This window comes from Paenibacillus sp. ACRRY, assembly GCF_022346995.1.
GTDB lineage: Bacteria > Bacillota > Bacilli > Paenibacillales > Paenibacillaceae > Paenibacillus.
The window spans coordinates 230,686-461,371 of record NZ_JAKRNM010000001.1; the positions used below are offsets into that span (position 1 = coordinate 230,686).

General features: G+C 45.7%; 193 protein-coding genes (2 of these 193 running past the window's edge). 137 read left to right on the forward strand and 56 right to left on the reverse strand.

Annotated features, from left to right (window positions below):
* Positions 1-218: the end of a DUF5605 domain-containing protein gene (locus tag MH144_RS01090; protein ID WP_239296701.1), read on the forward strand. Its footprint begins 1,261 nt before the window's first position; 218 of the gene's 1,479 nt are visible here — the last part of the coding sequence; its start codon lies beyond the left edge, outside the window; the stop codon is at positions 216-218.
* Between the two features lie 174 nt (positions 219-392).
* Here the strand turns inward: MH144_RS01090 and MH144_RS01095 are convergent, their stop codons facing one another.
* On the reverse strand, positions 393-2,417 hold the full coding sequence (locus MH144_RS01095) for an ATP-dependent DNA helicase (protein ID WP_481857307.1): 2,025 nt from the start codon (positions 2,415-2,417) through the stop codon (positions 393-395).
* A gap of 183 nt (positions 2,418-2,600) precedes the next feature.
* Here MH144_RS01095 and MH144_RS01100 point away from each other — a divergent pair, with 183 nt between their 5' ends.
* Positions 2,601-4,853, forward strand: a complete 2,253-nt coding sequence (locus MH144_RS01100) for a glycoside hydrolase family 3 N-terminal domain-containing protein (RefSeq protein ID WP_239296714.1) — start codon at positions 2,601-2,603, stop codon at positions 4,851-4,853.
* A gap of 140 nt (positions 4,854-4,993) precedes the next feature.
* On the opposite strand, the gene MH144_RS01105 is transcribed toward MH144_RS01100, so the two are convergent.
* Both MH144_RS01105 and MH144_RS01110 read right to left on the reverse strand, forming a co-directional pair.
* Positions 4,994-5,203 carry a hypothetical protein gene (locus MH144_RS01105; RefSeq protein WP_239296716.1) on the reverse strand — a complete coding sequence of 70 codons (210 nt, stop codon included), beginning with the start codon at positions 5,201-5,203 and terminating at the stop codon, positions 4,994-4,996.
* Complete coding sequence (locus tag MH144_RS01110) at positions 5,200-5,403, reverse strand: helix-turn-helix transcriptional regulator (protein WP_239296725.1); 204 nt, start codon at positions 5,401-5,403, stop codon at positions 5,200-5,202. Before MH144_RS01110 ends, MH144_RS01105 begins: the two co-directional genes overlap by 4 nt.
* Positions 5,404-5,852: 449 nt before the next feature.
* Here MH144_RS01110 and codB point away from each other — a divergent pair, with 449 nt between their 5' ends.
* Entirely contained in the window at positions 5,853-7,130 is a 1,278-nt protein-coding gene (gene codB, locus MH144_RS01115) for a cytosine permease (RefSeq protein WP_239296727.1), read from the forward strand.
* The gene (locus MH144_RS01120; RefSeq protein WP_239296729.1) at positions 7,099-8,367 is read left to right on the forward strand and encodes a cytosine deaminase; all 1,269 of its coding nucleotides are present in this window, start codon (positions 7,099-7,101) and stop codon (positions 8,365-8,367) included. Before codB ends, MH144_RS01120 begins: the two co-directional genes overlap by 32 nt.
* A 179-nt stretch (positions 8,368-8,546) precedes the next feature.
* On the opposite strand, the gene pdxR is transcribed toward MH144_RS01120, so the two are convergent.
* The gene (gene pdxR, locus MH144_RS01125; protein WP_239296731.1) at positions 8,547-10,019 is read right to left on the reverse strand and encodes a MocR-like pyridoxine biosynthesis transcription factor PdxR; all 1,473 of its coding nucleotides are present in this window, start codon (positions 10,017-10,019) and stop codon (positions 8,547-8,549) included.
* A gap of 215 nt (positions 10,020-10,234) precedes the next feature.
* On the opposite strand from pdxR, the gene pdxS reads away from it, so the two are divergent.
* Positions 10,235-11,119 carry a pyridoxal 5'-phosphate synthase lyase subunit PdxS gene (gene pdxS, locus MH144_RS01130; RefSeq protein WP_212676968.1) on the forward strand — a complete coding sequence of 295 codons (885 nt, stop codon included), beginning with the start codon at positions 10,235-10,237 and terminating at the stop codon, positions 11,117-11,119.
* Between the two features lie 173 nt (positions 11,120-11,292).
* Here the strand turns inward: pdxS and MH144_RS01135 are convergent, their stop codons facing one another.
* Both MH144_RS01135 and MH144_RS01140 read right to left on the reverse strand, forming a co-directional pair.
* Positions 11,293-13,017, reverse strand: coding sequence for a helix-turn-helix domain-containing protein (locus MH144_RS01135; protein ID WP_239296733.1), 1,725 nt, complete (start codon positions 13,015-13,017; stop codon positions 11,293-11,295).
* Positions 13,018-13,197: 180 nt separating this feature from the next.
* A complete protein-coding gene (locus MH144_RS01140) occupies positions 13,198-14,148 on the reverse strand; it encodes an ABC transporter substrate-binding protein (RefSeq protein ID WP_239296744.1) in 951 nt (316 codons plus the stop codon).
* Positions 14,149-14,393: 245 nt separating this feature from the next.
* On the opposite strand from MH144_RS01140, the gene MH144_RS01145 reads away from it, so the two are divergent.
* From MH144_RS01145 to MH144_RS01155, 3 genes are all read left to right on the forward strand, one after another.
* Complete coding sequence (locus tag MH144_RS01145; protein WP_343225988.1) at positions 14,394-16,910, forward strand: GH39 family glycosyl hydrolase; 2,517 nt, start codon at positions 14,394-14,396, stop codon at positions 16,908-16,910.
* A gap of 201 nt (positions 16,911-17,111) precedes the next feature.
* Positions 17,112-18,344 (forward strand): PTS sugar transporter subunit IIC, encoded by a 1,233-nt coding sequence (locus MH144_RS01150; RefSeq protein ID WP_239296753.1) that lies wholly within the window; start codon positions 17,112-17,114, stop codon positions 18,342-18,344.
* 18 nt (positions 18,345-18,362) lie between these two features.
* Entirely contained in the window at positions 18,363-20,633 is a 2,271-nt protein-coding gene (locus tag MH144_RS01155; protein ID WP_239296764.1) for a beta-glucosidase, read from the forward strand.
* Between the two features lie 98 nt (positions 20,634-20,731).
* On the opposite strand, the gene MH144_RS01160 is transcribed toward MH144_RS01155, so the two are convergent.
* A complete protein-coding gene (locus MH144_RS01160) occupies positions 20,732-21,673 on the reverse strand; it encodes a DMT family transporter (RefSeq protein ID WP_239296766.1) in 942 nt (313 codons plus the stop codon).
* A gap of 268 nt (positions 21,674-21,941) precedes the next feature.
* On the opposite strand from MH144_RS01160, the gene MH144_RS01165 reads away from it, so the two are divergent.
* A complete protein-coding gene (locus tag MH144_RS01165) occupies positions 21,942-22,430 on the forward strand; it encodes an NUDIX hydrolase (protein ID WP_239296768.1) in 489 nt (162 codons plus the stop codon).
* A 568-nt stretch (positions 22,431-22,998) separates the two neighbouring features.
* Here the strand turns inward: MH144_RS01165 and MH144_RS01170 are convergent.
* A complete protein-coding gene (locus MH144_RS01170) occupies positions 22,999-23,544 on the reverse strand; it encodes a TetR/AcrR family transcriptional regulator (protein ID WP_239296770.1) in 546 nt (181 codons plus the stop codon).
* Between the two features lie 206 nt (positions 23,545-23,750).
* Between MH144_RS01170 and MH144_RS01175 the strand changes: the two genes are divergently transcribed.
* From MH144_RS01175 to MH144_RS01185, 3 genes are all read left to right on the forward strand, one after another.
* Positions 23,751-24,521 (forward strand): carboxymuconolactone decarboxylase family protein, encoded by a 771-nt coding sequence (locus MH144_RS01175; protein ID WP_239296772.1) that lies wholly within the window; start codon positions 23,751-23,753, stop codon positions 24,519-24,521.
* A gap of 23 nt (positions 24,522-24,544) precedes the next feature.
* Complete coding sequence (locus MH144_RS01180; RefSeq protein ID WP_239296774.1) at positions 24,545-24,958, forward strand: cupin domain-containing protein; 414 nt, start codon at positions 24,545-24,547, stop codon at positions 24,956-24,958.
* A 174-nt stretch (positions 24,959-25,132) separates the two neighbouring features.
* Entirely contained in the window at positions 25,133-25,672 is a 540-nt protein-coding gene (locus MH144_RS01185; protein ID WP_239296776.1) for a GNAT family N-acetyltransferase, read from the forward strand.
* 135 nt (positions 25,673-25,807) lie between these two features.
* Here the strand turns inward: MH144_RS01185 and MH144_RS01190 are convergent, their stop codons facing one another.
* Positions 25,808-26,593: a helix-turn-helix transcriptional regulator gene (locus tag MH144_RS01190; protein WP_239296778.1), complete on the reverse strand. Its 786-nt coding sequence runs from the start codon at positions 26,591-26,593 to the stop codon at positions 25,808-25,810.
* 87 nt (positions 26,594-26,680) lie between these two features.
* Here MH144_RS01190 and MH144_RS01195 point away from each other — a divergent pair, with 87 nt between their 5' ends.
* From MH144_RS01195 to MH144_RS01205, 3 genes are all read left to right on the forward strand, one after another.
* Entirely contained in the window at positions 26,681-27,853 is a 1,173-nt protein-coding gene (locus tag MH144_RS01195) for a DUF2264 domain-containing protein (protein ID WP_275439929.1), read from the forward strand.
* 31 nt (positions 27,854-27,884) lie between these two features.
* Positions 27,885-29,000 (forward strand): glycoside hydrolase family 88 protein, encoded by a 1,116-nt coding sequence (locus tag MH144_RS01200; protein ID WP_239296790.1) that lies wholly within the window; start codon positions 27,885-27,887, stop codon positions 28,998-29,000.
* Between the two features lie 273 nt (positions 29,001-29,273).
* Positions 29,274-30,302, forward strand: coding sequence for an ABC transporter substrate-binding protein (locus MH144_RS01205; RefSeq protein WP_239296799.1), 1,029 nt, complete (start codon positions 29,274-29,276; stop codon positions 30,300-30,302).
* 99 nt (positions 30,303-30,401) lie between these two features.
* On the opposite strand, the gene MH144_RS01210 is transcribed toward MH144_RS01205, so the two are convergent.
* On the reverse strand, positions 30,402-31,085 hold the full coding sequence (locus MH144_RS01210; protein ID WP_239296801.1) for a hypothetical protein: 684 nt from the start codon (positions 31,083-31,085) through the stop codon (positions 30,402-30,404).
* Positions 31,086-31,202: 117 nt separating this feature from the next.
* Here MH144_RS01210 and MH144_RS01215 point away from each other — a divergent pair, with 117 nt between their 5' ends.
* The 5 genes from MH144_RS01215 to MH144_RS01235 all read left to right on the forward strand — a co-directional run bounded on the left by MH144_RS01215 (position 31,203) and on the right by MH144_RS01235 (position 36,632).
* On the forward strand, positions 31,203-31,943 hold the full coding sequence (locus MH144_RS01215; protein ID WP_239296810.1) for a LytR/AlgR family response regulator transcription factor: 741 nt from the start codon (positions 31,203-31,205) through the stop codon (positions 31,941-31,943).
* A 1-nt stretch (position 31,944) separates the two neighbouring features.
* Positions 31,945-33,243: a sensor histidine kinase gene (locus tag MH144_RS01220; protein WP_239296812.1), complete on the forward strand. Its 1,299-nt coding sequence runs from the start codon at positions 31,945-31,947 to the stop codon at positions 33,241-33,243.
* 113 nt (positions 33,244-33,356) lie between these two features.
* A complete protein-coding gene (locus MH144_RS01225; RefSeq protein WP_239296814.1) occupies positions 33,357-35,408 on the forward strand; it encodes a serine hydrolase domain-containing protein in 2,052 nt (683 codons plus the stop codon).
* Between the two features lie 185 nt (positions 35,409-35,593).
* Entirely contained in the window at positions 35,594-36,349 is a 756-nt protein-coding gene (locus MH144_RS01230; RefSeq protein WP_239296816.1) for a class I SAM-dependent methyltransferase, read from the forward strand.
* Between the two features lie 58 nt (positions 36,350-36,407).
* Positions 36,408-36,632 (forward strand): hypothetical protein, encoded by a 225-nt coding sequence (locus MH144_RS01235; protein ID WP_239296818.1) that lies wholly within the window; start codon positions 36,408-36,410, stop codon positions 36,630-36,632.
* Between the two features lie 168 nt (positions 36,633-36,800).
* Here the strand turns inward: MH144_RS01235 and MH144_RS01240 are convergent, their stop codons facing one another.
* The gene (locus MH144_RS01240) at positions 36,801-38,429 is read right to left on the reverse strand and encodes a PucR family transcriptional regulator (protein ID WP_239296829.1); all 1,629 of its coding nucleotides are present in this window, start codon (positions 38,427-38,429) and stop codon (positions 36,801-36,803) included.
* A gap of 204 nt (positions 38,430-38,633) precedes the next feature.
* Between MH144_RS01240 and MH144_RS01245 the strand changes: the two genes are divergently transcribed.
* The 7 genes from MH144_RS01245 (at position 38,634) to MH144_RS01275 (ending at position 46,618) form a co-directional block, all read left to right on the forward strand.
* Positions 38,634-39,845 carry an amidohydrolase family protein gene (locus MH144_RS01245; RefSeq protein ID WP_239296831.1) on the forward strand — a complete coding sequence of 404 codons (1,212 nt, stop codon included), beginning with the start codon at positions 38,634-38,636 and terminating at the stop codon, positions 39,843-39,845.
* A 70-nt stretch (positions 39,846-39,915) separates the two neighbouring features.
* Positions 39,916-41,136: an amidohydrolase family protein gene (locus MH144_RS01250; RefSeq protein WP_239296833.1), complete on the forward strand. Its 1,221-nt coding sequence runs from the start codon at positions 39,916-39,918 to the stop codon at positions 41,134-41,136.
* 332 nt (positions 41,137-41,468) lie between these two features.
* Positions 41,469-42,401 carry an ABC transporter permease gene (locus tag MH144_RS01255; RefSeq protein ID WP_239299205.1) on the forward strand — a complete coding sequence of 311 codons (933 nt, stop codon included), beginning with the start codon at positions 41,469-41,471 and terminating at the stop codon, positions 42,399-42,401.
* Between the two features lie 9 nt (positions 42,402-42,410).
* The gene (locus MH144_RS01260; protein ID WP_481857308.1) at positions 42,411-43,301 is read left to right on the forward strand and encodes a carbohydrate ABC transporter permease; all 891 of its coding nucleotides are present in this window, start codon (positions 42,411-42,413) and stop codon (positions 43,299-43,301) included.
* A 56-nt stretch (positions 43,302-43,357) separates the two neighbouring features.
* Complete coding sequence (locus MH144_RS01265) at positions 43,358-44,842, forward strand: ABC transporter substrate-binding protein (RefSeq protein ID WP_239296835.1); 1,485 nt, start codon at positions 43,358-43,360, stop codon at positions 44,840-44,842.
* Between the two features lie 16 nt (positions 44,843-44,858).
* Complete coding sequence (locus MH144_RS01270; RefSeq protein WP_239296845.1) at positions 44,859-45,818, forward strand: amidohydrolase family protein; 960 nt, start codon at positions 44,859-44,861, stop codon at positions 45,816-45,818.
* A 608-nt stretch (positions 45,819-46,426) separates the two neighbouring features.
* Positions 46,427-46,618, forward strand: coding sequence for a hypothetical protein (locus tag MH144_RS01275; protein WP_239296847.1), 192 nt, complete (start codon positions 46,427-46,429; stop codon positions 46,616-46,618).
* Between the two features lie 62 nt (positions 46,619-46,680).
* On the opposite strand, the gene MH144_RS01280 is transcribed toward MH144_RS01275, so the two are convergent.
* A complete protein-coding gene (locus tag MH144_RS01280; RefSeq protein ID WP_239296849.1) occupies positions 46,681-47,532 on the reverse strand; it encodes a helix-turn-helix transcriptional regulator in 852 nt (283 codons plus the stop codon).
* 173 nt (positions 47,533-47,705) lie between these two features.
* Here MH144_RS01280 and MH144_RS01285 point away from each other — a divergent pair, with 173 nt between their 5' ends.
* From MH144_RS01285 to MH144_RS01295, 3 genes are all read left to right on the forward strand, one after another.
* Entirely contained in the window at positions 47,706-49,112 is a 1,407-nt protein-coding gene (locus MH144_RS01285; protein WP_239296851.1) for a family 4 glycosyl hydrolase, read from the forward strand.
* Between the two features lie 196 nt (positions 49,113-49,308).
* On the forward strand, positions 49,309-50,610 hold the full coding sequence (locus MH144_RS01290) for an MFS transporter (protein ID WP_239296853.1): 1,302 nt from the start codon (positions 49,309-49,311) through the stop codon (positions 50,608-50,610).
* 188 nt (positions 50,611-50,798) lie between these two features.
* Positions 50,799-51,722: a bifunctional helix-turn-helix transcriptional regulator/GNAT family N-acetyltransferase gene (locus MH144_RS01295; RefSeq protein ID WP_239296855.1), complete on the forward strand. Its 924-nt coding sequence runs from the start codon at positions 50,799-50,801 to the stop codon at positions 51,720-51,722.
* Between the two features lie 372 nt (positions 51,723-52,094).
* On the opposite strand, the gene MH144_RS01300 is transcribed toward MH144_RS01295, so the two are convergent.
* From MH144_RS01300 to MH144_RS01315, 4 genes are all read right to left on the reverse strand, one after another.
* On the reverse strand, positions 52,095-53,213 hold the full coding sequence (locus MH144_RS01300; protein ID WP_239296857.1) for a sensor histidine kinase: 1,119 nt from the start codon (positions 53,211-53,213) through the stop codon (positions 52,095-52,097).
* Complete coding sequence (locus tag MH144_RS01305) at positions 53,206-53,886, reverse strand: response regulator transcription factor (protein WP_239296859.1); 681 nt, start codon at positions 53,884-53,886, stop codon at positions 53,206-53,208. Before MH144_RS01305 ends, MH144_RS01300 begins: the two co-directional genes overlap by 8 nt.
* Before the next feature lie 85 nt (positions 53,887-53,971).
* Entirely contained in the window at positions 53,972-54,538 is a 567-nt protein-coding gene (locus MH144_RS01310) for a class I SAM-dependent methyltransferase (RefSeq protein ID WP_239296861.1), read from the reverse strand.
* A 55-nt stretch (positions 54,539-54,593) separates the two neighbouring features.
* Complete coding sequence (locus tag MH144_RS01315; RefSeq protein WP_239296863.1) at positions 54,594-55,097, reverse strand: DedA family protein; 504 nt, start codon at positions 55,095-55,097, stop codon at positions 54,594-54,596.
* A 374-nt stretch (positions 55,098-55,471) separates the two neighbouring features.
* Between MH144_RS01315 and MH144_RS01320 the strand changes: the two genes are divergently transcribed.
* The 10 genes from MH144_RS01320 (at position 55,472) to atzF (ending at position 66,031) form a co-directional block, all read left to right on the forward strand.
* The gene (locus MH144_RS01320; RefSeq protein ID WP_239296865.1) at positions 55,472-56,674 is read left to right on the forward strand and encodes a glycoside hydrolase family 5 protein; all 1,203 of its coding nucleotides are present in this window, start codon (positions 55,472-55,474) and stop codon (positions 56,672-56,674) included.
* 217 nt (positions 56,675-56,891) lie between these two features.
* Positions 56,892-57,431: a GNAT family N-acetyltransferase gene (locus MH144_RS01325; protein ID WP_239296867.1), complete on the forward strand. Its 540-nt coding sequence runs from the start codon at positions 56,892-56,894 to the stop codon at positions 57,429-57,431.
* A gap of 315 nt (positions 57,432-57,746) precedes the next feature.
* Positions 57,747-58,430 (forward strand): biuret amidohydrolase, encoded by a 684-nt coding sequence (gene biuH, locus MH144_RS01330; protein WP_239296869.1) that lies wholly within the window; start codon positions 57,747-57,749, stop codon positions 58,428-58,430.
* Positions 58,431-58,480: 50 nt separating this feature from the next.
* Positions 58,481-59,488, forward strand: a complete 1,008-nt coding sequence (locus MH144_RS01335; RefSeq protein ID WP_239296881.1) for an ABC transporter substrate-binding protein — start codon at positions 58,481-58,483, stop codon at positions 59,486-59,488.
* A gap of 11 nt (positions 59,489-59,499) precedes the next feature.
* Positions 59,500-60,324 carry an ABC transporter ATP-binding protein gene (locus MH144_RS01340; RefSeq protein WP_239296882.1) on the forward strand — a complete coding sequence of 275 codons (825 nt, stop codon included), beginning with the start codon at positions 59,500-59,502 and terminating at the stop codon, positions 60,322-60,324.
* On the forward strand, positions 60,321-61,073 hold the full coding sequence (locus MH144_RS01345; protein ID WP_239296884.1) for an ABC transporter permease: 753 nt from the start codon (positions 60,321-60,323) through the stop codon (positions 61,071-61,073). The genes MH144_RS01340 and MH144_RS01345 overlap by 4 nt, the downstream gene beginning before the upstream one ends.
* Positions 61,070-62,143, forward strand: a complete 1,074-nt coding sequence (gene atzD / locus MH144_RS01350) for a cyanuric acid amidohydrolase (RefSeq protein WP_239296893.1) — start codon at positions 61,070-61,072, stop codon at positions 62,141-62,143. Before MH144_RS01345 ends, atzD begins: the two co-directional genes overlap by 4 nt.
* A gap of 43 nt (positions 62,144-62,186) precedes the next feature.
* The gene (locus tag MH144_RS01355; RefSeq protein ID WP_239296895.1) at positions 62,187-62,621 is read left to right on the forward strand and encodes a cupin domain-containing protein; all 435 of its coding nucleotides are present in this window, start codon (positions 62,187-62,189) and stop codon (positions 62,619-62,621) included.
* Positions 62,622-62,637: 16 nt separating this feature from the next.
* Positions 62,638-64,245 (forward strand): PucR family transcriptional regulator, encoded by a 1,608-nt coding sequence (locus tag MH144_RS01360; protein WP_239296905.1) that lies wholly within the window; start codon positions 62,638-62,640, stop codon positions 64,243-64,245.
* Between the two features lie 31 nt (positions 64,246-64,276).
* Positions 64,277-66,031 (forward strand): allophanate hydrolase, encoded by a 1,755-nt coding sequence (gene atzF, locus MH144_RS01365; RefSeq protein ID WP_239296915.1) that lies wholly within the window; start codon positions 64,277-64,279, stop codon positions 66,029-66,031.
* A gap of 307 nt (positions 66,032-66,338) precedes the next feature.
* Here the strand turns inward: atzF and MH144_RS01370 are convergent, their stop codons facing one another.
* Entirely contained in the window at positions 66,339-67,493 is a 1,155-nt protein-coding gene (locus MH144_RS01370; protein ID WP_239296917.1) for a glycosyltransferase family 61 protein, read from the reverse strand.
* Positions 67,494-67,921: 428 nt separating this feature from the next.
* On the opposite strand from MH144_RS01370, the gene MH144_RS01375 reads away from it, so the two are divergent.
* The 13 genes from MH144_RS01375 to MH144_RS01435 all read left to right on the forward strand — a co-directional run bounded on the left by MH144_RS01375 (position 67,922) and on the right by MH144_RS01435 (position 87,551).
* Positions 67,922-69,448: a response regulator transcription factor gene (locus tag MH144_RS01375; RefSeq protein ID WP_239296919.1), complete on the forward strand. Its 1,527-nt coding sequence runs from the start codon at positions 67,922-67,924 to the stop codon at positions 69,446-69,448.
* A 47-nt stretch (positions 69,449-69,495) separates the two neighbouring features.
* On the forward strand, positions 69,496-71,319 hold the full coding sequence (locus MH144_RS01380) for a sensor histidine kinase (protein WP_239296921.1): 1,824 nt from the start codon (positions 69,496-69,498) through the stop codon (positions 71,317-71,319).
* Positions 71,309-72,850: a response regulator transcription factor gene (locus MH144_RS01385; protein WP_239296932.1), complete on the forward strand. Its 1,542-nt coding sequence runs from the start codon at positions 71,309-71,311 to the stop codon at positions 72,848-72,850. The genes MH144_RS01380 and MH144_RS01385 overlap by 11 nt, the downstream gene beginning before the upstream one ends.
* A 177-nt stretch (positions 72,851-73,027) precedes the next feature.
* Positions 73,028-74,704, forward strand: a complete 1,677-nt coding sequence (locus MH144_RS01390; RefSeq protein ID WP_239296941.1) for an ABC transporter substrate-binding protein — start codon at positions 73,028-73,030, stop codon at positions 74,702-74,704.
* Between the two features lie 128 nt (positions 74,705-74,832).
* Positions 74,833-75,798 (forward strand): ABC transporter permease, encoded by a 966-nt coding sequence (locus tag MH144_RS01395; RefSeq protein WP_095286681.1) that lies wholly within the window; start codon positions 74,833-74,835, stop codon positions 75,796-75,798.
* Positions 75,799-75,910: 112 nt separating this feature from the next.
* On the forward strand, positions 75,911-76,750 hold the full coding sequence (locus MH144_RS01400; RefSeq protein WP_227779547.1) for a carbohydrate ABC transporter permease: 840 nt from the start codon (positions 75,911-75,913) through the stop codon (positions 76,748-76,750).
* Positions 76,751-78,307: a glycoside hydrolase family 43 protein gene (locus tag MH144_RS01405; protein ID WP_239296943.1), complete on the forward strand. Its 1,557-nt coding sequence runs from the start codon at positions 76,751-76,753 to the stop codon at positions 78,305-78,307.
* A 60-nt stretch (positions 78,308-78,367) separates the two neighbouring features.
* On the forward strand, positions 78,368-79,402 hold the full coding sequence (locus tag MH144_RS01410) for an endo-1,4-beta-xylanase (RefSeq protein ID WP_275439930.1): 1,035 nt from the start codon (positions 78,368-78,370) through the stop codon (positions 79,400-79,402).
* A 70-nt stretch (positions 79,403-79,472) separates the two neighbouring features.
* Complete coding sequence (locus tag MH144_RS01415) at positions 79,473-80,459, forward strand: glycoside hydrolase family 43 protein (RefSeq protein ID WP_239296945.1); 987 nt, start codon at positions 79,473-79,475, stop codon at positions 80,457-80,459.
* Positions 80,460-80,759: 300 nt separating this feature from the next.
* A complete protein-coding gene (locus tag MH144_RS01420) occupies positions 80,760-82,295 on the forward strand; it encodes a glycoside hydrolase family 43 protein (protein WP_239296947.1) in 1,536 nt (511 codons plus the stop codon).
* 143 nt (positions 82,296-82,438) lie between these two features.
* Positions 82,439-84,139 carry an extracellular solute-binding protein gene (locus tag MH144_RS01425; protein WP_239296949.1) on the forward strand — a complete coding sequence of 567 codons (1,701 nt, stop codon included), beginning with the start codon at positions 82,439-82,441 and terminating at the stop codon, positions 84,137-84,139.
* 34 nt (positions 84,140-84,173) lie between these two features.
* Positions 84,174-85,925 (forward strand): sensor histidine kinase, encoded by a 1,752-nt coding sequence (locus MH144_RS01430; protein ID WP_481857331.1) that lies wholly within the window; start codon positions 84,174-84,176, stop codon positions 85,923-85,925.
* 3 nt (positions 85,926-85,928) lie between these two features.
* A complete protein-coding gene (locus MH144_RS01435) occupies positions 85,929-87,551 on the forward strand; it encodes a response regulator (RefSeq protein ID WP_239296953.1) in 1,623 nt (540 codons plus the stop codon).
* 194 nt (positions 87,552-87,745) lie between these two features.
* Here MH144_RS01435 and MH144_RS01440 read toward each other — a convergent pair whose 3' ends face one another.
* Positions 87,746-88,507 carry a response regulator gene (locus MH144_RS01440; protein ID WP_239299209.1) on the reverse strand — a complete coding sequence of 254 codons (762 nt, stop codon included), beginning with the start codon at positions 88,505-88,507 and terminating at the stop codon, positions 87,746-87,748.
* Between the two features lie 283 nt (positions 88,508-88,790).
* Here MH144_RS01440 and MH144_RS01445 point away from each other — a divergent pair, with 283 nt between their 5' ends.
* From MH144_RS01445 to MH144_RS01490, 10 genes are all read left to right on the forward strand, one after another.
* On the forward strand, positions 88,791-90,146 hold the full coding sequence (locus tag MH144_RS01445) for an extracellular solute-binding protein (protein ID WP_239296954.1): 1,356 nt from the start codon (positions 88,791-88,793) through the stop codon (positions 90,144-90,146).
* Positions 90,147-90,253: 107 nt separating this feature from the next.
* The gene (locus MH144_RS01450) at positions 90,254-93,151 is read left to right on the forward strand and encodes an extracellular solute-binding protein (protein ID WP_239296955.1); all 2,898 of its coding nucleotides are present in this window, start codon (positions 90,254-90,256) and stop codon (positions 93,149-93,151) included.
* Between the two features lie 19 nt (positions 93,152-93,170).
* Positions 93,171-94,127: a carbohydrate ABC transporter permease gene (locus tag MH144_RS01455; protein ID WP_239296956.1), complete on the forward strand. Its 957-nt coding sequence runs from the start codon at positions 93,171-93,173 to the stop codon at positions 94,125-94,127.
* Between the two features lie 2 nt (positions 94,128-94,129).
* The gene (locus tag MH144_RS01460; RefSeq protein ID WP_239296957.1) at positions 94,130-95,005 is read left to right on the forward strand and encodes a carbohydrate ABC transporter permease; all 876 of its coding nucleotides are present in this window, start codon (positions 94,130-94,132) and stop codon (positions 95,003-95,005) included.
* Between the two features lie 15 nt (positions 95,006-95,020).
* Positions 95,021-96,484, forward strand: coding sequence for a hypothetical protein (locus MH144_RS01465; RefSeq protein ID WP_239296958.1), 1,464 nt, complete (start codon positions 95,021-95,023; stop codon positions 96,482-96,484).
* Complete coding sequence (locus tag MH144_RS01470) at positions 96,468-97,103, forward strand: Yip1 family protein (RefSeq protein WP_239296959.1); 636 nt, start codon at positions 96,468-96,470, stop codon at positions 97,101-97,103. The genes MH144_RS01465 and MH144_RS01470 overlap by 17 nt, the downstream gene beginning before the upstream one ends.
* Positions 97,104-97,119: 16 nt before the next feature.
* Positions 97,120-99,702, forward strand: coding sequence for a DUF5696 domain-containing protein (locus MH144_RS01475; RefSeq protein WP_239296961.1), 2,583 nt, complete (start codon positions 97,120-97,122; stop codon positions 99,700-99,702).
* 53 nt (positions 99,703-99,755) lie between these two features.
* Complete coding sequence (locus tag MH144_RS01480; protein WP_239296962.1) at positions 99,756-100,601, forward strand: carbohydrate ABC transporter permease; 846 nt, start codon at positions 99,756-99,758, stop codon at positions 100,599-100,601.
* A gap of 17 nt (positions 100,602-100,618) precedes the next feature.
* The gene (locus MH144_RS01485) at positions 100,619-101,563 is read left to right on the forward strand and encodes a carbohydrate ABC transporter permease (protein ID WP_239296964.1); all 945 of its coding nucleotides are present in this window, start codon (positions 100,619-100,621) and stop codon (positions 101,561-101,563) included.
* A 209-nt stretch (positions 101,564-101,772) separates the two neighbouring features.
* Complete coding sequence (locus MH144_RS01490; RefSeq protein ID WP_239299211.1) at positions 101,773-103,470, forward strand: RICIN domain-containing protein; 1,698 nt, start codon at positions 101,773-101,775, stop codon at positions 103,468-103,470.
* A 129-nt stretch (positions 103,471-103,599) separates the two neighbouring features.
* On the opposite strand, the gene MH144_RS01495 is transcribed toward MH144_RS01490, so the two are convergent.
* Positions 103,600-104,742 carry a family 8 glycosyl hydrolase gene (locus MH144_RS01495; protein ID WP_239296973.1) on the reverse strand — a complete coding sequence of 381 codons (1,143 nt, stop codon included), beginning with the start codon at positions 104,740-104,742 and terminating at the stop codon, positions 103,600-103,602.
* A gap of 283 nt (positions 104,743-105,025) precedes the next feature.
* Between MH144_RS01495 and MH144_RS01500 the strand changes: the two genes are divergently transcribed.
* The 4 genes from MH144_RS01500 to MH144_RS01515 all read left to right on the forward strand — a co-directional run bounded on the left by MH144_RS01500 (position 105,026) and on the right by MH144_RS01515 (position 108,831).
* Positions 105,026-106,318 (forward strand): SGNH/GDSL hydrolase family protein, encoded by a 1,293-nt coding sequence (locus MH144_RS01500; RefSeq protein WP_239296975.1) that lies wholly within the window; start codon positions 105,026-105,028, stop codon positions 106,316-106,318.
* 60 nt (positions 106,319-106,378) lie between these two features.
* Positions 106,379-107,146, forward strand: a complete 768-nt coding sequence (locus tag MH144_RS01505) for an alpha/beta hydrolase (RefSeq protein WP_239296977.1) — start codon at positions 106,379-106,381, stop codon at positions 107,144-107,146.
* An 86-nt stretch (positions 107,147-107,232) separates the two neighbouring features.
* Positions 107,233-107,868, forward strand: coding sequence for a glycoside hydrolase family 11 protein (locus tag MH144_RS01510; protein ID WP_239296979.1), 636 nt, complete (start codon positions 107,233-107,235; stop codon positions 107,866-107,868).
* 123 nt (positions 107,869-107,991) lie between these two features.
* Positions 107,992-108,831: a formylglycine-generating enzyme family protein gene (locus MH144_RS01515; RefSeq protein ID WP_239296981.1), complete on the forward strand. Its 840-nt coding sequence runs from the start codon at positions 107,992-107,994 to the stop codon at positions 108,829-108,831.
* A 50-nt stretch (positions 108,832-108,881) separates the two neighbouring features.
* Here MH144_RS01515 and MH144_RS01520 read toward each other — a convergent pair whose 3' ends face one another.
* Positions 108,882-109,769: a LysR family transcriptional regulator gene (locus MH144_RS01520; RefSeq protein ID WP_239296983.1), complete on the reverse strand. Its 888-nt coding sequence runs from the start codon at positions 109,767-109,769 to the stop codon at positions 108,882-108,884.
* Between the two features lie 132 nt (positions 109,770-109,901).
* Between MH144_RS01520 and MH144_RS01525 the strand changes: the two genes are divergently transcribed.
* From MH144_RS01525 to MH144_RS01535, 3 genes are all read left to right on the forward strand, one after another.
* Positions 109,902-110,648: an acetoacetate decarboxylase gene (locus tag MH144_RS01525; RefSeq protein WP_239296985.1), complete on the forward strand. Its 747-nt coding sequence runs from the start codon at positions 109,902-109,904 to the stop codon at positions 110,646-110,648.
* A 14-nt stretch (positions 110,649-110,662) separates the two neighbouring features.
* The gene (locus tag MH144_RS01530; RefSeq protein ID WP_239296987.1) at positions 110,663-111,694 is read left to right on the forward strand and encodes a ketopantoate reductase family protein; all 1,032 of its coding nucleotides are present in this window, start codon (positions 110,663-110,665) and stop codon (positions 111,692-111,694) included.
* 226 nt (positions 111,695-111,920) lie between these two features.
* Positions 111,921-118,007, forward strand: coding sequence for an S-layer homology domain-containing protein (locus MH144_RS01535; protein WP_239296997.1), 6,087 nt, complete (start codon positions 111,921-111,923; stop codon positions 118,005-118,007).
* 97 nt (positions 118,008-118,104) lie between these two features.
* Here MH144_RS01535 and MH144_RS01540 read toward each other — a convergent pair whose 3' ends face one another.
* Both MH144_RS01540 and MH144_RS01545 read right to left on the reverse strand, forming a co-directional pair.
* Entirely contained in the window at positions 118,105-118,629 is a 525-nt protein-coding gene (locus tag MH144_RS01540; RefSeq protein ID WP_239296999.1) for a GNAT family N-acetyltransferase, read from the reverse strand.
* A 68-nt stretch (positions 118,630-118,697) separates the two neighbouring features.
* Positions 118,698-119,126 (reverse strand): MarR family winged helix-turn-helix transcriptional regulator, encoded by a 429-nt coding sequence (locus MH144_RS01545; protein ID WP_239297010.1) that lies wholly within the window; start codon positions 119,124-119,126, stop codon positions 118,698-118,700.
* Between the two features lie 233 nt (positions 119,127-119,359).
* Here MH144_RS01545 and MH144_RS01550 point away from each other — a divergent pair, with 233 nt between their 5' ends.
* Both MH144_RS01550 and MH144_RS01555 read left to right on the forward strand, forming a co-directional pair.
* The gene (locus MH144_RS01550) at positions 119,360-121,405 is read left to right on the forward strand and encodes a serine hydrolase domain-containing protein (RefSeq protein ID WP_239299213.1); all 2,046 of its coding nucleotides are present in this window, start codon (positions 119,360-119,362) and stop codon (positions 121,403-121,405) included.
* A 234-nt stretch (positions 121,406-121,639) separates the two neighbouring features.
* Positions 121,640-121,828 (forward strand): hypothetical protein, encoded by a 189-nt coding sequence (locus MH144_RS01555; RefSeq protein ID WP_239297019.1) that lies wholly within the window; start codon positions 121,640-121,642, stop codon positions 121,826-121,828.
* A gap of 122 nt (positions 121,829-121,950) precedes the next feature.
* Here MH144_RS01555 and MH144_RS01560 read toward each other — a convergent pair whose 3' ends face one another.
* Positions 121,951-123,309: an alkaline phosphatase gene (locus MH144_RS01560; protein ID WP_481857309.1), complete on the reverse strand. Its 1,359-nt coding sequence runs from the start codon at positions 123,307-123,309 to the stop codon at positions 121,951-121,953.
* 179 nt (positions 123,310-123,488) lie between these two features.
* Complete coding sequence (locus MH144_RS01565; RefSeq protein WP_239297029.1) at positions 123,489-124,121, reverse strand: LysE family transporter; 633 nt, start codon at positions 124,119-124,121, stop codon at positions 123,489-123,491.
* A gap of 302 nt (positions 124,122-124,423) precedes the next feature.
* Between MH144_RS01565 and MH144_RS01570 the strand changes: the two genes are divergently transcribed.
* A complete protein-coding gene (locus tag MH144_RS01570; protein WP_239297031.1) occupies positions 124,424-126,748 on the forward strand; it encodes a glycoside hydrolase family 95 protein in 2,325 nt (774 codons plus the stop codon).
* 142 nt (positions 126,749-126,890) lie between these two features.
* Positions 126,891-127,289: a YkvA family protein gene (locus MH144_RS01575; protein ID WP_239297034.1), complete on the forward strand. Its 399-nt coding sequence runs from the start codon at positions 126,891-126,893 to the stop codon at positions 127,287-127,289.
* A gap of 169 nt (positions 127,290-127,458) precedes the next feature.
* On the opposite strand, the gene MH144_RS01580 is transcribed toward MH144_RS01575, so the two are convergent.
* A complete protein-coding gene (locus MH144_RS01580) occupies positions 127,459-127,836 on the reverse strand; it encodes a MerR family transcriptional regulator (RefSeq protein ID WP_239297036.1) in 378 nt (125 codons plus the stop codon).
* A 135-nt stretch (positions 127,837-127,971) separates the two neighbouring features.
* Here MH144_RS01580 and MH144_RS01585 point away from each other — a divergent pair, with 135 nt between their 5' ends.
* The 4 genes from MH144_RS01585 (at position 127,972) to MH144_RS01600 (ending at position 132,580) form a co-directional block, all read left to right on the forward strand.
* Positions 127,972-128,943, forward strand: a complete 972-nt coding sequence (locus tag MH144_RS01585; protein WP_239297038.1) for an aldo/keto reductase family protein — start codon at positions 127,972-127,974, stop codon at positions 128,941-128,943.
* A 291-nt stretch (positions 128,944-129,234) separates the two neighbouring features.
* Complete coding sequence (locus MH144_RS01590) at positions 129,235-130,443, forward strand: MFS transporter (protein ID WP_239297040.1); 1,209 nt, start codon at positions 129,235-129,237, stop codon at positions 130,441-130,443.
* Between the two features lie 87 nt (positions 130,444-130,530).
* A complete protein-coding gene (locus MH144_RS01595) occupies positions 130,531-131,064 on the forward strand; it encodes a hypothetical protein (RefSeq protein ID WP_239297043.1) in 534 nt (177 codons plus the stop codon).
* A gap of 100 nt (positions 131,065-131,164) precedes the next feature.
* Positions 131,165-132,580 carry a DKNYY domain-containing protein gene (locus tag MH144_RS01600; RefSeq protein ID WP_239297046.1) on the forward strand — a complete coding sequence of 472 codons (1,416 nt, stop codon included), beginning with the start codon at positions 131,165-131,167 and terminating at the stop codon, positions 132,578-132,580.
* A 78-nt stretch (positions 132,581-132,658) separates the two neighbouring features.
* On the opposite strand, the gene MH144_RS01605 is transcribed toward MH144_RS01600, so the two are convergent.
* Positions 132,659-133,114: a hypothetical protein gene (locus tag MH144_RS01605; protein WP_239297056.1), complete on the reverse strand. Its 456-nt coding sequence runs from the start codon at positions 133,112-133,114 to the stop codon at positions 132,659-132,661.
* 579 nt (positions 133,115-133,693) lie between these two features.
* Here MH144_RS01605 and map point away from each other — a divergent pair.
* A complete protein-coding gene (gene map / locus MH144_RS01610; protein ID WP_239299217.1) occupies positions 133,694-134,434 on the forward strand; it encodes a type I methionyl aminopeptidase in 741 nt (246 codons plus the stop codon).
* Positions 134,435-134,577: 143 nt separating this feature from the next.
* On the opposite strand, the gene MH144_RS01615 is transcribed toward map, so the two are convergent.
* A complete protein-coding gene (locus MH144_RS01615) occupies positions 134,578-135,795 on the reverse strand; it encodes an NAD(P)/FAD-dependent oxidoreductase (protein WP_239297060.1) in 1,218 nt (405 codons plus the stop codon).
* A gap of 395 nt (positions 135,796-136,190) precedes the next feature.
* Here MH144_RS01615 and MH144_RS01620 point away from each other — a divergent pair, with 395 nt between their 5' ends.
* The 5 genes from MH144_RS01620 to MH144_RS01640 all read left to right on the forward strand — a co-directional run bounded on the left by MH144_RS01620 (position 136,191) and on the right by MH144_RS01640 (position 140,193).
* The gene (locus MH144_RS01620) at positions 136,191-137,054 is read left to right on the forward strand and encodes a putative RNA methyltransferase (RefSeq protein WP_343226041.1); all 864 of its coding nucleotides are present in this window, start codon (positions 136,191-136,193) and stop codon (positions 137,052-137,054) included.
* Between the two features lie 193 nt (positions 137,055-137,247).
* Positions 137,248-137,847: a hypothetical protein gene (locus MH144_RS01625; RefSeq protein ID WP_239297073.1), complete on the forward strand. Its 600-nt coding sequence runs from the start codon at positions 137,248-137,250 to the stop codon at positions 137,845-137,847.
* Positions 137,848-137,917: 70 nt separating this feature from the next.
* Positions 137,918-138,379, forward strand: coding sequence for a GNAT family N-acetyltransferase (locus MH144_RS01630; protein ID WP_239297075.1), 462 nt, complete (start codon positions 137,918-137,920; stop codon positions 138,377-138,379).
* A gap of 243 nt (positions 138,380-138,622) precedes the next feature.
* Positions 138,623-139,570 (forward strand): helix-turn-helix transcriptional regulator, encoded by a 948-nt coding sequence (locus MH144_RS01635; RefSeq protein ID WP_239297077.1) that lies wholly within the window; start codon positions 138,623-138,625, stop codon positions 139,568-139,570.
* Between the two features lie 68 nt (positions 139,571-139,638).
* Positions 139,639-140,193, forward strand: coding sequence for a DinB family protein (locus tag MH144_RS01640; protein ID WP_239297079.1), 555 nt, complete (start codon positions 139,639-139,641; stop codon positions 140,191-140,193).
* A 15-nt stretch (positions 140,194-140,208) separates the two neighbouring features.
* Here MH144_RS01640 and MH144_RS01645 read toward each other — a convergent pair whose 3' ends face one another.
* The gene (locus tag MH144_RS01645; RefSeq protein WP_239297081.1) at positions 140,209-141,054 is read right to left on the reverse strand and encodes an AraC family transcriptional regulator; all 846 of its coding nucleotides are present in this window, start codon (positions 141,052-141,054) and stop codon (positions 140,209-140,211) included.
* Between the two features lie 141 nt (positions 141,055-141,195).
* Between MH144_RS01645 and MH144_RS01650 the strand changes: the two genes are divergently transcribed.
* The 24 genes from MH144_RS01650 (at position 141,196) to MH144_RS01765 (ending at position 167,224) form a co-directional block, all read left to right on the forward strand.
* A complete protein-coding gene (locus MH144_RS01650) occupies positions 141,196-143,139 on the forward strand; it encodes a glycoside hydrolase family 127 protein (RefSeq protein WP_239297090.1) in 1,944 nt (647 codons plus the stop codon).
* Positions 143,140-143,309: 170 nt separating this feature from the next.
* Positions 143,310-145,070 carry a sensor histidine kinase gene (locus tag MH144_RS01655; RefSeq protein WP_239297101.1) on the forward strand — a complete coding sequence of 587 codons (1,761 nt, stop codon included), beginning with the start codon at positions 143,310-143,312 and terminating at the stop codon, positions 145,068-145,070.
* Positions 145,067-146,203 (forward strand): response regulator transcription factor, encoded by a 1,137-nt coding sequence (locus MH144_RS01660; RefSeq protein ID WP_239297112.1) that lies wholly within the window; start codon positions 145,067-145,069, stop codon positions 146,201-146,203. Before MH144_RS01655 ends, MH144_RS01660 begins: the two co-directional genes overlap by 4 nt.
* A 162-nt stretch (positions 146,204-146,365) precedes the next feature.
* A complete protein-coding gene (locus MH144_RS01665) occupies positions 146,366-147,775 on the forward strand; it encodes an extracellular solute-binding protein (protein ID WP_239297123.1) in 1,410 nt (469 codons plus the stop codon).
* Between the two features lie 120 nt (positions 147,776-147,895).
* A complete protein-coding gene (locus tag MH144_RS01670) occupies positions 147,896-148,057 on the forward strand; it encodes a hypothetical protein (protein ID WP_239297125.1) in 162 nt (53 codons plus the stop codon).
* Positions 148,058-148,141: 84 nt separating this feature from the next.
* Positions 148,142-149,032 (forward strand): ABC transporter permease, encoded by an 891-nt coding sequence (locus MH144_RS01675; RefSeq protein WP_239297127.1) that lies wholly within the window; start codon positions 148,142-148,144, stop codon positions 149,030-149,032.
* A 22-nt stretch (positions 149,033-149,054) separates the two neighbouring features.
* Positions 149,055-149,939 (forward strand): carbohydrate ABC transporter permease, encoded by an 885-nt coding sequence (locus tag MH144_RS01680; protein WP_095286647.1) that lies wholly within the window; start codon positions 149,055-149,057, stop codon positions 149,937-149,939.
* Between the two features lie 262 nt (positions 149,940-150,201).
* Positions 150,202-150,741, forward strand: a complete 540-nt coding sequence (locus MH144_RS01685; protein WP_239297129.1) for a glycerol-3-phosphate responsive antiterminator — start codon at positions 150,202-150,204, stop codon at positions 150,739-150,741.
* 140 nt (positions 150,742-150,881) lie between these two features.
* Entirely contained in the window at positions 150,882-151,595 is a 714-nt protein-coding gene (locus tag MH144_RS01690; RefSeq protein WP_239297140.1) for a glycerophosphodiester phosphodiesterase, read from the forward strand.
* Positions 151,596-152,447, forward strand: coding sequence for an HAD-IIA family hydrolase (locus MH144_RS01695; protein WP_239297142.1), 852 nt, complete (start codon positions 151,596-151,598; stop codon positions 152,445-152,447).
* 37 nt (positions 152,448-152,484) lie between these two features.
* Positions 152,485-153,321 (forward strand): metallophosphoesterase family protein, encoded by an 837-nt coding sequence (locus MH144_RS01700; protein WP_239297153.1) that lies wholly within the window; start codon positions 152,485-152,487, stop codon positions 153,319-153,321.
* A 20-nt stretch (positions 153,322-153,341) separates the two neighbouring features.
* On the forward strand, positions 153,342-154,430 hold the full coding sequence (locus MH144_RS01705; RefSeq protein ID WP_239297155.1) for an ABC transporter ATP-binding protein: 1,089 nt from the start codon (positions 153,342-153,344) through the stop codon (positions 154,428-154,430).
* On the forward strand, positions 154,427-155,299 hold the full coding sequence (locus tag MH144_RS01710; protein ID WP_239297167.1) for a carbohydrate ABC transporter permease: 873 nt from the start codon (positions 154,427-154,429) through the stop codon (positions 155,297-155,299). Before MH144_RS01705 ends, MH144_RS01710 begins: the two co-directional genes overlap by 4 nt.
* Before the next feature lie 19 nt (positions 155,300-155,318).
* Positions 155,319-156,143 carry a carbohydrate ABC transporter permease gene (locus MH144_RS01715; RefSeq protein WP_239297170.1) on the forward strand — a complete coding sequence of 275 codons (825 nt, stop codon included), beginning with the start codon at positions 155,319-155,321 and terminating at the stop codon, positions 156,141-156,143.
* 31 nt (positions 156,144-156,174) lie between these two features.
* Positions 156,175-157,488 carry an ABC transporter substrate-binding protein gene (locus MH144_RS01720; RefSeq protein WP_239297172.1) on the forward strand — a complete coding sequence of 438 codons (1,314 nt, stop codon included), beginning with the start codon at positions 156,175-156,177 and terminating at the stop codon, positions 157,486-157,488.
* A gap of 288 nt (positions 157,489-157,776) precedes the next feature.
* Positions 157,777-158,760: an alpha/beta fold hydrolase gene (locus MH144_RS01725; RefSeq protein ID WP_239297174.1), complete on the forward strand. Its 984-nt coding sequence runs from the start codon at positions 157,777-157,779 to the stop codon at positions 158,758-158,760.
* A 382-nt stretch (positions 158,761-159,142) separates the two neighbouring features.
* The gene (locus MH144_RS01730) at positions 159,143-160,441 is read left to right on the forward strand and encodes an NCS2 family permease (RefSeq protein ID WP_221806291.1); all 1,299 of its coding nucleotides are present in this window, start codon (positions 159,143-159,145) and stop codon (positions 160,439-160,441) included.
* Positions 160,442-160,677: 236 nt separating this feature from the next.
* Entirely contained in the window at positions 160,678-162,105 is a 1,428-nt protein-coding gene (locus MH144_RS01735) for a VanZ family protein (protein WP_239297177.1), read from the forward strand.
* A 174-nt stretch (positions 162,106-162,279) separates the two neighbouring features.
* Positions 162,280-162,579 carry a DUF2089 family protein gene (locus MH144_RS01740; RefSeq protein WP_239297179.1) on the forward strand — a complete coding sequence of 100 codons (300 nt, stop codon included), beginning with the start codon at positions 162,280-162,282 and terminating at the stop codon, positions 162,577-162,579.
* On the forward strand, positions 162,579-162,863 hold the full coding sequence (locus MH144_RS01745) for a hypothetical protein (protein WP_239299219.1): 285 nt from the start codon (positions 162,579-162,581) through the stop codon (positions 162,861-162,863). The genes MH144_RS01740 and MH144_RS01745 overlap by 1 nt, the downstream gene beginning before the upstream one ends.
* A gap of 250 nt (positions 162,864-163,113) precedes the next feature.
* The gene (locus tag MH144_RS01750) at positions 163,114-164,001 is read left to right on the forward strand and encodes a cation diffusion facilitator family transporter (protein WP_343225992.1); all 888 of its coding nucleotides are present in this window, start codon (positions 163,114-163,116) and stop codon (positions 163,999-164,001) included.
* A gap of 160 nt (positions 164,002-164,161) precedes the next feature.
* The gene (locus tag MH144_RS01755) at positions 164,162-164,767 is read left to right on the forward strand and encodes an acetylglutamate kinase (RefSeq protein ID WP_239297193.1); all 606 of its coding nucleotides are present in this window, start codon (positions 164,162-164,164) and stop codon (positions 164,765-164,767) included.
* A gap of 303 nt (positions 164,768-165,070) precedes the next feature.
* Positions 165,071-165,943, forward strand: a complete 873-nt coding sequence (locus MH144_RS01760) for a protein kinase family protein (protein ID WP_239297195.1) — start codon at positions 165,071-165,073, stop codon at positions 165,941-165,943.
* Between the two features lie 294 nt (positions 165,944-166,237).
* Positions 166,238-167,224 carry an alpha/beta fold hydrolase gene (locus tag MH144_RS01765; RefSeq protein ID WP_239297198.1) on the forward strand — a complete coding sequence of 329 codons (987 nt, stop codon included), beginning with the start codon at positions 166,238-166,240 and terminating at the stop codon, positions 167,222-167,224.
* Between the two features lie 109 nt (positions 167,225-167,333).
* Here MH144_RS01765 and MH144_RS01770 read toward each other — a convergent pair whose 3' ends face one another.
* From MH144_RS01770 to MH144_RS01795, 6 genes are all read right to left on the reverse strand, one after another.
* Positions 167,334-168,317 carry a FecCD family ABC transporter permease gene (locus MH144_RS01770; protein ID WP_239297201.1) on the reverse strand — a complete coding sequence of 328 codons (984 nt, stop codon included), beginning with the start codon at positions 168,315-168,317 and terminating at the stop codon, positions 167,334-167,336.
* Positions 168,314-169,348, reverse strand: coding sequence for a FecCD family ABC transporter permease (locus tag MH144_RS01775; protein ID WP_481857310.1), 1,035 nt, complete (start codon positions 169,346-169,348; stop codon positions 168,314-168,316). Before MH144_RS01775 ends, MH144_RS01770 begins: the two co-directional genes overlap by 4 nt.
* Positions 169,349-169,353: 5 nt before the next feature.
* Entirely contained in the window at positions 169,354-170,334 is a 981-nt protein-coding gene (locus MH144_RS01780; protein ID WP_239297217.1) for an ABC transporter substrate-binding protein, read from the reverse strand.
* 118 nt (positions 170,335-170,452) lie between these two features.
* Complete coding sequence (locus MH144_RS01785; protein ID WP_239297220.1) at positions 170,453-171,259, reverse strand: helix-turn-helix domain-containing protein; 807 nt, start codon at positions 171,257-171,259, stop codon at positions 170,453-170,455.
* Positions 171,260-171,457: 198 nt separating this feature from the next.
* A complete protein-coding gene (locus MH144_RS01790) occupies positions 171,458-172,417 on the reverse strand; it encodes an SDR family NAD(P)-dependent oxidoreductase (protein WP_239297231.1) in 960 nt (319 codons plus the stop codon).
* Between the two features lie 67 nt (positions 172,418-172,484).
* Positions 172,485-172,868, reverse strand: coding sequence for a MerR family transcriptional regulator (locus MH144_RS01795; RefSeq protein WP_343225993.1), 384 nt, complete (start codon positions 172,866-172,868; stop codon positions 172,485-172,487).
* Between the two features lie 335 nt (positions 172,869-173,203).
* On the opposite strand from MH144_RS01795, the gene MH144_RS30680 reads away from it, so the two are divergent.
* A complete protein-coding gene (locus MH144_RS30680) occupies positions 173,204-174,562 on the forward strand; it encodes a collagen-like triple helix repeat-containing protein (protein WP_275439933.1) in 1,359 nt (452 codons plus the stop codon).
* A gap of 155 nt (positions 174,563-174,717) precedes the next feature.
* Here MH144_RS30680 and MH144_RS01805 read toward each other — a convergent pair whose 3' ends face one another.
* Positions 174,718-175,620 (reverse strand): dihydrodipicolinate synthase family protein, encoded by a 903-nt coding sequence (locus tag MH144_RS01805; RefSeq protein ID WP_239297236.1) that lies wholly within the window; start codon positions 175,618-175,620, stop codon positions 174,718-174,720.
* Positions 175,621-175,911: 291 nt separating this feature from the next.
* Here MH144_RS01805 and MH144_RS01810 point away from each other — a divergent pair, with 291 nt between their 5' ends.
* Together MH144_RS01810 and MH144_RS01815 are read left to right on the forward strand one after the other, a co-directional pair.
* On the forward strand, positions 175,912-177,534 hold the full coding sequence (locus MH144_RS01810; RefSeq protein WP_239297238.1) for a helix-turn-helix domain-containing protein: 1,623 nt from the start codon (positions 175,912-175,914) through the stop codon (positions 177,532-177,534).
* Between the two features lie 73 nt (positions 177,535-177,607).
* On the forward strand, positions 177,608-179,305 hold the full coding sequence (locus MH144_RS01815; RefSeq protein ID WP_239297240.1) for a cache domain-containing sensor histidine kinase: 1,698 nt from the start codon (positions 177,608-177,610) through the stop codon (positions 179,303-179,305).
* 39 nt (positions 179,306-179,344) lie between these two features.
* On the opposite strand, the gene MH144_RS01820 is transcribed toward MH144_RS01815, so the two are convergent.
* The 3 genes from MH144_RS01820 to MH144_RS01830 form a co-directional block, all read right to left on the reverse strand.
* Positions 179,345-180,235, reverse strand: a complete 891-nt coding sequence (locus MH144_RS01820; protein WP_239297242.1) for a carbohydrate ABC transporter permease — start codon at positions 180,233-180,235, stop codon at positions 179,345-179,347.
* Between the two features lie 14 nt (positions 180,236-180,249).
* Entirely contained in the window at positions 180,250-181,140 is an 891-nt protein-coding gene (locus MH144_RS01825; RefSeq protein WP_183519366.1) for an ABC transporter permease, read from the reverse strand.
* Positions 181,141-181,233: 93 nt separating this feature from the next.
* On the reverse strand, positions 181,234-182,838 hold the full coding sequence (locus MH144_RS01830) for a type 2 periplasmic-binding domain-containing protein (RefSeq protein WP_239297252.1): 1,605 nt from the start codon (positions 182,836-182,838) through the stop codon (positions 181,234-181,236).
* 240 nt (positions 182,839-183,078) lie between these two features.
* Here MH144_RS01830 and MH144_RS01835 point away from each other — a divergent pair, with 240 nt between their 5' ends.
* Positions 183,079-183,333, forward strand: a complete 255-nt coding sequence (locus MH144_RS01835) for a hypothetical protein (protein ID WP_239297254.1) — start codon at positions 183,079-183,081, stop codon at positions 183,331-183,333.
* A gap of 85 nt (positions 183,334-183,418) precedes the next feature.
* Here MH144_RS01835 and MH144_RS01840 read toward each other — a convergent pair whose 3' ends face one another.
* On the reverse strand, positions 183,419-184,381 hold the full coding sequence (locus MH144_RS01840) for an AraC family transcriptional regulator (RefSeq protein ID WP_239297256.1): 963 nt from the start codon (positions 184,379-184,381) through the stop codon (positions 183,419-183,421).
* A 237-nt stretch (positions 184,382-184,618) separates the two neighbouring features.
* On the opposite strand from MH144_RS01840, the gene MH144_RS01845 reads away from it, so the two are divergent.
* A complete protein-coding gene (locus tag MH144_RS01845) occupies positions 184,619-185,206 on the forward strand; it encodes a sugar O-acetyltransferase (protein ID WP_481857332.1) in 588 nt (195 codons plus the stop codon).
* Positions 185,207-185,303: 97 nt separating this feature from the next.
* Here MH144_RS01845 and MH144_RS01850 read toward each other — a convergent pair whose 3' ends face one another.
* Positions 185,304-186,212: an arginase family protein gene (locus tag MH144_RS01850; protein WP_239297260.1), complete on the reverse strand. Its 909-nt coding sequence runs from the start codon at positions 186,210-186,212 to the stop codon at positions 185,304-185,306.
* Positions 186,213-186,293: 81 nt separating this feature from the next.
* A complete protein-coding gene (locus tag MH144_RS01855; RefSeq protein ID WP_239297262.1) occupies positions 186,294-187,265 on the reverse strand; it encodes an NAD(P)H-dependent flavin oxidoreductase in 972 nt (323 codons plus the stop codon).
* 149 nt (positions 187,266-187,414) lie between these two features.
* Between MH144_RS01855 and MH144_RS01860 the strand changes: the two genes are divergently transcribed.
* The 5 genes from MH144_RS01860 to MH144_RS01880 all read left to right on the forward strand — a co-directional run bounded on the left by MH144_RS01860 (position 187,415) and on the right by MH144_RS01880 (position 193,105).
* Positions 187,415-188,278: a MerR family transcriptional regulator gene (locus tag MH144_RS01860; RefSeq protein WP_239297264.1), complete on the forward strand. Its 864-nt coding sequence runs from the start codon at positions 187,415-187,417 to the stop codon at positions 188,276-188,278.
* A 611-nt stretch (positions 188,279-188,889) separates the two neighbouring features.
* The gene (locus tag MH144_RS01865) at positions 188,890-190,119 is read left to right on the forward strand and encodes a multidrug effflux MFS transporter (protein ID WP_239297266.1); all 1,230 of its coding nucleotides are present in this window, start codon (positions 188,890-188,892) and stop codon (positions 190,117-190,119) included.
* Between the two features lie 376 nt (positions 190,120-190,495).
* On the forward strand, positions 190,496-191,407 hold the full coding sequence (locus tag MH144_RS01870) for a helix-turn-helix domain-containing protein (RefSeq protein ID WP_239297268.1): 912 nt from the start codon (positions 190,496-190,498) through the stop codon (positions 191,405-191,407).
* An 87-nt stretch (positions 191,408-191,494) separates the two neighbouring features.
* Complete coding sequence (locus MH144_RS01875) at positions 191,495-192,040, forward strand: NAD(P)H-dependent oxidoreductase (protein ID WP_239297271.1); 546 nt, start codon at positions 191,495-191,497, stop codon at positions 192,038-192,040.
* Between the two features lie 63 nt (positions 192,041-192,103).
* A complete protein-coding gene (locus MH144_RS01880) occupies positions 192,104-193,105 on the forward strand; it encodes a quinone oxidoreductase family protein (RefSeq protein WP_239297274.1) in 1,002 nt (333 codons plus the stop codon).
* A gap of 296 nt (positions 193,106-193,401) precedes the next feature.
* Here MH144_RS01880 and MH144_RS01885 read toward each other — a convergent pair whose 3' ends face one another.
* A complete protein-coding gene (locus tag MH144_RS01885) occupies positions 193,402-194,022 on the reverse strand; it encodes a TetR/AcrR family transcriptional regulator (RefSeq protein ID WP_239297276.1) in 621 nt (206 codons plus the stop codon).
* A gap of 123 nt (positions 194,023-194,145) precedes the next feature.
* On the opposite strand from MH144_RS01885, the gene MH144_RS01890 reads away from it, so the two are divergent.
* Together MH144_RS01890 and MH144_RS01895 are read left to right on the forward strand one after the other, a co-directional pair.
* Entirely contained in the window at positions 194,146-194,916 is a 771-nt protein-coding gene (locus tag MH144_RS01890; protein WP_481857333.1) for an alpha/beta hydrolase, read from the forward strand.
* Between the two features lie 110 nt (positions 194,917-195,026).
* A complete protein-coding gene (locus MH144_RS01895; RefSeq protein WP_239297280.1) occupies positions 195,027-195,263 on the forward strand; it encodes a hypothetical protein in 237 nt (78 codons plus the stop codon).
* A 146-nt stretch (positions 195,264-195,409) separates the two neighbouring features.
* Here MH144_RS01895 and MH144_RS01900 read toward each other — a convergent pair whose 3' ends face one another.
* The 4 genes from MH144_RS01900 to garR all read right to left on the reverse strand — a co-directional run bounded on the left by MH144_RS01900 (position 195,410) and on the right by garR (position 200,726).
* Positions 195,410-196,771, reverse strand: a complete 1,362-nt coding sequence (locus MH144_RS01900; RefSeq protein WP_239297282.1) for a hypothetical protein — start codon at positions 196,769-196,771, stop codon at positions 195,410-195,412.
* A gap of 175 nt (positions 196,772-196,946) precedes the next feature.
* Positions 196,947-198,266 carry a gluconate:H+ symporter gene (locus tag MH144_RS01905; protein ID WP_239297284.1) on the reverse strand — a complete coding sequence of 440 codons (1,320 nt, stop codon included), beginning with the start codon at positions 198,264-198,266 and terminating at the stop codon, positions 196,947-196,949.
* 128 nt (positions 198,267-198,394) lie between these two features.
* On the reverse strand, positions 198,395-199,831 hold the full coding sequence (locus MH144_RS01910) for a four-carbon acid sugar kinase family protein (protein WP_239297286.1): 1,437 nt from the start codon (positions 199,829-199,831) through the stop codon (positions 198,395-198,397).
* Positions 199,818-200,726 (reverse strand): 2-hydroxy-3-oxopropionate reductase, encoded by a 909-nt coding sequence (gene garR / locus MH144_RS01915; RefSeq protein ID WP_239297287.1) that lies wholly within the window; start codon positions 200,724-200,726, stop codon positions 199,818-199,820. Before garR ends, MH144_RS01910 begins: the two co-directional genes overlap by 14 nt.
* A 288-nt stretch (positions 200,727-201,014) precedes the next feature.
* Here garR and MH144_RS01920 point away from each other — a divergent pair, with 288 nt between their 5' ends.
* On the forward strand, positions 201,015-201,668 hold the full coding sequence (locus tag MH144_RS01920) for a GntR family transcriptional regulator (protein ID WP_239297289.1): 654 nt from the start codon (positions 201,015-201,017) through the stop codon (positions 201,666-201,668).
* A 57-nt stretch (positions 201,669-201,725) separates the two neighbouring features.
* Here the strand turns inward: MH144_RS01920 and MH144_RS01925 are convergent, their stop codons facing one another.
* Positions 201,726-202,145, reverse strand: a complete 420-nt coding sequence (locus MH144_RS01925; protein ID WP_239297291.1) for a VOC family protein — start codon at positions 202,143-202,145, stop codon at positions 201,726-201,728.
* 746 nt (positions 202,146-202,891) lie between these two features.
* Between MH144_RS01925 and rarD the strand changes: the two genes are divergently transcribed.
* Positions 202,892-203,770 (forward strand): EamA family transporter RarD, encoded by an 879-nt coding sequence (gene rarD / locus MH144_RS01930; RefSeq protein WP_239297301.1) that lies wholly within the window; start codon positions 202,892-202,894, stop codon positions 203,768-203,770.
* A gap of 161 nt (positions 203,771-203,931) precedes the next feature.
* On the opposite strand, the gene MH144_RS01935 is transcribed toward rarD, so the two are convergent.
* Positions 203,932-204,477, reverse strand: a complete 546-nt coding sequence (locus MH144_RS01935) for a TetR/AcrR family transcriptional regulator (protein ID WP_239297303.1) — start codon at positions 204,475-204,477, stop codon at positions 203,932-203,934.
* A 220-nt stretch (positions 204,478-204,697) separates the two neighbouring features.
* On the opposite strand from MH144_RS01935, the gene MH144_RS01940 reads away from it, so the two are divergent.
* The 3 genes from MH144_RS01940 (at position 204,698) to MH144_RS01950 (ending at position 208,561) form a co-directional block, all read left to right on the forward strand.
* The gene (locus tag MH144_RS01940; protein WP_275439934.1) at positions 204,698-205,861 is read left to right on the forward strand and encodes an MFS transporter; all 1,164 of its coding nucleotides are present in this window, start codon (positions 204,698-204,700) and stop codon (positions 205,859-205,861) included.
* Positions 205,862-205,928: 67 nt separating this feature from the next.
* Positions 205,929-206,798, forward strand: coding sequence for an aldo/keto reductase (locus MH144_RS01945; RefSeq protein ID WP_239297307.1), 870 nt, complete (start codon positions 205,929-205,931; stop codon positions 206,796-206,798).
* A 584-nt stretch (positions 206,799-207,382) separates the two neighbouring features.
* Positions 207,383-208,561: an MFS transporter gene (locus MH144_RS01950; protein WP_239297310.1), complete on the forward strand. Its 1,179-nt coding sequence runs from the start codon at positions 207,383-207,385 to the stop codon at positions 208,559-208,561.
* A 51-nt stretch (positions 208,562-208,612) separates the two neighbouring features.
* Here the strand turns inward: MH144_RS01950 and MH144_RS01955 are convergent, their stop codons facing one another.
* The gene (locus tag MH144_RS01955) at positions 208,613-209,521 is read right to left on the reverse strand and encodes a LysR family transcriptional regulator (RefSeq protein WP_239297312.1); all 909 of its coding nucleotides are present in this window, start codon (positions 209,519-209,521) and stop codon (positions 208,613-208,615) included.
* 212 nt (positions 209,522-209,733) lie between these two features.
* Between MH144_RS01955 and MH144_RS01960 the strand changes: the two genes are divergently transcribed.
* From MH144_RS01960 to MH144_RS02010, 11 genes are all read left to right on the forward strand, one after another.
* Positions 209,734-210,486, forward strand: a complete 753-nt coding sequence (locus MH144_RS01960) for an FCD domain-containing protein (protein WP_239297324.1) — start codon at positions 209,734-209,736, stop codon at positions 210,484-210,486.
* Between the two features lie 15 nt (positions 210,487-210,501).
* Positions 210,502-212,547, forward strand: a complete 2,046-nt coding sequence (locus tag MH144_RS01965) for a hydantoinase/oxoprolinase family protein (protein WP_239297326.1) — start codon at positions 210,502-210,504, stop codon at positions 212,545-212,547.
* Positions 212,544-214,532, forward strand: coding sequence for a hydantoinase B/oxoprolinase family protein (locus MH144_RS01970; RefSeq protein WP_239297328.1), 1,989 nt, complete (start codon positions 212,544-212,546; stop codon positions 214,530-214,532). The genes MH144_RS01965 and MH144_RS01970 overlap by 4 nt, the downstream gene beginning before the upstream one ends.
* Before the next feature lie 59 nt (positions 214,533-214,591).
* Complete coding sequence (locus MH144_RS01975; RefSeq protein ID WP_239297330.1) at positions 214,592-215,728, forward strand: ABC transporter substrate-binding protein; 1,137 nt, start codon at positions 214,592-214,594, stop codon at positions 215,726-215,728.
* 59 nt (positions 215,729-215,787) lie between these two features.
* Positions 215,788-216,906, forward strand: a complete 1,119-nt coding sequence (locus tag MH144_RS01980) for an ABC transporter ATP-binding protein (RefSeq protein WP_239297332.1) — start codon at positions 215,788-215,790, stop codon at positions 216,904-216,906.
* The gene (locus tag MH144_RS01985; protein ID WP_239297334.1) at positions 216,903-217,820 is read left to right on the forward strand and encodes an ABC transporter permease; all 918 of its coding nucleotides are present in this window, start codon (positions 216,903-216,905) and stop codon (positions 217,818-217,820) included. The genes MH144_RS01980 and MH144_RS01985 overlap by 4 nt, the downstream gene beginning before the upstream one ends.
* A complete protein-coding gene (locus MH144_RS01990) occupies positions 217,813-218,634 on the forward strand; it encodes an ABC transporter permease (protein ID WP_239297336.1) in 822 nt (273 codons plus the stop codon). The genes MH144_RS01985 and MH144_RS01990 overlap by 8 nt, the downstream gene beginning before the upstream one ends.
* Before the next feature lie 18 nt (positions 218,635-218,652).
* Positions 218,653-219,867: a M24 family metallopeptidase gene (locus MH144_RS01995; protein WP_239297338.1), complete on the forward strand. Its 1,215-nt coding sequence runs from the start codon at positions 218,653-218,655 to the stop codon at positions 219,865-219,867.
* 78 nt (positions 219,868-219,945) lie between these two features.
* Entirely contained in the window at positions 219,946-221,148 is a 1,203-nt protein-coding gene (locus tag MH144_RS02000; RefSeq protein WP_239297348.1) for an MFS transporter, read from the forward strand.
* A 386-nt stretch (positions 221,149-221,534) separates the two neighbouring features.
* The gene (locus MH144_RS02005) at positions 221,535-222,326 is read left to right on the forward strand and encodes an SDR family NAD(P)-dependent oxidoreductase (protein ID WP_239297360.1); all 792 of its coding nucleotides are present in this window, start codon (positions 221,535-221,537) and stop codon (positions 222,324-222,326) included.
* Positions 222,327-222,703: 377 nt separating this feature from the next.
* Positions 222,704-223,108, forward strand: coding sequence for a VOC family protein (locus MH144_RS02010; protein ID WP_239297370.1), 405 nt, complete (start codon positions 222,704-222,706; stop codon positions 223,106-223,108).
* Between the two features lie 90 nt (positions 223,109-223,198).
* Here the strand turns inward: MH144_RS02010 and MH144_RS02015 are convergent, their stop codons facing one another.
* The 7 genes from MH144_RS02015 to MH144_RS02045 all read right to left on the reverse strand — a co-directional run bounded on the left by MH144_RS02015 (position 223,199) and on the right by MH144_RS02045 (position 230,121).
* On the reverse strand, positions 223,199-224,518 hold the full coding sequence (locus MH144_RS02015) for an SLC5/6 family protein (protein WP_239297372.1): 1,320 nt from the start codon (positions 224,516-224,518) through the stop codon (positions 223,199-223,201).
* Positions 224,493-225,218, reverse strand: coding sequence for a helix-turn-helix transcriptional regulator (locus tag MH144_RS02020; RefSeq protein ID WP_239297374.1), 726 nt, complete (start codon positions 225,216-225,218; stop codon positions 224,493-224,495). Before MH144_RS02020 ends, MH144_RS02015 begins: the two co-directional genes overlap by 26 nt.
* Positions 225,219-225,232: 14 nt before the next feature.
* Positions 225,233-226,030, reverse strand: a complete 798-nt coding sequence (locus MH144_RS02025) for a sensor histidine kinase (protein ID WP_239297384.1) — start codon at positions 226,028-226,030, stop codon at positions 225,233-225,235.
* Between the two features lie 176 nt (positions 226,031-226,206).
* Positions 226,207-227,229 (reverse strand): ABC transporter ATP-binding protein, encoded by a 1,023-nt coding sequence (locus tag MH144_RS02030; protein ID WP_239297386.1) that lies wholly within the window; start codon positions 227,227-227,229, stop codon positions 226,207-226,209.
* On the reverse strand, positions 227,226-228,272 hold the full coding sequence (locus MH144_RS02035) for an ABC transporter ATP-binding protein (RefSeq protein WP_239297397.1): 1,047 nt from the start codon (positions 228,270-228,272) through the stop codon (positions 227,226-227,228). The genes MH144_RS02030 and MH144_RS02035 overlap by 4 nt, the downstream gene beginning before the upstream one ends.
* Positions 228,273-228,284: 12 nt before the next feature.
* Entirely contained in the window at positions 228,285-229,205 is a 921-nt protein-coding gene (gene nikB / locus MH144_RS02040; RefSeq protein ID WP_239297399.1) for a nickel ABC transporter permease, read from the reverse strand.
* Positions 229,206-229,236: 31 nt separating this feature from the next.
* The gene (locus MH144_RS02045; protein ID WP_481857311.1) at positions 229,237-230,121 is read right to left on the reverse strand and encodes an ABC transporter permease; all 885 of its coding nucleotides are present in this window, start codon (positions 230,119-230,121) and stop codon (positions 229,237-229,239) included.
* 212 nt (positions 230,122-230,333) lie between these two features.
* Here MH144_RS02045 and MH144_RS02050 point away from each other — a divergent pair, with 212 nt between their 5' ends.
* A protein-coding gene (locus MH144_RS02050) for an amidohydrolase (RefSeq protein ID WP_239299224.1) crosses the window boundary here: on the forward strand, positions 230,334-230,686 show its 5' end (the start). Its footprint extends 934 nt past the window's final position; 353 of the gene's 1,287 nt are visible here — the first part of the coding sequence; it begins with the start codon at positions 230,334-230,336; its stop codon lies beyond the right edge, outside the window.

A 230,686-nucleotide genomic window follows, 5' to 3' on the forward strand; every position in this document is an offset into this window, starting at 1 on the left:
GTGTGGAAGGCGAATACTACCTGCACTATTATGGACAGCACCAGCCAGGATACCGTGAAGTGGAGCTTCCGGAAGACCGTGAATTTGAGGCTGAATGGATCGACACGCAGGGGATGTTTATCACCAGACTGCCGGAAACATTTCGGGGCATGAGCCGAATTCCTTTGCCAAGCCGACCTTATTTTGCGCTGCGCATACGTGCAACGGAACAGAGATAGTGATTATTTGAGAAGTGATTGCCAAGGTACATTCCCTTGTTGGATTGTAAACTGAAAAAGCTGATACGGGTGACAAGGCCGTATCAGCTTTATTCAAGTCGAACGCTCGCAAATTCCGATTCTCTAATGTGTGTCCTCCACCAATCGTTTCACAGTCCTATCCAATTTTCCACCTTACCGTTGGATGCCCTTTTCGTGGACAAATTTTTTCAGTACCGAAAAATCCTCTGTCACCTTCTTAAAAGGCAATGTTTCCAGCACTTGATCCCGGTAATTCTTCCTGGCTGCGGAACTGAGACGGGAGTCAAGGATGCTGAGCACCCCAAGGTCTGTTTCACTGCGAATCAATCGTCCCGTTCCTTGCCGTAAACGAAGAAGCATGTCCGGTACAAACACGTCCATGAACGAATTTTCCGATACACTAGCCTTATACTCATAGATGGGGTCGGATGGAACAGGGAAGGGCAGCCGAAAAACAATGACTTGTGACAGGTCAGGGCCCTCGATATTCACACCTTCCCAGAAAACGCCTGTGCTAAGCAACACACCTTTACTTGCCCGGAATTCAGCAATCACCTCATCTTGGGAAGATCCCTCCTTCTGAACATGTACCGCCCATCGATGCTTGCTCACATCCGAGATCAACTTCTTATGAATATACTTCATGTCTTCCTTGGCAGAAAAAAGGACCAGTGTTCTTCCTTGAGTAAGATTACAGAGCTGAATCATTTCGTGGTAGGCGGCTTCAAGATACAGCTCGCGCTGATCATAATGATAGGTTGGAATCTTGTTCGAGATGTACATCATGGCATGGTTGGTGTAATCAAATGGAGAAGGTTTGCGGTCCATATAATCTCCCCTGTAACCAAGCGATTGTGTTAAATAGGAATATTGTTCTTCCAGCGTTTCTCCGCCTTGACACATCGTTGCGGACGTGAGTATCACCGAAGTTTTGCCGTTAAACAACGTGTGTTTCAGAAACTGGCTTATATCTTTGGGACAGATGCTGATTGTGGTCGCACGAAGTGTCCTGCTTGCCCAACTAAGATGATTTTCGTCTGTGTTAGCCAGAACATCCATGAGAGATATTAGCCCGTTCACAGCTTCATAAACTTCGTCAATCTCCCGCTCGTTGCGGGAGGTCAGAACCGATAAGCGGAGACTAAAGTCCTTCAAATGTTGGGAGACTTGGCGAAATGGAATGCCTTGAATCTCAGAAATTTTGATACGGTCGCTATCCTGTTTGGCCTCTCGGAGCAGATCTGCGTCAATTTGTTTGAAAATATGCTGAGTATATCTTTTCATGAATTTGGATTGGGAAAGAAGACTCTTATCCATAGACTGCTTCATGAGCAATTGCACCGTGTCGTCCAGCGTACGGTAGATGCCTCTTAACGTGAACTCGAGCGTTCTTGCGTCCCTAACTTTGGCCTCCAAATTATGGGCTTCATCAATGATGATTAGAGCCGGACGTTCTGTAATGATGCCCCTTGTTCCTTCTTTTTTCTTCATCAGATCCCGGATGAGCAGATCCTGATTCACAATAATAAAATCAATCTCGCTTGGCCTTGCATTAATTTTGGCTCTCATTTCGTAAAACAAGCATCCATTTTTATGATGACAACGTTCGAATTGGCAATCATTTACGGACACGTTAGACCATTCGGCATCACTAATACCACCTTGGATGTCCGCTCTTTCATCAATTTCATAATTGATTACTCGCTGGGCAAGGGTGGACAATGGGGAACTGGGGTCGTCTGGTTTGAACAACTCTGCAGCCCTTTTTCGGCAAGCATACTGCCCCATGCCTTTCCCTACGACGGAGCGAACTGTAGTGAAGCCGAGCCGGCTACCGATGACGCGAAGATCCTTATGTATCTGTTCCGAAAGCTGAATGGAGGATGTGGCGATAATAATGGGCTGATGTGAAACTTGATTAATGAGCAGACTGGGAATGAGATATCCAAATGACTTGCCGATACCCACACCGGCTTCAATCATGGCATTGCGCCCGTTAACATAGGCATCCGTGATATCCAGAGACATATCCTGCTGCCCAATCCGCTCGCGAAGACCCATTCGGGGAAAACGGTCATACACCCGAAAGATGCCATCAACGAGCGAGCGTTCGAGGTCCTTTTTCGGTTTGCGTTTCTGTGATTTGGAGAGTTCATTTAACCAGTTCAAGACAATCACCTCACTTCCTAATGTAAAATCTTCCGCTTCGGCTATTTTTAGTGAAACCCTAATTATCTTAGATGCGTCATTTACAGTCAAGTGTACATAAGCGATGATCAAGTCCATGGCTATAAAACGCAACTAAACGTATATCAATAGCGTCTATTTATCTTACATAGAACAGCAACAGGAGTGAAACAAATGCAGCGAAAAATGATAGGCATATTCGGCGCCGTTCTCGGCTCCATGCTCATATGGGCGGGAAATGCAGCCGCGGAAGAGCGTTTTAGCGACCTACAGTATTCGAAGTGGGCAGAAGACGGTATTGAATATATGGCGAAGCGGGGAACTGTCGCAGGGTACGGAGATGGGAAATTTAAACCCGCAGGGCTTGTCACAAGAGCACAGGCTGTTACCTTTCTGGTGCGTGAGCTATATCCGGAACAGCTTGAGAAACCCGCTGAAGGTACAACCTACTCTGATGTTCCAAAGACACATGCCTTTAATAAAGAAATTGCGATAGCTTCTAAAAATGGACTTGCCAGCGGATTCCCGGATGGTTCCTTCCGTCCGGATGCACCGCTTAGCCGCGCTGAAACTGCAGCTTTCTTAACGCGCGCATATTCTCTATCCGAAGGCAAGCAAACCGTCAATTGGTCCGATACAGAAAACCATTGGGCAGCAGCGCCGATTCTCGTCATGAGCTCCAATGGTTTGGTCGGCGGATATTCTGATGGCACCTACCGTCCGAATCAAACGGTCACGCGAGCAGAATATGCCGTATTTATGTCACGATTGATTCAGTTCGAACGCCAGGCAGCGATACAATCACAGGATTGGGACAAGTTGATATCTTATATGACCGTGAGTGAGCAGGTCGGTCAGATGCTTATGCCTGACATTCGGCAGTGGAACGGGAAAGTGACAACGACAGTCAATGAAGGATTGAAAAGCAGCATCCATAATCAGGATCTGGGTGGCTTAATCCTTTTTGATAAAAATATTGTGGACACTCGGCAGATCACAACATTCACGCACAATCTGCAAATGGAAGCAGGGGATATTCCGATGTTTCTTGGCATTGACCAGGAGGGAGGCGTGATTAAGCGAATCCCTGGTGGGACCAATTTGCCCGGTCAAATGGCTCTAGGCGCAACTGGAGATTCAGCCCTGGCCGAAGCGGCCGGACAGCTGACGGGCGAAGAACTGAAAGCACTGGGGCTGAATATCAACTTTGCGCCAGTACTCGATATTAACAGTAATCCAGACAACCCGATCATCGGTATGCGATCATTCAGTTCAGATGCAGATCTGGTCACCAGACTTGGTCTCGCAACGATAACAGGGCTGCGTCAATCGGGCGTCATTGCGGCAGTTAAACATTTTCCAGGACACGGAGACACGACGGTGGACTCCCATCTCGGATTGCCGGTACTGACGCATAACCGCGAGCGGCTCGATTCGGTGGAGCTGAAACCTTTTCAGGCTGCAATCGAGAACGGGGTGGAGATGATCATGACTGCACACATTGCTTTTCCTGCCATAGACAACGAACAGGTCACTTCGCTGAAAGACGGACAACGCGTGCCTGTTCCTGCCACGTTATCCAAAAAGGTATTGAATGGTCTGCTTCGGGAAGAGCTGGGGTATGAGGGGCTCATCATTTCAGATGCGTTCACCATGGATGGGATAGCGGAACATTTTGGTGAAGATAAAGCGGTAGAACGGGCTGTGAACGCAGGTGTGGATATCATCCTAATGCCGCAGGATTCTGCGGCTGCTCATCAAACACTCGTGAATGCGGTGAAGAACGGAACGATTCCGATCGATACCATTCATGCGTCCGTTGAGCGCATTTTGGAGCTAAAAGCGAAATATGGCTTGTTTGAACGCAGTGAAAGCCTTTCGTATAAGTTAGCTGAGCTTAACAAAGTGATCGGTTCACAGGGACATCGCGAGGTGGAGCGGAAAATCGCAGAGCGAGCAGTCACCCTGTTGGCCAGCCGTGACGGTAAACGCCCGGATTCATTGCAACAAGGAGATCGGGTCGTAATTGTTGCAGCGGAGGAAGAGACGGCTAAGCAGCTTGAGAGACAGTTGAAGCTCGATTCAAATAACCTGTCGTTACAGACGGAAATTGCCATACTTGGACAAACACAAACCAAAGAGACGGTTGCCAAAGCCGATTATGTCATCCTGGCTTCCTACCAGTTCCGTAACGTGGCCAGTCAGTTTGGATGGACTGCTTATCAAACCCTAATTAATGAGATGAACACTCGAAATCAACGCTACACGCTATTGTCGCTCGGCAATCCTTATGAAACGATATATCTGAAGAACATTCGCTCAGGACTTGCTGTTTATGGCAAACAGGAACCCAATACAGAAGCCGGAATCAATGTACTGCTTGGTCATCAAGAAGCTACCGGCAAGTTGCCTGTGAAAACGAATTAAAACAAGGGAAGCAGGCATTCTACCATTAGATAGGTTATACAGAATATGAAATCCAAATAAGCCGCGCTTAGTGCGGCTTATTTTTTCGTTATTGCTTTTTATATGGCTTAGAGGGTCTAAATTAAGTCTAGAAGGGACTGCTATTGCGTTTTTCTTTTGTAGTACACCCTAGACCAGAGGAATACCGCATTGCCTGCCAAAAGGATTGAAAATTCCCAGCCTGTTTTACCTGTAGCCATCCAATTCACTAGAGACAAAACCAGCAAAGCTAGGGTGAAAAATATGTACGCATTCTTGGCGGATTTCTCAGTTTGGACCTGTTCCATTTCATCCGCTTTTCGCAACTTCATACTGAATCCTCCTCAAAGATGAATAATTGATCAACGACGGTTTCAAGGTGAACTGCTAATCGAAAGGCCAAAGATAACGTGGGATCATACTTATCGTTTTCTATTGCATTGATGGTTTGTCTTGTTACGCCACATTTTTTCGCAAGCTCATCTTGCGAGATTCTCATTTTTTTGCGGAGATCCCTAATATTATTCTTCAAGAATTTTCGTCACCCAACCTTAGGAATGTAAAATACTATTTACATATTTATCTTAATTAATATTTAATTATATGTCAAAAACTTTTTACATTCTATTTGCTTGAATTATAATTATTACGGCTGAAAGAAGGCTGGGGATGCGCAGTTTAAGTCCGAAAGCATGTCTCTAATACACTGTTTGGATAATAATTACATTGACATCTGTGGCGTTTTCCAAAATAATAGAACGTAATTGAATACTGGTACCTTTAATTCAGTCCAGAGAGGCTGGCAAGGGCAGCGGATTTTTATAATCACGCGTGAAACAGGGCATATTCCGTTCAGGGATGCTCTGCGTCTTCGCGCGGGTTATGATGCAAAAAAGAGGCTACTTGTCAGTTTACGACCTGACGAGTAGCCTCTTTTTTCTGCTTTTTGGTATCAGGACACTTTAAGTTGGGGGTATTCTGATGAGCAAACAAGATCAAGAATTTTCATGGCAGGCAGTGCCAAAAACGCAGAGAAACCATTTTTGGAAGACGTTGTCCGTTATGCTGGGGTTCACATTTTTCTCAGCAAGCATGCTGGCAGGAGGAACGCTTGGTGTCAGCTTAACGTTTATGGAGTTCATTGGCATCGTGCTTGCAGGTAATTTGGTCCTTGGGATTTATACCGGAGCACTCGCACATATCGCGGCGAAGACAGGTTTGTCCACACACTTGCTGGCCAAATATGCATTTGGTGAGAAAGGATCGTATCTGCCTTCGTTCCTGCTTGGCTTCACACAGGTTGGATGGTTCGGTGTCGGCGTAGCCATGTTCGCGATTCCGGTCGCCAAAGCGATGGATTGGAATGTGTACCTATTAATCATCGTGTTTGGTCTCGCCATGACGGCGTCTGCCATCTTCGGTATGAAGTCACTTGTCATTTTGGGTTATATCGCGGTTCCGGCCATTGCCATTCTCGGGAGTTACTCCATGTTCGAAGGTGCAGACACGCTGGGTGGCCTGCAAGGATTGTTTGATTACACGCCGGCACAGTCGCTTACTGCAGCAGCTGCACTAACCATTTGTATCGGATCATTTATCAGCGGTGGTACGTTAACGCCAGACTTTGCCCGGTTCTCCCGTACTTCACGCCAGGCAGTTACCGCAACAGTTATTGCATTCTTCCTGGGTAACTCGCTCATGTTCCTGTTCGGTGCAGTAGGCGCCATGGCCTATAACCTGGCAGATATTTCGGAAGTTATGTTCCTGCAAGGTTTGATCATTCCTGCGATCATCGTTCTGGGATTGAATATCTGGACAACGAATGACAATGCTCTATATGCTTCGGGACTTGGTTTTGCCAACATCACTAAAATTTCGAAGAAATTCTTCGTCATCATTAACGGCATCGTGGGTACCATCTTTGCAATGTGGATGTACAACAACTTCGTAGGTTTTCTGAACGTACTCGGTGCTGCCGTACCGTCCATCGGGGCCATTATCATTGCAGATTACTTCTTCGTGAAGCGCAGAAATTATAAACCGTTTGCCGAGATGACTTTCAAAACGGTAAACTGGATAGCGATGGCTGCTTGGGCCATCGGTGTGGCTTTCGCTCAGCTGGCACCTGGAGTAACACCGCTGAATGCACTTCTTGGTACAGCAGTAGCCTACATCGTACTTATGCTGATCGTATCTGCGAAAGAATCCAAAGAAAAGGGGAAAATAAATGATTATACAGAACGCGAAATTGCGGGGTAAAGAAGGGCTATGGAATATCGTCGTAAAAGACGGGAAGTTTGAACAAATCACGCAGGAGCCAGCTGCTACCGCCAACGAGGAAGTATTCGACGTGGGCGGTTCGCTTGTACTGCCACCGTTCATTGAGCCTCATATTCATTTGGATACAACGTTAACGGCAGGTGAGCCGGAATGGAATTTGAGCGGTACGCTGTTCGAAGGCATTCAGCGTTGGTCCGAACGCAAAGCATTCCTGACGCATGAAGACGTTAAAACACGTTCCAAAACGGCGCTGAAATGGCAAATGGCGCAGGGCATCCAGCATGTGCGGACACATGTTGACGTTACTGATCCAAGCCTGACGGCCGTTAAAGCGATGCTTGAAGTAAAAGAAGAAATGGCCCCTTACATTGACATCCAGCTTGTTGCTTTCCCTCAGGAAGGTATTCATTCCTATCCAAACGGTGTGGAACTGATTGAAGAATCGCTGAAAATGGGCGTTGACGTCGTCGGAGGCATTCCGCACTTCGAATTCACGCGAGAATACGGCGTCGATTCAATGAAGGTTGCATTCGACCTGGCTGAGAAATATGACCGTCTAATCGACATTCACTGCGATGAAATCGATGATGAGCAATCCCGTTTCGTGGAAGTTGTTGCCAAGGAAGCCTACGAACGTGGGCTGGGTTCCCGTACGACAGCGAGTCATACGACGGCAATGGGCTCCTACAATGACGCCTATACGTACAAGCTGTTCAGATTGCTGAAAATGGCTGACCTGAACTTCGTCTCCAACCCGCTGGTTAACATCCACCTGCAGGGACGCTTCGACACGTATCCGAAAAGAAGAGGACTGACTCGTGTCAAAGAGCTGCAGGAAGCAGGTCTGAACGTGTGCTTTGGTCACGATGACATCTTCGATCCATGGTATCCGCTCGGTACAGGTAACATGCTTCAGGTCCTGCATATGGGTATCCATGCTTCCCAGCTGCTTGGTTACGATCAGATCGTGAATTCTATCGACCTGATTACCAAAAACAGTGCAAGAACGCTCCACATCGAGGATGTGTACGGCATTGAAGAAGGCAAGCCGGCCAACTTCATCGTTCTGGAAGCGGAGAATGAATATGAAGCCATCCGCAAACAAGCCGGTGTGCTCTACTCGTTCAGAGGCGGCCGCAAAATCGCGGAAACGAAACCACGGGACACATCGATCATTCTTGAAGGCGGTTTGGAGAAGGTAACATTTAATAAATAAGCAATGAGAAGCAATGAAATAGGAGTATCATACATTAACAATGCCTAGGCATTAAACAAAAAAATCCCCTCGGGGTGACAGGATCAATCAGAGATCACACATGCCTGTGAGTTCTTCCTGCCACACATGAGGGGATTTTTTTTACTGTTATTAAAGAGACAAATTGCCTCATGATGGAGCTAATGCGCTAGAGCTTTTTGTAATCTCGCTACGCCTTCCTGTATTTGGGCATCCGACAAATGGGCAAAAGATAAATAAATACCAACTTTCATGCCATCCGATGTTGAACTGCTGACTTCCGAGTAGTGGACCCCTTCCGATCTGGCGGATGCCCGAAAGGCTTCATAAGCTGAGGCTTTACCCCGCCACCACCCGAATACGTGCAGACCCGCTTCATTTTCCACCCAATCAAACCATGTAGAGAGCTGCTGATTCAACAGCTTGAGTAACATATGGAACTTGCGGCTGTACAGACGATTCATCCTGCGCAGATGGCGCTCATACTGACCGCTTGTCATAAATGCTGCGAGCGCCCGCTGTTCGATGAGATTGACAGGTCTTGGCTCATACAATGCCTGGGCCTTTCTAAAGGTGTCTGCCAAGGTGGGAGGGAGGACCACATAGCCCAGCCGGACTTCAAAAGGCAATGTTTTGGTAAAGCTTCCAAGGTAAATGACGCGCCCTTCTTTATCGAGTGTTTTCAGAGGTTCAACATGCATTCCTCGATATCGGAACTCACTGTCGTAATCATCCTCGATAATCATGGCATCCCGGCGATGTGCCCAGTCCAGCAGGGTTTGTCTGCGTTCGAGACTAAGCATTTCACCGGTTGGAAATTGCCTCGATGGGGTGACAAACAACATACGTGCATCCCAGTTTTGGGGAACCAGTCCCTGACCATCGAGATTGGCTTCAATCAACTTGGCGCCCGCAGCCAGAATCGCTTGAGAAATTCCGACATAACAAGGGCTTTCCGTCACGACATGATCGCCAGGGTCTGCGAGCAACTGAGTGAGCAGGGCTATAGCCTGCATTGAACCTGCCGTTACGGCGATATGATCCGCATCTACATGAATCCCCCGCATTCTCCGCAGATAGGCAGCAATGGCTTCTCTTAATTTCGGGTCTCCTGTTGAACTAACAGAGGCAGAAGTATGGATAACGTGCTCCTCACGATGCCGTATTTCTGCATACAATCGATTATTCCATTCATCGTAAGGGAACTTGGATAGATCCGGCTGATATTTGCTGAAGTCGATAACTTCACGGCTCTCTTTGTTGTGGTCACGGCTTTGTGTCGTTCGTTGAACGGACTGCTGCTCAAGCTGCTGAATACGGTTTCCCCAAGCTGACAAGTGATGAGTACAGGATTTTACTGGGTACTCCTCATTGCTTAAATCTGCTTGATAAGCGACAAAGGTACCTCTTCCGTGCTCTGACTGAAGGTAACCTTGAGCAGTTAACGTATCATAGACCTGGTTCACGGTTCCTCGGGAAATGTGATATGACGCAGCTAATTCCCTTGTGGATGGTAACTTTTCGCCGTAAACAAGATTACCTTCATGAATAGCATCACGCACCGCATGATAGAGAGCCTTCATCTTGGTATATTGTCGGTTTATATAGGAACTGTAGGCTAGATGAAATTGCATAGATCCTCCAATGGTTAGGTAAAGTGGTTCAATACATTCGAAGTGGTACAATAAAATCCGGTGATATTGGATCTTTTTATGTATCCATTCTCATTTTATACTAATTCATAGTTTGAGGGGAAACAATAGTGGCATCGAAAAATAGATCATTTACATTTGCTGAAATAAGATGTCCTTTTTGAAAAACAATCAAAAGTTAAACTGGGAGGATTACAATCATGCAAACAGGTACAGATCGTGTTAAAAGAGGAATGGCTGAAATGCAAAAAGGTGGGGTCATCATGGACGTCATGAATGCAGAACAGGCTAAAATTGCGGAAGCAGCTGGGGCCACAGCTGTAATGGCTCTTGAGCGGGTACCTTCTGATATTCGCGCAGCCGGTGGTGTAGCTCGCATGGCAGATCCAACGATCGTTGAAGAGGTTATGAAAGTGGTATCCATCCCGGTGATGGCCAAAGCACGTATCGGTCATTACATCGAAGCCAAAGTGCTTGAATCCCTGGGCGTGGATTATCTCGATGAGAGTGAAGTACTGACGCCTGCTGACGAAGTATTCCATATTGATAAACATGAATTCACTGTACCATTTGTATGTGGAGCCAAAGATTTGGGAGAGGCTCTTCGCCGCATTGGTGAAGGCGCATCGATGATTCGTACCAAAGGGGAGCCGGGAACAGGCAATATTGTTGAAGCTGTTCGTCATATGCGTCTGATTAACAGCCAAATCCGCAAAGCCCAAAACATGTCCAAGGACGAGTTGTATGCTGAAGCGAAAAACCTGGGTGTATCTTATGAGCTTCTGCTCGAAGTACACGAGAATGGCAAACTTCCAGTCGTTAACTTTGCTGCAGGCGGTGTAGCCACTCCGGCGGATGCTGCACTTATGATGCATTTGGGCGCAGACGGTGTATTTGTTGGATCCGGTATCTTCAAATCAGATAGCCCTGAGAAGTTCGCTCGTGCCATTGTCGAAGCGACAACGCATTACACGGATTACAAACTGATTGCCGAAGTGTCCAAAAACCTGGGTGCACCGATGAAAGGGATTGAGATTTCCAAACTGTCTGCGGATGAGCGTATGTCCGATCGCGGTTGGTAAGAAATAAGGGACTTCAATATGAAGTAGGTAGTCTAAATAGTTAGAAATAAAGCCGATCAATGGAGTAAAATTGATCGGCTTTTTTGTTATTCTTATGAGAATAATGCAGGGCCACGCTCGTAAACTCGATTGAATTCGGCAGCAGGTGGAAGTAGACTACCCGACGGACATTCTTACATTAGTTTTGCTGCCAGTTCCGCCTTGGCAAAAATAGAAGGAAGAACCTTCAAAAGTCTCTCGCGGGTAATGGGATCGTCATAATTCCAACCGCTTTCTACCACATGGACTTTGCCTGGTGTCAGGGTTGTGAGCACTGAAAGCAGCGGATGGGGGGAAGCTAATCGCAGCTCCTGTTGGGATACCAGCACGAAGTTACGTTCCCCGGTGTAGTGGCTAATTTCGTTTGGCTTAATTTGAATCCAAGGTTTGCCATCCTCGATCAGCTGATGGACTTGCACAGAGGGACGAAAGCCGAGGGACTCATATAAGGTAGCCGCAAAGCCAGTCCGCCCCATCACATACACCTTCTGCCCCAACCTGAGATAGACGGTTGCATGTTCTCCCACGATATATTGACCTGCCAGATGCCGTCTTACTCGCCTTACACCGTTCTCGTAGCGCTCAATCCATTGCTCAGCTGCTTTGCCGCGATTGAACAGGTCGGCAATGTAACGAAGACCCTCATAGGTACTGTAGTTGGTGTCACGGTAGACAATCGTGGGAGCAATGGCATCCAAATGAGGCAGATGCTGCTCGCAATAATTACCCAGCAGCATTAGATCCGGATTCAGCTGCGATACTTGATCTGGTACTGCCTGCAGTCCAATATCGATAATACGATGAAGTTTGTTTTTATACATGACTTGTGACTTCATGGTCGCGATACCCGCCCCGACAGGGCTGATCCCAATGGCAAGCAACTCGCCGAGGGTATTCGTACCAGTAGCGACGATACGCGTTGCTTCTTCGGGAAGATGCACCTGTCTACCTAGCGCATCGGTTATGGTTCGCTGTCTTTTACGGAGTTGTTTATTGGCATACTCTCGCGGCGGACAGCCTGTAAGCTGCTGAAAACGGCGACTGAAATAATATTCATCCTTGTAGCCGACTTGCCGGGATATTTCCCGTAATGGCTCCGTTGAACTCGCCAGCAGCAGCTTGGCTTGATTAACCCGCAGCTCTGCAAGGTAATCCGTAGGCTTTTTGCCTGCAATAGCCTTAAACAACTTACTATATTTCCAACGTACCATCCCGGCCATCTCAGCCAAAAGCTCTACCGTTAAATCCTCGTTGTAGTGCTGTGTCATGTAGCTTATGGTACGCTCGACGGATTGTTCATCGCTTACTGAAGCAGGGGGCGCTTGCTCCAACTGAGCCATCATCCCGAGCACCAATTGCAGTCTTGCCTGTAGAATTGAGAGCGCTGTGCCGGGTTTGGTGCTGCTTTTCCTGTGCCGGCTACCTTGTTCATGCTCTTGGTTATGTCCTTGCAGCGGGCGTGATGCTGCCCATTCCTCACTTGCCAGTGCGAGTTTTAATGTGGAAACAGGCAGGTTGTAAGAGCATCCTGGAATAAGAGGCGGGCAAGCAACAGGATGCAAGGCCAACTCCTTTACTTCAAAAGTCAGAAAGGTAAACCGAAAGACCTTCGCTTGCTCGCGAGTCGTTTCTAAACTGTAGGATTGCTGCGGCGGGAGCATAATACAGCCGCCTTGGCGCAAATCTTGGGCAATACCATTTGTGTGCAGGCGAACACCTCGATCGAGGGAAATGAGTAGCGTACAGCAATCGGCGTCGCCCATCTCAGTTGGTGTACATCGTTTTTCGGTTTTCGGAGGGAGGGAAAGGTCAAGAAGAGTAAATTGCTTCAGCTGTATGTATAGGGAAGTCATTTGCATGCTAATGTTCTCCAATCTAATGATAATAATTCTCAGGTGGTAACAGTTTAACATATTTTTCACCTCACTGACCCTAGAATTAGGATCAGGTATTATATGTGTTGCAGGTCGATGCAATTAGAAAAACCCCCAGCCACAGGCTGGGGGATTAACTGCTTACTGCTTATCATGACAATGATTTTATTGACGGTTCATCCACTTTGGCAGCTCATCAAGCAGCTGCTCCAGCGCTAAGAGGTTATCGGTATTCCATTCAGCGGAGGCAGTATACACACGTCCTTGCTGAACGGCAGGCAACGATTTCCATAATGTGCTTTGCAGCAGCCGATCTGACTCTGTTTGGCTCTCTTCATTATCAAGAACAAGCACGAAGAGATGGTCGCCTGCATACTCCGGCAGTAATTCTTCCGATAATTCAATAAACGTTTGGTTGTTGTCGACTATATTTTCTTGAATGGCTGGCGGAATTGCGAATCCGTGTTCACCGTACAGGATTACCCCTAGGGAGCGATTGCCCATGACATAGAGCTGTTTGCCCAACTGCAGGAAGATGGTGGCCGTCTCGCCATCTGCCAACTGCAACTTGTCCCACATCGCTTCCGCTTGAGTATCAAATGCGGTAATCCACTTTTCCGCCTCGTCCTGTTTGCCGAATATTTTGCCAAGTTCATGCACACGTTCCTTGAACGGTAGCGCTGAATTAAAAGGAATCGTAGGTGCTATCTTGGTAAAAGCTGTGTTCCGATCGGCATCTTGCGTGTAACCATTCAATATCAAGTCAGGCTGGAGGGCGGTGATCGCCTCCAAATCGCCTGGATTGCCGACATCCTCAATACCGTCCAACTTCCCTTCCATATAGCTTCCATCGGCATGAATGAGATTTGCCCCGACGACGGGAATGTCCATTGCGAGCAGATCGCCAAGCGCACTACCCAGATAAATGACCCGCTGCGGCTGAGCCGGAATTTCGGTTTGTTCGCGTGTTTGGGTGGAATAGCTTACGGTTGACGCACTGGCCTCTGCAGACTCCTGAGAAGAATTGCTTTCCGCACGACTGCACGCCGCGAGTAAGGATAGAAGAAGGAAGCTTGCTCCCCATATCATTAGTTGTTTCCTGAATACGTTGTTCATTTCTGTTGTCCCCTGCTTTCTATGTGTGTTAATGATAATGATTATCAATTACATTGTAATTATAGGCATCTTCCATAGGACGGACAATGTAAAAATCGCATCAAATTTGTTTGGACAAATGTTATGGAAGATTTTTATACAGACAAACGAACAAAGCTGGCCGTTCTTGATGTAACGGATATTACAAGGACCTGCTTGTTGATATCTTCAAAATGCTGTGTCTATAATAAGCGGTATGAAGGAAGGTGCAGACCATTCGCTATCTATATGAGTTTATTCAACATCACGACGATCTGCCTATGAAACTCTTCGTGAACTCAGTGAAACATATCGATTTCCATTGGCATAAGGAAGTGGAAGTGGTCTATGTTCTCCATGGCTCTATCAACATGTATCTGGACCAGCAGCAGTATACACTGCAAGAAGATGATTTGATTGTGGTAAACAGCATGTCCGTGCACAAGATTGAACGAACCAATCAGGACAACGTGTTACTAACATTGCAGTTTGGTCCGGAGTTGATGAACAATAATGCGTTTATCTCCTGTAACTCTGCCCAGACCGTGGAGCAGGACGTTCCCCGGCTGTATAGCATTAAACAACATCTTGCACAGATGGTATGGGAGATCAACAAAAAAACGCCAGGGTATCAAAATTTCACCATGGGCAGACTACAGATGTTATGCGGCTACCTGCAAAGGTACTTTTCCAGTGGAACAAATCCGACGTTGGAAGAAGGCAGCAAGGATTATGATTATAAAAGGCTGAACAGGGTCCTCACATATATTGATATTCACTACAATGAGAAGATTACGCTTCAGGATATGGCACATTCCGAGCATTTAAGCTTGCATTATTTTTCCCACTTTTTTACTGATAAGATCGGGATACCTTTCCAAAAATATCTGACCCTTATACGCTTGGAGAAAGCCCAGGCCCAACTGGCAGCAAATGATAAAAAAATATCCGAAATCGCTCTGGATTGCGGGTTCGCCAACATCAAGCTGTTTAACAAATACTTCAAGGAAAAGTATGGTTGCACGCCCGGTTCCTACCGTGAAGCTTCGCGTACACCGGAGCCTCATCAGTTGAACGTGAACCGTAAGCCCAAAACGTATGAGGAATCTTCAAGCGGGGATTATTACGAGATGGAAACGCTGAACGCGATTGGCTCACTGTATCGATATCTGGATGCCAAGGGCGACGCGGAACAGGAGACGCTCCCAATATCTTCTGTGAATCATCTGTCAGACCAAACTTATATTGAAGTTATTGCGGATCAGACATCGTTCGTCTACGAAAAGCACTGGAATATCACCATGACGGCAGGGAGAGCCATCGAAGGTTTGCGTGAAGATTGGCGGAAGCAGCTGTCCGCATTAAAAGGAAAAGTACCTTTTCAATATATTCGATTTCACGGCATATTTAATGATGAGATGATGGTGTACAGCGAAACGGAGCAAGGCATTCCTGTCTATAACTGGTCTTATGTGGACAAGTTGTATGATTTCTTGCTGGATCAGGGAGTTCGGCCATTCGTGGAATTAAGCTTTATGCCGAGCCAGCTGGCGAGATCCAAAGAAACGTTGTTTTGGTGGAGGGGGAACATTAGTCCGCCATCTGACCCTGCCAAGTGGCAGGCACTTGTTCGCGAGTTCATCAGGCACTGTTTGAATCGTTATGGGACGGAAGAAGTGAAGAAGTGGTATTTCGAAGTATGGAACGAGCCTGATCTGGCTGGCGTTTGTTGGGCAGGAAGCAAGGAAGAATATTTTGCTTTTTACGAATTGACCGTCCACGCCATCAAAACTGTATTGCCCGATCTGAGAGTGGGAGGCCCAGCGATGGGTTATGGATCTCTTTGGAACGATACGTGGGCTGAGGAGTTTCTGTCATACTGCAGCAAGCGTGAAGTTGCTCTCGACTTTTTCTCGTTCCATATCTATTCGGAGTATCCCAAGCGGAAAGTTGAAGAGGATCGCTTGACTCAAATCATGCCGCCTTCGTTTTATAAGGAAAGTATCGATCTTTTACGACAAAAAATGAAGGCGTCTTCGTACGGGCCTATTGAACTCCATGTCACCGAGTGGAACTTTTCGCTGTATGACCGTAACTTGCTGCACGATACCATGTTCATGGCTCCGTTTGTCATTTATCACACCATGAATACACTCGGTGATGTGAAAGCCATGGCTTTTTGGTCTTTTACCGATGTGTTCGAAGAAAGCATCGTTCCAACTTCTCCTTTCTATGGAGGCTTTGGCCTGATCAATCGCGATGGTCTGAAGAAACCTAGCTATTATGCATTTGAGCTTATGCAGAAGCTGGGTGATGAGCTGCTAATCAAGGGAGACGGTTATGTCGGAACGCGAAAAAGTGACGGGAGCATGCAATTTCTGTTCTATCATTATGTGCATGTAGATCAGCTATTTGCGAGTGGAGATTGGTCTGAATTATCCTGTTCAACCCGATATGACGTATTTGAGGAGAAAGGCAGCAAAGCTTTTGAACTCACGCTTAACAAGCTCCCTGGGCCTTATAAATGCACCAGTTATCAACTCGATCGGGATCATGGATCCGTATTTGATGAGTGGATACGCATGGGATCGCCATACGCCTTAACGGAAGAAGAGATCTCTTATCTGGAAGGTAGGAGCGGTCCTGTTATGGAGACAGAGATGATTAGGGATGAATGTTGGCGCAGAGAGGTTTTGCTCCCGCCACATGGCGTGACGCTGCTCATTTTGAATAGACAATATTAGAAACAGTATCTTTAAGGCATCCTTTCGGCAATGGAGGGATGTTTTTTGTTGTTTATTTCTTGTACAGGCAGGCAAGCTAGAACGTAGGACTAGAAATGGACAAAAAACGAACCATCAAGTCGCAAGTTCCAACAAGAAAGCGTTCACACGAATCGATATACTATGGTTGTGGCAGCTAAGAGGAAGACAGGGGGAGTTTGGATGAAGCGTTTCATGAAATGGATGACAGATTCGTTTGCGCCAAGATTGGAGGCGTTTACGAATAATATTTGGGTTTCTTCGATTCAGGAAGCCATCATGGTCGCCATTCCGATGATATTCATCGGTTCGATTATTACATTGATTTCAATTTTGCAGGACTTTATTCCGGGTATGCCGGACCTGACACCGATCACGACATTCAGTTTCGGTTTGCTTGGGTTGTTTATTGCTTTCTTGACGCCTTATGTGGTGATGGAAAAAAAGGAGCGACACAAAATCAAGCTGCTGGCGGGAATGACAGGAGTATCCCTGTTCGCTATGCTGCTTAACCCGACAATAAACGAAGATGGTACCATTCAGTTCATCCTTGAACGATTTGGACCATCGGGCATGATCACAGCACTTTTGGTGGGTGTATTCGTTGCTCTTGTGATGATCATGTGCAACAAATTTTCGTTCTTCAAAAAGGGGTCTTCACTTCCCGAATTCATTATGGACTGGTTCGACTTTCTCGTACCGATCGCCCTGGTATTAACAACAGGATGGGTTCTCGTATATCAGCTTCATTTTGATATTTTTGGTCTGATTGTGAACGTATTCGAGCCGATCAATGCTGTAGGACAAAGTTTAACTGGATTTTTATTATTTAATTTTATCGGCGTAGTGCTCTATTCCTTCGGCGTGAGCCCATGGGTTATGACACCGATCTGGTACGCGATCTGGATACCTGCAATTGAACAGAATGCTTCTCTCATTGCAGCGGGACAAGATCCGGTCAATATCAACACATTTGAAACCTTCTTCTCCGGATGGCTTGGTATTGGAGGGATGGGAGCGACATTGCCGTTAGTAGTTTGGTTCCTGATGGCTCGATCCAAAAAGCTGAAATCTGTCGGTAAAGCGACCATCATTCCGTCCTTGTTCAACATCAATGAACCTGTGGTGTACGGAGCGCCGATTGCCTTTAATCCGCTGCTCATGGTGCCCATGTGGATCAATGCGCTCATTACGCCGGTGATTGTATACTTCGCTCTCGACTGGGGTTGGGTGCGGATTCCAAGCCAGATCTTCCAGCTATGGTACACGCCGATTGGCCTGTCCACCTATATTATGTCTGGGTTTAACGGTCTTATTTTGCTGGCTGTGGTTCTGCTCATTGTATTTGTTGTATGGTTCCCGTTTTTCAAACTGTATGATGCACAGGAACTGAAGAAAGAACAGGAACAAAATTAAATAAAAAGGGTGATTACCATGAATAAATCGATTAATGAATTGCTGTCGGCAATGAGGCTTGCCGAGAAAGCTTCGCTCTGCGCGGGATTAAATATGTGGATGACAAAGGGAATCGAACGATTGAACATTCCGCCAGTTCATATGTATGATGGCACAAACGGCATCCGTAAAACGAATAGTGATGAAGAAATGGGCATTACAACGGAAAATGTACCTGCAACCTGTTACCCTACAGGCTCAGCCATCGGTTCTTCGTGGAACACGGAATTGCTGCATGAGGTCGGTGTGGCTCTAGGACGGGAATCGAAAGCCATGGATGTGGAGTTGCTGCTTGGACCGGGTGTCAATATGAAAAGAACACCGCTTGGCGGTAGAAATTTCGAATACTATTCGGAAGACCCGTACTTGACGGGTGAGCTTGGTGCGGCGTTTATTAATGGGATCCAAAGCGAAGGTGTGGGTGCTTCTGTCAAACACTTTGCGGGAAACAACCAGGAGTTTGAGAAGATGGTGACCAGTTCGGAAATCGACGAGCGGACACTGCGCGAAATTTACCTGAGCGCCTTTGAACGAATTATTAAGAAATCCGATCCTTGGACGGTCATGTGTTCTTATAACTTATTGAATGGAACGTACACGAGTGAAAACGAACATTTGCTGCATGACATTTTGAGAGAAGAATGGGGTTATGAAGGCGTTGTATTATCCGACTGGACAGCTGTCAATGATCGTATACGCGGACTGAAGGCTGGACTTGATCTGGAGATGCCAGGTCCTGCTCATTACAATGCCAAAGCCATTGTTGAGGCGATTCAGAACGGAAGCCTTTCCGAGGAACAATTGGATCGAAGCGTGGGTCGCATTTTGAAGCTGGTGGAACGGGTAACGGGCAACAAAGGCGAGGGGCCTTCTGAAGATGCGGATTACCATGCACTTGCTCGTAAAGCGGCAGCAGAAAGTATTGTACTTCTAAAAAATGAGAACGCGATTCTTCCGCTGCAGCCGGAATCATTGGGGTCCATTGCCGTAATTGGGAGGTTTGCCAAGAAGCCTCGAATTCAGGGGGCAGGCAGTGCGAAGGTAACGCCGACAAGAGTCGATATTCCGTGGGATGAGATCAAGAATCTGGCCGGCGAGAATATTACTATGGGATATTCAGAAGGATACCCGGAGGATGGCTCCATTCAGGATAAGTTAATTCAGGAGAGCGTCACATTAGCCAAGAATTCCGATGTTGCTGTACTGTTTGTTGGTCAACCGGAATATGCCGAATCAGAGATGCATGATCTGCAAGGCATTGACCTTCCCGAACATCAAGTGAAATTGATCATGGCCGTAGCCGCGGTTCAACCCAAGTGCATTGTCGTAACTAGCAGCGGCACCGCACTCGCGATGCGCCCTTGGGTACAGCATGTACCTGGTGTGATTCACTCGTGGTTGTCGGGTCAAGGCATGGGTAAAGTGGTTGCAGATGTATTATTCGGAAACACGAATCCATCGGGCAAGCTGTCCGAGACCTTCCCAGTGAAGCTATCGGACAACCCTTCCCATATGCGGATTCGCGGTGAGAACGGCAAGCTGTATTATCGTGAAGGTCTTTTTGTGGGGTATCGGTACTATGACCGGAAAGAACTGGCCCCTCAATTCCCGTTTGGGCACGGATTGTCCTATACATCGTTCTCGTACACGGATCTGAAAGTAGCTCAGACGAATGATGGTGTGACTGTTTCTTTCCAGTTGAAAAATACAGGTAAGCGTAAAGGGAAAGAAGTCGTTCAATTGTACGTACACGATGAAGAGTGCACATGGACCCGTCCGGAGAAAGAGCTAAAAGCCTTTGTCAAAATCGAACTGGAGCCCGGTGAGAAACGCAAAATTACCTTTGATCTGGAAGAGAGAGATTTTTCGTACTATAACACCAAGTATAACCGCTGGGTAGCAGAGACCGGATACTTCCAGATTTCGCTTGGCAGCTCGTCCAAAGACATCCGAATCACGGAACGTCTGCATTGTGATTTTGGAAAGGAAGAGATTACGTTTCACAAATTCAGCCTTCTCAGCGAATGGATGAGTGATCCGGCAGCGAAAACGGAATTGGGGAAATGCCTGAATGAAATGAACGAACATGTTACAGATAAGGTATATCTTAACGAGGAATTTGTGGGATTCTGGGAAGACTTCCCTATGATCAAAGTATTCCAAATGTTCGGTCAACAATGGATGAATGAGCGTTCGCCTGATGAGGTTATTCATGAACTTATTGCCAGGGTTAACCAAGCACGAAAATAATAGATAAGCTAAAGAAAAACCAAGTTCGATCCCGTATAGAGGAGATGAACTTGGTTTTTCTATTGTTCCGGGACATATCGTTTCCAAGCAGCCGAATGCTATGCAGAGCTTGCTCGATTCACGATGTAAATGCCGATCGACACGAACAGGAGGGCAATCAGATTTTTCAGTTCCATAATGCTTTCACCCAAAAATAGAGCAGATAGTAATGCGCCAAACACGGGGATAAGGAAGTTGAAAACAGAGACTTTTCCTACTTTGTTGTATTTAAGAAGCATATTCCATAGACAAAATGCCGCGGATGACAGCAGTACCAAATAGACTAAGTTACTGGTGGATTCCACGGTGAAATGTGTAACCCGTCCGCCCAGCAGCAGACCCAGCAGAGCAAGCGTCAATCCGCCGACAAACAGGCTGAAACCCGTGACGACCAATACATCAATGGAAGAGGTTAAATGCTTCGCATAGATGGCAGTAATGGAGAATATAAAAGCAGCCACAATGACGAAACCTTCACCTGTAAAGGAAAAGGAAAATGAAAGTAAATCAGTATTGAAATTCACAATAATGACTCCGATAAATCCAAGCACGCAGCCAATTACTTTTTTATTGCTTAGCTTATCATTTTGATACAGGAAATGGGCTAATACTACACTGAAAAAGGTAGCTGTTGCGTTCATGATGGAGCCTTTAACACCGGTCGTATTCGATACACCTATATAAAAAAACATATACTGCAGGCCTGTTTGCATGATTCCCAGCATGGAGAGACTGGTCCATTGCCGTCCAGATAGAGCAAACTTCCGTTTTCCAATCAAACGGTACAGGATCAGAAGCAGCAAGCCTGCAAGAATAAATCGATACCCTGCAAATACAAACTTGGAAGCAATATCTTCAGGCATGATGTTAAAAGCGATATACCCTAGTTTAATAGAGGGGAAAGCACTTCCCCATAACAAGCAGCATAGGCTTGCGACTAGGGTTACAACTAGTGGATCTGTAAATCGGTGTGGTTTCTTCATTCCTTGACTCTCATTCACGTGTAATCTTCTCCTCAACATGTAGTGCGTATGTTATGTAACAAATACATTCTAGACCATATCACATTTCCCGCGGCTTGTATCATAAAGTTGAATGGAGCAGTTGTTTTATGCCAAGAAAAATCATCAATACCCATCCAATACAGGTGTAGAACTGAATCATTAGGAGCGTTGGTGAGGCTGCGAATATGCAGCCTTTTTTTTAAGCAGGAAGCTGTATGAATGATGTGGAATATATATACAGATTCACTGTAGAGGAGGTGGTTAGATGGTCTTTCCAACGCATATTGTATCGGCAGGCGGAATTGTAGAAGACGGACACGGAAATATCCTGTTAGTAAAGGCTCATGACGATGGCTTGGTGTACCCAGGCGGGATTACTGAAGTAGGAGAAAACCTGATTGATGGCGTGATACGTGAAATCAAAGAGGAAAGTGGAATAGACGCCAGTGTTAGTCATTTAATTAGTGTTGTCTCCAATACAGCAGTACATAAGTGGTATGACGGTGTGACGGATGTTCCGACAAAGGTCATGTTTGATTTTGTATGCAAATTAGAAGGTGGGGGATTAGCCGCATCTGAGGAAACGAGCGAATGCAGGTGGGTTCCTAAGGAACAGGTGCTGGATTATATTACACTACCTGCAATCCGCATGCGTTATGAAGCGTATCTGAACTTTCAAGGTTCAGTGAATTACGTGGAGTATGTCACTGCGACAACATCGGAGTGTAATACCAAGCTTCATAGACATGTTTAGCTGTAAGAGTGCTTGTAATTTAATAAGTTATATACAGATGCTTAGACGTCGGTTGGTTGAACAGCTGTTAAATTGATCACAGGAGAGCAGTCGATTCGTTGGATCGACTGCTCTTATTCATACGGACGGAGACCAATCTGACATTTTGATCATTAATTATAGATATGCTGTTTCACAAAATTCAAAAAATCGCTTTGCATCGAGCCAAGCGTAAGGATCTTTCTGGTAATCATGAATCTACACCGCTGGCCATGAACGTGGAATGACCATGTTGCAGACAATAAGTTTCCAGAATGAAATTTTTGATCTTGTAATTCTGCTGTTTGGTATTCAACTTTATGTACGACTTTAGTCGAAAAAAAATTGAGAAAAAGGATCATTAATTTATCTTCATTTATGAGCAATATAGCCCGGCTTGTCTTCGCTGACAAGCTCTGCGGAGTGGAATAACATATGTACATGTTAGGTTCTCTATGAGATTGAGTTAGCCGATCCAACAATTTTTTAGTAATAAAGATCATGGTTCAAATACCCCTTCTGTTGTGATATCTCATTCTGCAATCCGTTCCTAGAAATTCCGATCCAACAAAACGCCTACCTGTTCTGCAATGACCTGAGTAGGCTCAGATATTCCATTGGTAAGCCACGCTTCAACGATTTCGACAATTGCCGCTCCAAAGAAATTAAGAATAATCTCCTTGCTTAATCCCTGATTAATTCCTTCGCTTACATTCACTTCTCCTTCTAATTCTTCAATAACAAATGCCAGGAAATGATGACGAAATACAGAGGCTCCTTTGCTTGATAACATGGTTGAAAAGAAGGGGAGATGATGTTCAAAGTATTCAAACCAGAGGAGATTTCCCTCAGCAAAACTTAATTCAGATGCTGCTTCACATAGTTTACGTAGTTCATGGATATGTTCTTGAATGACTTTGTCGAGCAGATCAAATTTATCCATGTAATGATCATAGATCGTTCTTCGACCAACATTTGCCCGATTGGAAATGTCCTGGATCGTAATTTGATCCAGACTTTTCTCAGACATCAGTTGCGTGAACGCATTCTTAATGGCTTCTTGAGATTTCTGTACTCTTCGATCCAATTTGGACATGGGATTACCACCTTTCTGACTGTATTCACACATTATTTTAATTTTGTGCGGTAGCGCACGAATGAAGACGGTTTGTTTATTGAAGCTGCATCACTTTCCCTTTATATTATACACATGTGCGGTAACGCATCAATATGTATTATCTCAATTATTTATGTTTCCTTCACTGAAATAATAGAAGAGAAGCTTACAGGGAGGTGAAGCACTTGGATCGAATTGAAAAGAGCAAGGAAAAATACCAACAACTGTTTGGTGAAGGCGTTCCTTCTTCTTATGCAACAGATCCTGAATTTCAGGATATTTTAGGTCGTTTTATCTTTGGAGAAGTGTTCTATCAAGGTGCTCTGACGGACATTCAGCGGGAACTGCTGACCTTGGTAATCCTTACCGTCAACCAGACGTTACCTCAGCTCAGGGCTCATGTAAGTGCGGCATTGAATGTTGGAGTGACTCCGGTAGAAATTAAAGAGGCCGTTTACCAGTGTGCTCCATACATCGGTTTTCCCAAAACATTAAATGCCATTAACGAAGTGAATGAGGTTTTCATTTCCCGTAATATTGCATTGCCTATTGATAATCATAGCCAGGTCTCAGAACATAATCGTTTGGAGAAAGGACTTGCTGTACAGATTGAGATTTTTGGTGAAGTTATTGAAAAAATGAGAGCAAGTGCACCTTCGAATCAGAAGTACATTCAGGAATACCTTTCGGCTTTTTGCTTCGGGGATTTCTACACTCGTGACGGACTTGATTTGAAAATCCGAGAATTGTTAACACTGGCTATGGTTAGTGCATTGGGAGGAGCCGAAGGTCAAGTTAAGGCACACGTACAGGGAAATATAAATGTGGGAAATGACAAGGAAGCATTGATTGCAGCGATCACACATTGTCTTCCTTATATGGGTTTTCCAAGGACACTAAATGCACTTGCTTGCATCAATGAAGTGATTCCGGAAAATGAAGAGAAATTATTATAATCAGCAGATTGGAGAAGTCAGATATGACAAAACATGAAGAGGTAAAGAACGGCGTTATCTTTCCGGTAGGAGAGAAGAATGAAGCATATGCACAATATTTTGTGGGGCAAAGCTATCTTCAAGCTCTGGTTGCAGATCCGAAAGTGAATGTTGGTGTAGGGAACGTGACCTTTGAGCCGGGATGCCGAAACAACTGGCACATTCACCGTGACGGATTTCAGATATTATTAGTCACCGGTGGGGAAGGGTGGTATCAGGAGGAAGGCAAACCTGCCCAATTCCTGAAAGCCGGCGATGTTATTGTTACGCATGATGGTGTAAAACACTGGCATGGTGCCGCAAAAGACAGCTGGTTTGAACACATTGCGATCACTGCAGGTACACCTGAGTGGCTTGAACCTGTCACGGATGAAGTTTACAACAATGCGACGAAGTGAACGACCAGATTCTCATGAACTAAAGTGTAGAGTGAACGACAGAGACACCCGTAAGGGTGTTTTTTTGTTGCTTTTATAGAAATCTATTGCGTTAATATAAAAGGGTTTTAGCGAACCCGTATAGAAGGCAATGCATAAAGGTTTAAAACAATATCTTCGTTTAGGAGGAGTCATTTGAGAATAGATCAGGTATTTGAATTTGAAATTGGTGCGGAGCTAACTGAGAAAATACAAGCGTTATTAATCAAAAGCTTTCCTGAAGTTTATCCTGTGGATCGAATTTACTTCAAGCAAGTACCTCAGTTTAGATTTTTGGCTTTTAACGATGAGAATGATCTCGTAGGGCAAGTGGGTCTTGATTACAGGGTGATGAATCTAAATGGTAAACGCATTAGAGTCCTTGGTGTGATTGATCTATGCGTCTCACAAAATGAGCGCTCTCAAGGACTGGGGTCCAAGCTGCTTAAGGAAGTTGATGCATTCTCCAACGGTAGGAATATTGACTTTCATCTTCTGTTTGCAGATAACATGGCTCTGTATTTTAAGAATGGATATAAACGAGTTGAAAATCGGGTAAAGTGGTTGAAGATTAATAATGAATTACAAATGACGAATGGAATAGGTCACGAGCCGATAAGCGAAATCATGATCAAGGAAGTAAGTGAGATGAGTTGGGATGAAGGTGATCTGGACTTGCTAGGCTATCTTTACTAGATTTGCGCTCCAAAATAGAAATCGCATCATTTAACAGATATAGTTAAGTAATGCAACCGTTCATTCGTTAATTGAATAACGGTTTTTTGTAATTTTATAGAACGAGAACGGACTTAAAGTGCAAACGAACATAACTCAATTGGGCTCGATTCTGAATCTGTATTTCCGGGGCGAAACACCAACAAATTTCTTGAACTGCCTCATAAAGTGGGTGTCATTCTCATATCCACATGCGTACGCAATCTGATTAACGGAGAGCTCACTGTGGTCCAAAAGATATTTGGCATGTTCAAGCCGGGCATGAATCATATCCGTCATCACGGAACAACCGAATAGCTCCTTATAGATGTGTTGAAAGTACGATTTGCTCATATTTAATCGTAAAGCTCGCTCTGTCACGGATATGTTCTGCTGGGGAGAACGATAGATATCGTTGCGCAGCTCTGTAAATTGGACGTAATATCGGCTGAGTTGGTGGGGAGCGGTTCTTTCCCGCAAGTCGCTCAATTTCATGAAGAAAGACCGAAGGTCGCAATCGATAATACTCTCACGCAGCTTTCCATCCAGTCTGTAACACTTCTGAAGTTCCGCGATGCTTCTGGAAATCAACAAGGGATCTGTAGCTTCAATAAGCGTGTCCACAGGAAATTGAATACGTAGGAGAAATTCGTGGAATTCGCTGCCGTTACAGTGGAACCAATCATTAATAAATGGACTCTCCAGCTCACGGTAATAATGGGCCGTTTGAGGTTGAAACAAAATGAAGGTATTCTTCTCAACCGTGCTTATGTTGTCATACATTCTCACTTCTGCTCTGCTATTAAAAAACACAAAGGTGTAGTTTCCTGAACCATTTGGTCGGTTTCTCACAATCCCTTCATGGTGAATGGTGCGATAACCGCAAGAAAGTAACGTAAGCATGCCTTATCCTCCTAAGCACAATAGGTCAGTTTTTGATGATTATAGTTTATTGTTCAAGTGTGCACAACCATCTATAATTTTCTAAAAATGTTTATTTTGAAGGAGGAAGACGAAGTGTCGGTTGACAGAAAGTATTGGGTGGATACATTGGTTCGTATAGCACATCCTGTACTCTACGCCTTATCGGAAAGCAGACTTGTTCGCGATATGCCTGTCGAATCAAAGGGGGGAGATCGAGCAGAATACGCCTATCTAGAAGCTTTGGGCCGCACACTGGCCGGGATTGCACCATGGCTTGAACACGGCCCTCGTTCAGGTGAGGAAGGGGAGGTTCGAGCCAGGATGGCAGACCTGGCCAGGCGTTCAATTGGAGTGGCGACAGATCCAGCTTCACCCGATTTTATGAATTTCACGCAAGGCGGCCAGCCTGTTGTCGACGCAGCCTTTCTTGCGAATGCGGTGCTTCGGGCTCCACGTGAGCTGTATGAACTGCTGGACGAGAAAGCGAAAGATAATCTGAAGTCAGCCCTTCTCGCCACACGAATTATACGCCCCGTATTCAGCAACTGGCTGTTGTTTAGTGCAATCATTGAAGCGGCCCTTGCCCGAATGGGCGTAGAAACTTGGGATCGTATGCGAGTGGATTATGCGGTAAGGCAGCATGACCAATGGTACTTGGGTGATGGTGCCTATGGTGACGGGCCTGATTTTCATTGGGATTACTATAACAGCTTTGTGATTCAACCCATGCTCGTGGATACATTGGACGCGTTAGGAGATCAATTCGAGGATTGGAAAGTGATTAGGGTCAAGGTGCTAGACAGAGCAACTCGCTATGCAGCCATCCTGGAACGCTTGATTTCACCGGAAGGCACCTTCCCGCCCATTGGACGATCGCTTGCCTATCGTTTCGGAGCATTTCAGCATTTATCCCTCATGGCGCTAAGAGAGGAACTGCCGGTAGAAGTGGAACCAGCTCAAGTTCGCTGCGCACTTACTACGGTAATCAAGCGGCAGATTCAGATGCCGGGGACGTTTGACGATGCCGGATGGCTGCGAATTGGATTCGCCGGAAGCCAGCCGGAAGTAGGAGAAGTTTATATATCGACGGGCAGCCTGTATCTCTGTACGACTGTATTTCTTGCGTTAGGACTCTCACCTGATTCTGATTTCTGGCAGGGAGAGGCCGAGTGGACTTCGCGAAAGGCATGGTCCGGAGGAGAGGTCAATTTGGATAAAGCCTACCATGATCAACACTAGAAGTGCACATTTGAAGAGGAGGGAATGAGAAATGATGATTCAACCGGATTGGGTGCAGGAGGCATGGGATCAAACGAAGGCAAAAGTGAAACGGATTTCTCGTCGAATCGGGGATGGCTTCCCTCACGCAAGTGTAAATGGAGAATATCAGTTAGAACAACCATCTTGGTGGACCGCGGGCTTCTGGCCTGGCATACTGTGGCTTGTCTATCGGGACACCAAAGATAACGATCTTAAGGAAGCGGCAGAATCCTGCGAACGCCAGCTTGATGCATTGTTAACGGATTCCGAGATGGTTGATCATGATATCGGTTTCATGTGGACATTAACAAGCGGTGCCAGATATAAGCTTCTAGGTTCAGAGGATTCCAAAAAGAGAGCTCTACTTGCCGCTAATCTCCTGGCTGCCCGCTTTAATATCCAAGGGAATTATATTCGTGCATGGAATGGGGAGCATATGGCTGGCTGGGCCATCATAGACTGCTTGATGAATTTACCACTGCTATACTGGGCATCCAGTGTAACGGGAGATCCCCGGTACAAACACATCGCAGTCAAGCATGCGGATACGGTGCTGCAGCAATTTTATCGTCCGGACGGCTCTGTTGCCCACATTATCGTGTTTGACCCGGAAACCGGGGAGAAGCTTGAAGTAAAGGGAGGCCAGGGATATTCTCCAGAGTCTGCTTGGTCCCGTGGTACGGCATGGGCGATCTATGGCATGAGTCTAAGTTATCATTATACAGGTAACCAGCATTATCTGGATGCAGCCAAACGGACGGCCCATTTTTTCTTGGCCAATTTACCGGAAGACCAGGTTCCAACTTGGGATTTTCGTACACCTCAAGGAAAATCCTCAGTTCGTGACTCGTCGGCAGGAGCCTGTGCTGCTTGTGGACTGCTGCTTTTAGCTGATCAGGTTGATGGGCTTGAAGCAGAGATGTATCTCAAAAGCGGAGAGAAAATTCTACATTCCTTGTATATGAATTATGGTGCTTGGGACTCCGAAGCAGAAGAAGGCCTTATTTTGCATGGAACGAGCCACTTCCCTGAGCAGAAAAATGTCGATGTTCCACTGATTTACGGCGATTATTACTTTGTAGAAGGGATATCGATTTTGAAGGGGGTTAAGGAACGCTTTTGGTAATCCTGTTGGATCGGTTGTTAATGCGGTTTGATAGTATTCATGGAGAGGCAAGAATAGAATCACATGTGAGAGTCGCTATATTAGCGGCTTTTTTTGTTTCCTATAGAATTGATATTGATTATTGTTCTCATTTACACACTCCGACATTTACTGTATACTGACAATAGTTATTTTACATAATGCTCAAAAAGACAGACGAGAATGGAAAAGGGAGAGGTTATTTACATGTTGGTGTCCGTAAAAAAAGGAATGTTTCTTTGTTTGATTACTGCAATGATTTTGGTGTTAGCTGCGTGCTCAAGTGGTGGCAGTGATAATGCCAATGACAGCTCACAGCAAGCTGCGGAGAGCAGCGTGTCGAATGAAGCAGCAGATGGGGAGAAAACCGATGCAGATACTTCTTCTGCAGCTGAAACAACTTACCCGGTAACCGTATCGAATTATACAACAGAGAACGGTACTTGGGTCGCGAAGGAACAAACATTTGATAAGGCACCTGAGCGTGTTGTTGCCAATACCCAAGGTGCAGCCGAGCTGATGATTCGCCTTGGTTTGACGGACAAGCTCGTGGGTGTAGCTGCTTTGTTTGGTAGTGTACCTGAGGATATTGCTGATGAGTTTAAGAAAATTCCTGTCCTGGCCGAAGGATATGTGGGTAAGGAAGTAACCATTGGCGCTTCGCCTGACCTGATTATGGGACGTGGTGGATTGTTTGAGGATGCCGACTGGGGTGTGGGTACAGTCAACGGCTTGAATGATATGGGTATCAAAACGTTTGTGCAGAGCACAAGTGTTACTGACGCTTCGTTGGATAGTCTGTATCAGGATATCACCGAGCTAGGCGAGATCTTTAACGTACAAGCTAACGCGGCGGCCTATATTGAGGAGCTTAAAGTACGCGAGGAAGCATTGAAGGCTCGTGCTAGCGCTGAAACGATCAACTATGCGTCCTTCTCTGATAATGGTGATGGAACCATTGCGATATATAACGGAAATGGAGATACGTTTATTGAAAGTGCAATGTCATTAATCAACGTACATAATATGTTGATCAATGAAACAGGCACACTCAGCCTGGAGAAGCTCATTGAGATCAATCCCGATGTGATGATCATTTCCAAATATGCTGGCGGTATTGATCCACAAGAAACGATTGACAAGTTGCTTGCCAACAAGCAGGTGCAAAGTATTAACGCAGTGAAAAACAAGAAAATCTATGTTATTGATTTCAACAATTTTTGGGGTTACGGTGATTCCATCTTCACAGGTGTTGAGAACCTTGCTGATGATATGGGGCTGTAATATAACCGAAGTTGTATAATTCATACTATATATTCACATTCAAGAAGGAGCCAACTCTAAGAGTGGGCTCCTTTTCTCATTATGAGTACGATTTGTTTTCTAATTCTTTAATGTATTTGCTATATCAATTAAGGTTTGGTAACTGTATAACGGTTCAAGATTGTTATTTTTTCCTGAAATAAGAGAGTAGGTTAGACCCTCGTTTCTCCAATAGATGGCACTCACATGTTCGTTTCCTTGGTCCCATGTTTGCGAACCGTTAGTTAATTTCAATCCTTTCTTCCCAGTCGGAGGTGTATCAATCTGTGAGTTTGTAATCATTATGATGAGATTCATTCCTTCATCGCTATTTGCATACGTGATTTCAATTGCATCAAATTCTTCATTGGTATCTAATATCCTTGCTGATTGATGAGTAACATGGAAAGGAACTGACGGTTGTTTGATTTCAAACGGAATCTTAGTTTCCGCTTCTTCAACTGAAATATTAACCGGGGACTTCAGATCTGAAGTATTAATTGGTTGATTACTTTCCGAGTTTTGTAAGCAGCCAGACAAGAACAGAGGAATCATACATAGGAACATTAACCGCATTACAGCCTTCATTTGAACCACCTCGATATCTGAGTAGTTACTTCTATTACGTACTACTAGCTGGGATGGTGCATAATCTAGCCTATTTATTCCATTTAAAGAACGTTTCTCGAAGTTGATCAATGACACGGATAGCAAGCAATAGTGGTTCGATAAATCAGGAATTTTACCCGATCCAACCTTCTCCATGCAGTTTAGGGTTTGAAACATGCGTTTTATCCCATTTCCCCCTGAAAATTATGATAAAATATTATATTTGAGAGTGAAACTCAGAATTGTCGTCAAATGAAGGGCGGATGTTCAAACATGTTTAATGTTGCCATTTGTGATGATGAGGAGAAACAAAGAGAGCTCGTGAAAGCGATGCTGATCTCCTTATCTCTGAAAACGAATATTGATTTCCAAGTTACCTTATTTGCATCCGGTGAAGAGTTGATTTCTCATTACAAAACGGTTGGGGATACCTTTCATATTCTTATTATGGATGTGGAGATGCACGGGATGAACGGCATACAGGCGGCCAAAGAGATCAGAACGATGAAGTTTCTGGATGTGCAAATCATGTTTCTGACCAGCTATCCCGAGTATATGGTAGAGAGCTTCGATGTGGTTACTTTTCAATATCTGATCAAACCGATCCAGGCGCATATCTTCGAGGAGAAAATGATTAAACTATGTCAGTACTTGAGATCCATGGACAAAAAGTTTGTATTAATTAAATCAGCTTATGAAGAGTTGCTGTTGAAATACGATGATATTCTCTGGATTGAAGTGATGAAAAGTCTAACAATCAAAAACAAACTGAATTTTGTGACCAACGAAAGCACGCATGAAAGTAAAGGCATTATTTCGAATTATGCGGATGCTTTGAAGGATCATGGCTTCTTGCAAATTCATCGCTCGATTATCATTAACCTGATGCATGTCCAGAAGTTTAGCGGCTCCCAGGTCGTCATGTTAAATGGTGCTGAATTGCCCATCGGCCGTTCCAAAGTCAAGGAAGTCAAGGATGCTTATACCAAATATATGATTATGAGGGTTCAATAATATGGATACTTATGTGATCTTGTCTATCATTGTGGTTCCGTTACTTATGGCGTTTCAGGTGAATTTTTATTTCGATTCTGTGCTGGGCAAATCCAAACAAAAGCCTCGAAGAGCCATTTACTTTGTCTTGTTTATCGTCCTTGGTTATTTCTATTTGGCCTCTTCGTTTCCTCCTGTCGTTTCGTCTTTTATTGCATTATTGTTTATCTTCAGTCTGGCGCAATCCTATGAGGTGGAGTTGAAAATAAAACTTGTCTTTACGATTCTGTATGCAGTACTGCTGACCACCGTGAATTACATTGCTGTATATGTTATTAGTGCACTCGACTCCAGGGATTACAGTATATGGGATCATTTCAACGGGGAAGATCATTGGGTGTTTGCTAAGGTAATGCTCCTTGGTTGCAGCATCATGTTTATAGTCGTTCAGGTAGTGCGTTTGATTGCCAAACGCAGAAGTTTCAGAGTGCATTATCGATATTATTTCTTGTTTCTTATTGTACCGACCATTACTTTATATCAAATTAATGTAGCCTCAACCTATAGTGAAAAAAACATTTATTATGTCGTTTCCGTGTTAGGATCGCTGTTACTAAATGTGTTCATTGTCTATGTATTCGATAATATGGTTGAAAAGGTTCAACTCGCGCATGAGAACACCCAGTTACAGCGCCAAATGGATTATCAGGATGCCAACTACGAGAAAACAGTGCACAGTTTCAAAAATATTAAAAGCATCATCCATGATATCAACCAGCAGTTTTTGTACATTGATGAATGTATCAAGCAAAATAAACTTGATGCAGCAGGTGATCATATTAAACTTACCTTGAATAAGATTGAAGGCGTGTACAAGCGGGTAAACTCCGGCAATCTCGTGATCGATGCACTTGTCACGAATACCATTGCCATGGGACAGGCAAACGGGATCAAAATCGACACCCGAATCGGACTGCACTCACAGCATGTACACATTGATCGATATGATCTGTGCGTCGTGCTTGGCAATATGCTGGATAATGCCGTAGAGGCTTCCAAGAAAGTCAGACAAGCGGAAGACCGATATATCCTGATCGCAATTCACTCCACGGCATCAGCACTTGCTATCCAAATTACGAATCATGTGGAGAAACCATTAACTCATTTGAAGAGTGAGAAGCCAAATCCGGATTATCACGGGATCGGTCTTACAAATATATCCAGAATGTGTGAGAAGTACGGTGGACATATGCGTATTGAGAACCATCATCGAACATTTAATAACATGGTTGTCCTTCCATTTCATACTAACAATCTCTGAACATACTGTTCAGGGATTGTTTTTTTCCATTCAGGGTTCATTACCGTTTGATGGGCATCTTCCCGTATATGATGAAGTTATCATACAAACAGCAATTGAGGAAGGAAGTTACGATGAAAAAACTAATCAGTATGTTATGCACGGCAGTGCTTGTGGTCACTCCCGTAAAGAGTGTTATGGCAGAGGAAAATAAGAGCTCGACGATTGAGGTTCAGGCAAACAAAATTGCCACAGAGTTGGTGGGGAACTACGGTGTCACAAGTCTCCAATATGCCATTAGGTCTAAAAGCAAGGTCATTTTGTCAGACAGCGTTGGACTTCAGGACAAGGCATCACAGATACCAGTGGACAAAGAGAGCATGTTCGGTATTGGTTCGGTGAGCAAGATGGTTGTCACGGCTGCTACCATGATGCTCGTCGATTCCGGGAAAGTAGATTTGGATAAGCCTCTTACTACCTATATTCAGGACTTTGAGATGGCGGATGCAAGGTATACTCAAATTACACCGCGAATGCTGATGAATCATTCATCAGGACTCTACGGCACACACTATGGGAACAGTATGTTGTTTGACGATAATGATACACGCAATCATGATGAACTTCTGCTCAAACTGAAGTCTGAAAAACTGAAATCTAAGCCTGGTGCTTATTCCGTCTATTGCAACGATGGCTTTCAATTGCTTGAGATCCTAGTTGAACGAGTGAGTGGGTTAAGCTACAGCGATTATGTTGCCAAGTTTATCAGTTATCCGCTGCAGCTGGAAGCAACCAAGACACCACTGGATTCATTCGATCGAGAACGATTATCTGAGACATACTGGCCTACGATGGAAATGAAAATGCCAGTTGAAAATGCCAATATTCTCGGCACAGGTGGAATATACTCTACTGCAGAAGAATTAACCCAATTCGCTGAGGTGTTAATGGGGAACAAGCCGGATATTCTGTCCAAATCCGCTGCAGAATCCATGCAAAATCATGAATATCGTAATGGAATCTGGGTGTCTGAAGAGAGAAATACCTTCAACTATGGTCTTGGATGGGATTCTGTAGCGCTTGCACCGTTCAGTGATTATGGCATTACTGCTCTTACCAAAGGTGGAGACACCATGATGTATCACGCATCGTTAATCACAATACCTGAACACGATATTTCAATGGCGGTTCTATCTTCAGGTGGGTCTTCCATCTACAATCAATTGTTTGCCAGTAAAGTCCTGCTTGAAGTATTGAAGGATCAAAATATCATAGATGAGATCCATCCGGATCAGATATTCACATCCCCCGTTAAAGCGACAATGCCAACGGAGTTGACGGCATATTCTGGTCTGTATGGTACGGTAGGCGCAACGTTGAAAATAGACATTCAAAACGGCGAATTCAAACTGCCTGCCTTGCAGGGAGGACTTATCCCGGAGCAGAACTATGTGTACACAGGTGAAGGACAATTTACAAGCCCCGACGGAAGCGTGAAGATCAGTTTTGAGAAAGAAAATAAAGACAAGATATATGTTAAAGTTATGGCGAATATTGCGTTGCCTGGTTTAGGCCAAATGGTGATGAACACCTATGATTATCAGAAATTGGAGCATAATGCTCTGGATTCAGCAACGAAAGAGAAGTGGGAGGCTCGCAACGGATCGAAATATTACGCACTGGATGAAAAAATAACGTCGATCTTTTATCTGCTTCCTTCAATGCTGATCAAGAATCTGACCGTTGATACAGAGAACGGTTACGCCAATGGCACGTTAGTTGTTGATCCGAACCACGCTGTAAACGTCGCGCAGATTCCTGTGACCAACGGAAGAGACGCATTCGATCTGGAACTCTATACCAGGAATAATGCTGAGATTTTGATTCAGAATGGACAGGAGTATATTGCGGAAGATGCCATTACACCGATCTTTGGCGGTAGAACAGGGAAGACTACCATTCCGGCGAGCGGTCAAGCCCGCTGGTATGCTATCGACTCTCGTTCTGCGAACAAATCGTTGACTGTGGATTCGCCGAATGGCGGAGGTTACGCTGTATATAATGAGCAGGGCGAAGTGGTACACTTTTCTGTAGCAACCCCTCAACAATCCATTGTGCTTCCGAAAGAAGGATTTATCGTCTTCGGTGGTGAAGCCGGCGATGTCTTCAAGATCCATTTAAAGTAAAACACAGAATGCATCGAACAAGTTCAATTGCAATAACAGATCACGAGCACAAGTTGCTGGGGGTCTGTTATTTTTTTATGGGACGAATACTGGAATAAACAGGAAGGGTTTCTGAGATAAAGAGAGAAAGTAGTGAAATGGTGTTTTGTTTTGGATAGTCTAAATCAAAGGAGACCTGATGACAGATGGAAAACGAAGAACGGTTTTCAAACCGGGTTGATTCCTATACGAACTACCGCCCGAGTTATCCGAAAGAGGCAATTGATTATCTATACAACTCCGTTGGTTTGCATTCGAACAGTAAGATCGCAGATATCGGTGCAGGTACAGGGATCTTCTCGAAATTACTTCTGGAACGTGGAAGCTATGTTATAGCCGTCGAGCCAAATCAGGCCATGCGCACAGCCGCAGGGCAGATTCTAGAAAATGAACGGAACTTGCAGACAATATCAGGCTCTGCAGAATCTACGGGATTACCTGATCAGTCGGTAGATTTTATTGTGTGCGCACAGGCGTTTCATTGGTTTGACCGCTTGGCAGCGCAGACCGAGTTTAGGCGGATTTTACAGCCCGGAGGTAAAGTCGTATTAGTCTGGAATTCCCGTCTTACCACCGGTAACTCGTTTCGTACTGAATACGATCAGCTGCTGCATGCGTACGGAACCGATTATGAGAAAGTAAACCATAAGAACATTTCTGAGTCTGTACTCCATTCCTTTTTCAGGGAAGGCACGATGCAGAAAGCGAACTTTCAAATGAGTCAGGAGTTGGACTTCGAGGGGTTGAAAGGCAGATTGCAATCGTCTTCCTACAGTCCTGAGCCCGGGCATCCCAATTATACTCCGATGATGACTGAGCTTCAGAATATATTTGATCGAAATAAACGGGAGGGTACTGTTCTTTTTGATTATGAAACGGAGATATTTTGGGGAGAAGTGTGATCAGGCGTTTATGTTCACAAAAACTGAGACAATAATGAATTAGAGGTGTAGTTAGTCCATGATGAGAAAAATGACATTACAATTCTTTCTTATGCTTGGAGCGGTTCTTATCATCATTGCGGCAATTCCTCTGGTTTTTAACGATCCATATCATGAGGGGCCTTATTCTGGTCCTTCAAATGTGTGGGAGCTTGTTCAAATGTTTGCTCGTGACTCATGGGCATCGCTGCTAGCAATCGGCCTTCTTCTTTCGATAGCTTCTGGTTTCGGGCTCCGGCGATGAATGTATGTATTGTCATGTAAATGGTAGCACTCGTTGAAAAAAAATAATCTGCAGCCGCCCACTGAGATCCTGAGAGCGGCTGCTTTTTTAGTGAGATACCAGGCAGAATAGCGAGATGCGTCGCATAGGATGTTTGACGAAATAAGGACTTCATGACCATATAGTCTATTAATCTTTTTGTAGCAATAAAGGTTCGATCGCTAGCGCTATACGAATTCGTAGACTTTCTGCGGGATCTTTGAGTCTTACCTCCAGGAGTCTTTCGCACTTTTCCAATCTGTACACCACGGTATTCCGATGCACAAAAAGCTGTTTGGATGTTTCGACAAGCTGGCATTGTGTTTCGTAAAAAGCACTCAAGGTACGAAGCAGCTCTTTTCTTTCGGATTCGTCTGCAATTTGCAATAATCCATCCAGAGTTGATTCGTAAAATTGTTTTAGTTCATCGTGAGGAAGCATATGGAATAAATATCCGATATCCTTGGCTTGGTAGGATTGGACAAATTGTTTGCGTTTGAATCGGTAGCCGAATTGCAAGGCATTGACTGCTTCTGTATAAGAATGGCGAACGCCGAGCACATTCGTTGCAGGTTTTCCGATGCCAACTGACATGCTCATTCCATTCTCATGGTGCAGATGTTTGAGCATTTGAATGAGATGCTCGGTGAGCTTCGCCTCGTCCCAGCCTGACTCCGGGATGGATAGCAGAAGGCAGTAGGTATCATGTTTGGTAAACATGGTGAAGGGGTGTTCTAACGCACCAAAATGACGTTTAATGTGCTCGTATTGCTCCTCTTGTTCGGTCAAGTTGTCTCCCTTAAGAGCCACCGCCCCCTCGTCATTACGAATAGCCAGCACGACACAAGAATAACCCTTTCTTAGCCCGTATCTCTTGCCGCGGTTCAGCGCCTCCTGCTCGAAAGTGATATATCCCTCGATCAAATCGGAAAAAAACTCGTTTTTATGCCTACGGGAACGCTCCTTGACTGCTTGGGATTTGGTCAGCTCCATTCCAATCACGTTGGAGGCTTGTTCAAGCGTTAAACCATAAAGACTGGTCCCTTGATCCGGCGAATGAAAAGATAACAAATAGCCTTCGTGGCGGTAAGTTTTAACCGGATATATTAACATGCAGCAGCGATCCCGAAGGGATGAGTCGATTAAACACAACGATGTTGGACTAGAGGTATCGGATAAGTCTTGAAGTGCAGGAACAGCAGCAGCAGTGAGCTCAGTAATGTTTGCATTCTGATTGGTGGCAGCAATGGTTTTCCATTTGTTATTTAGCAGGATGACTGGGGATGAAAGCAGTTTGGACAAGGAATGGACAATACCGGAAATTCCTTTACCTCGCATGATCATTTCGGAGAATTTTTTGTGAATGCTAAGTGCATATTGGAGTTCGTCGCTCTTATTGTTCAGAATAACACTGGTCGATCGTTGCAAAATTTCACCGAGGGATAGGCATACATCAGAAATTTCGATGATAGGAAATTCGATCTGATCGGCTTCACGTAATATTTCATCAGGGATCGGAAGTTCAAAGCGCTTGGTCTTGATGGCCAAACCCGAGCAGCGAAGCCGCTGCATGTCCCTAATCAGGTGAATGAAAACCTCCGGTTGCTGTTTCATAAAATAGCCGTTGGTCAGCAAGAGCTCGTTTGGCCTCAAATACCGTATGATATCAGGACAGTCCATAATGTTAACGGTTTGAACCTCGCGCGTAAGACCCTTGTGCCCAGTAATCACTCTGGCATCATCGTAAATGCCGTTATTGAGCAAATCTATCAGCAGCACATCGACCCATCCCTTTCTGGAACAAGTTAAACTATTGTTAAGTAATATAACATTATGATCCTTGTGAGTAAATATCTTTGGTTTGTTCGTCCAATAATCCAAATTATTTTTATCTTTATCATCCAATGACTTCCCCCAGCAGAGTGGAATATGCTTGAATTGTTTTTAACATGTAACAAAAGCGTACATGATTGGAGGGCTGTCATGGTTGATTTGCTTATTACCGATACCGTGTTATCCAAGGATGGAAGGCGAATGGATGTGGGGGTATCCTCAGGTAAAATTGCATTTATCTCACCATCCGGTGAAGGGATATCCGAAGCTATGAATGTCGTTCAAGCCAAAGGAGGTTTGTTGCTGCCCGGCTTGGTCGAGCCGCATATTCACCTGGAAAAAGCCTATTTACTGGATGTCATGGATCGGGATGCAGATTCTCTCCAAGACGCAATTCAGATAACGGCTAAACTGAAAAGTTCTTTTACAGACGAGGACATGAACGAGCGGTCGCTTGCTGCCATTCGTCAAGCCGTGAGCAATGGTGTTACCCATATGCGCTGCCATGCCGAAGTTGATCCGATTCTTGGGCTCAGGGCCATGGAGTCGGCTCTCCATCTGAAACAATCTTTAAGAGATCAACTGGATCTGCAGGTGGTTGCCTTTCCGCAAGAAGGCGTATTCAGAAGTCCTGGGACGGAAGAGTTAATGGAGGAAGCGCTGCGTATGGGGGCTGATGTCATCGGAGGAATCACTTATCAGGATGAATGCCTGGAAGAGCACTTGGATTTTACATTTGGTCTGGCTGAAAAATACGGGAAACCGCTGGATTTTCATACGGATTTTTCGGACAATCCCCATGATCGTGCTGTTGCGGAAATAGCCAGAAGGACACTCACCACAGGAATGCAGGGGCAGGTATCTGCAGGACATGTAACCTCGCTTGGTTCTATGCCTGAGCATGAAACCATGGATATCGCGGAACTTCTGCATCGAGCCAGGATTAGCGTCATTACGCTACCGATGACTGACCTGTTTTTAAATGGTCGGGGAGATGCGGAAGGGCCGCGAAGAGGCTTGGCGCCGGTGAAATTGTTACAGGAATGCAGTGTGAATGTAGCAATTGGCGTCAATAATGTCCGCAACGCGTTTACACCGTTTGGCAAAGCGGATCCGTTAGAGGTCGCCTGGCTTCTGGCAGTAACTTCGTACATGGGTGGGGAAAGGGATGCCCTTGCGTTGATCAATATGCTGACATATAACGCTGCACAGGCTTTGGGTATTAAGAATTATGGAATGAAGGTAGGCGCTCCGGCAGATATGGTATTGTTCCGGGAACGATCAGAAAGGGATGTGCTGCTCGGTAAGCCGGAAACGCGTACGGTTTGGAAATCGGGAGTGCAGGTTGGGAGTACGAAATAGAAAGAATAGTACAACTGCGGAATCAGGTGTTATTTACACAATTCGATCACAATGTGAAGGGGACGAATCTATGGAGAGAAAGTTAACCATCATTAAAAATGTCAAATGGGCGGATGAGCTGTTCGATCTAACGATCGATCGAACGACGGGAACGATCATCAGCATTGTAACAGCCGCAACCCATGCGGAGTTTGCATCTGGAGGTACCAACCATAACGCGGCAAATGTCTTTGAAGCGGATGGTCTGCATTACGTTCCGCCGATGGCAGATATGCATATCCACCTGGACAAACATTTCCTTGGCGAGCCGTGGAAGACACTGCAGCCCTTTGTCACCCTGCCTGGCCAGTTGAAATTCGAGAAACGCATGCTGGGAGAACTTCCGACTGGAGCAGGAGAACGCGCTAAACGGTTGCTCGATTTAATGCTGTCCCAAGGTACGGCCAAGATACGGACACATGTTGACGTCGATCCGCAAATCGGCCTCTCGCATCTGGAGGAGATATTGGAAGTTCGAGATTTATATCGAGGCCGCATGGATATGGAGATCGTTGCATTTCCTCAACAAGGACTACTTCGATCCGAGTCTGTAGCCGTCATGCGGCAAGCGCTTCGCGCTGGAGCCGACTATGTAGGTGGTGTGGATCCGGCCGGGCTGGACCGCCGAGTGGACGCCAGCCTGGAAGCGATGTTTGAGCTAGGGGCAGAATTTGCTGCGGGAATCGACTTACATCTGCATGACCCGGATCACCTCGGGACATACACGATCGATCGTTTTGCTGACTTAACGGAACAAGCAGGCATGTCCGGCCGCACTTCAGTGAGCCACGCCTATTGTTTGGGTCAAGTTAGTGAAGCAGAGGTTCGTTCATTGGCGGAAAAGCTGTGTGCGACCGGCGTATCCATCATGACAAGTGCACCTATCGATAGGCCTATGCCGCCCATTAAGCTATTGCTGGAAGCGGGAGTAGCTGTACATGTCGGTTCAGATAATATTCTGGATTCCTGGAGTCCATTCGGCAATGGCGATATGCTCTCACGTGGGTCGCGACTAGCTGAAGCATCCGGTTGGGTAGAAGACCACTGGTTGCTTGAGACATACAAGCTTATTTCCAATGCGCCGTTAACTCCAAAAGTGGGTGATCGCGGTAATTTCTCATTAGTAAATGCCCTGAATGCGATGCATGCGCTGGCAGCGGCACCTCCAAGAGAAGCGGTATTCTCGGGAGGTGTACTTGTTGGAGGCCGTGCGTTCCCGACCAGCAGGCACATGGCAGAGATCCATTCATAACTATTTTTTGCTAGGAGTAAAAAGCAGTGCGTCCTTTGTCGATGCGTTGCTTTTTTTTGTTTGCGGGAGTAGAGCGTATAAAAAATTAGATATTTTGTGTGGTCACGTAACTATTGTTGACACGTATGCCGGGGTGTAGATTTTCTTTTGGTGTATCAGTCCAAGATGCGTTGAATTTTTTATACGATTACACCAATGACTAGGGGGTCTCAACAGCGTATTATTCTTGTAAGAAGAAAATAACGTTAGATAAACTTACACGAATAAGAAAAGGAGGGATGTATTTGATTTACGACACCAAGCATCGTTACGTAGAAAAGCGGGAGAAAGGCATGCGTCGTAGTGCCTTTGCATATCGCATCCAAAACATAAAAAGGCATTGGTTGCTATTGGTCATGGTCTTACCAGGTATCATCTATCTGTTCATCAACAACTACTTGCCGATGTTTGGCATAATCATTGCGTTTAAAAATGTCAATTTCGCAAAGGGGATATGGGGAAGCGACTGGGTAGGTTTTGACAACTTCGCTTACCTGTTCCAAACGCAGGATGCCTGGGTGATTACCCGAAACACATTATTGTACAATGGTGCGTTTATCGTGCTTGGAACGATACTCTCCGTAGCCGTCGCGGTATTACTAAATGAAGTAAGAAAAAGATTCGTCTCTCGCTTGTATCAGAGCATTATTTTACTCCCTTACCTCATCTCAATGGTTATTGTCGCTTACTTGGTACTAGCCTTGCTAAACGAGGAGAATGGGTTCATCAACCATTACGTGCTTCCTTGGCTGGGAATCGATTCGGTGTCGTGGTATGCAGACGCAGGGAAATGGCCTTACATATTAAGTGTCGTGTACCTGTGGAAAAATGTTGGTTATACCTGCATCGTCTATCTGGCCTCCATCGTAGGCATCAGCCAGGAATACTACGAATCGGCTACGCTGGACGGAGCTTCCAAGTGGAGGCAAGTTTGGAGCATCACCCTTCCTCTGATTAAACCCACAATGGTCATTCTGGTTCTGCTTTCGGTTGGACGCATTTTCAATTCCGATTTTGGTCTGTTCTATCAGGTCCCGTTGAATTCAGGTGCACTGCAAACCACTACGGATGTCATTGACATTTATGTTTACCGTGGATTGATGACTTTCGGGGACTTTGGAATGTCATCCGCAGCAGGGCTATACCAGTCCATCGTCGGTTTTCTGTTAGTCTTGACGACCAATGCGTTTGTTCGCCGAAAAGACAAGGATCTGGCTCTGTTTTAGTAAAAGGGGGTGGCCAACTTGTATTCAAATCGAATGTATCAAATAACGGTTCACTTCGTGCTCATCGCGATGGCAATTGCTGCAGCATTTCCGTTTCTGCTCCTCATATCCGCTTCGCTTACCGATGAACAAGCCATCATTAGAAATGGATATAGCTTGATTCCAGATCAATTCAGTTTCGACGCTTATGTGTACTTGTTCGATCAGTATTCATTGATTCTGCGCTCGTACGGAATTACCACGTTCATCACAATAGTGGGAACCATTCTTGGCCTTCTGATTACAACCCTCATCGCTTATCCATTATCGAGAAATGTGCTTCCGTTTCGTTCGTTCCTGTCCTTTTTTGTATTTTTCACCCTGCTTTTCAATGGCGGGCTCGTGCCCATGTACTTGGTGTATGCGGACCTCTTCCATTTGAAAGACACTATCTGGTCCTTGATCATCCCGAATTTGCTGACTAATGGCTTCTACATTTTATTGATGCGCAGTTTCTTCTCCACGTCAATTCCCGGTGAAGTTGTGGAGTCGGCTTATGTGGATGGTGCCAATGAATGGGTCATTTATTGCAAAATTGTTCTCCCGCTAGCGCTCCCCAGTCTGGCTACGATAGGTCTGATGCTCATGATTTCGTACTGGAACGATTGGTTCAACGGTCTGATTTTCATCAATGACGGAAGCTTATACAGTATTCAGAACCTGCTTAACCGCATGTTGTCCGATGTGCAGTATTTGCAACAGAACAGTTTGTCCGGCCAGACGGCTGTCGCTTCATCCGTACCTCTTGCAAGCGTGAGAATGGCTATCGCCGTCATCGGTGTATTACCGCTTATCGCAGCATATCCGTTTTTTCAGAAGTTCTTCGTTAAAGGGTTGACCATTGGTGCTGTAAAAGGCTAACAGAGCTCGGCATCCAATAGGTTGTTCCAATAGCAAACATGGGGGAGTGAAGAAAGATGTTTACAAAAAGAAGGTTTGTAGGTTTCATGCTGGTGACATCCTTGTTTGGTGTTTTAGTAACAGCATGCGGAAGCTCGGGCGGCGAGGAAGAATCTGTTCGCGGAAATGAAGCAGAGAAAGGCTTGTATGAAGTGGTCATGACGTATCCGGCTTTTGGGGATGTGACGGATGTCAAGGAAGTTCAGGATGCCATCAGTGAAATTACAGCTGAAAAAGTAGGCGCAACGGTGAAGCTCCTGCCGGTAAATGGCTCCAATTATGCGAATCAAATGAACTTGATGCTGGCTGGCAGCGACAAACTGGATCTGGTGTATACCAGTGTTTGGTTCGGTCTGGAGTCCCAGATCAGCAGGGGGCAGCTGCTGCCTATGGACGAACATCTGAACGAATTCGGCCAAAAAATTCTGGAGGCCATTCCGGGGGAAGCGGCGGAAGCCGGAAGAATGAATAGTGAAACCTATGGTGTTCCAAGCATCAAAGCCTGGGCATTATCTCCAAGTTTTGTGATGAGCAAGGAACTGGCGGATAAGCAGGGTATCGACCTTGCGTCCGTAAAGACTTGGAGTGATATCTCAGATGTATTGCAACGTATCAAGGAAGAAGAGCCGGGAGTCACACCAATCGTCAGTTATACTTCGCAGGAAACTCCCGGACAAGCCATGCTGAATTTCGATCCATTGGGAACAGCGCCTGGCGTACTGGATTTCAGTGGAACAGACTACACGGTGCAAAATCTCTTTGCCACGACACGCTTCTCAACGATGGCCGATCTGATGCGAGAGTGGTACGAGAAAGGTTATTTCAGCAAGGATGTTGCAACATCCCAGGAAACGGGATCCAACCTGATTAAGGCGGGCAAAGCCTTCTCCTATATCCGGAATATCAATGAGTGTTACTCGGAATCGCTGGCGGCAGGGACAGAGCTTGCATGTGTACCCCTGGAGGCTTCCTATATGACGCGAAATAGCGTAGCTTCCAACATGATGTCTTTGGCGAGGAACAGTGAGCAGCCGGATAAGGCAATTCAGGTTTTGGAACTGTTCTACTCGGACGAAGCGGTCATTAATCTGTTCACGAATGGAATCGAGGGCAAGCACTATGTTAAACAAAGCGATGGCCTCATTGCCAAGCCGGACGGTGTCAGTTCGTCAGGATATGATTCCAATCAATACGCGGTTGGTAACAATTTCCTGTCCTATATCTGGGAAGGTAATGACCCCGATATGTGGGAGGTGTTAAAGAGTGAAAATGAAAGTGCCGTAAAGTCAAGAGCAATGGGATTCAGCTTCGATATCAATCCCGTCAAAACGCAAATTACATCGGTAACCAATGTCCAGAATCAGTATGACGCTGGATTTCAGACAGGCACGTTTGACCCAGCAGAACTGCCGGCTTATATCGAGAAATTAAAGAGTGCAGGCGTAGACAAGATATTAACAGAAAAGCAAAACCAGCTAAACCAATGGCTTGAAAACAAATAAAAGGAGCTGATCCTATATGTTTAATCCCGTTATTGATGTGCATCATCATATCATTTCTAGAGAAATGCAAAGGAAACAGAAGGAGCTGGGCATAGAGATTCCAAGTTTTATGCCGAAGTGGACACCGGAGATTGGACTTGAGAAAATGGGCATAGCCGACATTTCCTTTTCGTTTCTTTCGGCCCCGTCAGATCTGACATTCATTGACCAGCCATCGGCCAATACACTGGCACGGAAAATGAATGAAGAGCTTGCCTCATATGCACAGCAGTATCCTGAGAAGTATGGTGCATTCGCAACGCTTCCGCTCCCGGATGCTGGAGCTGCCCTGGAAGAGACCGTGTATGCGCTTGATGTTCTTGGACTGGATGGAGTTGCAATGCTCACTAGTTATCAAGGGAAATATTTAAGCCATCCGGATTACGCCGAATTGTTAAGCGAGTTGGATCGACGTAGTGCGGTTGTGTTTCTTCATCCCATTCTCATTCCACAGAAAATTGCCGGACTTAGCCCTGCGCTGCTAGAGGGAACCTTTGATACGACTCGTGCTGTCACTACGATGGCAGTCCATCGCATTTTCGACCAATACCCTTCCATTACGTTTATTCTTCCTCATACAGGGGGCATGGTTCCGTACATCAAATGGAGAATTGCACTTGCAGCCATAGGGCAGGATTCCATTCAAGTAGAAGCGACACCAGAACAATTCCAGGCTGAAATGGACAAACTGGACCATCTCTATTATGATTCTACGCTGAACCTTGGCACGATCCAGAAGTTAATTGGGCCTGATCGAATTCTGTTCGGTGCGGACATTCCTTGGCCAGCAGACAGCGTGCTTCGCATGCAGCGTGAGTCGGTACTCCATGAAGCCATGCAGATTAGCGAAGATAACATGAAGGCAATTGCTTACGGCAACGCATTTCGTCTCTTTCCCCGCATAAGTAAGTTTTATGAAAAAGTGACAATGAACTAACTTCAGGACGACTCAATACTGTACGAATGAAGGGTAGAGGGATACATTTGTAGGAAATTAAAAGAGCAGCTTGCCAATGGGCAAACTGATCTTTTTTCAATAGCTAAAAGGGATTACATCCAGAAAATTGAATAAATTTCCAGATGGTATATGAAATGATAAAATAAAATTAAGTTTAATTTGAAAAAGGTAACCTAAATCAAAAGTCCAGAGAGCGTGCGTATCTTCTTGAATGCGAATGTGACATTAAGAACGAAGCGGAGCAGGGCACTCAAAAGTATAATGTGCATATGATATAGGTTGGGTGGTTACACAAACGGAAACGAAAGAAAACTGGTTGATTTCAAAATATAGTAATAAGGTGCTGAGAAAAGAATTATTTGGAGGATGAATTGGCTTATGTTACAGAAAAGCAGCTTCGTTTATATTTCATTCACCTTAATCTTAGTTGTTTTAGTTGTCATTTTATCTCTAGACAAGTCAAAAAAATGGTATGGAAATGATGAGGAGACCATCAAATAAGTTGTGGCTTCGAAAAGCGTCCAAATCAATCTTTTGCTTCGTTTCTCATTCGAGATTCGAGTAAGGAAGCTATGATAAATCAGTTTATGATCGTAACAAATCAATATAATGAGATTGCTAGAATGCAATTGTACATCAATGAACAAGGGATTCAGCAGGAGTTGGACGTCAATCAGAAGTCTGTTAATTGGATTGATTTGCCTGAATCAAAGAGTGAAACCTACGAATTTAAATATAAATACTATGATAAGCATGGTGAGTTAATTGAAGATCATTAGTATCAAGACTAACGTAAATTCCAAGATACTGCAGCATTTGGCTCATTTTGAGAGAAAGCTAATCATTCGAACTTGGATGGAGGCACGTTATAGTATTTTTTGAAAGCTTTTGAGAACGTAAACGGATCGGGATAGCCCAGGAAGCCGGCGATTTGTTGGATCGTATACTTTTTTTCGTAGAGATAATCCCTTGCGCGATTCATTTTGATCTGGGAAATGTACTGACCGGGGGTGATCCCAACGGTTTTCTTAAAATAAGAAATGAAATACTTCTCGGAGATCCCTGTCATCGCTGCGAGATCGTTCATTCGGATGGGACGGTGCAGGTTCGCATCCACATATTGAAATACATCTTGTAATACTTCCAGGCTACCTTCGGTTTTTCTAGGTTTCTTACCGTTCAGGAATTGACCCACATAGGCACCCTGACCGTGAAGCTCGAGAATCTTTGCAATTACGGCGAGAAGAGAGGCCTTTAAGTAGAGTTGGTTCCCTGACGTGCCGTTCTCCTGTTTTAATCGACGAAATGCCCTGGTGAACAGCAAGGTTTCCTCCTGAATCAGGTTACCCGGCACAATTCCCGGAAGTTGAAACCCGGCCAGAATTCGCTGCTGTTCCCCGATGCCAAAGTTAAAATGGATGTAAATGAATCGGCAACCGTCCTCGGGCGTCGAAGCAATATAGGGCATATCCGGATAAAAGAATATGGCATCTCCTGGGACTGCCGTATATTCGAACCCATCGATCATCATCCTGACGGAGCCCTCTTGAATGAACCAAAGGTCGTAATCTGGATGGGATTTATGTTCTGTCCAGTCTTGATCGTGAGTTTGTTCTAGATAGGAGCTCATCCGGAGATGAATATATTCCGAAAGTTCGCTGAGGATGCTCATATTCAATCTGTTCTCACTCATTCGATTTCCTCATCCACCTTTACCACATGACATCTTTAAATTTAACTCATTATATCAAAGGTTTTGAAGGTTGTTAAATATCGTACGATATGACATGTATTGAAAACTATTGCACATTCCGATTATTAGCCACTCTTCTATAATGAACTTATATCACATGAGGAGGGTTATTCATGAACACTACGAACATGCCGCAGCCGAAGGTTGTCGTTATCGGAGCAGGGAGTCTATTCTTTGGTCGCCAGTCCATATGGCAGATGGTTCATTCCCCATACTTGAACCAGGGCACGCTGGCTCTGGTGGATACGGACGATGACAGGTTGGCAAAAATGGTGAAACTTGCGGAGATGATTGCTCGGGAGAACAACGTATCTTTGAAGATTGAGGGCTCGACAGACCGCAGACAGGTGCTTCCGGGGGCTGACTTCGTTGTACTGAGCTTCGCTGAGCAATCGGTAAAATATCGGGGGATTGATTGCGAGGTATCTTTGAAATATGGCATCCGTATGTGCTCAGGAGATACCATCGGTCCAGGAGGGATTTTCCGTGCGATGCGGGAATTGCCGGTCATTATGGAATGTGCCAAAGATATAGAAGAGCTGTGTCCCGATGCTTGGGTGATTAACTATATCAATCCGTCTACCGTCCATGGTATTGCATTACACCGTTATGCACCGAAGCTGAAATCGTTTGCGCTTTGTGACAGTCATCATATGCCTCATAAGAAGGCTTATTATGCTGTACGAGCAGGCATCATCGGCGATAGAAATGAGTTTACCGAGGAAATCGATCGGAAGTTTGACTTCCGTATTGCCGGAGTCAATCATTTTACATGGCTCCTAAAGGCGGAGTTCGAAGGCAAGGATGTTATGCCTACGATTGCAGAGGCTATGCGGAAATCAGCTGGTGAGGAGAACAATGGTGGCGATCAAGGTGCCAAAGCTCTCCATAACGACGCCATTACGTATGAATTGTACGATATTTTTGGATATATCCCTACTTGTACTGCACATACGAAGGAGTATGTACGTTATTGGCAAGGTCATGGTAAATCGCCGGATCGTATCCCGCCGTTATCGATCTGGGAGACAGAGGATCGTTATCTGCGTCACGACGAGATGTGGAACCAGGTGGACGGCTTCCTTTCGGGGGACATTCCCATTGCCGATTACATGAGCTCCTTCGGCCCGGATCATGCAACAGACATTATTGAAAATATGGTGGGCAATTTGGGGAAACGCTTCTTCGTGAACACGCTCAACAATGGGGCAGTGACTAATATGAATCCTGATTCGTTCCTGGAGCTGTTATGTGACGTAAGCATGGAGGGGGCGAAGCCGGTTCATGTTGGTGAGATGCCGAGAGGAATTCGGGGAATGCAGGAGCTTGTACTGGATACGCATGAGCTTACGGCAGAAGCCGTTGTGGAGCAGAGCTACGAGAAGCTTAGAAGAGCGATGTTGACGGATCCTCTTGTCAGTTCCATCAGTGATGCGGACAAGATCATCAAAGAACTTCTGGAATTGGAACGTGAGATGATCCCAGGTGTCTGGCATACAGATGGATTGATCAAAATCTGATTTTGGGATAAGTTAAGGGACATTAAGTTTATTAATGATAGGATGACTCGAACTGCCGAAGAAGTCGCTGATGTAGCGGCTTTTTTGGTGTGGTCTGCTTCCAGGTATATCAAAATCCCAATGTTATGGGATTGTAGACTCATCATACTCTTTTATAATGAAATGAGCAGATGAACGAAAAGAGGTGTGTAATGATATGTCTTCCAATAAGGGCAGGGCTCAGGAAAAGACTGAGCGCCATGACGTGGTCATTCAGGGGTACATAGAATCACGTGAGAAGCAGCGTCAGCTGCAGAAAAAGACATTGGGTATTGTCATCGCATCCCAAATATTTGGCGGTGCAGGTCTGGCTGCCGGCATCACCGTAGGAGCACTGCTTGCACAGGACATGCTGGGAACGGATCAATATGCCGGAATTCCAACCGCACTGTTTACGTTAGGTTCTGCCGCAGCCGCACTGCTTGTTGGACGCCTATCGCAACAAAAGGGCCGCAGAATTGGTTTGGCCGCAGGATTTCTGGCAGGAGGGCTGGGAGCGATTGGCGTCGTACTTGCTGCTATTTTTGACAACCTTCCGCTTCTCTTCTTGTCATTATTGGTCTATGGGGGAGGTACGGCCACGAACATGCAGACTCGATATGCTGGTACCGATTTGGCATTACCAACAGAGCGGGCAAAAGCGATAAGCATGGCTATGGTTTTCACTACATTTGGTGCGGTTGCCGGTCCCAATCTGGTTAACGTAACAGGGCAATTTGCTGAGTCCTTAGGTGCTCCGGTATTGTCTGGTCCATTCATGCTTGCAGCGTTAGCGTACATTGTAGCGGGGGTAATATTGCTTATTTTTCTGCGTCCCGATCCATTCATGGTAGCCAAGGGCATCGCAGAAAAAGAGAATCACAACCGGGCAGAACAATCGGAGCATATCATTTCCAGTGTTCATAAGCGAGGTATCATGATTGGCGCAACAGTCATGATTCTTACTCAGATTGTCATGGTTGCCATAATGACGATGACTCCGGTTCATATGCAGCATCACGGACATGGAATAGGTGCTGTGGGAATGGTGATAGGTATTCATGTTGCTGCGATGTATCTGCCTTCCTTAATTACCGGGATTCTTGTTGATCGGTTTGGACGTACAATGATGTCCTACGCGTCTGGTGTGACGTTGCTAATCGCAGGTTTGCTGGCTGCATTTGCACCGGCTGACTCAATGGTTTTTCTTATTTTAGCCTTAGCTTTACTTGGACTGGGATGGAATTTTGGTCTAATCAGTGGAACTGCAGCCATTGTTGATGCAACTCCTCCTCAGCTTCGTGCAAAAACCCAAGGGAAAGTGGATGTTCTAATCGCTCTGGCAGGGGCAACAGGGGGCGCGATGTCAGGCATGGTTACAGCGCAAACAAGCTATTCCACACTTTCATTACTGGGAGGAGTCTTGTCCTTGCTTCTTATTCCTGTGATCATTTGGTCACGTACCAAACCAAAACATTAATCAAACAAATGTAGTTACAAGAAACCGAGTTGTGTCCTCATAAGGACAGCAATTCGGTTTTTTCTTTATATTGGAGGGCTATTACCATTTGCTTGACTAAGTCAAATAAAATGGGGTAAAGTGTATATAGTTGACTTAGTCAAGTAAACAAACCCGATAAATTATGTTTTGTATGTCAGGAGGATACCATGAAATCACCAACATCAATCATTCCAATCATTCGCCGATTTAACCGATACTACACCAAGGTGCTGGGTTTGCTGGATAAGCACCTGCTCGATAGCGAGTTCTCACTATCGGAGGTCCGGGTCCTTTATGAAATTGGTCAATCCGAAGAATGCAAGGCAAGCATGCTCATTGAGCAGCTAGGACTCGATCCGGGCTATCTGAGCCGAATGTTAAAACGGTTTGAAAAAATGGGATTAACCTATCGTGTGCAGTCCAAGGAGGATGGAAGATCGTCCTTGCTGTATTTGTCAGAGCTTGGTGAAGAAACGTTGGTCCACTTAAACGAATTATCCGATGATCAGATACGCAATATGATTGTTGATTTGCCTGAACAGAGTCAGTTAAGCATTGCCGAAAGCATGAACACGATTCAGAACAAGTTATCCGGTAATCCGGAAGAACAGACCATAGAAATCAGGTCTGAATTGAGACCGGGGGACGTTGGAGCATTAATCCATCTTCACGGTTGGGTATACGCCAAGGAGTGCGGTTATAATCATATATTTGAAGGATATGTCTGCAAGACATTCTATGATTTACTCCAGACGTACGATCCGGATAAGGACCGGTTCTGGATATCGGAATGCGACAATGAAATCGTTGGTAGTATCGCGGTTATTGAGCATCCAGGACAAAGGGCCCAGATTAGGTGGTTTATTCTACATCCGGAATACAGAGGTATGGGTATTGGCAAGAAACTCATTCATGAAGCTATGGCTTATTGTAAAGAGAAGGGATACTCCAATGTATTTCTGGAAACGACGGAAGACCAAAAAACAGCTATAGCCATGTATACCAAGCAAGGTTTTGTCAAAACCAAAGAACAAGAGAACGATGCCTGGGGAGTACGCCACATCGAACAAACCTATGAACTTGAGCTTTAAGAGGGAAATAGCCGCTAATTTTAGCGGCTTTTCTCGTTTCAAGAGAACAGTGCATAAGTCATGGAAGCATTTGAATCTAAATGAGCAGCGTAGATATTTTTCAGGCCTCGTTATCTTTCTTGTGGCATGTGTACACGTAGACAGGAGGAAAATTGCAGAGGACAAACTGGATATTCTCAATAATAAACTCTTCAGCCAGCAGTTGCTTCATATGAAGTGAGTACTGATAGAAGACCAACATGCCTCCTGGCCGGAGAGCTTGTGTAATTTGAGCAAGGATGTGTTCTCTCATTGTCTTGGAAAAGTTAAAAAATGGTAATCCGTAAATAATGCAATCCAACTGTTGAATTTGCTCCTGATTCATTTTCTTCACTAGGAAAGAGGCATTGGAGTGGAATAAGGCAACCTTAGTCGAAACTTAAATATATTATCCTCATGCTGAAGGGTGAGGGTGCCATGATGCAGCTCCGCAATATTTCTCGCAATCGAAAGGCCGAGCCCGGATCCTGATTGAATGCCTTCGCTGCTCCTTGAATAATCGACTTTGTAAAACCGGTCAAACAGCTTGTCCATCTGTTCTGCCGTTAGGGGGGTTCCTTTATTTTCGACTTCAATTGTAATATGTTCAGAGTGTGTGGCCATTCGGATATGAATCGTACCCGGCTTCAAGGAATACTTCAGGGCATTCATTAACAGATTATCGATGGCGCGAGCCATCTTATCACTGTCGATATAGGTCATCATTGGTGAATCACCGATGTCTTTCTCGATGTGGATGCCATGTTCCATAGCGAGAGGTTCAAATTCGAATAACATCTGGTCTAAAAGTTGAAACAAATCAATTTTACGCAGGTCCAATTGGGTATCGACGGAGGTAAGACGGGTATATTCAAATAGATCATCCAGCAGTTTTTTTAAGTGCGTCGCTTTGTTATAGGTGTTTTCTACGAATCGTGTATACTCAGCCTCGTCTTGAAAGGAATTGGTTCGCAGAAGCTCAATATAACCAATGATGCTTGTAAGAGGCGTGCGCAGATCATGGGAAATGCCTGTGATTAAGTCCATTTTGGATTTTTCCAATTCGCGTTCCTTCATGATCTGTTGTTGCAGCTGCTCCGTCATGAGATTAATGTTGGTAGCGACCCGTCCCAATTCGTCTTGACGATTAACGGCTACCCGGTAATCCAGGTGACCTTCCGATATGAATTGAAGACCTTGCTCCAAGGAGATCAGATCTCTGACTATTTTTTGTGTGGCTATTAAAAAAGTGAATGTGAAGATCAATATAAAAATAGGTGTAATGACATAAGGGAAAAAGTTAAGAAGCCAGTGCCATTCTAATCCATCACTGATTTTGGAAACCGTCATAATAAGGATATTATTCACGCACACGGAACCAACAATTGAAATAACAAAACTGATCACCAATCGATTAAGAATGTGGAACTGTATCTTTTTCGTTTGCTTGGATAGCGGCTGTCTCTTAATCAACTTTGTAACCTACTCCCCATACCGTTTTAATATACTGAGGTTCTCTTGGGTTCACTTCCAGCTTCTCACGAAGATTGCGGATGTGGACCATCACGGTATTATCCGAATACCCGTAAGGTTCTTTCCACACGGTTTCGTAGATTTTCTCAGAGCTAAACACCTGTCCGGGGTGGCTGGCAAGCAGCTCAAGTATTGCAAACTCCAGCGGCGTGAGTGGAATATCATTCTCTTTCAACTTCACGGAATGTTTACTTTTATCAATGACAAGGTCTTTAACTAGGATTAGAGAATTATATTCAGCTTTCCCAATCAGGGTTTGGCGCCGCAGCTGAGCCCTGACACGAGCGAGTAATTCCAATGGATTAAACGGTTTGACCATATAGTCGTCAGCCCCGGTAGTCAGGCCTGTGATTTTATCAATGTCCTCTTCTTTAGCTGACAGCATGATGATCGGAGTGTTGGATACTTCGCGAATTTTAAGACAGGCTTGAATTCCGTCCAAGACGGGCATCATAACATCCAGAATGACGAGTTGAACCGATGTTGTTTTTATAATATGAAGTGCTTCCAGACCATCGGCTGCTTCGATGACGTGATATCCTTCGTTACGTAAATAGACATGAATGACATCACGGATATCGGGTTCATCATCGACAATGAGTACGGTGTTCATAAATCTAGCTCCTTTTTAGACCAGTCTATAAAATAAATATAATGAACTTGTGACATCTACCAGTGTAATCCATCGTCCAGAATGTTTAAATTGTTTCCTTTTTGCGACAGACATAAACAAACGCAGGAGGGATATTCAGTGGCACTACATCGATGTTCTCAATGACAAAATATTTGAAAAGTGTCTTCTTCATTTGAAGCGAATATTGAAAGGCGATGAATAAACCTCCAGGTTTGAGAGCCTGGTAGATTTGGTCTACCAACGTGTTTCGAAGCTCAGGTTCAAAGTTGAAAAACGGCAATCCGCTAAAGATACAATCGAGCTGCTGAATGCCCTCTTGCTTCATCGCAGCTACTAAGTGAGCGGCATTCGGATAGAAAGAGAACGTTGGGAATGCATTTTGCAGGTTGGTTCTCATGATCTGATTCGACTCAAACACGATTACCTTGGTAGAATCCTGCGCCTGTTTTTCAATATAACGGGTGATGGCCCCTGTTCCTGCTCCGAGCTCGGCGATGGCCTTGAATTCAAGCCAAGGTGCATGACTAACCATGTTGCTCGCCAGAAAACGAGAGCTTGGTATGACACTGCCTACATGTTTGGGGTTCTTTACAAAGCTTTTCAAAAACAAAATCGTTTCATTGGAATTCATTAAATTAAGTTCCTCCATGGGTTTTATATCGAATTTTTGTAACTACAAGACGGACTTAAAAGTGTAATAGCTGAAGCGCAGACAGAATGGGATCTCCAAAGTAGGTGCCTGCAGCAAAATACGTTAAGGTCCAAAGTAGAGCACTGGAATAGGATATAATTGCAAATCTTCTGAAATGTACTCCGCTCAGCCCGATCACCAGAGGAAGAACATATCGTACGACTGGAATAAACAAACCAATAGACATCGCCCAGTGGCCTCGTTGGTTCAGTATTCGTTCGGCTTTGATAAAATGTTTGTTATGTTGAAACCTGCATAATTTCCTCGTCCCGTATAATTTACCTGCAATATAGGCGACGGTGATGGCCGTTATAAGTCCGGATAAAATACAGAAGTAAGTGATCCCAGCATCAATTGCACCCGTGTGGCTCAGGATGGCCCCACTGATAATCGTGATCTCATTCGGAATCGGAATTCCAAACGGGCCCAGGGAGAAGGCAAAATAAAAAATCAGATAACCATACTGGTGAAGCAGCTCTAAGATTGTATTACTGACCATGGTTTTACCTCCTCGCTTGTCGATAGCAAAATCATAATGAAATAAACTAAGGAATTAATGAGTATATTTCTAAAGAAAATCTAAAGATTGTTTAAGCAAGTCAACAACATATCTCCATTCAACCTAAAAAAAGCCTTGCGAAAGATTGGCAAGACTTGATTGGTTAGATTGGCGAATAGATTGTTTTTGTCGAAAATTCCGTAGAGAATATTGTTCTTTATTTTCCATATTTGTGTTATTCTGTTGATGATAGGCGACTATTTCATTTGTCTGATCGATATAGAAGGGAGGGGCATATTTTCGATTCATTCAATTGGTATAAAGAGAGTAACGGCACTGCTTGTAATAAAATGTGAATAAGCGGAGGTTTGGTTATGCTCAAACAAATGAAGAGATATGGTGTTTGCAGTTTAGCACTTGTATTGTTTGCGGCTGCGGCATTGACCGGGTGGAGTACGAAAGCATCGGCAGATGATTTCAGATCATTGAACGCTTCACAGATTGTATCGGAGATGGGAGCAGGGTGGAATCTGGGGAACCAGCTTGAAGCAACCGTGAATGGCGTCCCCAGTGAGACGGCTTGGGGCAATCCTGTCGTTACTCCAGAGTTGATTAAAAAGGTAAAGGCAGCAGGCTTCAAGACAATTCGCATTCCTGTATCCTATTTCAATCATATTGGAAGCGCTCCCAATTACACGATTAACGCTGCGTGGTTGAATCGAGTCCAAACCGTCGTTGATTATGCTTACAATGAGGGTTTATATGTCGTCATTAACATTCATGGAGATGGGTATAATTCTATTCCAGGCGGATGGCTTCTTGTGAATGGCAGTAATCAGGCTGCTATTAAGGAGAAATACCAAAAGGTGTGGCAGCAGATTGCTACCAAGTTCAGCAATTATAATGAACGTCTTATTTTTGAATCAATGAACGAAGTGTTCGACGGAAATTATGGCAATCCAAATGCTGCTTACTATGCTAATTTGAACGCCTATAATCAAATCTTTGTAGACACCGTCCGGAAGACCGGAGGCAACAACAACGCCAGGTGGTTACTGATTCCTGGCTGGAACACGAATATCGACTACACGGTGGGTAATTACGGTTTTGCTCTTCCGACAGATAATTTCAGATCTTCAGCAATTCCGAGCTCTCAGAAGAGAATCATGATCTCTGCACACTACTACTCTCCATGGGATTTTGCTGGTGAGGAGAACGGAAATATCACGCAGTGGGGTGCAGCGGCAACAAATCCTTCGAAGAAATCGACCTGGGGTCAGGAAGACTATCTGAATGCACAGTTCAAATCGATGTACGATAAGTTTGTAACGCAGGGCTATCCAGTTGTCATTGGAGAATTTGGCTCCATTGATAAAACGGCGTATGACTCAACCAATAACGTTTATCGTCAAGCTTATGCCAAAGCGGTAACGGCAACTGCCAAGAAGTACGGGGCCGTGCCGGTGTATTGGGACAATGGACATAACGGTCAGCATGGTTTCGCTTTGTTTAACCGCTCAAACAACACAGTAACCCAGCAAGGCATCATTAATGCCATCATGCAAGGTATGCAGTAATCAAATTATCCGTTAAGTTGTACAAAACGGCATGTCTTCTCACAAGAAGGGACATGCCGTTTGTTTTGTGCTATTCGTTCAAAATCGTTCAAACACCAATACCATTTTGCCAATGAATTTTACATAAGCCACATACAGAATTCATTAAATTCCACAATACCTTTTATATACTTAATTTGCTTATATAGCGAACTAAAAGGACTAGGTGGTAGACAGGATGTTAAAAAAACGCGATTTGCATGAATGCCACGCACTGTACAGCTTATTGACGGACCCCTCAGTGTCACCTTATGTTCGTTACCAATGTCAGTCGCCTGAGGAGTATTTATTCCTGACCAAACAGCTGATGGACGAGGAAGAACAGAAAATCACCATTTCTCGAACGATTCTTAACGAAACAGGGCTGCCCATCGGAACCATTGATCTGTATCATATCGTAAATCATACAGGATTTCTGGCCACATGGATTGGAGCGCCTTACTTCGGTAACGGATACAGTCAACGGGCGAAATCTGTCTTCTTGAGTGAACTTTTCCTCGAACATGCCATAGAAACGGTGTTTTTGAAGATTCGCAAACAAAATATCCGGTCGAGCAAAGCTGCACAAAAACTGCCCTATGTAAAACTGGCCAATCATTCGCATTATGAATTATATGGATCCATCAATGCCAGGGAGCAGATCTATGATCTGTATCGCGTGGAACGGATCGACTTTATCGAATACAGTATCATCCTGAACCAGGGAGTGGCTACATAGCTGCACAGAAAACCTTATGAATTCTAAATAAGTAAAATCATCATATCCATTCATATCAACCAAAGTCGCTGAATCAGCGGCTTTTTTGTGTTTTTATTTAAGCTAAGCGATAAAGGCTATGTGATAATTTATAACACAACATTTGAATGATTGTGAAAAACAACAAAAAATAATGAAGCTTTTTTATGGAAAACTACAAAGACATCCCTGATCGATCGTAATATAATATGACACAAGAAGAAAACGAGTTAGGTTATATAACACAATATTTGATTAACACATGAATTTCTGTTCGTTCTGAAAAGGAGAATACCTATGCAAATTACAGCAGCACCGTACAGTTGGCCTTACGACGGGAATATCGATCCCAGTAAAACTGCTTTAGTCATTATCGATATGCAAATCGACTTTTGCGGCAAGGGCGGTTATGTGGAACAGATGGGGTATGACTTGTCCTTGACGGCCAAACCCATTGAGCCTATTCGAAAACTCCTGCATCGGGTCAGGCAGATAGAACAGTTTCATGTCATCCACACGAGAGAGGGACATAAACCGGATCTATCCGATCTGCCTGCAAACAAACGTTGGCGCAGCAAACAGATTGGGGCAGAGATAGGCTCCTCCGGACCAGCAGGACGCATTTTGGTTCGAGGTGAACCGGGATGGCAGATTATAGAGGAGCTTGCTCCGATCGAAGGTGAATCGATCATTGATAAGCCCGGCAAAGGCAGTTTTTATGCCACAGACCTGGATCTGATCCTGAAGAATAAAGGAATAACTCATTTGATATTGACGGGAATTACAACGGATGTGTGTGTGCATACAACGATGCGTGAAGCCAACGACAGAGGATATGAATGTCTGATCCTGGATGACTGCACGGGAGCGACCGATCCTGACAATCATCACGCCGCGCTCCAGATGGTCAAAATGCAGGGAGGCGTGTTCGGCAGCGTCAGCAACTCCAGCGAGGTATTAAAAGCGCTAGCTGTTTTTTAATCAATCACTGCCACAGCAATAGAAAAAGCAACAACATGGGAGGAAATCATATGTGGAGATGGTCCAGAAAGTCACTGCTTATCGTAATGTCGGTTTGTTTGCTTGCACTAACAGCTTGCGGGTCGAACGATATGCCTAGCTCAGCTTCAGGAAATGGAGAATCCGGAGAACTGAAAAAAGTGGTTCTGCGTCTAAAATGGGTTCATCAAGCACAGTTTGCCGGCTTCTATACCGCTGTAGAGAAGGGGTTTTATAAGGAAGCGGGTTTGGATGTTGAGATCAGACCAGGCGGCGCGGATTTTCCTTCCGTACAGATGATAGCATCAGGTGCGGAGCAATTCGGCGTGACGGGCGCAGATCAAATACTGATGGCCAGGGAGAAAGGGGTTCCCGTGAAGGCATTGTCCGCCATTTACAGAAAAACGCCATTTGTGTTGTTTAGTCTCAAGGATTCAGGGATCACGAAAATGGAGGATCTGGTCGGCCAGAAGATCGGTGTGAAGCTTGGAGGGAATGAAGAGCTGACTTACCGAGCAATGGTGAAAAATGCGGGCATAGACGGAACCAAGGTGGAAGAAATGCCTGCAAAATATGACCTCAGTCCATTGCTCAGCGGACAGGTGAAGGCATGGCCCGGTTATGTAATTAATGAGGTCCTCGCCGTACAGGAACAGGGGAATGAAGTCAATATTATTGAGCCAGGCGATTATGATATTAACTTTTATGCGGATACGTTGTTTACGACAGAGGACATCATCGAGCGTGATCCCGAAATGGTGAAAAGCTTCGTCCAGGCTTCCATGAAGGGCTGGAGCTACGCTATTGAGAACCCTGAAGAGGCTGCCGAATTTGGCTTGAAATACGGGGATAAATTGACCCTTGATCACGAGGTCAGCATGATGAATGCAAGCATTTCTTTGCTGGAGCCGGAGAAGCTCCCACTCGGGAAGATGGAGTCCGAGGCATGGGACGTGCTGCAGAAGAACCTGATTGATTTGGAATTCTTGAAGGAAGAGCAAAAGCTAGAAGACGTATTTTCAAACGAATTTATCGAATAGGGTGTGATTTTATGCTAACAACGACCAGTGGTCTGGAGAAAGAAGCTTCGAGGCTCCACGTACAACAGACAACCATTTCTTCCAAAAGTGACATCGCGGTTACGTTGAAAAATTGCTCCTTATCCTTTGGTGACGTCAACGTATTGAACAATGTGTCGATTGATATTTATAAAAATGAGTTTGTTTCGATCCTCGGCCCAAGCGGCTGTGGGAAGTCAACGCTGCTCCGGTTAATGCTCGATCTGCTTCAGCCAAACGCAGGAGGAGAGATCGTCTATCCATCGAAGGATCTCTCGCTCGGCATGGTGTTTCAGAAGCCTGTATTGATGCCCTGGCTAACCGCAATCCAAAATATATCGCTGCCTCTCACGATCGGAGAGAAGAAATTCACCAAAAAAGAGATCAAGGAAAAAGCGGAATCCTCGCTGCGGTTGGTTGGACTTCAGGATTTCATGAATCATTTTCCGCATCAGCTGAGCGGGGGCATGCAGCAGCGGATTGCGATTGCAAGGGCACTCGCTGCAGATCCGACAGTATTGCTTATGGATGAGCCCTTTGGGGCACTCGATGAATTTACGAGAGAAAAGCTGAATTTCGAACTGCTGCGTCTATGGGAGAGTCCCGAAACGAGCCTAAGTACAGTTGTTATGGTTACCCACTCGATTCAGGAATCCGTGCTGCTATCCAACCGCGTGATCATGATGTCACCAAGACCTGCCGGAGTGGAGGACATTATTTCGGTTCCGCTGCCTTCACCGAGGGAGATCGGTATGGATGAGCTTCCGGCCTTCCACCAGACAGTCAATGAGTTAAGAAAGCGGGTCAAACACCTATGAAAACCAAGATCAAAGATGCCATGTATCCTGTCGTATTCGCCATTGCCTTTCTTATATTATGGGAACTTATTGTTCGTCTTTTCGACATCCCCCTTTATTTGCTCCCATCTCCCACAGGAATCTTATCGGTTATGGACAGCTCATTATGGTCGCATATGCTGGTCACGCTGCTGGAGGCTTTGGCAGGCTTCGTGCTTGCCAATGTCCTGGGATTGATTACCGCTGTGATCTTCGTGCATTCCAAGCCGATTGAAAAGGGAGTATTCCCGCTGGCGATTGCACTCAAAACGACCCCGCTCGTCGCTCTGGCTCCGCTGTTGGTCGTATGGATGGGCACAGGGTATTCTTCCAAGGTTGTAGCTTCCATGCTAATCTGTTTCTTTCCCATTCTGGTGAACAGCGTAAAGGGTCTGAAAGCCATTGAGCACGAAGCATGGGAACTGTTCTCCACATATAAAGGCACCAAGTCAGAAATTTTCTGGAAATTACGACTGCCTGCAAGTCTGCCTTATGTGTTTTCTGCGTTAAAAATCTCGACCTCGCTGGCTATCGTGGGTGCCATTGTCGGTGAATTTGTCGGTGCAAACAAAGGGCTCGGCTATGTCGTACTGGTATCTTCATACCATATGGATACGCCTGTGATGTTCTCCGCCATTATTGCATCCGCACTATGTGGCCTGGTTCTCTTCTGGGCCATCAGCTTACTAGAGAAAAGAATTATATTCTGGCAAAGGACGGATGACCTATGATGAGATGCACTGTGAACCGTATTCCAAGCCGTTCGCCTAACGATGTGGCTGCGATGGAGAAAGCGATCCATGAGGGAGTTATTGATCCCCAAGATGTGGTTGCAGTACTAGGTAAAACAGAGGGCAATGGCTGCGTGAACGATTTTACGCGTGGTTATGCTGTGCTGGCGTTAAAACAATTTTTTGGAGAATATCGAAAAGAATCAACCTCGTCCATATCCTATGTGATGTCTGGAGGAACCGAGGGCATATTGAGTCCTCACTTTACAGTGATTAGCCGCAAGGGTGCTTATAACCAAGATAGTCAGAGACAAGATCAACACTCTCTTGCCATTGGCGTCGCCAAAACACGGGATTTCCTTCCGGAGGAGATTGGAAGGCTGGCTCAAGTGGACGAAGTGGCTGCTGCCGTTCAGCGAGCCATAGCAGAAGCTGGCATCGAATCTTCGGCAGATGTACATTTTGTGCAAATCAAGTGTCCGCTGCTGACGTCGGAAGGCGTGTATGATGCCTTGAGCAGATCTCAAACCACCGTGACAGATGATACCTACAAATCCATGGGATATTCACGGGGAGCCTCTGCACTTGGTGCGGCAGTTGCTCTTGGAGAGGTGGAACGAGCTGGACTTCAGGATACGGATATCTGCGATTCATGGCAGCTGTTCAGCAGCGTAGCCTCCACGTCGGCAGGCAGCGAGCTGGCATATTGTGAGGTGATCGTCTTCGGCAATTCCGACTTCGCGGAAGGTCCATATTTTATCGACCATGCTGTAATGAAAGATTCCATTGACGCCCCTGCGCTCAAGCGCCTGCTGGATATACATGCAGATGCTGAAATGGTGCAGGTGATGGCCAAGGCAGAGGCCGATCCCACCGGGTTCATCCGGGGTCACCGGCATACGATGCTTGATGATTCGGATATTAACCATACGAGACATGCGCGGGCTGTCGTCGGAGGTGTGCTTGCTTCGGTGTGTGGTGATCCAATGATCTATGTGTCTGGTGGAGCCGAACATCAGGGGCCCCCAGGCGGCGGGCCGGTGGCTGTGGTTTTTAAGCGTAGGGATTAGACGGGATACATCCATAAAAAAACACAAATGGAGGAATGACAAGATGATTACAGCCAAGAAAACGGAGGTTATCACAGGGGAAGAGATGCAATGGGGGCTCATGCCGAATCATATTCACCTGTATCACCGCGAAATTGTGTCTGCAGAGCAGGCTGATCAGATGGGCTTCCGTACCAGCTCTGTTTTATGGGAAAAGATCGGAGTTGGCGGTCAGGTACTGCCCCACTATCATGACGTAGCTGAAATCATTCACATCACGGTAGGGAAAGTAAAACTGTTATGCAATGGAGAATGGAAGAGCTATCAGGCAGGCGATACGTTCCATGTCCCGGCAGGCGTTATTCATTCGGTAGCTAATGATGATGAACAGCCGACAGAACAGATCAGCATTTTCTTGCCGGTTGAAGAGAATGCTCCGGTTAACTCCTTTTTTAATACAACATTAGTGGAAGATGTCTTTACCACCAAATTGAAATAGTCAGGCGGGATTGGAGATGGCAGATCACAAGAAGGCAGGATTCACGTGCAGTGATGTTTTGTTGATCCACGACTTTAAGGAAGCTGTCGTCTTGGCTGGAGCGAGTGGCATGCAGCGAATCATTAACCGTGTCAACGTGATGGAAGTGCCGGATGTGATTGATTGGGTGCGCCCAGGGGAGTTTCTGATTACCAGTGGATTTCCATTTCGTGATCAGCCAGAGGCTATAGCGGATATCATACCGCAGCTGGTGGAGAAAGGTGTATCGGCGCTAGGGATTAAAACGAAACGATTCATTGATCATATTCCTAGCCGTGCACTCGAACTGGCAGATCAGTTGGATTTCCCGATCTTTGAGCTTCCGGCCGCGATCGTATTTTCGGATGTTGTTCGAGATATTATGGAACGAGTCCTTGTGCAGGAGGCAAGAGAGCTTTCGCTGCTGCAAAGCCGTTTTCACAAGCTGTCTCAACAACTCCTGTACGGGAAAGGATTAGAGGAATTTTTGCAAACACTGGATGGCATATTGAACAATCCCATTGTATTGCTTGATGACTCCAATCATCTGTTCCTTTCTCCTCAGGCAGAAGAGATTGTGGAGGCAGACAATCCAATGCTGTGGTCCGGTTTGCGGGAAGAGAGCAGTCTCGGTGTGAGTTTCATAACGCTAGGTGAGCGTCGAATTCGTGTATATGTATCAGCCGTTAATGACAAGCAATACGACAAATGCTTGCTGGTTCTGCTGGAATGGAATCAGGAGCACTCCGTTGTTGATCGGCTGACGATTGATCGCGTAGGCGTTTTGGTAGGGCTCGAGATGATCAATGCCAACGCCAGGCGGGAAGTAGAGCTGAAGTACGTCGATCAGTTTCTGCAGGACTGGATTACAGGCCGAATTGTAACCATTGAGGATCTGAAGCTGCGAGCGGAAGCGTGCGGGCACCCACTTGAAGATGATCAGCCGCGCCATGTCGCGTTAGTGCGATTTCTGAACGTCAAACCTAGCATCAGGACCATGCAGCAGGCGATTAAAAGGCTGAGAACCAAATCCAAAGGTGAGGGACTTCAGGCAACTATACTGGAGGGAGAGCTGGTTCTTCTTTTCGCAGAAGTCATGTATGGTAATCGAAATGTGGCGATGGACACCATTATTGCTGATATGAAGCTGGTTTTCCCTACAGAGAGCTATTCTCTATGTATCGGTAATCGAACCGGAGCTGCGGAGAAGGTGTATGAGAGCTATAACGATGCCAAAAAGATTCATCATATCAGCTCCATTTGCGATTACCGTGAACCCTATGTGGACTATATGAAGCTAGGGGTGTTCCAACTCTTATACCATCTACCGGATACGGAGGAGGTACAAGAGTACCGTGATCGATTCATTCAGCCCTTGCTTACGTATGATGCCAAGCATAATTCCCAGCTGTTTGAAACGTTGAAGGTATATTTTAAGCATAATCGAAATGTGAAAAAGACGTCAGCGGAGCTTTTCACTCATTATAATACTGTTTCCTATCGGGTAGAGCGGGTATGTGAATTGCTGGGGATCAGCATGGATAATGGCGATGATGTATTGCAGCTGCATCTAGCAATGAAGTTGAATGAAATGAGACCAGCCTGATTAATATGTACGCATCAAGGAGGGGTGACGGATGAGTAAGCCGGATATGAATATACCGCGTGAACTGACAATAGACTGGCTGCAAACACAATATGGGAGCGGGAAACTCAAGCCAGAGCAGGTCATTGAAGAGATCATCTGCCGTTCCCGTGAGGACGAAGGGATGAATATCTGGATTACGCCGCCTGTACTGGAGAGAATCAAGCCGTATTTGGACCGTCTCAAAACAATGGATACTTCCTTGCCGCTGTGGGGTGTACCATTCGCCATTAAGGACAATATCGATGTGGCTGGCACACCAACGACGGCTGGCTGTCTCGAATATGCGTATGTTCCAGACAGGCATGCTGCTGTTGTAGAACGATTGTTAAACGCAGGAGCCATTCCTGTAGGTAAAACGAATATGGATCAATTTGCGACTGGGCTTGTAGGCACCCGGAGTCCTTACGGTGAAACGCATAACGCGCGAAGCGCTGAATGGATCAGCGGCGGGTCCAGTTCAGGATCTGCCGTAGCCGTAGCGAGGGGGCAGGCAGCATTCGCCCTAGGCACGGATACCGCGGGCTCCGGAAGGGTTCCTGCGGCGCTGAACCGTCTTGTCGGCTATAAACCGAGTTTAGGAGCCTGGTCAACAAAAGGTGTTGTTCCCGCATGTGCCAGCCTGGACTGTGTAACTGTATTTACCCATTCTTTACAGGAAGCAAGGATTGTCGATGTGCAAATGCGGGGCCTTGAATCATCAGACCCATGGTCCAAGGAAATATCGCGAAGGGTCGATAAGCTTCCCCAAAAGTTGTATTTGCCTAAAAATCCATTAACGTTTTTTGGTCCGTTGGCGGTTGAATACAGGAAGGCATGGGATGCAGCCGTCCAGAGGGTCGAACGGTTGGAGCTGCCAGTCGAATATATCGATTACGATCTCTTTGAGGAGGCTGCCGCACTTCTGTATGATGGACCTTGGGTAGCTGAGCGATGGGCCAGTGTAGGAGGATTCATTGAGTCAAGCCCAGGAGTCACTGTCCCCGTGACGGAACAAATCTTGCGATCAGGCAACTCAGACAAGCATGATGCACCCTCTGTATTTACCGCAATACATAAGCTTCAGGAGCTGCGAATGATAAGCAACAAGCTTCTTCAGGAAGCCGTACTTGTCATGCCGACGTGCGGAGGAACGTGGAAAAGAAGTCAGATTGAAGCCGAACCGATAGCTGCGAATTCGGACATGGGGCGGTATACGAACCATTGTAATCTCCTAGATTTATGCGCGGTTGCTGTACCAGCAGGTGATGCGGTGGCAGAACTACCGTTTGGAATTACGCTCTTCTCGCTGTCGGGAAATGAGCACTTGATAGAAAACGCTGCGGCCTCGTTTCTGGAAGAGAATTTGCCGCCTTTGGAAGCAAAAAGGCAAGAAACGATGCTGGTTGCCGTCTGCGGCCTGCACATGAGAGGTTATCCACTGGAGAAACAAATGCTGGAGCACGGGAGCCAGTTCATTGGTGAGTCGCATACGGCGGAGAAGTATCAAATGCTGAAGCTGCCTACCATACCGGCTAAGCCTGGGCTGCTGAAGAAGAAGGCAGGCGGCAGTGCCTTTGCACTTGAATTGTGGCAGATGCCAGTCGCTTCTTTTGGCGCGTTCGCTGCATTAATTCCGGCCCCGCTAGGTATAGGCAAAATTGAATTAGCAGATGGGACAGAAGTATCCGGGTTTATATGCGAAGGCTATGCTGAAGAAGGAGCAGAGGATATTTCTGCTTACGGAGGATGGAGAAACTTACGATAAGTATGCAGAAGGCGGGGGCACTTAAACGATCGTCCTTCGATCCCAAGTACCGAATATCGCGACAAGAGAAGACACCTATGAGTGCATAACATTCTTTCCCATTCATGATGTCACATGAATAGTCTATGATGTTACATTGCGTATTCATCATCCATAATCTTCGATTTGATGCATTCCGAGTTCAATAAAGGGCTACTGACTCTCTTAGTCAGTAGCCCTTTATTATTATTTTAAGTAATCAGGAACCCGCATTCTTACCGTTTAGTTATGAGTGATTCTGAGTGACTCTGAGGGACCTGAACATTATTCAGGTATCCTGTTTATTCAGACCAGCTATACGCATCGTTTGCTCCAGTCGATCCAGGTCCACGGTGAAGTCCTCTAATCCCGAAAAACGGTCTGGTGTCGTTCCATCATCTTGTCCATACATCATATAATAATCAAGTTTGTTATGGTTGCTAATCATCCAGTAAGTAGGTACCACATGCCGGATATGAAAAATTTCGAAGACAAGGGTGTCTTGCATGCAGAAAGCGAGGTTGGCCAGCCCGGCTCCATGCGGTGCAACAATCGCTTTTGAGGAAGCAAAGAGCTGAACCTGCTGGGCAATGCTCCAATCCTCCAGACAGACCGAAACAAACCCGTACGCCTCCAAAAGCCGGATGACTTCACGCTCGTTAGCTATCCGTCGTGCGGAGGCTTTGCTCCGAGAAATGAAAATGCGCTCCGGTGAATCCAGCGTTGTGTCGCGTCTAGGCAGCATAAACATGCGAAGGACAGATGTAGCCCAAGGCGGATAGTGTGAATTCATCATTAGGGAAGGCACAACCAAACGGTCAGCCTGAATTTCCCGATTGTCTCCAGTACGAATCACGGACGATACCGATGCGCCAAACATTAGTAACGTCTCTTCCACAAATGATGCATGAGGATTAGGATTCATGATCAGCGATTGAAAAGGAATATTTAGAATTTGAAGCATACCCAGTCGAGGCAGCACATCATATAACCAATGAAAGTAATTATGACTCCCGCAAAAAGTCAAAACGGCAGAAGTCCCTTGGAGATACAGTTGCTCCTGTATCATACTCCGATACAAAGCAGGGTGCTCTTCCAGTGTCAACATTCTATTAAGTCTTCCATCGTATTCGGGAGAAAGGTCGAAGATCAATTTTTCATCTGATGTCAGGACGGAACCTGATGTTCCCCAAACACGCCCATTCGATATGTATGCAACATACCCGCCTTCGGGATGAACGCTATAGGGCATCAAATAACGGTGAATTTCCGTTTCAAGGGTTTTAGGTATCTCGTAATTGGCGACTTCACCAAGATCAAAAGGGGAGACTTTATCATCACTACCGGAGGAAATGGAAGCCCTCCATTCCCAAATGTCCCTGTAGAAACCGGACTTATCTGAATTAGTGCCTGTCGATTTGGCATTATTACATATCTCATTCATTTTCAGCCCTCCATAATGATGTGGTTGCTATGAAGTTAATTTATGCATGCAGGCTTCAAAGTGATTAGAGCTGATCATATCCTTTATTTCTTATGTACAATTTACACATGAGATCTTTTCAATATCGCTATGAACATGTCGCAATATCATTAAATAGTAAAGCTTTGGATGCTAAATCAAGTATTGTATGTTGTATATGTTGTAAAAGCTCTGGATAATTATAATGTTACACAGTTATTATTATAGTCATTTAGACCTGAGGATAGCTCAGATGTGTTGAATTTCTTTCCATCATGAGAGAAGATTCGACGCATTTATTAGCTTTAATGAAGCTAAGCATATGATAGTATTGGTTTGAAGAAATAAAACATTATAAGTTCGCTATCAAACACGATGCATGCTTCATTTACTGAAGAGGGGGAAGACGAATGATGAATGTTTTGTTGGTGGATGACGAGCCGTGGGTACTTGAAGGCCTGAGAACCATGGTGAATTGGGATAAATACGGTTTTCGCATCTGTGGTGAGGCAGAGAATGGCAATGCCGCCTGGTCCATGATCGAAAGTCTTCAGCCGGATCTGGTTTTTACAGATATTCATATGCCATCCGTGAGTGGCCTCGAACTGATCGACCGTTCCAAGCATGGGCTGGCCAAAGCACCACGATTCGTTATTTTAAGCGGATATGATAGCTTCGAGTATGTAAAAACAGCGCTGGAGCAGAGAGTAGAGGACTACTTGCTCAAGCCTATTGATGAGATCGAGATAGAAAAAGTGTTGGAACAAATGGGTCGTAAAATTCAGGAAGAACAGATTTCGGCAGCAGTACACCAGCGTGATCGTGCCCTGTATGTGAATTGTTTGTTTGATCGCCTGATTCAAGGGGAAGAGAGCATGGAGCTGCAAGCCGAAGTGAATACGATGCTGCAAATGGAAGGCCATGAGGATATGGCCTGTCTTCTAATCACCACGGATATCAGTAAAGAAGACGTGAAAGAACGAATACACGCTTTTGGTGGTGTCCATTGGTCGGAACCTTTCGTGGATGCTGAAGGAAATATCGGAGTGTTCGCTGCCGATATTGATTATTCCTTGAAGCAGCTTGAGTCAATGGGCAGAAATATATTGGAGATCTATGCCGGTCATTCGTCCATGATCGTAGCCATTGGAATTCATTCGGGTACAGAATTCGTTATGCGATCCGCATACGAGAGAGCTTTGTTCGCTCTAAGATGGAAGCGTTATCAGGGAGGGGGCGGATTTGTTCATCATCAGGATCTGCCGCAGAGTGACCCATTGGCCAGCGTAAATCAAAAAGCTTTAGCCAAACTGATGGAAGCCATTCTTTCAGGTGAACAGGATAGGTTGGAAGCGAAGATTCAAGCACTTCTTGCTGATTCTGACTTAGGACTACCCGTCTCCAATATGGAATACGTCCGGGTTCAATTGCTTGCCCTTGAAATGAGTATTCTCAAGGAGTTGAAGGAGCTGGAGGGAGATATGGGCAGTTTTATGCTTGATGTTCAAAATAGGGCAGGCGGCATTACTAAAATCCACTCCTACCCAGCGTTTCGGGATTATGCACGTGTGTTAAGTTTGAACGCTTTGGAGGCTCTGCAGGAGCAGCGAAAAGAAAAGGAATGCAGCACCATTTTTCGTGTGGTGCAATACGTCAATCAGGAGTTCCGTCAAAAGCTGCAGCTTCAGGAACTCGCACAGCAATTTCATATGAACGCCAATTATTTGGGGCAAGCATTCAAGCAGCAGACTGGCCAAACGTTTCGGGAATATTTAAACGATAAACGGATTGAGGAAGCGAAAAGGCTACTACGCCAAAGCTGCGCATGTATTGCTGATATTGCGGTACAGTCTGGTTATCCGAATGCAGACTATTTTGTAAGTCAGTTCAAGCGAATGACGGGCATGGCACCTTCTGCATTTCGTAAGCAGCAATAGCCCCCCGGATAGATGAGAAGTACGAATGAAGGATGGCGATAGCATATATGTTCAGAAAGATTCGTTTTCGCAGCATCGTAAACGATATTCCTTTGAATTACAAATTTATATTGATCTATATTATTGGTATTTTGCTTCCTATCTTTGTAAGCAATGTTTTGTTCATGGATCGGATGTCGGGGTTGATCAAGGAGCGGGAAGAGCAGAATTTACAAATCTCACTGGAGCGTGCAAGAAAGGATATCCATACGATGATTGATGGTGGCGTTGCCGTCAGTCATGCTTTGATTACGGACAAGTTGTTGTCTGAATCCATGGACCGGGTGTATGACAGTCAACTGGATTTCTATAACACACTCGATGATCAGCTGCGCCACCGGGTGACTTCCTATATTCCCGTGAACAATCAGATTCAGCGAATAGGAGTTTACACCGAAAATCCGACCATTGTGCCTGGTGGGGATTATTATGTTCTGGACAATGACATACGCTCCAGAACCTGGTTCGAGCAGTGGCAGGCCGCTGGGGAAACCCTAAAAGTGCTTGCATACCGTGATCAAGCAACAAATGATCGTGCTGCGACCTCATCGTATTTAAGCGTGATCGAAAAAATGGACTATTACAACGCCGACAACTCTTATCAGAAGTTGGTACGTATCGATTTTTACCTCAATCGTTTCTATGATGTGATTGCCAGAGAAAAGAGTTCTCTCGATCTATATCTGGTGAATGCCCAGAATCAAATTATCGTGTCTGCGGATGACAAGTATCAGGGCGAGGTGGATCGTAGTTATGCAACATTCGATATGAGCAAGGCGGAAGACAAAGACCTACATACCGTACCAATCGGAAGTGCCAGTTATGTGAAGGGTTGGAAGCTCATTGGTGTTCCCCAGGGAACACGTGTCAAACAAGGGATGTTATCGATGCAGCTTTATTTTGGAATGCTGGCCGGGATTATTACCCTGATCACTTCCATCTTCATTTATGTCATGCTCCGTTCCTACAATTATCGTGTCAAACGGCTGTCGAGGCATATGCAGAAGGTGGGCAACGAAAAATTTGAATTGATCAACATGGATGGTGGTCGAGACGAGATTGGTCATTTGATTGGCAATTTCAATATGATGACGGCACGAATCCACTCATTGATCAACAACGTGTACAAGCTTGAAATTCAGCAGCGAAGCCAGGAGGCTGAGCGCATTCGAGCTGAGCTTAATTTGCTGCAAAGCCAGATGAACCCTCACTTTCTATTCAATACATTGAATGCACTGCTAGTGGTTAGCACCAAAAATAACTATGCGGACGTGAAGGATATTATCAAGGATCTGTCCAAGCTGCTTCGCCGTCTGTTGAATTGGAAGGACGATGTGGTCACGCTGGAGGAGGAAATGAGTTTTACGGTTATGTACCTGGGTATTGAGAAATTCCGTTTCCGGGACAAGTTTGAATACTATATTGACATCACTGAAGAGGCAAGGGGATATAAAATACCCAAAATGAGTATCCAGCAATTGGCGGAAAATGCTTGTAAACATGGCATCCAGGCTATTGAGGGACTTGGCTATGTGAAGATTCAAGCTGAAATTGTAAATGAGCATCTGCGTATAGTCGTATCTGACAATGGCAAGGGCATGGATAAGGAACGGCTTCAAGAGGTTTTATATCACATGCGAAGCAAGGAAGAGAGCGGAGGATACAATATTGGAATACGAAATGTATATCGCCGCCTCGAATTGTACTACGACGATAAAGTGAATTTTAACCTGGTAAGCAGGATTGGAGAGGGGACTGAGGTATCCTTCGAAATTCCGTTGCAATTGCTGGAACGTCAGGATGTAAAAGGAGGCGTGGACAATGGCATTTAAAGTGTTGTTAATTGACGATGAACCTTTGGCGCTTGAGGGTCTGCAGTTATGGATACCATGGGAAAATCTTGGCTTTGAAGTGTGCGGGGTCTGCGGAAACGGTTCGGAAGGCCTTAAACAAATGGAGGAGCTGAAGCCCGATCTGGTTATGGTTGATATTCATATGCCGATGATGGATGGCCTGGAGATGATTGAGGAGTGGAGACGCAGGGGCAACGAATCTACCAAATTCATTATTCTTACAGGGTACAGTGATTTTGATTATGCACGAAAGGCACTTAAATATAGAGTTTCCCGGTATTTGCTTAAACCGCTGGACGAGGAACAGGCCGAGCTAGAGATCCGTCAGATGGGACAGGAACTGGCTAAGGAGAGGGAACAACTATACGTTGGTCAGGTGGCACGGAGAGAGAAGGAAAATTTGGCTATGAAAGAGGCTTTGATAGGCAAGGGTCTGTCCACAGAAGCAGCAAGTTTACTGGAGTCCCTGTCAAAATCATCTGATGTTTGGAATGTATGCCTCGTTCAGATTGCAGCAGAGGATTATTGCAAGTGGAGCGCGATTGCTGCGGAATTCTTGGACAGATCCAAAGCCATGTATGTGATTCGTTTGCGAAATGATCTTGTTTCCATCGTGTTTGGTAGTGCTGCATCTGCCTCCATGGGCACGAGCGACACGGCAAGACAGCGATTGGAGGGACTGGCTCGCCGCCTGGCGGGCTTTCGCGCATTTATGGCGATTGGTGAAGAAGAATCTTCACTTACTTGCATTCATCATTCCCTGGCGACAGCAGAGAAAGCGCTCCTGCATGCCTTTTATGAGGCGGAAAGGAACGGCGTGATGGATTATGACAGACTTAAGGATCTTAGGTTTCAAAGACAATACGATCAGGTAGAACTCCTGGAGAGAATTATGGGAGCATTTCAACTCATTGATCACGATGTCTACCGATCCGCAGTGGATTTTATTGAGCAGTCTTTTCGCCAGATACGAGTTCACCCGGAGGAGGCCCGCAAATTCCTGATCTACCTGCTTCATGAAATCCGAGCATACATGAGGGCCAAACTGGCGGAGGATGCAGGAGATTCGAACCGTCTGTTTGACATCCCGAATCTGGATGAACGCCTGCTGACATTGGATGATCTAATCGGCATGCTTCAATCGTGCGGTCGAGTCTGTTTTGAGCTTTTGCTTAAGGAGAATGCTTCTGAAACGCAAGGTATTGTACAGGATATCAACGATTACATTCATGAGCACTACCGAGAGGGATTGAGCATTAAATTGCTGGCGGAGCGTTTCTTCCTGCATCCGGCCTACCTGGGACAACTGCTCATACGCAAAAATGGGATTGGATTTAATGAACTATTACATAATTTGCGGATTGAGGAAGCTTGCCGTTTACTCCAATTGAATCAATACAAAAATAGCGAGGTCTCGGAAAAAGTGGGATATTCCACCTACCATCATTTTTTGAAGCAGTTTGAGAAAAGGCTGAACATGTCTCCGAATGAGTATAAGAAACATGTATAAGAAAACCTTTTATAAAATGTGAACGGTTGAATCTATAGATTATAGATTGAAAACCTGAGTTTTTCTCGGAAAGAGCTATAATTCGGGTGTATTTTCCATTTACCATTAAATTTATAATGAAATTATTAAAATGAAAGGGCTTTCATCAAGGGCGAGATCAAACTTTGGAGGTGCTTTATGGGGGACAGTAAAAAGAAGTTTTTCCGTATGGGGGCAACCATGTTGTTGTCACTGAGCGTTGTGCTGGCTGGTTGTTCCGGTGGCACAAATGACCCAGGCAGCGGAGAAGAGGGAAGTGGGACAGCGGTAGGGGCTGACAACCCGATAGAAATCTCGGTATTCCTAAACGAGGCCGGTCAACAGCCAACCGCTGACAACAAGATCTACAAAAAAATGAAGGAAGAGCTCGGCGTATCATTCAAATTCGAATTCCTGGCCGGTGACAAGAACCAAAAGCTCGGTGTTATGATTGCTGGTGGTGATTATCCAGACCTGATCTCGGCGGATACCAAACTGACAGCTGCAGGTTCTGTCATTCCACTTGAAGATCTAATTGAGGAACACGCCCCGAATTTGAAGAAGCATTACGAGAAGTACTGGAATCAAATGAAGGACCCGAACGATGGGCATATTTACTACCTGCCGAACTATGGTGCATACAACGGCGAAGTAGCTGACACCTATTACAGCGGTCCTGCGTTCTGGATTCAAAAAGCCGTACTGAAAGAGTTCGGTTATCCGACTCCAAAAACACTGGACGAATACTTCGATTTAATTGAGAAATACAAAGAGAAATATCCAACCATTGACGGTAAGCCGACAATTGGTTTTGAGGTACTGAACTATGACTGGAAAAACTGGGGCTTGTTGAACCCGCCTCAGCATTTGATCGGTCATCCGAATGATGGTGGTGTAGTTGTCAACGATGGCAAGGCGGAAATCTTCGCTGATAAGGATTATGCCAAAACGTACTATCAGAAGTTAAATGAAATCAATGCACAAGGCTTGCTTGATAAGGAAGCGTTTGCACAGAACTACGACCAATATATGGCCAAATTGTCCAGTGGTGCCGTACTCGGCATGTTCGATCAACATTGGAATTTCGGCAGCGCGGAAGATTCACTCATAACGCAAGACAAAATTGAACGCACTTATGTAGGTTTCCCGCTCGTGTATGACAGCAGCACCAAAGACTATTATCGTGACCGCGCAGCACTGAATCTCAACAATGGTTTCGGTATTACCGTGAGTGCCAAAGATCCTGTAAAAATCCTCAAAGTGCTCGATAAACTGATGGAGGAAGAATGGCAGAAAACACTCACTTGGGGCATTGTGGATGAAGACTATTATGTCAATGAAGAAGGCCGCTTCATGAAGACACAAGAACAACGCGACAAGGCAGCGGATGCTGCTTGGAAGCTTGCTAACAAAGCAGATGCATTTTATGGAACTGCACCGAAAATGGAAGGTTACTTTAGCGATGGCAACGCAACTTCGGCAAGTAATCAGCCAGAAGAATACCAGGCAAGCCTGAAACCGTTTGATAAGGAAGTTTTGGATGCATATGGTTTCAACAGCTATATCGATTTCTTCAGTGCTCCACCGGAAAATCCAGTGACTTACCCTGCTTGGTCTGTCGACGTGGTAGAGGGATCTCCAGCCAAGATTGCCAATACGAAGCTGAACGAATTGTCGACCAAATATTTGCCAAAAGCCATCTTGGCCGGTACATCAGAGTTTGACAATGTTTGGAACGAATACGTTTCCGAGATTCAAAAGCTTGACATCAAGGCATATGAAGATCGTATCAATGAAGTGTTGCAGTGGAGAATTGATAACTGGTCTGTGAAATAAAAACAACTTATGTCAGGAAGGAAGATAACCTTCCTTCCTGATTCTTTTGAAACATGGTTATGGCAGATGTGTTCTGGTTGTTTCGACGTTTTCCTTTGATTATAAAGATGGATAGGGAGCTTGATATTATGGAGGAAATTGTAGTGGGTACCAAGCCGCTCCGCCCGAAGAAAAAACCGAAAATCAGGCGGATTACTTGGCAGAATATTAAAGCACAGAGACAACTCATTTGGATGTCTGTTCCTCTGCTTGCGTACATTATTGTCTTTGCGTATGTACCTGTATGGGGTTGGACGATGGCCTTTCAGGATTATAAACCGGCCCGGAGTTTCTCGCAGCAGACGTGGGTAGGATTTAAGCATTTCCAATTTTTATTTACCGATGACAATTTTTTGCGAGTGCTTCGTAATACGCTAGCCATGAGTGTCATCAACATGATTTTGGGTTTTGTAACCGCTATTGTTCTGGCATTGCTGCTTAATGAGATCAAGAAGGTCCTGTGGAAGCGGACGGTACAGACGATCTCGTATCTGCCTCACTTCTTATCATGGATTATCGTTACCGGAATCGTAGCGACATCGCTTGCTTCTGACGGTATTGTCAACGATATCCTGATGAAATTGCATTTAATTGATGAGCCTATTCTATGGCTGACGGAAGGTAAGTACTTCTGGGGCGTTGTTGCAAGCTCCCACATTTGGAAAGAAGTTGGATGGAGTACCATCATTTATTTGGCGGCTATGGCCTCGATTGACCCGGCACAGTACGAAGCTGCCGACATTGATGGAGCTAACCGTTATCAAAAAATGTGGAATGTCACCTTGCCAGGAATCAAGCCTACCATTGTCATCCTGTTGATTATGTCGATTGGGCATATTCTAGAGGCCGGTTTCGAGGTTCAATATTTGCTGGGTAACGGATTGGTTGTTGACTGGGCAGAAACGATTGATATCTTTGTGCTCAAATACGGGATTGCACAGGGTAACTATTCGCTTGCGACTGCAGGCGGTATATTCAAGACCGTGGTCAGCATTACGATGTTGCTTGTAGCGAATTGGACAGCCAAGCGGCTTGGGGAAGAGAGGCTCTTATAAGATGAAAAAAACACCATTGTCCGGTTTAGGAAATACATCGGCGCTTTCGATACGCCGTCCTGGTGCCAGAGGCCTTGAACCGTTTCTGTTCGGCACCTTTAATACGATCTTCATGATCGTGCTCGTAATTGTGACGCTGTATCCATTTTTGAACACCATTGTAGTTTCGTTTAATGCAGGGAATGACACCATTCGGGGAGGCTTATATTTATGGCCTCGTGATTTCACCTTGCAGAATTACAAAGCAGTTTTTGCTTCAGGCACGATCTATAATGCGTTTTTGGTTTCAGTTGCGCGGACCGTACTTTCAACACTGCTTAATATTTTCTTGACCACCATGCTGGCCTATACGCTGAGCCGGCGCGATTATATCTTCCGTAAGCTGATTACAACTGTTTTTGTACTGACCATGTATTTCAACGCCGGTCTGATTCCAGGATATTTCCTCATGAAGGATCTGCATTTGATTAACTCCTTCTGGGTGTATGTCCTGCCATCACTGGTAAGTGCGTTTAACCTGATCGTCATTCGTACGTATATTTACACGATACCTGAAAGCTTGATTGAATCTGCGAAAATAGACGGTGCAGGAGATTTCCGGATTTTCTGGAAAATTATTTTCCCGCTATGTAAACCTGTACTGGCGACCATTGCGCTTTTTGTTGCCGTCGGGGCTTGGAACTCCTGGTTTGATGCTTTTCTGTACACGTCGTCTCGTCAAGAGCTCAGCACGCTGCAATATGAATTGATGAAATTGTTGTCATCCAGTATGAACGCCAACAGCAATCCTTCCGTTGCCAATGGTATAGGGGCAGAGCATTCGACTCAGGTAACCCCAATTTCCATTCGTGCAGCCGTAACCATAGTAGCTTCCGTTCCGATTTTGCTTGTATACCCGTTCATGCAAAAATACTTTGTCGTAGGACTTAACGTAGGGAGTGTGAAGGAATAAATGTCACAGCTTCAAGTACAACAAATTCGCTATGCGAACCCGATTCTTCCCGGATTTTATCCGGATCCGAGCATTGTGAAGGCAGAGGATTACTTTTACCTTGTTTGCAGTTCGTTTGAGTATTTTCCGGGGGTTCCGATTTTTCGGAGCCCGGATCTGATTCACTGGGAGCAGATCGGCAACATATTGGATCGGGTAAGCCAGCTTGATTTGACTGGTCAAAAGAGTTCGGACGGGATTTATGCCCCTGCGCTGCGATACCACGAAGGTACGTTTTATATGATTACGACAGATGTTAGAGGTATCGGGAACTTCTATGTTACGGCAACCAACCCTGCGGGACCATGGTCTGATCCGATTCGCATTCCGTATGGGGGAATCGACCCCTCTCTGTTTTTTGACGATGACGGGAAAGTGTATGTCACCGCTCAGCAAGGAGCGGACTACGATTCTCATGCCATTCAATATGAGATCGACATCACGACAGGAGAGGCGTTGTCCGAACCACAGGTGGTATGGCACGGAGACGGTGGACCGTGGACCGAGGGGCCGCACTTGTACAAAATCAACGGGATGTATTATATGATGTCTGCTTCCGGAGGGACGGCTAAGGAGCATCGCGAAATCATCGGTCGCAGCGAACATCCGTATGGTCCGTTCGAACGGTATCCAGAACCGATTCTGACTCACCGCCATTTGGACCACCCTATCCAGTATTTGGGCCATGCCGATCTGGTGGAGGATCATCACGGAGAATGGTGGGCTGTATTCCTTGGCGTCCGCTTGACAGAAGACGGATATAGCGTGCTTGGACGCGAAACATTCCTTGCGCCGGTTGTCTGGAATGAGGGCTGGCCGCACATTGACAACAATGAAGGCACAGTAAGCCTGGACATGACGATTCAGCGAAAGCCGATGTCAGTTCCTTCTCAAGTGGATGGAAATGCAGCAATTGTTGCAGGCCGGGATGACTTCAATGAAGAACTGGGTCCGCAGTGGATGTTTGTGCGCAATCCGTCAGAAGGAGCATGCTCCATAACGGAACATCCGGGCTCATTGACACTTTACGGGCAGGAGGCAAATCTCAGCGACGTTGGTCAGATTACGTTTATTGGCCGCAGACAGCAGCATCTTCAGGCTTGCTATACAACCAGCATGACATTTGTGCCGACTGCGGATGGAGAAGAAGCGGGCATGTGTATTCGTCGGGATGAGGATGCGCATTATGAGCTTGGTGTTAAAAGGTCGGAAGGACGCAACCTCATTTTTGCCCGTCTGACGGTACGTGAAGAGTCGAAAGTCGTGTACGAGAATGAGACAGAAGCAGAGCAGCTGTTCCTTCGGATTGAATCAACGGAGACGGACTACAAACTGAGCTGCTCCTTGAATGAACAGGACTGGGTAAGTCTTGGAACGGGTTCAGCACGGGGCATCTCTCCGGAGGACTTTGTGCATAAAATGTGCTTTACCGGAGCGGTAGTCGGGTTATATGCCACTGGCAACGGCCAGGCAAGTCATTCACCTGCACGCTTCGATTGGTTCGATTATGAAATCTAGCTAACTGATCTAACGAGACGAACTAATATTGCTTATTCGGTAATCAGGAGGAGGGGAATTATGGAATCCAGGCGTGAAGAGGAATCATTGAAGACTTTATATAAGGATGCTTTTCATATCGGTGCAGCGGTTAACCCCCTGACGATCAACAGCCAGCGCTCGCTGCTGGCCTACCACTTCAACAGCTTAACAGCAGAGAATGAAATGAAATTTTCAAGCCTACACCCGGAGGAGAATCTGTACACGTTCGAGAACGCAGACGTCATAGCGTCATTTGCCAGAGAACAAGGTATGGCACTGCGAGGACATACGCTGGTCTGGCATAATCAGACTCCCGATTGGTTGTTCGAAAACGAAGCGGGCGGAAAAGCGGAGCGGGATTTATTGCTTGAACGGCTTCGCTCGCATATTCAGACTGTCGTCGGCAGATATAAGGATGTTATCTACTGCTGGGATGTTGTGAATGAGGTCATCTCTGATGAGAATGATGAAAGTGCATTTCTGCGGCCTTCCAAATGGCTGGATATTGCCGGGGAGGACTTTATTGCCAAAGCATTCGAGTTTGCTCATGAAGCAGATCCACAGGCTCTCTTGTTTTATAACGACTATAACGAGTCCAACCCGCATAAGCGGGAGCGCATCTACCGACTTGTTCGTTCACTGCTGGATCAAGGCGTACCGATTCATGGGGTAGGTTTGCAGGCACACTGGAATTTATACGACCCCACGCTGGACGACATGCGTGCTGCCATTGAGCGTTATGCCCAGCTTGGCCTTCAGCTTCAGCTGACTGAACTTGACGTATCGGTATTTCGCTTTGACGACCGACGTACGGACCTGACTGTTCCTGAGAAGGGGATGCTGGAACTGCAAGCCGAGCGTTATGAATCCATTTTCCGTCTCCTTTACGAATATCGTGAACACATTAGTGCCGTCACATTCTGGGGAGCAGCAGATGATTATACCTGGCTTGATCATTTCCCGGTCAGAGGCAGAAAAAATTGGCCATTTTTGTTCGATGAATCACATGCTCCCAAACCGGCTTATGAGCGCGTCGCGCAGATTCCGAAGCAAGCTGCAATGGAGAAAAAGTGATACTTATATCGTTAAAGCGTCCGAAAATAAATTTGGAATTGAATCATCTCTTTTGAAAGGGAGTATTTGAATGTCTGAAGTGCCTAAACCGCATCAACCGTTAGTCACCCACATCTATACTGCAGATCCATCAGCGCATGTTTTTGAAGATCGGATCTATATCTATCCATCTCATGATCTGGATCATGACGGTCCGGTGAATGACAACGGAGACCAATACAAAATGGAGGATTACCATGTCTTGTCCATGGCCGATCTGAACTCACCGGTCGTGGATCATGGTGAAGTGCTGCACGTTAAGGATGTCCCGTGGGCATCCAGTCAGATGTGGGCGCCAGATGCAGCATACAAAAACGGGAAATATTATCTGTTTTTCCCCGCACGCGATCATGATGGCATCTTCCGGATCGGTGTAGCAACAAGCTCTTCTCCCCAAGGTCCATTCCAACCGGAGGAGCAGTACATCCCAGGCAGCTTCAGCATTGACCCTGCCGTATTCATTGATGAGGACAACGAAGCCTACATGCTCTTTGGCGGCCTGTGGGGCGGTCAGTTGGAGAAGTGGCAGACGGGAAGCTACGTGGAAGATGCTGAAGGTCCTGCTCCGGATGCGCCTGCGCTTGGCCCAAGAATTGCCAAGCTCAGCGAGGATATGCTCTCTATGTCTAAGGAAGCATTGGAAATTGTAATCCTGGATCAGGAAGGCAAGCCGCTTACCGCGAGCAACGAAGAATGCAGATATTTCGAAGGACCATGGATGCACAAGTACAATGGCAAGTATTACTTGTCTTACTCCACTGGAACAACGCACAAGCTGGTATATGCTACAGGTGACAATCCTATGGGACCATTCACGTTCCAGGGCACCATATTACCGCCTGTTTTGGGATGGACAACACATCATTCCATTGTTCAATTTGAGGATAAATGGTATTTATTTTATCATGACTGTTCTCTGTCCGGTGGTGTCGATTACAAGCGCTGTGTCAAATTTGCCGAACTGACGTATAACTCCGATGGAACCATTCGTATGATTGATCCATACCCGGAAAAATAACAAGTTTAAGGGGGGCCTCACGGGCCTCCCTAGTTATATAATCATACCTTGAAGCCGACCTATAAAATCTTTTTTTGAGCTTGTATTTGGTTTTAAAGAGAAGATCATATTATCTTATCTATTATTGAAAGCGCTTAACTCCCAGAGTCAACCTTCATCATAATGGAGAAAGATGTTATTTTTTTCTGTCGCTTCTGGATTAAAACATGTAAAATGATTTTGACTGAAGAGTCAATGTTTGAATTGCTAATTTTAACGATATTTTTAAACTATTCATAAATAAGCGGGGTGTATTAAGGCATGGTTCATCACAATCCGATTCTATGGGCCGATTATCCAGATCTCGATGTTATCCGCATAGAAGATACGTATTACATGGTGAGTACGACGATGCATATGATGCCAGGATGTGTCATCCTGCGTTCATATGATCTGATGCAGTGGGAAGTGGCTACTCATGTGTATGATAGACTGGATGACACGCCCGCCCAAAGACTGGAAGACGGTAAGCAGATTTATAGTAAAGGAATGTGGGCAGCTTCACTTCGGTATCATCAAGGGACTTTTTATGTAATCTTTGTAGCCAACGATACGCGAAAGACGTATTTGTACACCTCTTCATCTATATTAGGGCCATGGAACAAACGCATTGTTGAGGGCTTTTATCATGATTGCTCACTTTTCTTTGACGATGACGACCGGGTATATCTGGTACATGGTAATACCGAAATTCATCTGATCGAGTTAAAGGCTGATCTGTCAGGACCTAAACCGGGGGGATTGCAGCGATTAATCGTTAAAGAGCGAGAGCCTTTCCATCTGGGTTACGAGGGAGCCCATTTCTATAAAATCAATGGGAAGTATTATGTGTTCCTGATTCACATTTCGAAAGAGGCGGGACGAAGAACACAGGCTTACTTCATGGCGGATACGATAGACGGTGAATTTGTCGGTGGGGAAGTTTTTAACGATGATATGGGTTATTTCAATTCAGGTGTTGCGCAAGGTGGGATTGTGGATACACCGGATGGAGAATGGTATGCCATGCTGTTTCAGGATCATGGTGCGGTGGGTCGTATTCCAGTACTTGTTCCCCTGCATTTTGATGGCAGCATACCCGTTTTTGCAAGCAAGGCACCAAAAGAAATCGATATTCCTAGCACAAGGCCGGGTTATCAATACAGCCCACTGGTAGGCAGCGACGATTTCAGTTATCACATTGGAGAAGACGGTAGAGTACGGCTGCGTGATTTTTGGCAGTGGAATCATACGCCCCATGATGAGCTTTGGACTGTAACCGAGAAGCCTGGTACATATCGTATTCGGAGCGGTCAGCTCAGTCCGAACTTAACGTTTGCTGTAAATACATTAACCCAGCGCGCGATGGGACCTGCATGTACGGTTAACGTGACACTGGATGGTAGCGGATTAAACGATGGTGATTATGCAGGAATATGTTTTTTAATAGGAACTTACGGTTTGATTGCTTTAACAAGGGATGAGGGACAGTTTTACCTTGTCATGCAGGCGCGGGAAAGTCAGGATCCCAGCATATTCGGGAATTTGATTGATCAGGAGCCAGCGACGGAACATGCACGAATCCCCGTAGCCGGGCCGGTCGTTACGCTCCAGGCGTCAGGTCATTTTGTGAATAATCAGGATGAGTGTTCATTTGCCTACCTTGATGATACGGAGTGGAAGCCTATTGGCATCCCCCACAAGATGTTCTATAAATTGGACCATTTTATGGGCTGCCGGATTGGCTTATTCCTCTACTCAACGAAAGTCATTGGAGGCATGGCCGATTTCTCCAATTTTGAATACCGGGTCGTCTAGGCAATAAATACACAATGGTATATAAAGTCGCCTGGTGGCGGCTTTTTGTACGCCTACAGATCATTAGATATAGAATGTTGAATTCCGGATGATCCATTAAATAAATGGCATGATTCATTCCAATAGAAATGGGGCAAGTTGTCGTGTCTAATCGATGGAAGTACAGGATAAGATGGACCTTAATTCTGCTCCTTGCGGTGCTCATGCCTGTAAGCCTTATGCAAGGAATGTCGGAGCAGACGCAACCGTTACCCGCGGGGCAGCAGGGAGAGCCTTATGAGGATGAAGGGAAATATGTTCCGTCCATACAAGTCACTTTTGTCAGGGAAACAGGAGAGGAACTGGAGCGAATGGTTGAGGATTTACCGGGTGAAAGTCTGATAGATAATCGCTGGACACGCTTATATGAAGAAGAACTCGGTATTCAGATTCGTTATGACTGGATCGCAACGGGTGACGTTTACAATCAGAAGCTGGGGGTAGCCCTTGCTTCAGGCCGTTTCCCTGACGTTGTCAAAGTAAACCCATACCAGCTCAGGCAGTTAAGCAATGCCGGATTGATTGAAGACCTGACCGAAGTGTACCAGACGCAAGCCACTCCTCTTACCAAAAAAATATTGGAGGCTGAGGGAAGAGGTGCATTCGACGCCGCTACCATAAACGGTAGACTGATGGCCATCCCTGAATCGTCATCTTCCATTGAAACGGCGCAGTATCTGTGGATCAGAAAGGATTGGCTGGAAAAATTGGACCTAAAGCCGCCCAAAACGATGGAGGATGTCCTGAACATATCGGAAGCGTTCACCAAAGGGGACCCTGATGGTAACGGGCAAAACGACACCTATGGAATGGCAATGACGAGTTATTTGTGGGATCCCGTCATGGGCGTATCCGGATTCATGGCGGGTTACGAGGCTTATCCGAATATCTGGATCAAGGACAAGAAGGGGAATCTCGTTTATGGTGGCATACAATCAGAGGTCAAAAAAGCGCTTGAGATGCTGCGGAACTTATACCTTAATGGCCAGGTGGATCCCGAGTTTGCCTACAAAAACGGAAGCAAGGAGTCTCGACTGGTTCAGGACGGTAAAATAGGCATGCTGTATGGTGAACAGTGGACCCCATTCATGCTTCAGACTACGCGCGATAAGGACCCGGGAGCAGAGTGGCATGCATACCCTCTTGTGGCCGAGTCTGGAAAAGTCATACGGGTCCCGCTGCGTTCCAATACAGGACAATATTTTGCCGTAAAAAAAGGATTTGCGCATCCTGAGGTCATCGTCAAGCTTATGAATCTGCATCTGGAAAAAAACTGGGGTGAACAAGCTGAGTATGAAAAGTACTACAATGATGACTCACTTGCCGTGTGGAAGCTTTCGCCAGTAACTCCGTTTCCAGGAACCAAAAACATAGATGCTTACAGAGATATTCGTGACGCCACAGAAAAAGGAGATTACTCCAGCCTGGAGAATGAAGCACTTGCGATCCACAAACGAATAGTTGCTTATGACTCCGAAGGCGTAAAGAGTGGATGGGGATGGAAACAGACCTATGGCCCTTCGGGTGCTTTTAGCATTGCCGATGCCTATGACTTGAACGGGCAGCTGATGTACGACGAATATACGGGGGGGATAACTGAAAGCATGGTTGACCGGCAAATTATTCTACGAGATCTCCAGCTTGAAGCCTACATGAATATTATCCTTGGTTCACCCCTCGAAGAGTTTGATCGGTTCGTTGACGATTGGTACAAGTTGGGTGGGGAAGAAATTACATCGGAGGTGAATGCGTGGTTCAGAACCAATGGTGGAGGGGATCACGGCTCGTTGGCATCTTCGAATTAATTCACAAACCTTTTCGCGGTTTGGTTCACAGGAGGTGAAAGGGTTGTTTAGGATCCCTGCCCAGTCGTGGCTCAATAGCATATTTGCAAGACTAATCATGACCTACCTGGCGTTTGTCATTCCACTGATTCTTCTCGGCGTATATCTATACCACTGGAGTTATGATACTGCAAGCCAGGAAATATCCTTGTCGACAGATCGGCGTTTGAACCAATTTGCCATGGAGCTGAACAGGGAGATCGAATGGATGGAGCTGCAGCAGTTCGACATCGCGGAAGACCGCAAACTGAACCGGCTTGCGATTCTATGGAACATGATGGATCAAGTGGAACGACGTGAAACGTTGAATTATTTATCGGAACGATTGGCTGCTTTCAAAAACAGCAGTGCTTACATCAGGAACGTTTACGTACATATCCCTTCAGTCAACAAGAGCGTATCGGCCGTGCAGGGCATTGATGACTTTGATCAGGAATCCTTTAGCTACTTTAGCTCAACCCGAGAAGAAAAAGGGATTCGCTTTACTGTGAAAGGGGACAGCCTGAATCTCAGCGCTGTGAGACTAACAGGCCAAATAGGTGAGGATCCGCTGTTTGTTGTCCAAGTGGAACTGGATAACGCTGAAGTTCAGAATGAATTGTCACAGCTTAATCTTTATCCCGAGAGTGCAACATTGCTGATTGAGGACCAAACGGGGCTTGCCATCTCGGACCAGCGGCGTGATGCCATTCTGTCCAGTCACAGCAAGTCCAGTCTTACGAATTCGCAAAGCAACTTTCAGGTGAGTGTGGACGATACCGTGTATCATGTGAACCAGCTTCATATAAGTACGCTGGGCTTGTCCGTAGCCACCTATTTGCCGGAGGAAATCGTAACCAAACCTCTCAGCAGATTTGTTCAATGGGCCTGGATTTTTGCCATCACTTCATTCATCGCCATCGCAGCGTATCTGTATTCCAGCTACAAGCTGATCCACATGCCGCTGCTGCTGCTAGTCAAAAGGTTCAAGAAAATGGAGGGAGGCGTGCTGGATATTCCAATCAACCATCATCGAAAAGACGAATTCGGTTTTTTGTACAGCCGTTTCAATCTTATGATCGAAAATCTCCGGCAGCTGATTGACCGTGATTTCAAAATGACCATGATGATGCAGCGGGCCGAATTAAAACAGCTTCAATCCCAGATTAATCCACATTTTCTGTACAATAGCTTCTTTATTTTGAATTCCCTCGCCAGAACAGGAGATACGGATCGCATCGAACAATTTACGAACATGCTTGGCGAGTATTTCCGCTTCATCACCCGAAACGGGACCGATCATGTTCCCTTGAAGGAGGAGGTGGAGCATTCAAGAATCTATACGGAAATTCAGCAGCTGCGATTCTCCAGACGTATTAAGGTGGACTTCGGGCAGGTACCCCTGGAGATGGAACAGATTCAGGTACCCAGGCTGATTATTCAGCCGATTATTGAGAATGCTTACGAGCACAGTCTTGAAAAAAATACAGATATGGGTCTCTTGCGCGTACATTTCTATATGGAGGAATCCTTTATCGAATTTGTCGTGGAAGACAACGGTAACGAGCTGCGCATGGAAGATATTGAGCTCCTCCAAGAACGGCTGCTGAATGAAACAAGTACAGATGAAATGACCGGATTAATGAATATACACCGGCGCCTTAGACTGACCTATGGGGAAAAAAGCGGTCTTTTTCTCTCCAAGAGTGAGCTGCAGGGGCTCAGAGTCGCTGTTCGGATTCAGGCGGAAGGAAGGGGAGACGAATGACGAATGTATAGACTTTTAATCGTGGACGATGAGGAAATTATAACGGATAGTCTGTATGAGACGTTTGCCAGATATATGCCAGACAGCCTTGACGTGTGCAAAGCCTATTCAGCTGCGGAGGCGTTATCTTGGATGCGGCGCTCCAGGATCGACATTGTTCTGACAGATATCCGCATGCCGGGAACAAGCGGTCTGGAGCTGACCGAGGAGATTCAGGCCCGATGGCCTCAATGCCGCGTTATTTTCTTGACAGGACACAGTGATTTTGATTATGCCTACAAGGCTTTTCAAATGGGCAACGTAAGGTATTTACTCAAAACGGAGGGCTATGACAAAGTGATGACCGTCGTCGAACAGGTCATCGAAGAGATTCGGCAAAGTCATACCATGAATGAAGTGCTGGAACAGTCTGATGAGATTACTTCCAGATTAGCCGCGCTGCAGCAAGAGGAATATGTGCGTAAGCTTCTTCAGCAGTGTAAGCCGGCCGGTTCAGCAGATGAGATTCAAGCTGAACTGACGCGAAGAAACATTGAATTGCATGCCGATTCCCCGGTCTTCCTGGTGCTTGGACGCTTCAACACGATGCCTGTAAACCCCGCTGATCTCGAACATGTTCAGGCATCCATTCGAGTGATCGGCTCTTCGCTTATCCGTGAACATGCGATATCTGCCAGCGTAACCGATCATTATGGCGATGCCGTCTGGCTGATTCAACCGAATAGAGAGAACGTCAGCGGGGACGATCATTTTGTCACCTATGTCGAAGGTACATTGGAACTGGTTCAAGAAGCTTGCCAGTCCTCTTTAGGTGTATCCATAGCATTCGCATTAAGCGGACAGGGCTGTCCATGGTCTCAAATTCCAAGACAATACGAACGTTTGCGTCTCCTGCAATGGATGAAGATCGGGGACGGGGTATCCATGGTGTTAACAGATAAAACCGAAGAACCTGCAGTGGGGGCTTCCAAGGAATACATCCGCATTTCAAGCCGGATCGAAATAATGATCGGATATTTGGAAACCGGCAGGTTCCAGTCTTTTTATGACGTTTTTGAAGAGCTGGTCAACGAATTGCTGCAGCAGGATATGATCATGGAGCGAGCGATGGAGACGTACTATCACTTGGCACTGATGCTGTACACCACATTCAATCGTTGGGGGCTTCCGAATGAGATCCCTGATCAGCGACGCCTTCTTCATCTCGGAGATTATCGAAGTATCAGGGAGGCCGTACACAACCTGTACCAAGCTGCTGATCAGTTGGTTCAATTCAAACAGGCCAATGAAGCGGAACGGGCTAATTTGGTGACCCAAACGATATGCACGTACATCAAAAACAATCTGGAGAAGGATTTATCCTTGGTCCGACTGGCTGAAATGAATCATTTCAACCCATCCTACCTCTCACGGTTCTTCAAGCAGGAAACCGGGATCAATTTGTCTGAGTTTATTGACGATTGCCGCATTCGAAGAGCCAAGGAGCTGCTGGCCCATACGGATCTAATGGTGCGGGAGATCGCGCTGCAAGTCGGTTATGAAGCAGCTCATTCGTTTACGCGTCTGTTCAAGAAGCTGACAGGTATGACGCCGCAGGAATATCGCGAATCCTTGCTGGTTCGATAGGGGAAATGTAAGAAACAGAAATGATTGGCTGAGACATGTTTCAAGAGTCAAGTATGCTTACGTACATTGATTATAGGTTTACTGTCTTCATCAAATGTCATAAAGATCCGGATATGAAAAAAACGCAGGAGCAGTTGCTCCTGCGTTTTTTTGGTTTTGTCTGGAAGCGTTCCAAATAGCAGATTAATTTATACTTATGCCGAATGGGTTTTCTGTCTCCGGTAGGCATTGGGACTTGAACCGGTATATGATTTGAACTTTTTGTAGAACCAATCAATATCCTTATAACCGACCTCTACAGCTATTTCGTAGATTCGCAAACTGGTAGAGGATAGAAGCTGCATGGCTTTCTCCATACGCTGCTGAAGCAAGTAATCCGTGAAAGACATATTTTCCTCCAGCTTGAACTTCTGACCCAGGTAAGCGCAATTGAAATGCAGCATATCGGAAATTTTCCTTAGCGTGATTTCTTCCCCCAGATGATCCCGAATATAGGCTTTGACCAGGCGGATGACATGACTGGAGTTCATTGCTTTTCCGTAGATTGGAATAGGGGTTGGGGTTTTACTAGGCAAACTTGGTTTGACTGGTTCAGAGCTCAGCCTGTTCTGCATTCCAAGTAAACTATTCAGCAGATCAGAGGGCCGGACTGGACCGGACAAATAGTCATTTACCTGATAAGCCAGCGCTTTCCGCACAAGTCGGTAGTGATCTCTTCCACCCAGCAGAAGGATTGGAATATCACTTGTTTTCCGTATGTGGTGACATAACCACAGCCCAGCCGTATCACACCGCTCCGTGAATACAACAACAATGGCAAATTGCTGTTCAGACAAAGCAGTCAGGGCTGCAGGAGCAGAATGGACACATTCACCGATCACATACTGCGATTTGTTATGGTTCAGCAGTTGCTGAAGTTCTCTGCACCAACGGCGACTGTAATCGACAAGCAGCATATTGTACAAGAAGCATGACCTCACCTTCCTGAATTTCGTGCGGGCGTTTCATCTCTGGATAAAGGCATAATTTTATTATGGGAATAAAAGAAAGCGCATACAATGTGCAACTTTTTGCAGACAGTGCATTTCTTTACCAATTCCCATTAAAAAGACAGCGTTTCACTTCAAAAGCCTGCCTTTCTATAATTTGTCAGGGTAAATATCTAATTTTCATCAGGTTGTTTACGCTTTCATCCGAGAGATACACTGTGGGAGCAAACGACAATCAGGGGGGAAGACGATGAGAAAAAACAAGTTTATGCTGCTGAGCCTGGTATTCGCGGTCATGCTGTTCATTGCTGCATGCAGTTCTACGCCAACCGCACAACCTGAACCGGAGACACCGACACCTCAGGAGGAACAACAACCTGCCGAAACTGAGCCCGTGAATCCAAACTCCACGCCGGAGATGGATTTTGATATGGGCGGCCGGACCATCAAAGTGGTTGCTTGGTGGGATATGGAGATTCAGGACAATAACCCGGACAATATTCAGCGCCTCGAAAATCTGGAAGCACTGAAGAAAAAACACAACTTTAACATCGAATATATCTCCATCGACTTTGGTGAGTATCAGGAGAAAGTGGTGGCTTCCCTGATGGCAGGTGAACCGCTTGGGGACTTTGTAAGGCTCGGTAAGGACTACGCCATCCCCGCATTGACCAAACAGGATCTGTTGTGGCCAGTAGATGACTATATCAAAAACGACAAGGTATTCAACCAGAAAACGACCAAGGAATATATGCAGTACGAAGGCAAGGGATATGGGTTTACCGAAGATCAGTCTTCGTTTATCAATGGCATTTTCTACAATCGGACCCTTATGCAGGAACTGGGCATGAAGCCACTGCAGGAATATGTGGATGCCGATGAATGGAACTGGGATACATTCCTAAGCGTCGCAAAAGAAGCAAACAAGGATCGAAACAATGATGGCAAGCTGGATACATGGGGACTTGCTCAGACGGGCCTTCTTGAACCAATTTTGTATTCCAACGAAGCTTCTCTGACCAAAGAGGATAAGCAGAACCTGGAAGATCCGAAGACCAAAGAAGCGCTGAACTTCCTGTCCAAACTAGCAACTGAGAAAGTCGGCAGAGCTTCAGAAGGTGGTGACTGGACAGAACCATCCACCTTCTTCCGTCAAGGTAATACGCTGATGTATTCAGGGGCAATGTACGAAGTGGAAGGCATTATGACGGATATGAAGGACTATGATATCGGCTTTGTACCTTTTCCAAAAGGACCAAGTGCTTCGGCATATCACTCCGGTGAATCACGCTACCAAGCAATTACAATTCCTAAAGCGGTGGAGAACCCGGAACAACTGATGTACATCTGGGAGAAAATTAACGAGATCGATTCGATCTACGAGTATCCCGGCCAATCCACGCTGGAGACACACCTGACGGATGAGGCGGACATCAATAACGCCAGAGAGGTTGCAGAGGGCATGCTTGTACTCGACCACAATACATTCCCGTCCCTGCCATTCTGGGACTTTGATGCAGAGCTTAAAGAGGGCGTATCCGTTTCTACGCTGATTGAGAAATACAAAGCTCCCTTCCAGGCAGCGATTGATGAGGTATATAAATAAGCACCTACACTATACCGGGCAGAACGCATCATTATCGGTGCGGTCTGTCCGGGTTAGTCAACCGTTAAATGGTCGCTACGCTTACAGGAAAGGGGATACATTTGAACATGCGGTCACGTAAGAAAATGGGACTGATCCTGTTACTTGTCCTAGCCTTAGTGCTCTCGATCTGGACGATCTATCCAACGCGTAATCCAGGCACGGGAACGGTACATGCGCTCGAAGATTTTGAAGCGGTCTCGAACACGGACGATGAAAGCAGCTATGAACACTATCTGAGTATGCATGCCAGCAGTGCTAAGCCGGATAACGTCATGCGAATTGAAGGCGAGTCTTATGTTCAGGCGGAAGGCGGAGCGTTCCAAGTTGTACAGGGCTACGCGGGATTGGATGGCAAAGCCGTCATTACGCCTGAAACCGGAAGCATTCGCTGGGATGTTCCTGTTCAAACGAGTGGTCTGTACCATGTCCGCATCCACTATTATCCCGTTGAAGGCAAAAGTTCAGGGATTGAACGCAGGCTGGAGATAAACGGGCAGGTGCCATTCAGGGGTGCTGACGTCTTGCTGTTCGACAGGGTGTGGGGCAATCGTGAAGAGGACATCAGGCGGGATGACCGCGGCAACGATCTCAGGCCGAGACAAGTGGAACAGCCCGATTGGCAGCTCGCTTCCTTCAGGGATAGCGCAGGTTACTTCGAGGAGCCGTTCCAATTTTATTTTGAAAAGGGTACACAGGATTTAACGCTCACCTCGCTAAGAGAGAGCATGGCCATTGATTATATCGAACTGTATCAGGAAGAGGATGTCCCCTCCTATGGGGATTTGCAGGCAAGTTATGAGACACGTGGCTTGAAACCGGCTGGTCCTGTCATGCTGAAGGTTCAGGCAGAGCAGGCAGCGAGCAAATCTTCGCCGACACTGGCACCCATCTCGGATCGATCCAGTCCTTCACTGGAGCCATATGACGTTTCCAAGATTCGGATTAACGCCATTGGAGGGATAAATTGGAAACTTCCCGGTGAATGGATTGAGTGGGAGATTGACGTGCCGGAAGACGGATTATACCAGATTGCACTAAAGGTGAAGCAGGATCAACTACGCGGCATTTATGCCACCCGCAGTCTGACCATTGACGGCAAGGTACCGTTCAAGGAAATGAAACGCATTCGTTTTAATTACAGTCCTTCCTGGCAAACGCAAGTCCTCGGAGCCGGAGAAGAACAGCCCTATCAGTTCCATCTTGAAAAAGGGAAACACCGCATTCGGATGACGGTCACACTGGGTGATATTGCCCCTCTGCTCCGTACGGTGGAGTCCAGCGTGCTGGAACTGAACGAGATGTACCGCAAAATATTGATGATCACTTCGAACCAGCCCGATCCGCTGCGGGATTATCAGCTCGAACGGCGTATTCCGGAGATGACGGAGGTGTTTGAACGACAGACGGAAACACTTAGCTCGGTTGCAGCCTATCTGGAGGAGGCCACGGGTGAGCAGAGCGATAAAGTCGCGATTCTGAATGCGATGGTCGTTCAGCTTAGGGATATGGTAGCCAGACCGGAGACGGTACCGAAACGATTGGATACATTCAAGATTAACGTGGGCGGACTGGGTACCTGGATTCTGACCGTACGAGAGCAGCCCATTACGATGGATTACCTTGTCGTATCCCAGCCAGGTGGGTCACTGCCGGATGCAAATTCTTCGGCCATCCAGCAAGTAAAGCATGAACTGGGAGCCTATGTGGCTTCCTATACGGAAGATTACGACAGTATCGGCAACGTGGAGCAAAAGAAAGACGCGATTACCGTCTGGATTACGACTGGACGGGATCAGGCCCAGGTGCTCAAAGGTCTGATCGACGATTCGTTTACGCCGGATACCGATGTGTCGGTACAATTGCGCCTTGTTCCGCCCAACATTCTGCTTCCTGCAACGCTTTCGGGGGAAGGACCGGACGTGGCCATGCAGATGGGCGAGGACATTCCCGTGAACTATGCGATGAGAAATGCGGCAGCGGACCTGAGCAAGTTCCCGGACTTCGAAGAGATTTCCGGACGTTTCCGTGAAAGCGGACTTACGCCTTACCGATACAATGACGGGGTCTACGCGCTGCCGGAGCAGCAGCATTTCCCGATGCTTTTTTACCGTAAAGATATCCTGAATGAGCTGGGCCTTGAACCGCCGAAGACATGGCAGGACGTCTATAACGCCATCGCGGTGCTGCAAAAACACAATATGGAGTTCTATCTGCCGATCGAGGATACGCTGAACAATGCAAACCTTGTACCGAATTCCACTTTTGCCATGCTGTTGTATCAGAATGATGGCACCTTCTATACGGAAGATCAGAAGAAGAGTGCACTGGATTCGGAGATTTCAATGGATGCTTTTAAACGCTGGACCCAGTTCTATACCAATTACAAATTTCCGCTTAAGGCAGACTTTCCAAACCGGTTCCGTACTGGGGAAATGCCGATTGGCATCGCCGATTATACCACGTATAACATGTTGACGGTTATGGCACCGGAAATTCGCAACCTCTGGGATTTTACCATTGTTCCGGGTACGGAGCTTCCGGACGGTTCGATACGGCATGAGGTAGCTAGTGCGACCAGCGCCGTGATGATGCTCGAAAATGCAGGCAACAAGGAAGCTGCATGGAAGTTCATGAAATGGTGGACCGATGAGCAGACCCAGATCGAATACGGAAGAGAAATGGAAGGCCTGATGGGGGCAGCTGCCCGCTATCCGACGGCTAATATTAAGGCACTGCAGCAGCTTCCTTGGCCCGTGAAGGATTATCAAAATCTGGAGAAACAATGGAAATGGGTACAAGGTATCCCGCAGCTGCCGGGAGGTTATTTCACAGGCAGGCATCTGGACAATGCATTCCGTAAAGTGGTCAACGCCAACGAAAACCCGCGTGAGGCCCTGTCGGACTATGTCCTGTATATCGATGATGAAATCGAGTTAAAGCGCAAGGAATTCAATCTGAAGTAGAAGGAAGGGAGGGTAACGGTTGCAAGCCAAAACAGCCAAGACAGCAGCCGCTCCTGCCATCCATACGCGTAAAGCGAGCAGGTGGTCCCTTTTGAAAAGGGATCTGTATCTCAGCAGACACTATTACGTATTGATGGCACCGTTTATGTTGATCTTTTTCATGTTCACTGTCATTCCGGTCGGCATTTCGCTTGGGCTCAGCTTTTTCCATTTCAATATGCTGGAGCTGCCGCGTTTTATCGGCTGGCAAAACTATTCACGCTTGTTCCTGGGGGACGATGTCTTTTTAATTGCTCTGAAAAATACGCTGCTGTTTGCCGTCATCACCGGCCCAGTCAGTTATATTGCCTGCTTTTTGTTTGCCTGGATCATCAATGAACTGTCGCCCAAAATCCGGGCGGTTATGACGCTGGTATTCTACGCTCCGTCCATATCCGGTAACGTATTTTTCATCTGGCTGATCATCTTCTCCGGTGACAGCTACGGGTACATGAATGGCTTCCTGATGCGTCTGGGCGTCACCCTGGAACCCATCCAATGGCTCGCAGATGAGAGATACGTGCTGGCCATCGTCATCATCGTTCAACTATGGCTCAGTCTCGGAACCAGCTTCCTGGCTTTTATCGCAGGTTTGCAGACGATTGACCGCTCGCTGGTGGAAGCCGGTACCGTGGATGGGATCAAAAATCGCTGGCAGGAGCTCTGGTATATTACCCTGCCATCGATGAGACCCCAACTCATGTTTGGCGCCGTCATGCAGATTACGGCTTCATTTGCGGTAGCCGAAATTTCGATTGCCCTGGCCGGTTTCCCAAGTGTTAACTATGCAGCGCATACGGTCGTTACCCACTTGATGGACTTCGGCACCATTCGCTTCGAGATGGGCTATGCCTCGGCCATTGCAACGGTGCTGTTTGCACTGATGCTTGGTACGAACGTCTTGACGCAAAAAATGCTGAGAAAGATAGGTGAATGACAATGACCAGCAAAGTACGTGCCGTGTTCGGCATGCCCAAAAGACTGAATCGGTCATTTACCGTCAGCCTGATGCTGTTTGGCCTGCTGGCCGTATTTGGATCATTTATGGTGTTACCTCTCATCTATGCTGTTAACAACGCATTTAAGCCACTGGATGAATTATTTATTTTTCCACCGCGCTTCTGGGTGAACAATCCGACAACGGAGAATTTCGCGGATCTGATTAATCTGATGGGCAATTCGTGGGTACCGTTATCCCGCTATATTGCTAATACATTGCTGATTACGATCCTGGGAACGGCAGGGCATATCCTACTGGCCTCAGCAGCGGCCTATCCGCTGGCAAAATATCGTTTTCCCGGCTCCAAAGTATTGTTTACGATTGTCATTTTGTCCCTGATGTTCTCGCCGCATGTCACAGCGATCCCGAACTACATGGTGATGTCCTGGCTCGGCTGGATTAACAGTCATGCTTCAATTATCGTGCCATCCCTTGCGTTCTCCTTGGGACTGTTTCTGATGAAACAGTTCATGGAACAGATCCCGGATGCACTGCTGGAGGCAGCGAAGATTGATGGAGCGAATGAATACCGGATTTTCTGGAGTATTGTGATGCCTAACGTGAAGCCGGCCTGGCTTACACTGATGATTTTGCAGTTTCCGGCCCTCTGGGGAACAGACGGTGGAAGTTTTATTTACAGTGAAAATCTTAAAACATTGCATTACGCGCTCAGCCAGATTGTTCAGGGAGGAATAGCGAGAGCAGGGGTTGGTGCAGCGGTTGCACTGCTGCTTATGATCGTACCGATTACCCTGTTCATCATCTCCCAGAGCAGTGTCATGCAGACGATGGCTACATCGGGCATGAAAGAGTAGAAAGGAGGCAGCGAGGTGCGGAAAAGCACATGGAACAAGCAGGGCTGGATCATCATGGGCATGGTCTGCCTCCTGTGGTTCAGCCAGGAGGCAGCACCCGCAAGTGCAGATGGCAAGCAGGATGCTTACCAATATTCCTACTGGGGCGATTCCGTTCCGGCTCCTGCAGCGTACGAGGCCACGTCCATCATTACGGGAGATAAATTGAACGCCGGCGCGTTCAAAGAACCGAGTGACATGCATGTTACAGCGGATCAGCGGGTGTTCGTACTGGATTCCGGCAATGGTCGCATCGTGGAGATGGATCGTAATTTGAAGCTGGTCCGGACGATTGATTCCTTTGAACATGAGGGCAAGGAGGAGCAATTCAATAATCCGCAAGGGCTGTATGTGAATGAAAAAGGGGATCTTCTCGTTGCTGATACCGACAATCAACGGGTCGTTCATCTGAATGAAAAAGGCCAACTGATCAAGATTGTGGCTGAGCCGAAATCGGATCTGTTACAGGCGGATTTTCAATTCAAGCCCGTTCGGGTTGTCATGGATAAAGGGGACCGCATCTACGTCATGGCAGCGGGTGTATTTGACGGATTTATGGAGTTCAGTGCCGACGGCACATTTTCCTCCTTTATCGGAGCGAACAGGGTTCAAGTTGACCCGGTAGAGTATTTGTGGAAACGGTTTGCCACGCGCGAGCAGCGCAGTCAGATGGTGATGTTCACGCCGACGGAATTCACCAATCTGGATATGGACGAAGAGGGGTTCATCTACGCCACGAGCGGCGACCGCGGCAAAGACCCAATCAAGAAGCTGAATGCCCAGGGGACCGATATCTTGCGCAGACAAGGTTATCATTACCCACAAGGCGATCTGATGTACACGAATGAAGCAGGGCCATCGCGCCTGATTGATGTAGACGTAGGAGACAGCGACATGTATTCGGTACTAGACTCCAACAGAGGGAGAATATTCACCTATAACGGGGATGGATACCTGCTCCATATTTTTGGGGGAATAGGCAATCGGTTGGGACAGTTTAACACTCCGATCGCAATGGAACGTGCAGGAGATCGAATGCTTGTTCTGGATAAAGCGCTCGGTGAGATTACGGTATTCCAGACAACGGAATATGGGCGCACGCTTCACGAAGCGGTACGCAGTTATTACAACGGGGATGAAGATCAATCCTCGGTGCTGTTTGCCAAGGCTGCCGAGATGAATGCGAACCTGGAGTATGCCTATGCGGGTATTGGCAAGTCACTGCTTCGCCAGAAGGATTATGCCGAATCTGCGCAGTATTTCAAACGGAGCATGGAGCGGCAGGGTTACTCCAAAGCTTTTCTCTTGTTCCGCAAGGAGCTGATGCGTGAGCATTTTTCGTGGATGATGTCAGGTCTATTCCTTGCTGTTGCTGCGTTTGTTACCGTCGTCATCGTTCGCAGGCAGAAAAGGAGGACAACAAATGCAAGCGCCAAGTAAGCAGCTTTACCAGTATCCGCTGCACCTCATCTTTCACCCGTTCGATGGGTACTGGGAACTGAAATATGAACGTAATCAACGAACGACATTGCTGATTGCCTGCATGATTATGCTGCTGCTGACGGTGACCAAGATTTTGCATGCCCAGTACAGCGGATTTCTCATTAATTTTAACAATCCCAAGGTTCTGAACAGTCTGCTTGAAGTGTTGTATGTCATGATCCCGGTCCTGTTCTGGTGTGTGGCCAACTGGTCGCTAACCACCCTGATGGACGGTGAAGGTAAGTTTTCGGAGATTTTCATGTCGACGTGTTTTGCGCTGGTGCCGCTGCTCCTGATTCATTTCCCATGGATCTGGTTGAGTCTCGTCATTTCCGCGCAGGAGACAGCCTTTTATTATTTCTCCAACGCACTTGCTGTGGCTTGGACGGTGTATCTGTTATTCGTGGGCAACATGACCGTTCATCAGTACACACCGGCTAAGACGGTGCTTACGATGCTGCTTACCCTTGTAGCCATGGCTTTTATGGCTTTTCTGTGCTTGCTTTTCTTCAGCCTGGTGCAGCAGATCGTATCGTTTGTCGTAACCATCTATCAGGAAATCGTGCTTCGGGGTTAAGGAAGGAGGACATCCAGTGAAATATGCTGTAGCAAAAAAAATAACCGGAATGCTGCTCATTGGCAGTCTGCTTCTAAGTGGTTGCCAGGTCTCGCCATCACCGCAAGCTCGTGAGGCAGCAGCAGCTGTAGATCAGGCCGATCTTCCCTCACTGCCTCCCGGAGAACAACTGAAATCTTCCTTCAGCGATCCTCGCCTGCAAGGCATGATTGGTATTGCCAGAAATGAAGCCTTGCAGCTGTTTATCGATGAAGAGACGGCAGAGATTGCTGTCCTGGATAGTGAGAGTGGACAGATCTGGCGCAGCAATCCGGCAGATCGAGAGCAGGACGGAATTGCAGCCGGCATTAACAAGGATCTTCTGTCATCCCAAGCCAGGCTTAGCTTTTTCAACAGCCAGGGTCAGAGCAGTACGGTGAACTCTTATACGGATAGCATCGGACACAAGCAGGTTAGCTATGAAGCTATGCCAAGTGGGGTCAGGGTTCACTATCAGTTTGGGAGCACCGAGCGCTCCATTGAAGATTTGCCGGTCAAAATCAGCAAGGAACGATTTGAGCAAAAACTGCTAGCACAGCTAGACAAGGCGGGAGAACGTGCCTTGAAGATCGGGTATACCGAAGATAAAGAAGAGGGTGTCTATGTTCGAATCGACAAAGCCCTGCAGGGTCTTCAGCTGTCCCGTGCATTGAAAGCATTTGACACGGCCGGTTATACGGAAGAAGACTTGGCACAGGATCATGCCGAACATGGGATTGATCAGGAGCGCACTGGACCACGGCTCTTCATGATGACTTTGGAATACGAACTGGATGGCGAGAATCTGCTGGTACGTGTTCCTGCATCCGGTATTTATTTTCCGGAAGAGTATCCGATCAACACCATATCCGTACTGGAATATTTCGGAGCCGGAGGCACGAAAGAAGAGGGCTCGATATTTGTACCGGACGGCTCAGGAGCACTGATCCATTTTAACAATGGAAAGCTCCAGTATCCCGGTTATCAACAAGATATTTACGGCCCGGACTCGACAATGAAGCTGCGGGAAGCCGGCTCGAATGAAGCCAAAGCCCGATTGCCGGTCTTTGGACTGATTCACAAAGATGGAGCTTTCCTTGGCATTATCGAGGAAGGAGACGCTGTGGCAGTGGTGAATGCGGATATCAGCGGCAAGCTGAACAGCTACAACAACGTATATCCAAGCTTCTATGTCATGAACAAGAGCGATGTAACGCTCCAGGCAAGTGACATGGTGCGAACACTTCCCAAATTCCAGAAAAAACCGACAGCGTCAGACTTTGTTGTCCGTTACGCCTTTGTCGGCGGGGAGAAGGCTTCCTACTCTGGGCTGGCCGAACTCTATCGGAATTATCTGCTGCAAACTGGTGGACTTCCCGAGCAGCAAGCGGGTAAAGAACAGGCGGGCATTCCATTTTATCTGAAATTGTTCGGCGGGATGACAACCCGGCAGCATATGCTGGGTATCCCTTATGATTCGACTGAGGCGCTTACGACCTTTGAGGAAGCCAAGCAGATTCTGTCCACGCTGACGGAGAAAGATGTATCCAACATTCAGGTTCGCTACGCCGGATGGTTCAATGATGGATTGCACCACCGACTGCCGGATTCCATTTCGGTGGACGGAGCCATTGGTGGCAAGAAGGGCATGCGTGACTTTAGTAATTACGCACGGGAAGCGGGTATCGGATTTTATCCGGATATAGCTCTGCTGAATGTGCAGTCGAAGAAAGGGTTCAAACCGAATAGAGAGGCTTCACGAACGTTAACCCAGGAACCGGCTGTAGTGTATCCGATGAATCAAGCTTTACAGCGCCGTGACCGGGAAAGGTCACCATCCTATGTACTTTCGCCCAATAAGCTGGATCAGGTCACAACCGAGATGCTGGATGAGATGAAGTCCATTTCAAAAGAGGAGCAGGCGCAATCACTGAGCCTGAAAGATCTGGCTGAACAGCTGAACAGCGACATGAATCCCAAGAAGCTGCTGGATCGAACAGAAGCGTTGGGCGTGGTCACCAAAGCGCTGGAACAGATCAAACAGCAGGCAGGCTCCGTTGTGGCCGAAGGTGGCAATGGGTATGCCCTGCCTTATGTTACCGGACTGACGGACGCTCCAATGAGCAGCAGCCAGTTCAAACTGGAGGATGAGGAGATTCCATTTTTCCAATTGGTGATTCATGGCAATATCAGTTACACGGGCTCTCCATACAATCTCTCGACGTATACGAACCCGAGACAATATGTGCTGAAGCTGATTGAATACGGTGCGAGTCCGTACTTCGCCTGGTTTAATGCGCCTAATCATGTAGTCAAACAGACCGATTATGACGAGCTGTACGCGGCAAATTACGAGCAGTGGATGGATCTGGCTGCCGAGATGTACAACGAGGTGAATCAGACCAATCTACCATTTGCAGGGCGTTCCATGAAATCGCATGAATCATTGGCGGAAGGTGTGTACCGAACAACCTATGACGGCGGTGGCTTCGTGATTGTGAATTATAATGATTTTTCTGTAGAGGTTGAGGGCCAAACCGTGAAAGCCCAAGGTTATGTGACTGGTGGTGAGCAGCTCTGAAGACACTCCTGAAATGGAAATGGGGAAGCCGCACGTATGCTCAGCAGAAAGCCATGTGGGGTGTCATCTACGTGCTTCCTTGGCTGGTCGGATTTGTATTATTTTTCTTTATCCCGCTGCTGGCCTCGCTGCGTTACAGCATGAGCACGATTCAGGCCAATGCGGAAGGGATTGCCATTCAATTCACCGGTGTCGCCAACTATATCCAGGCCCTCACCGTCAATACCAGTTTTAACCGTGCACTGATTGAGTCCGTTACGGATGTGCTCGTCAATGTGCCTCTTATTGTCATATTCAGTCTGTTTCTCGCCGTCATCCTGAACCAGAAGTTCAGAGGCCGGGCCGTGGCACGCTCCATTTTCTTCTTGCCCGTTATTCTGGCTTCCGGTGTCATTATGTCGCTGGAGAGCACCAGCTTGATTGATGCTGTTAATCAAAACAGTACAGGCGGAAGCGCACTGGGCACGTTCGAGCTGGAATATCTGATGTTGGATGCCGGGGTGAGCGAATGGATCGTGACGTATCTGAGCAGTGCCGTGGATCGGATCTATCAGATTGTCAGCCAGTCAGGCGTGCAGATATTGATCTTTTTGGCTGGTATCCAGACCATCTCGCCTCAGCTCTATGAGGCATCCAAGATGGAAGGTGCGACCGGGTACGAAGCATTCTGGAAGATTACATTCCCGATGGTCAGTCCGCTTATTTTTGTCAACGCGATCTACACCATTATTGACTCGTTTGCCAATAACGCCATGACTGAACTGATCCGTGATACCGGATTCGTGAAGTTCGACTTTGGCCTCAGCTCGGCAATGGCATGGGTGTATTTTATGGCGATTGCCATCATTCTCGTAATTGTATCCATTATTTTCTCGAAGCGAGTCTTCTATCAAGATTAGAAAGGAGGACGTTCAACGTGACGACTTCTCGATTATTATCGCTGGAACACTGGAAAGGCTGGCTCTGGTCTGTGATTCGGTTCGTACTGATTACTGGACTTTCCTTTGTTATCCTCTTTCCCATATTTCAGAAAATCTCAACGTCCATCAAAGATAAGGGTGACCTGTATTCCGCAGTGGTGGTATGGATCCCCCAGAATTTCTCTATCGATAATTTTCAGCAAGCTATCCGGGTTATGGATTACTGGGCGACTCTGTTCAATACCTTCGCGCTGTCAGCGACAACAACACTGTTAACGACAGCGTCCTGTGCCCTTGCAGGGTATGGTTTCGCCCGGTTGAAGTTCAAGGGGAGCAACTTGCTGTTCGCAGGTGTGATTCTCACGATACTCGTTCCACCCACGACGATTTTGATTCCGGTGTATCTGAATTTGAAAAGCTTCGACCTGATGGGCTTGATGACACTGATTGCCGGCAAACCGGTGAATCTGCTGAATACCTACTGGCCGTTCATTCTGACCGCCATTACGGCCAATTCGCTTAAAGCCGGATTGTATATTTTCATCTTTCGTCAGTTCTTCCGCGGCATCCCTAAGGAAGTGGAAGAGGCGGCATATGTCGACGGGGCTGGCATCGGGCGAACCTTTACCCGAATCATGCTGCCGAATGCAATTCCATCCATGGTGACCGTAATGCTGTTTTCCTTTGTATGGCAGTGGAATGATAGCTTCTACACGACCACATATCTGACTTCGAGCAAGGTCATGTCGACCCAACTGTCATCGCTTCCGTATAATCTGGCACAGCAAGTCAGTGATGGTGCCTCCAAGGCAGATCCTTTCTATCTGAGCATGATTCAGGATACGGGGATATTGCTTGCCATTCTGCCTTTGATTGTCATCTATCTCTTCGTACAGCGTTATTTCGTGGAGAGTGTTGAACGTACAGGGATCGTTGGCTAAAACGCTAGCTTTTCACAGTGAAGAGAGAATTGAGTTAGAGCGATCTTCTGTGAAGGGGAGGGGGAGGAGTCTTGCGCCTGAACGTTTGGAACGGGTTGCGGAAGCGTGCGCCAACGGATGCTTAGTCTACTGAGGCTGTGCTGCAATTCATCGCAATTTGCAATGAGGAGAAGCAATCGATCATGACAGGAGGATATAAAGTGAAAAAGATGTGGATGTCTTGTAAACTTTTGCTCGTTTTGGCTTTATTGATTACGATTGCTCCATGGGGAGGGAGCCGTGCAGAGGCGTGGGTTGGCATGCCTATGGGCAAACTTCACGTAAGTGGCAAGAATCTGGTGAACAGCAACAATCAGCCTGTGCTTCTGAACGGTTGGCATCAACCATCAGGTGCTTACTGGACCTATCAGAACAGCAATTATTATCTTAATCTGCACGGCAACAACCGTCATGCGGCTACACTGGCCTACCTGAAAGACATTACCGATACATTTGCGGACACAAGTCCGAAATACGGCAGCAATCATGGCTGGAATATGAATCAGGTACGTCTGTTCATTGATCGTGAGGACATGGGTGATGTGGCGGCGGGTACATACAATTTTGCCGGTGTGCAGACCGTTACGCAGAACGTCATTATCCCCTACATTCAATATGCCAAAACCAAAGGTGTGTATGTCGTCCTGGGACTCGACTTTACGTTGAAGGATGACCAGGCAACCACCGCTTCCAACCTGCAGAAATTCAATCAAATCTGGGGATATCTTGCCTCTCGTCCCGAGATTAAAAGTGCAGACAACGTTCACTTCGAGCTGATTAACGAGCCAGTGAAATCGTATGCGAATGGACATTGGGGCGGATACAACGGGGAAAATGATTTTGTGGATCACTGGAATGACCTGCGCAATTTCCAGAACTCCATCATCTCCACGATTCGTAACCAGGGTGCCGATAACGTAATCTGGGCTGCAGGTCTGGGATATAATCAGTTCTACAGTCTGACGGCAAGCCATCCATTGACGGATCCCCTGAACAACTACGGATATGCCGTTCACTGGTATCCAGGTTACGGTGCGTACGATAACTTCTCCATTTTGCAAGATCAGTGGAATACCAATGTGAAAGCAGCTGCAGACAAGTATCCGATTAATATCACGGAAGTAACCTGGTTTAAGAACAAGCCTGGCGATTCGGCCTACTGGAACTTGTTTAATGGCAGCAACGAAGGTTTCGGCACCAATACCAAAACCATTTTCAATGCGGCTGGAAACGTTAGTATTGCAGCTCACATGAACGGCTTCATTCTTGAGCCAGGGCAGCGCAGTTCTTTTGCCGATCCAACGGCCGGACTGAAATGGGATGGCGATGCTTCACGAAGTGCCATGGGACGATTCCTATTCAACTGGTACCATGAACGTGCTCAATCGTATCCAGGTAGCGGAAATGGTGGTGGACCCACAACTGGGCTTGTGTCAGGTGCAACCTACAAAATTGTGGCCAGACATTCCAATAAGGTCATTGACGTTCCTGGGGGACAAAATCAAAACAATCTTCAGCTTCAGCAGTGGAGCGATCTGGGCGGCAATCCTCAGAAGTGGGTTCTGACCTCCATCGGCGGTGGCAGCTATACACTAACCAGCGTGAACTCACCGGACAAAGTGATTGATATTCGCAACGGTACCCTCACGAACGGTGAAGCGGTTCAGCTCATGAGCAATCTGAACACGACCGCACAGCATTTCAAAGTCAACGATCTGGGCAATGGATATTGGAGCATCATTAACGTGAACAGCAACAAAGCAATTGAAGTGGAAAACGCTTCCACATCCGATGGCGCCAAGTTACAGCAGAACACCTACACGGGTGCAACGAATCAACAATGGAAATTTATTGCGGTTAGCAATTAACGTCATTGCAAAAGAGGACCTTCCCGGCTGTTATCTTCGGGAAGGTCCTCTTTTCGTTGAAACTCTGGTCAGCGTGATGCGATATAGTATCCATGATTTCCGTTTGTACGATGACTCATTGTAGAGTGATTAATATATTCGATATCTGCCGCTTAAAGCCAGCAAGCTGAAAAAATACAGACAGTTATCATAATATCGGCGCTCACCCTGACGCAGGGGGGTGTTCCAAAAGAGGCGTACGAAATGTTCCGTATGTGGACCATCTGCAGCCAGTGAGGCCATCGCGTTGGTAGCGAGCAGACCGATCGGATGCAAGGAAGGTTCATCGAACGGTTCACCTTCAATGGTATATCTGCGATAGTCGGCAACATTAATGCTGCTGAAGAAGGACTGAATTCGATTGGATTGTTCCACCTGCCAGGGATCCTTGCCGAACCATTCCCAGTCCAGAGCAATATTCGCGGCAACCCGGTAAGCATCGCTGTAAAAGTGTCTAAAATCACCATGCGGCTGAACAGGAGCGGGTGATCCGTCATAGTTCGCATATTCAGGCGAAAGCCCGGTTACGGGATGACAGGCTGTATGCAGATAAGCTCGACTTGCCGCCGCTGCTTCTCTCCAGAAGGCTTGATCGTCTTCATCCGCATATAATGCAAACAACTCATAGAAATGGGGGAGATGGTAAGAAGGATCGCTGAATGGTGATTCCGGTACAAATTTGATCAGCTTGGTTTCCGGGTCCCACATCGGATCTCCCTCGCCATTTTCACCTTGATGAATGCATGCGCGGAGGATTCTTCTGGCTTGTTCCTTATAGTTAAAAGGGGCATCTCCATCACCCCAGCGGTTAGAAGCAAAGAACAGAGCCATCGCGAAAAACTCCTCACCATCAGGTGCAGGACCTTGAGATAAGCGGGTTCCATCGGGTTTGCAGTGCCAGGCAAAATAATCCTTGTATCGACCTTCAGCATGCTGCATGAACGTATGTGAGAAATTCCAGAGCCGATCGAATTCTTCTTTTTTGTCCATCTGAACAGCCATCATCATGCCATAAGACATACCTTCGGAGCGAACATCGTTATTACCGGTGTCGAGTAAATAGCCTTTGTCCTCACCCATCGGGTAATAGATTCGCGTATTCTCTTCTCCATAAAACAGCTCGTTCCATGACTCCTCCAGCCGTGCGTTTATTTCCTGTTCCTCATAACCAAATTTGTGAAAGAGATTGTTATATGTATGTGTATCATAGGCGCCTTGACCGGTGATATTCATGGGTTTTCCTCCTTTTATTCCAAACGTTAGACCCATTATATCACGGTAAATGTGTATAAATTAAAGCGTTTACATTGGAAATCTTAGTTCTTTCCTTCTTTGAATTTTCATGACCAAATTGAAATGATATGATTGCTGCAAGTCCTATACTTCATCGGGTATCTGCTAAATTATGTAAGTGTTACACTCGTGAAGAAGGACCCACCAAGCATAAAGTTTTACCCGTTTGGATTCCTTCAAATGACGATGAAACTTTATGATCGAAGAAAGGATGGTGGTAAACATGGTTCGCGATGCAGGAGATACACAAGAGGCAGATATACACCAAGGGATAACTGCACCGCGCGATCCCGTTGGAGTGAAGGAGACGAATAACGAGGCAACGTTCGATTACTGCTCCCCTGAATATCACAAAATGATTAGCCAATCTCTTTTGAACAAAGGTCACAATGTAAGATTAAAACGGGCGATTCAGAAGGCTCGCCTGGGTGAACCTGTTGTTATGGCTTATATCGGTGGTTCGATCACCCACGGCGCTGGCGCAATTCCTATTCATCTCCGTAGTTACGCCTATCGATCGTATGAGCGGTTCAAAGCGATGTTTGCTCCATCAGACAGTCGTTCCATTCAGCTGGTTAAAGCCGGAGTAGGCGGAACGCCTTCTGAACTGGGAATGATACGCTATGATCGTGATGTGCTTGGAGATGGCCAAATTCAACCGGATATCGTCGTTATTGAGTTTGCAGTTAATGATGCGGACGATGAAACCCGGGGGAACTGTTACGAAAGTTTAATATTGAAAGCGCTTGCTTCAGATAACAAGCCTGCAGTCATCCTTTTGTTCAGTGTCTTTGAGAACGATTGGAATCTACAGGATCGCTTAGCTCCGGTGGGCTGGCATTACAATCTGCCCATGGTGAGCATGAAGGATGCTCTTGTCGAGCAATTCCACAAGACCGAGCACGAAGGTAACGTCGTAACCAAAGAGCAATATTTTCATGACATATATCATCCGACCAACCTGGGACACCAGATCATGGCCGATGCACTGGGTCACCTGTTTGATGCAGTGGATCATGCCGAACTGGACCAGGACGATCATAATCTGAGAAGGCCGCCTGTGATTGGGGATGATTTCGTCCACGTGAAACTGCTTGATCGAAAAAACGGCAATCAGCTTGCCAAAATCAACCCGGGGTGCTTCGCGCAGACGGATACCGACCTGCAGATGGCCGAGATGGATGATCACGATTATGCTACGCCGCTCTTCCCGCACAATTGGATGTATACCCGCGGTGATAGGGCCGAAGCGCAAAAGTTCAAGCTGCAAATGCGTTGCAGGTGTCTTCTATTAATTTTCAAAGACTCCGGAAGCGACGAGTTCGGAACAGCCCTTATCAAAGTGGATGGTGTTCTCACCAAACAAGCCAATCCGCATGAATTAAATTGGACACGCTGTCATGCCATGCTCCTGATTCAAGATAAGCACGTCAGAGAGCATACGATCGAGATCGAAATGGCAGAAGGGCATGAGGATAAACGCTTCACGATTCTTGGTTTTGGCTATGTCAGTTAACAAAACAAAGGCCGGAGATTAATCCAATTGCTAAATGCACCTATGAAGGGAGTACTGTACATGATATCTTCAGCACCGGCTGGATTTGACCAATATCGCAATGATATACCTCGCGGAGCAATAGAGACGATAGAGTATGATTCCACTACGGTAGGGAATACCCGGAAAGCACTGGTGTACACACCTCCAGGATTTTCTTCCGAAAACACATACCCTGTTCTTTACCTGCTTCACGGGATCGGTGGAGATGAGATGGAATGGCAGCAGCATGGTAGCCCGCAGATTATCTTGGACAATCTTTACAACGATAACCTGCTGGAGCCCATGATTGTTGTTTTGCCCAACGGTCGCGCCATGCCCAATGATCGAGCCGAGGGAGATCTATTTGAACCGGAGAAAATAAAAGCCTTTGAACGATTCGAAACCGACTTGCTTCATGATCTTATTCCTTATATTGAATCCAATTATCCCGCAAGTACAACCAGGGGTAATAGAGCAATCGCCGGCTTATCCATGGGCGGAGGCCAGTCCCTAAACATAGGACTGGGCAATCTCAACCATTTTGCTTGGGTTGGTGCCTTCTCTCCCGCTCCAAACACCAAAGCGCCAGAGCTGCTCCTTCCTAATCCGCAGGAAGCAATCTCGCTTTTGTCGCTTCTTTGGATCTCCTGTGGCGATCAGGATAATCTTATCCAAATTAGCGTTGACGTACATCAATATTTGGAGCAGCAGGGCGTACCGCACATCTGGTATGAAGAGAGCGGAGGTCATGACTGGCCAGTGTGGAAAAATGATCTGTATCTGTTTTCCAAACGTCTTTTTAAATAAATACCAATTCAACTCCAACTCCAGTGTCTACCCAAAAAAGTACCGAATTATTCAAAACCTAATCCAAATATCAGGAGGTTTTTACCATGTTTAAATTCGGAAAAAAATGGTTAACTGTTGTCCTTGCCGCTTCCATGAGCTTCGGAGTATTTGCCGCTACATCCAGCGCAGCAACAGATTATTGGCAGAACTGGACAGATGGAGGGGGTACGGTTAATGCCGTGAACGGTTCGGGAGGAAACTACAGTGTAAACTGGCAGAACACGGGGAACTTTGTTGTTGGTAAAGGGTGGACTTACGGTACACCTAATCGTGTAGTGAATTACAATGCGGGTGTATTCTCTCCATCCGGCAACGGATATTTGACGTTTTACGGGTGGACACGGAATGCACTTATTGAATACTACGTGGTGGACAACTGGGGAACATATCGTCCAACCGGAACATACAAAGGCACAGTGAACAGTGATGGCGGCACATATGACATCTATACTACGATGAGATACAATGCGCCTTCCATTGATGGCACGCAGACCTTCCCTCAATATTGGAGTGTGAGACAAACCAAGCGTCCCATTGGTGTGAACTCTACGATTACGTTCACCAATCACGTGAATGCATGGGCAAGCAAAGGTATGTACCTGGGCAACAGCTGGTCATATCAGGTTATGGCAACCGAAGGATATCAAAGCAGCGGAAGCTCCAACGTGACCGTTTGGTAACGCCTAGCTTCTGGTCATCATCCCCAGGGAATGGTTCAATCGTAATTTCCTGAACAGGAGATCTAGCAAGACAGGTCCAAGGCCTGTCTTGCTTTCAATCCAGAAACCAGAAGGAGACATAGAATGAAAAAGTGGATGCTATTTCTTTTGATTATAGCTGTTGCTTGCCTAAGCGCCTGTTCATCAACGAATGCTGGTATAGGGGATCATTTTGTTTATGTGGAGGGTGGAACCTTTAAGAGCAGCAAGTCGACGTTTAGCGGTAAAGACGTAACCGTTTCTGATTTTTATATTGGGAAATACGAAGTTACGCAGAAGGAATGGATGGAGATCATGGGCGATAATCCATCCGGTTTCAAGGGAGAAGACCTGCCCGTTGAAATGGTGAGCTGGTACGATGCCGTGGAATACTGCAATCAGCGCAGCATCAAGGAAAACCTGAAACCCTACTATACCATCGACAAGAATACGACAGATTCAAGTAACAAGAACGAAAACGACAATCTGAAATGGACGATCACTGTAAATGAGGGAGCAGACGGATATCGCTTGCCCACTGAAGCAGAGTGGGAGTATGCCGCAAGCGGAGGCCAAAAAAGCATGGATTATGTCTATAGTGGAAGCAGCAATCCTGATGAAGTAGCCTGGTACTGGATCAATGCAGGGGACAAGATATTGACTGGCGACTGGAGCTGGCCTGCGATTGAGAGCAACCGAAATCAAACCCAAAAAGTGGGCACCATGAAGGCCAATGAACTGGGCGTCCATGATATGTCAGGCAATGTGAGAGAATGGTGCTGGGACTGGTACAGCCATCCCGAGAGCCCGGAGAATACCTGGCGTGTGGTCAAGGGGGGCGGCTGGATTGGCGGGGTTAACAACAATGAGATTTCCTTTCCGGGGAAATTTGATGCCAATGGATTTGGCCCCGATCAGGGGTTTCGAGTGGTACGTGGAAAATAAGAGGTCCCTTCCTAACAGAAGGGCCTTTTTATTATGACTATTTTCTGTTTTTAATCCACCATGAAGAGGTCCGCATTCTTTTCATAATACATAGAAATAAAATCGCGAAAATGTTGAACCGAAGGAGACAATGATTTCTGTTTGGTCCAGGATAAACTAATCGGGTAGATCGCTGAATCATCGGCAATTTTTATATAGTGTAACCCCAGCTTTCTGCATACGGAAACAGGTAACAAAGCGACTCCCTGATCAAGCTTGATGATTTCAAGCAGTGTGTGTGAATCCACTTCAAAGGCCTGATTGGGTACGAAGCCTGCTTTCCCGCAGAGCATGGTAGTAAAGTTGCTGTACTCCACATTATCGGCAAGAGAGATGAAAGGCTCGTTCGCCACAAGATGTAATGAAATGTTTGTTTTTTCCGCGTACGGATGATTGGAAGGCACAACAAGAACGATATCCTCATTAACCAGAACACAACTCTCAATCTCCTCATCCTGGATCGGGTGACCTGTTATTCCTACATCGATGTCCCCTTTGTGTAAGCTTGTAATGATTTCGCTCTTTGTTCCAATACCTTGATGAATCTGGATTTGCGGGTTGCTGTTAATATATTCGCCAATCAGCCCTGTAAGGAATCTAGGGTTCGTAATCGAAATTCGGATGATATTAGAAATGTGATGTTCTTCCGATTGAATCTCCATTTGAGCATTTTCAATTTCGGTAAAAATTCGGTTAACATGCTTCAACAAAATTTTCCCGGATGAATTCAATTGAATGTTTCTCCCTTTTCGATCAAACAAGGTTGTACCAAGCTCATCCTCCAGTCTTTTGATCGTCAGGCTTAAGGAGGGCTGAGCAATATTCAGTTGTTGAGCTGCTTTGGAGATATGTTCGGTATAGGCAACGGTCTGAAAGTATTTGAGCTGTAGCAATTCCATTTATTTCGCACTCCTTATTTATTTCCATAAATATATATAGTATTTATTATGTATTATATTAAATTTAATTATTAATGTAGAATTTTATTTGTGAGAGAGATAAAAACATAACATAAAAGGTAGGTGTCCTTCATGAAAATCGATGTGAATAACATAGCCAAAAATCTGAATACACCCCTAACGGCACCGGCTTATCCCATGCCACCCTATAAATTTGTGAATCGGGAATACTTAAACATTATTTATCGAACGGATGAAAAAGCATTACGGGCGGCAGTGCCAGAACCACTGGAAATTGATGAGCCACTCGTTAAATTTGAAGTGATGTGGATGCCTGATGTCTCCGGATTAGGTGCTTATACAGAAGCTGGACAGGTCATCCCCGTGCGATTCAATGGTGAGGATGGCGACTATGTGCATTCCATGTACGTGGATAACTTTCCTGCGATTGCAAGTGGCAGAGAGCTTACGGCGTATCCCAAAAAGTTAGGTGCACCCAAACTATACATTGATTCAGATACACTTGTGGGTACGCTTGATTACGGAACGCTTCGTGTTGCAACCGCAACGATGGGATATAAGCATGCTGCAATGGATAAGGAAATCGCCAAACGCGAAATATGTCGGCCTAACTTTATGATGAAGATTGCTACGGATTACAGTGGGAATTTAAGAATTTGTGATCTGATACGAACTCAAATTACGGATATCGAAGTGAAGGAAGCATGGACGGGACCAGCACGACTTCAGCTGTTTGAACATGCACTCGCACCCCTTGCCGACTTGCCAGTATTGGAAGTTGTTTCAGCTTCACATATCCTGACAGACCTGACTTTGAACGCAGCTCAGCCTGTATATAACTATCTAGAGCAGAAATAAGGAGGAAATTAACTATGAGAATTGCAATATTAGGAGTAGGTTCTTTAGGAACCATCGTAGGAGCATACCTGGCGGATGGTGGCATGGATGTTGAGTTAATTGATGCGTATCAGGAGCATGTCGATGCCTTGAACCAGACGGGAGCTAAAGTGGTCGGTACAACGGAGTTTCATGCAAAAGTTAAAGCCATTACTCCTGACCAAAAATCTGGAACATATGATCTTGTGCTGCTATTGACCAAACAATTATCCAACGGTACCATCCTCCGGGAGTTGCTTCCGTTCTTACATGATGAGAGTATCGTGTGTTCCTTGCAAAACGGTATTCCGGAAGAAAACGTTGCTTCCATTGTGGGTGCAGCGCGCGTGATTGCCGGATCTGTTGAATTTGGCGCCACGTTCATGGAACCGGGTGTATCAAGCCTTACAACGGAGTACACACAATTCAAGAAGTATGCTTTTCAGATTGGCGAATTAAATGGAGAAACGTCCGATCGCATTCAGCGTGTAAAATCGATTTTGGACCTGGTTGGTGGAACACACATTTCCGACAACTTAGTGGGAACCAAATGGTCCAAGCTACTGATCAATAATGCATTCAGTGGTCTGTCGGCGGCATTGAACGGAGAATACGGAGACATTCTGGATGACGAAGTCGGTATTGTGAGTGCTGCTCATATCGCGGACGAAACGATTAAGGTTGGACATGCTAATGGAATTGAATTTGTCAAAATGAACGGATTTGATATCGCCTCCCTTGAACTCAAGAGTGAACAAGATATTCCTGAACGGATTAAAACGTTGAAATATGTGATGGAACCTTCCCGGTTGCTCAAAGCAAGCATGCTTCAAGATCTGGAGAAAAAACGCAAAACCGAGATTGATTACATTAATGGAGTCGTTTCAAGCAAGGCGGAAGGTACAGGAATCGCGACCCCTTATAACGACTTGGTTGTTAAGCTGGTCCAATCTGCTGAAGCGACGCAAACGGTTCCTGACTTTCAGACGAATATAAAAGCATTTGAAGATTTGGTAAACGGACAATAATATGGTTGAATTCCTTAACCCGGTAACTGAATAGATAATTCCATGAAAAGTCGCTATTTTGCGGCTTTTTTTGTTTGATCTACACAACTCTAGTAACCGAGAGAGAGGTAACGTTAACTCTCCATTTACTTAGGGAGCGCACTCTTCTAACAAATACCTTTTATGCTAAACAATGTTTGTCTAATTGGAGCAAGCAAAAATGGAATAAAAGGAGATGCGGGTTAAATTGAACAGAAGAAGGATTCTTCAGCGAAGTGTTGCAATCGCTTTATTTAGCAGTATGATCTTGACAACCGGGATGCCTTTCACATCCCTGCCAGCAGTTCATGCAGAGACGCTGCCGCAAGAAGACAGCAGGGAACAGACACAGGTCATTCAAGCTGTAAACGTTCAGGCAAGCCACACCCCAGCGGATTGGATTTACGAAATGCAGAACTATACTGTTACCACAACGGTATATGGCACCGACCAGCAGTGGACTGGACGCATCTCTTATTCGGTAGATGACCAAATGTATGCTCCGGTTGCACTTGTACCCGTTGAGCAAAGTCCAGGTACCTACGCGGGAGACCTTCCTGGTGAGACGTTAGTCGGCAGCGAGTTAAACTATGTCATTGACCTTATGGATGAAGAAGGAAATATCATTCAATCGACAGGGTACTCAACGGCAATTAGACCATCTGTGTCTCTTATGCAGCAGCCCATAGGGCCAGATCTGTTGATTACGGAGATGGTACCTGATACGACCAATTTGCCCAACCTCAGTACGGATGCGTATGAGTTTGTTGAAGTGTATAACAACACGGATCATGAGATTAATTTTAAAGACTATACTTTCTTCTACAATAATAAGGATACATGGAAGACAGAAGGAGATACGGACGTCCTGATCCCTGCTCACAGTCCAATGGTTTTCTGGATTTTGAACGGTAGCAATAACGATCTTACGGCTGAGCAATTCAATCAAAATTACGGGACATCACTGATTGAGGGGGAGCACTTATTCCGAATTCAGGGCGGAGGCGGTATGGCGAACGGGAGCGCCAGATCTCTTGTGATTAAAAATCAAGCCAATGAAAGTATCGTTTCAGCAGCTTATGATCCGGCTCAGGTTAAAGCGAATATGGGAATATTCTTCAAGCATCCGGCTGCAGGAAGCATGCAGATGAGCGTCATGAACAATTCCGGAAAACTCCTTGCCACGCCAGGAGTAATCGATCCGTCACAAGCCATTCCGCCTGTTGTGGAAGAGGGAACACAAACCGAAATTGTGCATACGGCTCCAACGGAAGCATTGGCAATTCAGGATTATGAGGTGAAGACTCAGATCAAGAATCTGGGTACAAATGCAGATGGGAGCAAGCCAGCGGTTAAGCTACTGTACAAAACGCCTTCCCAGCAAAGATACACTGTCACAGTAATGACTAATCTAAACGAAACGGACGATTATACAGCAACGATTCCAGCATCTGCACTTCATGAACCTCAGCTGCAGTATCGGATACTAGCAGGTAATCAGGACAAGCCTTATTTGGCACAGGTTCAATTGGATGCATTTGATCCGGCCAAAGCACCAACGCTGCTTATTACTGAGCTTGTTCCGAATACAGCAAATGTACCGGGTACCTCTACGGATGCATATGAGTATATCGAGGTATATAACAATACGGACCAACCGGTGAATTTTAAAAATTACAGTCTGTACTACCGTTATCCTGATAAAGGACCAAGCGCTGACGTGGAATGGGGAGCAGCTAATCCCGATTTTGTTATTCCTGCGCAGCAAGCGGTTGTATTTTGGATCAAAAATAGCGTCAACACTGCTTATTCCGAGGAGGATTTCAACCAATTTTATAAAACTAACCTAACCCCCAATGTTACGCTGCACTCAATCCAGAGTGATGGTATGGCGAATTCAGGCCGCAGAGCGCTCGTGATCAAAACGAACACGGGTAAGGAAATCTCCTCTGCCTATTACGATGCCGATCAATCTTATGAAGACGGTACCAAAGGGGATGAAACGAAGGAAGATAAAGCGATCACTTACACCTATCCTCGAAACAGCAGCACGATGATGATCAAGTCAAGTTCTGGAGTGGAAACACCTTCGCCAGCCAGTATTTTGCAGGGACAAGTTCCTTCCGTACCTGTTCATATCGAGCTGGATGCCGTACCGCCAACGGTTCAGGACATGACAAGCATGACCGAAGTTGATCAATCCAATGGATTGGAACTCATCGTCGATGCCAAGGATGACCGAGAGGTGACTTCGGTTGAAGTATTTGTCCGTTCAGATAAACAGGATGAATTTACGGCGCACCGTTTAACGGAAGATTACGACGACATGATGTACCACTATAACATGTCAGCCGCCGACCTCATCGGACGCAAAACCATTGAATATTATTTCGTCGCTTCGGACGGCATTAACGAAACCAGAACGGAAACGGCCAGCATTTCCGTAACCGGAGGAGTAAGCAATGAACCGCTTCGCCTCAATGTCAAAGATCAGGATATCCTTCATGGGATCCACACGATTAAAGGAACTTCGCAAATCGGGGGAGCGGATGCCCGACTTCGTATTGACGGACAAGCTCTGCCCGAAGGTGAGCTTTTCGCCGCCCTTGAGCATGATGCGTACTTCGTATTCGAAGCAGTTAACGTCGATTATTGTTTCAAAAATGCAGTGACGATGGGACCGCCGGAACTGGGGGATGAATCGATTCTCTATACGTTCATGAACCCCATTACGAGCTATACGACGTTGTCTTTTCCTATTGATTCCGAACGTTTGCTTCAGGGCGATAATGTGATCTACATCCGGGCTGGTTCCAAAACCTCGCCGTTTGATCAACGTCCGGAAGAGAACAAAGATGACTTTGAAGTCAGAAATGTACGTTTGCTCTTGGCTGATGGGACTGAAATATGGGATCCTGCCTACGCTGAAAAAGAAAAACAGATTAAAATGGGGGATTCTGCCGGGAAAAGCGAATCGATCGGCTTTCATTTTGAGCTGAATCCGGAACATCTTACGGCTAAAGCCTATGCATGGGACACAACTCACCTCCCCGATGGTGCTCATGAAGTAGCCGTAACGGATGGGACAGAGCAGGTAACGGCCAAAGTGATGGTGGACAATACAGCACCGGACATTAAGCCGACCGTTGAAGATGCTAAGACATATCGCGGAGATTTCGTTATTGATGCCGAAATCCAGGATGCAATCGCCGGCGTGGACAAGGTTAGTGTGAAGCTGGATGACAGTGTGATTACTCTTCCGTTAAGAACCTCGTCGGGAGAGATGCAAGGCGGGAAGCATGTCCTGCATATTCAGGCAACCGATAAGGTGGGCAATGTAGCAGAAAAAACGGTGAATTTTGAAGTGCCCGATGAGAACCCCCTTTCGCCGGAATTAGTGGCTCCTAAGCAAAATCAAACGAATGTTGGCTCAAATGCCAACCTGACGGTTAAAGTTCAAGATCCAAGCAACGATGTCATGGATGTGACGTTCTACAAAGGTTATAAGTACGATGCAAGTCGCCCAGAAGGTTTCACCGGCTACTTGAATACTTCCGTAACCGAGCCACCTAGAGAAATGGTTCCTTCCGGGGAAAAAGCCATGAATGCAGAGGATTACAAAAAAATTGCTGCGATCGACGGGACATATCTGGTCAATGATTCAGTAGAGCAGTTCCCTTACCAACGCTTTGAAGTGAAGCTTGATCCATCCGTGAAAAGTACGGATCGTGTTGAAATTGATTGGCAGGGCAAGTCACTTGAAGGAAGGAAAGTAAGTTTGTATGCCTGGAGCATCAGTGAGCAAAAATGGATTCAGCTGGATCAGGTTATTGCGGGTACAGAGGATTTTGAATTAAAGGCTGTGGTACAGGCGGGTGATTATGAAAACGAACATGTCATCCAGATTATGGTGCAGGACGAACTAGTGGAAACAGCAGCTGCTACAGGCAATAAACCTACGCCGGAATCACAGGACCCGTACGATTTTTCATTTGTTTGGATGTCGGACACGCAGTATTATTCACAGAGCTATCCACTAATCTATCAAAACATCGTCAACTGGATCGCCGGACAAAAAGAAAATATGAACATCAAATACGTTATTCATACCGGGGATGTTGTCGATAAGGCAGATCAGGAATACCAGTGGATTGAAGCAGACAAAAACATGAAAGTGCTTGAGGATGCTTCAATACCTTATGGAGTGTTGGCAGGAAATCACGACGTAGGACACCAGGATAACGATTACGCGAAGTTCCAGCAGTATTTTGGAGCGAACCGGTTCATAAATAATCAGGTATTTGCCGGGTCATACGAGAATAACAGAGGACATTATGATTTGGTTTCTGCGAACGGTAATGATTTTGTCATTGTGTACATGGGATGGGGACTTGGTGAACAAGAAATTCAATGGATGAACGACATTGTCTCCAAGTATCCGGAACGCAAAGCGATTCTCTGTTTGCATGAGTATCTGCTCGTATCCAATAACCGTTCACCGATTGCAGACCAGATTTTTGAGAAGGTTGTAAAACCGAACAAAAATGTGATTGCTGCTCTTTCCGGGCACTATCACGATGCCGAACTGAAGGTGGATCAGCTGGATGACAACGGAGATGGTATTCCTGACCGTAACGTCTATCAAATGCTGGCGGATTATCAAGGTGCTCCAGAAGGAGGACTTGGTTATATCCGGCTGATGCAGTTTGACATGACAAACAATAAGCTTCATATCAAAACGTATTCACCTTATCTTGACGATTATAATTACTACGATCCGGAGACCGAACAAGGCAAGGATGAATTTAGCCTGGATCTTGGTCTGGCACCAACAATGAAGCGAGTAGCCACCGATTATATCGGGGTGAACGTTTATACGGATCAAAAAATAGGCTACAAGGCTAACGTTGAGAGTGGACGAGAAGCCTCAGTGGAATGGAAGGGACTTTCAAACGAAAGTCACTATCAGTGGTATGCCAAAGCGGAAGATCAATATAGTGGCAGTGTTTTATCCGATATTTGGGGTTTCCATACAGGGACTTCTTCTCCGGGGGAACAGACTCCGGGAAATGGAGGGGGTTCAGGTAACAGTAATCCGGGAGCTTCTGCAGGAAATGATAGTGTGACGAAGCCACCAGCACAGAGCAGCAATGGTCAAATCACGCTCAATCCATCCTCGGATGGCACTTATCGTGCTGAGACACAAGCGCTGGAGCAAGCCGCGAATACAGCGAGTGGAGGGGAAATAGTCATTACACTTGCTGGCAAACAAGAGCAGGACGGGGAGTTTGATGTATACCTACCTGCCAGTGCGGTGAAAAAGGTGAAAGCAGACGGACTCACCGTAGTGATCTCTTCACCTGTATTAAAAGTCACGCTTCCGGCTGGTTCCCTGCCGCAAGAATGGGGAGAGACAGACCAGCTGCTGCTGCGTTTCAGTACTTTATATAATGATAGTGCGAAGCAAATATTGGATGACAGTCTATTGGGAACTCCACATTACTCCCGCACGGAGTTTGTACAATCGCTTCGTATGTTCTTCATCCAGGGAGAGAACGAGACGGAGGTTACGAATTTCGGGAGTCCGGTCGAGATTGATCGAATGTTGACGGCTGAACAGCAGAAACAGATTCGATCGGAATATGCAGGCGTATATCTGCTTGGGCAAGGCATGGAATATCAAGGTGGTCGCTTCGTAACTGGAACGGTGACGTTTGAGGCGGAGCAACCAGGGTTATACGCAATCTTGGAATATCACAAACAATTCAAGGATATGAAGGACTCCTGGGCTGAACGTTACGTCCATATGTTGGCTGCAAAACATCTGATTCAGGGGATGGACAATGAGAACTACGGTCCTGCCCTGCAGGTAAGCCGAGGCGACTTCATTACCCTGATCATGCGTGCGGCGGGGGTGAATTTTTCTGAGAAAACTGAGGTTTATGCCGATGTACCAGCCAATGCATATTATGCATCAGCCGTCGCTCAGGCGACCGAACTTGGTATTGTACAAGGAAACGGTAATCTCTTCAGGCCGAAGGATTCGATCAGTCGCGAGGAGGCAGCCGTGATGTTGATGAAAGCTCAGCAAGTATTATTTATGGATAAGCAGGAATCTACGGTAAACACAGTATTCTCTGACCAAAGCCAGGTATCTGCTTGGGCTCAAGATGCTGTAGAACATGTCAATGCTCTTGGACTGATGACAGGCAAAGCAAACCTTCGCTTTGATCCGAAAGGTAAAGTCACACGGGCAGAGATGGCTAAAATAGTATATATGCTGATTCATGATTAAACATCTTTTAATGTAACTCGCACTTGTAATTTCACAGAGGAAGTCGCCTATAAGGCGGCTTCTTTTGTTTTATCGGAACAAGTATTATCCTCAGTCTCTAGTCGGCGAGCTTTAAAATAAACCGCGAAATTGGCAAGCCATATAATTGATTGTGTGAATTTCTAAAAATGTGCAGCCAATCCGCCTTGGGAAGCATTATGTTCGACATCACTCTCAACGGATAGCCCGCATGAATGAATTTGATATCCGGATCCAATTGAAGACCATTTCGTTCATAAAATGTGATGCGCCGGCTTCTAGTCACTTTCTCCTCTTGATTGTTGTCTTGCACTTTATCCGGATCTTCAACTTCCAATATTAGATTTCCGAATTGCAGTTTTAACTGGTCCATGAAGACGCTGCCGTAACCTCCTGAACGATACGGTGGCAGAATGGCCAGAAACTTGATAAGCGTTAACCCTAGATTAGAAATATCCTTAACGATGGCATAACCGATCTCCTTTTCTCCATCCTTCAGATATAATCCGTGAAATTGCCCTTTTTTTAGTGCCCTGGAAAACATGAAGTAAAGAGGTCCTGTAATGTAGGAGAAATCATGCTTAAGATATCTTCTTAAGTTCATAAGGTTTTCTTGATCGAGTGGTATTTTCTGAAGCGTTATATGTTCTCTTGATTTACAAAGGTTCCTCATCATAGTTCCCTCCCATAATTCTTCTTAATGATCTCCATCATTCTAATAAAGCCTGCGATTTCCTTATCATCAAAGTTCTCCTCAATTTCCTGAATAGCAGACTGTAGAGATTTATCGTAAGCTGTATACTCTTCTGTAAAATGGGGACTGACCTTTAAGTGGTATACTCTTTTATCTTCTTGGCTTGGTGTTTTGATCACGAGACCTTTGGCAATTAATTCGTTAACTTTGATGGTAACTGCAGAACGGGCAACATGAAGCGTTTCAGCCAAAAAACTTGGAGTACAGTTCTCGTTATGCTGGATGACCTCCAAGTACAGTAGGCTATTGTAAGTCAAATTGTTATACAGCTTATCCTTGTTCATGGATCGAAGATTTTCTAAGACTAATTCATAGTAAAGTTCGTTGATAGAACGAAACAAATCCACAAATAACACACCTCTGATCGTTAAGTTAATATAATTATAATCACTTAACTATATGATAACAAGTTTATCGTTCATCTTCCGTTCATAATCACGTCATATTCAATTCATTTTTATAGAATAAACTTGCAGGTGATCCAATTTGCAGCAGTGATCTTATCTAAACCAGACAGGAGATGATGTGATTGGCACTGAAAAAAACAGCCTCTATAGCCGCCATTACCTTGGCGATCACCATGCTGGCCCCCATGTCCGCGACGGCAGCACCAGTCTCAGGTAGCGGGAAGGATCTAACGTACGATGCGACCAAGGCCACCGTTATGGAAAAAGCTAAAATATTGACTGGGGAGTATGGCGTGACCAGCGTGCAATATGCGCTCATGGATGCAGGTGAGATCGCAATTTCCGGACAGGAAGGCAAAAATGATCTTAACGATAAGGTGCCTCTTACGGCAAACACAATCTATGGCATTGGTTCGACCAGCAAAATGATGGTTACAGCCTCCGTGATGAAGCTGGTCGACGAAGGCAAGATTGATCTGGATCAGCCTTTGGTGAACTATATCCCTGATTTTAAAATGGAGGACGAGCGTTATAAACAGATCACACCGCGCATGCTTCTGAATCATTCCTCCGGACTCCTTGGAACTTCCGGTCATAATGCCACCTTGTACGGAGATAACGATACGCAGGCGCATGATACCTTTTTGGACCAATTAGCGACTCAAAATCTGAAGGCAGACCCCGGAGCATACTCGGTGTATTCCAACGATAGTTTTACGTTAGCCGAGATTCTGGTTGAGAAAGTCAGCGGCACGACTTTTACCGGTTATATTCATCAACATTTCACTGAACCGCTCGGAATGGAGCATACCAAAACACCGCAGGACAACGTGGACCCAGCCCAAATGGCCGCAGTTTATTCTCAACGAGTGGAGGGGCAGCTTCCGCAAGAAAATTACAATATCATTGCTTCGGGAGGCATTTACTCCACTGCCGAAGATTTGGTTAAGTTCTCGCAGATTTTTACCGGACAAGTTGACATTCTTTCGCCTGAATCGGTCGAAGCCATGGAGCAAGAAGAATACAAAAGAGGCATATGGCCCAATGAGGCGGATTCCTCCATTGCTTATGGGCTCGGCTGGGATAGTGTAAACCTGTTTCCTTTCAATGAGTATGGTATCCAGGCAGTAACCAAAGGAGGGGACACGTTATCGTACCATTCCTCGCTCGTTGTGCTTCCGGAATACAACATGGCTGCAGCAGTGACCTCTTCTGGCGGTTCAAGCTCAACGGATCAATTGATTGCAAGAGAGCTGCTGCTCGGTGCACTTGAAGAGAAAGAGATCATTACAGAGCGCAAGCCGGAGAAGTCGTATGGGACTCCTGTAAAAGCAAGCATGCCTGAGGAAATCATGCAGTTTGCAGGAAACTATGGTGCCAGGGACAGGGCTATATTGAAGTTGGATGTGAAGAAAGAAGGTCAATTAACCCTTTCAACCGTTACGTCGCCGAACAGTCAGGAACAATCGTATGTGTATACCGCTGATGGTTCGTTTGTAAATGAAGCAGGGACGGAAAAGCTAGCATTCATTGAGGAGGAAAATGGAAACACCTACTTATGGTCCCGTTCGTATTTGTCCGCAAAAGGCCTGGGACAACTGGCTACCTCTGAATACAAGGCAGTTAAGCTGGAAACACCCGAAGTGCCCGCAGAAGTGTCAGCCGCATGGCAAGCACGTGAAGGGAAAAAATATGTGTTAATGAACGAGAAGTACACATCCATGCTGTATATGAATGCATTGCCAATAGTCTCCCTACAAATGTTCGATGAGGCACCAGGCCGTGTGTATACCAATCGGCTCATAGATGCCAAACTGGCTATTGGGGAGCTTCAGATTCCGGGTATGGCTGGCAGGGACTTAATGGATTTCGAAGTGTCAGAAGAGGGCGGCGTGGAGTACATTTCCGCAGGAGGCAGCATCTATGCCAGTGAAGACATCGTGAAACCAATCTATTCGGGAAATCGATCGAAAACAACGATTCAGGCAAGTGGCTATGCGACATGGTATTCAGTTCCGAATTCAGTGTCAGGAAAACGCATGACGGTCAAACTGCCATCAAATGGCGCTTTTGCTGTGTATGATCAGGATGGCCGCTGTATTAATCACTCTGTGGTCAGCGGTAACAATGAAGTTATTCTTCCGGAGAATGGGAGAGTTGTATTTGCAGGAGAGACAGATGCACAATTCGAGATTACATTAACAAGCCAGGAAGATTGAATCGTGGGGAGCTTAAGCTAGACAAGGAGTCGCGGGATACGCGGCTTCTTGTTTTTTTACTCTGTACCCTTTCGGATTAGGGTTAAAAACGCAGTGTTATTGTCATTTATGGTATGTGTTAATATTGTCCTGATTTGGTTAATACGGTATATTGAGAGTGGTTCATTTCCTATAATACAGGAGGTTCCATTCATAAGGATGAGCAAAGTAAATGACTAGGAGGAATCAGTCTACATGGGAGCAACTGAAAAGAGATGTCAAGATTGTGGAGGAAATTCATTTGTACAAGCTGCGGATTTTATAAATCTCCGTCCAGTGGATAAGAAACTGGCGATTGGGTCTGAAAAGATTTATACCGTTTGTCTGGACTGCGGGGAAGTGGTATCGATCAAAGTGAAGAACCCGGAAAAGTTAAAACAATAACATTAGTTGCATTTTTCTTCTTATAACCACTCATTCACTAAGGTAACTTATGAATAAAACAGAAAAGCCCTTCTCCTTTTCCTGTGGGATAAAGAGAAGGGCTATTGGTGAGAGGCAGTATATTATTTATGCTTCTTTAAAATATCAAAAATGATCTCCGCATTATTCGTATTGTCGATCAGGCCGGAGAAACGATGACTTGCCGGACCGTATGCGTAGACTGGCACATCGTCTCCCGTATGTCCGCCTGTCGTCCATCCAGTGAACGAGCGGTTATCAATAATTGCTTCGATGGCATTGTCGATCGTCGTGACATCTGCATCTTTAGCTGCATTTTTAACCGATTGAATCTCTTCGGAAGTTAACTCAAGTTTGAGATAGCTCTTAAGTGTTTCTTCCACGGAAGCCCCTTTAGCGATTTGAGCTGCCATGAAGTCAGGAGTGCGTACAGCGGCTTTGATCGGATCCACGAAAAAGTTATATTCTCCGTCTTTCCCGAGCGTAAGTCCACCAGTGGAATGGTCAGCCGTTGCTACGACAAGTGTCTCGCCATCTTCTTTGGCAAAATCAATAGCCGCCTCGAATGCTGCAGCAAAATCCTCCATTTCGCTCATAGCACCAACGATGTCATTATCATGACCCGCCCAGTCGATCTGGCTTCCTTCAACCATGAGGAAAAACCCATTTTCGTTTGAGCTTAGGCGATCAATGGCTGTATGTGTCATTTCGGCCAGCGAAGGTGTTTCGCTCGTACGGTCAATCAACTTGTCCATACCTCCGTCAGCAAATAGTCCGAGAATCTGTTTATTTGTATCCTTGAGAAGGGCACTGCGATCAGTCACATAGCTAAATCCGGCTTTTTCAAATTCATTGGTCAAGTCACGATCTTCACGTACAAAATTGGTTTTTCCTCCGCCTAACAGAACATCAACTTTGTGCTTCCCATTGATCAATTCATCATAGTAATCATCTGCGATTGCATCCATGTTCTTCCGACTAATATCGTGGGCGCCGAAGGCAGCAGGTGTGGCATGAGTGATCTCTGAGGTAGCTACAAGTCCGGTGGATTTTCCGTTTTCCTTGGCTTGCTCCAAAACTGTTTTGACTTCAGTATGGTCATTGTCAACTGCAATGGCAGCGTTATACGTTTTCACACCAGCAGACATTGCGGTCGCCGCGGAAGCCGAGTCCGTAACGTTTTGTGTGTCGTCATCCGGATAAGTCATTTGAGCGCCTACAAGATAATGATCAAATACCGTTTTCTCCATGACCTTAGTCGAAGGGTCATCCTTCATATAACGGTAAGCGGAAGTATAAGCCGTTCCCATGCCGTCACCGATGAGGAAGATGATATTCTTGATTTTTTTTGTCTCTACACTAACGGCTTGTACCGCATGGGCTTGACCGGCAGACAAGACGGTAGAAGCGGCAAAGACCAGGCTGAGTGCAGCTGCAGGAAGTACTTTTTTGGACAATTTCACGATAATTCCTCCTTTTATTATTAAACATGAACATATGTAGCTTTATTCATTTGTCCGTCCATATGAAGATTATCATTCGACTGTAAAAGAAGACCCTGTCCTCTGTGTTTATTGTGTAAAATATTTGCAAAAAAGAGGACCTGCAAGTGCAGATCCCCAACCTAATGTAAAACGTAATTCTAAAATAATCGTGTTATGCTCACGACAAATTCATAGACAAAGTATAAAGAGAATCCAAGCAGCATAATCCCGGCAATGACCGAAACCCATCGGATCATTTGACGACTCATGACTTTTCTGGTTACGGAAACTATGGATAGAAGGCCTATATCATGAACCAAAATTCCGCTCATCACGCCGATTGCTGCAATTGCAAAGGTACCTGAATGCGAAGAACTATACGATTGAGATAGGACTGCTCCAAATACAGATACCCAGAAAACCAAGTTACCCGGGGATACGGCAACAAGCAAACCATTTCGATATGTACTAAAAAAGGATTTCTGTGTTTTTTCATCTGCAGGCGTAATATCTTTATCCGCATTCTTAATGGAGTCGTAACCCAAATAGGCAAGGAAGCCTGCCCCTACGATCCACAATGGAATTTGTACATACGGCAAGGCAAGTACAGATGCGAAACCAAAATACAAAGCAAGAATAAGCAAAATATCTACGGTCATGCCCCCGATACCTACGGCCCACCCATGAATAAAGCCATTCTTTAATCCTTGTTTTGTCATTTCTACAGTGATTGCTCCAACAGGCATTGCTATAGCTAGGCCAATTAAAAAGTACTTCAGATAGATCTCCATTCAACTTTCCCTTCTCCGTTGTGATTCATCTTTAGCGATGTAAAGTAAAAATGTATTTATTAATTTACATGATAAGTAAGTTAATATCAAGAGATTATTAGTTTCTATAGATGATCGAGAGTAGTGACCTGCTTCAACTCATCCTTCATTTTCAATGAAAGACGATCATAAATCAGAGACGCTCATGCAAAGAGTTCTTTCTAATTGGATAGTATCGTATAGAAAAAAGTTAATAATCTACATTTCCTCAGCTGCTTTGATCTTGATACGCTTGAGACGAAGAAAGAAAGAGGAGAGTTAATATGGTGAACAATGATGATAAAATTTGGTACAACCAACCTGCTGAACGCTGGGAAGAAGCTATGCCTATGGGAAATGGTACCCTGGGTGGCATGGTATACGGAAGAACAGATCTGGAACGAATCCAACTAAATGAAGACAGTCTTTGGTATGGTGGTCCGATGGAACGCAACAATCCGGATACCCTTGATCATTTAAGTGAGATTCGAGAGCTTGTTTTCAATGGGAAAATTCAGAGAGCGGAAGAACTTGCCACAACATATCTGGTCGGTATACCCGATGGACAGCGTCACTATGAACCTCTGGGTGACCTTTATTTGGTTAGTGGAAGCAACAATCAGCATATCGAGGAATATCGCAGAGAACTTGATCTAAAAGAGGGAGTTGTCCGTCTCAAGTATAGGGATAACGGTGTTCCATTTTTCCGTGAATATTTCTCCAGTTTCCCTGATCAAGTGTTGGTTATACGACAAACTTCAAGCAATCCTTATAATCTGTCGTTATTGTTTGGCAGAGGATCGGTACTCAATCCTACACCGTGGTCCGATATTTTGAAGCGTCCTGTAGGTTTCCATTCTTACCTGGATAACATAAGAAAAAATGAACATGGAGACATGGTCATCACGGGCAGGAGCGGGGGTGAAGGTGGAATTCGCTTTTGTTGCCTTATACGAGTGTTGGTCAAGGGAGGCAGTGTTTCCTATGCTGGTGGTCAGGTGAAAATAGAGCAAACAAATGACGCTACTATTCTGGTGTCGTCATGCACGGATTTTCGAATGGACGCAGCAGGTTTGGAAACGGAATGTTTACGAAGGGTAGAGCAAGCTTCAGATAAAACCTATCAACAGCTCCGTACAGACCATGTTAGAGACTATCAGAATCTCTATAACAGAGTGAAGCTATCTCTCGAAGGTCATCCTGGTTCAACTTCTCTAGCTGAAATGCCTATAGATGTGCGACTGCGCAGAATTAAGGAAGGGCATGATGATCCGGGTTTAGTCGGCCTATATTTCCAATTTGGTCGTTATCTGCTTATCTCCAGCAGCCGTCCTGGTGCATTACCTGCTAACCTCCAGGGGATCTGGAATAAGGATATGTTACCTATTTGGGACAGCAAGTACACGATTAATATTAACACGCAGATGAACTATTGGCTCGCCGAGAGCTGCAATCTTTCTGAGTGTCATATCCCTCTGTTTGATTTTATTGAACGTCTGCGAAAAAGGGGAACGGAGACCGCCAAAGTCATGTATGGCTGCAGGGGATTTGTCGCTCATCATAACTCAGATCTATGGGCTGATACAGCTCCTCAGGATGTGTGCATTACTTCTACCTTCTGGACTATGGGAGCCGCTTGGTTGAGTCTGCATTTATGGGATCACTATGAGTTTGGAAGAGATGTTGAATTTCTGAAAAAGGCATATGAAACGATGAAGGAAGCCGCTCTTTTCCTTTTGGATTATCTGGTCGAGGATCCGCTTGGGAATCTGGTTACCTGTCCTTCATCATCACCAGAGAACCGTTATCTTCTTCCGAGCGGAGAATCAGGAGCATTATGCTACGGCCCCTCGATGGACAGCCAAATTATCCGGGAGCTGTTTCAACGATGTATCGAGAGTTCCGAGATTTTGCAATTGGATCAGGAATTTAGTGAGACTTTAAAGAGAGCACTGGAAAGAATACCTCGGCCGGCCATTGGGAAATTTGGACAAATTCAGGAATGGAGTATGGATTATGATGAATTGGAGCCTGGGCACAGGCACATTTCCCATCTGTTTGCGCTTCATCCTGGCTCCCAGATTTCATTGAAGTCAACACCGAATTTTGCTGGTGCAGCTCAGACAACACTGGAACGGCGGTTACAAAATGGGGGCGGACATACGGGCTGGAGCAGAGCATGGATTTTAAATATGTGGGCGAGGCTTGAGGACGAGAAGTTATCCTATGACAATGTAATGGAGCTGCTTCGAACATCCACCTTACCCAATTTATTCTGCGATCATCCACCATTCCAGATTGATGGGAACTTTGGCGGGACTGCAGGTATTGCAGAGATGTTATTACAGAGTCATGCAGGAGAGATTCGACTCCTTCCAGCATTGCCGAAGCAGTGGTTACATGGATATGTTCGGGGTCTTCGGGCACGAGGAGGCTTCGAAATTGAAATGGAATGGAAAGATGGTTTCTTGAAAACGGCTAAGTTACGTTCGCTGCAGACCGGTGCATTCACAGTATCTTATCTGGACAAATCCTTCGAATTTGAAGTTTTAAAACCAGAGTCCGTTATCGATGTATCTGAACAGCTGGCCTATGTTAGGAGAGATTGATACTGCGTGTCAATGTGAGCTGCGTGGACATTTAATTGGTTGATCAGCCTAGACCTCATGCTTTTTCATGATTTGCTACCAAACCGGATGTGAATGGTCTATGATCAAGTCATATTACAATGACAAGCGGCGAGGGCAGAAGATGAAACAAGTAAAACGGATCGATAAAGTAAAAGCCATGGCGAGGGAAATCAAGCGGAATGTATTTGTCTTGTACCTGGCATACAAGGATGCCAGGGTACCCTGGTATACCAAGTTATTTGCGATCTGCGTGGTAGCATACGCATTCAGTCCGATAGACCTGATCCCGGATTTTATACCTGTGCTTGGGTATCTTGATGACCTGATTATAGTCCCGTTAGGCATTACAATTGCGTTGAAGCTGATTCCACAAGAAGTCATCCGGGATTGCAGGGATAAGGCGGAGGAGATTCGGAAGAATGGTAAACCTACGAATTGGGTTGCGGGAGGATTGTTTATTATGGTGTGGATCGTGCTTGCTATCTGGCTCGGTTCGATCTGTTATAAACTTTTCGTTTAAAGCTAGTGCGATGCAAGAAAGCTGTATAGCAACGTTCCCCGCATAGTCCAACCTGTTATTGTCTTAGTTCAAGGTTCATGCACATTACTGCACTGACCATAAAAATGCCCTTCTGAACCAGCAGATTCAGAAGGGCATTTTTCTTATGGACTATTAAACAATCGATGTGCTATTTGGAGTCGATGTGAAAGATGCCAATTTCGTTATAATGCTCCAGCTTATAGTCAATTGTCCCAAGACTGCAGTTCAGCATATCCATTTGTTTCAGAATATTTTGCCGATGCTGCTCCAGCATAACCTTTCGCTGTTCACTCGTGGAAGAACCCTCCAGGCATAGCAGCATAAATGCTTTGATGTCCTCTAGGGACATGCCGCTGTCCTTCAGGCAGCGTACCAACTCCAGCCAGCATATATCCATCTCGGAATATTGGCGCGTACCGTATTCCGTCTTTTTCAACAAAGGCATTAAACCTGCCCTGTCGTAGAAACGTAAAGTGGAAGGCGGTAATTGGGTGCGTTCCGCGACTTGTTTAATCGTAAATTCCAAGCAAATCTTCCTTTCAAAAAAATCGATTGAATGGCTTGACTTAAACCTAAGTTTAACCACTATCCTAAGATTGTTCAATAGAGCGTTTTCAGGAGATAAGCTCTCATTTTACTATTCAGTGAAGGAGTGATTTGGTTGAAGTACAGAAGACTGGGCAGAAGCGGATTGAAAGTAAGCGAAATCGGATTGGGGAGCTGGCTGACCTATGGATCGGCTACATCGGAGGAAGCTGCGCGTGCCTGCATGCATCAGGCATATGAACTGGGCATCAACCTTTTCGATACATCCAATTCCTATCCGGGTGCGGAGGAGGTAATGGGCAGTACATTGAAACAGTATCCACGAAGCAGTTACGTACTGGCCACGAAGCTGTTTTTCCCACAAGGATCGGGACCAAACGATCGTGGATTGTCCCGCAAACACATTATGGAGCAGTGCGAAGCGAGCTTGAAGCGATTGGGTACCGATTACATTGATTTATACCAATGCCACCGCTTTGATTCCGAAACGCCTATTGACGAAACACTTAGAGCATTGGATGACTTGCAGGCACAAGGTAAAATATTGTATGCGGGTGTCAGCGAATGGACGGCAGCCCAGATAGCTGAAGCCTCTGGGATCGGCAAACGCCTGAATCTGCGTCCATTAATATCCAATCAGCCGATCTACAACATGTTTGAACGTTATATTGAGAGAGAAGGTATTATTGAACAATGTGAGCAGGAAGGACAGGGACTTATCGTATTTTCTCCATTGGCGCAAGGTGTATTGACGGGGAAATACAAAGCTGGACATCAGATTCCAGAAGGAACACGGGCCTCCAATGATCAAACGAATGGGGTTATCAACAGTTACTTGCGTGAAGACGTGCTTCAATGTACAGCACAGCTGTCGGAACTGGCTAATGAACTTGGGGCAACGTTATCCCAGTTTGCTCTGGCATGGATTCTGCGTCAGTCTGTTGTAAGTTCAGCCATCATCGGCTCCAGTAGACCGGCACAAATTGAAGAAAACATCAAAGCGACCGAACTGGAACTTACTTCCGATATCATCGAACGAACGGAGAAGATTCTATCGTCGGTCAGCCATTTTGCACCACTGAGATAGAAATCTGGTAAAGATATCGGGTGAATTTCATACTGAATGCTGATTATAAGCGGGGTTGTAACAGAATATTTTTTGCATGATAAGGTTAGCCAGTATGTACTGGCTAGCCTATTTGGTTATTTAGAAATACTGGTTTCAACGATTGAAGAAGACTATAAGCGTACGTGCTCAGTTCGTTGAAGTTGAATGATTCATGTAGACGGTAAAAACGAGTAGACACACTTAATAAAGTATTTTAACATAGTACTTATTAAAAGTATTATTAAATCGAGAAGGGATGAACACTATCATATGACAGAATCATTAAAACACCAGCGAACGCTTCGAAACATCTTGTTCCTGTTATTTGCCTTGCCAGGTCTGTCTTTTGCCTCTTGGGTAGCTCGAACACCTGCGGTAAGGGATACACTGAACGTCTCTACCGCAGAGATGGGAATGATCATTTTTGCCCTGTCGATAGGTTCGTTGACAGGATTACTAACGGCGGGATCTGTCATTGCCCGTCAAGGTGCACGATTAGTGATCGTGATCAGTTCTCTCATGATTGTGATTGGATTCGTTGTCATAGGGATTGGCGCATCAATACAGGTCATGTCGATTGTTATGACTGGATTACTTCTGTTTGGATGTGGTTTCGGTGCAGCCGAAGTCGGTCTGAACATGGAAGGTTCTGCAGTCGAGAAGGCGTTAAACAAAGTTTTATTGCCTGCTTTTCATGGTTTTTTTAGTGTAGGTACACTTGCTGGGGCAGTGATCGGAATTGGCGCAGAAGCCATTGAGCTTCCAATTATCATTCATTTTTCAATTCTTGCCTTATTCATCACCGTAATATTATTGAGCTGTTTTCGCTTTCTTCCTGAAGTGACTGGCAAGGAAACGATCCAAGCCTCCTCTCAAAAGGGTACAGGTGTCAAAATGCAGTTAAAGGTCTGGACGGAGAAACGAACCTTGTTGATCGGTGTCATGGTTCTGGGGATGGCATTTGCTGAGGGTTCTGCGAACGATTGGTTGCCATTAATTATGGTTGATGGACATGGTGTGAATGCATTGACAGGTTCATTGATCTACGGTTTATTTGTTACAGCCATGACTCTTGGACGTTTCTCAGGAGGGTGGGTTCTGAATCGGTATGGGAGGGTGCGAGTATTGACGGGTTGCGCGGTCTCAGCCATTTTGGGTCTAATACTCGTAATCTGGGGCCAACATTACATTCTTGCGGCAATTGGGGTGCTTTTGTGGGGTCTCGGGGCTTCACTAGGTTTTCCGGTTGGTTTGTCTGCAGCCGGAGATGAACCTGAAGGCGCAGCGGCAAGAGTTGGTGCTGTAGCTACATCTGGATATATTGCTTCATTGGTTGGACCGCCATTTCTGGGCTTCCTGGGAGAACATTTTGGATTACTGAATGCCATGATTGCTGTGATGATTGGGGTCATCATCTCAGGGTCACTTACCAGAGCTGCTAAACCTATTCAGGTTCACATAAAAAAACCTTCGCATTAAGAATACCTCACAGATGCCCCATTCGCACAGGCAAGCAGTCCATTTATTGCGTAAACTACAGGAGATCAGTAGAGCGAGGTGAATTCAATGGCTAAAATCAACGATATACGCCTAAAGGCAAAGCGATATAAAGCCAAACCCGTCTGCGTGACTCTTCATAATGGTGAAACATACATTGGTTATATCGCTGAAGTGAATAACGGTGGAGTGGTGCTAACTGGCGGAGGAACCGTATTGGGCACTCCAACAACAGGAGGCAATCTCCAGCGTTCTAACCGGAACCGAAAGGTTGTTACAGGCAATAAGGGAGGCTCCTCTTATAAAAGAAAACAGGGCAAAGGCACACGTAAGCCATCTACGCGTTCGCGTCACATGTCGCAAGCGCAGGTTTCGTCCTTTCTCCCTATGATGGGTTCCTTGTTTGGCGGGCTCGGTGGCGGGGCCGCAGCTGGAGGTGCTGGAGGATTACTTGGCGGAGGAATGCGGTTATTCGGCATGATCCAGCAATTCGTGCCCGTCGTGAAAATGGGCTATGGTATGATCAAGTCCATCAAGCCGTTCATGGGTGCCGTCCAAGGCCTTATGGCTGGGCCTAGTCAGGCCGAACAGGAAGAAGCATAATAAACTTACAGCCCCTTAGACAGATGTAAGGGGCTTTTCTTTTTGGTAAGAGAGGACTGGTGTATGATGGACAAAACGACCTATGAGGAGAGGATATTCTATGAAGAGCTTGTTTGTCATCGAAGCTAACCGTGTCTTGCTGAATAAGGAAGAAGGAGAGCCAGTGGTGATTAAAGGCGGCATTACAAGTGAGGGCTTCTCGATCATTCATATCTTCAATCGCGGGTGGCATCCGTTCGGATATCTACGGGACAAGTATGGAATATGGTGGTTTGATGGACGCAAGACCAAAGTGACTTTAGTGAGTAAAGAAACCACCGAATTTCGGGTATTGGACGATGATTACGGACTGGCTTCCGAGCATGTCTACTTGGAAGACAAGCTGATTCTAGGGGCGGACCCTGCCACGTTTATCTTGCTGCCAGGCTCGCCATATTTCGCCAAGGACAAGCATCGGCTTTATGTGAAGAGCGGCGACAGGTTTCACACATGGGACGATATAGATGTGGCGACAACAGTGGCTCACCTGGATTTCTGTACCGATAAGGATCATGTTTTTCATCTGTTTGACTCACTGTCGTACGCCAATGGCAGCAAGGATGAGCTGAGCTCATGGCTGAGGGAAACTTATCCCGACATACACGGTTGGTGGCATCCAGACTACGAAAACACAGAGGAAGGGGCGGAACAAATTCGGGAAAATTGGTACAGAACCAATTATGCAGTCTTCTACTGTGAGGAGATTGGGTCCTCAAACCGTAAGGGGACACGTACCATATTCAATTTGGTAAAAGGCGCGGACCCTGTCACGTTCGAGGTGTTGAGCGACCAGTATGGTCGTGATAAGGAGAGTATCTATTGTCATTGGAGAAAGGTTAGCGGAGCAGACGCGATGAATTTCAATTCATTGGGCGGGTTGTTCGGAAGTGATGCGGAGAATATTTTCTATAATGGGTATATGGTGGCAGAAGCTGATCGTACAACGTTTAGATGTCTGCTGCCATCAGGGCATCTGGGCCTCTCCAAGGATGCTCTTAATGTCTACCACGCTCAGTTTGTTCGTACAGACAGCCCGTTCGGTCATCCGGATTACATCTTGAAGCCCATTACTGGAGCTGACCCGGAAAGCTTCGAGTTATTGTCTGAGCAGGGAAGCTGGGCGGTTGATCGAAACGCGGTTTACCAGTGGGGCAACTTGGCCAAGAAGCTGGACCGTGCCAGTTTCGTTTATTTGTTCGATGAGGGGCCAGAAAGTTGGGCGGTTGATCGGCAAGGACTGTACAATGCCAATGGAAGACGCACGGTAAAAGGAATTGACGGTGCGAGCTTCCGGATGCTGAATCGATATTGGGGGACAGATGACCAATCCGTATTTTGCTTCGTCACGGGAGCTGTGCAGCGGGCAGCAGATGCGGCAACGTTCCGGGTGACAAACGACAGAGGCGGAGCAGAGGACAAGGATTTCCACTACGAAATCAAGGATAATGGAACGATCCGAAAAACCAAGAAAAAATAGCGTCCCGTAATTCTCATATCTGCAAATAACATCAGGATGGAGCCAAAAGTGGGATTGACCGACACGTACAATCCCTTCTTATTGTTCTGATTGTATGAACTGCTTCCTAAAAAGGAGCCCATAACCGTATGCTAAAACCAAAGGAAGAAGGTAGGAAAGGGCAGTCCAGTAGATATTCCATCCATTGAAGTACACTACTCTGCCCATTTCTTTGGCCAGCCATTCAATGAGGGTAAGAACCACGGCTGTAATGACTATGGCGAGCCAGGGTTTTGTACCTTTATTAAGGATGGCAAACATCATAAGACATCCTGAGATAGGGTAGATACCCAAATCCATTGGAAGAGCTGTATAGGACTGATTATTGGAGTTAGGCAGAATGTTCCAGAAAAAATTGAAACCCACACTATTGACGCAAGCAGAAGCGGCTACGCCCAGCGGATAAAAAATAATGAGGATTTTGGGGTGTCTACGTAAAATCCATCCACCAATTAGAACAGGAATCATAAAACCCAAAATAATATTTCCCAACATGATGATCACTCCTCATATTCATCGACCTGAAGCACGGTAAGCCACTCTATCCGTTAGTCCATCTTATTTTTATCCTCAAGTAGTGTATTGAGCTTCTGGTTTACCATTTTTAATTGTTTATCATAATGTTTAAATGTAATAAATCCAATCACGGCCTTCACTGCAAAAAATACTATTGCTGCGATGACGATCAGTGCATAATTATGTGCAATCTGCTTGAGCCATTCATTTAATCCATTCAATCTTGAATACCCTTCTTTCTACAGAGTAAATTGAGACTTCTTTATAGAATGGACTAATTTCAGGGAATTATTATTGTTTTTGAATTGAATTCCGTATTGACAGGATAGTTAATATTGCTTATTTACGTTATTATAAATAGATGTGGTCACAGATGACCGAGTATTTCTACTTCTGAACACTGATGATTTTGGAGAGATTATAATAAGGCTCATCCAATCTCCAAAAGGGCTAGGTGAGTTAGTTAGAGGTATGGTTACCCATTTACATTGTTTAAGTTATTCGAGAGAATAACATTGATGTAGTCCATTGATGATAAAAGATAGTGAGGTAGAAAAAATGATTGCAAAGACAGAAGAAGACTTTAATGGTTTGAAGGAAATCGGTAAAATAGTAGCTGCTATTCGGGATGAATTGGTACAACGCACAGTTCCTGGTATAACAACGAAAGAACTCGATGACATAGCTGGTGAGCTTTTTGCCAAAGAAGGTGCCGTGTCAGCTCCAAAAAGTGAATATGACTTTCCGGGGTACACATGTATCAGTGTTAATGACGAAGTGGCGCATGGTATTCCTGGAGAGCGCGTTATTCAGGAAGGTGATATCGTAAACATAGATGTATCTGGTTCTAAGAACAGCTATTTTGCAGATACGGGAATCTCCTTTGTCGTTGGCGAGGGAGAAGAAGTATTAACGAAAATATGCGACGTTGCAAAAAAAGCATTTGAAGCAGGGCTTATAAAAGCAAAACCTGGTTCCAAAAAAAGCGGAATCGGAAAAGCAGTGTTCCAAACCGCCAAACAACATGAATTAACGGTTATTAAAAACCTTACAGGACATGGTATTGGACGTACAATCCATGAAGCACCTGATCATATTTATAATTACAACGATACGTCGGATGATGAATTGCTAAAAGATGGAATGGTAATTGCATTCGAGCCGTTTATTTCAACTTTAGAAGAAGAAGTATTCCAAAAGAATGATGGCTGGACCTTTGCTACCAAAAAGAGCTATGTAGCTCAAATTGAACATACGATTATCCTGACCAAAAATGGTCCGATTATTATCACGGAGTAACGGGAACAAGAGCGTTGTTGAAGGTCGATTTCCATTGTGAAATCGGCTTTTTTTGTGTCTCAGGTTCTTGTTTCAGGCGAAACCAGAACCTGAGCATGTTGCTTCAGGCTTGTACCCAATCCATTCGCTGCGCAGATCTCGAATTATCTGGAGATAAGCGGTCTGCTTTGCAGGTAGATATCGAAATCCGAACTCGATCCAGTGAGAATCTTATCCGAAACAATTTTGGCTAGAACGCCGTTATACACGGTTCCGTTATCTCCGTATGCCATCAGAATATAGCAATGGGGATAGGTCTCGTATTGACCGATGACAGGCAATCCGTCATGTGTGCCTCCGTAAAAGGCGCCCAGATAGTACTCAGGTTCAGCCTGAATGTCAGGGAATAGCTTGTTAAACTCTTGGATGAGCTTGTCCTTGCTTGCCAGGATTTTGGAATCTCGGGTTGCGGCGAAGGAAGTATCCTTATCCATTCCTCCGATAATAACCCGATTGTCCGGGGTCGTACGCATATACACATAAGGACGTGCAGTCTCCCATATTAACGTTCGTTTGTGCCAGCTTGAAAAGTCGCTAATCGGCTTCGAAATGACGGCATAGGAGCTTGCCAGCGTAGCATTCTTTTCGGATTTAAAATCACTATCTTCATACCCGGCTGCAATAATTACATGTTTGGCTCGGATTTCGCGACGTTCCTTGGTGTAGAAGACGGCATAATCCTGTTCGAATCGTCTTCCAGTTATCTCCGTGTTCTCATGGATCCTTCCTCCCTGAGCTTTTGCTTTCTCAAGAAGTCCATATACGAATTTTAAGGGGTTCATTTCTGCATCGTCATGATAGTACAGTGCTGCCTTTTTCCGGAAGGGGTACGAGCCGGATATGTGCTCTTCATTCCACAGATCTACCTTAAATCCGTACTTCTGTAGAAGGGCATATTCTTCATTCAAAGCGGAAACATCTTCTTCATAGCTTGCGTAATAGAGGCTATCACGTCTTATAAAATCCGGATCAATCGGTAATTGACGACTTACCCGCTCAATGTGGTTAATAGACTCCTCACACAGTTTAAGATGACGAGCGGCTACTTCTTCACCAAAGGAGTGGCTGAGCGATACAAAACTTTTCTCACCTGCATATTGAATCAAGGCCGTATTGGTGCTGGTACTGCCTTCTCCAACTTTTCTCTTATCGACGATAACGACAGATACTCCCTGGTCACAAAGGAAATTTGCGCATTGAGCACCGGAGCTACCAGCGCCTATAATGAGCACATCGCAGGATATGTCCTCCTCCAACTTAGGGTAAGAGGGGGGATTAGCTATTGTTGTCGGCCAGTATAACTTACCGCTCTGCAGATCCATTCGAGTCTCTCCCTTATATATATTCGGAAGTAGTATGGACACTTTACTGCAACTCGATGCAAAATCAGATACTTTCGAACAACGTGCTCCGACAAGACCAATTAGGTAACTAGGAGAAGTTACGCCTTATCTTTAATAGTGAATTTATTTATAAATTTAGTATAAGTTCACTATCTATTCGAAACATGTTACTATTTAAGTGCTTTAAGGTTTTTCAAGATAAGGAGTGCTTAAATATGATTATCCAATTCATTCGTTTAAGGTAGGAAAAGGTACAGCTCACATGCCCCGGATTTTTTAAACAAAATGCCCGGGTTTGTTTGACTGTGCCTTTTTTCGTTGACCTAAAACGAATGAAAGGGTGCTTTTTTGTGTTTAACAAAAGTAAAAAGTTGATGAGTCTTGAGAGAATCAAGGAGTCGCAAGAGATATTTCGTTGCCCGTTATGCAGTAAACCGATGAAATTAATTCAATTGCAGAGCTTAATTTGCATGAATCGGCATTGTTTTGATATTGCCAAGCAAGGATATATCAATCTATCCTCACGTTCCACTAAATCTAAGTATGATAGACAAACCTTTGAAACGAGAAGAATAATTAGCGAGAGCGGGTTATTTCATCCCATGCAGGCTGCCGTAAGTGAAATAATTGTGAGTCAAAACATGAGTAAAGAATCCATACGTTTACTGGATGCAGGTTGCGGAGAAGGTTCTCATTTGAACAGCATACAAACCAGAATAAATCAGAAAAAGCGTAACCATTCATTGGCTGTGGGAATCGACATTTCAAAGGAGGGGATTAGTCTTGCTGCAGCGGAATATTCAAATGCCATGTGGTGTGTTGCAGACATTGCAAACATCCCATTCGCTAACGAGCAATTCAACTTCATCATTAACATTCTTTCGCCAGCCAATTATTCCGAATTCCAGAGATTGCTCACAGATCGTGGTTTGGTAATTAAAGTGGTTCCTGAGCAGCATTATCTTACAGAATTAAGAGGTATCCTTTACAAAGGAACAGGTAAACAGGTCTATTCAAATACACCTACAATTCGTTATTTTAACGAACGGTTCAATCTAATAGCTGTTGAAAACGTTCAATATCAGGTAAGCCTCAGTGAACACCTCATTGCACCTTTGCTTGAGATGACACCTTTATCTTGGGGAGCTTCTCAAGAGTGCAAAGAACTCATTTTACAGATGGATCTGAGAGAAATTACTATGGATTTTAAGATATTAGTGGGTATGAAACAATCGTAAAACGAACGGACAACATTTACGATTAACCAATACCCAATCTTACATCAAGGCAGCCGATCAATGGATCGGCTGTTTTTGTTTAGGGAACGGAGATGCATTTTGGGTGTTAATCCCAATATGTGGTACTATCATTGGAATAAGGTAATCTGAAATGAATCAAGGGGATGATTGAGTGGGCTCTAGGTTGATGCATTTGTTGATTTCGGATTTTGTGGGCAAGGAGCTGTCTATCAAGCATCGGGGTGATATGCTCCTTGGCGCCATAGCCCCAGATGCAAAATCTGAAAAAGGCGATACTCATTTTCTAGGGGATCAATTCAAGTATGGTCTCAACAGGCGATGGGAGTACGGGCGTTTCATCACCAAATACAAGGAGCGTATAACTGAGCCTTTCATGCTGGGTTATTTAACTCATTTAATAGCGGATGAAGTTTGGGCTATGAAATCTTACTTTAGCGGATTGGAAGAGCGACTGAATAACGAGCCTACACTGTACGATCGCTATCACCATGACTTTCGATTGTGCAATGCGAAGCTGATTGAAATGTTTACTTCTGAGGGACTTTACGAGGCACTAAATGCTGCTGTTTACATACCAGTTATGGATGAACTTGATGAGAAGAATGTATTCGTTTTGAAGAAACAGGCGCTGGAGGACTTTAACTATCCAGTGAAACATGTCCAGCAGGAGTTGAGTGTTTTTTCATTAGACGAGATCTTGGCATACATGGAACGCTCCGCCTATCGTGCCTTGGATGTATGTCGATCACAGCTAGGTACAATTCATACTTAAGTGAACCTTTATGCTCTTTTAGACATGCAGAGAAGCATACTGGCTTTCTTATGGAAAAGGAGAATAAAAGATGTCTATAACATTTAAGAAATCAACATTAGAAGATATTGAAACATTGCTTCTTCTTCAAAAAGCAGCATTTCAAGAGGATTTGGAAAAGTACGAAGACTTTGAATCTAATCCGGCATGTGAAACCTATGAAAAATTGGCTGAAAATATTAGAAAATATCAACATTTTACCATTTTAGAGGGGAAAACAATTATAGGTGCGATTGATGTAAGAGGCAACGATGAGCGCATGCACATTGATAAGGTGTTTATTTCTCCTTCTAATCAAAGTAAGGGCGTAGGTACTGCAGCAATTCAATTTGTGGAAACACATTTTCCAAATACAAAATTATGGACCTTATATACACCGCATTTAAGCTTTCGTAATCATTTCTTTTATGAGAAGTTTGGATACCAAAAGACTAAAGAGGTTCAGCTTACTCAAAAGCTGATTTTATTCAAATACGAGAAGCGAATAAAGTAATTCTGAAAAAATAGTTCGTTATTTTGAGGAAAAAGGCTTATTGTTGCCGCCGTGTATCGATGAAAATCAATATCGCATGTATGGAATGAATGAGATTTAGCGATTGGCGCATATTTTACTTTTCAGTTAAGTTGGGTTGCCAGTAAAAGATCCGTTACTCCAAATTAACGAGATAATTCCGTGTACGCCTTACTATGGTAGAATGAATGCAGTTTGGATGATGAATACGTGGAGGATAGAAGTATGAATAAAACGGAGCGGCATCTTGCAATCACCCTTGAGTTACAGCGCAGCAAAACGCTAAGGGCAGAAGATCTGGCTTCCCGGTTTGAGACAAGTGTACGAACGATATATCGGGATATGCAAGCACTAAGCGAAGCTGGGGTGCCAATAATAGGAGCACCTGGTCAGGGTTACTCTTTAATGGAAGGGTATTTTCTTCCCCCGGTAAGCTTTACAGTCGAAGAAGCCGTATCCCTGCTCATGGGAGCAGATTTAATTGAACAGAGATTGGATCATACATACGCAAGTGAAGCCACGTCGGCTCAACATAAAATTGAAGCTATCTTGCCAGAATCGGTTCGAAATGAATCTGCACGTGTTCGGGAAACCATGCGACTCCTTCATGGAAGTGATGCCTTAACTGGAGAGACGGTTAAAACGTATCTTAAGCAAATACGCAGCGCCATTTTGGAACGGCACAAGATTCGTTTTATGTACCGTAAAAAAATGCCGGGGCTAGACGGGAATCGAAGCAATCTTCGGGAGGTTTCTCCGTATGGATTATCCCTTTTGCATGAACATTGGGTTTTAATCGCACACTGCGATATGCGACAAGACATTCGTCATTTCCGACTGTCCCGAATGACGGAACTTCAAGTATTGGAGGATCGCTTTCTTTTACCGGATGGTTTTGACCTAAGCGAATATCGGCCGCCTGATGATCGAAATGAACGGGTATTGATCAGGGCAAACCCTGAAATAGCAGACAAAATTATAGAAGTAGTCAACTTCTATATCGATGCCATAGAGGATCATATGGACGGTGTGACTTTTCATTTTCGTGTCCGGCATACGGAAGAACTATTGCATCATTTGCTTGGATGGGGTGGGGATGTTCAAGTGATTGAGCCGGAGTCTCTGCGCTTGCGAATTCAAGAAGTTGCGAAAAATATTCTAAAACACTACTGACATACACCTGTCAGTAGTGTTTTTTTATACTTTGATTAAATCTAAGATGAAAAGGGGTTGCTGGAAGGATGAAAAACACACTTATTGTATTGAGATCTTTTGAAAATTCTGTAGAGAGGTATTTGGCTGAATTGGAACAGTTCGAGATGGAGCAATTACATAGAAAGACGGATGAGGAGGAATGGTCCATAGGACAGATGTATATGCATTTGATTCAATCAGCGCTCTTTATGCACCTGCCTAATATAAAACAATGTTTGGTTCACAGCGAACCATCGGAAAATTTGAATAAGGGAAAAACGGAGCTGGGGGAGATAGTATTCGAGCAAGAACAATTTCCGGCTATTCGAATTAAAGTCCCTGCTTCACCGCAGTACACTCCAAAGGCACCGGAAAACATGGAGCAATTGGTTGGTGGGTTGCATCAAGTCATAGAAGGAATGAGGGAGATGGAAGCAGTTTTACGTCCATCGCCTGCAACGGATAAAGTTATTCACCCAAGACTTGGGGCACTGGACGCCCAGGAATGGTTTTTATTAATCGAAATGCATTACAGACATCACTTTTTGCAATTGGATCGTTTGAAGATGGAATTAGATCACGAAGACTTTCAAATCTGTTAGGAATGAAGCTCAATTCTATTTTAAGTATTGCTTGCGAAATTGCAGCGGAGAAAAGCCGAATTCCCGTTTGAAGCAGGACGAAAAATAAGGGGAGTACCGAAAACCCACTTCCTCAGCGACCCGGTCAATGGACCAATCGGTCGTGACCAGGAGACGTTTGGCCCGCTCCAGCCGAAACTGCTGCAAATAATCGGATGGCGTACATCCGTATCTCGACTTCATGCATCGTACAATATAGTTTGGATGAAAGTGCAGGGCGGACGCGATGGCTTCATTGGTGACTTTCTCCCGATAGTTAGCTTGAAGGTAAGCGGCAGTCCGCTCGGCCAATCGGGAAGCCACCGAATCCGTTCGGCCGAAACATTCTTCTTCAAGCAAGCTGAGCAGTTCTCCGAGAAGCTGCTGTTCCTGCCAAAAGGAGAGCGTGGGCGGCTGGGTGAGCAGCTGTTCTACCATACCGAACACCGTGCGTGAGTCAGGCAAATGCATGTATTTAGGCAATCGCAGCGTGTAAGGGTTAATAAATGGCCTGGTTGAATAAGGTGATGTATTATTCTCCGCTTGCTCCGCCACAGATGCATCCCGTCTCGGTGCATGCTCAAAGTGAACCCAATAAAAGACGGTATCCTGATCGCAAGGTCGGATCGAATAGTGTTCTCCGTCAGGCAGCAGCAGCAGCATGTCTCCTTCGGTTAGTGTCCATTGTGATCCATTCTCGCCGATATACATCTCTCCGCGAACAAGGATTAGCAGATCATATGCTCCGATGTTGCTGCGATGGGGGTGCTGGTCCCCGCTTTTATACTCTGTCAGGCCCGATCCCAAATAATAGGGGAGTGGGGGCATATGAAGTTCAATCATGGTGTCTTCGCCCAGAACGTTCGCATCCTTTCGCTTGTGTCATATTTTATAGAAAATGGTTCATTCCATTCCTATTAAGTCGGTTATACCAAGCATATAATTGAGTTCGTAAAGAGTCAATTAATATAGGAGGTACTACTGATGCAGACAACACAGGTTCATATCCGGGACTCATTTTGGGAGGATTATTCCACACTGGTACGTCAAACAGTCATACCCTATCAATGGGAGGCATTGAATGATCGTATAGAAGGGGCGGAACCCAGCTATGCCATCCGTAATTTCCGAATTGCTGCCGGTCTGGAACAGGGAGAATTCGGCGGATGGGTGTTTCAGGATAGTGATTTATATAAATGGTTGGAAGCGGTTGCTTATTCGCTGAGGAGTCATCCTGACCCCGAATTGGAGAACATCGCAGATGGAGCAATCGACCTCATTGGTCAGGCTCAGCGGGACGACGGATATATCAATACTTATTTTACAATCAAGGAACCGGGCAAAGAGTGGACAAATCTGTATGAGGCTCATGAACTGTACTGTGCCGGACACCTGATTGAAGCTGCGGTGGCCTACGCTGATGCAACGGGCAAACGTAAGTTACTGGACATTGCTTGCCGTTTCGCTGACTTAATCGACAAGCTCTTCGGTACGGGAGAGAACCAGAAACGGGCATACTGCGGGCATCAGGAGATTGAACTGGCACTCGTCAAGTTATATCATGCAACCGGAGAAGAACGGTATTTGAAACTAAGCCAATATTTCATTGATGAGCGGGGCAGCTGCCCGAATTATTTTATCCAGGAATGGGAACAGGGAGGCAGAACAAACATCTGGTCGCAAGGTTCGCCGAACTTGGAGATGTACCAATCCCATCTTCCGGTACGTGAACAGACAGCAGCCGTCGGACACTCCGTACGTGCCGTATACATGTATACGGCCATGGCCGATCTCGCCCGCTTGACGAAGGATGACAGCTTGCGAGCGGCTTGCGAACGACTGTGGGTCAATACAACTCGTAAACAGATGTACATCACGGGAGGAATTGGCGCGACACATTTGGGCGAGGCATTCACTTTCGATTATGATCTGCCGAATGACGCGGTGTACGCGGAAACTTGCGCATCCATCGGATTGATCTTCTGGGCGCGCCGGATGCTTCGTTTGGAGGCGAAGAGTGAGTATGCGGACGTGATGGAACGTGCGCTGTACAACAATGTGCTTGGCAGTATGTCCAAGGACGGCAAACACTTTTTCTATGTCAACCCGCTTGAAGTATGGCCAGAGGCCAGCATGCGTAATCCGGACAAGCATCATGTGAAACCAGTTCGCCAGAAGTGGTTTGGTTGTTCCTGCTGCCCGCCAAACGTGGCCCGTTTGCTTAGCTCGCTGAACGATTATATCTATGATGTATCTGCGGAAGAGAACGCGGTTCATGTTCATTTATACATTGGCAGTACGGTAGAATTCACGTCAGCTGAAGGCAGGGCAGTCAAGCTGAGTCAACATTCCGAGCTTCCTTGGAACGGAAAAATCAGCTTCAATATCTCGCTTGCTCCAGACAGCTCGGATGGGGCTTCATTCACACTCGCATTGCGAATTCCGAACTGGTTCCAGAGTGGGCAGCCTGTTTTGCGAGTGAATGGCGAAGAGCAGGCATATACATTGAACAATGGTTACGCTCATATCCACCGACTTTGGTCGGAAGGAGATTCATTGGAGTGGTTACTGCCACTTGAAACGCAATTGATTGAAGCTCATCCGCAAATACGGGCTGATGCAGGCAAAGCAGCCATTCAGCGCGGACCACTTGTATATTGCGTGGAAGAAGCGGATAACGGAGCGCCGCTAGCTTCATTATCCATTGCCGGGACAGCGAATTTAACGGAGCGCGATGCACCGAATTTACTTGGCGGATGCGTTGTTGTCGAGGGCGACGGACTGACTGCGGATGGATCAGCATGGCCAGAGGATCAACCGTACCAACCGATCCGCAAACCTCGCATTCCGGTACGTTTTACAGCCATTCCTTATTATCTGTGGGGAAACCGTGAACCGGGTGAAATGAGCGTCTGGCTGCGTAATTGAAGCGTAGGTTATTGAGTTATTTAAGCAACTCCACCGTTTCAAGGCGTAGAATGGCAAGCTGAACATAACGTGTGGTTTCAATATTGGCAGGACAGAAGGTCCCTCGTATATTATCCGAGGGACTTCCGCCATGTCTGGCCTTCTCGAAACCCGGAAGCGGAGATGAATGCATGAAACCAGAACATGTACTAAAATCCCGTATCGAACGAATAACGCTGAAAAACCGAATTCTTTTGCTTTTTGCGGCTGTAGCCCTCATTCCTTTCCTCTTATCCTGCTACCTATCCTACCGAACAATTAATTCCATTTTGACGACCAAATTGCAATCCGGTATCCAAAGTAATCTGAAACAGGTGACACTTTCCTTGGAAAACACACTCAGCAACCTAAACCATGTATCGCAGCAGCTCGCCTTCGAGGGAAGCATTGGTAAGCAGCTGGAGCAGCTCATGCTTGCGGATCAACCATATGACCGCAGTTATTTGACCGACCAGATCAAAAATCAGCTGAACCTGATTGCGTTTACCAATCCCAATATCGGATTATCGATGTACTATTTTCGCGAAGACGACAGCTATCTCTTTGAAACCATGGGGGTGAAGGATTCATTCGATCCGGCTAAATTGCCGATTATGGCGAGCTATTACGGAATCACCTATTTCGGGCCACATATCAGTAACGACAGGTTCAACGATCAATATGTCCTTTCCGCGCTGCGAAAGGTGGATCTGCCCGAACGGGAGGATGCCTATGTATACATTGAAACCGGGTTTAATCTAACACAGAGCATTCTTGATCTGGACGATGTCAGCAAAAATACAGCCCATCTCATTTTGGATAATCACGGACGCATCTCTTACAGTGAGTTAAGGGACGCTTTCCCTGAGAACGCAAATTTTCCGGTTTCGGGCCACCTCTCTGAATCTTCTACAACTTCGGGAATCGCTTCGGGCTATTATTGGTACCAGCAATACAGTAATCAGGGATGGAGCGTTGTGTCGCTCGTGTCCAAAGCAGATTACGATCAGGAGAAAAACCGCTGGATGATGCAGATGGTGCTGTTAACCGTGCTATTCGCCGCAGTCAGCTTGGCCATAGGCTGGTTGTTGTGGAAAATGGTATATCGGCCGCTGTCCCAATTTCACCGGGAAATGAAGCTGATGCTGAACAGCAACTTCAACGTGGTCGATGCGGACTCGCGCATACCGGAATTTGAAATGCTACTGACGCAATTCGGACGAATGAAGTCCCATATTGCAAGGTTATATTCCGAAGTGGAGTTAAAGGAGAAGCGCAGGGCAGACCTGGAGATTGAAAAGCTGCTCTACCAGATCAATCCGCATTTTCTGATGAATACACTCGATACTGCGCACTGGCTGGCTGTCATGAATGGACAGGAGGAGATAGACCGGTTGGTTACTTCGCTGAACAAGCTGCTGTATTACAATTTGCGCATGGGTGGACAGAGCTCAACCATACGGGAGGAGATTGATTCGCTCAAGCAGTATCTGATCCTACAGCAGATTCGTTATAATTTCCAATTCGATGTTCGCATTCATATCGATGACAAACTGCTTAACGTGCCCGTGCCAAGGTTTATTTTGCAGCCGCTCGTTGAAAATTCGCTGTACCATGGACTGGATGACAAAGGAAGAATCGAAGTTGAAGTAAGCAGGCACAACGACGGGCTTCAAATTTTGATCAGAGATAACGGCAGGGGAATCTCCGAAGAAAAGATTAAAGAGCTGCTGGAACAAGAACAGGCCGAACGTCATCGGGTCGGAATGGGGATTGGCATGAATTATGTTAAGCGTATGCTGGAGTCTTATTATGAGGGCCAAGCCAGCATGAGTGTATCCAGCGAACTGGGGCAAGGAACCTGGATCGTCATTGAACTGCCAATACACTGTGAAGGAGAGGAAAATTCATGATTGACGTACTTATCGTCGATGACGATCAGCTTGTGCGCAAAGGGCTCATGCTCGCAATGCCTTGGGACAGATTTGAAATGAAGATCGTTGGCGAAGCGGGAAACGGAGAGAAGGCGCTTGAATTTCTGTCTGAAAACCACGTCGATCTACTGATTACCGATCTGGCCATGCCGGTTATGTCAGGGATCGAGTTAATCCGCACCGCCCGTAAGCTCTACCCGGAACTGCCAATTGCGGTTCTGACGCTTCATCAGGATTTTGAATACATTCAGGAGGCACTCCGTCTGGGCGCTATCGATTACATTGCCAAAGTACAACTTGAGAAAGAACGGTTCGAGGAAGTGCTCGGGCGCATTCATGACCGTATCCAGGCCGACAGGCGAAAACGGTTCAATAACGAAGCCACGATGGAATCCGGAAAGCATGCATTGTTTTATGGGGAGCAAGGAAAAGAAACTCAATCAGACGGTGAGTCGTGCTGTGAACGTGAACGGATCGGGTCGTCAGTCATTGAAGCGAGCGATGTGAGCATTAAGGACAAGTTGCATTCGTTTCGCTGGGTTCATGAAGAGTGTTATATGAGTGAACTTTTACATGATTTGAAAAGCATGAGATTGCCTGTACCCCGATTGATGCAGTTGCTGTACGGTGTAACGGAAGAATGGAACCGTACGTTTAAAAACATTGTCAGCACGGAAATGACGACACCTGTTCATTTTGTATCATGGAACGATGTGGTGGAATGGATGGCGAACTTTCGTGCAGAAGCGCTACGTTTATCGGGTGGACAGTATCTGCGCAAGGAGGTCAGCAGCAGTATCATGACCGCCGTCAAAATCGTACATGACGAGTTGCAGAATCCGCTATTTGCCAGCGATGTATCGAAGCGGGTCAACCTCAGTCGCAGCTATTTCAATCAATGTTTCAAGGAAATGATGGGTTATTCGTTTAACGAATATCTGCGCAAAATTCGGATCGACAAGGCGAAGGACTATCTGACCCAAACGGCCAAACCGATTGTCTGGATCGCGGAACATACGGGCTACGCGGACGAAAAATACTTCAGCCGGATTTTCCGTGAGCAGGTGGGCATGCTGCCAAGCGAATACCGCAATACACCAAGAAGAGGGTAGACGGATGGAGAGAAGGTAGGATAAATGAATTATAAGCGTTAACAAAATCAGACGTTTCACCTCCCGTTCTTCGTCCGGCTCTCTATCCATAAACGTTTTCCGGCCGTGTTATATTGTTGGTGCTGGACGCGAATGACATTCCATTAAAGGGGGAGCATGCATTTGGGCAAAAAAATGGTCATGGTGGCAATGATGCTGTTGCTCGCATTCACGAGCGCCTGCAGCGACGCGGGCAACAAGGAGAATGAAACGGCGGAAAATACTAAGCCTGGCGTTGTTGAAGAAGGGCCGGCAGATCCATTCGGCAAGTACGATCAGACGATTACACTGAGGTATGGCAAAGAGGTCGATCCAACAGACAAAAGTTTGCCTGCCGGGGATACACCAGAGAGCAACCAGTATTCGCGGTATGTAAAAGACAACCTGAACATTGATACCAAAGTCACCTGGCAGGCGGCGACCGGAACGAACTATGAGCAGAAAGTAAACCTCGCGATTTCAAGCAACGATTTGCCCGATGCGCTCGTGGTCAAGGATACCCAGCTGCGGGCCATGGTGAAGGCGGGCCAGCTGGAGGACCTAACCGATGCATTTAATCGATATGCTTCACCAGCCATGAAGAGTTATATGGAGAAAACAAATGGTGTATCTGCCGAGGCGGTAACATTTGACGGGAAAATGTACGCTATTCCCAGTATACAAGTACACTCCGATGGTGTTCATCAAATGTGGATACGCAAGGATTGGCTCGACAAGCTGGGACTTGAACCGCCCAAAACAATGGAGGAACTGGAGAACGTAGCGAAAGCATTTGTGGAACAAGACCCGGACGGAAATGGAAAGAACGATACGATTGGGATTGCAGGACAGCAGAACGGCGGCCGGTTATATGCCAATTTCCTGGAATCGACGAACAATACGTATGGACTTGATCCGATCTTCGGGGCGTACAAGGCTTATCCTGGTTACTGGTTAAAAGACGATGCAGGCAACCCGGTCTACGGTTCCATTCTGCCAGAAACGAAGGAAGCTCTCGCCAAACTGCGCGACATGTATGCGAATGGGCTAATCGACAAGGAACTCGGCATTCGCAAAGCCGCGTCCGAACCTGTGGTTAACGGCAATGCAGGTATCTTCTTTGCACCATGGTGGATGGGATATGGACCTCTTCCCGATGCAATCAAAAACGATCCGAACGCCAACTGGCAGGCATACTTGTTGCCGCTGGATGCTGAAGGACAATTTAATGCTCATATGGGCGCTCCTTCTACCGTATTCGTTGTCGTGCGCAAAGGATACGAACATCCCGAAGCGGTCATCAAAATGCTGAATCTGCTCATCCGGGACGAGTCGAAGTTTGATATCTCTGTGCCTGTAGGTCACTATCCGCTGCGTGTACCGATGTCTTATATGGATGAGAGCGAATATTCAGCGAAAGCTTTGCAGGAAGTACTCGCTGGCACGAAAAAACCGGAAGACTTTACTGATCCGGGCTACAAACTGCTTGCTGCAGACATTGAGAACGTCAAAAAGGTGAAGAAAGAGCCGTATGACAATATGGACTTACAGTAATGGGATCCTCAGGCTGACCTTGGCGTATGGAGCCGCATCTATTCACTGCTGGTTGGATCATCTTCCTTGCAGCAGGACTACAATAAGGTGTATAGCCTTCTCTATTCCCAGACCCGCACCATGGAAAGCCGCTGGTCCAATCTGAAGAAGCTGGAGGATGAAACCTTCCTGAAAATCATCATGGGTGCTGCACCTCTGGATACATTTGATACGTTCGTGAGCGATTGGAAAAAGCAAGGCGGCGACAAAATCACCGAGGAAGTGAAGGAGTACGTCAAGTAGGCAGCTGTCCAGAGCGCCGGGTCAGTCATCCGGCGCTTCTTCTTGAGAAGATCAGGATGGGAGATTGCGGAGGAGGAACACCGGATGCGAAACCGAAGCTTCATCAAACATTACTACATTATGTTATTGCCCGGATTGGTATGGTTGCTGTTCATCAGTATCATTCCCATGTTCGGGATTGCCATTGCCTTTCAGGACTTTAACCCGGGCCAGGGCATCTGGAAATCGACCTGGATCGGGCTGGAGAACTTCGAATATATGTTTAGCTTGAACGATACCAAGACCATTTTCTTCAATACGGTGTACATTGCAGTCATGAAAATTGCGGGTAACCTGATTGTGCCTTTAATCTTTGCGATCATGCTGAATGAACTGCGTCTTATGGTGGTTAAGCGCTGGGTTCAAACGATCGTGTACCTTCCGCACTTTTTGTCCTGGGTTATCCTGTCCGGCATCTTGCTTGACGTGTTTTCGTACACTGGTCCGGTCAATGGATTACTGAACATCGTGGGGATTGAACCGGTGTTGTTCTTCGCCCGTGCAGACCTGTTCCCGTTTATTGTCGTCGGCAGTGATGTATGGAAGGAGTTCGGCTTCAACACGATCATCTACTTGGCTGCACTAACAGGCATCAGTCCATCCCTGTACGAAGCCGCTTCGATTGACGGAGCAACCCGAATGAGGAGAATCTGGCATGTGACGCTGCCTGGCTTGCGTACCACAATTGTGCTTTTGGCAGTGTTAAGCCTGGGGAATGTACTGAACGCAGGCTTTGATCAGATTTTCAACCTGTACAACCCACTGCTCTACTCCACAGGTGACATTATCGATACTTGGGTTTACCGTGAAGGGTTGCTGAACATGCAGTACGGACTTGCAACCGCAGTTGGTTTGCTGAAATCGGTGGTCAGTTTTGTGCTCATTATCGTTTCGTATCTGCTGGCTTCGAAGTTCGCCAATTACCGCATATTCTGATAAGGAGAAGGAGTCGAGCGAGATGATTAGAGAAACAACGCTGCGATCCAGGGTGTTCGATGTAACGCTTCTGGTTGTGCTGCTCCTGATTGCATTCCTGTGCATACTGCCCCTCTGGTATACGCTGGCCGTGTCCTTAAGCGAAAAATCAGCGGCGGCTGCCGGAAAAGTATGGTTATGGCCCGTTGGCTTCAACTTCAATTCATATCAGCAAATTATCGGCGACCGTTCCTTTTTTAATTCCTTCTGGATTTCCATTCAGCGTGTTGTGCTTGGTGCGACAATTACGTTTGTGGTGACAACGATGATGGCTTATCCGCTCTCACGAAGCCCACGTGAATTCCGTATGCGCAATGTATTTATGTGGATTCTTGTGTTCACGCTGCTGTTCAACGGCGGCCTGATTCCATGGTATATGACGGTGAAGGCGATTGGGTTGTATGATACCATCTGGGCACTTGTTCTTGGCGGGGGAGTGCCGGTATTCAACGTCATTCTAATCGTAAACTATTTCCGTAATCTGCCCAAGGAACTGGACGAGGCTGCTCTCGTGGACGGGGCCGGGCCGTGGCGAATGTTAATCACTATTTATGTACCGCTGGCCGTACCGGTACTGGCTACTGTCACATTGTTCACCATCGTCTACCATTGGAATGAGTTCTTCCATGGATTGGTGCTGACTTCAGGGCAGGATCATTATCCGCTGCAAACATTAATCCAGCAATTCGTTGTGGTCATCGATGCGTCGAACATGACGGAAGATCAATATAAACGGATGAACGAGTTGTCTAATCAAACACTAAATGCCGCAAAAATTTTCATTGCCATGCTTCCTGTACTTATTGTCTATCCGTTCCTGCAGCGTTTTTTCATTCATGGTATTACTCTGGGTTCGGTGAAGGAGTAGTTGCATAGGACATGGCCTAAGAACAAACGAATAGCGTGACAGAATAGGTCTGTAGTCGATTTCGTCGATACGGGCCTATTTGTTATGAAGCGTTTTAGTTAACTCAAGCTGCTCCGAACCCATTTTACTTTTGCATTTAGGCTGTCTCCGGATGGTGAAAGTTGAGACGCGAAATTAACAACCCGTTTACATGAACATGAAACAAAAGAAATATTTCAGCTTTAACATTTAAGATGACAAACGAGGGAATGAGGACTGAATCATGAAGAACTATCCGATCATCGCCTCCATTACGGTAGATGAACAGATTGCACAGGCTATAGCAAGCGATGTGAAGCGAGTTATTCTGATGACAGGAAACATTACGAATCTTGGCTCCATCATAGACAGGTTGCATCAAAGCGGCAAACAGGCCTATGTACATACCGAGATGGTATCCGGGATTGGACGAGATGCCTCGGCCATTCAATATCTTGCCGATGTGTTTAAAGTTGATGGTATCGTGACAACGAAGAGTAATGCGGTTTCTGCGGCCAAGCAAGCAGGCATACGGAGCATTCAGCGCATATTCGCCATTGATTCAGCAGCCATTGAGACTGCAGTGCGAATGATTAAGAGCTATAAGCCCGATGAGGTTGAATTGATGCCGGGACTGATGCCGCGAGTCATCGAAGAGCTGAATGAACGCATCACACAGCCGTTGATCGTTGGTGGGTTGATCCGGTATGAGGAAGAGATACAGCAAGCCCTAAAGAGTGGGGCAGATTTTGTTTCGATAGGCCATGAGAAATTCTGGACTTAATTTCATACATTTATCCTTGGGTGGAGACGACGAGAAAACCCGGTGGTAGGTAAATCAATACAACCTTGATGTTGAAGGAGGGTGATTTGCTGCTGGGTTTTTTGTGTTGTCCAAAAAAATACAACAGGAGGTAATTGAGCATGATCATTCAAGCAGTTGCTCATCGAGGCTATCCCAAGAAATATCCTGAAAATACGTTGTCTTCCTTTTTAAAAGCGGTGGAACTTGGGTTCACACATCTCGAATTGGATGTACATCTCAGCCAAGATGGTATCCCGGTTGTCATTCATGATCATACGATTGACCGCATGACCAATGGAACGGGCAGGGTAGCTGATTATTCAGCTTCGGAGCTGCAATCTTTCAACATAAAACAAGATGAGCACATACCAACCCTTGAAGAGGTACTGCGAGCTTTGAAGGGAAAAATTGGGCTTAATATCGAGCTTAAGCAGATGGGAGCCTACTATCCTCAGCTGGAGGAGAAAGTACTTGAAGTGATCAAGGAATTCAACATGCTGGATCAGGTTGTCATTACGTCATTTGATTTTGACGCCTTGGAGAAAATCAGACAATTATCTAGTGAGGTACGCATCGGTCTAATTACCTTTGGCTGTTCGAAGGCTATTCTTGACTGGTCTGTAGAGATGGGAGCGACGTTCTTGTCCATGCACTATGCTTTTGTGACCGAGCATTATATTCATCGATGTCAAGAACAGGGGATTCAATTGATGGCCTGGACAATTAACGAGACTTCCATAATGAAGAAATTTCAGGATTACCCGTCCGTGTGGGTCTGTACAGACGAGCTCGAATCCTTCATGGATGTGTTGGAGCTGTCCAGCTCAGTATGAGTGGGCAAGGGTAAGGTCATGGAAAATGTGTACGATTACGATGCGTATTGCTTCGATCTAGACGGGACGATTTATGTTAGCCAGATGATCCTTCCTGGCGTAAATAGCTTCATAAACAGCTTGAGATCACAAGGCAAGCGTCTGTTGTTCCTGACGAATACTCCCATTCATACCAGGGAGGATTGCTACAAGAGGCTACTGAGTCTGGGTGTATCATGCCAGCTTGACGAAATTTTGACCGCAGGATATGTGTCAGGGATGTATTTTGCAGAGTATGCGCCTGATGCCAGGGTACTGGTTGTAGGTGAAGAGGCTTTGCGGAGTGAACTAAGAGCGATCGGCATGGCCCTTACGGAAGATCCATATCAATCAACGCATGTATTAGTCGGCATGGATCGGCAGTTTCATTACGATAAGCTTCATCTGGCGGCAAAAGCAGTTCGTCATGGAGCGGTTCTCATGGCAACAAATCCGGACAGCTGCTGCCCCGTCCAAGGTGATATCATTCCGGATACCGGCTCGATTCTAAGCTCCATTGAGGCAGCCAGCCAGCAAAAAGTATCCATCGTGATTGGTAAGCCTTCACCTTATTATGCAGAGAAGGCACTCCAGCTGTTGAATGTGAACAGCAGCAGTTGTCTCATGATAGGCGATCGGTTGGAAACAGACATTTTATTTGGTAAACAGAATGGAATGAAGACGGCCCTCATGCTTACAGGTATCTCCTCAAGAGAGGATATCCAGGAAACAGGCATCATTCCGGATTATATATGGTCTTCTTTCAACGAATGCATCATGGGGCAGGTTAATCGGTCCAAGCATTCAACGGAGTTACAGGTGAAGAGAACTTAAACAGCAGTAGGTTCGAAAAATGATGGAGGTGGAGTTCATGCGTCTCGCGTTACTTGGTGATTATCACTATTCAAGTATGAGTCACGGAACGGAAGAGATGAAAGCTGCAAGAGTTCGTGTATATGAACATATGCTCAAGGCTTTTTTGGAGGTGGAGGCAGACTTTCATATCTCCATTGGGGATTTGACGCATGAAGGAACAGCTCAGGAATTCCAATCGATATTCTCCATCCTTTCCAGGAGCGAACGGAACTTCATTCATGTGCTTGGCAATCATGACACGTATTCGATACCGAAGCATGAAATCTCCAAATTAACAGGTCAAGATCGCTATCGGGCGATTGACACGCCTCATGCCAGGCTGATTTTTCTGGATACAACCCAGGAAATGAATCCTGCAGATTGGGGAGGCGAGCTGGACGAAGAACAGCTGGCATGGCTCAAAGGCGAGTTTACCAATTCACACGACAAGCAAGTACTCCTTTTCGGGCACCATCCAGTATTTAATACCACTGCACGCTCGACGCTCGATAAGCTGTACATTCGTCCAGAGGATGAACTGAAGAGCATCTTCAATAATCGACCAGAAGGCGGCTTCTATTTTTGCGGACACAATCACATGAACTCCATCGTGAAGCAGGGTAAGTGGCATTATGTTCAGACCGCAGCTTGCCTTGATGTGCCCGCATATCGTGTTATCGAAGTCCATGAGGGGAAGGTAGAGATAACTCACCATCCGATACAGGGTGCGGGTCTCCTCGCTGATATTCAGAGCTTTTGTTGTGATATGCCAGGCTTTGGCCCTGTCGAAGGTGCATTAGGAGAAGAAAGCGACCTTATGTTATCCGTTCAATTCGCATCGGCCGCTCAATAAATGAAAGAGGAGGGAATCTCATGGCACAAATTGTGCTGAAGCAGATTGAAAAAAGCTTCAAGCAGGATAAAGTCATTGAGGGTCTGGATCTGACCATTGAGGATGGTTCCTTTACGGTATTGGTCGGCCCTTCTGGCTGTGGGAAATCGACGACACTTCGCATGATCGCAGGACTCGAGAAAGAAACAGGCGGTGAAATATGGATCGGAGATCAATGTGTCAATGGCGTAGAACCAGGCAAGCGTAATGTGGCCATGGTATTCCAGAACTATGCATTATATCCGATGATGACAGTCAAGGAGAATATTGAATTTGGACTCGTGAATCGCAAGGTGCCCCGGCCCGAACGCGAGCGCCTTGTTAAGGAAATCACGGAGGTTGTCGGTCTGGCAGACTACCTGCATAAGAAGCCACAAGCTCTGTCTGGGGGTCAGCGCCAGCGGGTTGCCTTGGCCCGGGCCATGGTGAAGAGTCCTGCAGTCTTCCTGATGGACGAGCCATTGTCGAATCTCGATGCCAAGCTTCGTCATCAAATGCGAACGGAGTTAATTCAGCTTCACAAAAGGCTAGGTGCAACCTTTGTCTTTGTTACACATGATCAGGTTGAGGCGATGTCGATGGGAGATCGTATCGTCATCATGAATAAAGGACTTATTCAACAAGCAGATGGCCCGATGAAAATCTACGATGATCCCGATAATGTTTTCACAGCCCAATTTATCGGTACACCGCCAATGAATGTGATTGATCGTGAACGTATCCTGCCATATTTGAATGGACAGCTGCATGACGACATTGGGCAGGTTGGTTTCAGGCCGGAGAAAGCAACGATGACGCTTGATAACCGGCAACAGACCGGACTTGTCCATTTCCCGGGCCGGATCATGACACGTGAGACACTGGGTGCAGAAATCATCTATCAACTGGAATCCGCGCTTGGACTTGTGTCTGTGAAGAGTTTTTTGAAGCCGCTGGAGTCAGCTTCCGAGGTGAACCTCACGGTCTCCATGCAGGACCTGTACTACTTTGATCGGAACGGAGTCCGTGCTCGTCAGCATGAGAGTTCCGCAGAGAGAGAGCTCATTGTCCTGGGAGGGAAATATTCATGACCGTTTGGTCCAGATTCCGTCCCTATGTCATGGTGGCGCCCTCTATCGTGATATTTTCGATCTTTTTCATCTATCCGATCTTCTATATGATTTTCCTCAGTTTTTACAACTGGGACTTCATTAATCCGGTCAAGGAATTTGTAGGCTTCAACAACTTTGTCGAGTTATTTAAGGATAGTGCGTTTCTTCAGGTCCTGAGCAATTCCTTGAACTATACGCTTCTTTCCGTATCCTTATCCATTGTGATTTCACTGCTGCTAGCCATATGGCTGAATCGGGAAGGCGCATGGTACGGGTTTGTTCAGGGTGCGTTATTTAGTCCACATATTGTTTCTCTTGTATCTGTATCCTTGGTGTGGATGTGGCTGATGGATCCCAAATTCGGTTTGCTTAACGGTTTGCTGGACATGGTTGGCTTGCCCAAGCTGGAGTGGCTCAGCAGTCCCGACAGTTCATTACTTTCACTTGTCCTTGTTTCGGTCTGGAAGGGCGTGGGCTACAACGCGCTCATCTTCATCGCTGGACTTCAAAGCATTCCAAAGGATGTGTATGAAGCTTCAGCTCTAGACGAGGCCAATTGGTGGAGGAAGTTCTGTAAAATAACGCTGCCGATGCTTTCACCGACCCTGTTTTTCTTAATTATCATTAATCTGATCAGTTCATTTCAGGTGTTTGAAACCATTGCCATCATGACGGGCGGAGGTCCAATCAATTCAACGAACACGCTCGTCTTTTACATCTATGAGTACGGATTCCGCTACTTCAAGATCGGTTACGCTTCGGCAGCTGGAGTTATCCTGCTTGTTGTCGTTGGTTTGCTTACATTAGTCTACTTCAAGCTGCTAAGCCGCAAGGTTCACTACCAATAGAAAGGAGCAAGGCAATATCATGGCACGAAAGTCAATTCTGCGTACTCTGAACGTCACTGCCACGATCGTCCTGGTTGCGATTTTTGCTATCCCTTTTCTATGGATGATCTCAACATCATTGAAGTCGTATCCGGAGACCGTGATCTTTCCACCCAAATGGATTCCCTCCAAGGTGATGTGGAGCAATTTCCAAGCGGCGTGGGAATCGGGACCTTTCTTGAAATATTTAATGAACAGTGTCGTTGTATCCATCAGTATCCTTCTTCTTCAATTTACGACCATTATATTGGCAGCCTATGCGTTTGCCAGATACTCCTTCAAAGGAGACAAGCTGTTATTTGGAATTACGATGGTCACTTTAATGATTCCAGGTCAGCTCATCTTTTTGCCCGTGTATTTGTTACTGAGCAAGTGGGGACTCATAAACAATTTGCTGGCACTTATTCTGCCCTTCGCTTCCAGCGCCTTTGGGATCTTCATGCTCAGGCAGTCATTCAAGCAGGTACAGGAAGAACTTATTGAAGCCGCACGGCTTGACCAGACACCTGAATGGAAGATCATCCTTAGGATCATGGTGCCGATGGCCCGTCCGACGCTGGTAACCTTCGCATTATTTAGCTTCATTGCACACTGGAATGATTATTTTTGGCCGCTTGTGATGACGACCTCAGATGCTGCCAGAACACTTCCGATTGGGATTTCCAAGCTTCGCGAGGTAGACGGAGGGGCGGCATGGCACATTTTGATGGCTGGAAACATGATTTTGGTCGTTCCGATTCTGATTGTTTTCTTATTTGGACAACGGCAAATTATTAAAGCATTCGTTTATTCCGGTGTGAAATAATTCAATTCTTAATTTATAGGAGGGTTTATTCATGAAAAAATTTGGTTCACTTTTGTTGGCAGGAACGCTTGCACTTGCTCTAGCTGGTTGTGGTGATTCCAATTCCGCAGGTTCAACCGATAATGCTGCTGCTTCTGGGAGTTCGAACGGCGCGGCTAGTAAACCGGTAGAGATTACATATTGGTACTCATGGGGGGACAAGATCGCCGAGAACAATGAGAACCTGGTTAAAATGTTTAATGAATCACAGGATGAAGTGATTGTGAAGGCCGAATATCAGGGATCGTATGCAGATCAGCATTCCAAGGCACAGGCGGCTTTCGCAGCGGGCAATGCTCCCGAAGTATGGCAAAATGAAATTGCTTCGGTCGGTGTATTTGCCGAATCCGGTATGACTCAGGAGCTGTCTTCTTTTGTGGAGAAAGATCAACTTGATATGGATGATTTCATTCCAGGTCTGATGGGAAATTCGTACGTGAACGACAAGCTGTATGCTCTGCCTTATTTACGGAGTACACCCATTCTGTATTTGAATCGTACAATGCTAGAGGAGGCAGGACTTGATCCAGCTGGACCGCAGAATTGGGCCGAATTTGAAGATTATGCACGCAAGCTAACGATAAAAGATCAGCGCTACGGTATCTCAATGCCTGTCGATATTTGGTTCTATGAGGCTTTTGTGAGACAGAGCGGAGGAACGATGATTAGCGAGGATGGGAAAAGTGCTGCATTCAATAATGAAACCGGAATTGAACCAGTGAAATTGTGGCTGAAGATGAAGGATGAAGGCATCATGAGCATCGGTACAACCGACGATGCAGGTACGCAAGCCAAGACGGATTTCCACAATCAGCGTTCAGCGATGCTATTCGCATCCACTGCTGACCTGACCAATAATATGAAGGTTGCAGAAGAGCAGGGCTTTGAACTTGGAACGACATTTATGCCTGCGAATGATACGTTTGGTGTGCCAACGGGTGGTGCCAACCTGGTGATGACCTCTGGTCTGTCTCCCGAAAAGCAGGAAGCGGCGTGGAAGTTTATTAAGTGGATGACCTCGAAAGAGCAAACGATCTATGCGAGCTCCTTTACAGGATATTTGCCTAGCCGAATCAGCGCAGTGGAAAGTGATGAAATGAAGAAGCTATATGAGGAAAAGCCGCTGTTCAAAGTAGCGGTAGACCAACTGGAATATGCAGGTCCTCGTCCGATGCAGAAGGTTTATCCTGAGATTGGTGAGATGATTAAGGACGAGATCCTTCGTGCGGTTGTTGATTCGTCCGTTACGGCTGAGGCAGCTATTGCTGAAGCAGCTAAGAAGGCAGATGCCTTGTTGAGCAAGTAGAAACATGACTGATAGCACAAGGGGTTAGACGGTGAATTCTCCGCTAGCCCTTTTGTTTTGTCCCTGGGGTTATGGAGAGATATCTGGCATAGGGCTTTGTTACGAGGGACACAGCCGCATTTAATGCATGTGAATCGTATCCACTAGTCGCGTTGATGAAGCGATGTCTTCACTTGATTTTGGCTTGTTCATATTCAGTTCATACTGTCGTCATGAAGTGGACATTTTGCTTGGTTACACTTCAATTAAGTCGCCAAGGCGACGTTTCAGAAGCGAAGACAGGAGAAGATGAACGTGGCAAAAACGGTGGAAATACTAACAACAGGAACGAAAAGCCGTAAGAAACGAAACTTATGGTTAAAAATAATCGGAGGGATCATCGGGGGACTTGTGCTGTTTCTTGGCATCGTATTTGTCGTAAATGCCATCAGTAACGGAGTCGAGAAAAAGAAAATCGAACCGTATGGTCAGTATGTCAATGTGGATGGCAAAAAGATGAATGCGTATATTCAAGGAGATGGTGAACAGACCATCGTTCTGCTCCCGGGACAAGGTACTCCATCGCCGGTGCTTGATTTCAAATTGTTGATTGATGAATTGTCTCCCGATTACAGAGTCGTAGCCATTGAGCCTTTTGGGTATGGGTTGAGTGACGAAACGGAAAAGGAGAGAACAACGGAGAATATCATCAGTGAATATCACGAAGCTGTACAGCAGCTCGGAATTGACCGTTACATTCTGATGGGGCATTCAATTACAGGACTTTACGGAGTGTCCTATGTGAACACGTATCCGGATGAAGTTCTTGCTTTTGTCGGCATTGACAGTAGTGTTCCCAATCAACCCGGCATGGATGTTCAACTGCCTCTGGGATTAATGCACTTCCTTCAGGATTCAGGTCTGATGAGATTACTTAAAGCAGTGAGTGGCGATCCTTATGAATCCCTTGATTTCGATGAACATACCAAAGAACAGATGGAGTTGATTTCGAATCAGGTCGCGACCAATCCGACGCTGTTGGATGAGCTAAGGCATCTCGGCTCTAACTTCAAAAATGGAGAAGAGCTAACTTATCCTTCTGATCTGCCTGTACTTCTTTTTGTCCAATCGAATAATGAACACAATCCGCAGTGGGTTCCGCTGCATGCAGAGCAAGCCAAACAATCTGCCCAGGGCAAGATGATTCCCATGGAAGGTTCACATTACCTGCATCATACGAAATTCAAAGAAATTGCCGAGGAATTTAAAGAGTACATGAAGCAATTGGAATAGATGTGTAGATCCTTAGCCTTAAACTGCGGTACCGAACTCGGTGCCGTTTTTTTGTTATGCTTTTCCGATTACTGATGGCTTATAAGGGACTGTATCTCTAGCTAAAAAACGAATGAATCCATTACAATATATCAATATAGTTCGTAAATAACTGTGAACAAATCGGTGGATTCGTTGACAATACGTGTTACTTTTATTAAAATACGAAATGGACATCAGGTTAAAACAGATATGAGGATCACTTTTTTGGGTCTCTAAGCTTAGCTGTTCAATCCTAATGACGAATATAGGAGCGATAAATTTACAATCCTATACGAAGATTAGGATTTTTTTGTTTTTATCTAATCCAGAAATAATTTGAAAGTTGGAGGCTGGCTTTACCATGAACAATTGGTTCAAACTGAAAGAAAGAGGCACGAGTGTTTCAACAGAAATCATCGCAGGGATCACGACATTCTTCACGATGGTATACATAGTGATCGTAAACCCGGGAATACTCAGCAGCACGGGAATGGAGTTCAACGGGGTATTCATTGCAACGGTACTGGCGAGCATTGTGGCAACGCTGATTATGGGGATATGGTCCAACTATCCGATCGTTATCGCACCGGGTATGGGACTGAATGCATTCTTTGCCTATAGTGTAGTTGCGGGATATGGCGTGTCTTGGCAGGTTGCACTGGGCGCGGTATTTATCGCAGGGCTTTTGTTTATTGTTTTATCACTTACTTCCTTCCGTTACATGCTGCTTGATGCCATTCCGGCGAGTCTTAAGCATGCGATTACAGCAGGGATCGGACTGTTTATTACGACAGTAGGCTTGCAAAATGCAGGAATTATTGCCGATTCCGAATCGAATTTGATTACCATTGGGAACTTGGCAGAGCCAATGACCTACCTTACGATTATTGGATTGATTATTACGGTTGTGTTGATGGCTTACAATGTAAAAGGTTATCTGTTCATCGGAATGGTGGTTACAGCGATTCTTGCCTGGATGATGGGACTATTTCAAATGCCTGAATCGATCGTATCCATGCCGGAGGGGCTTACAGCAACGGCTTTCCAACTGGATCTGGCAGGTGTATTCTCGAATGGCTTGTATACAATCATCTTTACCTTCCTGCTCATCACGCTGTTTGATACAACGGGAACAATGCTCGGTGTTGCTGAACAAGCAGGACTTCTGAAGGACGGGAAATTTCCTCGTTCACGCGGTGCGCTCTTGGCAGATGCCGTAGGAACGACCACCGGCGCATTGCTCGGAACTAGCCCAACATCGGCTTATATCGAGTCCAGCACCGGAGTAGCTGCGGGAGGTAGAACGGGACTGACGGCAGTAACGGTAAGTGTACTGCTTGCGCTTACGCTATTCTTCACACCTATCGTAAGTGTGATATCCGGCATTCCGGCGATTACTTCTCCGGCACTGATTATTGTCGGGTACTTTATGATTAGCGTGATCAGCAAAATCAACTGGAAGGATCTCGAAGAAACATTTCCTGCTTTCCTGATTATCATCCTTACTCCGCTAACGCACAGTATTGCGACAGGTATTGGTGTAGGATTCATTTTCTATCCAGTTCTGAAGCTGCTTCGCGGTAAAGGCAAGGATGTTCATCCGGTGTTCTACGTGTTTGCGGTATTGTTCTTCATCCAGCTTGTATTTCTGGATCACTAAAAAACGGTTTAATATAGAAGGGGAGCTGCTTGTAATTTACAGGCAGCTCTCCTTTTTGGTATTCAAACCCGTTTGTATAAATAAAAGCATGATTATTTTGTATGGATCTCAAGCACAACCTTACATGATTGAAAGATTCATGAAAGCTTGATAGATAGGAGCTGTTTTCCACTGTCGGTATACTTGAACCATAAAGGGCTGCTCAGTGTAGCCAATCATTATGGGAGGAGTTACAGATGGATTTCATTCAAGTGGTGCAGAAACTATTACCTGTTGTGGGGGTTGCATTAATAGTCGGTCTCATGGCCTTGGGGATCGTGTTAATGGCGTATAGGTTGTATAGAAAAAGAGGTGGAAAACGCATCATAAAATTATGGCAGTTTATAGCCTCGTTTTCGTTGATGGGCTGGCTGATCATGGTCATGATGTTAACAACATTTAGTAGAGGTGCTAACTTTGACGGATGGGTAAACCTGGAGTTGTTCAGCGGCTATGTAAGTGCGTGGAATCAATGGTCGCTGAGCGAATTCCAGCTTATTATTTTCAATATGTTGATGTTCGCACCATTAGGCTTCCTGCTTCCGCTTCTTGGAATGAAGACACGTGGGTTCAAGTCGATATTCATCATATCGCTGATGATCACAATAGGTATAGAGACATTTCAGATGGTGACAGGCAGAGGGATTTTTGAACTGGATGACATATTGCACAATACGCTCGGCAGTTTAGCGGGATACGGATTGATGAGTGCAATCCTTGATATCAGGCAGCAAAAGAGAATATCACTCAAAGCTATGTTTCGTGCGTTCTGCATTCCTTTGACCTTTGTATTGTTATTTACAGGGGCACTCATCATGTATTCCAGCCAAGAGCTCGGGAACCTTGCCATTCGTCCAGCCACATCGCAGAAAATGAATCAGGTCAATGTGACGCTAGACACGAAACTGCCCGACCAAGCTGAACCCGTAGCACTATATCGAAGCTTGGAGATTCATAACATGGAGTATGCCAAGGAGATGGTTTCATTACTGAGTGATCATTTTCAACTGCAGCAGAGAGGTCACATCTCCATTGACGGCTTCAACCGGATCTGGAATCTGTATGATAGCGGAGGGGCCGATTACACCTTTAATTACAACGTGAATAGCGGTAATTGGTCGTTGGCACCTGATCAGTATGCGACGAACTCAATGCAGCCGGAGGTTCTGAAAGAAAAAGGAACTTCCTATGGTAAGTGGCTAAGTCAGCAAGGATTACTGCCTAAGGAAGCTGTATTTAGTACACAAAATGAAGATACCGTTCGATGGGATTTGCATATGACCAACTCCGATATCTTAACAGAACAGCGAGACTTTGATCATGGGATGATCATCATTGTTCCTGCGGCAGAAGGTCTTATTCCACAGGATTTGTTCTATTCCATGAATAAAAATAAATATATTCGTACCGTTGATGTGAGCAGTCCGGCGCAAGCGTATGAAGAAGTTCTCAGAGGGAATTTCTACATGTATAATGATCTGCAAAAAGGCGACAATTTAATTGTAAAGAGTTATGAGCTGACTTATACCTACGATTCAAAAGGTTATTACCAGCCAGTGTACCAATTCGAGGGAAGCGTTAACGGGGAAGAGTGGAGTACTCTGATTCCGGCCTTGAAGAATTGACTTTAACTATATAAGGGCCGTTGAGCTTGTGAAGAGCTCAATGGTTTTTTGTGTTTGTCTCTTTTACTTTATTATAATATTTATATTTAAATCAATTTTTTATTTAATATTATTAAAATATAGTTTGATTTTATTTAATTATTTGGTTATTATATTTATAAAAGGAGGGGAAATATGGATATTAAAGACGTGCCTAATTGGGTTTTAGCTTTGGAAAATGAGGATATGGAGTTTATCCGAAAATTTGTTCTGAACTCAGGATCGTTAAAGGAAATTGCGAAGATATATGAAGTTTCGTATCCAACCGTAAGAATTAAGCTCGATCGACTTATTGAGAAAATAAGGGTCAATGAAGCAGAAGATAACGAAGATTTTATTAAATTCATTAAGAATTTATCCATTGATGACCGGATAAGCGTAGATGATGCAAAACTAATTATTCAGAAATATAAACAAGAGAGGAAAAGTGAATGATGAACGACGTTTATAGGTTATTGATCATTGTTGGAATACTGGCAGTTCAGTACTTTTTTTCAACCAGAAGCAACGTTTATTGGGGGGCAGTTGTACCCGTAGCTTATATTGGAATCTCCACATGGATGTTTGTTACAGGACGTATTGAAAGTACTCTTGGTTTCATTCTATATCTGCTACTTGGTTTGCTCTTCCTGATTGCTGAATGGAGTGCGGGTAGAAAATCACTTCAACTGAAGAGAAATAAGGAATTAGCCAAGATGAAGACTCAAGACATGAACTAGATACGTGAAGAACAAAAAAATGAGATGAGATGCAGGGTTGTAAAAAAAGCGAGCAGACGGCTCGCTTTTTCTAATTGTTCTACTAGCAGAAAAAGTTTACCCGCTCCAATTCTTTTAGTTTGTTATAACAGTCTTGCCGCGTTCAGATTATGTTTCACTATACTCAAAACGTTTCTCTAGACCCACACAATCTCGTGATGATACTATCAAAAACGTGCTAGAAGACTGGAGAGTGCAGGAGGATTTGTTCGTGGATCAACTGAAGTACGACAATTTAAAAATGGGTGAACGAGGAGCCATTATTAGCATTATTGCTTATATATGCCTGACCGCATTAAAACTGGTTATCGGTTCCATCGCAGGCTCAGAAGCGCTCAAAGCAGATGGATTGAATAACGCAACCGATATTGTGGCCTCGATCGCCGTCCTTATCGGACTCAGGCTTGCTCAACGACCAGCAGACAAAGATCATACATATGGTCACTGGAAAGCGGAGACCGTTGCTTCGTTAGTTGCTTCGTTCATCATGATGGCTGTTGGTTTACAAGTTTTGTTCGAAGCCATTGGTTCCGTTTTTCAAGGAGAGAATGAATCGCCGGATCTGATTGCTGCATATACAGGCATTTTCTGTGCAGTTGTGATGTACTTGGTCTATCGCTATAACAAACGACTTGCTACTAAAATCAAGAGCCAGGCGGTCATGGCTGCAGCTCGTGATAATATATCCGATGCTTGGGTAAGTGCGGGTACCGTCGTTGGAATTGTAGGCTCGCAGTTTGGCCTGCCTTGGCTTGATCCGGTAACAGCAGTCATCGTGGGTTTCCTCATTTGTAAAACAGCATGGGATATTTTCAAAGAGGCTACACACCATTTAACAGACGGCTTTGATGTGGAGCTGATTCGGGAGTACAGAAAAACCATTGCTACAATTGATGGGGTAGAGACAGTGAAAGATGTAAGAGCAAGAAGCTACGGAAATAATGCGGTTGTAGACGTCGTTATTACGGTTCGCTCTGACCTGGACATGCAGCAAGCACACGATATATGCACCGATGTTGAAGACGAACTTCTCAGAGAACACGACGTGTATACTGTACATGTACATGTTGAACCAGAGATGTGGGAAGAATCCGTGTAATCGATATAGAAGTTGTAAACCAGTGGACCTTGATTCGTCCATTGGTTTTTTATTTTTTTCATAAATAGTTAGGAATGACAAAAGTATCAACTTTGCTCATTAGAATGCACCAATAAAGGCTATTGCCTATATATTGTTGTAGAAAAGGAGCTGACGGATCATGATGAATTATGTTCCAACGTACTATTATCCTGTCTATCGAAAATCAGATCATTTGAGCTGGACGCCAGCCAGTGTTGATCTAAACAGGAAGCTCAGATCACTATGGGAACAGCATGTGTTCTGGACGAGATTAACCGTAAACAGTATCGTCGATGGTCTTGAGGATGTCCAGCCAACAACGGCAAGACTTTTACGCAATCCAAGTGATTTCGCCATGGTGCTTGAACCGTTGTACGGGACGGCTATTGCCAAGCAATTTGAAACATTGTTCAGAGAACATTTAACCATTGCCGCCGAACTTGTTAGTAACTTGAAGTCTGGTAACACAGCAGCTGCAGAAGATGCTCAGAAACGGTGGTATGCGAATGCAGATGCAATTGCAGCCTTTCTGGCCCAAATTAATCCATACTGGTCTCAAATCGAATGGCAGCGTATGATGCATGAACATTTACGTCTCCTCACGGAAGAGGTGGCAACTCGGATAGCGAAAGATTACGTTAGAAATGTTGCAATAAGTGATCCCATTCAACAACAGGCTTTAGAGATGGCGGATATGATGACAATGGGAATTGTACAACAATTCCCGACGGTGTTTCAGCATTAATCGAAAAGCTTGAGAGCTTCCAATTCAGTTTTCTGGATAATTAAATATGAGTGATTGAACAATAAGTCGCTATTTAAGCGACTTTTTCTTGTTTTCAATGTTAAGTAAAATACGGGGAGTAGTTCACCCTGATGAAGGTTTGCAAAAACTACATTTAGATGGATAATAGTGGTACAAGATCCGAGAGGAGTGATGTCTTATGAGAAGACATTTAAACAATAACAGGGCAGATCAAAATCGGGGGAACACGTTTTAGTAGTCCTATAACCAGCGTGAATCCCCAAATGGTGAGGGGACGATAATATGGATCAAAAACCGACTCCATTCAAGATGGATCGTGTATCATTCGAACTTCAAGAAGACCATAATTTCACATGGCTGCAATCGCTTGGCACCGTTTTTAGCGTGTTTGACCAGCAGGATTCGGGTAACATTAGTTTTGGAATTGAGAATAACGGCAGGAAGCAATTTGTTAAATATGCGGGTTGCAGACCCATGGATTTCTCTGGGAATCCAAGAGATGCAATTTCCAGATTAAAGCGCGCCATGCCGCTGTACAAAACCTTGGCTCACCCCAACCTCATTCAACTTATAGATCATTTTGAAACGAGAGATGGGTATGCTGCCATTTTTGAATGGTTTACTGGTGACTGCCTGCATTCACACTGGTTATTTGCAGGGAGAGCAAAACATTGTCATCCGGAGTCGCCTTTCTATAAATATAAGCAATTATCTATTGAGCAAAGGCTGCTGTCACTTCATTCGATATTTGTGTTTCATCAACACGTGGAATCCAAAGGATACGTTGCTGTTGATTTTTATGACGGTAGTATTCTGTATGATTTTACAACGGATGAAACGAAGATCTGTGATATTGACTTCTACAGAGCGGCTCCTTCTGTCAATGACATGGGGGAGAACTTTTGGGGAGCAGCACGTTCAAAGGCACCGGAAGAATTCGCACTGGGTTCGCCTATTGATGCGAGAACGAATGTGTTCACCATGGGAGCCATTGCATTTGGGTTGCTGGGTGGTGAGATGGATCATTCATTTGCAAAATGGGAAGCAAACAGATCACTTTACGAAGTCGCTCTACGAGCGGTTAGTCAGGATCGTGGTCAACGATACAGTAGTGTTCATGAATTTTTCATAGCTTGGAAATCAGCTGAAAACTAGATACTGGACCTATAGAAGCTTCAAAATCATGTTCTGTTTCTTCGAACTAGGTGGTACAAAGGGATATGAACAATTGAACTTTACAAGATTAAAAGTCGCTATTTAGCGACTTTTTTTGTTTACATGGGTTGATTTATTACCCCTGAAAGGAGTTTAGGAACGTAAATCCTGTGCTATTCTACGTTGTTCATACTCCGTTCATATTGTATTCATTCAGAGGACAACTTGATTGGTTAGACTGGCATCAGTGGACCGAAAGGTCATTGTACAGATTACAAGAGGAGCTGAAAGAGATTGACACAACAAGTAGCAAAGGAAGTAAGGAAACGTACATTATTCAAGAAAGTGTTACATATTTTACTTAAAATCATCGCTGCAATCATTATAGCCATCCTGCTTTTTGTAGCCAGCGTGTATACGTTTAACAAGGTTAGCAGTTATTCAGAACAAAAAAGAACGGAACCCTACGGTCAGCTTGTGTCTGTGGATGGGAAGCAGATGAATGTTTCGATTCAGGGAAAAGGCGAGGAGACGGTCGTCCTGTTACCCGGTTATGGAACAGCGGCACCTGCTCTTGATTTTAAACCGCTCATTGCAGAACTATCACCATCTTACAAAGTCGTAGTCGTTGAGCCATTTGGTTACGGATTGAGCGATCAGACCGAGAAGGAGCGCAGCACTACAAATATCGTAAGTGAAATTCATGAAGCATTACAGAGCCTCCATATTGACAAGTACATTCTCATGGCGCACTCCATATCAGGGATCTATAGTCTGGATTATGTGAACCAATATCCGGATGAAGTGAGAGCATTTATCGGGCTGGATAGCAGTGTTCCAACACTGAAAGAAGAACAGACGATTGATTCATCGGTGACAACGCCGATTAAATGGTTTCGTAACCTGGGCTTCCACCGTATACAGTTAAAACTAAGCACAGACCCTTATGAGGGACTGCCATATGATCAAGAAACCAAAGAGCAAATAGACATATTCATACGTAAAAACATGTATAACAATACGCAATTGAACGAGGCAGAGCACATGTATACCAACTTTACTGAAGCCGAGAAGCTATCTTTCCCTCAAAACTTGCCTGTTCTCCTCTTGATTCAAGCGAATAACGCCGCAACAGATCAATGGGTTCCCGAACATGAGAAGCAAATAAAAGATTCTACTCATGCAGAAATGGTCCTCATGGATGCGGGACATTATTTATATCGTTCCCATCCCAAAGAAGTGTCTAAAAAAATCAAGGAGTTCACTAGTGAATTAAAATAAACATGACAAAACCTGTTGAACTTACCATAAGACAAAAAAAGAAGCGAGCTCGTGTTAGCAGTACACGGCTCGCTTCCTGGTGCTTACATACGTCCTAAACCGGCAGGCATTAATGCCTGCCTATTCGCCTTGCTCTCTGGAGTAAATATATGAAGTACGGCGCTCCAATCACGGACGACACGATTCCTGCAGGCACTTCGCGCGGAATAATGATTATCCGGCCCACTATATCGCCCAGAACAATCAGAATGGCGCCAATCACAGCAGCCATGGGCAAGCGCCATTGGTTCTGTGTACCGACAAGCGTTCGGGCTATATGTGGGGCTAGCAGGCCAATGAATCCGATTGCCCCTACCGCCGATACGGGAGCGCCTGCTAGACAGACGGAAAGTAAGAGCAACCATAACCGATCCCGACGCACAAGAAGTCCAAGTGAGATGCTGATTGCATCACCGACTTCCAGAATATTCAGTTTTTTGGCGTTGCCGATGGCAATCGTCAGCATCAGAAGGAGGAGTGGTGCAAGTGGTCGTAATTGCTCCCAACCTCTTCCCCAGAGACTGCCCGACATCCAGAGCAGCGCCATGTTGACATTGGTAGGATAGGTAACGATATAGTACTGCATACCCGCTTGAAATACAGAGCCTACGGCGACACCAACGAGTGCAAGTGTTGCGGGAGCCAGTGTCAGTCTGCGGCTGATCAGGATAAGAATAGCCAGGGACAATAGTGCTCCGCCAAATGCAGCAGCTGGCAGAATGGTTGCTGTTGCTGCCGGAAAAAGAAAAATGACCGAGACTGCGGCAAAGCTTGCGCCTTGTGTTATACCGATTACATCCGGGCTTGCCAAATGATTGCGCAGGATGGTTTGCAGAATGGCTCCAGCTACGGCCAGGCCGCTTCCTGCTGCAATGGCGACCAGTGTACGCGGCAGCCTTACTTCATGTACGATGAAATAGGATCGGCTATTAGGGTCAGTCAGCCCGCTGATTATGTCTCGTGGTGCAATGGGGACAGCTCCGGCTGCAATCGAAACAAGGGCAAGCAGGAATAACAGGATGATACCTGAACCGAGAATCCATTTTTTGCTCATGAGCCTTTGCCTCCTTGCCTGCGAGCGAGATAGATAAAGACGGGAGCCCCAATAAGTGCCATGACAATGCCTACCGGAGAATCGAACGGGAAGGAAATCAACCGGCTCATCACGTCGGCAAGCAGTAGGAGGATGCTGCCAAGTAGCATCGTAAGTGTCAGAAGAACGCCAGGCGAAGAGCCGGAACCAAGCATTGCACGGGCGACATGTGGTACGATCAGGCAGACGAAGCCGATTGGGCCACAGATTGCCACAGCTGATCCGGCCAACAGCACAACGAGTATCATGGCAAATGCACGCACACCTTTGAGTCGGGTCCCTAATCCAATAGCAACTTCATCGTCCAGTGCCAACGTACGTAGAGAAGGGAGTAGCAGGACGACTAGCAGCAGTACGATGCCCAGCAAAGGTGCCAACAGTTGAATATGCTGCCAACTGGCATGATTAACTGATCCGGCCAGCCAGAAAATCATACTCTCTGTATTGTACTGGTTCAGAATCATAGCTCCCTCGGTAAGCGAAGCAAACAGAAAGTGTACAGCAATGCCTGCCAGAGCAAGCATAACGTGCTGCTGCGCTCCTTGGCCCGAAAGCATCCAGATCGCCAAAGCACCAAGCATGGCTCCTGCGAAAGCCAGTCCGATGGAGGACAGTAGACCAGCCGCAGGAAAGAGGAGCATTCCTGTGACGACGGCCAGTGATGCTCCGGCATTGATGCCGAACACATGCGGTGAAGCGAGTGGATTTTTGGTCACAATCTGAGTTAGCAGACCTGCCAAAGCTAATTGTGCTCCAACCATACATGCCAGGACCGCGCGTGGCAGCCGAAGTGTGCGTATGTAGAGATGCTCCTTCGAGTTACCTGTTCCGGAGAAGAGGGCCTCGAAGATCGTATGCCAGCTGATCCGTGCCATACCGACTTTGAGACTGAGCAGAAAACTAAGAATAAGCAGCATGACAGCGGAGAAAAAAAGAAGCAGCAGAACCATCGAATGGTTCTGCCTACTCTTCGGTATAAATCCGATTCTCACCTTGATCATTTCTCCAGATTGGCTGTCATATCAGCCATAATTTGCTCCGATCCGAGCAGACCGCGGGAGAGTGACCAATTGCGGCGCTCGACGGTATATATTTGTTTGGAGGATACTGCATCCAGGCTGTTCCACAGCGGATTTTTCTCCCACTCGTTCGCAATCGTGACTTCAGCAGTCGGCATGAGGAAGAGTACTTGCGGGTTAAGCTCGGACAAGTTCTCAAGCGTTAACTCAGGGTATGACTTTTCGTTCTGCAATGGATCTGTGAAACCGAGCAATTTCACGATTGAGCCAGTGTAGGAATGGTCAGAGTGTCCGAAAAAGCCAGTGGGATTGACGACAGCGGGCAGAATGGTCAGGTCCTTGCCTGTTAGCTTGGCTTTGATGTCTTGAACGAATTGCTCATGCTCAGCCAGGCGTTCTGAGCCTTCTTGTTCCTTACCAACCGCTGTTGCAAGGATATTGAAGTTCTTCAGCATCTGATCATAATCTGCTTGGAAATCGTCCAGCACCAATAGCGGAGCAATTTTCTCGAGTTGTGGAATTGCTGCGCCGTGTTTATTGATGTCTACGATGATCAGATCCGGCTGCACGGAGCTGATCAGTTCGATGTTCGGTTCGTAGCGGGAGCCTACAGACAGGTAGTCACCAAGCTTGTCCTTCACCGAATCCATGAACAGCTCAGGTGTGCCGTCATCGGCGATGCCTACTGGCCGAACGCCCAATGAGACAAGCATGTCGGTGAAGCTGAAGTCCATGGCCACGATTCGTTCAGGTGCTTTGTCCAGCTGCAATTCACCCCGGGCGTCTGTCACAGTGATTCCGCCGGATGCAGTACCGCTGTCGGCAGAGACATTGGTCGTGCTGTTCCCAGCTGCGCCGTCCGTTTGTGCCGACGTATTCTTTGTATTGCCAGCTTGCCCGCAAGCAGCCAGACTCAGCATAACCACAAGGATCAGACTGAGGGAAATCAAATGTTTCATGCGATGGTGTACCATATGTTCCTCCTTGAAATGATAATGATAATTATTCTCTATCAGATAGTATCACGTCATTTCAAACAGCAACATGTATAAATCCATGATGAAGCATGTCGTATTATTAGATTCTTTGCAAATCTCGTATATATTCGACAGGGCTCTTGCCGGTCACATTCTTAAACGTACGGCTAAAATGAAAATAATCGGCAAAGCCGACACTCTGTGCCGCTTGCTTGGGAGACATTCGATCCAGCTGGAATAACTCCTTTGCTTTTTCGATACGCAATTGCTTGAGATAATGGCTGACAGTCATGCCCATGCGCTCCTTGAAACGCACACTGAAATGTCCGGGACTTAGGCTGGCGCGTTCTGCAAGCATGGTCAGCGTCAATCTCAGCATGTAATGCTCCTCAATGTACTGCACGGACTTCTCGATGCGTGTATCCGCCGAATGCAGATCATCACTAATCCTACTTTCGTACATGTAAAAATAAAGGATACGTTCCAGCATCATGCGGCTGCGGAATCTGCTTGCCTGACTTTCATCCTCATCCTCATCGGACGTCGAAGAGGTTTGAAGCTGAAGCAAGGCGTCAACCATATACTGAACCTTGATCCCGCTTAGAAGGCGCAGCGGCCCGTCCCAATTCCATGAAGCATTTACAGGAACAATTCCATAAGTGATAACAACATATTCGGCTTGACGACCTGATGGCAGCTGTACAGCAACAGGACCTTTTGAGGAATGGCAAGCGTAACCGTGTGATACCGGTTTGGATTCACCAGTGTCTGTTATGATGAGCAGATAACCCTTCCGAATGATGATTAGTTTCTCATAGCCTGGATCGGGCATGATCTGACAAGGATCATGAAACATTTCAATTTGTTTAAATACGGGGATGATGGTGTTTAATTGTTGAAAACTCATGAAGTCTCCCTCTTTTTTTGGATTAACTATAGCATGGGTGTGGCAGGGCTTGGCAAGTGTAGGTGGTCAGTATCCTTATAGATAAGTGAAGCCGCTCCATCATTGGAGCGGCTTTGTATTAAAATTTATGGCTTAGAGTGGACGTATCCAAATTGAATATAATGATTAAAGGTGCCGTTTCGTAAACTTCCGGTTAGGTTAGAGATCAAACTTTACACCGGTTAAACTCTCGCTAAGCTGCCACAATCGTTCTGCTGAATCAGAGTCAATGGCCCAAGGCAGTACACCCGGCATATCTTGCACCGTAGGTACAGCTCTGGCAATGTTCACATCTAAACAGTAAACCCCACCTTGATCTTCCAGAGTCGGACTTGTGGCACACCATACACTCGTTGCTGCTCCTTGCTCTTCTGTCTTGAGATCCATGCCAAAGTCCAAATTATTCAATTCTTCCTCGGACAAAAAGCGTGACAAATCGGTATAGATTGCACCAGGATGTACAGCGAATGACCGAATGCCATAATCATACCCAAATTTATCTAATGAAACGGCAAAAAGGGAGTTTGCAGATTTGGACTGTCCGTAAGCTCTCCATTTCTCATATTGCTCTTGTTCGAAATTTGGGTCTTCAAAGTTAACTCCGCCAAACACAATGCCTGATGAGGAGACCGATACCACTCTAGCGTTTCCTGCTTGTTTAAGGGCAGGCCACAAACGTGCAGTGAGCTGGAAATGTCCTAGATGATTCGTAGCGAATTGGGATTCATACCCACGGAAATCCCGGGTCAGAGGAGGAACCATAATACCAGCATTGTTAATAAGAATATCAAGTTGGCGTTGTGAATCCAGGAAGCGCTTGGCAAAAGCATCTATGGAAGCGGGGTCCATGAGATCAAGCACTTCTATTTCAACACGAGGGATATCGGCTAGAGCCGTACGAGCCTTCTCTATGGTTCGTGCAGGCACAATAACTGTAGCACCGGCTTCTGCCAAAGCACGTGTGGTCTCCAGTCCAATGCCAGAGTATCCACCAGTTACAATACAAACTTTATTGTTTAGATTGATTTCTTGGAGCGTTTCTTTTGCTGTGGAATGTTTTCCGAAACCTGATGTAATGGGCTCCTGAGGAGTACGACGATAAGTTATGTTTGAGTGCATGTGTAATTCTCCTTTATGTGATGTGTACATAACATACATCTTAAAGTTAACTTTAAGTCAAGCATCCTCACTCAGGAAGGTTCTTCTTCGAAATCAAATCATCATAGAATCCAATTTTCTGATTGATGCGTTCCAGATTGGATTGGATTTGGGCGATCTGATGCTCTACCGTTTTTTTGTGTTTGATTAAAATATCTCTTCGATCTTCAAGCATAGTCTCAACATGATAACCTAAGTCCATATAGGCTTTCAGGTCTTCAATGCTCATTCCCGTTTCTTTTAAGCATAGGAGAAATTTCATCAGCAGTACATGTTCTTTCCTATATACTCGTCTTCCACCATCATTACGTTCAATTTCGGGGAGAATCCCCTCTTTTTCGTAATATCTCAGAGTCGAAGCATTGATATTCAATAAAGATTGCATTTCACTTATGCTGTACACTTGCTTCACCTCACAAACTTGAACTCAGCTTTAATTATTATAGTTGCCACGTGGCTCTTCATATTAATATATCAAGTTGATCGTAGACTAACAAAATAATCGTTTGGCCAAAAGCGAGGTGGGAGCTAACTCCTTTACTGAGAATCATAGAGTATAGACTTAAGATGATAACTGTTATACATAGTATTGCCTTTTTGAGGTTTACTTTTATTTGGCTTGGCCTACTTATGGGATTTGGTTACGTTAAGCGCCTGTCTATATGACGATAGGCTATATATTGGTGAGTTTACCTAGTCCCAGTTTTCAGCTCCCGCATATCTTAGGCATAAGGAGGTGTGTTGAAGTTGACCTTTTCATTGGACCTCAATCAGATTACTCGGATAAAAGAGAACTCTTTGCGTCAGCAACCGAAAAAGGCCAGCCATCGCTCTTCAACGAAGAAGAAACTGGAGATAACAAAACCTTGTTATCGCAGTATCCAAAATCATGAACGCCTAAAGAATAATAAACCTTACTGTAGTAGTGATGCATGTTCTAAAAAATATAATAAGAAGAGGAGCAAAAAGTGCAAAAGAGGTTGGAGAGGCTGGAGAGGGCCACGTGGATTTCAAGGAGTAAAAGGAGATAAAGGAACACAAGGTAGTGTCGGTCAAGCGGGTGCCACGGGAGTTACCGGAGCAACCGGAGCTAGAGGAAGAACGGGAGCCACCGGAAGTGTCGGTCCTGCGGGTGCACAGGGAGTCACTGGAGCAACAGGTGCCACAAGTTCAACGGGAGCAACCGGAGGCATTGGTGCAGCGGGAGCGCAGGGAGTCACTGGAGTAACAGGAGCCACAGGTCCAACGGGAGCAACTGGAAGCGTTGGTGCAGCGGGAGCGCAGGGAGTCACTGGAGTAACAGGAGCCACAGGTCCAACGGGAGCAACTGGAAGCGTTGGTGCAGCGGGAGCGCAGGGAGTCACTGGAGCAACAGGAGCCACAGGTCCAACCGGAGCAACTGGAGGCGCTGGTGCAGCGGGTGCGACAGGAGTCAATGGAGTAACAGGAGCCACAGGTCCAACGGGAGCCACCGGAGGCGTTGGTGCAGCGGGTGCGACAGGAGTCACTGGAGCGACTGGTGCCACTGGTCTAACGGGAGCAACAGGCGCTACAGGTTCAACGGGAGTCACTGGCGTGACTGGGGCGACTGGAATTGCTGGCATCGATTCGCCATATATTGAAACTCTCAAACTAGGAGACATCGATACGTTAATCCCATTTAATGCTGGGAGCGGAAATAATCAGGCCATTGGGGCACTTGCTTTTGATGGTCAAGACTCTACGATCAGCAGACTTGCAGCGTTTGTTACTCAAATGGGTACAAATACAGGTACCTTTCAGATGGCCGTGCTGGAGCCAGTCAGTGGAACAACAGCAAGTGTCATTGGTGTCACTACTGTAGCTACAACCATAACACCAGGCCTGTTTATATTGCCATTAACTGCACCAGTTACTCTTGCAGGTAATATAGTCTATTACTTAGCTGTTTATAACCAAATTAACGGTTCATCCTTAGGGGGCCGTACTACAGGAACTGGGACTGTAGATGATGCTATTCCAATCAATTTTAGAGTTCAAAATCTTACAGGTTTTGCGGTTGGTGATCTTATTAATACAAGTGATGTGAGTTTGCAGTTATCCCCATGGGTCGCTGGCTTAGTATAGCCGATATCCAACCGGCTTTATTACTTTGTGGATGAATCGACGTATAGCTTGTTTCAAGCGTATTAAATGTCATTTCTTATGATAAGAAAAGAAAGCCGTAATGGAGCAGCTTGTCAGTCGACAGGCGCTCCATTGTCTTGTTTACCGGGGAGCCTTTAGAAAGAACTCTCCAAGGATTCAATCTCCGCAAGCACGGGCTTCAACAGGTCTCTTACTGTTGGGTGAAGTGGCTGTAAGGGAAGAGGGAGGCCAGGGCCTGATGTTAAGCCAATGATTTCTGCAGATGCAGCAGCGACACGAAGACTTCCATATTGCCGGAATAGCTCCCAGATTGGTTCAAGCAGTACCGAATAATAATCTGCCTCCACAGCACGGCCCTCCAGTGCGAACTGAGTCATTCTCAAGCATAGCTTCGGAAATAAGCCACCCAGAACGGAGTACCATACTTCACAACCTGCATTTAGGCCTGTCACAGCAAAGGGGTCACCGCTTACTCCGATCGTAACATGGGATGGAATAAGTTCACGAAGTTTGTTCACCCGTTCTTTGGCTTTTACTGGATCAGAAGGCACGCCCGGAATTTTGATGGATTGTACATAGGGTAGTCCAGCGATTCGTGCATGTAGTTCGTCGGTAAAATGAAAATGTGTAGTAACTGGATTGTCATACACACAAAGTGGAACAGAGAGCGACGCAGTAACGTGTTCATACAAAGAGTAAACTTCTTCCTCCGTCAATGTCTGATACGAAACTGGAGCAAGCAGGACTGCGCGAGCCCCTGCTCGTTGTGCATCTTCTGCTAACTGAAGCACATCTGCGGTACGTATTGCACTAATGCTTGTCATCACAGGAATGCTGTCCGCAGCATCGACAGCAAGTTGCAAGACCCGATAACGTTCTGAGCGGCTCAAGTAAGCATAGTTTCCTGTGGATCCTAGAGCTCCGATAGAGGAGACTCCGGCAGTCGCCAAGCGCTCGATTAGATTCACGAATTCTCTTTCGTTAATTTGATGTTCATTCATAGGGGTCAGGGGAAAAGCTGCTAATCCATGGAACATTCATTTCACTCCTCAAAGTTGTAGATATCGAATTACAGAATTACATCAAATTATGAGCCAAATCAGATGATTCAACAGAGCCAATTTGCATAAAGTTTATTGGGCCAATTTAGTTTGGAGAGTAGATAAGCTCCTGGCTTTACATATGGATTACAATTTTAGTTCTGAAGGAGATAGGCTCGTTCACTTTGCAATGGTAAAATAGCTAAAAAGCTCCAGGGATTTCACATGTATCAGCACAATCAAAATAGAATAGGATTCATCACGAAATAACATAAACTGGGGGTTCTCATGTATAAACTGATGATTGTGGACGACGAATTGTTAATGCGCGTTGGAATTCGTTCCATGCTTAACTGGGAGGAATTTGGCTTTTGTGTTGTCGGTGAAGCAGGAAACGGGAAGGAAGGCTTGGAACTTGCGCTCGAAGTTTCTCCCGATCTGATAATAACGGATATCAAGATGCCTATTATGGATGGTCTGAAGCTCATAAAAGAAGCATCTTTAGTACTGAAAAATTGCAAGTATGTCATTCTGAGTAATTTTGATGAACTCCATTATGTGAAGGAAGCCTTAAAGCTTGGTGCTGTAGATTATTTGATCAAAAGTGAAATTACAGAAACATCCCTGATCGAACTCCTTACGAAAATCAGGCAGAAACTGCAAAGTGAACAAAACAGTCGGACAAACGTACCCTTTGTGCAGCATGATTATTCTAAGAGTTTAAGACATCTCAAGGATAGTTTCTTCCAAGATATTGTAAGCGGATTCATAAGTGAAAGAGATATGATTACCAAAGCTGATGAGCTGCATTTTCGCGTACGATCTGACAGGCTTGTGGTTATCAAGTTTGTCTTAAACTATTACGAGGAAGTGAAGAGGAAATATATCGAGAAAGGAGAGAAGCTGCTCCGTTTTTCGATCGTGAATATTATGGAAGAGATCATTCCATCCAAATGGGACAAGGAAATTTTAGTTGAAAGTTCATCCGAATATTGGGTTATCGTCAATTTACCTTCTGGCAGTGGGTCCAACCAAGTTGATATTAATAAACTGTGCAATAAGCTTTTATCCTCGATCAAGGATTTTATGAATCTATCACTAACGGCTGGTGTAAGTGCAACGGTTTCCGGATTTCGCTTTCTTAGGAAGGCATGTCAAGAGGCCGAATCTGCACTTAGGGAGAGTTTCTTCACGGGTAGCAACCAGGTATTGTTTTACGAGGACCTGGCTCAAGCTCCAGCACGATACGACATAAATGAGATACTGAGTCCGCAGCAACAAAAAGACTTTCATAAGTTGTGGGTAAGCAAGGATGCCAAAGAAGCGGAGAAATTTCTTGAAACGGTACGATTGGATCTGGAAGCGAAGCGGGGAGATGAGAACAGTATTCGTATGCACTATATCACGGTAATGGAAATGCTCCACTCCCATATGACACGCGATACACGAGGCAGCAAGCCTTATTTAGATGAAAAGTCGCCCTATGAAAGGGTTCTGAGGGGAGAATTTTGGGAGGACATTCATCAGGAAATGCTGTCTCATATCGCATATTGCTTCCAAGCCGATTCCCAAATCATGCAGGAGCTTACTTATGCAGATCTGGCCATTCAACTCATTGACAAGTATTATGCCGAGGATATTTCTTTGCAAAGCGTAGCTAGCCAGATCAACGTGAACCCGTCGTATCTCAGTAGATTGTTCAAGCAGGAGAAAGGAGAGAACTTTATCTCATACTTAACACGGGTTCGAATCGAACATGCCAAGGCTTATCTATTAAGTCGCGAACTAAAAGTATACGAGATCGCAGACACGGTGGGATACCACAATTACACGTATTTCAGTAAGATTTTCAAAAAGGTAGTAGGGGTAACTCCAGAGGAATACCGTGAGCAAAAGCTGGAATCCATGTAATCCGTGAATAGAGGTGCAGCATATGAAGCGTGCCGGGCTCTTTCGTATCAAGTACAAAATTTTGGTGATTTGTATGACAGTGATTATCCTTCCGGTATTCGTGATGACCATTAATTCATATTACTCTTCTGAACGCTTATTGGCACAGAATTATACGAAGCTGCTGAGCGATCTGGCCAAGCAGACGAATATTCGCATTGACGAGTTTCTCAAGGAAATCGAGAAAATCTCGCTCCTGGCCAGCAATGGACTTAACGACAGTTTATCTGCGACACATGATGGAAGCTTTCCAATACAGGATTTCCTGCGGGATGGTAAGGAGCAGAATGAGATTGCGGCCTATAATCTTCTAATGAATTACATCATGATGAAGGACCGCGTATTTTCCATTTACCTCTATAACTTGAACGGAGGACAGGATCTGTTCGTTAGTCCACACCAGCCCATAGATCCCAACTTCAAGATGGCGAACGAATTGTGGTTTAAAAAGTTCATGCATTCCAATGATCGCACGATTACGTTGACAACCAGGATTGATAAGCAGTTGGAAAATAAAATCCTGGCCGTATCACACGCACGTAAGATTCATGATGTGACCAATGGAAAACTGCTTGGAGTTATCGTCGTCAGCATTGATATTAAATTCATTGAGATCGTTAATCGCAACCTGCAGGAAGGGCTTCGTTCAAGATTTATGATCGTAGACGAGGATGACAAGATTGTATACAACGTAAATGACCAGCTGATTGGGACCTTGTTCCGTGATAACGTTCGTCCAGTAGAATCATTGAACATTGTAGTTACCAGTCCGCTTAGTCAGCAAAAGTGGACCACTTATTTATATATGCCTTTGGATGAGCTGACTGCGGATGGCAAAATACTAGGTCGCAATCTCATCATGCTGGCTATCGTCATGTCTCTTTTTGCCGCCATTATTTCGATCTTTCTCTCTCATGTGATCACACGTCCCATCAAGAAACTTTTACGTAATATCTCACTGGTTGAAAAAGGGCAGTTTGAACAGGTTGAAGAGGTTCGCTCTCGAGATGAGATCGGACATTTGTCAGTTCGCTTCAATAAGATGTCACATGAACTGAAGCGTATGGTTGAGCGGATGCAGAAAGAAGAAATAGAGAAAGCCGCAGCCGAGATGCGAGCACTTCATGATCAGATTAACCCTCATTTTCTGTACAATACACTTGGCTCCGTAAAATGGATTGCATCCATGCAGCAAGCAGACAAAATCGTGGAAATGACAGATGCACTTATCTCGATGCTTCGCTATGCGACCAAGTCGGATGGAACACTGGTAACCATTCGCGAGGAAGTGGATAATATCGTGAATTATGCAACCATTCAGAACGTCAGATATTATGGGTCTATTCAGATGAGATATGAGATTGAAGATGACTTGCTGGATTATCTTATGCCCAAGATGATCCTGCAGCCCATTATTGAAAATGCCATCTTCCACGGTCTAGCCGAGATCGAAGAAGACGGCGTAATTACGATTCGGATTCAGCCGCAGGGTGATCATATTTCAATAGAAGTCTGCGATAATGGTGTCGGCATGGAACATCATGCAATCCGGAGTTTTATGGAAGGAAGGCTTGATACGGGCAACGGTTCCAATGGAATCGGTCTTCATAATGTACAGCGGCGGATTCAACTTCATTTTGGCAAACCCTATGGAGTGCGGGTAGAGAGTATAGTGGGGGAAGGTACGATTTTTTCCATCCTGCTGCCTGCTATTGCGAGTAAACCTGAATAAAAAATAGAGGCTTGCAGGTCATCCTGCAGGCCTCTTACGTTACCCTTTAACACTACCAAGTACCAAACCTTTTGTAAAATACTTCTGCAGAAACGGATAAACGAGCAAAATGGGAATGGCACCCAAAAACATCTGGGCGGCGCGCCCGGTTCGGGCATTCATCATGGAGAGCAGCTGAGTGTAATCGGAGCCTGATTTCAGCATGATTTGTTCAAAGCTCTGCAGGAGCGTCTGCAAATAGCTCTGTAACGGATAATTGTCCGGATTGTTCATGTAGATAATTCCGTCAAACCAGGAATTCCAATGGGCAACGATACTAAACAATCCAACAGTTGCGAGAGCAGGTTTAAGAAGGGGGAGTAAAATACGGACAAGAACTTGTAAAGGACCTGCACCATCGATAATCGCGGATTCTTCGATCTCTTCTGGCAAACCCCTAATGAAGTTCATGAGAATGACCATGCTGAAGACGGGCAGAGCGCCGGGTAATATCAGTGACCAGATCGAATCGATCAGTCCCATTTTGACCACCACGAGATATGTAGGGATTAATCCTCCATTAAATAACATGGTCACGATAAAAAATCCCATATATACATTACGTCCCATCAATTTTTGCTTCGTTTTGGAGAGCGGATACGCAGTAAGCACAATCAGGGCAAGATTAACGAGTGTTCCAAGCAGGGTACGTTTGATGGCTACCCATAGGGAAGAATAGAATGCCCCGCCGGATAATGCAAATTCATACGCTTTTGTCGTAAATTCTACGGGCCAGAATGTAACACTGCCTGCCGACACTGCCGCACTGCTGCTGAATGAAACGGCCACCAGGTTGATAAATGGCAGAATGCAAAGTAGAGAGATGATTATCAATATGGTGTAGTTCACGATATGAAACAGACGTCTACTTATACTATTATCGTTAATCATAGTGATCGTCCTCCTTAGAAGATGCGATAGCCTGCTACCCTATACGCCAGGAAATAAGATAGGGCCATCAGTATAGTGGAAATGATGGACTTGAAGAGCCCAACAGCGGTACCGATGGAATATTGCGCCTGTTGAATCCCTAAACGATACACATATGTATCAATAATATCGCCAGTTTGATAGACGACAGGAGAATATAGATTATAAATTTGATCAAAACCGGCATTAAGTACATTTCCAAGCGACAATACGGTCATGAGCACAATGGTGGGCATAAGAAGGGGCAAAGTAATATATATGGTCTGCTTCCATCGTTTGGCTCCATCAATCACAGCGGCTTCATATAGCCCGGGATCAATACTCGTTAGGGCTGCCAGATAAACAACGGTACCAAAGCCAAAACCCTTCCAGATATCACTTATAATCATGGTCCACGGAAAAATGGATGGTGTGCCTAAAAATGAGATTTTCTCAATCCCGAATACCCCTAAAAACGTATTAACGATGCCGTCGGCGCTAAGAATATCGAGCATAATTCCGGCCATGATGACCCAAGAGAGGAAGTTGGGGATGTAAACAAGGGTTTGGAACGTACGTTTGACTGCGCTTCTTACAACCTCGTTAAGCAGTAAGGCGAAGATAACAGGCACGATAATGCCGCCAATGATCTTGAAGACAGACATATACAGCGTGTTCCAGATCGTCCTAACGAAATTGGGCTGATTAAACACGTGCGAGAAATTGTCCCATCCTACCCATGGAGAATTGAATCCCAGCCCCGGATTGTATTTCTGGAAGGCAATAACGAGGCCGTAAAATGGGATGTAACTGAAGATGAAAACCAAAATTAAGCTAGGTATCAACATTAAATGGTAGGGACTCTGCTGCTTTAATTTTCTAAGCATTCATTTTCCTCCGTTCACGGTAATAAAGATCGAATCTCAAGCAAAATAAAAGGGGAGAGAAGTTAAAATTCCTCATCCCCGTTACAAACTTATTTATTTTCCGTAAGCTTCATTTACTGCCCGGGTTGCTTCATCCCCGCCGGCAGCTTTCCAGTTCTGAACAATAACATCGAAATGATCGATACTTTCCGTGCCCATAATGATCTTGGTAAATCCCTCGGTCAGGATATCATCCAGAGTTGTGCCGTAGCTCGCCAGTGCCTCTGGGGTAACTCCCCATAGTCCTGTCTTGACATAGTTCTCGCTATCGAGCACTTTTTTCGCAAGACCATAAGCATTCTTAGGAGCCCCTTGCTGCAGATAGTCGCCGACTGCTCCTGGCGTGGCATTATCCATGAATTCTACACTGTTGTTATACTTTTGCCACATTCCCGAAGTCGTGAGCCCACTGGTGTCCTTGGACTGAAGTGCTGCGGATACAGCCTCAAACTGCTCATAGTCGGAGTTCGGATTAAGTACACGGAAAGCTCCAACCACGTGAGCGATATCGTTGTCCAATAAGGCGGATAACGTCTCTTTGGATTCCTTACCCTGGCCTTCATCGACGATATAAGCATAGTCATTCAGGATTTTGATGACTTCTTCAGGATGTTCAAATCCCTTTTTCATGACAATATAGCTGCCGTTCGCAAAGGAGATTGATTGTTTTGCTTCTTTGCCGTCGATTGTTGGGATGATATACGGATAGAAGATGGCGTCCTTGCCCAAATTGGATACGGTATCAACTCCAGGATTATAACCCCACCATTGATAGTAAGGCTGCATTCCCACTTTGCCGGCGACAATATCGGCATTCATCGCGTTAAAGTCTTTGATCGCAAATTCCGGATCAATGATGCCAAGCTTATACCACTCAGCCCATTCAGCCAGTGCTGCTTTCATCTCGGGTTGAATTGAACCATATACGAGCTCTCCGCTGTTATCCTCAATCCAAATATCCGGATGGGCGTTCCATGCGATGGCGAGCAGATTCAGATAATCTAGCGATTGATCTACCGCCATGCCATATCCACCGTGCTTTTCCATAAATTTCAGTGCAATGTTCTTGATGTCTTCCACCGATTTTGGATCCTCGAGCCCCAGTTCTTCCTTCCAGTCGTTTCGGATCCAGACGAAATCCGGTTGCTCAATTAAACCCCAATGCATTTGAGGTATCCCGAACAGTTGGCCATCCTTTTTACCCGATTCGAAACTGTCTGCATCCGCTTTCATATAACCTTTGAGGCGGTCGGAGGCGTGCTGATCAAATGCATCTGTAAGATCCATGACCATATCCGCTTCGACTAATTGCCGTAATTGTGAAGGATTCACCCGGAATACATCAGGAAGATCGTTCGATGATATGGCCAGATTCAGTTTTGTATCGTATTCATCACTAACCCAGTCAGTTTTAACATCAATATTAAGTTTCTCTTTGTATCTCCTAATCCACACATTGTTGGTGATATCGTCACCCTTAGGATATTTGGCTGAAGTGTATTCAGAGGTTACCGTGTGAAGGGTTACCGTTCCAGCCTCGTTGGTCCCAGAATCTGTAGTCGTTGGATTTTTCCCGGAATTTCCTTCACTGGTACACGCGGCCAGTAATAAGGATGAGATGCATAAAGACAACATGACCAATTTGCTTTTCTTGTTCATTTCTTTTCCCCCTTATTAGCAATATTTCAGCAAATCTATTCTTGAAAATATTGTAATCTAGAAAGGGATAACGCGATATCAAAGTTATTGACGAGAACGCGTACGTTTTTTACTTTTGACTCAGAGAGAAGAATGGAGAAGAAGGGAACGTGCACTTATTTTACTTTTGCCTAAACCTTTTTTTACTCAGGAAAACAGAATTTTGTGCTTATAATATGGAAGCAGAAGGGGGTGAAGGATGTGACGAATGGTTATGTGTGGGGAATTTTCGTTGCTGATGGAACAGCGATTTTCCCTAATTTTTTCCCAATAGGTATCTACACTACATGTGAATTAGCTATGAATGAGGTTAATGCTCTACCAAGAGATCACAATTATCAAGTACTTCGAATGCCGTTAAATAAAAGCTTCGCCTATCTTCATAAGAAGAGTGGTAAGTTGGTTGGGATGGATGCGATTCATCATGAACATTTTCATTTTAAGGATGAAAGCTAAACCAATAGCTTATTACGCTAATCAGGAGCGCTATTTCACTATACCAAGAAGGCAGCCGATCAACGTGATCGGCTGCCTTGTGCAATCAAATGATGTTGATAGCTCTATATTCTCTGGGTGTCATTCCAGCTTTTCTTTTAAATACCTTAATAAAATAACTGGGTGAATTAAAACCACACTCCAAGGAGATATCTTGAATGTTAAGGGTGGTATGACACAATAAACGTTTCGAAGATTCAACACGATGCTGAAGTAAATAATCAATTGGAGAACAATTTAACAAAGCGTGGAAGCATCGGGAGGCTTCACTTTTACTAATATTCGCTGATAGCGAGATATCCTGCAGTGAGACCTCGTTCATATAATTCTGATGAATGAAAGTTAACATTTTTTGCAATCGTACTTGGTGTTGCACATCCCTTAGGGTTTGATTGATTTTGGGGATTAGTTCCTGATGTTTGTATATGGATTGCCAAATTTGATTAAGAATGCGTTGCACCTGCATTTCGAAACAATCTTCTTCGACATTTTCAACACGCAGATCTATATCGGGATAATCCCCAAAAGGACTTTTCAGACCATATTGATGTAATAGGGAAAAGATGGACGAAAGTTGATTTAAAATCTCTTTGTGCCAGGGGATATTGTTATATAGAACAAAGTAGGGCAAGTTCGAATTGGCCAGGATTGGCCAGACATACTTTTGATATATGATGCTTGAATGTGGCGCAATCATCTCGGCTGAGAACACAATGTTAGGACATTTACATCTATCATGGTTGTGAATCTGTTCAAACGAATGCAATGTATTACCATTAACAAAAATGCCGTCTCCTGGATTCAATTCGAGGATTTGATTACCGATTTGAGCTCTAAGGGGACCACCTTGGGCAATAAAGAACTCCGGTTCAAAGTGCCAGTGCAGAGGGAATTTCAGGTTCTTAAATTGGTACAGCTCATCAATATAAAACTGAATGGGGAAATCCTTGTGCCCATGTTGAATTTTTTCATATAGCGTTTGGTCCAGGTGCGAATTATCAGCGATCATATAGCTATGCCCCCTAATTGGGAATATCGTTACATTCTAAGAGAATAAAGTACATTAATGTTCAACAGTACGGTGATATAATTCTATCTTGTGAAATACAAAAATAATAGATCCATGTTTAAGTCATTTGACCATCCATTTCTGATCATCCATGGAAAAGGTCAGTTGAATGAACTTTAAGTAGCATACATATCAAAGGAGATGAATCTGTTGGTACAATGGTCAGAAAAAGAAAAAATGCTTGCTGGTTTACCATACAAAGCCATGGGAGCGGAACTTCTGGGGGAACGTCAGCATGCTAAGGAACTTTTGTTTGAGTTTAATGGATTGCGACCAAGTGCAATTGAAGAACGGAATGCTTTAATCAAAAAGTTACTAGGTAAAACAGGAGCAAATTTCTTTATTGAACCACCTTTTCGTTGTGATTACGGCTATAATATTACAATTGGTGAAAACTTTTATTCCAATTATAATTTCACTGTATTAGACTGCGCTAAAATCACCATTGGAGATAATGTACTCCTGGGACCGAATGTTAGTATATTTGCTGTAAATCATGCCATTCACCCTAAATTAAGAGTAGCTGAATATGAGCAGGCTCATCCTGTTACCATTGGAAATAATGTATGGATAGGCGGTGGCGTGATTATTAATATGGGAGTAACGATAGGAGATAATACGATCATCGGATCGGGTAGCGTGGTGACGAAGGACGTTCCGGCAAACGTAATAGCTGCCGGGAATCCATGCAGAGTTCTGCGCCCTGTCGCAGATAAAGATTTGGATCAATATAAGGAAATCGAAGAACGTTTACTGGGCCAATAGACGGCATTTTCAACACTTCCTACGAAAAAGCGGTCTTCTTTAAAGAGAGGATGATTTGAGAACAGGAGCATCCTGAGAAATGGATGCTCCTATTTTTTCAAAGTGTATTAAAGGGAGGGCGATCCTTCCTGTTTATATCCCCAATTAGCGGCAACCGGGACAGCATGTTTTGCAGAAAATATGCATCCCACGGGAAATGTTCTGTGATACCCAATCCGACTATATCGTATGTTTGAGCGACATCCTGCAGGATTTGAATTATCGTTTCCATGCTTGATCCTCTTGGGAACCGTGTCGTGTTTTCTTCATAAGTTCCAGGGTAAGCAACCAGTTGAGAACGGAACTCTTTCATATCCAGTACGTCAAGATCGAAGTGAATGATCACCTTGGAAGGCTTTCGATGTTCTAACCACTGTAGCACCTTCGCGCTATTCTTTTCCATATCTTCCGGGTGGATGCTATCCAGCTTCTTATCACGTAAGGGATCGGTATCAAGCGCATCCAGCATGTCATTCAAACCGACATAGAGAATCTGGTCGGGATGAAACAAACGACTAACCTCAGCGACGAACTCGGAATCTCCTATCCCTAGTAGGTTGGCAAGAACTTGTGCATGGTGATGAGGCGAATCTGCGGGAAGTGAGACATCAGGATGCAGGTCAACCCATAATAGGGCTGTATCACCGGAATATTTTTCATTCAAGTAGGCAAAAGGAGCAAGCTCGACACTGCAATCTCCTCCCAAAACAATAATACGCTCAGGATCATGCTTATGAATAAGAGCTTTGGCAGCTCGCGCCTGTCTTAGAACGGTTGTCTTTGCCACGATGCCGTCTTCCTCAACCATGGAGGTATCTAGCTCTACAGGTACTTCTTCAAATGGTCCCCCAGGCTGGGGCGCAAGCCAGTTAAGGAGACGCGCGCCCAAAACGTAGGGAGGATTATTGCCTCCTTGCCACTGGGGAAAAAGCAAACGTAAGGTTTGTTCAGGATTAACTTTAGTCATATTGAATCTCCTTCAGAATATGTTTTATGAATCCATTCGTCCGGCTGCAGCTCTACCGTCAAAATATTAGATTTGAACCAGTTATTCTTCAATAAAATCAATCATCAGTTCGTGAATGATCTCTTTGCAGCTTTTGACTTCTTTAATAAGATCAATGGCTGTATTCACCGAACTAATACCCTCGGACGGCTTCCCAAGGAGCATACCCGGGAGAAGTCCGCCAACTGCACCAATTTTTTGCTCATTCACTGCAGAATCTTCTGGAGTTCGATAAGTTGCGGCTAAATCACGTGCAAATGGACCTGGAGTGGAGCGCTGCATTGTAGAAACAAAGAGCAGATCTGAGCCTGTAGATTGGATGATATCCTGCTTGACAATGTCAGATGCCGGGCATTCTTCAGATACAATGAATCGTGTTCCTACATAAACACCCTCAGCCCCCAGTGAAAAGGCCGCTCTAACACCACGCACATCATTAATGCCGCCTGTGGCCAGAACGGGAATGGAAACAGCATCAACGATTGTAGGCACGATGGAAAATGTACCAATTCGGTTCTGGGGCAGCCATCCGCCTTCATCATAACCGGTCGCAATAATGATATCAGCACCATGCGCCTCTGCTTGCTTGGCCCCGTTGGCAGTAGGTGTTAATTCGCGGAAAATAAGGGTGCCTCCTTTAGATTTTATCTCATTTATCATCTCTTTATTTACATACCCAACACCAACAAAGTACTTAACACCTTCCTCCAAAGCTACATCAAATGTAGTTCTAGCATACTTATCCCAGCCTTCTTGGGGCATGAGTAGATTCAATGCGAAGGATTTATCTGTCAAAGATTTTATTTTTCGAATTTCCTTACGAAGCCTTTCGCCTGCCTCAGTCGTCCCGCCTGTAGGAGGCGTATTGTAACCACCATGTGGCCCCAATACCCCAAGTCCGCCTGCATTAGACACGGCTGCGACCATTGTTGCATCAGTAATCCAGGACATTGCAGCTTGAATAATTGGGTATTTAATTCCAAGTATTTGCTCAACTCTGCTTGTAGTTTTCATCGTGTTCACCTTTCGTATCTATGTTGAATTTTTATAATTTACATGGCCAAGAATAAACCCTATAGTAGCTATAGGGTCAACACTTGATTTTTAGAGTATGTATGTTTTGCATTTCATCATCCTATCGGAGAGGAAGTTAACATAACAATATGAAGCAATTATTCACCGTTGGAGAGACCGCACGTCTAAATAACGTTTCCGTTCAAACATTGCATTATTACGATAAAATAGACATTTTCAAACCACATGTTATCGATCCTGAAAATGGATACCGTTATTACCACCTCAGGCAGTTTTTTTACCTCGACATCATTAAGTACCTCAAACAGATCCAGACTCCATTGGAAGAAATCAAGAATATTGTTACTACTTCTTGCACACCTGAGGTCATGCAGACCTTCCTTGGAGAGCAGGAGAAAGTGATCGATCAGGAGATTGAAAAGCTTCAGCGTTCACAGCGACTATTATTGAGACGGAAGGATCAACTCCGTGAACAGTTGGAGATATGTGCCAAAAATGAAGAGGGTGCGATATATAATCGTCATATTGAAGAACAGAGCATTTTGAAGGTGGTCAACAGTTGTGAAGCTGATCTTTATGATCAGTCGGATTTCAACTTCAGAAGGTTGGCGGATGTTCTGGAGGAAAGGGGAGAGATCATTGATAATTATTTTGGATTTATCTTTGAATTATTCCCTTATGCCAAGTTTGAAGCCATTCGGTGCAGCAGTGTCTTCACGAAGGTTTGCCAAGGTGAAAAACTGGAGTTAGATGAAGCGGATATTCAACTGGAGACGATCCCGAGTGGAGAATATGTTTGTATTGCTTTTGACTGGTCCAGAGATAACTTCTATTCACACTACCAGAGCTTATACAGGTATATCGAAACCAACCAGATACCGACCGACGGGAAGGTTTACCAGGTCTCGCTTCCGATTAATTATGATTCTTCAAGGGAAGAACAATTTCTCACGGAGTTAAGAGTCAAAATCAATGTAAATTCAGCTGTGTAACAGGTGATCTCCTGGGCTTACACCCAATCCAAATCGTAACTCTGGGCATAAAGTGGAGTTAGGTCAATTACCTATAAGGAGTGAATCTGACAATATGGCTTATCCACAATCCATGTTCCCCTATCCTGTTAATCCTGTGGGACTTCAAAATTGCATTTACCATTTCACGTATATGTGGCTTAGAAATGGAGACAACTTCTGGTTTTTCCTGACAGCGGTCGGTGAATCAAGAGCCTATGGCTACAGATTTTTTGGTGGAAGATGGAATCAGTATTCAATTGGATTGCGTGAGATTCGTTCCTACAATTGTTCTCCAGTTCCAACGTTATACTGAAACAAGAGCAACGAAGCTGCCGTGTACTAGGGCGGCTTTTTTTGTGTAGTTTGTGGTCAAAGGTTATGTCAAACGAATAGTTAATGATCAGTAACCGTTAATCTATAATGATTAACGGTTTTATTTGACCTGGTTTAATAAACGAAGGGTGGCTAACTAATAACAGTTCTTAGAACGAATGAATCATGAACGTTTAAATATAACTTGACCTAAAGTTAACTCTAAGAGCTATACTGTCTAAAGGCTTAAAGTAATTATTAGAGAGAGGTATGGATTAATGATTAAAAGCAACAAATGGAATGTTGCAGGCTTGGCCTTATTGTTGGGTTTATTTTCAACCTTAGGCCCTTTCACGATCGACATGTATTTACCAGCATTCCCTGAGATTGCAGCAACGTTCAACACGAATGCTTCACTTGTTCAGTTCAGTCTTACTGCTTGCTTACTAGGGCTGGGAGCGGGACAACTGGTCATGGGACCACTGAGCGATGCCTATGGAAGACGTACACCGTTGCTGATCTCCATGGCCGCCTATATCATTTGTTCTTTGGCGTGCGCCTACGCTCCCAATATTGGTCTGTTGATTTTGTTCCGCTTCACTCAAGGTTTCTCGGCTTCAGCAGGGATCGTTATTTCCCGCGCGATAGCTCGCGATCTATACAGCGGACATGAGCTTACCAAGTTCTTTTCCTTGTTATTGCTCGTGGGGAATTTGGGACCTTTGGCAGCACCGATCGCAGGCAGTGGCGTTCTTTCATTTACGACATGGATTGGTGTGTTTATCTCACTCTCCGTTCTGGGAGTTTTCTTATGGGCAATGACCAAATGGCGTCTGAAAGAGACAAACCCTCCGGAACGACGCGTTGCTCCCAACTTCAAACTTCAGTTGCGTAACTATGGTCACCTCTTACGTGACAGGAAGTTTGTAGGTTACATGTTGGCACAGGGAATTATGACAGCTGGGGTTTTTGCATATGTAGCAGGTACACCTTTTATCTATCAAAATATTTACGGAGTCACGCCGACGGTATTTGCTATATTATTTGCTTCAAACGGGATAAGCCTAATTATTGGCTCTCAACTTGTAGGTCGGTTGTCACAGCGAATCTCTGAGCAGACGCTCCTATTGTCGGGACTATGGCTTGCACTAATAGCAAGTATTGCTGCCTTGATGGTTACTCTGGCTCATGGCCCTCTTTTTGCTCTGGTTATACCGCTGTTCTTCTTCGTATGCTCTATCGGGATTACGTCAACAGCAGCATTTCCACTTGCCATGGAGAGTCAAGCCAAAAGTGCCGGAAGTGCCGCAGCATTACTTGGGGTTGTTCCCTTCTTGCTTGGCGCGTTGGTCGCTCCGTTGGTGGGGGTTGCCGGTGAAGACACGGCTGTTCCATTGGGCCTTACTTTGTTAGGGACCAGTATTGTTGCTATTATCACTTACTTCATACTGGTTAGGAAGGCATCAGATCATACTTCTCAACATGTTCAGTCTGATCTCAATATTTAGTTTTTTTACAGAAGCTCTAACCCATAATTATGTGTGGACTCAAACGAGTTTACTGATCATGTTCTCTATAGAAAGAGTGCTAATGCAGGCTCTTACGGAAAGTCGCTATTTTAGCGGCTTTTTTGTTTTGGAAACGAATTTCTTTGTACATTATAATATATGCTCTGTTTTTTTGAGCTAAATAAACAAGTGATTTGAGCTTCACAGTAAAGTTATTCAGCTGATTTACGGTTATTCTAAAGAAGAACCTAGCTCGTGATAGGCGAAAGGAGAACGAAGTGGATACTTACGGAGATAATATGATTGCATTGGCTCAAACAATTCATTGTGGAGTTACCTTCAAACCATTGTTTCAAGAACCAGGCAGGACAGGTTTATGACGACGAGAACTGACAAAATGATTAAGGTGCCTCATGAATTACCAAATACACCGGACAGAAAAATCAGCTTAAGGCTGAAAGGATTGTCTGTCATCGAATTTAGCTATCACACGAAAGTAAGGAAGGGTTCTTATTTCTTGAAGGATCATCTTTTATTAGTCGTCCGATCGGGAATCTATACTCTTCGGTTCGGGGATCGGACATTTACTGTACGGAGTAATGAGATGATGTTTATTCATCAATCAATTGCTATTCAGTTCGAGAAAAAGGGTGATCCTAACTTCAATTACAACATCGATTATATGATGGTATTTCTAAATAATCAGATCGTGGATGAATTCCTCAAATTTGCGGAGATCAAACCAGTCTATCTGGTGGATGAAGTCACGCCGGTAACCGTATTTCCTGTTAACGAACGGATTAGAAGTTATATCGAATCGTTAAAGCCCTATATTGAAAATCCGGAAGAATACAATGAAGGACTGGTTCGAATCAAACTAATGGAGCTTTTGTTTCACGTGACTGATTCGAATGAACGTTTTATATATCAGATCATGCAGCCAATGAACAAGGACAGACGCAATATTGTTGAGATAATGGAAGGAAATATAACCAATCCTGTTTCTCTTAACGATTTGGCTTTTTTATCCGGAAGAAGTCTGGCGACCTTTAAAAGAGATTTTCAAGCCATATATAACACTTCTCCGCTTAGATGGATTCGTAATCGAAGGCTGGATAAGGCTAGGGAGATGTTGCTGGGAACGGATTTAACGGTTACGGAAGTTTGTTTCTCGAGCGGATTTGAAAATATCGCACATTTCTCTAAAGTGTTCAAGGGGACATTTGGACTTCCACCCTCGGAGTTCAGACAGAAAAAAAGAAATGAGCTAAAAGAACAACAGAAATGAGCTTGACAGCAAAGAAACGGGTTCTGCTTCTTGTTATTCTTGTGATGTGAGCATTATGAGAACAACATAAAGGAGAGAAATTTTTGCATGAAAACATTAGTACTCGTTTTTCACCCCAATCTATCCATATCCCGCGTCAACCGACGTTGGGCTGAAGAAATGGAAAACCAAGATAACGTTACCCTGCACAATGTATATCAAGCATACCCAGACGAGCAAATTGACATCGCCACCGAGCAACAGCTCTTGGAGCAGCACGACCGAATCGTCTTGCAATTCCCATTCTACTGGTACAGTTCGCCGTCATTGTTGAAAAAGTGGGAGGATGCTGTCCTTACCTACGGTTGGGCATTTGGGAGTGAAGGGGACAAGCTGCAGGGAAAAGAATTGCTGATCGCTACTACGACTGGTGTCACTAATGAAGGTTATTCTCCAGGGGGGAGTGCTCAATATACTATTCCTGAGTTACTGCGTCCTTTCCAGGCAACTAGTAACTTGATTGGCACACGTTATTTGACACCTTACGTATTGTACGGAGTACCTCAAATGTCAGACGAGGAACTTGAACAAAGTATTAACGATTATGTAGCTTATGCCTTGAACCCGAGCCTTGAAATTCTAGCGGTAAGGTAATTGTTTTTTTTGCAGGCTTAAAAAGATAGAAAAAGGAAGAAGTGAGAAGGCATGAAAGCAATCATGTTAAGAGAAACAGGCAGCCCTGATTCATTGAAACTAGAGAATGTAGATATGCCTAAACCTGGTTCGAAAGAGGTTGTTGTCCGATTGAAAACGGCAGCCCTTAACCGGCGGGATTTACTAGTCATACATGGGCAATACCCGGGGATTAAACTACCAGCGATTCCGGGATCGGATGGAGCGGGGGAGATCGTAGAGATTGGAGAAAAAGTGCAGAATGTCTTGATTGGTGACGAAGTAATTATCAACCCTGGTTTGAATTGGGGAGGTAATTTAAACACAAAAGGTGCTGATTTTACGGTTCTTGGCGTTCCTACTAACGGAACCTATGCTCAATATGTAAGGGTTCCCGCGGAAAATGTTTATTTCAAACCATCCCATTTATCTTGGGAAGAGGCAGCAGCGCTCCCATTGGCAGGCTTAACTGCTTACCGGGCTCTCATAACGAGAGGCCAAGTGAAGAGAGGGGAGACCGTTCTGATCCCCGGTGTTGGCGGGGGTGTAGCGACCTTTTTGGTTCAGTTTGCAGCCGCACTTGGCGCAGAAGTTTACGTGACATCTAGCAACGAAGAAAAGATTGAAAAAGCCAAAGGACTGGGTGCAGCCGGAGGCGTTAACTATACTTCGGAGGACTGGGTGAAGGAGATGGATAGATTAACGGGTGGCATTGATTTGTCTGTTGACAGTATTGGGGGCGAGGTCTTTAATAATCTGCTGTCACTTGGCAAAATCGGAAGCCGTGTAGTAAGCTTTGGGGCTACGAGAGGACCTGTTCCTCATCTTGTCCTGCCCAGTATGACTGTAAAGGAAATTTCCGTTATAGGTTCAACGATGGGAAGCCCGCAGGATTTTGTCAATATGATCAAACTGGTGGAGGAACATAAGATTCATCCCGTATTAGACAAAACGTATTCGTTGGAAGAAGCAGCTGATGCACTCCTCCGAATGGAAAAGGGAGAAAACTTCGGCAAATTAGTTCTGAGCATTCCGGATGATAAATAGGTGGATGATCAAGCGGCACTAACGCCGTTCCAATCAAAGTCGCTATTGCAGCGGCTTTTTTTAATTTAGAGACCAACGCTTATAATCCCGATTCAAGAACAATCAAATAGAAAATCTAACCAAGCCACAGGGAGAGATACATTATCCATGGTTTAAATTACAACACAGAAAATAAAACCGCAGCCAAGCATTAAAAACTCGGCTGCGGTACCAATTCGAACAATGCAATTCTGGAATTTATCTGCTATAGTTCCTTCAGTTTATCGAAATGGATCCTTGTTAGGCTGGCAAAGAAGTCATGAAGTTAACTTTGCACCTCTCATAAAGATTCCTACTAACCTTTGGCCCAGTGCAAGATTAGATTCATACTTTTGCGAGGTGTTCTCCCGATTCCCCATTAACATCAGGGTCGAAAAAGTCTCAGCTAAGAACATGGGATCGTCTTCGCGGAGAGTTTGCTGGTCCATGGCCAATTGGAAATGGGTCGCCAATACCTCATGAATGCGAGCCTCGGCTTCTCTAATTTCCAGAATTTGATTTTTTTCAAGAAAAGGCTCAGCTTCTCTAATCATAGTTTCAACCTCGGCATGCGGGTTCGCCAACCTGGCTTCGGCCAACCGTATAAGTCCATCTTCCAGATGTTCAGCATGATCAAGAAAGTCTGAAGTTACTCGGCGTACATTCTGGAACATGGTTATCATGGCAACCTTAAAAAGTTCGGGTTTGCTAGCAAAGTGATAGTATATGGTCGGCTTAGACACATTGCATCGTTTTCCAATTTGTTGGAGCGTGACAGTTTCGTAGCCATATTCCTTGAACATTTTGGAAGCAGTTAAAATAATCGTTTGCTGTATGGAAATTTGGGTTTCTGCTTGCTTGGGTCTTCCGGGTAAACGCTTGGGTGATTTATCTGGCATTGCACACTCTCCTCCATGAATATTTTATGACAAACTTCGTTCATAAGCAAAATCAACTTGTAATTATACTTACCGGTAAGTATAATTTATATGAAACTAAAACGAGTAATGAATAAAGGTGGAATGAAGTTGAAAACAGCAAAGCGCAGTAACAAGTGGAAAAAGATAGTAATTTGGTCTAGTCTATCCGTAATTATAGTCGTGGTTGGACTTTTTGTTTATCTCCAATCCGTCACGTATAGTCCGTCGGTAAGAGCTGAAGCTGCCATGAACCTGGATGGTCAGATAAGTATCAATAAGATCAAGAATGGCTATCGGTTTGAACCTGAAGGTACAGAGATCGTGGAACCTAACATTATTTTCTATCCGGGAGGTCTAGTGGAACCCACCAGTTATGCTCCATTTGCCAGAAAATTAGCAGAAGAAGGACATAGAGTTTATATTGCGGATATGCCTTTAAATTTAGCAATGTTTGGGGGGAACAAGGCGGATTCTTTTATTGAGGAACATCCCGACGAAGCCTTTGTAATTGGTGGGCATTCGCTAGGAGGAGTCTTTGCATCACGGTATGCTGCCCAGCATACAGACACGCTGGAAGGGGTCTTTTACTTAGCGTCTTACGCCGATGACAGTGGAAGCCTAAAGGAGACGGACTTGTCCGCATTACAGATCACAGGTACAGATGATGGAGTACTGAATTTCGAACAATGGGAAGAATCCAAAATAAATCTTCCGCAAAACACGACATATGTAAGCATCAAAGGTGGTAATCACGGGCAGTTTGGCTCGTACGGGGAACAAAAGGGAGATCATGCACCAGCAATCACTGAGGAACAGCAATTGGAGGAAGTAGTAGCTGGACTCGAAGGATGGTTTGACTTGATAAACCGGTAATATCTATTTATAAATCTTTGAATCCTTGTTGGAAACTATTTATAATCACCTTCGATTGTACTATGATACATAGAAGGGAAAATAAGGAATTACTTCAAGGAGGAAGATGGTTGAAAAAGAGCACAAAGTGGGTATTGTGGATTTTGGGATTCATGCTGGGCGCAATTTTTATTAATTTTTTCATGAATTTATTCAGTTTTGCTTATGCCTTGATTACTGTACTTTTACTTGCCTTCATGGGATGGGGATTCGTAGTAAAGCTGAAGAATGATGTTCGTCAGCACGAGGATCATTATAGAAGAGAGTCACATTCTGAGATAAATGATATCGAAAGGTACACAAGGTAGTTCATATCATATCGCTCACGGAAAACAGCCGCCTATTCATGGCGGTTTTTCTATTTCGTTGGCAAGGAGGATAATGGACTTGGTAAAGGGCTGCAAAACGCTGTTTTTGTGTTTTGCACCCCTTTTTTAAATGAGCATTATTCAGCTTAAATAAAAGTCAAAGTCTTTACCAGAGAGATTAAGTGATCCTGATCGGCCCACAAGATGAAATAGGAATACGTATTTCCTTGAATCACAACAGGAGTAGGGTATTTGACAATAAGTGCCGCCTGATTTCTCATTTCTGCGGGTTGGTCTTCTGAGGGAAAGATGAAACAGGCTTCCTGTGCTTGAACCAATGCAGGGAAGATTCGAGGATTGGTTCCATAGGGTTGCAGGACATGGAAGGCTTCGGCTCTGCACACTGCGTGAATTTCCTCTTCTGAAGATATCGCCGATATCTGAAAAAATCCGTCTGATCCTTCGAATCGTTCTTCGGTCACTTTGCGCCAGTTTCGCGGATAATAGAAGGATACCTTGTATATCTGGTTTAGGTATAATTTATAGGGATCAAGTTCGTGGAATTGTGGTGACCAGGCTAGAGATGTAATCCACTTGGCTTCAACAATTTTGGTCGGATTATTAGGGTGATCTAAATCAATAACCCAAATTTCGTCTGCGTGTTCTTGATTGTTGCATCCTGATAAGTATGCAAGTCGTTTCCCATCCGGCGACCAACTGAGCGGGGTGGAGAAACAGGTGGAGACCGACCATGTTTTTTGCTGCCCGCCAGCTCGGCTGTCAGTCTGGATTAATGAAACGTATTGATTATTCACGATATCTGTGGCGCTATAAGCGACTGTCGTAGAGTCTGGAGACCATTCGGGAAAATAGTTCTTTGCCTGAGGTCCACCTTGGAGTTTGTAGCTTACGCCTGTTGATAAATTAACGGTAGTGATTAAGGAAATGCTGGCTCCCGGGGAAGTATATAGAGCAAACTCTCCATCAGGAGATATTCTGACATTGTGGAGTGGCCCTTCCGTATTATGTGTTAATTGCTGTTTGTTCATGCCGTCCCGGTTGATTTTATACAGTTGAGTGATACCTGCTTCATCTGGTGCTGCAAACAGGAAAGCTTCTCCAGAGGGAAACCATTGAACATCTGAGACTCCATATTGAACGATCGAGCCGCTGGTATGGGCGTGTATATTGTAGATCACAATTCGATCGTCCTTTACATAGATCAAGTAATGACTATCTGGTGACCAGCTCAGTAAAGTATAAGGTTCAATTTGATCAATCTGTGCCCATGTTCTGCTGTTTAGATTTAATACCAAGACCATATTATTCTTGCCGATAAAGGCGATGTGCTGAAGATCGGGAGACCAATAAGGAATTGAAAATTCTTCACCAAGATTCTGGGTTAGCTTCATGGTCTGACCTGTTAATGGGTGATAAAGCCAAATGTCGTACGAACCACCCCCAACATTAGAATTAAAAAGGATTGCTTCACGATCAGTAAGGTTCATATGCTAATCCGTCCTTCCACTCGAATTCCTACAATATATTCAGGAAAGGAAAATGGGCGATTAACAGATATCAGAAGCGGAGAATATCAAAGGCTGTCTCTATTGTTTGATCAAAAAAATAAAGGCATCGTTCTGATAAGAACGTGCCTTTATTCTTTCGTTACCTATTTACGATTTACATGAACATATCCATAATCAGGACACCAGCAAGTCCCACAAGTGAGATTATCGTTACCATGACCGACCAGGTTTTTATCGTTTTACCGATACTAAGATTGAAGTACTCCTTGTAGATCCAGAATCCTGCATCATTGACATGAGAGAAGGTTACGCTACCTGCACCCGCTGCAAGAACCATCAATTCTGGACTTACGCCCGTTGCAGCAACCAGAGGTGCGGCTATACCAGCTGCTGTCATACCGGCTACGGTTGCAGAACCGACGGCAATTCTTAAGATTGCTGCGATCAGCCAGGTTAACAGGAGTGGAGAGAGGGTCGAGCCTGACATAAGATCAGAAATATATTGGTCAATATGACTGTCGATCAAAACTTGCTTAAACGCACCACCACCGGCGATGATTAACAGGATCATTCCGATTCCGCTTACAGATTCGCTCAGTGAGGTCATAATCTCAGGCATTTTTTTGCCCAGATTCAACCCGAAAGTAAAGATCGCTACAATAACTGAAATTAGTAGAGCCACGTTTGCATTACCGATAAAGTCCGTTACTGGCGAAATTGCTGATTCAGGAGCAAAAATCTCAACAACGGTTTGAAGCGCGATCAAAATAACCGGTAGAAGAGCTGTGAAAAGGCTGATTCCGAATTTAGGAAGTTCTTCTTCTTTGAATTCCTTAGGATTGAATAGACCTTTAGGGATATCGATCTGTAATGCTTCTTTTTTAAACAGCTTGGTGTAAACAGGGCCTGCAAGGATGAATGCAGGGATCGCAATAATCATACCCAGAATCATCGTTAATCCGATGTTGGCTCCAAAAACGTTAGCAACGGCTGTCGGTCCAGGATGCGGAGGGACGAATCCGTGCATGGTGATAAGGGCTGCAATAACGGGCATTCCCAGATACAGAACTGGCACACGCGCAGCTCTCGCAATGGTAAATACCAATGGAATTAATACCACCACTCCTGTTTCGAAGAATAAAGCGATTCCAACAATAGCCGCTGTAATAACTGCTGCTAGCTGAGTCCGTTTTTGACCGAAGGCACTTATCATGGTTGTGGCGATACGCTGTGCACCACCGGAATCGGTCATTAGTTTCCCGAGGATACCTCCGAATATAATAATCATCGTTAAGTGTCCGAGCGTTCCGCCTAGACCGGATTCAATGGATTCGACAGCTTGAATCGGTGTCATACCCTCCAGTACGCCAACGGCCAGGGATACAATAATCAGAGATATGAAAGCGTTTAACTTAAAGGCCATCATTAATATGAGCAGTAAAATGACCCCAATGGTAACAGAGATAATTGGCATATATTTTTCCTCTTTTCTTTATTGGCTTGATCAAGAAGACCAGAGTGTAAGGAGTGCACTATTAATTTTGTATTATTTCTTTATCAGTGTTACTCCTTACACTCTGGTCATACTAAACTTAATAAGAATTATTTCGAACTCAACATTTCAACGACTTCTCTCAAATCCGTTTTGGTACCCACGTTACCAGGGAAGATGACATAGGAAATCCCGGGGAACTTACTTTCACTTCCAGTTGTCCACACGGGGATACCTGGACGAATCTGCCCAGCAACGGTAGCCCGTTTTACTTCAAGACCATTCGTTCCAATATCGCTCGAGGTAATCCCACCTTTAGCAATGATATACGATGGTCTTACTTCCAAACGTTTGACAATACTCGTGACAGCATCCGATATTTTGACGGAAAGTTTTAATTCCTCTTCTTTTCTGTCTGCTCCAAGGTCCAAGCGTTCTCTTCGGGTGTAGACAGCCACATTTTTACCTTGAAGAATGAATCTGTTGGTAGTCTCCACAACTCTATTAAGCTCGTTCTCGAATTGATCGGGTTCCAGGACAAGGTGAACATTAAATTCAACAAATTCTACTGCACCGGACTTCTTCAGTTCTTCAAACTGCTCCGTTGTTTTCTTAACATGGGATCCGATGATGACTAATCCGCCATGGTTTGTGTGATCACTCATCATCTCTTCACGAGTGAGCAGGCTTTTGTCACTAACGCCTCCCATGACCTTCGTAAGGGCAGCAGCACTTCTAAACATAAAGTGTTTACCTTTGTTGATGGCTCGAATCAAAGCAATGGTGAAGATCTGTACATCAGCATAGTCAACCGCATTCACAATAACTTTGTTAAAATCCTCAACGTTCAACAGCTGCTGTTCTATCAGATCCATGTTCATGGTACGCAGACTTTCAAGCGAAATGTAAGTCATGTGTTCGGCTTTATACCGACCATTCGATTTTTCCTCAGCCCACTCACCTAAATGGGACTTGGTGTAACCAAAGGTACGGTCCTTAGCGAATTCGGTTTCTCCAGCAGGAACCAGTTCCGTATCATATTGCACGTAATGAACATTATCAATTGTAAAACGTCCGCCTTCTTTGAAGAAAGGAAGGAGGATCTCACCGTCAAATCGGATATCTGACTGGGCTTCAACGGTATCTTTCAATACTTCCGTTTCCAACGGGTAGTGCCCTCTAAGTGTGGAATCTCCGCGACTAATAATGGTGAACTCACGGTTGTTTTTCTTGGCAGCTGCTACGATATTTGCAGCAATCTCCTGGTGTGCTTTTGTCGTTTCCGCCGCTGTAAAGCCACGTGAGTTGGTGAGAACAAAGAACATCGAATTCTCTTCCTTAAAACCTCTGTCGATGCTTTCCAACGACCAATCCGTATAGACCGATACACCATGCACCGTTTGGACACCAGTTGGATCATCATCAAGCACGATAATTTTGTGATTAAAGTGTTGAAGCTCTTTATCGATCATTTCAAGGACAAAGCTGGTATCTACAGAAGGAATGTTGCTGAACACTTCTTCAACAGACCGGTTATTTGTTTTCATGGCCAAGACCCCTAACTTCGACATTTGCTAATTTTTCATAGTACTGTACGATCCCGCCGTGGTCGTCCATTAATTTCCCGTCAACTTTTAGGGCATGGAACATCTCTAACAGGTGACTAGAAAGGGGAAGAGGTACTCCAATTTCGTGAGCTGTATCCATGACATTCGTAATATCTTTCATATTGATCGCAATTGTGCCTCCTGGGGCAAAGTTTCTGTCCAGAATGAGCGGAACTTTGGCATCCAGAACAGCACTGCCTGCTAATCCGCCTCGGATTGCCTGATACATTTTCTCAATATCGATGCCAGCTTTGGCAGCCAGCACAAGTGCTTCGGACATCGCAGCAATATTCAAGTTAACGATAATTTGATTCGCGAGCTTCGCTGTAACTCCACATCCGCTATCTCCAACCAAGGTAACAGCCGTCCCCATGTCAAACAATACGGACTTGGCTTGTTCGAATACGCTTTCTTTACCGCCCACCATAATTGCTAATGTACCATCAATGGCTTTAGGTTCTCCGCCGCTAACGGGTGCATCCAAAAAGCCGACGCCTTTTTTCGCAGCTTCTTCTGCAAGAGCAATGGAAACAGCTGGAGTGATGGAACTCATATCGATAATAATCGAGCCTTCTTTGGCTCCGGATAAAATGCCTTGTTCACCCAGAACAACAGCTTGCACATGTTGAGATGCAGGGAGCATCGTGATGATGATTTCACAGTTCTCAGCAACTTCTCTAGGTGAGGAAGCTGCAGTTGCACCGGATTCAACCAATATTTGAACCGCTTCCTGATTCAGGTCATTAACGGTTAATTCGTGTCCTTTTTTTGTGAGATTTAGAGCCATCGGTTTCCCCATGATTCCGAGTCCAATAAAACCAACTTTTTTTGCCATAATGTTTTCCTCCTAATAACTTTTCTAAGAAAGGCCTATATGCCTATGAATTAAGTTCTGTACACAGATTAGTTTCAAACAACGTTGAAGTAACTTGAGTTACTGAAAATAAAATGATCGATTCAGCAACCGCTTACATCGTTGTTTGCGTTTTTATTGTATACTAAAAATTAAAAATTGTATACATTAAAATATAAAATTGTATACAATTTATGAATTAGCGTATACTTTTATTGTCTGACATCGTTTATTGGAATGATTTTATGAACATAATTTGGTACTATATTTATGATGAGAAATGAAACTGAGGTGAAGTTAGTGCATGAAAATAATAGCTCACGACCGGCGTATCATCAGTGTTACGAAATTCTCCGAGACAAGATCTTAAACGGTGAGCTTCCTAGCGGTACAAAGATCGTTGAAGAGAAACTAGCTGCAGAGCTTGGAGTTAGCAGAACGCCCATAAGGGATTCCATACGAAAACTGGAGAACGAAGGATTAATTGTTCAAAAGAAAGTGGTTAAGCCAACGGAAAAGGATTTGCGCAATTTGTTCAATGTTCGGATATTGTTGGAAGGGTATTCAGCTAAATGCGCGGCGAATTTCCTAAAAGACAACGAGATTGAGGAACTGTACAAGTATGTGGAAATCGGCAGATCGGGGACAAAAGATGAGATTATGTCAGCGAATGAAAGCTTCCATAATGACATTGTAAAAGCGAGTAATAATCCGCTCATGATTGATATTATAGACCGGATGCAGGCTATTATTTATCTGTTCAGGAAAACCGTTGTCATCTATAATCGTCCTCATCTGATTGATGAGCATGAAGAAATTTATAATGCAATCAAGTCCAGAGACGGCGAGAAAGCAGAAGAGTTGATGAAAAAGCATCTGGAGAACGATCTGAACTTTTATCTTCATGTCATGAGTAATCAGTAAGAAACAAGTGGGTAAGAGTGAAGAGGTATGACTAAAACGCCGGTGACCTTCAGGAGGTTACCGGCGTTTTTCAATTAAGCGTTTCGGCATTTTGCTCTCATCCATGTACAACAGGTTCCACCTATGACCATCCAGGTCTGCAAATCCGGCACCGTACATCCAGCCTTCATTTTCACTTGGTTTGCCAAAGATACTTCCTCCGGCAACTTCAACTTTCTGAATAAAAGCATCAACTTCTTCTCTGCTATCAGCACCAATTGAAAAAATGACTTCTGCGCTACGGGAAGTATCTGCGATGGTTGAACCTGTAAATTTCTCAAACGCCGCATCAGGGAATAGCAGAATTGTGGTTTGGCCGATGGTAAGCTTGGCTCTCTCGCTACCAACGCTCACCGCATGGAATCCAATCTCGTTGAAAAAGGAAGTAGATTTCTCAACGTCTTTGACCGGCAGGTTAATCCAGATATCCTGTGACATGGCTGTAGCCTCCTGGAATATATTTTTAACTAATTCTACTATACTCAACTGCTGCTGCCCAAGACAGCATGAATTGGAAGGGTGTGGTAAAGTATAGGAGGGATCATATAAATGGAGGAGGTTACTAATAGTTTATGATGATGAAGGACTTACACCGAAAACTCGGTCCTATCATTCGGAATAAAGATCTAGTTCAGGTGGCTTTTTCGTTTTTTATTTCTGCAATCATCGGAGTTATATATAGTTTTATGATCATTGACGAGACTATAGGTGGATATATTCATAAAATATTACCGAGTAGGGAAGGACCGGACCTTCATCAATATCTGCCTGTGGTGATTACTGTGTTAATTTACTCGTATTTTAATCAAAAAAAGAAGAGAAGAAATGTTCTGGAAAAAATCTCGTTTACTTGTCTTCAGATCATCATTGCAATAGCAAGCTGTATTTTTTCTCTTATCCTACTATTATTGATTCAGCAACATTTCATGAGAGCAGCTGGCTAACAATCGGTTGCTTTTTTGATTTTCGTTATTATTATGGGGAATTTCAATGATTACATTTCAATGAAACGAATGCCATGCAGGAGATACGCAAATTGTGCGGTCCGAAGAAATCAATGTCTGAAATAACGCAATCAAATAAAGGCGTGGCTTACTGCATGACAGATTATTTCCTTTACTTAGGTTAGGATCAAGGCGTATAATCCGTTCAGACATCAGAGAGAGAAGAGGAGAATTGGATTCATGAACAACGGGTTAGTCAACGCTATAATTGCTTATATCATGTGGGGGATACTCCCACTCTATTGGAAATTGTTCAACGATGTGCCAGCAGGCGAGATTCTGTCCCACCGTGTCGTCTGGTCGTTTGTCTTCATGGGTATTCTCGTGGCTGTCCAGCGCCGCTGGGGTGATATGAAGCGCATTGCTGCTAATCGGTCACACCTGCTATCGCTCGCCGCAAGTGGACTCTTGATTGCAGTGAACTGGCTTATCTTCATCTGGGCGGTCAACAATGGGCACGTTGTTGAGACAAGTCTTGGCTACTATTTAAACCCACTGCTAAACGTACTGCTAGCAGTTGTTTTCCTTCATGAGAAGCCAAACCGCGGCCAGTGGCTCGCCATTGCTATCGCTGGTGCAGCAGTACTTATTATTGCCATCGACTATGGTCGTTTTCCATGGGTCGCGATCTCGCTGGCTGTATCGTTTGGCTTGTATGGCCTTGCGAAGAAAAAGACTGTGCAAGACGCCTCTGTGGGCTTACTGTCGGAGACGGCTGTAGTTCTGCCTATAGCGCTGGGCTACTGGATCTATTTAGCTGCTGCAGGAGAGTCGACTGCATGGACGCTGTCTCCATCTATGTTCATCGGACTGCTTCTTTCTGGCGTGGTAACGGCACTACCGCTGTTGTTTTTTGCACGTGCTGCTGCACGGATGTCGCTGTCCGCACTCGGATTCGTACAATACATCGGGCCAACCATCATGCTGTTCTTAAGTATATTTGTATTTAAGGAATCGGTATCGCCGGTTCTGCTTGTTGGATTCGCGCTGATCTGGACTGCACTTATCGTATATGCGATATCATCAGTTCGTGGTTCGAAACTTGCGAAAGCGAGCTGACGGCAGGGGAGACCTGGTTCCGTCATCACGGTCATTTCCGTCCAATGGATGGAAATGACCGTTTTTTGTTTCCCTTCATGCGAAAAGCTAGGATTCTTCAAAATAATTTCAAATCTCAATTTGGGGACAGACAACGCATTCAATTCCTTAGAGGCTCGTAACTACACAATTCTTTCTAACAGAATCCCTACTTGTTTGGCCATTTCTTCAGGCGGACAGGGCATTCCATTTGTAATCCACCATTCAACCGCACCTACATACGCTGTTCCCATAAAGGGCAGCATGACCTCTTTCGTTAATTCAAGATTTCTCTCCTCGGATGGATCTATCTCATCATTAAATTCTTCCATGATGTACTGGAGAAACAGACTGCGAAAGGAAGGGGCTCCCTTACTCGCTAACATGGTAGAGAAGAACAAGTAATTTTGTTCAAAATATTCAAAATATGCTTGGGTTGCTGTTCTCCAATCGATCTCACAAGCCCAATCGCTAATTTCCCTCATGGCCTGAATATGTTCTTCAATCAGTTTATTCAAGAGATCAAACTTGTCTTGATAATGGAGATAAATGGTGGCGCGGTGAACATCGGCCTTGTCTGAAATGTCCTGTATGGTGATGTTATCAAAGCTCTTTTCGGACATCAGTTCAATTAACGCTTTCTTAATGGCAACTTGTGACTTGAGTATTCTTCTGTCTATTTTAACCATCTTGGTGTATCAACCTTTCCTAAATAATTGACACATATGAACGGTGTGTCGAGTATTCGACGATTCCGGTACGATTAACGATTGATTGAAGTGTAATTTTAATTATTATATACATATGTCGAATAAACGATCAACATCGATTAACGATGAGGAGGAGGAACGATGTAATGGTAATTTGGACAAAGACTAAAATATGCACGGTCATCCTGAGGTGTGAATGATGCGAAACACGGTCAAAATATATATGCTCGCCTTGATAAGCTTTGTTGTTAGCACCTCAGAGTATGTAATTGCTGGTATTTTGGACAATATAGCGCAATGGGCAGATGTTTCCGTGTCTGCGGCGGGTCAGTTGATCACGGTATTTGCGATAGCAAATGCTATAGGTTCACCGCTTTTCGTCATGGCAGCAGCTAAAATGGATCGGCGAAAGCTAATGATGGTTTCGCTCTGGATTGTTGTGCTCGGAAGTATCATGACCATCACGCTCCCAGGATTCGGATTCCTCATTGTCTCACGTATCATTCTGGCGATCGGCGCTGGTGTTTTTGTGATTGCTGCCAAAACAATAGCTGCAAATCTCGCGCCACCTGGGAAGCAAGCGGGAGCGATCGGTACAGTGCTCATTGGATTTAGTGCCGCATTAATAGTAGGTGTTCCCATTGGTCGGGTAATTGCAGCGACCTTTGATTGGAAAGTTATTTTCATCGGCATTGGTATGCTAAGCTTGTTTGCCGTTTTTGGAGTGTACCGAATGATCCCTCCCAGCGAAGGAGAAGTTCCAATCCCATTGCGTAAGCAGATTGCCCTTATAAAGAATCCCATGATCCTAACGGGTTTTGGAATAACCTTTTTCTGGCAGTTAGGTTACGCCGTTCTTTACGCATATATTGTACCTTTCCTGCTCAACGGCACTACACTTGAAGCACATCACATCAGTCTCGCGCTATTCGCCTTCGGTATCGCAACTTTAATTGGTTCAAAGTTTGGTGGGTTTTTGACCGATAGGATGGGGATTCCACGCTCGCTTTTGGGCGGTATGACTGTCCATGTCGTTGCACTTGTCTTGCTTGCAACAGTTGCCAAATCCGTAGTGGTCACCATTCTGCTGCTTATGCTATGGGGCTTCTCTGCTTGGTCGTCTGGACCGGGGCTGCAGTTTAACTTGGTGGAGTTGGCGCCTGAAGCTTCTGGAATTATGCTGAGTCTGTATGGTTCCGTTTTACAGTTGAGCATTGCGGCTGCCGGCGGTATAGGTGGTCTTGTAACCCACAGCTATTCGATTCACGCGGTGAGTTGGACAGCAGCATTATCTGTGGCCATTGCCGTTATGTTGGCGGTCGTTTCGTTTGGCCGACAACATAAAAAAGAGACTTACTCATAAAACGGTTGGAGTCGTGCTAACGAAGCAAAGCAACACAAAAATATAACTGAGAAAAGAGGACCATAGGATGTACAACGAAACTTACAAATTATCAAATGGGGTTACCATTCCGAAATTAGGGCTTGGCACGTGGCTGCTTGACGATGAACAGGCTGAGAAGGCAGTATGTGATGCAGTTTCCATCGGCTATCGTCATATTGATACGGCCCAAGCTTATATGAATGAGGCTGGTGTAGGCCGAGGAATCCATTCCTGTGGTGTGGCAAGAGATGAGCTATTCATTACAACAAAGGTAGCTGCAGAAGCAAAAACCTATGATGCAGTTATGCATTCGATTAATGAGTCTTTAGCCAAAATGAAACTGGATTACATTGATCTTCTGATTATCCACAGCCCGCAGCCTTGGCAGGAATTTCGTGAAGAGAACCGCTATTTTAAAGAAAATAAAGAAGTGTGGAAAGCCATGGAGGATGCTTATACCACTGGAAAAGTGAAGGCAATCGGTCTTTCCAATTTTCTGCATGACGATGTGGAGAATATACTTGCAAGCTGTACAGTCAAGCCTATGGTCAATCAGATTCTGGCTCATGTGAGCAATTCACCTTTGGAGTTAATTAATTACTGCCAGAATAAAGATATCCTCGTCGAGGCATATTCACCCATTGCACACGGAGCAATCCTTGATCATACAGAAGTGAAGATCATAGCTGAGAAATATGGCGTAACTGCAGCACAGCTCAGCCTGCGATATGATATCCAACTTGGTCTAGTGGTCATTCCCAAGACAGCAAATCCTGATCACATGAGAATCAATGCAGAGCTAGATTTTGTGATTAGTGATGCAGATATGGAGACGTTGAAAAATGTGGAGGCTATACAGAACTATGGTGAGCATAGCTTCTTCCCGGTCTTTGGGGATAAAAACAAAATAAACTAAACTGTGGATGACAATTGTCTGGGTCAGATGGGGGTACTTCGTAAGTTCGCAAGTTGAAGTAATAGCAACACCAAACAACGGCAGCCGTACAACTGTCGTTGTTTGGTTTTTATAACAGAAACAATTGCCATATTTGAACCATTATGAACATAGCAGAAGAATGATTCGAATTATAGAAGGTCCAAAATGTAATAATCATTTGGTTTAGAAATGCCTTATAGGCATTTCATGATATCGGTTATAGGTAATTGAAATATATGAAATACTCCATACAATAAAGATATAGGAGATCCGATCATTCGAGTGCACCGAAGATCCAATAAGAAACATCATCATCGTAAAAAAGCCAAATTAGCTTGTTGATGTGATTCACAGGCTCAAATAAGCGCCTCAGTTGGGAGAAGAAACCATCCCAATGCTGTTTTTGAGTTCAAAATGAAAAAGAAAAGAATTTTTTATGTAAGTTCATAAAAATTATTTTTTGAGTTAAGTTAGAGATTTCTTATTGTAAAACTCCTTATCTCGACTGAACTGTAATTAGTCGTTCAGATCATCTTATATACTTCACGACAGGAGATGTTTTTTTGCTAACCAATAAGAAATTATTAATATTTATACTGACGGTAGGGGTCTTTGGTATCCTAAATACGGAGATGGGAGTCATAGGCATATTGCCTACCATTGCTCAGAACTTTAATGTGACAGTTACGCAGGCAGGATTACTAGTAAGCTTGTTCGCTCTAGGAATTGCTGTCTCGGGTCCGATTCTACCATTAGTATTCTCTGGAATGGACCGACGAAAAGTGATGTTGCTTGTATTAGGCATTTTCGTTGTTGGAAATGTGGTTTCAGTCTTTACCACCAGCTTCACAGTTCTGCTCATCGCACGGATTGTTCCAGCTCTTTTTCATCCGATCTATATGTCTTTGGCTTTCACCGTGGCCGGATCATCTGTAAGTCAAGAAGAAGCTCCCAAAGCAGTCGCCAAAGTTTTCATTGGTGTTTCAGCAGGGATGGTAGCTGGTGTACCTATCGTAAGTTTTATCGATAATACCTTTTCCTATGAAATGGCTATGACGTTCATCGCGATTGTCAATATCATTGTGTTTGTCGCAACGCTGCTATTTGTCCCTTCCATGCCCGTAAAGGAAAAACTATCGTATGGCGCTCAATTTTCGGTACTAAAAAGACCGGTATTATGGATATCCATGATTGCAGTTTTATTATTAAATGCATCTGTTTTCGGAGTATACAGTTATGTGACAGAATATTTATACGCTGTGACTCATATGTCACCACATTGGACCAGCATGACATTGCTTCTGTTCGGAGGAGCTAATATGCTAGGCAACATCATTGCTGGGAAGGTACTTACGGATTATCCCGCGAAGTCTATCATTATGTTTCCACTCTTGTTGGGTATTGTTTATGTTGTTCTTTTTGCAATTGGAGAGTACAGAGTACCTGTGACGTTTCTAACGATTTTGTGGGGGATTTTGGCCGGGGGAATTATGGCCAATCTGAATCAGTACCTGATCTCATCCGTGGCAGGGGATGCTCCTGACTTTGCCAATGGATTATTTGTGACCTCCTGCAACGTGGGTACAACAGTAGGTTCAGCCTTTGGAGGCTTACTGATCTCCACTATGGGGGTGGAATATGTTATATTAGTCGGTATTCTCAGCGTTGTATTAAGTTTAATCATGCTTTTGATCAGAAGCTACCTGAATAATTCAGCCGAAAAATGGACAGTATCCTCATAAATCAATCCCCTCATGGAATTCTTTATGTTCCAAAGAGGGGGTTATTTTATTTTAAAACACGAGATCAGGATTCTGAAAGTTTGCCTGAATTTCTTCGAGGAATCTCTCAGCAGCAGCAGAAAATACTTGATTCTTTCTCCAAACAATACTCAAACCCGATTCCAGCTTGGGCTGCAGCGGTCTAAAACAAAGGTTACTATCGGGTGAGGTGTTCACAATTTTATGAAGTGTGATCGCATAACCTACTCCTTCCTCGACCATGATCGCTGCGTTATAAGCAAGATTAAATGTGCTCACCACGTTTAACTTTTCAAAATGTTCACCAAACCAGTTACGAAACTCATTTTTGGAAAAGGTCTGTTTCATAGCCTGCCGTGAACAAATAAGAGGGAGGTTTAAAAGATCGTTCACTTGAATATGTGTTTTCTCAGCCAAGGGACTGTCTTTTCTCATGATCACCCCCCAAACATCTTTGGCTGGAATATTTGCATAGTTGTACTTTGACAAATCGGCAGGTTGAATTAAAATTCCAAAGTCTAGTAAACCTTTATCCAGTCTCTCCGTAACATCGTCTTCGTTACCACTATAGAGATGATATCGAATCTCGGGAAATTGTTCTTGAATATTCCTAACGAGGCGTGCAATTTGCTTCATTGCATCCGTTTCACCACCACCAATATATACATCTCCCCGGACGGTTTCTTCCATGGATTGAAATTCCGATTCCAGTTTCTCCATCATGTCCACAATTTCTTCTGCTCTCTTTCGCAAAAGCAATCCCTCTTCCGTAAGGACGATATTGTGGCTGCTCCTAACAAATAATTTCTTTCCCAGTTCTAGTTCCAGATCTTTGATCTGTCTGGAAAGTGTTGGCTGAGTCAAGTGCAAAAGATGGGCAGCCTTCGTCATATTTCCTTCTCGAGCAATAGCAAGAAAATAACGAAGCACTCGAACGTCCATTGAATCTCTTCCTTTCCAAAAATATAGATGGTTATTTACGTTTGGAGCCTATCCATGATCTTATCAGATAAAATGTAATTTAAAAAATCAATTCATACTAATTTGGTCTGAATGATTGATATTATGTTCTATAGAAGTTATACTTCTGTTTATTGCGTTAATCATCAGTGAGTAACAAGAAAGTGAAACTTACATACATAGGAGGGGAACGTGTGGCTCCAGAGTTATATGAATTGGAATTGGAGTACGACCTGCTGAAGGAACTTAAGGATGCGACTGCTCCTATCGGTGCGAGTACGCTCGTTCATACGTTAGGTAAAAAATACGGATTAAGCCAGGCCACCATAGGCAGACGGCTAATGGAGATGGACGTTGAAGGGTACACGGCGCTGGAAGGCAGGAAAGGCCGTATTTTGACCGAAGCGGGTTCAGAACGGCTGAAGACAATAGAGCGGGAGCTGCAGCAGAAAAATGCAAACTCACGCCTGATGCAGACGCTAAACCATTCTGGTGAAAAGGCACTTCTTGACATTCTCGTTGCGCGAAAAGCGCTTGAACGGGAGATTGCTTCGTTGGCAGCGGAACATGCCACGAAAGAGTATATCCATCTGCTGGAACAATCCATTGAGGAGCAGCATCGGAAATTGGAGCAAAATATCATACCTTATGAGGAAGATCGGGAATTCCACAGGTTGCTCGCCTTTGCAGCCCAGAATCAGTTTTTGCGTCATGCCGTGGAATTGGTATGGGACACAAGCAGAGACTTTCTGGAGACTGCATATATTCGGCGTACCGTAGGGAGTGAATTGGTGGTTGATCATCGTCAGATCCTGGAAGCCATCATATCACGCTCCCCGGAAAAAGCCGAAGCCGCGATGGTCAATCACATCAATCAGATGATCGAAGACGTCAAACGTTATTTCTCTATAAAAAACCAGATATTAAACATCGAGGAAGCGCGTTAAAAAGGAGATGAACTTGTGGACAAAAACTATCGCTTGGGTATCGACATCGGGGGCACGTTCACGGACGCGCTGGTCACTGATCGGCAAGGCAGGATGGTGGCTGCACTGAAAACGCCATCTATTGCAGAAGCGCCAGAACAGGCTATTTTTAATGCATTGGATCAGCTTCAGGAACAAGGTGTGGACATTGGCGATATCGATTTGTTCGTGCATGGCACGACGCTTGGTGTGAACACGTTGATTGAGCGCAATGGAGCTGTAACCGGGTTGATCGTAACCCAGGGCTTTCGGGACATTCTCGAAATTCGAAGACTTCGCCTGGAGGATACGACGAACCTGTATGGTGATAAAACGGAGGCGCTCATACCGAGATATCTCGTCAAAGAAATTGACGAACGGGCGTTAGCCAGTGGAGACGTGCTGCAACCACTCAACAAAGATCAGTTGGTGCAAGCGGTTGACGAATTGGTGGACGAAGGCATTACTGCACTGGCGATTAGCTTCATGCATTCTTATGCTAACCCTGCTCATGAGAAGGAAGCCGAAGAGATCATCAGGGAACGGCATCCGCAATTGTTCATTTGCCGCAGTAGTGCCATCTGGCCGCAGCAGCGTGAATTCGAGCGGACACTCGCAACGGCCATGAATGCATATGTGGGAGAACGCATGGGTTCGTACTTTGTCAGGCTCCAGGAAGGCATTCATCAGTACGGTTTAAAAGCAAACCTGCTCTCCACGATGTCCAACGGTGGCATTATGACAGCGGCAAGCGCCGCGAGTGAACCTGTTCGTACCCTGCTTTCGGGTCCGGCTTCAGGAGTCATTGCAGCGACGCATATTGCCCGGAAGGCCGGCATCGATCAAGTCATCACATTCGACATGGGTGGAACAAGTGTGGATGTGGCCTTAATTGACAAGGAGCCGGCGTATTCCACCGAGAACAAAGTCGGTGATTTTCCGGTGATTCTGCCAGCGGTTGACGTTACGGCGATTGGCGCAGGAGGTGGATCGGTTGCATGGTTAGACAGCGTCGGTGTACTCAAGGTTGGTCCACGCAGCGCCGGAGCTTATCCGGGACCTGCGTGTTACGGCCGTGGTGGCGAGGAACCGACAACGACGGATGCTTACCTGCAGCTTGGCATTTTGCAGGCAGATCGTTTCCTTGGTGGACAGATGCGACTTCATCCGGAGCTCGCGGAACGTGCACTGAACACGGTCGGCACGAAGCTCGGACTTGACGCATCACAGACCGCACAAGCGATTCTGGATGTGGCCACAGCGAACATGTACGCCCAATTTTCGCCTCTAATGGCTCGTAAGGGTGTTGATCCACGTGATTTCACGCTGCTGGCCTACGGCGGAGCGGGACCTATGCATGCGTTCCTGATGGCTCGGGAAGTTGGGATCCAGCGTGTACTTGTGCCACCTGCTCCTGGAACACTTTGTGCCATGGGTTGCACGGTGGCAAATCTTCGAAACGACTTTGTCCTATCACTGCACAAAAGCAGCCATGCATTAGCCAGTGGAGAATTGGCCTCCTTTTATGCAGATTTGGAGCAGCAGGGACGAAGCTGGGTAGAAGTAGAAGCTCGGGGCGGTGTTGAGCTCGAGAGCGTCTACTGTCTCTATAGTGCCGATATGCGATACGAAGGTCAGGCTTTTGATCTGGAGATTGCACTAACGCAGGAGGAGATCGCCGATCCTGAACAGGCCAAGGAGAAGTTCCATACGTTCTACCAGAATGTGTTCGGAATCAGCCAGCCGGAATCCGAAGTGATGTACATCAGCCTTCGTGCGACAATCGTCGGCATTGTGCCAAGCCATGGAAGCGTGGATTCGTTTGCCCAAGTCAACCATAGCGGTGGATCAGAGGAACGAACCATTACATTTGATCATGCACAGAGAACGGCAAAAGTGCTGACAAGAGAGCAAATCCCGCTGGAAGCAAGTATTCAGGGTCCAGTCATCGTGGAGGAGTACGATACGACCATTTTTGTTCCTCCAGGTTATAACGTAAGAAGGGATGCGCACGGCAATCTGATCGGGGAGGTGACGGAATGATCGCAGACAAGGTGTTTTTGGAAATTTTCAACAATCGAATCCAAGCAGCGGTCGAGGAGATGGCAAACGTCGTTCTGCGAACGGGATTTACTGCTTTTGTCAAAGAAACCGGTGATTTCGGTACTTATCTGTTGTCTCCTTCAGGAGAGACGTTTGGTTCACCGCTGGAAACAGGGTATAACCTTTCGCTCGGCATTCCTGCAGAAGCGACGATACGCAGCATTGAGAACTGGCAGGAAGGGGATCTGGTCATCTGCAATGATCCTTATGCAACCCAAGGCATGGTAACCCATCTTCCCGACATTCATCTCATTAAACCTTATTTCCATAAAGGGCGCATCATCGCTTATGGGATGTGTTTCGTACACTCATCCGATGTTGGCGGTAAAGTACCTGGAAGCGTCTCTCCAAGTGCGTACGATATTCATATGGAAGGTATACGTATCGCACCAGTCAAGTTATATGAAGCAGGTGTATTGAACGAGCAAGTTATGCGAATGTTTCTGGATAACAGCCGGATTCCGGAGCAAAACCTCGGGGACCTCAAGGCACTTATGGCTGCCTTAAATCGGGGTGAACAGCGACTTGCCGAACTGATCGCGCGTTATGGCGCTGAACGAATTGAGCAGGGCATCGAGCAATTACTCGAATATGCCGAAATGAAAGCTCGTGCCATCGTTCGTGAAATTCCGGACGGAGCTTACGATTTCTGGGATTATCTCGAAAAGGGACCAGGAGGTTATCCAATCCGTTTACGCTGCAAAATGACAATCGAAGATAGCGACATTCATCTCGATTTCAGCGGCACCGACCCTCAGGTCCGGGCTTCGTTCAATATTCCAACGCATAATCAGCAAGGCCATTACATGCTTGTTCCAGCGTTGATTCGTTATTTCCGCACGCTGGACCCGACAATACCATGGAACTCCGGCATGATCCGCATGGTGAGCAATTACGCCCCACCAGCCTCGGTGCTGAATCCGGAACCGATGGCTGCTGTTGGCGCACGAGCAGCCACGTTTATCCGTCTGATGGATGTGATCACGGGGGCTCTTAGCAAAGCCGAGGCCAGTAAAGTGCCTGCGGCGGGTGCGGGACAAGCATGCATCGTGATGATGGCGATGACGGATGCAAATGACGGTAAGAAAAAGGTTGGAGTCATCCAGCCGATCTGCGGTGGTTCCGGAGCAAGACCAATGAAAGACGGCATTGATGGTATGGATTTCGCCGTTGGTCATCTGCGCAACATTCCGGCAGAAACGGTGGAGGCAGAGATGCCGGTCCTTATTGAGCATTATGGGCTTCGCGAAGACTCCGCGGGTGCAGGGCAATATCGCGGCGGAAGCGGGATCGCGTTGCGCGTCAGAATCGTCACACCAGACACGGTCATGACGGCGCGAAACATGGAGCGCATGGAATTTCAGCCTTGGGGCAGAATGGGCGGCGATGTCGGAACGCACGGAGAGGCTATTCTGAATGAGGGACTTCCCGAAGAGAGAGACCTTGGCCGAATTGACGAACTGCTGCTGCAACCTGGGGATACAGTGACCTTCCTGTCCCAAGGAGGAGGAGGGTATGGAGATCCGTTACACCGAAATGTCCAGTCCGTGCTCGCAGACGTTCGAAGCGGTTTGCTTTCCATGGCAAAAGCGCGTGAACTTTATGGCGTCGTGGTGAAGGGCACGAATGTTGACGAGTCTGAAACGCAATCACTGCGGGCGACGATGCAGATCAATGGGGAAGATTTCAGTTATGGTTCAACGCGAGACCAATTCGAAGCCATCTGGAGCGATGAGATGCAGCTGACGTTGGGACAAGCGTTAAAGGAATATCCGCTAGCTCTTCGGGATTACTTGAAACGCCGTACGATGGATATCTTGGAGCAAAGGCATGCGGATGGCCTGTCCGTAACAATAGAGGAAATTGCCTCCACCGTGAGCGGATTAAGAAAAAACATCGGATTGAAGGGAGCCGATCGTACGTAAGCCTGCAAAATGTGAACTTGTATGAGTATTAAACCAACTAATCTTATGGGGGAATTCGTATGTTTAAATCAAAACGCAAACGTTTGCTCAGCTTGGCCTCATTAACACTGACTGCTTCACTTATTCTTTCAGCCTGCGGCGGAGCGAGCAGCTCGGGAACAGCTTCGGAGAATGGGGGCACTTCGGATAGCAGCGGCGACAAAATCAAGCTGACCATGTTTATTTGGGCAGGTTCCAACCAGGACGTCGTACCTAAAGAAGTGGTTGCGGAATATGTCAAGGAACACCCTAACGTTGAAGTTACTTTCGAGGAATCCTCCAATGCGATCATGTATCCAAAAATGGTAGCAGGCAAACAAGCCGATCCCAACAATCCGGTCGTCAACTTCGGTTACTTTAACGCAGATGCCACAGCCAAAGGCGTGAACGATGACATGTGGGAGAGGCTGGATACCAGCATTGTAACAAACATCAAGGACATTCCTGAACAATTTCACCAGCCTGACAACAAAGGCATCGTATGGGGCGTATCCAGCTTCGGCCTGGTTTACAACAAAGATCTGGTAACTACGCCGCCAACCAGTTGGAATGATCTGTGGGATAATGAGCAATTCAAAGGAAAAACGGCATTATGGGATTACATGTTCTATTCCTATATTTCACCTCTGATTGCAACCAAAGGAGAGAAGATCGGCGCATCCTACGACAATCCTGAACGTGCATTTCAATATTGGGCTGACCACAGTGATCAAGTCGGCACGCTCGTTACATCTAACGACCAGTTAAAAGCATTGCTCGAATCCGGTGATGCCCTCATTGCACCATTCAGTGCGCAAGTGGCTCAAACCTGGATTGATGGCGGTTCACCGCTGGCTGTAGCTTATCCGGAAGAAGGGGCAATCTCGTTTCCGTACTCGCTCCAGATCGTCAAAGGTTCGACGCCGGAACAAACACGCGTGGCGAGTGAAATTATCAATGAGCTGCTGAGTGCAGACGCGTTGACACGTTACGCCGAAGCAACCGGCACACCAGTGACCAGCACTGCTGCTGCTGTACCGGATAAATACAAGGATGATCCGTCGTTCTCTGTTGAAACCCAGAGCAATGGCATCAATCCGTATTGGGACGTACTCGCTCGGAACAGCTCCGCATGGAAGGATCTGTGGGATCGTCTCGTAAAAACCAATCTTCAATAACATGGTCGCCTGGAACATAAACGAAATGTGATTACCAGGCAGGAATAGGAGGACCCCAGATGAGCAATGTGCACCAATCCGTCTCAATTGAGGCAAAGCATGTTACGAAAATCTATGGCGGACGGGCTGCCGTCGATCAAGTCACGCTTCAGGTCAACAAGGGAGAGTTCGTCTCCCTTCTCGGTCCGAGCGGTTGCGGCAAAACAACGCTGCTTCGAATGCTGGGTGGGCTCGAACAACCCGACGGCGGAATCATTATGCTCGGTGGGCAAGATGTCACAGGTGTTCCGGCATACGGCCGGAACAGCAATATGATTTTCCAGCAGTTGGCACTGTTTCCGCATATGGATGTATTCAATAACATCGCTTATGGACTCAAGGTAAAAAAGACCCCAAAAGCAGAGATCAAACGCCAGGTCCATGAGATGCTGGAACTCGTACAACTTGGAGACTACAGCAGAAGGGCCGTGTCTCAGTTATCTGGCGGGCAGGCACAGCGCGTAGCGATTGCGAGAGCATTAATAAACAAACCGGAAGTGCTGCTGCTGGATGAACCGCTCTCCGCGCTGGACATGCAGCTGCGTCTTGATATGCAGCGGGAGTTGAAACGCATCCAGCGTGAATTCGGCGGTACCTTCATCTTCGTCACACACGATCAGAGCGAAGCGATGAACATGTCTGACCGCATCGGCGTTATGCGTGCAGGTCAGCTGCTTCAATACGCAACCCCGGATGAAATTTATGAAAGACCTGCCGACAGTTTTGTAGCCAAGTTCATCGGGGATACCAACCTTTTGGACGTTTCGGTTGTCGAGCCGGATTCAAATGGAATACGTGTATGCATTCAGGGACATTCGCTGCTCGCCGGAAGCAATGAAGAACCTGCTTTATTCCGGCCAGGGGCGAAACATTCCTTATCGATCCGTTACGAGTATATTCGTCTAGGGGAAGACGCGACCCATTGTGCAAACCAATTGCAAGGTCGCGTTATTGAGAGTGTATATGGCGGGGCAAGTATCCGTTATGTCATCGAAACGCTGGATCATCTTCACATTCAGGCGAGTGTACCGCATCAGCGCGGAGGCACGCGATATTCCCGGGGCGAATCCGTCCATCTGGGTTTTGATCCAGATGATGCTCTGCTGCTAGCGGAATCAGGCACGGGTGCGGCATCTTGAGCCGGATTACCGATAAGGTCGTCAATGTATACTCGTCCGGCAATCGCAAATGGACGACCCAATTGCTTCTGCTTTTGCCTGCGCTGCTATTGATGGGTATCGTGTATCTCGGCGGACTGCTGATATTCGGAAGATACAGTTTCGACATATACGACAATGGAAAACTGGTTCGAGGCTGGGACTGGAGCACATACCGTGCTTTTCTGACGGACCCATATTATTGGAAATTGATCGGAAATACGTTCCGCATTGCGTTCAAGGTAACTGCGTGGAGCCTGCTGCTCGCTTATCCGCTCGCATATTGCATCGCGGGCTTGAAGAAGCCGGGATGGAAGCAGTTTTTGCTGCTGCTTACGTTTCTGCCTCTGCTCGTGAGTGCGGTCGTGCGTTCCTATGGCTGGCAGCTGCTTCTGTCCAAGCAGGGTTTCATGAATTGGCTGTTCATTCATCTGGGTTTAACCGAGGAAGGCTTCAATATGATGAACAACGAGACTGGCGTAGTCATTGCACTCGTACACATCTTCCTGCCGTTTATGGTCTTTCCGATTCTGAACGTGCTCTCACAGAGTGATGCTTCACTCAAAGCAGCTGCACATGATCTCGGAGCCGGAAGCTGGCGGACCTTTTTTACCATAACATTGCCGTTGTCGGCCAGAGGTATTGCAAGCGGAATCCAAATCGTATTTACCTTGTGCCTGACGGCGTTCACGACCCCTCAGCTAATCGGCGGGGGAAGGGTAATGACCCTACCGGTCTTCATCTACCAGCGAACACTGGACACCAACTGGCCGATGGCGGCAGTGGCTAGCTTGTTCCTGCTGGTGTCGTCCGTCGTGGTGTCGTTGCTGGTCAACAAAGGAGCGGAGTGGCTTATGTTCCGCCGTTCCCGGGAAGGAGGACATGCACGTGGTTAAATCGGGACGTGTGACAAAATGGCTTCTCACGGTGTTCGTTGGAGCGGTCGCCATATACTTGCTGCTTCCACTATTAATGATTGCATTCACTTCCATAGGTTCGGGTTCAGCAAGCAAATTTCCGCCTCAAGGGTTCACCTTGGAATGGTATGCCAACCTGAAGGAACAAACGCAGTTTCTTGATGCTTTCAAGAACAGCTTGCTTGCTTCAGCAGGAGCTGTCATTTTGGCATTGGTGACGGGGACGCTCGCTGCGGTAGCCATTGTGCAGTATCCTTTTCCGGGTGCGGGGTTGCTGCGAGCTTTCTTTGTATCTCCAATGGTCATGCCCAAAATCACACTGGGTATCGCATATCTGATTCTGTTCTCCAAAATGCACATCGCAGGCGGATTATTTGGACTTGTACTAGGCGAAGCCGTCATTGTACTGCCGTTTGTGCTCACCATCGTGGGCAGTGCACTGGCCAACCTGAAGCCGGTCCATCGGGAAGCTGCGGCGGATCTGGGGGCAAGTCCCTGGCGGATCTTTTTTACCATTACGCTGCCTCAGCTCAAATTCGCCATGTTGTTGTCCGGATCGATCGCCTTTGTATTTACGTTTGATCAGGTCGAAGCTGCACTGCTGCTTCTTCGTCAGGACAGCTATACACTGCCGATCCAGCTATTCCTCTATATGGAGAAGTGGCAGGACCCAACGATCGCAGCCGTATCGGTTGTATTGATTGTCGGTGCCTTGGCACTATTCTTGGCCATCAAGCTGGTGCTTCGCTCCATTCCGGGGCTCGAAGGATGGTTTGGAAGCAGAAAAAAATAAACGGGAGGAATCGAAAACATGAATCCACAGCAACCATCCGAAGGTTCAGGCTTAAACAGGGACCGCGCAGATGAAGTAATGAAAGCGAAGGGACTTCACGCCCTTATCGCTACGACGCCGGAAAACATCCATTATGTCATCGGATCGCAATTGCGTGCCAGCAATTGGACGATGCAGATCTATGCGATATTACCCGCTGACCGTTCTGCAAGGCCGTGCATCGTTATTCCGACGAATCGTCTGGGCGTCGTTGCTCAGTTTGGTATCACCAACGTTGACATTTTTGCTTATAGCGATTTCTTCGTTGAGGGAACGATTGAAGGCAAACCTTCTACCGCAGACATCGATCTGTTCTATTCCTTGCTGCAAACGACCGTGATTCACCAAGGAGCGGCAGATGCCCTGTTTGCTGCGCTCAAACACCTTGGCATCGAGAACCAGCCTATTGGCATCGACGAAATGCGGATTGCGCCGGATATTATGGCTCAGGTCCAGGACGCATTGCCAGATGGAGCTGTTATACCAGCTTATAAATTGTTCCGGCATATCCGACTAGTCAAAACACCATTTGAAATCGAACGGCTGCGCCGCGCGGCAGAGGTCAATGAACGAATCGAGCAGGAGCTGATTCATCTTATCGCGGCAGGTGTGCACGAAAAGGAACTTGCCGATCATTATCGGATCGCCGTGATGCGTGCAGGAGGTACGCCAGCGATGACAGCCGTGGGAGCAGGACCGCGCAGTGCACTGCCACTGATCGAAAATTATTTCCACACGATCGAGCAGGGAGACCAGATCCGCTTCGATCTATGCATGCAGTTGGACGGCTACTGGGGGGATACAGGACGCACCGTCGTTGCTGGTGAACCTACGCCCTGGATGAAAAAACATTTTAACGCTGTGAAGAGCGGTTGGGAAACAGCCCTAGAAACCGTACGACCTGGTGTCAGAGCATCGGATGTATTTCATGCGGCGGTATCCCGTGTACAGAAGGAAGGCATCCCTCATTACCGAAGACAGCATGTGGGGCATGCGATCGGCCTCGAGCTGTATGACGACTTGACTATTTCCCCGGGTGACCAGCACATACTGGAGCCTGGTATGGTTCTTTGCGTAGAAGTTCCGTATTACGAGCTTGGCGCAGGCGGCTTCCAAATCGAAGATACGGTTGTCGTGACGCCGGACGGATATGAGTTTCTAACGCATATGGAGCGCAAATTATTCATTAAATAACGAATCCCGGAAGGCTTCGAGCAAGCGATCAGGCAGCTGCCGATCAGGAGCTTTCCTGCCGAGAAAGTTGGAATTTCAATGATTCAGCAGGGAACCAAGACGTTTCGAAACATTAGCCTTGCGTTGTTTGCCGCAGGATTCGTTACGTTTGCGTTGTTATACAGTCTCCAACCTCTTATGCCGGAGATAAGTGTTGCCTTTGACATTACTCCGGCACAATCGAGCCTGACGCTTTCCGTTTCAACGGTGGCCATGGCCATCACCATGTTGTTTATCGGCACACTTTCTGATGCCCTTGGGCGGCGATTAATTATGACGACATCCTTGGTGCTGTCTTCCATCATCGCTATTCTGAGCGCATTCAGCCAAGGATATGCTGACTTGTTGCTGCTCCGAGTCTTGCAAGGCGTGGCACTTGCGGGCCTGCCTGCCACGGCCATGACGTATTTGTCGGAAGAAATTGAACCTGGTAGTTTGGGGTATGCCATGGGGCTTTACATCAGTGGCAATTCAATCGGGGGGCTGGCAGGACGTTTCATAAGCGGGGTCATCACGGACTGGTTCAGTTGGCGAGGTGCCATCGGATTTATCGGTGTGCTCGGCCTATGTGCGGCTGTTGTTTTCTGGTTGGTCATTCCGCCATCGCGGAATTTTATCAAGACTTCTCCAGGAATAACCAAAGCCCTGCCTCTTCTATGGTCACAATGCCGGAACCCGCGACTCCTCAGTTTGTATGGGCTGGGATTTTTGCTAATGGGGGGCTTTGTTACACTGTTTAATTACATCGGATTTGAACTGACCGGTGCTCCGTATCATCTCAGTCAATCCTTGGTAGGAAGTCTTTTCGTCGTGTATCTTATGGGCACAGTCAGCAGTACCTGGATGGGCAGGCTTGCCGACCGTTATGGACGGTCCCATGTACTTAGCATTACCATTGCGATCATTCTGGCGGGTGCCATCTGCACCATGCATCCGGCTTTATGGATCAAAATTGTGGGTCTCGGCTTGTTTGCCTTCGGCTTTTTCGGTGGACATTCCATTGCCAGCAGCTGGGTCGGTCTTGTTGCAGCCCATCATAAGTCGCAGGCAAACGCTTTGTATTTATTCTTTTACTATGTTGGTTCCAGTGTTAGTGGCACTGGCGGGGGGTATTTGTACAGTCATTTTGGATGGATCGGCATTATAGGCATGATCGGGGCGTATGCCGTGGCAGGCTTCGCACTATGCCGTTTTCTCCTGAATGGGCAAAAACGACAGACGAGCAGCACTCCGATATACTGAGAGGCAGCTCGAAATGTCAAAGATGAGAATGCTGATTATCAAATGAAATCCATAGTAATTATGAAATAAGAGTTCTTTAATAGATTCTCGAAAGAAGATAATCGTTAAAGCGTAACTAAATATTAGTTTTTGAACCGTTGATCTGTATCAAGATCAACGGTTTTTTGATGTGAAATTTTTGTCTGTGAGCAATCGGATTCCGTCCCCAAACCTCGTGGTTTGTTCTCTGGAACGTATCATTCTAAATAGGCGTGATCTGCTAGTTTGTTGTCGCTCTCTGCTAGTTACACATCGAAACGTTACGCGTATCATTAGATCCGTGCAGAAGATATGCCTTAGAAAGATTGAATATTCATTAATCAACCAGAATAGAGGAGAAATGCATCATGGATATGGGATTAAATAATAAAACAGCGTTGGTAACAGGTTCCACGAAAGGAATCGGCAAAGCGATTGCCATCGAGTTGGCTAAAGAAGGGGTCAACGTACTTATTAATGGACGAAATCATGAAGATGTTGAACATGTTGTCGGAGAAATCAAGTCTGCGTATCCGAATACTTCGCCTCGAAATGCGACAGCCGATATCGTCAATGTTGCTGAGCGGGAAGCATTGTTTGCAAAGTTCCCACAGGTTGACATTTTGATAAATAACACCGGGATCTATGAGATCATGTCTTATTACGATGTAAATGATGCCGTGTGGGAAAAATACATTCAGACCAATGTACTCTCCCCAAATGCTCTAACCAAATTTTATATGCCCACTATGCTGAACAGCGGATTTGGCCGGATCGTCTTCATAGCGAGTGAAGAAGCCGTGATGCCAGGTCATATGCCGCAATATGCCGTTACCAAATCCATGCTGCTTTCGTTATCGAAGAGTCTGTCCAAACTGACAGTGGGAACGGAAGTGACGGTCAATACAATCATGCCTGGACCAACACTGTCGGAGAATGTACAACAGATCATCGAGAGCGTATATCAAGATGAAAACATGACTTTTGAGGAAAAAGAAAAAACATTCATGGCTGCGAATCTCCCGCAATCCGAGTTGCAGCGTTTCATCAGACCGAGCGAGATCGGCAGACTTACTGCATTCGTATGCAGCCCTTATGCAGCACCATTTAAAGGTTCACCGATTCGTATGGATGGAGGAATGGTTCCAACGATTTACTAAATGCGCGGATTAGAAATAAATTCATCTGATTAAAGTCTTCTTCTGCAAAAGAGATCGAATCAGATTTACCAAGGCATCCATGTGATTGAGTTAAGGAAGCAGACAAATATCAAATATGATCTCTGACCGGATGTGTTTGGTGTGAATCTATTTCAGCAATTCATTTACGGATGCTTTTTGGATATTTTTAAAAACTTTCATTGCTAGATGATTTGTTCCTGCTTCCCGAGGCTATGGATACAAAGTTAAAACGCTACTGACACCCCGTTGTCAGTAGCGTTATTTTATGATTCATGAAGTAAACATAATGGGATGGAGATCTTGTTCTGACCTCCACAGATAATATGTATCTTTTATGAGAGAAAGGATGTTCTTTTATGCATTTCGCTTCTGTACGTATGATTACCGACGACGTAGAACGTCTAGTCGAATTCTATGAGAAAGTCATGGGAGTTTCAGCAGAACGACCCGCACTAGTCTTTGCCGAACTCGTTATGCCTTCGTGCACTCTGGCTATAGGTCACTCTCAGACGGTACCACTGTTCGGTGTTGGTTCCGCAGTGGCTGCCGATAATCGCAGTGTCATCCTCGAGTTCCGGGTTCACGATGTCGATGCTGAATACGAACGCTTGAAGCCGGTTGTTGATGACTGGGTGAAGGAACCAACCACGATGCCGTGGGGGAATCGTGCGATGTTGTTCCGTGATCCCGATGGCAATCTCATTAACCTCTTCCAGCCGGTGAGTGAGGAAGCGATTAAACGGTTCAGCGGTAGAGTTTGATTCTAGGAAGTACTGCGCTGCTTCGCATTTTAGCCTTCTCCAGTATGAAATTGAATCCTGTTCCTTGCAGGCCTCAGCCAGAAGACGAATTCAGAACGTCTCGCCTGAGGCCTTTTTGTCTGAGGGAGACTCTTGAGCTACGAATAGATAGATGCAGGACAGTGCGGATGACATGATGCCGCTAATCCAGATTCGTTCAAGTCCAGAGTAAGTGCCCAGTTTGTGCAATATACTCCACGTACTCCAACCAACGAAGGCAATGAGCGGTAGCGCAATGCCGTGAACCTGTTTGTTGCTGAAACTCAAAAGCAACATCGGGCCAAGCATGCAAGCCTGAAAGGCTCCGAATAAATAAAGGATTTGAATGGGCGTTATCGATATCCCAATGGACATGATTGTGGCGACCACTGCGGCCAATCCGATATACACGTTGCGGATTTGTTTGCCGCGGGTTGCGGCATCGGCGAACGTTTCCATGCACAGTGACAGTAATGCCTGAAAGCGGCTTATGTAAGAGACTGCAAACATCGTAAGAAGGCAAGTGACCATTAATCCGAACAACACGGGTGAGCGGGTGACGGACAGCAATGGATATATGAGGGACGGTTCATCAGCGAGACCGCCGGAATGAATGGCAACCATGACGAGCAGCAAAAAAGCCATCAATACTGTGGCGTAGATCAGTCCTGACATGATAAAAGCAGGCACCATTTTGGAACGGTCAATGTGAAACGAGCGTTCCCACGTAGCTGGATCTGATATAACCTGCCCCAAGCCAACCCATATGCCAGTTGCGATAAACAGAAATGCCGCATGGTTATCAATAACGAGCATGTAAGGGTGGTAGAGCCTGATGCCGGAATATACGGGATCGACGCCTTGCCGGATAAAATAAAACAAGGGGAGAATGATGGCAACGCCGAGTGTTAATATCACTTGGGGAACGGCTAGATGATATAGCTTTTTCAAACCAATATAACCAGCTAGCATAGAACTGAAGGCGATGAAAGTAGCTCGGCCAATCATTTCGGGAAGGGCGAATAATTTGTGGAAGAAAAATCCGGCTACCATACCTTGCAAGAGTACCGCTTCAAGAAGCAGCACGGCAAACAATCCTGTCAGCAAACGTGTTCCTGCTGGGGTAAGCTTTGCCTTCAGCCATTCCCCCCATGACGTGAGGCCAGGAGAACGTCTCCGCACGTTTTGTCCAAGCCAGCCGAACAACATCAAGGAAAAGGCTGTAGCCAAAGAATATCCGAGCGAACCGTATAATCCATAACGCATGAGGGCTTGCGGCGAATCCACGATGTTTAGCCCGGTCAGCCACCTACCAAGCAGAGCAATGACTCCAAATCCAATGCCCAATCTAGTAGGCCCGACTGCACTATCGCGTAAAAGAGTTGATCGCATCCAGTGCCCTCTTTTCACGGTATTTTTTTGGTGGCATGCCCTCGTGTTTGTGAAATAGGGTGCAAAAATAATGCTGGCTGTTGAAGCCGCATCTCTCGGCAACATCGGCGATGTTTAGTTCCGGATGGCGGAAGAGAAGCTGTTTGGCATTTTCCACGCGCAACCGGTTCACATATTCGGAGAACGACGTGCCAACTTCTTCGTGAAACAGTCTGCTCAGGTATGCCGGATTTATATGAACGGCCGCAGCGAGGGAGGAGAGGTTGATTTTGCCTGCAAAATGTTTGTGCAGAATTTGCAGCGCTTCTTGAATGACTTTGGATTGCACTTGCGGTGAGCCGCTGGCATCAAACTGATGAAGCACCTCGAGTAGTTCTTGCTCAATAACGGGTTTTGTAATATAGTCCATGACTTTGAGTTTGATGGACTGACGTGCGTACTGGAAATTGTGGTGTGCAGAGATGATGATGATATGAATATCGGGGTGAAGGCGCCTAAGATCTTCGGCGACGAGCAACCCGGATTTGCCGGGAAGATTAATGTCGAGCAAGGCGAGCTGAATCCGCATTTCTTGTCCAATCGCATTGGCTTGCGTTCCGTCGGCAGCTTTGTGCAGGCGCCAGTAAGGGAAATGCGGCTGAATCAAAAATTCCAGTTGCTCCAGTTCCAGAGGTTCGTCATCGACTAACAGAACATTCATGAAGAAATCCCCCTCTACGCGTAATTTTCATTCGATGCATCTTCATGGACGCCTTTGGACACATCTTCTTGGATGAAAGGCCAGCATACCTCGGCGACGGCTCCACCTGCAGAACCTGGTTTCAAGCTCACTGAGCTTTCGTCACCAAAAAAGATGCGCAGCCGAGTTCTGATATTTTCAAGTCCGTGTCCTTGAATCTCTTCATCAGAGTAGGAGGAGTCGTGAAATCCGACGCCGTTATCGGTTACGATTAACATCACCTGATCCAGACTCCGATAACATTGGATGCTCAGCTCTAGAGCCCCCATCTTCGGTTCCAGTCCATGCTTGAACGCATTTTCCACGATCGTCTGCAGGACAAAGGGCGGGATGAACGCATCCAATACCCGATCATCGTAATCCGTGGATAGTTGCAGTCTATCGCCAAAGCGGAGGCGCTGAATGTCAAGATAGTGCCCGGTGTACCGAATTTCCTCTTCCAGGCGAATCATCGGTTCGTCGGTGTTGTATTTAAATTTGAGGAACTTGGAGAATACTTCCAGAGCACCTACCACTTGCTCATTACGACGCAACCTGGCCAGACTGAGTATGACGTTTAGCGTATTAAACATGAAGTGTGGCTGGATCTGCTGGCTTAACTGCACATACAATGATTTTTGGAACTCCTTCTCCAGCTCGAATTGCCGCTTCTGCATGCGCAGCAAGTCCAGCCGCTTTTCGAAAAAAAACAGGACCAATAGAGCAATCGCTCCCGTTATGGGAGCGATGATGAACAGAAGTACAATCAGGGTGAACTGGTCAAGATTAATCATGATGCACCCCCTATACCAGCAATAATCGCTGTTGTCTTGAAAAGATTCAGAACTGTCCGCGAACAATACTTAATAAGCATCGCAAGCGAAATGTATAGTCATCTTAATGGAAACGAAAGTTCGTTTCAATATAATAAGAAGCAATTTGTCTACGATGACAAAGGGGCATTCTGTTTTTATGAAATAAGATGACAGGCGGCTTGATGGCCCTCATGAACGATTCGCAGTTCGGGTGCTTCGGTGGAACAATGCTCAACGGCATATGGACATCGCGTATGAAACCGGCAACCACTTGGCGGATGAATGGGAGAGGGGACATCAGCGGTTAGCGGGATCCGTTCCCTTGGTTGGTTGCGTTTGGTCGAAGGAATAGAGCTTAGTAAGGCACGTGTGTAAGGGTGCTGTGGTCGATCGAACAACGATTTTTTGTCGGCGATCTCGACGATTTTGCCAAGGTACATAACGATGACACGGTCAGAGATATGACGAACAACGCTTAGATCATGTGAGATGAAGAGATAAGTCAATTGATGTTGTTTCTGCAGCTTGCGGAGCAGGTTGATGATCTGTGCCTGAATGGAAACGTCCAGTGCAGATACCGCCTCGTCACAAATGATTAGTTTGGGTTCCAGAGCTAGTGCGCGGGCTATTCCAATCCGCTGACGTTGCCCACCGCTGAACTCATGGGGCAGCCGGTCCGCTTGTTCCGGCCGTAAGCCAACATTGTCCATCAGTTCCCTGACACGTTGGTCCTGTTCATGGCGGGGTACCACTTTTTGGATCTCCAGTGCTTCCTTCAATATTTGTCTGACGGTCTGGCGCGGATTCAGCGAAGCAAAGGGGTCTTGGAACACGATCTGCATGTCCTTACGCATTCGTTTCAACTCAGCCTTATTCATGCGAAGAATGTTCTTACCTCGGAAATAAATCTCTCCACTCGTTGGTTCGTCCAGGCGAAGAATGGAGCGGCCTGTGGTGGATTTTCCGCAACCGGACTCGCCGACAATGCTAAGCGTTTCGCCGGCATGAATCTGGAAGCTGATATCGTCCACGGCTTTGACATGTTGAATGACCCTGCCAAGTACACCTCCGCGAATAGGGAAGTATTGCTTAAGATGTTTGATTTCTGCCAATATCTCGGAAGGCGGGATGCTGTCGGTTGTAGCTGAGAGTGAAAGTTCATTTACGAGAGATGTCATGCGAGTGCGCTCCTTCCCAATGGGGAAATGTTGTGTTTGCAGGTTGCATCGGTGTTTTGCCATTCAGCGCTATACATCCAGCACCGGACCTGTTCTCCGTGATCAGTAGTCAATAATTCGGGCTTCTGGCTCGAGCAGATCTCTTTGCGGTATGCGCATCGAGGAGCGAAGCGGCAGCCTGTAGGTAAGTCGTAAGGACTGGGAACCGTTCCGGGTATGGCCTGTAATTCATCCTGGTCTTGGTCTATGCTTGGCAGGGATTGCAGCAGGCCTTGGGTATATGGATGCTTGGGATGCTCGAAGATGGAATCCGCATAGGCATATTCAACGATCTGACCAGCGTACAATACGGCGACGCGATCACATGTTTCGGCGACGACACCCAAATCATGCGTAATCAAAATGATGGACATGCCCATCCGTTGCTGAAGTTCCTTCATCAAGTCAAGAATTTGCGATTGTACGGTAACATCAAGTGCCGTCGTTGGTTCATCCGCAATCAAGAGGTCAGGCTGACACGCCATCGCCATCGCGATCATAACACGTTGACGCATGCCGCCACTGAGCTGAAACGGTTCTTGACGCGAACGCTCTTCCGGAGAGGGGATGCCTACCACGCGCAGTAATTCAACAGCCTTGGCCCAGGCCTCTTTGCGTCCCAAATTTTCGTGGAGCCGAAATACTTCGGCAACCTGTTCGCCAACAGTGTACACGGGATTGAGCGAGGTCATGGGCTCTTGAAAGATCATGGATATTTCTTTGCCGCGAATGCGCCGCATTTGTTCCTCAGATTTTGTTAAAAGGTCCTCGTTCTTGAACAGGATGCGTCCGCCTACCGTTTTGCCTGGCCTGTTCAGCAGTTGCATGATGGAAAGGGAAGTCATGCTTTTCCCGCACCCGGATTCCCCGACCAAACCCAGCGTTTCCCCGCGGTACACCGTGAAGTCAATGCCGTCCACCGCTTTGCTAGTGCCTTCATCGGTAAAAAAATAGGTTTGCAATCCTTGTACCTCAAGCAATTTCTCCTGATGTATCGATGACATGTAAGCCCCTCCTTAATCCATCTCAATTCTGCGGTTGAAATAGCGATATAACAGATCCACGGCCAAGTTAACGAATACAAAGATGACAGAAGCGACAAGCACGCCTCCTTGTACAACGGGCAGATCCCTCATGCGGATCGCGTCCACGATCAATCGACCCAGCCCATTGATGGCAAATACCGATTCAACCAGAACGGTGCCGCCCAGCAATGTTCCGAATTGCAATCCAATAACCGTGATGACGGGAATCAGCGCGTTTTTAAGCGCGTGTTTGTATACAATCAGCCGGTGTTTTAAACCTTTGGCTTTCGCGGTACGAATATAGTCCTGATGAATGACATCGAGCATGCTGGAGCGGGTCATGCGGGCAACGATGGCTGCACCTGCGGTACCTAGCGTGATCGCGGGGAGAATGACGTGTTTGAAACTTCCCCAGCCGGTAACGGGCAATAGTTGAAGTTTGACCGAGAAGAAAGAAATCAGCATCATGCCCAGCCAAAAGCTCGGAAGAGAAATACCGAGCAGGGCCAGCAGCATGATAAAACGGTCCGCGTTGCTGTGTTGGCGGGTAGCTGAAATGATGCCTGCCGTCATGCCAAGCACGACCGTAATTATAATGCTGGCAAGTGCTAATTGAATGGTGGTTGGCAGGCGAAGCATGATTTCGTCCACGACGGGATGGTCCGAGCGGTACGAGGTTCCCAAATCCCCTCGGAACACGTCAAACACGTATTGGACATATTGGAGCAGAAGTGGGCGATCGAGCCCCAGATCGTGACGAATGGCTTGCACGGCTTCTTCAGAAGCTCCGTCTCCCGCAATCAGGACGGCAGGGTCGCCGGGAACCATCTGCATGATGAGAAAGACGACCAGAATGACGCCGAAGATGACGGGTACCGTTTGGATCAGGCGTCGGATAACGTAAATGAACATAGTGTTCCCTTCCTTTCCCAGTATGGATGAATTATTTTAATTTGGGGTCAAGCGCGTCGCGCAGTCCATCGCCAAACAGGTTGAAACCAATCACGAGCGTAGAAATGGCCAATCCCGGAAAAAGGGCCAAATACGGTGCGCTGAACATGTAGTCGCGCCCACTGCTTAGCAATGCGCCCCATTCCGCCGAAGGAGGCTGCGCTCCCAGACCGAGGAAGGACAAACCTGCTGCCGACAAAATCGCAGTGGCGAGACGTAATGTCACCTGTACGATAATCGGGGACATAATGTTCGGCAGAATGTGCACGAGAATGATACGCAGATCGCTTCCCCCAAGCGTTCGGATCGAGTCGATATATTCGAGCTTGCGGACTGTTAACGTTGAACCACGCACAATGCGGGCAAACATCGGGATGGAAAAAACACCGACTGCGATCATGACATTAATGAGGCTTGCGCCCAATGCACTGACAATTGCTAGTGCGAGAAGAATACCAGGAAAGGCGAGCAGGATGTCCATGATCCTCATGATGATTGCATCCAGCCAGCCGCCATAATAACCTGCGATCAGTCCGAAAAGGATTCCGAAGACGGCTCCTATGGTGACAGCTGCAATGCCTATCAATAGGGATAGGCGCGTGCCGTAAATGATCCGACTTAATAAGTCACGACCTTTGTCGTCAGTGCCCATCCAATGCTCCCAAGATGGCAGTTGCAACTTATCGGGCAGATGAATGTTGTACGGATCGTACGGGGCGATCCATGGGGCGAGCAGTGCCACGATAATGTAGAAGAAAACGGTGAAACCTCCCGCAGAGGCGAGTTTGTTTGCAGTGATTCGGGTCAATACCTTCCGCATTGAACCAGGTCTTTTGGCTGAGTGAGAAGCAGCAGTTGTGATCGTGGCTTGACTCATAGGCGCCTCCTTAAGAATTTTATGTTACTAAAACTAACATATAAATCAGAAAAATAAATGATTTTTATGAAATAAGTAAAGATATTTAAAAACGAAGTAAAAATCATGTAAATAAACATGACAAATTATCGTTACAATGAGATTCAAGGCAGGCATAACCGCCTTCAATCGTATAATCCAAAGCCGAAAAGGGGAGATGTGGCTTGAGCAGTATGGATTCAACCAGCTTCTGGCTGCGCAACGTTCGGATCGAACGTGGCTACGAAGTTGCAGGAGATGTCGTTCGCAGTACACAAACGGAATTGAGTCATGTGTTCATTCAAGATGGAGTAATTGCACAAGTCGTCGCGTCTGACGGCATTCCCCCCAATATGGGAGAAGCAGAGGGAATGGACAATAATTCTGTCTATGACGGAAGGGATCTGCTATTGTTGCCTTCGTTTAGGGAGAAACATATTCACTTGGACAAAACTCTCTTAGGTGAGCCATGGCAGGCGGTTATTCCTGCTCATGGCGTAGCGGGGCGATGCGAGGTTGAAAAGCGAATTCTTCCAAGGCTGTCCAC

Coding starts and splice junctions, on each gene's coding strand:
- MH144_RS01100 (WP_239296714.1), top strand. CDS start 2,601: ATGCAGCGAAAAATGATAGGCATATTCGGCGCCGTTCTCGGCTCCATG.
- MH144_RS01105 (WP_239296716.1), bottom strand. CDS start 5,203: ATGAAGTTGCGAAAAGCGGATGAAATGGAACAGGTCCAAACTGAGAAA.
- codB (WP_239296727.1), top strand. CDS start 5,853: ATGAGCAAACAAGATCAAGAATTTTCATGGCAGGCAGTGCCAAAAACG.
- MH144_RS01120 (WP_239296729.1), top strand. CDS start 7,099: ATGATTATACAGAACGCGAAATTGCGGGGTAAAGAAGGGCTATGGAAT.
- pdxR (WP_239296731.1), bottom strand. CDS start 10,019: ATGCAATTTCATCTAGCCTACAGTTCCTATATAAACCGACAATATACC.
- MH144_RS01135 (WP_239296733.1), bottom strand. CDS start 13,017: ATGCAAATGACTTCCCTATACATACAGCTGAAGCAATTTACTCTTCTT.
- MH144_RS01140 (WP_239296744.1), bottom strand. CDS start 14,148: ATGAACAACGTATTCAGGAAACAACTAATGATATGGGGAGCAAGCTTC.
- MH144_RS01150 (WP_239296753.1), top strand. CDS start 17,112: ATGAAGCGTTTCATGAAATGGATGACAGATTCGTTTGCGCCAAGATTG.
- MH144_RS01155 (WP_239296764.1), top strand. CDS start 18,363: ATGAATAAATCGATTAATGAATTGCTGTCGGCAATGAGGCTTGCCGAG.
- MH144_RS01165 (WP_239296768.1), top strand. CDS start 21,942: ATGGTCTTTCCAACGCATATTGTATCGGCAGGCGGAATTGTAGAAGAC.
- MH144_RS01170 (WP_239296770.1), bottom strand. CDS start 23,544: ATGTCCAAATTGGATCGAAGAGTACAGAAATCTCAAGAAGCCATTAAG.
- MH144_RS01180 (WP_239296774.1), top strand. CDS start 24,545: ATGACAAAACATGAAGAGGTAAAGAACGGCGTTATCTTTCCGGTAGGA.
- MH144_RS01190 (WP_239296778.1), bottom strand. CDS start 26,593: ATGCTTACGTTACTTTCTTGCGGTTATCGCACCATTCACCATGAAGGG.
- MH144_RS01195 (WP_275439929.1), top strand. CDS start 26,681: ATGTTTATTTTGAAGGAGGAAGACGAAGTGTCGGTTGACAGAAAGTAT.
- MH144_RS01200 (WP_239296790.1), top strand. CDS start 27,885: ATGATGATTCAACCGGATTGGGTGCAGGAGGCATGGGATCAAACGAAG.
- MH144_RS01205 (WP_239296799.1), top strand. CDS start 29,274: ATGATTTTGGTGTTAGCTGCGTGCTCAAGTGGTGGCAGTGATAATGCC.
- MH144_RS01210 (WP_239296801.1), bottom strand. CDS start 31,085: ATGGAGAAGGTTGGATCGGGTAAAATTCCTGATTTATCGAACCACTAT.
- MH144_RS01215 (WP_239296810.1), top strand. CDS start 31,203: ATGTTTAATGTTGCCATTTGTGATGATGAGGAGAAACAAAGAGAGCTC.
- MH144_RS01220 (WP_239296812.1), top strand. CDS start 31,945: ATGGATACTTATGTGATCTTGTCTATCATTGTGGTTCCGTTACTTATG.
- MH144_RS01225 (WP_239296814.1), top strand. CDS start 33,357: ATGAAAAAACTAATCAGTATGTTATGCACGGCAGTGCTTGTGGTCACT.
- MH144_RS01230 (WP_239296816.1), top strand. CDS start 35,594: ATGGAAAACGAAGAACGGTTTTCAAACCGGGTTGATTCCTATACGAAC.
- MH144_RS01235 (WP_239296818.1), top strand. CDS start 36,408: ATGATGAGAAAAATGACATTACAATTCTTTCTTATGCTTGGAGCGGTT.
- MH144_RS01245 (WP_239296831.1), top strand. CDS start 38,634: ATGGTTGATTTGCTTATTACCGATACCGTGTTATCCAAGGATGGAAGG.
- MH144_RS01250 (WP_239296833.1), top strand. CDS start 39,916: ATGGAGAGAAAGTTAACCATCATTAAAAATGTCAAATGGGCGGATGAG.
- MH144_RS01255 (WP_239299205.1), top strand. CDS start 41,469: ATGCGTCGTAGTGCCTTTGCATATCGCATCCAAAACATAAAAAGGCAT.
- MH144_RS01265 (WP_239296835.1), top strand. CDS start 43,358: ATGTTTACAAAAAGAAGGTTTGTAGGTTTCATGCTGGTGACATCCTTG.
- MH144_RS01270 (WP_239296845.1), top strand. CDS start 44,859: ATGTTTAATCCCGTTATTGATGTGCATCATCATATCATTTCTAGAGAA.
- MH144_RS01275 (WP_239296847.1), top strand. CDS start 46,427: ATGATCGTAACAAATCAATATAATGAGATTGCTAGAATGCAATTGTAC.
- MH144_RS01280 (WP_239296849.1), bottom strand. CDS start 47,532: ATGAGTGAGAACAGATTGAATATGAGCATCCTCAGCGAACTTTCGGAA.
- MH144_RS01285 (WP_239296851.1), top strand. CDS start 47,706: ATGAACACTACGAACATGCCGCAGCCGAAGGTTGTCGTTATCGGAGCA.
- MH144_RS01290 (WP_239296853.1), top strand. CDS start 49,309: ATGTCTTCCAATAAGGGCAGGGCTCAGGAAAAGACTGAGCGCCATGAC.
- MH144_RS01295 (WP_239296855.1), top strand. CDS start 50,799: ATGAAATCACCAACATCAATCATTCCAATCATTCGCCGATTTAACCGA.
- MH144_RS01305 (WP_239296859.1), bottom strand. CDS start 53,886: ATGAACACCGTACTCATTGTCGATGATGAACCCGATATCCGTGATGTC.
- MH144_RS01310 (WP_239296861.1), bottom strand. CDS start 54,538: ATGAATTCCAATGAAACGATTTTGTTTTTGAAAAGCTTTGTAAAGAAC.
- MH144_RS01315 (WP_239296863.1), bottom strand. CDS start 55,097: ATGGTCAGTAATACAATCTTAGAGCTGCTTCACCAGTATGGTTATCTG.
- MH144_RS01320 (WP_239296865.1), top strand. CDS start 55,472: ATGCTCAAACAAATGAAGAGATATGGTGTTTGCAGTTTAGCACTTGTA.
- MH144_RS01325 (WP_239296867.1), top strand. CDS start 56,892: ATGTTAAAAAAACGCGATTTGCATGAATGCCACGCACTGTACAGCTTA.
- biuH (WP_239296869.1), top strand. CDS start 57,747: ATGCAAATTACAGCAGCACCGTACAGTTGGCCTTACGACGGGAATATC.
- MH144_RS01335 (WP_239296881.1), top strand. CDS start 58,481: ATGTGGAGATGGTCCAGAAAGTCACTGCTTATCGTAATGTCGGTTTGT.
- MH144_RS01340 (WP_239296882.1), top strand. CDS start 59,500: ATGCTAACAACGACCAGTGGTCTGGAGAAAGAAGCTTCGAGGCTCCAC.
- MH144_RS01345 (WP_239296884.1), top strand. CDS start 60,321: ATGAAAACCAAGATCAAAGATGCCATGTATCCTGTCGTATTCGCCATT.
- atzD (WP_239296893.1), top strand. CDS start 61,070: ATGATGAGATGCACTGTGAACCGTATTCCAAGCCGTTCGCCTAACGAT.
- MH144_RS01355 (WP_239296895.1), top strand. CDS start 62,187: ATGATTACAGCCAAGAAAACGGAGGTTATCACAGGGGAAGAGATGCAA.
- MH144_RS01360 (WP_239296905.1), top strand. CDS start 62,638: ATGGCAGATCACAAGAAGGCAGGATTCACGTGCAGTGATGTTTTGTTG.
- atzF (WP_239296915.1), top strand. CDS start 64,277: ATGAGTAAGCCGGATATGAATATACCGCGTGAACTGACAATAGACTGG.
- MH144_RS01370 (WP_239296917.1), bottom strand. CDS start 67,493: ATGAATGAGATATGTAATAATGCCAAATCGACAGGCACTAATTCAGAT.
- MH144_RS01375 (WP_239296919.1), top strand. CDS start 67,922: ATGATGAATGTTTTGTTGGTGGATGACGAGCCGTGGGTACTTGAAGGC.
- MH144_RS01380 (WP_239296921.1), top strand. CDS start 69,496: ATGTTCAGAAAGATTCGTTTTCGCAGCATCGTAAACGATATTCCTTTG.
- MH144_RS01385 (WP_239296932.1), top strand. CDS start 71,309: ATGGCATTTAAAGTGTTGTTAATTGACGATGAACCTTTGGCGCTTGAG.
- MH144_RS01390 (WP_239296941.1), top strand. CDS start 73,028: ATGGGGGACAGTAAAAAGAAGTTTTTCCGTATGGGGGCAACCATGTTG.
- MH144_RS01395 (WP_095286681.1), top strand. CDS start 74,833: ATGGAGGAAATTGTAGTGGGTACCAAGCCGCTCCGCCCGAAGAAAAAA.
- MH144_RS01400 (WP_227779547.1), top strand. CDS start 75,911: ATGATCGTGCTCGTAATTGTGACGCTGTATCCATTTTTGAACACCATT.
- MH144_RS01405 (WP_239296943.1), top strand. CDS start 76,751: ATGTCACAGCTTCAAGTACAACAAATTCGCTATGCGAACCCGATTCTT.
- MH144_RS01410 (WP_275439930.1), top strand. CDS start 78,368: ATGGAATCCAGGCGTGAAGAGGAATCATTGAAGACTTTATATAAGGAT.
- MH144_RS01415 (WP_239296945.1), top strand. CDS start 79,473: ATGTCTGAAGTGCCTAAACCGCATCAACCGTTAGTCACCCACATCTAT.
- MH144_RS01420 (WP_239296947.1), top strand. CDS start 80,760: ATGGTTCATCACAATCCGATTCTATGGGCCGATTATCCAGATCTCGAT.
- MH144_RS01435 (WP_239296953.1), top strand. CDS start 85,929: ATGTATAGACTTTTAATCGTGGACGATGAGGAAATTATAACGGATAGT.
- MH144_RS01440 (WP_239299209.1), bottom strand. CDS start 88,507: ATGCTGCTTGTCGATTACAGTCGCCGTTGGTGCAGAGAACTTCAGCAA.
- MH144_RS01445 (WP_239296954.1), top strand. CDS start 88,791: ATGAGAAAAAACAAGTTTATGCTGCTGAGCCTGGTATTCGCGGTCATG.
- MH144_RS01450 (WP_239296955.1), top strand. CDS start 90,254: ATGCGGTCACGTAAGAAAATGGGACTGATCCTGTTACTTGTCCTAGCC.
- MH144_RS01460 (WP_239296957.1), top strand. CDS start 94,130: ATGACCAGCAAAGTACGTGCCGTGTTCGGCATGCCCAAAAGACTGAAT.
- MH144_RS01470 (WP_239296959.1), top strand. CDS start 96,468: ATGCAAGCGCCAAGTAAGCAGCTTTACCAGTATCCGCTGCACCTCATC.
- MH144_RS01480 (WP_239296962.1), top strand. CDS start 99,756: ATGTGGGGTGTCATCTACGTGCTTCCTTGGCTGGTCGGATTTGTATTA.
- MH144_RS01490 (WP_239299211.1), top strand. CDS start 101,773: ATGTGGATGTCTTGTAAACTTTTGCTCGTTTTGGCTTTATTGATTACG.
- MH144_RS01495 (WP_239296973.1), bottom strand. CDS start 104,742: ATGAATATCACCGGTCAAGGCGCCTATGATACACATACATATAACAAT.
- MH144_RS01500 (WP_239296975.1), top strand. CDS start 105,026: ATGGTTCGCGATGCAGGAGATACACAAGAGGCAGATATACACCAAGGG.
- MH144_RS01505 (WP_239296977.1), top strand. CDS start 106,379: ATGATATCTTCAGCACCGGCTGGATTTGACCAATATCGCAATGATATA.
- MH144_RS01510 (WP_239296979.1), top strand. CDS start 107,233: ATGTTTAAATTCGGAAAAAAATGGTTAACTGTTGTCCTTGCCGCTTCC.
- MH144_RS01515 (WP_239296981.1), top strand. CDS start 107,992: ATGAAAAAGTGGATGCTATTTCTTTTGATTATAGCTGTTGCTTGCCTA.
- MH144_RS01520 (WP_239296983.1), bottom strand. CDS start 109,769: ATGGAATTGCTACAGCTCAAATACTTTCAGACCGTTGCCTATACCGAA.
- MH144_RS01525 (WP_239296985.1), top strand. CDS start 109,902: ATGAAAATCGATGTGAATAACATAGCCAAAAATCTGAATACACCCCTA.
- MH144_RS01530 (WP_239296987.1), top strand. CDS start 110,663: ATGAGAATTGCAATATTAGGAGTAGGTTCTTTAGGAACCATCGTAGGA.
- MH144_RS01540 (WP_239296999.1), bottom strand. CDS start 118,629: ATGAACTTAAGAAGATATCTTAAGCATGATTTCTCCTACATTACAGGA.
- MH144_RS01550 (WP_239299213.1), top strand. CDS start 119,360: ATGCTGGCCCCCATGTCCGCGACGGCAGCACCAGTCTCAGGTAGCGGG.
- MH144_RS01555 (WP_239297019.1), top strand. CDS start 121,640: ATGGGAGCAACTGAAAAGAGATGTCAAGATTGTGGAGGAAATTCATTT.
- MH144_RS01565 (WP_239297029.1), bottom strand. CDS start 124,121: ATGGAGATCTATCTGAAGTACTTTTTAATTGGCCTAGCTATAGCAATG.
- MH144_RS01570 (WP_239297031.1), top strand. CDS start 124,424: ATGGTGAACAATGATGATAAAATTTGGTACAACCAACCTGCTGAACGC.
- MH144_RS01575 (WP_239297034.1), top strand. CDS start 126,891: ATGAAACAAGTAAAACGGATCGATAAAGTAAAAGCCATGGCGAGGGAA.
- MH144_RS01590 (WP_239297040.1), top strand. CDS start 129,235: ATGACAGAATCATTAAAACACCAGCGAACGCTTCGAAACATCTTGTTC.
- MH144_RS01595 (WP_239297043.1), top strand. CDS start 130,531: ATGGCTAAAATCAACGATATACGCCTAAAGGCAAAGCGATATAAAGCC.
- MH144_RS01600 (WP_239297046.1), top strand. CDS start 131,165: ATGAAGAGCTTGTTTGTCATCGAAGCTAACCGTGTCTTGCTGAATAAG.
- MH144_RS01605 (WP_239297056.1), bottom strand. CDS start 133,114: ATGTTGGGAAATATTATTTTGGGTTTTATGATTCCTGTTCTAATTGGT.
- map (WP_239299217.1), top strand. CDS start 133,694: ATGATTGCAAAGACAGAAGAAGACTTTAATGGTTTGAAGGAAATCGGT.
- MH144_RS01615 (WP_239297060.1), bottom strand. CDS start 135,795: ATGGATCTGCAGAGCGGTAAGTTATACTGGCCGACAACAATAGCTAAT.
- MH144_RS01620 (WP_343226041.1), top strand. CDS start 136,191: ATGAGTCTTGAGAGAATCAAGGAGTCGCAAGAGATATTTCGTTGCCCG.
- MH144_RS01630 (WP_239297075.1), top strand. CDS start 137,918: ATGTCTATAACATTTAAGAAATCAACATTAGAAGATATTGAAACATTG.
- MH144_RS01635 (WP_239297077.1), top strand. CDS start 138,623: ATGAATAAAACGGAGCGGCATCTTGCAATCACCCTTGAGTTACAGCGC.
- MH144_RS01640 (WP_239297079.1), top strand. CDS start 139,639: ATGAAAAACACACTTATTGTATTGAGATCTTTTGAAAATTCTGTAGAG.
- MH144_RS01645 (WP_239297081.1), bottom strand. CDS start 141,054: ATGATTGAACTTCATATGCCCCCACTCCCCTATTATTTGGGATCGGGC.
- MH144_RS01650 (WP_239297090.1), top strand. CDS start 141,196: ATGCAGACAACACAGGTTCATATCCGGGACTCATTTTGGGAGGATTAT.
- MH144_RS01655 (WP_239297101.1), top strand. CDS start 143,310: ATGAAACCAGAACATGTACTAAAATCCCGTATCGAACGAATAACGCTG.
- MH144_RS01660 (WP_239297112.1), top strand. CDS start 145,067: ATGATTGACGTACTTATCGTCGATGACGATCAGCTTGTGCGCAAAGGG.
- MH144_RS01670 (WP_239297125.1), top strand. CDS start 147,896: ATGGAAAGCCGCTGGTCCAATCTGAAGAAGCTGGAGGATGAAACCTTC.
- MH144_RS01675 (WP_239297127.1), top strand. CDS start 148,142: ATGCGAAACCGAAGCTTCATCAAACATTACTACATTATGTTATTGCCC.
- MH144_RS01680 (WP_095286647.1), top strand. CDS start 149,055: ATGATTAGAGAAACAACGCTGCGATCCAGGGTGTTCGATGTAACGCTT.
- MH144_RS01685 (WP_239297129.1), top strand. CDS start 150,202: ATGAAGAACTATCCGATCATCGCCTCCATTACGGTAGATGAACAGATT.
- MH144_RS01690 (WP_239297140.1), top strand. CDS start 150,882: ATGATCATTCAAGCAGTTGCTCATCGAGGCTATCCCAAGAAATATCCT.
- MH144_RS01700 (WP_239297153.1), top strand. CDS start 152,485: ATGCGTCTCGCGTTACTTGGTGATTATCACTATTCAAGTATGAGTCAC.
- MH144_RS01705 (WP_239297155.1), top strand. CDS start 153,342: ATGGCACAAATTGTGCTGAAGCAGATTGAAAAAAGCTTCAAGCAGGAT.
- MH144_RS01710 (WP_239297167.1), top strand. CDS start 154,427: ATGACCGTTTGGTCCAGATTCCGTCCCTATGTCATGGTGGCGCCCTCT.
- MH144_RS01715 (WP_239297170.1), top strand. CDS start 155,319: ATGGCACGAAAGTCAATTCTGCGTACTCTGAACGTCACTGCCACGATC.
- MH144_RS01720 (WP_239297172.1), top strand. CDS start 156,175: ATGAAAAAATTTGGTTCACTTTTGTTGGCAGGAACGCTTGCACTTGCT.
- MH144_RS01725 (WP_239297174.1), top strand. CDS start 157,777: ATGAACGTGGCAAAAACGGTGGAAATACTAACAACAGGAACGAAAAGC.
- MH144_RS01730 (WP_221806291.1), top strand. CDS start 159,143: ATGAACAATTGGTTCAAACTGAAAGAAAGAGGCACGAGTGTTTCAACA.
- MH144_RS01735 (WP_239297177.1), top strand. CDS start 160,678: ATGGATTTCATTCAAGTGGTGCAGAAACTATTACCTGTTGTGGGGGTT.
- MH144_RS01740 (WP_239297179.1), top strand. CDS start 162,280: ATGGATATTAAAGACGTGCCTAATTGGGTTTTAGCTTTGGAAAATGAG.
- MH144_RS01745 (WP_239299219.1), top strand. CDS start 162,579: ATGAACGACGTTTATAGGTTATTGATCATTGTTGGAATACTGGCAGTT.
- MH144_RS01755 (WP_239297193.1), top strand. CDS start 164,162: ATGATGAATTATGTTCCAACGTACTATTATCCTGTCTATCGAAAATCA.
- MH144_RS01760 (WP_239297195.1), top strand. CDS start 165,071: ATGGATCAAAAACCGACTCCATTCAAGATGGATCGTGTATCATTCGAA.
- MH144_RS01770 (WP_239297201.1), bottom strand. CDS start 168,317: ATGAGCAAAAAATGGATTCTCGGTTCAGGTATCATCCTGTTATTCCTG.
- MH144_RS01780 (WP_239297217.1), bottom strand. CDS start 170,334: ATGAAACATTTGATTTCCCTCAGTCTGATCCTTGTGGTTATGCTGAGT.
- MH144_RS01785 (WP_239297220.1), bottom strand. CDS start 171,259: ATGAGTTTTCAACAATTAAACACCATCATCCCCGTATTTAAACAAATT.
- MH144_RS01790 (WP_239297231.1), bottom strand. CDS start 172,417: ATGCACTCAAACATAACTTATCGTCGTACTCCTCAGGAGCCCATTACA.
- MH144_RS01805 (WP_239297236.1), bottom strand. CDS start 175,620: ATGTTCCATGGATTAGCAGCTTTTCCCCTGACCCCTATGAATGAACAT.
- MH144_RS01810 (WP_239297238.1), top strand. CDS start 175,912: ATGTATAAACTGATGATTGTGGACGACGAATTGTTAATGCGCGTTGGA.
- MH144_RS01815 (WP_239297240.1), top strand. CDS start 177,608: ATGACAGTGATTATCCTTCCGGTATTCGTGATGACCATTAATTCATAT.
- MH144_RS01820 (WP_239297242.1), bottom strand. CDS start 180,235: ATGATTAACGATAATAGTATAAGTAGACGTCTGTTTCATATCGTGAAC.
- MH144_RS01825 (WP_183519366.1), bottom strand. CDS start 181,140: ATGCTTAGAAAATTAAAGCAGCAGAGTCCCTACCATTTAATGTTGATA.
- MH144_RS01830 (WP_239297252.1), bottom strand. CDS start 182,838: ATGAACAAGAAAAGCAAATTGGTCATGTTGTCTTTATGCATCTCATCC.
- MH144_RS01840 (WP_239297256.1), bottom strand. CDS start 184,381: ATGATCGCTGATAATTCGCACCTGGACCAAACGCTATATGAAAAAATT.
- MH144_RS01845 (WP_481857332.1), top strand. CDS start 184,619: ATGCTTGCTGGTTTACCATACAAAGCCATGGGAGCGGAACTTCTGGGG.
- MH144_RS01850 (WP_239297260.1), bottom strand. CDS start 186,212: ATGACTAAAGTTAATCCTGAACAAACCTTACGTTTGCTTTTTCCCCAG.
- MH144_RS01855 (WP_239297262.1), bottom strand. CDS start 187,265: ATGAAAACTACAAGCAGAGTTGAGCAAATACTTGGAATTAAATACCCA.
- MH144_RS01860 (WP_239297264.1), top strand. CDS start 187,415: ATGAAGCAATTATTCACCGTTGGAGAGACCGCACGTCTAAATAACGTT.
- MH144_RS01865 (WP_239297266.1), top strand. CDS start 188,890: ATGATTAAAAGCAACAAATGGAATGTTGCAGGCTTGGCCTTATTGTTG.
- MH144_RS01870 (WP_239297268.1), top strand. CDS start 190,496: ATGACGACGAGAACTGACAAAATGATTAAGGTGCCTCATGAATTACCA.
- MH144_RS01875 (WP_239297271.1), top strand. CDS start 191,495: ATGAAAACATTAGTACTCGTTTTTCACCCCAATCTATCCATATCCCGC.
- MH144_RS01880 (WP_239297274.1), top strand. CDS start 192,104: ATGTTAAGAGAAACAGGCAGCCCTGATTCATTGAAACTAGAGAATGTA.
- MH144_RS01885 (WP_239297276.1), bottom strand. CDS start 194,022: ATGCCAGATAAATCACCCAAGCGTTTACCCGGAAGACCCAAGCAAGCA.
- MH144_RS01890 (WP_481857333.1), top strand. CDS start 194,146: ATGAAGTTGAAAACAGCAAAGCGCAGTAACAAGTGGAAAAAGATAGTA.
- MH144_RS01900 (WP_239297282.1), bottom strand. CDS start 196,771: ATGAACCTTACTGATCGTGAAGCAATCCTTTTTAATTCTAATGTTGGG.
- MH144_RS01905 (WP_239297284.1), bottom strand. CDS start 198,266: ATGCCAATTATCTCTGTTACCATTGGGGTCATTTTACTGCTCATATTA.
- MH144_RS01910 (WP_239297286.1), bottom strand. CDS start 199,831: ATGAAAACAAATAACCGGTCTGTTGAAGAAGTGTTCAGCAACATTCCT.
- garR (WP_239297287.1), bottom strand. CDS start 200,726: ATGGCAAAAAAAGTTGGTTTTATTGGACTCGGAATCATGGGGAAACCG.
- MH144_RS01920 (WP_239297289.1), top strand. CDS start 201,015: ATGATGAGAAATGAAACTGAGGTGAAGTTAGTGCATGAAAATAATAGC.
- MH144_RS01925 (WP_239297291.1), bottom strand. CDS start 202,145: ATGTCACAGGATATCTGGATTAACCTGCCGGTCAAAGACGTTGAGAAA.
- rarD (WP_239297301.1), top strand. CDS start 202,892: ATGAACAACGGGTTAGTCAACGCTATAATTGCTTATATCATGTGGGGG.
- MH144_RS01935 (WP_239297303.1), bottom strand. CDS start 204,477: ATGGTTAAAATAGACAGAAGAATACTCAAGTCACAAGTTGCCATTAAG.
- MH144_RS01940 (WP_275439934.1), top strand. CDS start 204,698: ATGCGAAACACGGTCAAAATATATATGCTCGCCTTGATAAGCTTTGTT.
- MH144_RS01945 (WP_239297307.1), top strand. CDS start 205,929: ATGTACAACGAAACTTACAAATTATCAAATGGGGTTACCATTCCGAAA.
- MH144_RS01955 (WP_239297312.1), bottom strand. CDS start 209,521: ATGGACGTTCGAGTGCTTCGTTATTTTCTTGCTATTGCTCGAGAAGGA.
- MH144_RS01970 (WP_239297328.1), top strand. CDS start 212,544: ATGATCGCAGACAAGGTGTTTTTGGAAATTTTCAACAATCGAATCCAA.
- MH144_RS01975 (WP_239297330.1), top strand. CDS start 214,592: ATGTTTAAATCAAAACGCAAACGTTTGCTCAGCTTGGCCTCATTAACA.
- MH144_RS01980 (WP_239297332.1), top strand. CDS start 215,788: ATGAGCAATGTGCACCAATCCGTCTCAATTGAGGCAAAGCATGTTACG.
- MH144_RS01995 (WP_239297338.1), top strand. CDS start 218,653: ATGAATCCACAGCAACCATCCGAAGGTTCAGGCTTAAACAGGGACCGC.
- MH144_RS02000 (WP_239297348.1), top strand. CDS start 219,946: ATGATTCAGCAGGGAACCAAGACGTTTCGAAACATTAGCCTTGCGTTG.
- MH144_RS02005 (WP_239297360.1), top strand. CDS start 221,535: ATGGATATGGGATTAAATAATAAAACAGCGTTGGTAACAGGTTCCACG.
- MH144_RS02010 (WP_239297370.1), top strand. CDS start 222,704: ATGCATTTCGCTTCTGTACGTATGATTACCGACGACGTAGAACGTCTA.
- MH144_RS02015 (WP_239297372.1), bottom strand. CDS start 224,518: ATGCGATCAACTCTTTTACGCGATAGTGCAGTCGGGCCTACTAGATTG.
- MH144_RS02020 (WP_239297374.1), bottom strand. CDS start 225,218: ATGAATGTTCTGTTAGTCGATGACGAACCTCTGGAACTGGAGCAACTG.
- MH144_RS02025 (WP_239297384.1), bottom strand. CDS start 226,030: ATGATTAATCTTGACCAGTTCACCCTGATTGTACTTCTGTTCATCATC.
- MH144_RS02030 (WP_239297386.1), bottom strand. CDS start 227,229: ATGACATCTCTCGTAAATGAACTTTCACTCTCAGCTACAACCGACAGC.
- MH144_RS02035 (WP_239297397.1), bottom strand. CDS start 228,272: ATGTCATCGATACATCAGGAGAAATTGCTTGAGGTACAAGGATTGCAA.
- nikB (WP_239297399.1), bottom strand. CDS start 229,205: ATGTTCATTTACGTTATCCGACGCCTGATCCAAACGGTACCCGTCATC.
- MH144_RS02045 (WP_481857311.1), bottom strand. CDS start 230,121: ATGAGTCAAGCCACGATCACAACTGCTGCTTCTCACTCAGCCAAAAGA.